Source organism: Pandoraea capi (assembly GCF_902459735.1).
GTDB lineage: Bacteria > Pseudomonadota > Gammaproteobacteria > Burkholderiales > Burkholderiaceae > Pandoraea > Pandoraea capi.
On the sequence record NZ_CABPRV010000002.1, the window covers coordinates 518,768 to 749,453 of the forward strand.

Below are 230,686 nucleotides of genomic sequence, written 5' to 3' on the forward strand. Positions count from 1 at the left end.
GCGCGGTCGAGTTCGCGGTTGGCGGCTTCGTCGTCCTGCAATTCGTACAGCACGCGCACCAGCGACAGACGCGCATCCTGATTCGTCGGGTCCTGCCGGATCTGGTCCTCGGCGATCTTGCGGGCGTCGTCGTAGCGGCGCTCGTCGAAATAGATGTCGCCGAGCGTCGAGAGCGCACGCTTGTCCGGCGGCCGACGCGAGAGCAACGGTTCGAGCTTTTCCTGCGCCGTGCGGAAGTCGCCCAGCGCGCGTGCCTTGTCGGCCTGCCGCAGCGCCAGACGATCCTGCAGGTCCTGCCATTCGTCACGCTGGTCGGCGCCGAGTGCGGCCGGATCCATGCGTGCGAGGAACGTGCCGAGTTCGGTGTCGCGCTCAGCGGTATTGAGGAGTTCGGCGTAACGGAGTTGGGCGTCCGGCTGCGGCTTGTCGGCGTGCGCGGCGAGCCAGTCGCGCATGAGCGCGAGGCCCTGCTCCGGTTGTCCCGCGCTCACCCGGGCGCGCGCGACTTCGCCGATCAGTTCCGGATCGTTCCCCGCCAACGTGAGGGCTTCGGCGTAACGACGCTCGCTTTCGTCCTCGTTGCCCGCAGCATACGCTTCGCGTGCCAGACGCGCCGTGTCGCGAATCGCCAGCGTCGTGCGCATGCGCTGGATCGACGGCGTGACGTTCGCCGCAGGAATCTGCGCGAGCGATTCGCGGGCGCCGGCTTCGTCGTCGATCACATTGAGGTAAATGGCCTGCGCGTAGAGCATCTGCGCGCGGTCGTCGGGTTCGAGCGGCTGACGCATGCCTTCGGTCATGACCTCTCGGCCGATCTGCGGCAGCCGGAGCTTGCGGTACAGACTGGCGAGCGCGTAGCGTGTCCAGGCGTTGCCCGGATCGAGTGCGACGGCACGCTCCAGCGCGGCCAGCGCCGGGCCGTTGTGACCTTCGGCGATAGCGCGATCGGCGTCGTCGGACAGCGCGGCAGCCTCTGCCTTGTCGAAACGCGTCTTGTCCTGCGGGAAACGCCGACGCAGGTCGCCCAGCAGGTTTGCCAGCTCGGTGCGTCGCTGCTCACGCGAGTACAGCGTAATCATGCCGCGCAACGCCGTATCGTTGTCCGGCTCGATCTTCAGCGCCTGCTGGAAAAGTTTCTCGGCGTCGTTGTCGCGCTTGTCGTCCAGCGCAATGTCACCGAGCAACGCCAGTCCGTCGGGATTGTTCGGGTCGCTGGCGAGTGCGCTGCGTACCAACCGGTCGGCATCTGCGAGACGGCCGGCGTCGCGGGCATCGCGCGCGTCGGACATCGCGCCCCAGAACTGCGAGGTTCTGAGCAGGCTGCGCCATTTGCCCGCGTTATCCGCGTCCTTTCGCATCGCCTGTGAAAACAGCTCCTGCGCGCCTTTGTGGTCGCCCTGACGCATCTTCACGAGGCCCAGCGAGCCGAGCAACTCGCCGTCGTTGGGACGTTTGACACGCGCCGCGTCGAGCGACTTCTCGGCCTCGTTCAGCCGTCCCTGATCCAGCGCCTTGATGCCCGCCTGCCGCGACTTGTAGGCGGGATCGTTGAGCATTCGCGTGCGCGCTGCCTGCTGTGCCCCCAGCTTGTCGTACGCCGCGCGGATATCCGCGTCGTTCGGCGCCAGTGCCAGATAACGCTGATACAGCGGCAACCAGGCCAGGTTGCCGTCTGCCTTCGAGAGCCCTTTCTGCCAGAGCGGCAACAGCGCGTTGAGGTCCGCATTCGGACGTGCCGCCAGCTCCGCGACCATGCGCGTGCCCGCCAGACGGCTCGACGGCCGGTCGATCATCAGTTCGGCCAGCGACTGCGACGCACGCGAATCCTCGGGCGATGCCTTCGACAGATTCGCCAGCCCCTGTTGCGCTGCGGGCCAGCCGTTGGTCGCATTGGCCTGTGCACGGTAGTACTCCACACCGAGTTCGCCGCTGGGCGGGCCGTCGGGGAACAGTGCCTTGTACTCGGCGAAGGCGGCGTCGGCCTGTCCGCTGCGCTGGAGCAACCGGGCGCGGGCAATGCGGGATTTGTCGACGGTATTGATGCGAATCACGTCGGCCAGCGCTTTGGTCGCCGGTGCATTCGGATAGCGCGCACGCAGCGTCTGCAACGCCTTGTTCGCGTCCGCTGGTTTGTTTTCCTCGATGTCGATCTGGCCGAGTAACGAGAGCACGTCGGGTTGATCCGGCTGCACGAGCAAGGCCTTCTCGAGCGCCGCGCGGGCGAGATCGTTGCGATGCCGCGAGTGCCAGAGCGTGGCGCTCGCGAGCAGGTTACTGACGTCGCGATTGGCCACAGCGGCGCCCGGCTTTGCCGTGGTGTTCGCCGCATTCGTCGGGGACGGCGCGGGCGCAGCGCGCACGTGCCCTCCGCTGGCCGCCATCAGCAGGCAGGTCATGCAGGCGGAGCGGATCAGCGTGTCGCGCAAACCGCCTCCCAAGGCACTTCCAGCGTGCCGTCGGCCGCGAAGCGAAAGCGCGCCTCGTGCCAGCCGAGTCCGAACAGCGAAAGCACCGAGCTGTAATAGCCCGGCGGCGATTGGGCGTCCAGTGAGCGGGCCCGGTCGGCCTGCCCCCGGGCGAGTGCCGTGTCACCCACGGCTTGCAGCAGCGGGACGAGCGCCGCCGAGAACCCGGCCCCACCCGCCTCATGTCCCTGCTTTGCCTTGCCATCTCGCGTGTCGACCCGCTCGGGCGGTGCGCCGTGCGCGGCCACGTACTTGAGCATGCCGCCGAAGGTGTGCATCAACGCGCGGAAGTCGTCGCTGCCCGGGGCGAGCATGCCCGCCCAGAGATAGACCCGAATCGCGTTGTAACTCCCTTCGCCCTGCGTCTCGGGATCGACTTCGAAGCCACGTCCGGCGCGATACATCGCCCATTCGGGGGCGAAGCCCAGCGGCGGCGCAGTGAGCGTAATCTGCTTGAGCGATGACGCAATGAGTTGCCCCCAGCCGCTATCGGGAAACAAGCCTGCGAGACGCCGTACCACTTGCATCGGCACGTAGCTGGGGTTGAGTCGCCACAGGTCTTTCGCCGGATGAAAACCCACAGGGGCGGGTAACAGCGTGCGCCCCAGGCCGGGGATGAAGTCGGTCTCCTCGGACGCAATCCGACGCGCCAGGAGCGCCCCGAGCGCGGTGTAGCGACGCACCTTCCACAAGCGTCCCGCTTCGCCCAGCGCGTAGGCGATCCACATGTCGGCATCACTCGCGGGGTTGCTGTCGAGCACCGCCCACTGGCCGTCATCCTTCTTGCCCCAGAGCCACGCGGGCGGATGCGCCGTCAGATCCCCTTGCGCGAGATTGTTGACGGTCCACTCCAGCACCTTGTCGAAGGTCGCCCGGTCATTGGCGACGACGGCAAACATGAGGGCGTACGCCTGCCCTTCGGAGACCGTGCGCAGGTCGGGCATGCTGGGGTCGACGACACGGCCGTCGTCGCTGAGGAATCCGGCCTTGAAGCGGGTCCAGGCAGGCCAGTCGACCGGCGGGCATGCCCGGGAGACGGTCGACGACGCGGCCGTGGCCGCAGATGCCGCAGGCGCCGATGCTCCCGACGGCTTGGCGGGCGCACCTTGCGCGGCGGACGTCACACCGGCGAGCATCGGCCCCGCGCCACAGGCGACGAGCGCCCGCAGCACGGCCCGACGGCGCCGGCTGTCAGCATCGGCGCGTGTCATTTACTTCTCCAGCCGACGTGCCGCGCGACGCTGCAACCAGCCGAAACACTTGAGCGCGATCGCGAACGCCGCCAGCAACGCAACGAGACCCACCAGAATCGGATGACTCGAGAGGTGATAGCGAATGCGCGTCCACCAGCTCACGTCGCCCACGAAGTACGTCTGCCCCAGCCGGTACGAATCGGCGCGATCCCCATGGATCACCGCCAGATCGCCGTGGATGGACGTCTTGTTGTTGTCGATGGCGTCGACGACACTCAGCAACGCATCGTCGCTAGAGGCATTGATCGCCACCACTGAGCGCGCACTGCTGACCGGCGACTCGAAGCCGACCAGCGCCGCGAGCGGACCGCCGGACTGTGCGTCCATACGCGCCGGACCGATACGACTGGCGGCGAGCGCCGAGCCGGTCGCCCCGTCGCCCCGATAGCCCTGCGGCTGGGACTGCATCACGCGACGTGTCTGATCGATGATCAGCGGCAGATTCTTGCCCCACCTGGTCAGCAGATCGGCCGCGTCCTTGCCGCCCACGACCAGCAGATCGCGATCCTTGAAGCGGTCGGTCTGCGTCGTATCGAGCACTTCGAAGCGATCGGCATACGCACCTGTCGAGCGGCCGAACTGGCCGAGCGTGGAGAACACCGTTTCCAACTCCGCCTTGTCAGGCGTCTTCGACACGACGACCGCCGTCTGCGCCAGATCGGCATACTTGGTGAACGGGAAACCGCTGCCGACGAAGAAACTCAGGTTCGGCATCTCGGCGTAGTGCGGCAGGCCGCTGAAATCGATGGTCGAGTCGGCGTCGATGGCCGAACGTGCCGCATTGGTGATCGTCTGGCTGCACATGCCTTCCTTGTGCGGCTCCATCGCGAACTGGAACGACAGCGAGTTGCGCGACGCCACCTGAAACGCCGGAATGCGTACTTCCTTGCGATCGGCCATGGTGCCGTCGGAGAGCAGTTCGACCAGCATATGGCTCTTGTCGCTGCTCGCCCCCGCCGAGCGCAGGCGATACGCGCGCACGAACTGATCGTTGATCGATACGCTCATCGACGAGTCGTCGGGCTTGACCGGCGGCGTATAGCGATACTTCAGATCCATCGGCACGCCCGTGTTTTCCCACGTGAGCAGGTCGGCCGGCAGATTCAACTGGATGCGGATCGGCCACGGCATGTAGCCGCTGCCCTGCAAATCGGCCGGATTGTCGACCAGTTCGCCCAGCTTCACGGGACGATCGGTGCGCACCCAACGCGGCGCGTCGTAAGCCGGGCGCGGCGGCAAGGGCTGGAGTGCATCGATACGGGCCGAGTCGCCCGAGAGTGCGGCGCGGCCGGAGACGAGCGCGAGCGCAGCCGTCTCGAGATCCTTGGCATCACGCCCCTGAAGCACGAGCAGCTTGAGCGATGGATCGTTCGGATTCGAAACCATGCGCAGCGTAGGACCATCGACCTTGGGCAGATCGAGGCCCGGCACCATGGTGTCGTTGGTGACGAACGCGATCGCGTGCTTCGACGGCAACGCACTCACGCTGACCGGGAAGCGCGTACGACGATAGTCCCCGATGGCGCCGGCCCACGTCGCCACGACCCCGGCGGCGTGTACCACGGCGAGCGAGGGCTGCGCGCCGAACACGAACGGGATGGACTGATCGCGGTTGTCATGCCGGTCGAAGAATGGCGCGGGCAGCGTCGACAGGTCGTTGCGCAGCGTCAGCGGCTGCGTGCTCGTGACGATCTCGCTCTGCGGACTGACGTCGGCCCACAGGCTGGAGTGCATCGGGTCCTCGCACTCCATCGTGTAGTGCCCGATGAGCACGAGGCGCACGCGATTGAAACCGGAGAGCATGCGCGGATCGAGCGGAATCTCACGGATGAGATTCTTGCCGCCGTCCGCCTTGTTGAACGGCAATGTCGCGATCAACTCTTCGTTGAGATATACCTTGAGTTGCGAGAGATCGGGGATCAGCGCCGGGGAATAGGTGTAACGCAACCGGAGCAGTGCCGAGGCCACCGTCTGATCGAGTCGGATGCCGAAGTTGACGTCGCCCGACCCTTCGGTGCCACGCAGGCGCAGCCCGTTCGTCTGCCCCAACTGAGCAAACGTGACGGTGCGCTGACTCGCGCCGGGGGCAGCCTGCATCGACACAATGGACGCGCCGCTATCGGTCGAAGCGCTCGCGGCCGAGGCGGGCTCAGGCGCAGCGGCAGTGCCCGCAGGCGCCTTGCCTGTACGGCCTCCCGTTGGCGCCGCTCCCGCGAGCATGACACCACCGGGGTCCATCGCTGCGGCGACCAGCAGGCAGATGGCGGTGACTTTTGTGTATCGCGACCAAGACGCTCGAAGCTGCATGTCAGATGCCTCCTCTGTTCTTGTGCTGCATATTCGCCACGTCGTCACGCGCAACGCTCCATCCGCCCGACGTCTCATCACGTCGACAGGCAATCCGAAGATTGCCAAGGTCCGGCGGGACAGCGTTACTCGTGTGTTCGGAATGGCACGTTGCGCCATGCTAGCTTGCCTCGGTGTCAATGAGCAAGCAGGCGCCCTCCTACAAGTGTCGTGCCACGGGCACATCGGTCGACCTGTTGGCATGGCGATTGCCGTGCCTGCAAAGCACCGTATAGAATGCCCGGCATGAGCCCTCACGAATCTTCGGAACTCGCGTCGTCCGCCTCTGCCAATGGCAGCGGATCGGCCATGCCCGTTCGCGAACAGGCGTGCGCACAAGCCGCCGACGCGATGATCGAACGTCGCTATCCGTCGGACGTCGACCGATTGCGTGAGGTCGTCGGCACCGATGTGCTGCCGTTCTACCGGGACGAACAAGCGATCGTCGCCAGCCGGGAGGCCAGCGAGCGCTGGCCGCATCTGGTTGCGGTCGCGGCTTCGCGGGACGGTTCCGATGGTCGCGGCGCGGGGCTCGATACCGCGCCACGTTCGGCGCAGGCGAACTGACTTCGCATGCCGGACACCTCCATCGTCGCCGCCTTCGACTTCGACGGGACGATCTCCACTACCGACAGTCTGCGTGTGTTTGTGCGAAGCACTGTCGGCACGCCGCGCTTCGTGCTCGGCGCATTGCTCGCCGCCCCCTGGCTGCTTGGCGCCGCCTTCCACCTCATAGACCGCGGCACCGCCAAGGCGGCGTTCCTGCGCGCCACGCTCGGCGCACGCCCCCGGGCGCAGCTCGACGCCGATGCGCAGCGCTTCGTTCAGGATCGACTACCGGCACTGCTGCGCCCTGAAATGCTGGCGCGCGTTCGGCAGCATCGGGCGTTGGGACACCGGATCGTGCTCGTCAGCGCCTCGCCCGGCGTGTATCTCCGCCCATGGGCAGCCTCCGTCGGTTTCGAGGCAGTCCTGTGCACCGAACTCGCTTTCGATGCGCAGGACCGGTTCGCCGGCGTCTTCGCCAAACCGAACTGCTGGGGACCGGAGAAAGCACGACGTCTCGAAGCGTGGTGGGGACAAACACCCCCACGTGTGCTCTTCGCCTATGGCGATAGCCGTGGCGACAAAGAGATGGCCGAGCGCGCCGACCATGCGTGGATCCGGGGTCAGGGCAAGCTCATGCCACTCACCGACGCCGACGCGCGCACGCGCGCGTCATGAGTTCACCCACGGTCCGATGACGACGCCGCCGCCCCCACTACCGCAGACACCCGGCGCCGGTCGCCGTGTCGCGTGGATGTCGCGTCTGGCGCGGCTCGAACCCGTCGCGTTCTCGCGCTGGGACGCCGTTCACGCCGCCCTCTCCGTCGCGGTGCCCACGGCCATCGGTGCGGCCATTGGGTTCGGCGCCGACGCCTCGCTCATCGCGCTCGGCGCGCTGCCCGCCATCACCGGCGACCGCACCGGCCCGTATCGCGCCCGCGCGCGCTCCATCCTCATCACCATCGTGACCGGCGTGCTGGGGTTTCACGCAGGCATGCTGATCCACGATGTCGGCGTGACCCATCCGTGGCTCGCGCATGTGTTGCTCCAAATCGCCATCCTGCTGCTCAGCTTCATCGGCACGTTCGGCAACGTGGCGTCTGCCGCGACGCTGCAAGGCGCGGTCTATCTGATCGTCGGCTGGGGACTTGCGCTGCCACCGCCCGAATGGCGCGCGCCGCTGTTGCTGGCCGCCGGCGGGATATTCAGCATGCTGCTGATGGCCGTGCATTGGCTCCGGCACCCGGGCGCGGCAGAGCGCGACGCCGTCGCCGCCATCTACCAGCAACTCGCGAACGTGCTCGATGCGAGCGGCACACCGCGTGTCACGCTGGCGCGGCGGTCGCTGGAGAACGCCATTGCGGCCGCCTACGACACCTTGCTCACGGCGCGGGCCAGCACGTCTACCGGCTGGGAAATCCTGGAACGACGTGCCGCGCAAATCCTGGCGGCCGAGCCCATTACGTCAGCCGTCATCGGTCTGGCGCAGGGCGGGCAACGCGTGCCGGCACCGTTGGGCAAGGCGTTGTACGGCGTGGCCCGAAGCATCGCGAGAGACCGGCCGGTCGATCTCGACGCCGCCGTGACGGCTGCCAGGGAGCAACATGCACCGACGTTGGCGGCGGCCCTTCTCCGCGCCGAACCGTTGCTCACGGGCACCGTTCACGCGGCGGAAGCGCCGCTGGTCGCGCTGGCGCGTCATCAGGCCCGTGCCACGGCTCATCCGCGCTGGATGCCGAAGTGGCCGTGGCCCGACGTCTGGCGCTATCTTGTGCGCATCGGCTTGTGCGTGCTCGTGGCGCAGATCTTCATTGCGCTGACGGCCTTGCCGCGCTCCTATTGGGTGCCGCTGATCGTCGTGGTCATCTTCAAGCCGAACTATGGCTCGGTGTTTGCGCGCGCGTTGCAGAGCGGCGTGGGCAGTATCGTGGGCGTGGCGCTTTCAGCCGCCGTCGTCGCCATCGACCGGAACGGCTGGTTCAATCTGGCGACGCTGGTCCCGCTGGCCGCCTGTCTGCCGTGGGCCCTGCGACGCAATTACGGCTTGTTCAGCGCGCTCCTGCTGCCGATCCTGATGCTGGTGATGGGTGCGTTGCAGCCGGGCAATCAGGACATTGCGCTGGCGCGCTTCATCGACGCCGTGGCGGCATGCGCCATTGTGTTGCTCGTCGGCTATCTGCCGTGGGCGAAGTGGGAGCGGCGTCAGTTGGACGAGCGCGTCGCCAACGCGCTCGACGCGCTGGGGCGCTATGCCGCGCTGGCCGACACGCATGACTCCGATGCGGCTTTTGCAGCGCGACGTGCCGCATACAAAGCATTGGACGACACGCGTATCGCCTTGCAACGGGCATTGTCGGAGCCACCGCTCGTGAGTCGCCGGGCGGCAAGGTGGTGGCCCGCGCTCGTCTCGCTGGAGCGGGTGGCGAACGCGATCACGGACACGGTCCCGCATGGCGACGACCACAGTGCCCCCGTGCATCCGGCCGCAGCGATCCTCACGCACATGGCCGCGGCGCTGCGTCACAGCGGGCCGGTGCCGGTATTGCCCGAGGGGCCGATCGAGGGCATCGACCCGATACTGAACGGTGTTCTGCGCGAAGCGATCAGCATGCTCTTTGGCGCGGCGGATGCCGAAGACAGGTCAACGCAGGCATAATGCGGGCTTACGGCGCACTCCGGTGCGCCGCCACGCACCTCAGAAGACACCGCATGAATGAATCCCCGACGCTAGCCTGGACCGAAGACGGTCGCCCCGTCACTGCCCACTGGCGCTCAGAAGCCGGCGTGATGCCACCGCGTCGCGTCGAAGTCGTCGACGACACCGTCACGGCGGACGAAGCCTACCACCTCGCCTGCGGCGGCACTGCTCTGCTCTATCGCGGCGACTATCAGAATGCCCGGCAATTGATGCAGGCCATGGCGCGTCGCGTCGACCGGCCGCCGCACCGGCCCCGCCGCAAGCCGACGGCCAAGGACACCCCGGCACCTGCCCCGGCCGATGCGTTCCACAAGCACCGCATGGCGCAGGCGCAGCGCGCGCGCATTCTTGGCATGGTGCTGATTCCGCTCGACGCCGACTACGGCATTCCGCTGCGCCGCGCGCCGGACGTGCGTGAAGCGTGTGTCGAAGCCTGGGGCGCTCCGGACGATGTCGCATCGGTCGCATCGCTGCGGGAAATTCTGGGGTTGATCGGTGCGCATGAATGGCGCAAGAAAGGTGTGGCGATTCCTGCGCTGGGTGGCGCGACGATTCATCCGTGGTATGGCGTTTTCTCGCCCGTACGCGGCGAGTATCTGCAATTGATCGATCAGGCGCCGCTGCCGTCCACGTCGCTGGCGTTTGACGTCGGCACCGGCACGGGCGTGATTGCGGCATTGCTCGCACGACGCGGCGTACAGCAGGTCGTGGGCACCGACCGCGATCCGCGGGCGCTGGCTTGCGCCCGTGAGAACATCGCGCGCCTCGGTTGCGAGCGTTCGGTGAAGATCGTCGACGCGGACCTCTTTCCGGAAGGCAAGGCCCCGCTGGTCGTCTGCAATCCACCGTGGTTGCCCGCGAAGGCGAATGCACCGATCGAGCAAGCCATCTACGATCCGGACAGCCAGATGCTCAAGGGCTTTTTGAATGGGCTGGCCGCGCATCTCAGCCCGGGCGGCGAAGGCTGGCTGGTGTTGTCGGATCTGGCCGAGCATCTCGGCTTGCGCTCACGTGAGACGCTGCTGTCGTGGATCCACGGCGCAGGGCTGGTCGTGCTGGCGCGTCACGACGTCCGTCCGCACCACCCGAAGGCCTCCGACGCCAACGACCCGCTGCACGTCGCGCGACGTGCCGAGGTGACGTCGCTATGGCGTCTCGGCGTACGTCCGGCGTAATCGGGCAAACGGGCAAACGGGCAAACGCCCGTCCCTCTGAAGGGATAGCGCTCCTTCCCCTGCATCGGAAATGAAGAAGGGCTTCCTTGACGGAAGCCCTTCTTGCGTTGGCACGCCAAATCCAAGGCAACGCAGACTGGTGCCCAATTTTCATCTATAGCGCTGAGTGCTACAGGTCTGGCCGCACAATCACGGTAGTCGACCAGATGTCAGTAGTCACCAAAACGCCATCGGTGCCAGCCGCCTGAGAATACGGGTCTTCGCGACTCGCAGGTTCGCGGCCGATGCAAGACGTGCAGGAATCGTCAGCGAAGAACTGTGCAAAGTGGCACGCGGATCGAGTAGCCAAGGTTCAAGAAGCTCGCGAGGGATTTCAGATGCCTGCCTGCAGAAGCGTTCGAGGAAATGCTTCGCGTAGGCGCTCTAGTGGAGGTTTGCAAGAATGGCTACATCGGTTGTTGCTACCCGGCGGGTGACGAAGGCGAGCCGCAAGTCAGGGACCAAGGGGAAAACGGCTATGTTCAAGGTCTCCGACGAACGAATGCGGCGATGCGAATCGACCGACGAGTCCGACCCGTTAGCCGCGATCCATGAGATCGCCAAGGACATGCACGCTGCCGGAGGTATTACCAAGCGGACGATGCGTGAATACGAAGAACTGTGCGTGCCCGCCGTCCCGAAGCACACCAAGACTGCAATCATCCGGATCCGGCAAAGCGCTCACGTAAGCCAAGGTGTACTGGCGGCGTACCTCAATACCAGTCCGTCTACCGTTCAGAAATGGGAAGCCGGAACGAAGAAGCCAAGCGGCGCGGCGGCGAAGCTCCTGCAAATCATCGAGAAACACGGTCTGGCAGTGTTGGCATGACGTCTGTGATATGCGCCTGTGATATGCAGGCGCAACCTCAGCGCTGCGTCTCCAGATAGGCCGCTGCGCCATCGCCTGCGACGCACGCGCTGGCGAAGCAGGCGGTGAGCAGGTAACCGCCCGTCGGCGCTTCCCAATCGAGCATCTCGCCCGCACAGAATACGCCGGGGAGCGCCTTGACCATCAGTGCCGCATCCAATGCCTCCAGCGACACGCCACCGGCACTGCTGATCACCTCGGCAATCGGACGTGTGCGCAGCAACGTCAACGGCAAACGCTTGATGCCCGCGGCGAGCGCCGCCGGATCGTCGAATGTCTCGCGTGGCAAACACTCTCGCAACAGCGCCGCCTTCACCCCCGCGATCCCCAACCGGCTCTGCAAATGACTCGCCATCGAACGCGATCCACGCGGGCGCGCCACTTCCGAGGCGACACGCTCTGCCGCCCAGTCGGGGAGCAGGTCGAGATACACCTGCGTGCTGCCGTCCGCACGAATGGCATCACGAATCGGCGCGCACATCGCATACACCAGACTGCCCTCGATGCCATGCTCGGAAATCACGAATTCGCCTTGGCGGGTCGTGCCGTCGGGCAACGTCATGGTGACCGGCTTGACCGGATGCCCCGCGAAACGCTCGCGCATATGGGGCGTCCAATCGGCCTCGAATCCGGCATTTGCCGGCACCAGCGGAACAACGCTCACACCGTGCTCTCGAAGCGACGACACCCACGCCGCATCGGAACCGAGCTGCGGCCAACTCGCGCCGCCCAACGTCAGCACCACCGCCCGGGCTTGCACCCATCGCTCACCATTCGGCGTCGAGAAGCGAAGATGGCCCGGACCTGCAGACGCATCCTCGTTCCACCCAAGCCAACGGTGTCGCACATGCAGGCGCACGCCCGCCGCGCGCAGGCGCGACAACCACGCGCGCAACAGCGGCGCGGCCTTCATGTCCGTCGGGAATACGCGCCCAGACGTGCCGACGAACGTATCGATGCCCAAGCGATGGGCCCATGAACGTACATCGTCGGCACTGAACCGGCGCAGCCACTGACCGACGGCCTCCGCCCGCTTGCCATAACGGGCCACGAAAGGCGCCGCCGGCTCGCTATGCGTGAGGTTCATACCGCCCTTGCCCGCCATCAGGAACTTGCGCCCGCCAGACGGCATCGCGTCGTACACGTCGACACGCCACCCTGCGGCCGACAACACCTCCGCCACCATCAGCCCCGCTGGCCCGGCGCCGATCACGGCCACGTCGATGACGTCAGCCGGACGCGGCGTCGTACCGTCGTCAGCGGGAGAAAGTGAATCGGCGGAGGTTGTCGTGGGGATGGATGGGGGCATGCTGAAACGTCTTGTCACGAGAGATCGATGTCGCGTCACACGAGCCCGTGCGGCGAAGGCCGCCATTGTCCCACATCGGTGACAGGCGAACACCCTGAAACCGCGCGACGCCGCCTTTGGCGTTACAATCGCTCCCCCGCTTTTTGTCCTCTGCCCCCGCGCACCTTTCAGTGCCCGTCGGGCGACACCGTGGAGCCTCGCATGTCGTCATCCGAGCCAGCATCGATCGGACGCACCGCGTACGCCAGTTTTGCCGAGCGCTACGCCGAGATTGCCGTCACCAAACCGCACAACGCCCTCTATGAGCGCCCCGCAACGCGGCAGTTGCTCGGCGAGGTCAGCGGGTTGCACGTGCTCGACGCCGGTTGCGGCCCGGGGATCAACAGCGCGTGGCTCGTCGAGCAAGGTGCAACGGTACACGGCATCGACGTGACGCCTGAAATGATTGCGCTCGCACGCAAACGTTGCGACGGCATGCCGGCCGCGTTCGACGTTCAGGACCTCGGCACCCCGTTCGTCACGTTGGCAGACGGCCGTTTCGACACCATCGTGAGCGCCCTTGCCCTCGATTACGTGGAAGACCTCGGCCCGACGTTTCGCGAGTTTGCACGCGTTGCGAAGCCCGGCGCGACATTGGTCTGGTCGATGGGTCACCCGATGCGCGACTGGATCGACGAGCGCACGCGACGCAACCGCACCTACTTCGAAACCACCCGCTTCGGGATGTACTGGAGCGGCTTCGGCGAACCGAAACCGTATGTGGAATCGTATCGCCGCCCGCTCGCCGGCATTCTGAACGCCGCCGCTGCCGCAGGCTGGCGGCTCGAACGGATGGTCGAACCCCTTCCGTTACCGGAAATGAAAGCGGTCAGCCCGCGACTCTACGATGAGCTATCTCAGGTGCCAGCCTTCATGTGCCTGAAGGCGCGACTGGAAAAGCCTGCCGACTGAGGCGGCCGACTGAAGCGGCCGACTGAAGCGGCATGCAGTCGGGCAGCGCAGCGCCCGGTGGGGCGTCACGACTTGTCGCGCTCGCCCCAGGGAATGAGCATCGTGGCCGTACACGTCGCCCCCAGCAGCACCGCCGCCACACCGTAGCGCGAGACTTCCGGCAGGTTGTACAGCAGACCGTGGATCGTGGCGAAAATGCCGCCCAGCATGACGAAGGCAGCAAGGGAGGCAATGAAGACGCGGGTATCGGAGCACATACGTCACCTCGCAACGAGGCCACGCCCGTTGCGAAGCCAATGACGACATCGCGAAATCTGCGGCTTCCCGCCCGTGCTTTCAGTGCATCACGGCGGAACCGCGCGACTTCGGGTGCCTTGGATGACTTCGGCGGCGTCCCTCGATTTCAGTGTAGGACGCCATGCGCGAAACGGTTAGCAAGGGTTAGCCAGTGCCCCCGAGGCTCAAGACTAGCGCTTGACATCGCCCGCTTCGTCTTTCGGCCAGGGGGTAAGCATCACGACGATGAACAAGATGCCGAACAGCACGGTGACCACGCCGCCGTGCATGACGTGCGACTTGTCGTAAAGCAGACCATGGATGGTGGCGAATGCCCCGCCAAGCGTCATGAATGCCGCTATCGAAGCGATGACGACGCGAAATTCCGAGCCCATAGCGACTCCTTATAGTTATCGGCAATGGTGCCGCTGGCGTGACTTCTTTAGCGGCAACACCAGTGTACGCCGATCCCCATACGTCGCCAATTGAGTCGCATGCCTAATCAATCCGGCATTGATCCTTGTCAATGCCGGGGGCTGGAGACCTTTAGACTTTTACCCGATGGGAAGATGGATTGCGCCGTCAGGTGTGGTTCAACGACGCGCCTCGTGATGTTGCGCCCAGCGGAAATGACCGCTGCGCAGCAACACCGGCCCAGGCAACCCCATGGCGAGATATTCGCGGGTCAGGGCGTGAATACGACTGCGACCGTGCTCGAAGGCGTGCAACAGATCGTCGGCGCGGGCCGAGTGGGCGTGAAAGTGCGATTCCAGCGCCTCGGCCGACACCGCACAATCGATTGGCCGGCCATTGACGACAACGGCGAACTCGATCGTCAGGTCTTCGTAGTTGAACATGGGACGGTGATCCGGAAACTCGATTTGCATGGCGGCACCCCCGGTTGACGAAAGGACGCAATCGACGTGTCGGCCGACACGTTCCATCCAGCATAGTGCATCGCAGGACGAACCGAAAATTGCGTCGCTTATCGGTTCGTCCAGAACGATTGGGGAAGGTTCCGGAACGCCTTACTTCAAATAAATCGCTTTAAATAGAATTCGCAAGCCATTGATTTTTATAAAAAATCAATTCGCAATCTTATTTCCATTCAGAAACACCACGAAACCCGCAACGAAATCGGACACCTGCTGACGCACGGCGTCGTCCTGCAAGTTGCCGTCCACGTCGATGGCCTTGTTCGCGTGCGAGACCATCAAACGGCCCTGCCACCACGGGGTCGTTTGCAGGGTGCGCAGCACTGGCAGCCACGCATTCTGGCTGAGGATCGTGCCGAAACCCCCGGGCGACGCGCCCATGAGCGCAACCGGCTTGTCGCGGAACACCCGCGCACTATCGGCCGGGGGACGCGATAGCCAATCCAGCGCATTCTTGAACACCCCCGGCATGCCATTGTTGTACTCGGGCGTGGCGAGCAGCAGGCCATCGGCCTGTGCGATGGCGTCCTTCAAGGTCGTGACGGCGGCGGGAATGCCTTCGCTCGCCTCCAGGTCACCGTCGTATAGCGGAATGCCGTGCAACGTCCTGACGTCGAGCGTGACACCCGCGGGTGCCAACGCTTTCGCTGCGACGAGCAACGCCGTGTTGTAAGAGCCCTTGCGCAGGCTGCCGGACAAACCAATGATTGTCGTCATCGAATCGACTCCTTGCAGTACTGATCGGAAATAGAGACCCCACAACGTCTTGTGGCGAAGCGGCGGTTCGCCGCGTCGCCATCCGCCTACACGTTGCGTTGGAAGGGATATACGCTGCCCAGACCGAGCAGACGCGTGAGTTCGTCGAGCGCCGTACGACACTCGTCGAGCAATGCCGGATCGGCGAGATCGCTTACCGCCAGCCGATCGCGATAGTGACGTCTGACCCAATCCGTCAACGTGACGTAACGCGCATCGTCCATCCAGAGACCGCTGTGCGCCGCCTTGCGCTCTTCCTCCGTGAGCACCACACGCAGACGCAGGCATGCCGGACCGCCGCCATTGCGCATGCTTTCGCGCAAATCGAAGACGTGAAGCTCACGGATCGGGCCACCGCTGGCCACGAGCGTCTCCAGATAGCGCCACACGGCCGGGCGCTCGCGGCACTCCTGCGGCACGACCAGTCGCATGCCGCCGCCCGCCTCGGGGCTGCGCGCGAGCAACTGGCTGTTGAAAAGGTAACTGCCGACGGTGTCTTCCATCGAGATGTCGGCATCAGACACTTCGACCACTTCGAGCGCCGTTGCCCGCGCCGCGAGCCGTTCGCGCAAGGTCGCCAGCACGCTCGCCTGATCGACAAATGCCTGCGCATGGCAGAACAGCACATTGCCGTTGCCGACCGCGATCACGTCGTTATGGAATACCCCGGCGTCGATGGCGTCCGGGTGCTGCTGCGCGAACACGACATCCGCGTCGTCCAGCCCATGCAGACGCGCGATCGCCTGACTGGCCTGCAACGTCTGCCGGGCGGGGAATCGACGCGGCGTGGGCGCGCTGGCAAGATCGTCTCGTCCGTAGACGAAGAACTCGACGCCGCGCTCTCCATACGCCCCGCAGAACCGCGTGTGGTTGGCGGCGCCCTCGTCCCCGAGCGACGGCCAGCCTGGCAACGCGTCGTGATGCGCGAAGCGGGATTCGTCCGGAAATGCCGCACGCAAGATGCGCGACGTCGTTTCATGCTCGATGGCGCGGTGAAGTTTGCTGCACAGATTCGCCGCCGTGAAATGGACGCGCCCGTCCGACGTGTCCGCAGACGGGCTGACCGTGGCGGCGTTCGCCGTCCACATGCTTGCGGCCGAGCACGCGGCGCCGAGCAACGCGGGCGCTGTCTGCGCCGCGTTCCGAATGACGGTACTGTCGTCCCCGGAAAAGCCGAGCGTGCGCAGCAACGCGACCGACGGACGCTCTTGCGGCGGCAACACCCCCTGCGCGTAGCCAAGATCGGCCAGCGCCTTCATTTTCGCCAGCCCTTGCAACGCCGCCTCGCGCGGGTTCGAAACGCGGTTGGCGTTGTTCGCCGACGCCACATTGCCAAACGACAAACCCGCGTAGTTGTGCGTGGGGCCGACCAATCCGTCGAAGTTGGCTTCGAGGGCAAAGCGTGTCATGTCAAGTCCTGGAAAAAGCGGGAGTCCGTGTCCCGCATACGCAATATGCAGTGATGTGCGGCATTGTGCCTGAATCAGGTCACACCGAAGTCCAACCCGGGGCTCAGATGTTCAGGCATGACGGCCCGTTCGGCCTCCATCGAGGCGATCGGATAAGCACAGTAGTCGGCCGCATACCAGGCGCTTGGACGGTGGTTGCCCGATGCCCCCACGCCGCCAAAGGGCGCGGCCCCGGCTGCCCCGGTCGTCGGGCGATTCCAGTTGACAACGCCCGCGCGGATCTCGGCGAGGAACTGTTCGTAACGCGCAGGATCGTCGGACAGCAGCCCGGCAGCCAGCCCGTAGCGGGTTCGATTGGCGTGCGTGATGGCGTCGTCGAACGTGTCGTAACGGAGCACTTGCAGCAAGGGACCGAAATACTCTTCGTCGGGCAACGCGTCGCGAGCGGCGGGCGCCGTCACGTCGATCAGGCCCGGCGTGAGCAGTGCTGAGCGTCCATCGGGTTGTGAGAGCGGCAACAGCGCACGGCTGCCGAGCGACATCAATTCCGCCTGCGCAGCGGTCATGCGACGTGCCGCCTGCAACGATACGACCGCCCCCATGAAGGGCTGCGGCTCTGCGTCGTACCGACCGACACTGATACGCTGCGTGACGGCGATGAGTCTGTCGAGAAAGGCATCGCCTTGCGTGCCACGCGGCACGAGCAGGCGTCTCGCGCACGTGCATCGCTGGCCTGCGGAGAGAAAAGCGGACTGAACCGCCACGTGCACGGCGGCATCGATGTCGGCGGGCGCATCGACGATCAGCGGATTATTGCCGCCCATCTCCAGCGCAAGGATCTTGTCGGGGCGCCCGGCGAATTGCTGATGAAGCGCGCGCCCCGTCGCGGAACTGCCGGTAAAGCACACGCCGTCGATGCCGTCATGCGCGGCGAGCGCAGCGCCGGTGTCCCGGCCGCCCTGCACGAGATTGAGCACGCCCGGCGGCAACCCGGCTTCGATCCAGCACGCCAGCGTGCGGGCGGCGACGCCAGGGGCAAGTTCGCTAGGTTTGAAGACGACCGTATTGCCCGCCAGCAAGGCTGGCACGATATGCCCATTGGGCAAGTGACCCGGGAAGTTGTACGGACCGAAGACGGCCATCACGCCATGTGCCCGGTGCCGGACCACGCTCTCGCCGTCTGCCACCGGACTGCGGCGCTCGCCCGTGCGCTCCTGAAAAGCGCGCGCCGAATTGACGACCTTGGCAGACATCGTCGCCACTTCCGTGCGGGCTTCCCATAACGGCTTGCCGGTCTCACGCCCGATGGCGTCGGCCAGCGTTTCGGTATTCGCGCTCACGATCGCCGCAAACCGCTGCAACACGGCCAGACGCTCGTCGACACTGCGTCGCGCCCAGTCTCGCTGCGCGCGGCGCGCCGCGTGAACGGCCGCATCGACGTCGGCCGTGTCCGCGGCACGACCTTGCCAGACGGCTTCGCCCGACATGGGATCGAGCGTGCAGAACGGCGCGCCGTTGGCTGCGCGCCAGACGCCTTCGATGTACAGATCTGTCATGGAGGGCTACCCCGAAGGCCACGCCCGATAGCGCGGCGTGCGATGCGGATCATGATGACACGGATTCGTCAGCCGGAACAATGCGTCGGCACCGAAAGCACCGGCAAACCATCGCCCGCCGGGCCTCCGGGGCGGTCCATGTCGGTAGGGCAACAGACACGCATAGAATACGACGTTGAGTTTCCGGAGATTCCCCATCATGACTGACGCCCATCGCTCGGCATTGCGCCACTGGCTCAGCGACGTTCGCGAGTCGCGCGACCATCCTCACGACGAAGGCGTCGACCCTTGCGGTGTCCGTTGGCAACGGCATGCGGAAGGCGTGCTCGAACTGACACCGGCCACGGCATCCCGCTCGGCGGAGGGTGCAGAGAATGACGCGGCGGCCCAGCCCGGCTACCGCTACGACGCCATCCTGTCTTGTGGCATTCACGGCGATGAAACCGCCCCCATCGAGATCGTCGACGGCATTTTGCGCGACATCGCCGACGGCCGCCTCACATTGCGCGAGCGTGTCCTGGTCGTGCTCGGCAACCCGGACGCCGTGCGCGCGGGCAAGCGCTATCTCGAATACGATCTGAACCGTCTCTTTCAGGGCGCACACGCCAAGCGCGCCGAATCGCCTGCCGTGCAGCGCGCCCGCGAACTCGAAGTGATCGTGGCGCAGTTCTTTGCCGGCGTGGATGGCGTGCGTCGTACGCGTCGCCACGTGGACATGCACACCGCCATCCGGGCGTCGCTCTTTCAGCGCTTTGCCGTCGTGCCCGGCACGCCACAGCACAGCCCGAGCGACGACTGGTTCGATGCCCTCGGTGCCGCCGATATCGAAGCGACGATGCGCACCGAGCAACCGTCGGTCACGTTTTCGTACTTCACCTGCGCGCGGTTCGGGGCGCAGAGCTGCACGCTTGAGCTGGGCAAGGTCGCGCCGTTCGGCGAGAACCGGCTCGAAAACTTCTCCGGCATCGACGCGGCACTGCGCCGCTGGCTCTCCGGTGGCGAGTTCGAAGCCCGTGACGATGGCAAGTCGCCGCAGCCCCAACGCTTCCGGGTCGCGGCGGAGATCGTGCGTCGCACCGATGCGTTCGTTCTCGATGTGCCCGCCGATACACCGAACTTCACGCCCTATCCCGCCGGCACCGTTCTCGCGCGCGACGGCGAGAACACCTACACGGTTTCGCATCCCGAGGAACGCATCGTGTTTCCCAATCCAAACGTCGCGAACGGCCTGCGCGCCGGGGTGATGGTCGTGCCGGAGTGATGACGACGTCATGGAAATCGTGTGGCGTATGCCGACGTGACGGCGCCCGATGTCGACGTTGCATTTGCGTGATTGTCACTGCCGTGGCACCGGCAGTGCACCGCGCCGGCTACGCAGCATCGCGAATGAACGTTTTTAAACGCCTGTCCGGGCGTCGTCGTGGCGTGGGGATGCAGGTAGGATCGCCCACTTCATTTCTCCTGCGAGACGGCGATGACGGCGTGCGGCACGAGTGAAGGCAGTCGCGCGTGTCGGGCCGTCCATCGACGACATGCCACAGGATTTCTCCTTCCCCACTCCCGCGTTTCCCCGTACTGCCGGTCTCATCGTCGAGCGTCCGATTTCCGGGGCGTCGGCCGATTCGCACGTCAATCTCGCCGAAGATTTCGCGCGGGCGCAGCAGTCGTCGGTGATGCTGAGTCATGGTCGACGCGTCGCGCGCCACACGACGGTGGCGCAGGCGATTCCTCGCGAGCATCGAGACGATCTGGCGCTGGCCGTGCGACGCGCCACCCGATTGTCACCCTGCCCGTCGCGCGCGAGCGGCGCGCCCAACGCGGCCGAGCAAATCTATTCGATGCTTCGCGACGAGATCGCCGTCCCGGCACTGCGCCGCTTCGAGCGAACGCATCGCACCGACATGCCGTCGGCGACGCCGATAGCCGGCGCCTCCCGAATCTCGGCACGGGCACATGCAATGGCGGCGACGCCGCCGTGGTTCGACGATCTGCTCCCGCATTTGAGAATCGAAGCGCAACTTCTCGCGCAACGCGGACTGAGCGTGGACAAAGTCCGTTACCGGCTCGATGCGTTATTCCGTCACGAACACCCCGGCGTTTCGTGGCGCGCGACGCGCATCGGTCTGGAGCGCGACGCGTTCCCCTTCGCCCTCGGCTCCACCGTGCTCTCGGTGCTCGCCGACACGACTGACCCGCAACGGCGCCTGTCGATGATGTGGCCACCGGTCGAAGCGATGGGGGTCGTGCTGATCAACCTCATCGGGATGGCACGCTTTAATGCCGCCCATCCGCAATGGGCGAGCCGTCTTGCACGCGTCACGCCGACGCAGGCGCTCGAAGTCGTCAACACGATGTTGCGCAACCCCGTCCGGGAGGTCGCGGCGCATGTCGCGGGCTTCGTTTTCTGCTACGGCATCGTGCGCAATCTCGCACGCGCGGGGATCGAGGCGGGCCTGTCGGCTGCCCTGCCGGGCATCATGGCGTATCGCTTCGGCAATACGATTCATTCTTGCCTCGAAATCCTGCTTTGTCCGATCCCGGGCGCACTCCTGGGACCGATCATCGATCACTTTGCCATCGCACCGGAAAACGCCCGGCTCGAACCGTTGCTGCAAGATCGCTTCGCGGACCTCATCTGCAAGATGAGCGACGATATGCCCGCGGCCTCCGCCCCCCCCTTCCTGACGTCCTTTTGGCGCAACTTCACGGGATTGCTGCAATCGGGTACGCCGAAGGCCATCTGGCTGACGTTGTCGCTCGGCTTCTACTTCCTCTCGACCTTTCATGGCACGCAAACGCCTATCGACGATGACATGCCGCGCGACGACACCGGCTTCGGAACGTCTCTCGCACTGTCCGGAAATGCAACGCAGACGCCACCGACCGACGTGGCGAACGATTTCGACGTCGACTGGCACACGCAGGCCGTCCTTGGCGTGCTCTACGGCCTGATCGCCACGTTCGTCTCCATGCAAGGCATCTCGGCGCGTCATGACGCCATTGCCACGGCCTACACGCGGCGCCGGGGACGCCCCAAGATCAGCACGGTCACCGTCACGTCACAGGAGGATTCCGGGCATTCGTCCACGGGCTCGCATTCCGACCTGCCGGACAGTCCGGCCAGCCCCGCAAGCCCTGCAAGCGCCGCCGGTAGCGCGTTTCCGGTGATGAGCAGCCCCTCGACGGAATCCGGCGATCTGTCGGGCGACACCTCGGGAGACGACGCCGTCTTCTTGCCGATGGACGATACACTTAGCGTGTCTTCCAGTTGTGAGACAGCCGAACTGCGGGCGTCCGACGCACCGCCGGGACGACGCCACGGTACATCGGTCGCGCCAGCCGGCATCGGTCTGCCCCGGGAGAATGAGGACATCGACCACCCGGCCGACCTGTACACGCCTTTGTGACGAAGTGTTGCACGCACTTGCCGTGACCGCCACGGCATGGCATCTTGCACTTCAAGCGCGTTCTTAGCGCATGACCATCCTGGGGGGCGTAGGGAAATACGCGTCGCCCCCTGCCTGCCGGAGCGCCTATGCTGAACACCACACCGAGCGAACTCGCCCGTAATCTGCTGATCGTTCTGGTCCTCGGACTGCTGATCGTCGGCACCTTGTGGGTACTGCTGCCCTTCCTGCCCGCCTTTATCTGGGCTGTCACGATCGTCGCCTCCACATGGCCGCTACTCATCGGACTGCAACGGCGTCTGTGGGGCAAGCGATGGCTCGCCACCACGGTCATGATCGTCGGCATGCTGATTATTGTCGTTGCCCCCTTGTCGGCCGCTATCGGCACGCTCATCGGCCATGCCGCCGACATCAGCGATCAGGTGCACTCGTTCGGCCAGCGCGGCCTGCCGATGCCGCCCGACTGGCTCGCCCGCATGCCGGTGATCGGCCAGCGCGCCAGCGAGGAATGGCAGGCGCTCGCCGCCGCAGGGCCAGGGGGTCTCGTCTCCAAGGTGCAGCCCTATGCCGTAAAAGCAGCGTCCTGGGGGTTTGCCAAGTTGGGGTCGATCGGCTTGCTGGTCGTTCACCTCGGCCTCACGCTGATCATCTCCGGCATTCTCTTCATGCAAGGTGAACGCGCGGCGCGGGCGTTGATCCGGATCGCCCGCCGCCTCGGCGGCGACCGCGGGGAAGAATCCGTGCGGCTGGCGGGGATGTCAATTCGCGCGGTGGCACTCGGCATCGTCGTCACAGCGGTTACGCAATCGCTGCTCGGCGGTCTGGGTCTGTGGCTGACCGGCGTGCCGCTGTCGGGCTTCCTGACGGCGCTGATGCTGGTGTTGTGTATCGCGCAGATCGGCCCGTTCCCGGTGCTGCTGTCGAGCGTCGCCTGGCTTTACTGGCAAGACAGCCCCACGCTTGCCACGTTGCTGCTGATCCTCTCCGTGTTCATCGGCATGCTCGACAACGTGATGCGTCCGATGCTCATTCGCCGGGGGGCCGATCTGCCGATGACGCTGATACTGGCCGGTGTACTCGGCGGCATGCTGACGCTCGGTATCGTCGGCCTGTTCGTCGGTCCGGTGATTCTCGCCGTGACGTACACCCTGCTGATGGCCTGGATCAACGAAGGCCTGAACCGGCCGGTGACGGCGGCCAGCGGTGCACCGCTCGCGTCTTCTGAGCATGGATCGCGCCTGGAAAACACCTCGGAAGGCGCTCGCAAGGCCATCACGCCGCCTGCGCCGGACAGCAAAGGGCGAGGCTGAACGGCAACTCGTCTAAAGGTCCGCGAGTCGCGTTTGTCACGCGACTCGGACCTATTTTTCGGATTGCTTCACCTGTCGCACGCCCCCGCGACATGGCTAAATATCTCCCGTACTCAGCAGATCACGAGAGATCATCAATGCCAAGCGCTTCCCTGACCAGCCCACCCTGTCTGCCCAGCCCGACCACGCCGCCACGACGCTCGCGACGCGTGCCACGTCGAGCACGTCTTGGCGATCCGCCGCTATTGCGGCGGGTGGCACACGAACTGGCTTACACGCCAACGCGTTGCCGTGTCACGATCAGCCTGCCGGTCGCACGCGTGAATTCATGGTGGCAACGGTTTCCAACGTTTGCCCTCAGCCCTGCAGACGTGCACGACGCGTCGATCGCCCTGAAAAAAACGAACGCGCCGACCGGCGAACCGGTTCGGCGCGTTGCTGACATCACACAGGTGGCGCAGGAAGCTGCGAGCCCGGTCTAGCTGTCCATTTCGATCGCCTCGGCGGGCGGTTAACGCGCTTTCGCAGGCAGGATCTTGCCGGACACCTCGCCGAAGCCGATGCGGTAGCCGTCACCCTGGCACCAACCGCTCATCACCACGGTGTCGCCGTCTTCGATGAACGTGCGCTTTGCACCGCCCGACAGCGTGATCGGGTTCTTGCCGTTCCACGTCAGTTCCAGCAGGCTGCCGAACGAGTCCGGCGTGGGGCCGCTGATCGTGCCCGAGCCCATCAGATCGCCAACGCGCACGTTACAACCCGACACCGTGTGGTGGGCGAACTGTTGCGCCATGCTCCAGTACATGTGACGGAAATTGGTGCGACAAATCGACGTCGGCTCGGCATCGCCCTCCGCTTGCATCAGCACTTCGAGTTCGATGTCGAAAGCATGCTTGCCCTGCTGCTGGAGGTACGACAGCGGCACCGGCGTTTGCTCCGGCCCGGCAACGCGGAACGGCTCGAGCGCTTCCATCGTCACGACCCACGGCGAGATGGACGTGCCGAACGTCTTGGCGTTGAACGGCCCCAGCGGCACATATTCCCATTGCTGCAAGTCGCGCGCCGACCAGTCGTTGAGCACGACCATACCGAAGATGGCAGCCTCTGCGTCTTCGACGCTCAGCGATTCGCCCAGCGCCGTGTTGCGTCCGACGATGAAACCGGTTTCCAGTTCGAAGTCGAGCTTGCGGCAACCCTCGAAGATCGGGCGCGGCTGGTCCGGCAGCTTGATCTGGCCGTTCGGACGGTGCAGCGGCGTGCCACTCACCACCACCGAACTGGCACGCCCGTTATAGCCGATCGGAATTTCGAGCCAGTTCGGCAGCAGTGCGTTCGCCGGATCGCGGAACATGCTGCCCACATTGGTAGCGTGCTCCTTCGACGAATAGAAGTCCGTGTAGCCCGGGACTTCGACCGGCAGGTGCAGCGTCGCCTGCGCGAGCGGCACGAGGGCTTGCGCCTTGAGCGCAGCGTTCTCACGCAGCGAGGCATCGCCCTCGACGCACAGCAGCGAAGTCAGTCGCGCACGCGTGGCCTGCCATGCTGCGCTGCCCAACGCCACGAATGCGTTGATGGATGCCTGCGCGAACACAGGGGCATCGCCCGCCTTGAGCACACCAGCGGCTTCGAGCGCGGCCAGATCGAGCACTTGGTCGCCGATGGCGACACCGACGCGCGGCGTCGGTTGCGACTGCGTACTGAACACGCCATACGGCAGGTTTTGCAGTGGGAAATCCGTCACACCGGTGTTGGCGGACGCGACCCAGCTTTGCAGGAGAGCGGACATGTGGAGTTCCTTATTCGAAGTCATGCGTCAGCCGGCCGTGCGTCGCATAGGCGCCGGGCCGGCTGTCTGGATGATGGTGTGTGTGTTGGCGCGATGCCGCTTACTTCTCGTTCGGGTTGAAGTGCTTCTTCAGGCCTTGCCAGCAGGTGTAATAGTTGTCTTGCAACTGCTTGGTTTCCAGCGCGAACCGCGTCGGATGAATCACCGCCGGCGTTTCGAACATGAAAGCCATCGTTGCGTCGACCTTATGCGGCTTGCTCGTGTCGGCCGCAGAGGCCTTCTCGAACGTGCCCGCATCGGGGCCGTGGCCCGACATGCAGTTGTGCAGACTTGCACCACCCGGCACGAAGCCCTCGGCCTTGGCGTCGTACACGCCGTGAATCAGGCCCATGAATTCGCTGGCGATGTTGCGGTGGAACCAGGGCGGGCGGAACGAGTTTTCCATCGCCAGCCAACGCGGCGGGAAAATCACGAAGTCGATATCGTCCACGCCCGGCGTGTTGCTCTGCGACTGGAGCACCAGGAAGATCGACGGGTCCGGATGGTCGTAGCTGATCGAGCCGATCGTGTTGAAGTGGCGCAAATCGTACTTGTACGGAGCGTAGTTGCCATGCCACGCCACAACGTCCAGCGGCGAATGACCGATGTCGGCACGCCACAACGCGCCACCGAACTTCGCTACGAGTTCGAAGTCACCTTCGACGTCTTCATACGCAGCAACGGGGGTCAGGAAATCGCGCGGATTGGCAAGGCCATTCGATCCGATCGGCCCGAGATCCGGCAGACGGAACAAGGCACCGTAGTTCTCGCACACATAACCGCGCGCACGGCCGTCCGGCAACGTCACGCGAAAGCGCACGCCTCGCGGCAACACGGCGATTTCATACGGTTCAACGTCGAGCACACCGAATTCGGTCGCGATGCGCAGACGTCCTTCCTGCGGTACCACAAGCAGTTCGCCATCGGCGTTGTAGAAGAAGCGCCCATCCATCGACTTGTTGGCGGCATACACATGAATCCCGCAACCGTGGCCGGCGTCGGGGCTGCCATTGCCGCCCATCGTCACCATGCCGTCGACGAAATCAGTCGGTGCTTCCGGCATCGGCAGCGGATCCCAGCGCATCTGGTTCGGCGGCGTCGGCACATCGCCAAAGCGGCTCAGCCAGCGCGTGTTCTCGAGCGCTGTGAACGGCTTGTGCATCGCGGCCGGACGAATGCGATAAACCCACGAGCGGCGGTTATGGCCGCGCGGCGCCGTGAATGCCGTGCCGGAAAGTTGTTCCGCGTAGAGGCCATAGGGCGCACGTTGCGGCGAGTTTTGCCCGATGGGCAGCGCGCCGGGCAATGCCTCGGTGGCGAACTCGTTGGTAAAACCGGACAGGTAGCCCAGTTCCCCCTGAATTTGGTCTGCTTGGCGCATGAGCGGCCTCGTCTCCTGATTTCGAATGCGATTATTGTCCGACAAGCGACCAAATTTTGCGATATAAATACACAAATCCACTATATTCACAACACGAATAATACCTTCACGCCCGCGCGCCACCCCATGATTTCCTTACGTGATGTCGATCTGAACCTGCTGGTGGTCTTCCACGCCGTGCTCACCCACCGCAGTATTTCTCAGGCAGCCCGGGAGTTGGGCCTGTCGCAGCCTGCCGTCAGTAACGGGCTTGCGCGCCTGCGGCAAACGTTCGAGGACGAGCTATTCACCCGAACGGGCACCGGCATGCAACCCACCCCATTCGCCGAGGCATTGGCCGAACCGGTATCGGCTGCGCTCGCCGGTATCTCGCGGGCGATCAATCATCGGGAGGCGTTCGATCCGGCGAGCAGCCAGCGAGAGTTCACTTTGGCCATGACGGACGTTGGTGAGGTGTACTTCATGCCGGCACTGATCGATCTGTGCACTCGGCTGGCACCGGGCGTACGCATCAGCACGGTCCGGGCGTCGCTGCCCGACTTGAAGGATTCCATGGCGGCCGGACGCATCGATCTCGCCGTGGGCGCGTTCGACGATCTGACCGGACCGTTCTTTCAGCGGCGACTGTTTCGACAGCATTACGTGAGTATGTTTCGCATCGGACACGCGCTCGACACGCCCGATGCCGGACTGGCGGAATTCAAGGCAGCGCGCCACCTGTTCGTGACGACCGGCGACAATCCCTATGCGCGCGTCAATCAGTTGCTAGCGCAGGCAGGATTCGGGAGCGATGCCAACTTCTGGGTGCCCCATTTCATCGCCGTACCCTATGTCGTGAGCGCCAACGATCTCGTGGTCACGGTGCCGCAGAAATTTGCCGAGCGCGCCGCGGCACCGTTCGGACTTCACTTCGTCAAACCACCCCTGCGGCTTCCCGCGTTGCAAACCAATGTGTTCTGGCACCGGCGTTACCATCAGGACGCCGGCAATCAATGGCTACGCCAGTTGATCTCAGAACACTTCGTGGAATAAGGGGCGTGAGATGAGGGATCGGAGGTCAGGTATCACGCATCGCTGACGATGGCATGCCCTTGCGCCCGCAACCAGTCGTTCCAGGCAGCATCGAGCGCGTCGAACGCGGCTTCCATCTGCCCCACCGACGCCTGCGGGGCGAGGTGTTCGACCTGCGCGGCCAACGACGCCAGCGAACTCAGCCCAAACGCCATAAAGCCGCCTCGCAACCGATGCGCGGAATGGCGCAGCGTCTCACGTGAGACGTCGGCCAATGCGGCGCGGCAGTTCGCAATGTCCTGATCCGCTATCGTGACGAACGTGTCGAGCATGTCCGACAACGGCAAGCGCCAATCTTTTCGCGACGCCGTTTCCGGTGCCGGCTTCGGTGCGCTCTCGATCAGACGCGTCGATGCAGGTAGTGGCGCAATGTCGACGCAAAGCGACGGGTAGCGGGAGCGAACCAGCTCGATCACCCGCAACAATGAACGCGCATCGACCGGCTTGTAGACAACCGCATCGTAAGGCGACTTCGCTTCACGATCGTTGCGAAGCGTGACGTCCGCCGTTGCCACCACGACAGGCACGTGCGGTGCACGCGCCTTGATGTCCGTCGCCAGCGCATGCCCTGAAATATGCGGCATGTTGGCGTCTGTGATCACGAGCATGTGCGAATCGGCGTCAAAGGCGTCGAGCGCTTCACGTGGATCGTGATAGCAGTCCACCATCGCCCCCAGCCCCTCCAACTGACGCGACAGCAACATGCCGCTGATCGGATGGTCATCCGCCACCAGCACGTACCATCCGGCCAGCGGCTTCACACGCGCCTGCGCATTCGCGGTGCCCGGCACCGGCAATTCCCCGTGGGTCGCCAGCCCCGGTCGAGGCGCCGAACCCAGCGCCTCCCAGAGTTCGGCCTGCTGGAAGAGCGCGATGTCACGCGGCCATACCGGCGCGCTGCCAGCAAGACGATCCACTGGGGTGGAACGCAACAAGTAGACTTCGGCGCCGGCCATTCCTCGCACGGGCCATTCGTCGGCGAACATCAACAGCCCCGAATCCTGCTCGCGGCCCAAGCCGGTGGACCAGGACACCGCGTCGTCATACCTGACCGGCTGGAAGCCGGCGCGGCGGATCAATGCGTCGAGATACCAGTGACGACGCGGCATCGCGCTGACGTAGGCGAATGTCTCCGGAGACTCCGCGACGACAGGCGCTTCGCTGTCCGGCGCCCAGGGCAGATGAAGCGTGAAGCGCATGGTCGTCCCCTTGCCCTCCTCGCTGTCGACTGCCAGCACGCCACCGAGCATGCCGACAAACTGGTGCGAAATCGCCAGTCCCAGCCCAGTCCCATGCTGCATGCCAGGCTCGGTCGTACTCTTGCCGAACGGACGGAACAAGTCGGCAAGATCCGTAGCCGCGATACCGACACCGCTATCACTCACGGTAAAGGCCACATCGCAGCCCTGCATATCCGCACGCGTGACCATCGCGGCAAACGCAACGTGTCCGTTCTCCGTGAACTTGATGGCATTGCCGACGAGATTGGTCACGACCTGACCGAGTCGCAACGCGTCGGTATGCACCGCGCGCGCGAGCTGCGGATCGATCATCCAGTCGAGTGTCAGCCCCTGCAAACGCGCACGTCCCGTAAACGACAAACCGACCGCCTCAAGCTCCTTGAGCAGTGAGCAGTCGCGAGAATTCAATTCAAAACGTCCCACCTGAATGCGCGAATAGTCGAGCAGATCGTTGATGAGATCGAGCAGGTTGCGCGTCGAGCTTTCCATCACGTCGACGTAATACCGGTGGTCGTCGCCCAGGTTCTGCGCACTGAGCAGTTCGATCGACGCGAGCGTGCCGTACAACGGCGTACGCATCTCGTGACTGACCGTCGTCAGGAACACGTCCTTGGCGCGATTGGCACTCTCCGCCGCCAGACGCGCCTTTCGTTGCTCCAGCTCGAAGCGCCGCTGCTCGGTAACGTCAGAAAGCGTACCTATCAACACCGGCTGCTCGCGAAACACGGTATCGACGAAACTCACGGCATAGTGGCGCTCGCCGGCGTCGTCGAGCGCGCTCAGCAGCCGGCGCACCGGACGCGCAACGACTCCACTGTGAAGCTGACGGTACATGCGAGTGAGTTCGCCATCGCCGAGATGACGCAGCAGATCGACCGTGCCCGCATAGGCCGGATTGCTCATCACCACAGCGGGTTCGAACGGATCGATGATCGCCATGCCGACGGGCGCGGTTTCGATGAGGGTCTGCGTAAAGGCGTCGCGCTCGAGCAGCGCCGTGGTGCGCTGACGTGCCGGCTCGATGATGCGCTGACGCATGTATCGCATACCCGCGTACACCCCAGCGGCATACAACAGCAGCAATAACGTGGCGCCCAGCAACAACGTAGCGTTCTCACGCAACAGTTGCGCCGGACGCACCGCGTAGCGAACGTACCACGGGGTCGATGCCAGCCGGCGTTCGAAGACGAGCCGCTGACCATCGGTACGCAACGTCATCTGCGCACCGCCGAAGAGCGGCAACGTCACCAGCGTGCGCAAATGTCCCAACGACGACAGCGGAAGACCGGCACTCGCGATCACGAGGCCGTCCTCCGAAATCAACTGGAGCGCTTCCCCGGTACGTTCGAGATGCCGCATGCGCGGCGGCACGATCATTTCGGGCGACATGCTGGTGCCGACGTAGAGCACCAGATGCCCGTTGAGATCGCGTATCGGCACGAAGCTCGACACGGTCTTCAGATGGGTGACGGGATGTTTGTAGTTGTACGTCCAGAACGGGCCGTCGCTGTTTCCGCGCACCCGCGCGTGATAGCGCTCGACCTTGTTGATCTCGGCGAGCATCGCCTGCGTATCGCGCGCCAGGTCGGCGGGACTGAAGGCCTCACGGCCGATGGCGGGCCGATACGTCGCAAAGGCGCCGTCGGCAGAAATGATGAAGGTTTCGTCCTGGGCGTCGAGCGGACTCCAGAAGTTGGCGTCAAGCACCATGAGCCGTAAGGTCAGACGCGCCAGCGACTCGGCGCGCTCCGGCGGGATATCCGCCAGCTTGACGATTTCGAATTCGCTATCCCACCCGACACCGCTGATACGCCGGGCACTGCCGACCGGCATGGACACGAGCGGCTTGAGGATCCGGTCCGTCAGCGCCTGTGTCGCGCCGCCCGGACGAACCGAGCTGGCTTGTGTGGCCTGCGCCATTGCGCGGGCCTGCTCGTTGAAGATTTCCAGATCGCGGATTTCCCGGCCGACCGCAGCGAAGAACGACTCCGTCTTTTGCCCGCTTTGCCAGAGTGTGCCAAACAGCGCGTACGAGATGGCAGCAACCCAAACGGACAAACCGAACAAAAGGGCAAGCAGGCCACCAATGCGAAGCAGGCGGCCGGCGATCGCGATGTCACGCGTCATCGTTCTGGCAGGCATAGACTCCAACGTCTGTGAGCGCGGCGGACTCAGGCGGCACTCGGCGCTTCGGCGTCGCTATCGCGCCCGAACTGAACCGGGCTCGAGACATGCAGCTTGAACAGTTCCATGTCGGTCCGGCAACCCAGTTTGCACATCGCCATACGTTTCTGATTGTTGATCGTCTTGGCCGAACGCTTGAGCGCACCGGCAATCTGCGACACGTTCTGACCGTCCAGATACATGCGCAGCACTTCCATCTCCTTGGGCGAGAGCGGGCGGCGAGCGGTGGGCTTGCGGCGCATCTGCTCTTCGAGGATCTGCTCGGCGCGGCCACCGCGATAACTCATGCCCCGGCGGCAACGCTCCACGCAGACCGTGATTTCACGCAGGTCATCGGATTTCGTCATCACGCCCAACACGCCACAGCTGTCCAGCGCGTGGATGATGGCCGGCTGCTCGATCGACGTGAACACGATGATCTTCACATCGGGATACTTGCGACGTACGCGATTGATCATGACGAGACCATCGCCGAAGGCACCGCCCGGCATGCAGTAATCGGTGATCAGGACGTCGACGGAGTTCGTCTCGAGCGCCTTGAACAGTTCCGTTGAGTTGGAGACCGGAGGAAGCACGTGAAAACCGGGGTCCGGGGAGAGCATTTCACGTAGCGTGGAGGCGACGATCGGGTGATCGTCGGCAATCAGAATCTTTACCATCATTTGCGAGATCCTTTTAGAAGAATTCAGTCACGGACGCGCGCGATCCTCCGCTTTGTCTGCGCGTCATGACGTCCCAAAAAGAGGAATGTGTGTCTTGCCGACACACCCGTTGGTCACGAAGTCGTAACCGCATTGCTGCCAGGCGACGAAGCGGGACTCGACAGTCCGGCGCAAAGGGCCTTCTCGCCCCTGCCTGTCGCCTGCGCTAGCCGTCGCTAGCCAGCGACATCGGCAGTCTTGGCGCCGTCGACGGTGGTCCAGGCCGAGCACGTCTTGTGCCCTGTCAACCGGGATGTGTCCGTGCCGATCACCGGCTTGACACAGTAACGAATGCGAACGCCGCGCAAGCCGGCCGAGGGCATCATTTCGCGGGCGCGCCCGACCACGCGAATGCGCGTCGGTCCGGATGCCGCTTCCCACAGATGCACGCTATCGGTCTCGGGCCAGTCCGCCATCCAGCGATACGAGCCACTCACGACGACGCCGACTTGCGGCGTACCACTCATCTTGACTGCCGCGGCCACCGGTCGCATCCGCGTTTCGACTTCCCGCGGCACTGCATCCTGCGACTCCACGCGCGACAGCGATGTCCCTTCCATTTCCGATTCGGAAGCCGGGCCGCTCACACTTGCCGTCGATGCCTTGTATTCACTACATCCGACAAGCAGTGCAGCCACCAATGCGCCGCCCAAACGCATCAGGGTCGTCACGGCGCGCCGCCCACTTGCACGCCCAGCCTTCGGGCGGCTGGACGAATCGGCCAGGAAAGCGTCAACGTAGGTTGTGGTCATTGGTCCATTACCAATCGCATTGCCGCGTGACATCAAAACGTTACGCGTCACTTTCACGACCAGCGGAAATATAGGATAAATCTACAAAACCCTACCGTTTTGGAACTCTTTATAGGAAATATCCTAGTCCAAAATAGGAGGATCACCGTTCGCAGCTCACGTGGCGCACGCATTACATTGCATCTGTATGCGGGAAAAACTCAAGTGACGTAGTGCAAACGCTCACGCAGCGTTCTAATGGACAGTCAGGTGAGGAAAAGATTCATTCGAAAGGTGACTGTGACGCGAACCACAGTCCCTGAGTCACGCAAGACCGGCGTATCGAATATCAATAATTTCACTCGAAAGACGTTGCGAATTTCGAGGGATTTGGATGCGCGGTTTAATAGCGAATCAACCACCGATTAAATCGATGGTATTTCTTAGGCTTGCGGGATTTACCGCTTTAAGAGAATCACGCGCCAAAGGCTTTAACGAACATTCCCAGCGCGACGGCGGCCATGAGCACAGAAAAGATTTGCTGAAGCCGGGTTGGGGCGAGACGCGGTGCGAGTGCACGCCCGAACAGCATTCCGGCGACCGCCCCGACGACGAACGTCCAGCCTTGCGCCCCCGGGTGCATGCCGTGCCACCAGGCGTTGGCGACGGTACCCGCGGAGATGAGCGCAATGACGAACAGCGACGTCGCCACGACACCGTGCACCGTGATGTCTGTGAAGCGGCGCAGCGCGGGAACGATCACAAATCCGCCGCCCACGCCCAGTAATCCCGACGCAAAGCCCGACACCGCACCGATAACACCGAGCGTGCCAGCCACTCGCCGCGTCCAGTGCAGACGCCCCGTAGACGGATCCATACGGCACGGCGGCAGAGGCGCACAGGACACTGCCGCCCCGTTGTCGGCCGCCTTCGCCGCACCGCCTCGCGACGCCCGATACATGCGCGCCGCAACGATGAGCATCGCGACGGCAAACAGCCCGACGAGCCATCGCTCCGGCAGCCGATGCGCCATCCAGCTACCCAGCGGCGCCATGCAAACGCCAATTCCCGCCATCAATATCGCAGCCCGGTATCGCACAATCCCGGCACGCAAGCCCTGCGCGCTACCGACCGCAGCGCTCGCTCCCACAGCGAGCAACGCCACGGGTCCCGCCTGTGGCACGCCCCACCCCAGCCCGAAGACCAATGCGGGAACGGCGAAAATACCGCCGCCAGCCCCGGTAAGACCCAGCACGAGACCGACAGCCGCACCCAGGACGGCGGCAGCAGACGAGGCGCTCGAAAAGTCGGGAAACATGGGCGAGATCCAGCGAAAGGTGATTTGGCACACGATCCAAATCACTATTGGTCATATGCTTATGACGATGAATTATATAGAAATGGGCAATTCAGGAAAAGTCCCGGCGGTGGGTTGCCCTAACGATGGGTGCCACGATAAGGACGAATGACGGCAGATGAGGGGAACATGGCGTCGTCGCAAAACGCCAAGGCAAAATGAAAAGCGGCACTCCAGGAGTGCCGCATGATCTGAAAACGAGGGAACAGACGAAATCAGACTAGGTGCGAGATGCCTCCGAGGGCGGCGTATTCTCCGCCTCGACAGCATCAAGTTCCGCGAGGATGTCGCCCGTGTGCGCGCCGGGTGCGGGCGGATCGATCCGGGTCACCGGGCTTTGTCCGTTCAACCGAACGGGCGAGACGATCGTGTGCGTCGTCTCGCCACTGGGCAGCACCATAGGCCGCACCCATCCCATGTGCGCGACCTGCGGATCGGCAAGCACGCGCGAATACGTGCTGATCGCTGTACAAGGCACCCCGACGGCAACGAGCCTTGCCAGCCAGACGCCTCGATCTTCCTGCACGAATACCGCTTCGAGCACGTCGCGCAACGCAGCCTGATGGCGAGCCCGCTCGCGCGCGTTACCGAACCGCGAGTCGTCGAGCAGATCGACCCGGTGCACCAGTGCGCAGATCGCCTGCCAATGGGCCGGTCCGTCGAGATCCATGCCGAAATACCCGTCGCGCGCCCGGAACGTGGGCCACGGTGCCACCGGGCCACCAAAACGTTTCCCGTCAGGACCACTATCAGCGACATTGCCAGCCAGCGGAGACCCCTTGCCGAGTCCTGCCGCATCGGCCAGCGCCTGCCGTTGCCGGGACATCGAGGGCACGCTTTCGCCGACCGGTTGCACCATCGCTGCCGCAGGAACGAGCCCGGCCCGCTGGGCCGCTTCAGCCCCGGCGTCTCCGGCGCGCAGGGCCGCAATCGCGAGCGTCGCGCCGAGCATTGGCACGTCGATATGCACGCCTATCCCCTGCTGCTTCGCTGCGACCAACGCTGCCGAGACAGAGAATGCGGCGTAAAGGCCGGCGGCAAGATCGGCAACCGGCAGGTCGCGCGGCGGCTCGGCGCCGTGCGACGCCGCGCCGAGCATTCCTCTGAGCGCTTCAAGCGCGGGCACGCCGCCCTGTTGGGCCGCCGAGCGCGGGCCATCCTGACCGAAAGCGGAAATGGAGACGTAGACGAGATGCGGCTGAACACCGCTTAGCGCGTCATAAGCGAGCCCCGCACGCGACAGTGTGCCTGGCGGCAGACATTCGATGACGACGTCCGCCCCGCGCACCAGGGTGTGAGCAAGGCTACGGCCTTCGAGTGTGAGCAGATCCAGTGCCACGGATCGCTTGTTGCGCCGCAAACCCAACTGCGCGGTTTCGCCGAGCGGGTTCTGGCTATCGCTGGAAAGTTCGTCGACAGGTTCGTCGACCATGATGACGTCTGCGCCCATGTCGGCCAACAGCATGCCGCAATAGGCACCCGCCGCGCCGCGACAGAACTCAATGACGCGGATCCCCGTGAGTGGTGCGTTCAATATCTGACCCCTTTTTGCCTGACGGTTTGTTGTAGTTTTCAACCCTTGGCAACCGTCTGACGCGGCGTTGACGCATTCTAGAACAGTTACTCCACGCCGGTCACTGCGAAAAAATGGAGGATCGACGGCGCGTTGCCACCGGGCAACAGGGGCGGCCGCAAAGCCCGTCAGGACATGCACCTGACATGAAAGGCAAGGCCTTGCCCCCGCCTTCCCCGGCCTTCCACCCCCTCGCCCCAGCGGTCAAAGCCAGCCGGCTTTACGGAATTTGAGGAACAGCAGCAGGTCGATGATGATCATCACGGCGATACAGATCGGGTAGCCGTAATGGAGCTTCAATTCGGGGATGTCGTCGAAGTTCATCCCGTAAATCCCGGCGATCATCGTGGGCACCGCAAACAACGCCGCGAACGACCCGAGACGTTTCGTCGTTTCGTTTTCCGACAGCGAAATCATGCCGAGATTGACGGACAACGCGGTTGTCACCATTTCACGCAGCAAATCGATGTTCTTCGTAATGCGCTGAAGGTGGTCGAAGACGTCGCGAAAATACTCCTGCATACCGCCGCAAAGCTTTGGCGCCATCGCCCCGAACAGCTTGCTGACCGCCTCCATGAGCGGCACACAGGCGTGTTGCAGCGTAATGAGCCGGCGCTTGAGCTGATACAGATCCTCGATGATCGCGCGCCCTTTGGTGGGCGCATTCGGCGTGAAAATCTGCTCCTCGATGGCTTCGAGTTGCGCTTCGAGATCGTCGAACACCGGAAAGTAGCTGTCGACGATGGCGTCCATCAATGCGTAGAGCACGAAGATGGACCCCTGAAGCAGCAAATGTGGCTCCTTCTCCGCACGAGCGCGCACCGCACCAAGCCCCTGCGTCGCATTCGAGCGGACTGAGAGCACGTAGTTGTGCCCCGCGAAAATCGCCACCTCACCGATCGAGAAGTCGCCGGCGTCGTCCTTGTTGAGCACGTGAAGCACGGCAAAGAGCGAGTCGCCGTACTGTTCGATTTTCGGACGCTGATGACCGTGCTGCGCGTCTTCGACGGCAAGGTCGTGCAGACCGAACTCATGTTGCATCTGCGCCAGCTCTCCCGGGCCCGGGTCCTTGAGCGCCACCCAGACGAAGCAATGCGGACGTTCGAGATAGTCCGAGATTTCGTCGGGGTGCAGATCGGCGATCTTGCGGCCATCCTCATAGGCCACGCAATTCACTAGCATTCGTCTTCCTGGTCGAGGCGGCCGCCCTGCCCCGCGAGCAAACGCCGGGCGCAGTGAGCGTGCCGGCCGCCATCGTCCGCCGTCACATCTTGCGTGTCTCCCGCGCCTGCGCCGTCTGTTGCAGCGGCAGCCGGATATGAAGAATGCCCGCCTCCATTTCCTTGTCTTCGACAAAACCGAGATGACGGGCGAGTGTCAGCATACGCGTATTTGCCGAGAGCACATAGCCGATGAGTTCCCCAGTGCCCCGCTTGCGGCTGTAATCAACGATGTGCTCCATGAGCGCGCGTCCCAGGCCGCGCCCCTGCGCCGCCGGACTCACCGTCACCGCAAACTCGGCGACCGTGTTGTCGGGATCCGCGAGCGCCTGCACCACGCCGAGCAAACGGGTTTGCCCGGCCTCGTCCTTTTCCGTGGCGACGAACGTCATTGCGCGGTCGTAGTCGATCTGCGTGACGCGCGCCATCTGTGAGTGCGACAACTCCTTGATCAGCCCGAAGTAGCGGAACTGGACGTCTTGCGGTGTAAGCGTATGGAAGAACGCGTTGTACGCCGGCTCGTCCTCCGGCCGGATCGGACGCACCCGCACCGGCTTGCCGCCCGCATCCACGGTACTCTCCAGCTCCTGCGGATACGGCGCGATGGACAGCCGGCCATGTCCCGGCACGGCAGGCGCGCGCGCCACGATGCGAGCGTCGAGCGCGAGCACACCGCGTGCGTCGGCAAATAGCGGATTGATATCGAGTTCCGCGATTTCCGGCACGTCGCACACCAGTTGCGAGAGCTTCACCAGCGTCAGATAGATCGCCTCATGATCGGCGGCGGGACGATTGCGATACCCCGCCAGCAGCCTCGACACGCGTGCACGCGCCACCATGTCGCGCGCGAGATTCAGATTCAGTGGCGGCAGCCCGATCGTACGATCGGCAATGACCTCGACGGCCGTGCCGCCTTGCCCGAACAACAGCACCGGCCCGAAAACGTTGTCGGTCGCCACGCCCACGATCAATTCGAACGCCTCCGCGCCGTTGGCCATGCGCTGCACCGAATAACCGGTCACGCGAGCGTCGGGTTTCGCGGCCAGCGCGCGCTTGCGAATCTGACGCGCGGCCTCGCTCGCCTGCTCCGCCGTTTCGATGTTGAGCACGACACCGCCGACATCCGACTTGTGCGTGATGTCCGGCGAAATCAGTTTGACGGCCACCGGAAAGCCGATGCCCTTCGCCAACTCGCCCGCGAGTTCGGGCGTCCCGGCGACGAGCGTCTCCACGACCGGAATGCCGTAGGCAGCGAGCACGCCCTTCGCTTCCGGCTCCGTGAGAAGCGCTCGTCCCTCGCGCATGGCACTGTCGACGATGGCCCGCACACGCGCCACGTCGGGCGCGAATCCCGGCGGAATGGAGGGCGGCGTCTCCATCAGCAGCGACTGGTTGCGTCGATAGTTCACCGCTTCGAGAAACGCCCGGGCGGCATTCTCCGGCGTGTCGTAGGTCGGCAGGCCGGCCTCACGACAGATGCGACGCGCGCGCTCGGCCGTCTCGCCACCGAGCCAGCAGGTGAAGACGTTTTTTGGTGGCTTGGGTAACGCCGCAAGCGCGTTCGCAACGTCGAGACTCGGCATGACGGCCGTCGGCGCCTGAATGAACAGCACCGCAGCCGTCTCGGGGTCGCCGCACAGCGCGGAAAGCGTTGCCGTATAGCGGTCGAGGTCGGCGTCCCCCCCGATATCGACCGGGTTGACCCGCCCCAGCGTCTTCGGCAGCGCGGCGTCGAGCGCCTCGCGCGTCGCGTCGCTCAGATGGGCGAGCTTGCCGCCTTCGAGTATTAGCGCGTCGGTGGCCATCACGCCGGCACCGCCGCCGTTGGTCATGATCGAGAGTTTGTCGCCGACGAACGGGCGTAGACGGGCGAGCGTCTCGACGGCGGCAAACAATTCATCCGTCGTATCCACGCGCAGCATCCCGGCGCGCCGGATGGCAGCGTCGTACACGTCGTCCGATCCGGCCAGCGCCCCCGTATGCGAGGCGGCTGCCTGCGCGCCCTCGGGCACGCGTCCCGACTTGATCACGACGACCGGCTTGTTACGTGCGGCCGCGCGCGCAGCCGACATGAACTTGCGCGCGTCGCGAATCGATTCCATGTACATCAGAATGGCGTCCGTGCCCGGGTCGCTCGCGAGATAGTCGAGCATGTCGCCGAAGTCCACGTCCGCGCTGTCGCCCATCGAGACGAAATGCGAAAAGCCGATCTCACGGGCATCGGCCCAGTCGAGCACAGCCGTCGTCAGCGCCCCCGACTGGGAGACGAAGGCGAGTTTGCCCGCCCGCGCGCCCATGTGCGCAAAGCTCGCGTTCAGGCCGATGCCGGGGCTCAGCAGCCCGATGCAGTTCGGCCCGAGAATGCGCAGCACATGCGGCTTCGCGTTCTTGAGCATGCGCTCCTGCAACGTCACGCCGTGGCGATCTTTCTCGCGTGCGAGTCCCGAGGTCAGCACGACCACCGCGCGAGTACCGCGCTCGCCGAGTTCCTTGATGAGATCGGGCACCGTGGATGGCGGCGTGCAGATGACGGCGAGATCCGGCGCCTGCGGCAGATCGCCGACATCCCGGTAGCACTTCAGACCGGCCAGCGTCGAATACTTCGGATTCACCGGATAGATGTCGCCCTTGAAGCCCCCGTCCACGACGTTCTGCAGCACGGTCGTACCCACGCGGCGCTCGCGATTGGACGCGCCGATCACGGCGACCGATTTCGGCTGGAACATCTGGCTCAGGTTACGGGTAGTCATAGCGGCTCCGGGGGGATGCAGAAGATGCAGGGGATGCGGGGCAGGACATGCAAACGCGCGCGCCGGGATATGCCGGTGCGCGCGTTCGTCTTCGGCCCTCGGCGAATCGACCGAATCTGCCGGTCTGACAACGAGATGCGCGGGTCACGACACCGATGTCCGTCGAGGACCCGGCACCGTGCCCGTGCGTGTCGCGGGCACCCGAACGGATGCCCGGCAACCGCGTCACTCAGTCACTCACCGCGCAGGTGCGCTTCGACCTTCCACAGGTGATCGTCGACACCGCGCGAGATTTCGGTGAAGACGTCCGACGTGGTCGCGTCGCCGATTTCGGCGGACGCATCGATCAGGCCACGAATGATCTCGCCATACGCGGCGAGCGCTTCGGCCAGTGCAGCGGCATGATCGAGACCGCGCTTGAACTCGTTCTTGTAAGTCGGCAGTTCAGTCTTCTGAGCCACCGTCTGCACGCGGCCATCAGCCACGCCGCCCAGCGCGACAAGACGTTCGGCGCACAGATCGGCCCACTCGATGGCCGCGTTATAGACGTTGTCGAACAACAGGTGCAGCTCGATGAAGCCCGGGCCATGCACGTTCCAGTGCGCCTGCTTCGCCTGACGCTGCACATCGATGCCGTTGACCAGCCCGCGACTCAGTTGATTGACCGATTCGATACGGATTTTTTCACCGAGCGTGTTACGCGTATGATTCAGAGCCATTTGACACTCCTGACGTCTGGCGGCCCGCAGGTCGCCGGGGGGGGAAGCCGTCGGCATCGGACACCGGCCGTGCTGCCTTGCTGGCCGGGCTCGTGCGGACGAAGGGAAACGGATGGGATGTGTGCTGAGTTCACCCTGTTTGCGAGGGGTCAGGACCCGAGGTGCCCCGAGGGCGCAGGCGACACACGGTGCCCTGCGCCTCGCAGTCTGAAACCGGCCATTGCCAGCAGCACGCCCCAGATGATGGCCCACGACCCGATGGCCCAGATCAGGGCGAGCGCGCCCGCGCCCGGCTGCCACATGATGAAGATGGCAAACAGAATGCTGAACACGCCGGACAGAATGACCCACAGTTCGCCCTTGATCTCGCGACGCAGCGCGATGCCGGCGGCCACCTGCAACACGCCGGTGACGAAACTCCAGGCCACGATATAGATGAGCAACGCCACGGCGGTCAACGCCGGGTTGAGATAAGTCAGGACTCCGATGACTATGCCCGCGATACCTTGCAGCAGCGGCAGCCACCAGTCGGCGTGCTCCTGGCGCGCGCTCCATGCGCCGCCGAGCGAGAAGATGCCGTCCACGAACGAAAACGCGCCGAAACAGAGCACCAGCACCGCAATCGTCACGCCCGGTAACGCAAAGGCCGCGATTCCGAAGATCACGGCCAACACGCCGCGCAGCACAAGCAACCACCAGTATTTCGACAGAAGTCTGAGCATGGCATCCCTCTCGTGAAATATCCGCAGGCAGCGAACACGGGCGACTGACGGCCTAGCACACGTTTGATGTGATTGGGCGCCCGATGCGCGTCAAGAAGTCATTCTAGAGACGGCTTCGACGTGAGAGCAAGTGAAATATGTGCGAATGCTTGTGCCATCGGCAGCCACTTTGACGCGCGTCATCTGATGTCGATTTGCTGCGCCGCATACCAGACGGCACTTTCAGTGCCGGCGCCCGCGAATCTCGCGCCAGCCCTGCGGCATGGGGCCGCACCTCACGACGTCACCCCACGATCGTTACCGGAAATCCCCCCGATCATGCGCACTGCGTCACAAGAGAACGTGCGCGTTGCGCGTATGTATCCGACACTCGCCGAGCGGCATTTCCGCCTTCGCTTGGGATCATTCCGAAAACACTTTGATCGGGCGTATTTCGGGCAAATGCCTTCATAAACTACGTAAAAAGCGTCCGAAACGTAGTGCGTGAACGGGCGTGATGTGCACGTGATGTGAACGTCAATAACGCAGTCCCCACAGCAATACATCGCTCTATCAAATAGGACTCCAAAGGAGAATCATCATGAACCGACCGTTGCTTTGTCTGGCCGTCTCCGGCATCGTCGCTGTGCTCGGACACAGCACCCCATCACACGCTGCCGTCTACTCCAATGGTTCGGCCACCGCGCAAATGCGGGTGCAACTGACGATCCTGCCCGGCTGCACGATCGCCGCCACCCCCATGACGTTCAACGCCGTGCAGGGCTCGGCGACCGGGCCGGTGGCGAGTACGTCGTCGCTCACGGTCATCTGCACGGCCTCCACCGGCTACAACATCGGCCTGAATGCCGGGACGGTGCCGAACTCTACGGAGACGAACCGCCTGCTGGCCGGCACACTCACCGGCAACACCACGACCATCCCGTTCGGCCTGTTCCAGGACGCCAACTACGCCACGCCGTGGGGCAACACGCAAGGCTCGAACACGCTGAGCGACTCGGGCACCGGCGTGCTCAAGACCTATACCGTCTACGGTCAGGCCACGCTGTCGGCCACCATGCCCGAGCCGGACGTCTACGCTTCGACGGTGACGGCAACTGTCTACTTCTGACACATCAGGTCAATCATGACGATCAAGCGTCCTCCGAGCCCCGTCGTCCGGCGACCTACGGCCTACGCATGCGGCGGCGCCTTTGTCGCGCTGCTGACCCTCTGCGTGACCGACGGTAACGGCGCGACGCTGCAAGTCTCCCCCGTCATCGTCAACATTCTGCCCACGCAGCCCGCCACCACGCTGACGCTCGGCAACTCCGGCGATCTGCCGATTCACGGCCAGCTTCGGCTATACGCCTGGACACAGCGCAACGGCGACAACGTACTCACACCGACCGAGACGCTCATCGCCAGCCCGCCCATCGTGCGTATCGAGCCGGGCGAGCGGCAGATCGTCCGGCTCGTGCACGTTGCCCGCAAGCCCGAAGGTAATGAACAGAGCTACCGGCTGCTGGTCGACGAACTGCCGTCGGCCGACGCCACGCCGTCTGAGGGCGTGTCCATCCGCCTGCGGTATTCGCTGCCGGTGTTTGTGCAGGCAGCCAACACGCGCGCGCCATCGCTGCATTTCGACGTACGCATGGCGCAAGGCGAGCTGGAAGTACGCAACGACGGCGAGCGCCATGCCCAGCTTGGTGCGACACGGGTGCTCGATGCCTCCGGGCGCAGCGTCGAACTGACACGCGGCCTGCTCGGCTATGTGCTGGCGGGTCAGACACGCCGCTTTGCCGTGCGCTGGCCCGCAGGGGCGCCGCCGGTGGCCCCGTACACGGTGGAGTCGCGCATTGACGCGGTACCGATGCGCTTTGCCGCAGACGTCTCGCCGGATGGCGAGCGCTAGCCGTGCCGCCGCCCGCCGCGCTCTCAGGCGCGCCGCGCCAGTGCAGACCGGTGTCGCGCCCCGCGCCACGGGAGTGTCCGCTGCGGTCTCGATGAGCGCCGCGCTCGCCACGTTTGCGGCGCTCTCGACGGCATCGGCTGGTCCGGCGTTTGGCGCCCCGCCGGAGACCGACGACATCGATCGCACGCGCGCGAGTTCGGCATCGGCGCCGCACGCGCCCGGCATGGCGTTGTTCGATGACGCGACACTGGCGGCCGCAGGCAAGCGTACGCCTGCCGTCAGTGCCGACTCGACTCCGGTGCCAGGCATGACCGCGACCGCCGGCATCTCCCGGTTCGACGGCCCTTACGTCCTGGAAGTCATCGTCAACGGAGAGTCGACCGGGCGCATCGCACCTTTCACGAGACGGCAGGGCCGCTGGTACGCGAAAGCGGGTGACCTGCGCGCACTCGGGCTCACGTCGCATCGGCTACCGCCGAACGACGCGACCGACGTCGCGCTCGATTCGCTCGACGGCATTCGCACCGCTTACGACGCGTCGCGCCAGACGATGGCGCTCGACGTCGGCGACGCATGGCTCTCGCCATACCACCTGAGCAGCCCGCAGCCGCTGGTTCTCGGCGCGAGCGCCGACACTGGCGTCATCGTCAACTACGATGGCTACGTGCAACGTGACCGCTTCACCCGCGCGTCGCTGTGGAGTGAAGTTCGCGGCTTCTGGTCAGGCGGCACGCTCCAACAAACCGGCCTTGCCGAACACGCTCGCGGGCGACACGGCTACCGCCGCTACGACACCTGGTGGCAACACGACGACCCGTCGCGCCTCACCACCTGGATTGCGGGCGACCTCATCACCGGCTCGCTCTCATGGTCGCGCTCGTTGCGCATCGCCGGCGTGCAATGGCGCCGCAACTTCGCATTGCGCCCGGACCTCGTCACCTTCCCGATCCCTGCATTGCGTGGCAGCGCCGTCGTGCCCTCCTCCGTCGACCTCTATCTCGACGGCGTCCGACGCATGGGCGGACGCGTGCCGCCGGGCCCCTTCGTCATTCAGGAGACCCCGGGGCTGACGGGCGATCTGCAAGCGAGCGTGGTGACGCGCGATGCGCTGGGCCGCGAACAGATCACCACGGTCCCCCTCTATATCGACCCGCGTCTGCTCGCGCGCGGCCTGTCGAGTTTCTCCGTGGAAGCCGGTCTGCCGAGAGACGACTACGGCGTGCGTTCGTTCGCGTACCGGCATCACCCTGTCGCTTCGCTGGCCGCACGCTATGGCGCGACCGATACAGTCACCGTCGAAGCGCAGGCACAGGCCGGCCGACGTCTCGCGCTGGGCGGCGCGGGTGCGCTCGTCGCACTCGGGCATGCGGGCGTCGTGAGTGCGTCGGCGTCGATTTCCGGCGGACGCGGTACCGGCGGCCAGTGGAGTGCTGGCTATCAATACCTGTCGCGACGGGTGAGCATCGACGCACAGGTCATCCGCACCACCGGGCGCTATCACGACATCGCGACGCTCGACGGCGTGCCGGTGCCGCGCGCCAGCGACCGCGTGACCGTGTCGATTCCGTTTGCGCGCAGCAGCACCGCGTCGCTGGCATGGTTCGCGCAGCGTGCGTCGCGCCAACCGGCCACGCGTGTGCTGTCCGCCAGCCTCACGCTACCGGCGGGCACGCGCGGCATGCTCTCCATGGGCGGGTTTCGCGACTTCGCCCGGCGACGCTCCCACGGCGTCTTCGCCATGCTCAGCGTCTTGCTGGGCGGCACGTCAGACAGCGCGAGTGCGGCGCTGGGCAATGCATCGTTCAGTCAGCAGGACGGGCAAACGCAGGCGTGGGTCGGCGCGAGTCGCACGCCGGACTACAACGGCGGATGGGGATGGCAAGTGCTGGGCGGACGGGCGTTCTCGCAACGCACGATGCAGGGCGAGGTGCAGTATCTCGGCCGCCACGGCGAAATCTCGGCCCTCGCGCAACGCGTGGGACGTCAGTCGGGGGCTGCGCTGGGCATGACCGGCGCGCTGGTCGTCATGGACAACAGCATCCACGCGACACGCCGCACCTACGACGCCTTCGCACTGGTCAGCACCGACGCCCAAGCGCATGTGCCGGTGCTGCGCGAATCGGTGCCCGTCGGACACACCGATTCGCGTGGCTACTTTCTGGTGCCCGACCTGAACGGTTACGAAGCCTCGCGCATCGGCATCAATCCCATGCATCTGCCCGCCGACCTGGAGGTCACCACCACCGAGCGACGTGTGGCCCCGCAAGCACGCAGCGGCGTGCTGGTGCACTTCCCTGCGCGACGCTACCGGGCGGCACTCGTCACCCTCGTCGATGCGTCGGGACAGCCGTTGCGGCCGGGCACCTCGGTCCGTCATGTGCAAAGCGGAATCGTGACGGTCGTGGGGTATGACGGCGAAGTGTTCGTCGACGCACTCGGCGCGCGCAACACGCTTGAATCGCGTGACGGACGCCAGCGTTGCCGCGTCTCGTTCGACTGGACGACGCCACCGGAAGGACGTATTGCCCGCGTCGGCCCGCTGGCGTGCGTGGTGTTCGGCACGCTGGCGGGCGAATCGGCGTCGCCCCCGGCATCGCCGGCAGCGAAGGATCCAGACAACCCTCCGCCATCGACGCCATCGTCACAAGAGAGCCACTCATGATCCTCAAGCGCGCATCGCTCGCCGCCGGATGCCTCGCGTTAGCCCTTAGCGCTCAGGCACAGACATGCGCGGTGGGTACGCCGACACTCGCCTTCGCCGCCTTCAGCCCGATTTCGGGATTCGCGCTCTCGGCCACCGGCACGTTTCCCGTGTCATGCACCTGGCCCGTGCTCGGCGGCAACCCGAACGTCAAACTCTGTTTGTCGCTCAACACCGGTCAGCCCCTCACGCTGACAAGCGCCGCGAGCGCCGGCAGTGTCATCAATTTCGGACTTTTCACCGATCCGTCGTTCTCGAATGCGTGGGGTAGTAGCACGAGCAACGTTATTTCGCTCACGATGGCGCGTCCGTTGCTCGGCGGCACGGTGACGCAGAACGTCAACTTCTACGGCAGGATTTCGGCAGGGCAGACCACGGTGCCGACCTCGGGCAGCAGCAATACGGTCTATTCGCGCACGTTCGCGTCGGCCGACACCGTACTGCAATACGCGTCCTACGCCGCGCTCTCGCCCGCGCCGGCCTGCGGCACGGCCATGACAGCCGTCCCCGGTTCACCGTTCACCGCCAATGTCACCGTCATCAACAACTGCACCATTGCTGCGGCCAACATCACGTTTGCGACGCAATCGGCACTCGCCAGCCCTGTTGCCAGCAGCGGGCAACTGAGCGTGCAATGCACGAAGAACGATGCCTTCCGGGTCAGCCTTTCGGGGGGACTGCTCGGGACCGTGACGTCACGCACGATGACCGGGCTGACGGCGAGCGTGCGCTATCAGCTGTATCTGGACAGCGGCTACGCCACGATCTGGGGGGATGGCACGGCGGGCACGTCGCAACTGACCGGCGTGGGCACCGGTCTGGTTCAGGTCATTCCGATCTTCGCGCTCGTCCCATCACAATCGACGCCAGCCCCCGGCGTCTATACGGACACGGTGACGGCGACGATTCAGTTCTGAGCGCGCTCGGAGGAACGCTTGCGCAACGGGGTCAGACGGCTTCGGCGCGCGGCGGCTTGAGCGGTAACACCTGCACCCGATCACCCTGCTTCACGCCGAGCGCCTTCGCGGCGAGCGGGCTGAGCGCAAACGCACGTCGCTCGGGACGCCCCGTCACCAGCGTGGCGCGGAACCCGTGCAGACCGAGGCATGCCACGAGATAGGGTTCGGCATTCGGCGCGACCGCAGGTGCCCCGTCATCGGTCGTCACGATGTTGACCGACAGGTAACGGCTATCGCGCGCCGCGCGCAAATCGGCCACCCGCGCTTCGAGCACCGGACCGCTGTCGAAGATATCGACGTGCGCGCCGGAGCGCATCCCTTCCTGTTCCAGCAAACGCCGCGCCGGTAACGTATCGCGGTGTGTCACGCCGATCGCCGCCTGTGCCTGCGGCGACAGGAAGTCAACGTAAATGGGGTATTTCGGCATCAATTCGGCAACGAACGACTTCTTCCCGATGGACGTCAGATAGTCCGCCTGATCGAAGTCGATCTTGAAGAAGTGCTGCCCGAGCGACTGCCAGAACGGGCTTTGTCCATCGTCGTCGAAGAATCCGCGCAGTTCGGCACACACGTGCGGGCCGAAGCGCTCGGGGAACTGCGCCATGAACAGGAAACGCGCCTTCGAGAGCAAGGCGCCATTGCCGTGGCCTCGCCACTTGGGGTCGAGCAGCAGCGAGCAAAGTTCGCTGTAACCCGTGAGATCGTTCGACAGCGAGAGCGTAAGCATGCGCGACCACACGTTCAATTCGCGGCTCGCGTGGACGATGGTGTCCTTGCGATACGTGTAGAAAGGCTGCTCCAGCCCAACGGCCGCCTCCAACCCGCAGACGCCGGCGATCTCCCCGGTCTCGACGTCTTCCATCACGAACAGATAGCCCTGCTCGGCCGTAGGCGCCTGACCCTCGACCGTGGCGGCCACGCGCGTCAGACGCGCCTCCAGCGCCGCCCGGTCCGGTTTGAACGACGTCATCCCCGGGCCGGCCAGCGCCGCCAGGGCGAGCAACGCTGGCAGATCGCCCGGACGCGCCAGACGCACCACACGCAACGAATTCGCCGCGCCGTCGTGCGTGGGATCGGTCTCGGTGAGCGCGTGGGTTTGGGTCACCGCTTTCGATGGATGCATCATGTGGGGCATTCCGTGATGGAGGATGGGAAGCGTTGGATCCGTTGGATACAACAAGGGCCGGAGCGACGTCATCCGTCGGTCCGGCCCGAAGTCCTGGGCATGGCTCAGGCCCTGGCGTGCAGAAAACGCAGCCGCGCGATCAAGCAGCCTTTGCCGTTGCCGCCACCGTCGCGACTGCCTTTTCCAGCGAGGCGAGACCGGCGTCGATGTCGGAGAACGGGATGTTCAGCGACGGCGCAAAACGCACCACGTCACCGCCCGCGACCAGCAGCATCAGGCCGTTCTTCTCAGCTTCGCCGACGATATCCTTCGCCCGGCCGGCAAATGCCGGCTTGAGCACGGCGCCGATCAGCAGGCCCATGCCGCGCACCTGTTCGAACACCCCGTGGCGGGCATTGATCGCTTCGATACCCTTGATGAAGTGATCGTGGCGCGCCTTGACGCCGTTCAGCGTCTCGGCCGTGTTGATCAGTTCCAGCACACGGCCGGCGATCGCCGTGGCCAGCGGGTTACCGCCGTACGTGCAGCCGTGCGTCCCCGGCGAGAAGCTTGCCGCGATCTTGCGGGTCGTGAGAATGCCGCCAATCGGATAGCCGTTGCCCAGTGCCTTGGCCGTGGTCAGGATGTCCGGCGTCACGCCGTATTGTTCGTACGCATAAAGCGTGCCGGTGCGACCGACGCCCGTCTGCACTTCATCGAAAATCAGCAACGCGCCGTGCTGATCGCACAGCTCGCGCAAGCCCTTCAGGAATTCCGGATCGGCCGGCAGCACGCCGCCTTCGCCCTGCACCGGCTCGACGATGACAGCCGCCGTCGCGTCCGAAATCGTCGCCTTGACGGTCTCGAGATCGTTGTACGGCAGATGCATGATGCCGGCCGGGATCGGGCCGAAACCTTCGGTGTACTTGGCCTGACCACCCACGCTCACGGTGAACAGTGAGCGGCCGTGGAACGAGTTGTAGAACGAAATGATCTCGCTCTTTTCCTTGCCGCCACGCTCCGCAGCGTGATCGTACGCGTAACGACGCGCCAGCTTGAGTGCCGCTTCGTTGGCTTCGAGGCCCGAATTGCAGAAGAACGCCTTGTCGGCGAACGTGGCCTCGGTGAGCGCCTTCGCCAGACGCAGCACCGGCTCGTTGGTGTAACCGTTGCCGATGTGCCAGACCTTGCGGGCCTGATCTTCGATGACCTTCACCAGTTCCGGGTTGGCATGGCCGAGCGCGTTGACCGCGATCCCGCCGGTGAAATCGACATACTCGCGACCTTGCTGATCCCACATGCGCGAGCCTTCGCCGCGCACGGGCACCATCTGGGCAGGAGCGTAATTGGGCACCATCACGTCGTCGAACGTCTGGCGGGTCACAGCGATTTGCTGGCTCATGACTACCTCGTGAAATCGGAGTGCAATCTGCGATTGCGGGGCAACGTCGGACATAGGTCGCTGCCCTGTGAAAAAACCTGGCGAATGGCTCAGGGTGCCTGCGACGCGCCGGTGCTCGGAGTCACTCGGCGCGCGTACCCTCGCATTGTAATCAGATGCGGCGCGCGGATATACCTCTGCGCGTGTCGCGGTCGTGGGAATTCGTGAGAATTACAGGACCTTGCGCAAAAATTCGCGCGTGCGTTCGTGCTTGGGCACCGTGAAGATCTGCTCGGGCGGGCCTTCTTCCATGATCACGCCCTGATCGATGAAGAAAACGCGATCGGCGACTTCCCGGGCGAAACCCATTTCATGGGTCACCACGACCATCGTCATGCCTTCTCCGGCGAGCGACTTCATGACTTCCAGCACTTCACCGACCAGTTCCGGATCGAGTGCGGACGTCGGCTCGTCGAACAGCATCACCGTCGGCTTCATGGCGAGCGCGCGAGCAATCGCCACGCGCTGCTGCTGGCCGCCCGAGAGCTGGTTCGGGAACGCGTCGATCTTGTCGATCAGACCGACCTTCCGGAGCAGTTGCTCGGCGATGGTCACCGCCTCGGCTCGCTTGATGCCGTTCACCTGCATCGGTGCAAGAATCAGATTCTCGAGCACAGACATATGCGGGAACAGGTTGAAGCGCTGGAACACCATGCCCACGCTCGCACGCATGGCATTCATGTCGGTCTTCGGATCTTCCACGTGAAAACCGTTGACGAGCACTTCGCCGCCCGACACGTCTTCCAGACCGTTCAGGCAGCGCAGAAAGGTGCTCTTGCCGGAACCCGACGGCCCGATCACGCACACCACTTCCTTTTCTTCGATGCGGCACGAAATGCCGCGCAGTACGTGCGTCTCGCCGTACTGCTTTTGCAGGTTATTGACGACGATCACCTTTGCCGTACCTCGTTTCAAGATGTTGAACAAATGCCGACAGCACCAGCGTGATCACCCAGTAGATGAGCGAAATCGTCAGATACGGCTCCCAGTAACGGGCGTAGGCGCCCGATACGGTACGTGCCGCGTACGCCAGTTCCGCCAGACCGATGGCCGACGCGAGCGACGAATCCTTCACGATGGCGATGGCGTTGTTGCCCAGCGGCGGCAGCATGCGGCGGAACGCCTGCGGCAACACGACCTTGCGCAGCGTCTGCATATAGGTCATGCCCAGCGAGCGGGCGGCTTCGGCCTGGCCCCGGTCGATCGACTGGATACCGGCGCGGAAGATTTCCGACACGTAGGCGCCGGCATTGAGCGAGATCGCCAGCACGGCCGACATGAACGCGCCGTACTGCGAGCGGATTTCACGGGCGAAATCACCGCTCACGAGCAGGCCACCCGACGGATTGATCAGCACGGGCATCAGCGCGAAGTGAATCAGCAGAATCTGCACGAACAGCGGCGTGCCGCGGAAGAAGCTGACGTAAAAGCGCACCGGATATTGCACCGCGTAGCGCAGGAAATACTTATAGAAGCCGTGACGCGCTTCGGCCAGACGGCCAACGCCAAGCACGAGCCCAAGTAACGTGCCGGCGATCACACAGATCACCGTGCACTTGAGCGTCATCAGCGTGCCCTCGACGAACAGGGGCATGTATTCGCTGATGATGTTCCACTGGAACCCACCCATGAAGCACCTTTCTCACAAAATGAAACGGACCGGAAAGCCTCGACTACCCGGCAGAAAAACGCTCGCGGCCCGGGGATGACGTCGTAATTCGACGATCAGCTCACGGGCCGCGAGTGGCCAGAGTCTCTGGCGCGCGTGGCGCGAATCTTACACGCGTTGAATGCGGTGCGCCGGTTTACTGCTGCGGCAGGGTCGGCACGTCGGCGTCGAACCACTGCTTGTAGATCTTGGCGTAGGTGCCGTCAGCCACGATCTTCTTCAGACCGGTGTTGATCTTGTCGAGCGCGACCTTGTTACCCTTCTTCACCGCGATACCGAAGTACTGGCGCTTGAACTTGTTGTCGTAGACCAACTTGAACGGCTTTTCCGGGTGGCTCTTGATGTAGAACTTGATCACGCCGACGTCGCCCACGGCGGCGTCTACACCACCGCGATACAGCTCTTCGAGCATGAGCGGCGTGTTGTCGAAGCGGCGGATGGCGGTGCTCGCCTTGCCGAGTTCTTCCGAGACGGCGATGTCGCCGGTGCTCGAATTGACCACGCCGACCTGGAGCTTCTTCAGATCGGCCAGACCCGTGACCTTTGCGGTCGGTGCGGTGATGATGACCTGATCGGCCGGGAAGTACGGGGCCGAGAAGTCGACCATTTCACGACGCTTGTCGGTAATGGTGATGCCGGAAATGATGATGTCGCGATCGCCCTGATCCAGCGTGGCGAAGATGCCTTCCCACGGCGTGCTGACCAGCTTGACGTTGAAGCCGCCGGCCTTGCCGATCGCCTTGATCACGTCGATATCGAAGCCGACCAGTTCCTTTTGCGGCGTCTCGAATTCGAACGGACGGTACGTGCCGCCTGCCCCTACGGTGTAGGTCGGATCGGCGGCCTGCGCTGCCGGCAGCGCGGCGAAGGTCGTCAGAATACAGGCGGCGGCCAGCACCAGGCGCTTCGTCAACATATTGATTTCCTTGGCGAGAATTCTAGAAAGAGCGCAATGATACTCCTCGCTGCCCCCGAAACGTAAAAAACCCGCCAAAGCGGGTTAGCTCGTTGCGATCTCGCGACGTGAGGCCGGATTCTCACCGGATGGAAATGCCGGAAAATCGCCGTCAATCCCGCGCCGACAGGCTTTCGATTGCCGGGCGATAAGGCGTGAAGTCACCCCGAAAACCGAGGGAAGGGACGCACCCGCCCCCCCCACCTCACGCCTGACACCGGACGCGCAAATCAGAATGCGCCCGCTGCAATCGGCCCGGCCGTCTGCCCCGGCCCGAAAACCACATCACGGTAGGTCTTGCCTGCGGGGATCATCGGATAGACATCGTCTTCCCGGGCGACCAGCACGTCGAGCAGATACGGCTCGCTCGGGTCCTGAAGCATGCGCTCCAGTGCCGCCGGCAGTTCTTCCGCCCGCGTCACGCGCGCTCCGGCCACGCCGTATCCCGCAGCGATCGTGACGAAGTCCGGATACGGACGGCCGTCGTCCGCGCCATCCGGCACATTGGGGTCGACGAGCGACGAGGCCACACGGTTGCGCGAATAGATCATGTCCTGCCACTGACGCACCATCCCCAGCCACTGGTTGTTGATGACGAGCACCTTCACGCCCAGCCCGTAGCGACGGCAGGTCGAAAGTTCGTTGACGGACATGTTCAGGCTGCCATCGCCGTCGATATCGACGACGGGCACGTCCGGCAACGCCACCTTGGCGCCGATGGCGGCCGGCAGACCGAAGCCCATCGTGCCGAAACCAGCGCTCGACAGGAACGTGCGCGGCTCGCGCAGACGCAGATGCTGCATGGCCCACATCTGATGCTGTCCCACCCCTGTCGTCACAACGGCCTGCGGCGGGAGCAACGCTGCCAGCGCGGCGATCACGTCAACGCCGGTCAGCACGCTCTCGTCCGCACCGGCTGAATCCACCGAACCAACCGAGCTGGCCTGCGCCGCGCCTGGCGAGCGCAGCGGATGCGCCTCGCGGCGCTGACGCAGATACGCGTGCCATGCCGGCACGTCGCGACGCGTGGCATGCGCCAGCAGACCGGTGAAGGCGTCGCGCAGATCCGCGTGCACGCCGAGGGTCACCGGCTTGTTCTTGCCGATTTCGGCGGCATCCACATCGATATGAACGATCCTGGCGTGACGCGCAAACGACGCCGGGTCACCGATCACCCGATCGTCGAAACGCACGCCGAGCGCCAGCACCACGTCGGCTTCGTTGACGGCAACGTTCGCCGCGTAAGCTCCATGCATGCCCAGCGGACCGAGCAACAGCGGGTGATCGTCCGGCACCGCGCCCAGCCCCATCATCGTGAGCGCGACCGGACAGTCGAGCGCTTCGGCCAGCGCCACGAGTTGCGCGCCCGTGCCCGACGCGATCACCCCGCCGCCGGCGTAGATCACCGGCCGTTCGCTCTGTGAGAGCAACGCGGCAATGCGTTGCGCCGTCTCATCGCTCATGCCCGCCGGCACCGCCGGGGTGAAACGCTTGTCCGTCGGCTGGTCGGGGCGTGCCTGCTGAATATCCTTCGGGAAGTCGAGCAAGACCGGGCCCGGACGACCGGCCAAGGCGCAAGCCGCCGCTTCGCGCAGCGCCGCCGGAATATCGCGGGCCTCGCGCACCTGGCGCGCGAGCTTCGTGACCGGCTTCGTGATGGCCACGATGTCGACCTCCTGGAACGCATTCTTGCCCAGCCAATGCGTTGCCACGTTCCCGGTGATCGCGAGGATCGGCACGGAATCGCTGGCCGCATCGGCAATGCCCGTCACCAGATTCGTCGCGCCCGGGCCCGACGTCGCAAGGCAGACGCCGAGCTTGCCCGTGGCACGTGCATACCCCTGCGCCCCGAACACGGAACCCTGCTCATGCTCCGTGCGCACCAGTGTGATCGCCACGCGAGACAGCGCATCGAGCATCTCGAGGTTGGCGCCTCCCGGGTAGCAGAACACCGTATCGACGCCAATATCGACCAGCGTGCGCGCAATGAGGTCTGCGCCTTTGGCAGACAACGGGGCAACGGGCTGGGCGACGGCACCGGTCGCGGCTTCGGCAGTGGGAAGAGTCAAATCGAGTTTCATGGTGTCGTGTTTTTCCTGCGGAGTCGGTCGAACTTGAAGGGATGGTTCCGGCAAATACCATCGATAGGAAGAGAGTTTACGGGCATCAGCAGGTAAATGCTTCGCGTATCGTTGACAAAAACACGCTGATTTCACATGATTAATTCAAATTCAATCAATTCGAGGAATAAATCATGCAAATTGACGAATTCGATGAAAAAATCCTCGCACTCTTGCAGGAAGACGCCTCGCTGTCGGCCGCGCAGATCGGCGAGCGCATCGGCCTGTCGCAGTCGCAATGCTGGCGTCGCATCGACCGGCTCGATGCCGAGGGCGTGATTCAGCGACGGGTTGCGCTCATCGACCGCAAGAAAGTCGGGTTGAACGTCATGCTGTTTGCCCACGTAAAACTCGCGGGCCACAGCCGCAGCGCGCTGCCCGAATTCTCCAAGGCCATCCAGGAATTTCCAGAAGTGCTGGAGTGCCACGTGTTGATGGGCAACGTCGACTTTCTGCTGCGCATCGTGACGCGCGACGTCGAAGCTTACGAACGCTTCTTCTTCGAGCGGCTGTCCCAGTTGCCGATGGTGCAGGAGGTCAACTCGATGATCGCGCTCTCGCAGATCAAGTCCACGACGGTCCTGCCAATCAGTGGCGGTGGCAGCGGCGGGAGCGACGGATCATGACGCGACACTGACAGACGCCTGTCACGGAATCGACCGTAGACTGTCATCGTTCGCAGCACTACCACAGACACCAGCACACACGCGTGGACGCCACGCGACAGGACCGTTGCGACGTCGTCAAAGGTGACGGCGCACGTTGGACAGCGCCCTCGCAAGCCTCTATCCTTAAGCATCCACTTTGGGAGCCTTGCATGAAACGTTGGTTCGGAATGACTGCCGCAGCCGCCATCGTCGGCATCACGGCGTGGTGCATGATCCCCGCCCATGCGGCATTGCAGAACGGCGCAGCCGCGCCCGACTTCAAGGCACAAGCGTCGCTTGGCGGCCAGGTCTTCACCTTCTCGCTCGCCGACGCCCTCAAGAAGGGCCCGGTCGTGCTGTACTTCTACCCTGCCGCATTCACCGCGGGCTGCACGATCGAAGCCCACGACTTCGCGGAAGCCACGGACAAGTTCAAGGAAATGGGCGCGACGGTGATCGGTGTTTCGCACGACAACATCGATACGCTCAACAAGTTCTCGGTGTCCGAATGTCGCAGCAAGTTCGCCGTGGCGGCCGACACTGACCAAAAGATCATGAAGGCGTACGATGCCGTGCTGGCACTCAAGCCCGACATCGCCAATCGCATTTCCTACGTGATCGCGCCCGACGGCAAGGTGATCTACAGCTACATCAGCATGGATCCGGACAAGCATGTCGAGAACACCATGGCGGCCGTTCGCAAGTGGCACGAGACACATCACTGACGATTTCCTGTATTGCGCACTTCCCCTGCACCTCCCCCGCACTTCCCCCGATGAGGACGGCATGAGTACGGTACCCCCAGGCGCTCGGGCCATCGCCCGCGCGCAGACCCGCAGCGAGGAACTGGCCAACAGCGTCAGCCACGGCCTTGCCTGTCTGGCCGCGCTCGCCGCGATTCCGTTTCTCTTCACCACCGTTCGCCCGCCATTGCCCAGCACGGTTCAGCAAATCGGCATCGGGGTATTCGCCGTCACCATGGTCGTGGTCTATCTGGCGTCTGCGCTGTATCACGGACTGCCGGATGGGCGCGCGAAGCGCGTGTTCATGCGCGTCGACCATTGCGCCATCTTCCTGTTCATTGCCGGCACCTACACGCCCTTCACGGTCAAGATCCTCAACGATCCGTGGGGCTGGCCGCTGCTCACCGGCGTGTGGACGATGGCCATCGCCGGCCTGATCGCCAAGACGCTTGGTCTGCTCGACCGCCCGCTGGTCTCCACCCTGCTCTACATCGGCCTCGGCTGGGTCGCCGTGCTGGTTGCGGGTCCCGTGCTGGCAGCCATTCCGGGACCGGGCGCCGGGTGGCTTTATGCCGGCGGCGCCGCCTATACCATCGGCGCGATCTTCTACTCGCTCGACGGCCACATCAAGTTCGGCCACCTCGTCTGGCACCTGTTCGCCATCGGGGGGACCGTCTGCCACTATCTCGCCGTCTGGCGCTACATCTGAGCGCCGAGGTTGCGCCGTGGCCGGCCCTTTTGGCACCGCCACGACATACCCGCAAGGCGCGCCCTCCCCGCAAGGCGCACTCTCATTCCGCCCGGTTTGACGCTGCGATTGCCCGCCTTCACAGGTCATAGATCATCCCCTGTCACATCGCGTCGCGTCGCCAATCGGTCGGCGAGGCGATCGCATCGCGCCGTCAGTTCCGGGTCGCCGAACATGCGACACGCCCCTCGCATTCGATGCAGCAGCGCATGTGCCGCATCGATGTCCTCTGCCCGCCGCCGCACCATCAAACGTCGGAACCGTGCCAGATCCTTGGCCATTTCGTCGCGCATGATCCGCCGCGCATACGGATCGTTTCGCAAGGGCGCAAGACGTGGCGACGGTGGCCTGCCCGGCGTCTCCGACCCTCCCGGCACTTCTGCCGCTTGCCCGTGCGTGCCAAACGGCTCGCCCAGCGCAGGCCATCGCACGGCCAGTGTCCGGGACAACCGCTCACGCGAGACCGGCTTCGTCAGCACCTCGTCGATACCTGCCTCTCGCGCCGCCCGCGCCCCGACCACCGATCCGGTCACTGCGTACACCACCGGCTTGCGACGCCCGAGCACCGGGGCGAGCGCGTGCAACGTCCGCGCCAGCGCCAACCCGCTCACCCCGTCCAGGTGTACGTCGGTCAGCACGACATCGACGTCGAGCGCGATCCATTGCAGCAACGCATCGGTCAGGTCTCCGGCGCCAGCCACGTGGCAGCCCAACGAAGTGAGTTGCTCACCGAGAATCCTGCGATTCATCACGTGATCGTCCACGACCAGCGCTTGCAGCCCCTCGCGTAAGGCAACCTGTGCCACGGGCATTGCAGGCATCCCGGACATCTCGGACATCTCGGGTCTCTCGGCAAGCCCCGCTGCCGTCCCGGTGCCGGATGCCGTACCGCCCGATCCTCCGACCGACGGCGTCGTCCCGGCGATGTGCCCGGGCAAGCGTAACGGCACGGAAAGACGGAATCGCGCGCCGCTCGACGACGACTCCGCACTGAGCGAGCCCGCCAGACGCTGCGCCCATTGTCGTGCGATCCAGAGACCCAGCCCCGTGCCCTGCACCGAAGGATCCGCTCGCGCGAAGGCCGCGAACACCGCGTTCTCCATACCTACGGGAATTCCCGGGCCAGTATCCGAGACGTGGATCGTCAGCCATCCCGAAAACGGTGCCAGTTCAACACCAGGCTCACCTCGCGATTGCGCCTCCCATGCCACCCGGACCACCACCCCGCCACACATCGTGTATTTCAACGCATTGTCGAGCAACGTCCGCAGAATCTGGCGCAACCGCGTCGCGTCTCCCCAAAGGAAAACGGGGACGTCGTGCGCGATCTCACAGGTCAGATCGAGCCCTTTGGCATTGGCTTTCCCAAAGAACGCATCGACCTCGGTATCCAGACACGAGCGGACCTCGAACCTCGCCTCTCGCAACGGTAGCTGTGCCATCTCCCCCCGGCCGAGTTCGAGCACGTCGTCCACCGCCCCCGCCAGCGCATCGAGCATGCTCCGCATGCTGCCCAACCGCTTGCGAGGCGCGCGCGCATGCTCGGGTGCACGGCTACGTGCATCGCCGAGCCCATCGTCCATGAGACCCGCGTCGTCCCATAGCGCATCGAGATGTCCCTGCAACACCTGCAGCGGTGCGCGCAATTCGTGCACCAGTGCCATGCGGAACGTATCCGCATTGCCATTCCTTACATCGTCTTTCGACGAACCGTCATCACTTAGTGCGTAGCACCCCGCGTCGGAGCTTGCGTGTCTGAACTTGAATTTGTCGAGATTCATCGCGTCATTGACGCCTCATCACGATTCGCGCGTTTCGGCGTACTGAAGAAACTGAAGAGTCATCAAGTCTGGCCGTTTGCGCGACGCTTGCGACTGCGCAAATTCCGAACTTTTTTCGCCGCGGCCGCACTTTCGGAATCGCCCGAGCCCGAATGTCTCAAGTTCTGGTTCCCATGTGCCGATAATCCCTATGCCCCGTCTTGCACTCTCCGATGGACGGGGAGGCCGTGCATTCTCCTGGCACGGCCTGGGCATTCAATCCATCGATCCATATGTATAAGAACATTACGATTCGGGCCAGTCTGACGCTGGTTCTAGGTTTGCTTGGTGCACTTCTCGTTCTCGTCAGCGTGCTGGGCCTGCAGGCACTGGGCTCCAGCAACGAATCCCTGAGCAAAATGGCCACGGAAGACACCCCCGCGCTGGCCGAACTCAAAGGGACCGGCGAGCAGATTCTTCGTACGCGCCTGTCGATGGCGACTTATGCGTCGTACGTCAGCCTCGGGGCAAATCCCGAGGAATCGGAAAAAGTCCTCAAGCGGGGGACGCAATACATCGCCACATCCGACGCCCTCTGGAACGATTATCTGAAACGTCCCAAAGAAGATGCGCACGAAGCGGAGTTGGCGAAATCGGCCGACGAAAAGCGCCGTGCCTTTTTCGATAAGGTGGTCACGCCCGCGCTCAACGCCCTGAAGCAGGGAGACGTTGCCGGCTTCCACCAGATTCAGGCACGCGTCGCGCCGGCGGCCTATAACGGCGTCGAGTCGCTCATGCGCGAATTGCAGGACATTCAGGTCGCGCGTCAAAAGGCACGCTACGAAGCCGCGCAGGCCCGTTACAACGTCATGCGTATCGCCATGGGCGCCACCCTTGCGGTTGCGCTGTTGCTGGCACTGTGGGGCCGCGCCATGCTCGCTCGCGCCGTGCTGCGCCCGATTCGCGAAGTCATCGCGTATTTCGAGCGCATGGCTGCCGGCGATCTGAGCCAGCGCATCGAACAGCGCACCCGCAACGAGATGGGCCAGTTGTTCGGCGCACTCGGCCGCATGCGCGACGGCCTCGCCACCACGGTCGGCACCGTGCGCGAGAGCACCGAAGCCATTCACGGCAGCGCTCGCGAAATCGCCGATGGCAATGCCGATCTGTCGCGTCGCACCGAATCACAGGCGTCGTCGCTGGAAGAAACGGCCGCGAGCATGGAAGAGCTGACCGCCGTCGTCAAACAGAACGCCGAGAACGCCCGCGCCGCGAGCCAGTTGGCGGTGACGGCGTCGGAAACCGCTTCACGCGGTGGCGACGTGGTTCAGGAAGTCGTGACGACGATGCGCGACATCGCCGAAGCCTCGCAAAAGGTCAGCGACATCCTCACGGTGATCGATGGCATCGCCTTCCAGACGAACATCCTGGCGCTGAACGCCGCCGTGGAAGCCGCGCGTGCCGGCGAGCAGGGCCGCGGCTTCGCCGTGGTCGCAGGAGAAGTGCGTACGTTGGCGCAACGCAGCGCGTCGGCCGCCAAGGAAATCAAGGGATTGATCGAAGCGTCGAGCAACCGTGTGGAGGCCGGCACCCGTCTGGTCGAGCGCGCCGGTGCGACGATGTCGGAGGTCGTGCAGTCCGTCAAGCGGGTGACCGACATCATGGGCGAGATTTCGGCCGCCAGCGTCGAGCAGTCGAGCGGTATCGAACAGGTCAACATGGCGGTCACGCAGATGGACGAGATGACGCAGCAGAACGCGGCACTCGTCGAAGAAGCCTCGGCCGCCGCGGCAGCCCTCGAGACGCAGGCCGCCCGTCTGCGCGAATCCGTGGCACTGTTCCGCCTTTCGGCGCACGAAGCCGCACATATGCCGGTGATCGGCGCCGCCGATCCGACCTTGAGCACTGCCCCCGGCTCGCTGGCACTCGCCGCCTGACGCTCAGCTTCATGGCGAACCCGGAGGACAGTGACGGAGCGCCCTCCCCCTGCTGCCGCCTGCGCCCTCTGGCGTACGGCAGCAGGCATCCGGCGCCGTCCTTCAGTCGTTTCAGATACTGGCGCGCTGCTCGAACCCCGTGAGCGGCGACTCCGCCACCCATGCCTTGTCGACGTCGCAAGACGACACCTGCGCCCCTCGCGGCCCCTGCCGCATCCACTCGCACAGCGCCAGCAACTGCGCCGCCTCGCCTTGCGCAATGGCTTCCACCGTGCCGTCACGGCGATTGCGAACCCATCCGGCCAGCCCGAGCCTGCGCGCCTCGACCACGCATGCCGCGCGGTAACCCACGCCTTGCACCAGTCCATGCGCCACGATTTGCCACGTTGCGGTCATTGCCCCTCCTGCATGCCTGCGGGATAACGAAAAATCACGGGAAATCACGAGAAAAGGGCCCGATGATCATCGAGCCCTTCATTCACGCTTCACTTACGTTAGCACACCATCGATGCCCGTCTAATAGATGTCGCGACGGTAGCGGCCTTGCGCCGAGAGATCGAGGAGCGTGTCGGCGCCGATCGCATCTGCGAGCGCGGCATCGACGGCCGGTGCCATGCCTGCGAGGCTGCCGCAGACGTAAATGGATGCACCATCGGCCACCCACTGCGCAATCGCTTGCGCTGACTCGCGCACGTGATCCTGAACGTAGACCCGCTCGGCCTGATCGCGCGAATAGATACGGTCCAGCCGTGCAATGCCGCCCTGCGCTTCCCACGCGCGCAACGTCTCGTCGTGAAAGGCGTCATGACTGGCCTGACGTTCGCCGAAGATCAACCAGTTGCGGACATGTCCCTGCGCAATCCGTGCGCAAAGATGGGCGCGTAACCCTGCCAGCCCCGTCCCGTTGCCGATCAGAATCATGCCGCTGGCGTCTGACGGCCCGTGGAAGCCGGGGTTCGGACGCACACGCATCGTCACGCCTTCGCCCAGCGCCGCCCCGTGAGTCAGCCAGCCGGAACCGAGGCCCAGCGTGCCGTCGGCATTACGCGTCTGACGTACGAGCAGCATCAACTTACCCTCTGCCGGCGTCGACGCAATGGAGTACTCCCGCTCGGGCAACGGCGCCAGACGCGACAGCCAGTCCTGTAAATCGACGCCCGCCGGCGGGGCGGTCTCGGGCAGCACGCGCTCCCGAAGGGCCTCGCCCAGCAACGCCTCACGTCCGGCCACGCTCACGCGCACATCAGGCGCCCAGACGCTGCCGGCCAGGAAGGTGTCGATATGCTCGGCCGTATGTCGCGGCAACACTTCGACGAGATCACCCGCCACCCACTTGGCCCCCTGCGGCGGCGTGAAGGCCAGATGGTAGGCCGGCAAGCCCGTGCTGCCGGGGTTGAGTTCTTCTCGTTCGGCCAACGTCCATGACTGGAAACGCGAACCGTCGTCGGTCTTCAACGCCACCAGCGGACGCCCAAGCCACTCGCCCAACCGTTCCTGCCAGTTGGCCCACGCGCCGGGATCGCCGCGATCGACCTCGATCGGCTCGAACGCCGCCACACCGCCCTGCGCACGCAACCAGCCGTCGAGCTTGCGCCCGAACCCGCAGAATGTGTCGTAATGGCTGTCGCCCAGCGAGAGCATCGCGAAACGCAGCGTCGGCAGCGCCATCGCCTGATTCATCAATTGTTGCGAGAAGCGACGCGCGCTGTCGGGCGGTTCGCCGTCACCGAACGTGCTGACGATGAACAAGGCCCGCCTGGCCGCCCCAAGCTGCGCCTGACCGATGCGCGCCAGCGGCTGAATCTGCGCCGGAACGCCTGCACCTTGCAGCATGCCGGCCGTCTGCCAGGCCAGCCCTTCGGCCACACCGCTCTGGCTGGCGTAACCGATCAACACGCCGTCTTCCGCGAAGGCGCCGGAAGGTGCGCCGTTCGGCGCCTTCGGAGCGTCTGTGACCTGTGCCGGGCGCGCGGCTGCCAAAGCCCGCTTCTTCTTGCGACGATCGAGATACAACATCCAGCCCGTGACGAAGAACACCGGCATCATCAGGCTCGACAGCATCATGACGATGATGCCCGGCGTGCCGAAGAAACTGCCACGATGCAGCGCGTAGATGCTCGTCATCAACTGGCCGCCGGTCGTCTTCTGCGCGTAACGCTCTTCGTGACGAATCTCACCCGAGGCCGGTTCGATGTCCATCCGGCTAAAGGCGCGCTCATGCGGCACGGACGAATCGAGCCACGTCATTTGCAGCGGACCGCCGGGCTTCTGCGACGGACGCAGGTAGACCTTCGTGTAGTCCGGCACGCGTGTGGTGAAGCTGCTCCACACGGCGCCCATCTCGTCGGAAGACGTCGACGCCAGATCGGGCAGCGCCTTTTTCGCCTCGCCCTTCTTGGCCATCTTCGGCTTTTCGGGGGCGCGGTTACGCACCGGCTGGGCAACGCCCGCCATCGAGAACAGCATGCCGCGCCACCAGTCGTACGACCAGTAAAGCCCCGTCGTCGCGCTCAGCAGATAAGGCACGAGCACCACGGTGCCGATGACCGCGTGCAGATTCCAGAGGAACGGGCGGCCGCGCTTCTTGAAATCGATGTGAAACCACGCGCGCCAGTTGCCGATGCGACGCGGCCAGCGCAGGTACAAACCGCTCAGCGCCAGCAGGAACAGCAGCAGCGTGGCCGCGCCAGTGATCTGTTTGCCGATGCCATCCACCGTCAGGAAGCGGTGAATGTCCATGATGAAACGGAACACGACGTCCGCCTGCGAACGGCCGAGCATCTGGCCGGTGTAGGGATCGACGAAGTACGTCTCGCCGCGCGTGCCGTCACCGATCGACAGGCGCACGCCGACGGCATCTTCGGGCGCTCGCATCACCGTGATGAGCAGAATGCGGCGATCCGGCACCGCGTCGTGCACGCGTGCAACCAGCTCAGGAATGGGAAGACGACTCGAAGTGCCTGCGTCGGGCACGGCCACCGTCATGACACCCGGGCTGAACGCGCGGGTGAGTTCTTCGTAATACGACAGCAGCGCGCCGGTCAGGCCGACCACTGCCAGCACCAGCCCGGCGGTAATGCCGAAGAACCAGTGCAACTGAAACCACAGTCTTTTCATCATTGTTGTCGTCCGACGCACGTCCGTACGCCGGAGATGGCGCGTGCGTGGCAGGTGTGCCGTGCCACACGTCCCCGATGGACCACTATGCGGCAATTAGCGAATGTTATTGCAAACGATTCTCATATTCAATAGTGACTTACCTTTCTACGGCTTGTCAGACTCGTCTGACAGGAATTTCATACCTAAGACGACGCCCTGTCGCTTTTTGAACGGTTAGGATGGGTTCATCTGCGCGGATGTCCGCGCTCCCGCCCATCAAACCGCCGCACGCCACGCCTCGTCTGCCCACTCCCTAGCCCATTTTCTGGACCTGGAACGACCTGTCGACCTGCGGCACGACAGCGACGGAGTGCCATGCAACCCCTAGCGTCTTCCCCTCCTGCCTTGCCAACGATGACGCCATCGGCATCATCGGTCACCACGACGCCTGCCGACACCTGCGTCGTCGACATTACCAAGGTGGCATTCTTTTTCGATCTGGACGGTACGCTGGCGCCGCTCGCGCCACGCCCCGACGCCGTCAAGCTGCCGCGCGACACCGCGCGCGTCCTCGCCAGTCTGTTCGAGCGCACGCATGGCGCCGTCGCCGTGGTCTCGGGGAGGGCCATCGACGATATCGACGGCCTGCTCGCCCCACTGCGCCTGCCCACCGCAGGACTGCACGGCGCCGAGCTCCGCCACGCGCACGGCCTGTTGCTTCGCGCCGAGGGCCATGCCGCCGACACCGAGCGCATCGCCGCGATGGCCGCGCCGCTGCACGCCCTCGTCGCACAACACCCGGGCCTGCTGCTCGAGAACAAGGGCAGCGCGCTGGCACTGCACTATCGCGGTGCGCCGGAACTGGCGGGCGTCGCGCGCGACACCATGCGCGCACTGGCCGAGCTGCACGCCGAGGACTTCTCGCTCCAACCGGGAAAACTGGTCTTCGAACTGCGTCCACGCCATGTCAGCAAAGGGCGCGCCATCACGACGCTTTTGCAGGAAGCCCCGTTCGCCGGACGCACGCCGCTCTTTGCCGGCGACGACCTCACGGACGAGGCCGGATTCGCCGACGTGAATGCCCTGGGCGGCATCACGATCAAGATCGGGGACGGGGAGACATGCGCCCATCATCGTCTGCCAACGCCGGAGGCACTTACCGCCTGGCTGCTGACGCTGCATCGGCCGTCCTCGCCCGCACCACCGTCCCCACCCCAATCCTCACAGGAGACAGACGTATGAGTCGCTTAGTCATCGTGTCGAACCGAGTTGCCCCCATGACGGAGGGCAAACCGACGGCCGGCGGTCTGGCCATCGGCGTGTTCGACGCGCTCAAGGACACCGGAGGCATGTGGTTCGGCTGGAACGGCGAGATCGATGCGGCACCGGCCAGCGCGCCGGAGATCACGCACCGCAACAACGTGACCTTCGCCACCGTCCCACTCACGCGCCGCGACTACAACACGTACTATCGCGGCTTCTCCAACGCGACCCTGTGGCCGACCTTTCACTATCGCGACGACCTCACGCGTTACCAGCGCGACGACTACAACGGGTATCGTCACGTCAACGCCCGCTTTGCCGCCCTGCTCGCGCCGCTGCTCGAACGCGACGACCTCATCTGGGTACACGACTATCATCTGCTGCCGTTCGCACAGGCGTGCCGTCAGATCGGCGTGCAGCAGCGACTCGGCTTCTTTCTTCACATCCCGTTCCCGTCACCGCAGGTGCTCATGACGGTGCCACCGCACGAAGCCCTCGTACGGGCCATGTGCGAATACGATCTCGTCGGCTTCCAGACCGAAACCGACCGAACGGCCTTCACCGACTACCTGCTGCGACACGCCGGCGCGAAGATGAACGCCGACGGCTCGATCACCGCCTACGAACGCACCCTGCGCACGGGCGTCTACCCCATCGGCGTCTATCCGGACGAAATTCAGAAGCAGGCCACCGCCCGCGCGACCGTCAAGCACATCCTCGATCTCAAGCAGGGTTTGCAGGAACGCAAACTGATCATGAGCGTGGATCGTCTCGACTATTCGAAGGGGATGCTTGAGCGTTTTCGTGCGTTCGAGCGACTGCTGGAACTCTGGCCGAACCAGCAAGGCACGGTCAGTTTCGTGCAGGTCGCGCCGCCGAGCCGGTCGGATGTCGCCGGTTACGGCGAGATCCGACGCCAGTTGGAGACCGAGGCCGGGCACATCAACGGACGCTTCTCCGATCTCGCGTGGACGCCGCTGCGCTACATCAACAAGCGCTACGATCACGAAGTGCTGATGTCGTTCTTCCGCGCCTCGCAAGTGGGGTACGTCACACCGCTGCGCGACGGCATGAACCTTGTCGCGAAGGAATATGTCGCGTCGCAGGATCCGGCCGACCCCGGTGTGCTGGTGCTCTCCTGTTTCGCAGGGGCCGCACAGGAGCTGGACGGCGCGCTGATCGTTAATCCTTATGACATCGACGGAATGGCGGAAGCGTTACGCTCTGCACTGAACATGTCGCTGTCCGAGCGCCAGTCGCGCCACGAGAGCATGATGATGGCATTGCGCAAGCACGATCTATCGACGTGGCGCGACCGATTCATTACCGATCTGCGCGCGCCGGCAGTCGCGACGCCGGCGCTACTGCGTTGCGCCCAACCCGCCGCCGCCTGACGGCCCGGCCGACGACGTAATCGTCTGACGCCGGCCTGTCCCGTGGCGGACCCTTGTTGGTTTTTTATCGCCCCAGGGGCAGAAAGGCGGCGGCAGAAGCCCTCGGGAGACTGCCATGAGCCGACGTTTTTCTTCCACTTCCGCAACCGCCCCGTGCGTCGAAGTCGAGACCCACGGGCCGGTCACCCTCATCACGCTGGCACGACCCGCGCGACGCAACGCGGTCGACCGGGAAATGGCGGCCGCGTTGCGCGACGCCCTACTCGCCTTCGAACAGGACGAAAGCGCCTGCGTCGCCGTGCTGTGCGGTAACGGCGCCTCGTTCTGCTCGGGCGCGGACCTCTCTGCCTTCGACGATCCGGAACGTCGCAACGAGGTCACCCCGGACGGCAGCGGCGACGGCCCGATGGGGCTGACCCGGCGTCACCTGGACAAGCCCGTCATCGCCGCCGTCAGCGGTCACGCGGTCGCCGGTGGACTGGAACTCGCCCTCTGGTGCGACCTGCGTGTCGCGGACGACTCCGCAACGTTCGGCGTCTTCTGCCGTCGTTTCGGCGTGCCGCTCATCGACGGCGGCACCGTCCGTCTGCCTCGCCTGATAGGAATGAGCCGAGCACTCGACATGATTCTGACGGGACGGGCTGTCGGCGCGCAGGAAGCCTACGAAATCGGGCTGGTGAACCGGCTGGTACCGGAGGGGATGGCGCGTCAGGGCGCCCTCGCGCTCGCCCAGCAACTCGCGGAACTGCCGCAAGGCGCGCTACGTGCCGACCGCCGGGCGGCCTATGCACAATGGGATCTGTCGCTGGAGGCCGCGTTGCAGCAAGAAGGCGCTGCCGGGCATGCGGTGGTGTTCTCGGAGGGTATTGCCGGCGCCCGGGCATTTCTCGCCGGAGACGGCCGTCACGGCGCGCCGCGCGACACCCCGTAACCGGAGGCGTCGCGGCGGCGAGACATCAGATTGCCGTTAGTTTGCGGGGGCGGGCAACGGGGGCAATTGCGCGAGGCGCTTGCTCAGGCCGTCGGCAATTTCCTTCTGGTTCGCCTGCTTGGCGAAATCGACCGCCGTCATCTTGAGCTGGTTCTTCAGACGGACGTCCGCGCCGCCATCGAGCAACACCTTGCACGTGGTGATGTGACCGCCGCGTGCGGCCATCATCAGCGGCGTGGTGCCATTGGGCGACTCGGCATCGACATAGGCCGAGGCGTCGAGCAGCATTTGCACGATGTCGTCATGACCATTGGTCGCAGCGTAATGCAGCGGCGTCCAACCCTTCTTGTTGACCTCGGCATCCTTGTCGATCAACAGCTTCACCATCGGGGTGAGACCTTGCAAGGACGCGAGCATCATCGCGTTCTCGCCAGCACGATTGGTCGCTTCCAGGTCCGTGCGCTTGTCTTCGATAAGCAGTTTCGCCACACCCACCGACTTTTCGCGCATCGCAATGACGAGCAACGGGTCGCCCTTCTCGTCCCGCGCATTCGGATCGACACCGGACTTGAGTGCCTGTGCGACGGCCTTCGTATCGTCGAATACAACGGCCTTCACCAGCGCCGTGTTGGACGTCGCCGCCGTGGCACATGCCGTCAACCACAGCACGCTCAACAACGTGAACACTCGGAACATCAAAAATTTACGCATCGGGGGCTCCTGTCGGTAGTCCGGAAACTCGGCGAAACATGTTGGGCGAAACACGGAACGAAGCGGCGAGCGACGCAGTGGATCACAGGCGTCGATTCGAATGCTGTCGCCGAGACAAGTTCAATGCTTCGCGGTCGCGAACAGGCGGAAGAAATTCTCCGTCGTCGCGTCGGCAATCTTGTGCAACGGCTCGCCGCGCAGGTCGGCGATGAATTCCGCCACGTGACGCACATACCCCGGCTGATTGAGCTTGCCGCGATACGGCACTGGCGCGAGGTAAGGTGAATCCGTCTCGATCAACATACGTTCAAGCGGTACGCGCCGCGCCACGTCCTGCAAGTCGCGTGCGCTCTTGAACGTCACGATGCCCGAAAACGAGATGTAGAAGTTCTGGTCGAGCGCGCCTTTGGCCACGTCCCAGCTTTCCGTGAAGCAGTGCATCACACCGGCCGGTTCGCCAGCTTCCTCTTCACGCATGAGACGCAGCGTGTCGTCTGCCGCCGAACGCGTGTGAATGATCAGCGGCTTTCCCGTGACGCGGGCGGCGCGAATGTGCGTGCGAAAGCGCTCGCGCTGCCACTCCATGTCCTCGATGCTGCGACCTTCGAGCCGGTAGTAATCGAGTCCGGTCTCACCGATGGCAACGACCTTGGGCGTCGCAGCAAGACGAACGAGATCGTCGACGCTGGGCTCAGGAGTGTCCTCATAGTCGGGATGCACGCCCACGGACGCGTAGACATTCTCGTGCTGCGCGGCAATCTCCAGCACTTGCGGCAGCGTGGGCAGATCGACGGAGACACACAGCGCATGGCTGACCTTGTTCTCGCGCATGCGCGCGAGCAGGTCCGGCATCTGCTCGGCCAGTTCCGGGAAATTGATATGACAGTGCGAATCGATGAACATGATGGGCGATCGGTTGCCGGTGTCCTGCATCAAAGCGATGCCTGACCACCGAACAACTGTTTGTATTGCAGGAATAGCGCTTCGAGCAGAACCCGCGTGTTGAGCGGATGGTTCTGCACCTGACGCTGTTGTGCGAGCTCGCGCAGGAAACCGAGCAGCCGCACGTCGTCGGTCGCATCGCCGCAACGGCGCAGCGCCTGCGACTGTCCCGGGAAAAACCGGACCGTGCCGGCCATGCGCTCGGCCAGCACGTCGAAGCACCAGCGTTGCAGCGTTTCGAGAATGCCCGGCAGGCTGCCTTTGTGCAGTTGTTCGGCACAGGCAAACGCGTCGACCGCGCCGCCTTGCGCCAATTGCCCCAGCAACCAGTCGCGCCAGCCCCGCTCCTCCGGCTCGGCGAGCGAGCGCGCCGCAAGCGGTGCGCCCCCCGCTTCGGCGAGCACTGCGGCGGCGGTCGCGGCATCGAGACCGGCTTCGCCCATGAGCCACTGCGTCGCCTGCGCCTCGTCGGGACGCGTAAGCACCAGACGGCGACAGCGCGACAGAATCGTCGGCAGCAACCGGTCCGGCTGTGTCGTCACCAGCAGGAAGACGACGCCTGCCGGCGGTTCTTCAAGCGTCTTGAGCAACGCGTTCGCCGCGTGCACGTTGAGCGATTCGGCCGGATACAGCAGCACGACGCGACGCCCCTGACGGTGCGAACCGAGGCTTGCGAAGTCGATCACCTCGCGCACCTGCTCGATCTTGATTTCCTTGCTCGGGGTCTTCGTCTTCTTTTCACCATCGGCCTCTGCGCGCGCTTCGGCGCCGGGTAACGTCTCGGCCAGCGCTTCCGGGCAGATCACGCGGAAGTCCGGGTGGTTGCCACTGGCGAACCACTGACATGCACCGCAGGTGCCGCAGGGAAAATGATCGGCGCGCGGCGCTTCGCACAGCAGACCCTGTGCGAACGTCCGGGCGAGCGCGACTTCGCCGATGCCCGGCACGGCTTGCAGCAGCAGCGCGTGCGGCATCTGAGCGCGCAGGTCGTTGAGGCGTGTCCAGTCCTGTGACTGCCACGGATACAGCATTTGGGCTCCTTGGCCGGATATTCCAGTAATGACAGACAATTCGTTACGTCAGGTCAGGCGCGTGAAATCTCGATGCTCACCGGAGATACCGTCCGACCGACGCCGTAACCGGATTATGCGCGTGTTATCGCGCCTCGGGCGATTCGTCCCCCGGCTACCTTGCTGCTTTGAACGCTCGGCCTATTCACGCCGACGCCGACGCCGACGCCGGCCCCTTAATGACCCGGCACGCCCAACCGGGCGAACAAGTCGGCGAGTTGCCCCGCAATCGCGTTGATGCTTTGCGCGGCGTCGATCAGCACCATGCGGCCGCCCGACGCCTCGGCGCGGCGCAGATATTCCTCGCGAACCCGCGTGAAAAACGCGGCCGATTCGCGCTCGAACTTGTCGGGTGCGCGAGCGCCGGCGAGTCGTGCGGCGGCAATCGCCGGGTCGAGATCGAACAGAATCGTCAGGTCGGGCTGACGCGAGCCCTGCACCCAGCGCTCGAGAATCGACAGTTTCTCGCGGGACAGGCCACGCCCGCCGCCCTGATAGGCGAACGTCGCATCGGTGAAGCGGTCGGAGACGACCCAGTCACCGCGCGCCAGCGCCGGCTCGATGACCTTGACCAGATGCTCCCGGCGACCGGCGAACATCAGCAGCGCTTCGGTTTCGAGATCCATCGGCTCGTCGAGCACAAGCTTGCGCAACGCTTCGCCCAGCGGCGTGCCGCCCGGCTCGCGCGTGGCGACGACGTCACGCCCGACGGCAGCCAGTCCCTGACGCAGTGCATCGACGAAGGCGTTGACGTGCGTGCTCTTGCCCGCACCGTCGATACCCTCGAACGTCACGAACTTGCCCGGCACCACGGTTGGCGCGTCGGGGGAATGCGTCATTGTTCACCTCGCTGATATTTGTCCACGGCGCGATTGTGCTCCTGAAGATTGGTCGAGAAATGGCTGGTGCCATCGCCACGCGCCACGAAATAGAGGGCATCGGTCGGCGCGGGATTGAGCGCCGCGGCGAGCGACGCCACACCGGGCAGCGCAATCGGCGTTGGCGGCAACCCCGCCCGCGTGTACGTGTTGTAGGGTGTATCTGTCTGCAAGTCACGCTTGCGCAGACGCCCTGTGTACAGATCGCCCATCCCGTAGATCACCGTCGGGTCCGTCTGCAACAGCATGCGCTTGCGCAGCCGATTGACGAACACCGCCGCAACCTGCCCTCGCTCCACGGCCTGCCCCGTCTCCTTCTCGACGAGAGACGCCATGATAAGCGCCTCATACGGCGTGGTGTACGGCAATCCCGGTGCGCGCGCCGCCCAGGCTTCGTCCAGACGCTTCTGCATCAGGCGATAGGCACGCTTATAGATATCGATATCGCTCGTACCTTTCGGAAAAAGGTAGGTATCGGGGAAGAACATGCCCTCGGCCTCGGCGCGATCTGCGCCCACGAGTTGCATCAGATCGGCGTCGGGCAGCCCGGCCGTGTCATGACGCAGCGCCGGATTCGTATCGATCTCGGCGCGCATCTTCTTGAAGGTCCAGCCCTCGATGATGGTCACCACGTACTGGTTGACGTCGCCACGCGCGAGCTTGTCCATCACTTCCATGGGGGTGATGCCAGTCGCGAACTCGTAGTTGCCCGACTTGAGTCGGGTCCCGACGTCCATCACGCGAGCGAGCAGGTTGAACAGCAGCGGATGCACGGGCACACCGCCGGTGCGCAACTGCGTGGCCACACTGCGCACCGAACTGTAGGGTTTGATTGTGACGTCGAGCGTCGGCTTGCCCAATTGCAGCGGTGCCTGTGCCCAATAGTAAAAAGCGCCGCCCGCCGCCAATGCGACGACAATCAACAGAACAAACAGGCGTTTGATGAAAGACATGAATTGCAGGATAAGTCGCCTGAGGGCGGCAGCGGGTTCGGGGGACTCGTCGGCCGGACGAATGTGACGACGACAGGTTCGAGAGGCGCATTTTGCACGTCGAACCGGGCTCGCACGTCCTGGCGGAAGACCCAATATAATACTTTGACTTGCCGAACCCTCACAGATTGACAGGCACTTTCGTTTATGACCTCCCAATGGCGTGACCTTCTGCCGCAAGCGGCAGCCGCTTCTCCTTCCGATATCTCGCCCGCCGAGCGCGCCAGACAGTTCGACGCCCTGCGCTCGGGCAGCTTCGTAGCGCTGGCGAGCGATACCGGCCTGATCGCCGTGAACGGCGCCGATGCGGCGTCGTTCCTGCATGGTCAGTTGACCAACGATGTCGAGCGACTCTCACCCGTTCAAGCCCGTCTGGCGGGCTATTGCTCCGCCAAGGGCCGCCTGCTTGCCACCTTCCTGATGTGGCGCGACACGTCGCCCGACGCGACGATCTATCTCGCGGGCGATGCCGCTGTGCAGGCTGCCGTGCAGAAGCGCCTGTCGATGTTCGTACTTCGCGCGAAGGCCAAACTGACCGACGGCACCGCCACGCACGTGTTGCTGCAAGTCGGCGGCCCGGCCGCGGAAGCCGTGCTCACCCGGACCTTCCCCGCGCTGCCCGCTGCCGGGCTGGCCGCCGTGCATGCCACGATGGGCGATGCACCCGCCAACGCCACCAGCCTGATCCGTCTGCCAGAAGCCGGTACCGCGCGTTCGCTCTCGCGCTTCCTCTGGAGCGTGCCGGTCGCACAAGCGCTGGACGCCTGGCATTCGCTGGTGCAAGCCGATGGCGTGGTTGCCGTCGATCCGACGCTCGCCGCGTGGCTCGACGTGCATAGCGGCGTGGCGCGCGTCACGACCGCGACGCAAGAACAGTTCGTGCCGCAGATGATCAACTGGGAAGTCGTGGGTGGCGTGAACTTCCGCAAGGGCTGCTATCCGGGGCAGGAAGTCGTCGCCCGCAGCCAGTATCGCGGCACGATCAAACGCCGGTTGCATCTGGCACATGTCGATGGCACGCAAGCCAGTCAACCCATCCAACCATCACCCGGCCAGGAACTTGTCGAATCGAGCGATCCGGACCAGCCGTGCGGCATGGTCGTGCAGGCAGCGCCCGCGCCGAACGGTGGCTACGACGTGCTCGTCGAGTTGAAGCTCACCGCGCGCGAAGCCGACGACGTGCGCCTCGGCGCGGCTGATGGCCCGGCGCTCGCGTTTGCCGAGTTGCCTTACGAGATCATCGATCCGACGGAGATGCCCGCGTCGTCGGCGGCAGCGTCCTGATTCAGCCGCGCCCGCGACTGCCGATGGACTCGATGGACTGCTACGTCTACTACCGCGTATCGACCACGCACGCTGACGCCGCCCGGCAGGCCGTCGCGCGACTCTTCGCGCTGACGGCCACGCAGTTCGGCGTGAGCGGACGACTACAATCGCGTGCCGATGCCTCGCCGAACGACGCCGCCCAACACGTGTCGACCTGGATGGAGCGCTACGACAACGTCGACGCCGCCTTTATCGCGGCGTTGCCGCAAATGGTGATGGCGTGCGGACTCGCGGCATATCTCGAAGGCGAGCGGCACGTCGAGTGTTTCGTCGACATGCCGACGCCCCCTCCCCCATGTGCCTGATCGTCTTCTCCTGGCAGCCTGACGCTGCCACGCCGCTGGTCCTTCTCGCCAATCGCGACGAATTCTTCGAGCGCCCCGCCGAACCCATGCACTGGTGGTCGGATCGCCCCGACGTGCTGGCGGGACGCGATTTACGAGGTGGCGGAACGTGGATGGGCGTCAATCGCGCCGGACGCTTCGCAGCGCTCACCAACTTTCGCGACGGCCGTGCGCCGATGACGCCGAAAGATACGCCCTCGCGCGGCCTGCTGGTATCGGCGATGCTCGACGCCACCTCGTTCGACGACGATTTGCTGCGCATCGAGAAGCATGCGCACGAATACGCCGGCTTCAATCTCCTTGCTGGCGATTTGCCCGCGGGCAAGCTGTACTGGCTAGGGAATCGGGATGTGAGCGGTAACGATGGCGCGACATCGGCCCCGGTTGCGCATCCGATCACACCGGGCTTGCACGGGCTGTCGAATGCACTGCTGGATACGCCCTGGCCCAAGCTCGTTAGCCGTCGGGATGCGCTCCGTCAGGCGATTGAGAACGCGGCTGATGATCTGACGCTTCTTGAGGTCATGCGCGATGCGTCCGAAGCCGCTGACGAAGCGCTGCCGGAAACCGGCGTCGCACGCGAGTGGGAGAAGCGGCTCTCCGCAGCCTTCATTGCATCTCCTGCCTATGGGACGCGTTGCACCACGCTGCTGCGCTATCACCGCGACGGCATGATCGACGTGACGGAATCGACCGTATCGCCGGAGCAGCCTTCGCACGAATTGCGCGATCTGCGCCACTTCCGCTTCGCTATCGGCCATCCGACGATCTGACGGCGCACGCTGACGCAGCCCTATCGCAACCTCACCGCTGCCGGATGGCACGTCCCGGCGATCCGGGACGTCCACCAGCACGACTACGACAATCGCCGTACCTACACCAACCGCACGACCTGCTTGCCGAAGTTCTCTCCCTTGAGCAGGCCGAGGAATGCGGACGGCGCACTTTCGATGCCCTGAGTCATCGTCTCGCGATAGCGCAACTCGCCGGCTGCGATGGCATCGGTCAGCTCCTTCAGCGCTTGCGGCCAGACGTCCATATGCTCGGTCACGATGAACCCTTCGAGCTTCACCCGCTGGGTGAGGAAGAGCGACGGGTATTTCAACGGAATCGGTTCGCCGTTATAGCCCGCGATCATGCCGCATAGCGCCACACGGGAATGAGCGTTCAGGTTGCGCATCACCGCATCGAACACTTCGCCGCCCACATTCTCGAAGTAACCGTCGATGCCATCCGGCGCCGCACTGCGCAACGCCTCATACACGTTGCCCGCCTTGTAGTCGACACACGCATCGAAGCCCAGCGTCTCGACGACGTACGTGCATTTCTGTTCGCCGCCAGCGATACCCACGACACGGCAGCCGGCACGCTTTGCGAGTTGGCCGACCACACTGCCCACGGCCCCCGACGCAGCACTGACCGCAATCGTCGCTCCCGCCTTGGGGCCGATGATCCGGTTCAGGCCGTACCACGCCGTGACGCCCGGCATGCCCGCCGCGCCAAGATACGCGCTCATGGGCACGCGCGCATCGTGAAGACGGCGCAGGTTGCTGCCATCCGAAATTCCGTACTCCTGCCAGCCGAACATCGCCGTCACGGCGTCGCCCGGCTGCCAGTCGGGGTGACGCGACTCGATCACCTCACCGACGGTGGCGCCGATCATCACCGTGTCCAGCGGCTGGGGCGGTGCATACGACTTCGTATCGTTCATGCGCCCGCGCATGTAGGGGTCGAGCGACAAGTAGAAATTCCGAACCAGCACCTGCCCCTCGCCAAGCTCCGGCAGCTCGGGGGCAGCCAGATGGAAGTTGTCGAGCGTCGCCTCGCCTTTCGGGCGAGAGACCAGCAAAATCTGGCGATTGATCGTCATAAAGCTTCCTCCGTAGGAATCGCGTTTGCGGGACGCCGGGACCTCAGTCCCCGCTCGGCTCACCGGGACGTCGTTGCTCGCGCACTTCGCGTCCGACGGCAAGACGACGCAGATACTTGAACGTCCCCATCGCCTTGGCGACGAGCTTGCCGTTGGCGTCGCGCACCTCGCCCTCGCAATAAGCCATCGTCGTCGAACGGTGCAGCAGGCGTCCGAACGCCTGCATCTCGCCCGACCCGGGTTGCATGAAACTCGTCTTCATCTCGATCGTGACCACGCCGGTGCCTTCAGGGGCAACGCTACGGCTGGCCGTACTCATTGCCATGTCGAGCAGCGCCATCGTGACGCCACCGTGCATGACCTCCCAGCTATTGAGATGCCTGGCCGAGAGTGCCAGCCGCAATGTCGACTCGCCGTCTTCTGCACGCAGCAACTCGATACCCAGATGATCGGTAAATCCCGAGCGAATGGAGAGCGTACTCATCGGGAACTCCGGCCACCTGGGCCAAAACGGTAAAACGTGTCCATCGTCATATCTTTAACTGTCGGCACACCGCCCAATGCGCTGCGCCCTTTTCCATCGGTAATTGAATCGACGACTTGAATCCGGGATGCCATCGACTGACTCGCGTAAAGATTCGCGCAATAAATCACGCGACCTGTCACGCACGCATCACACACTAAACACGCGAGACACCTGCCGCCGCTAGCGACGCCCATGCCTTCGCCAGCGAGCCGTCAAGGTCGATGGCACGGCAAGCGTGTTCGATGACACTCGCGTCGAAACCCGCCGCTTTCGCATCGAGCGCACTCCACGCGACGCAGAAATCCGTCGCAAGACCCACGCAGTGCACACGCCGCACGCCCTTGTCGCGAAGATAGCCGGCGAGTCCCGTCGGCGTCTTGCGGTCAGCCTCGAGAAACGCCGAATAACTGTCGACGCCGACCTGATAGCCCTTGCGCACGACCGCCTGTGCGTGTGGGATGTGCAAACCCGCGTGCAGTGCCGCACCGTGGGTATCCTGGACACAATGCGCCGGCCACAACACCTGCTCGCCATAGGGCAGCGCAACGGTCTCAAATGGCTGACGTCCCGGATGATTGCCAGCGAATGACACGTGAGCCGCCGGATGCCAGTCCTGCGTCACTACCACATGAGCGAACTGGCTCGCTAACGCATTGATCGCCGGCACCACTTCGTCGCCGTGTGGTACGGCAAGCGCGCCACCGGGCATAAAGTCGTTCTGCACGTCGATCACGAGCAGCACGTCATCCATCGGTTTCATGTCCTTCCCTCTTCCTTCATCGTCCCGGCCATGTGGCGTGTCACATCAGCCGTTAAAGCGCTTGCCGGCCTGCGCCAGTTCGACAAGTCGGGCCGCCGGCGTCCAATCTTCGCCATGGGCTTCTTTCTCGAACGCCTGCACGCGCGCCAGCACCTTTTCGAGACCGACCATATCCGCATAGAGCATCGGGCCGCCGCGCCACAGCGGGAAGCCATAGCCGTTCAGATACACCATGTCGATGTCCGACGCGCGAGCAGCAGTCCCATCGGCGAGCACCCTGGCGCCTTCGTTGACCAGTGCATAAACCAGTCGGTCGACGATTTCTTCGTCGGAAAACACCTGCGGCACGATGCCGTTCCCTTTCCGGTACTCGTCGATCATCTGGGCGACCTTGGCCGACTCCCTCGGCGTGCGGTCACCCTCGGCATAGTCGTACCAGCCGGCATGCGTCTTCTGTCCGAAACGCCCCGCCTCGCACAGCACGTCAGCAATCTTGGGATACACAATGCCGGGGTGTTCCGCATGACGGCGCTTGCGAATCGCCCAACTGACATCGTTGCCCGCCAGGTCGCTGGTGCGGAACGGACCCATCGCGAAACCGAAACGCTCGATAGCGGCATCCACTTGCGCTGGCGTCGCCCCCTGCTCCACCATCCATTGCGACTGCTTGAAGTACGGTTCGAGCATGCGGTTGCCGATGAAACCGTCGCACACACGCGCCACCACGGCGAGCTTGCCGATGCGTTTCGCGAGCTTCATCACCGTTGCCAGCACGTCCTTGCCGGTATGCGCGCCGCGCACGACTTCCAGCAGACGCATCACGTTTGCCGGGCTGAAGAAGTGCATGCCGATGACATCCTGCGCGCGCGACGTCGTTTCGGCCAGTGCATCGAGATTCAGTGTCGACGTATTCGACGCCAGAATGGCGCCGTCCTTGGCCACCTTGTCCAGTTCACGGAACACGACCTGCTTGACGCTCATGTCTTCAAACACCGCTTCGACGATGAGGTCGGCTTCCGCTGCCGCTTCGAAATCCGTGCTGCCATGAATGCGCGCGAGACGTTTTTCGGCATCCTCAGCCGACAACTTGCCCCGGGTAACAGCGCGACCGTAATTGCCACGCATGGCCTCGACACCGCGTGTGAGGGCCGCTTCGGTCGTGTCGATCAGCGTGACGGGGATACCGGCATTGGCAAACGTCATGGCAATTCCGCTGCCCATCGTTCCGGCCCCGATCACCGCCACGCGCTCAATATTGCGCACCGGCGTATCGTCCGGTACATCGGCGATCTTGGCGGCGGCACGCTCACCCAGAAACGCGTGACGCAGGGCCTTCGATTCCGGCGAGCTGACCAACGCCACGAAGCACTCGCGTTCGAATTTCACGCCCTCGTCGAACGGACGTTGCAGCGCGGCTTCGACGGCCGCCACGCACTTGTGCGGCGCGGGAAAATGCGGCTGTTCGCGCTGAACTTTCTCGCGTGCTGCGTCGATAGCCAATTGCGCGGAGCCGTCGGCGTCACCAATGGCAACGTCGCGCAATCGCGGCAATGCCTCGCCCTTCGCCGCGACTTCGCTGGCAAAGGCGATGGCGCCGTTCAACAGATCGTCGTGGCTGCCTTCGAACATCTTGGCGAACAGCGTGCCGACCAGCGTTTCGGACTTCACGACGCGCCCTGACACCACCATGTCGAGCGCCCGCACGACACCGATCGCGCGCGGCAGGCGTTGTGTGCCGCCGGCGCCGGGCAACAGGCCCAGCTTCACTTCGGGCAACGCGATCTGGGCGCCGGGCAATCCCACCCGGTAGTGACAGGCCAGTGCCAGTTCCAGTCCACCGCCCATGGCGACGGCATGCACCGCTGCCACGACAGGCTTGGTGCAGGCGTCGAGCGCGTTGATCACGTCAACAAGCAACGGGCTTTGCGTTGCCTTCGGCGTATTGAATTCACGGATGTCGGCTCCGCCGGAGAATGCCTTGCCCCCACCGATCAGCACCACGGCACGGACTTGCGAATCCGCCTGCGCCTGCGTCAACCCTTGAGCAATACCTGCGCGCGTGGCGTGCCCCAAGCCATTGACCGGGGGATTCTCCAGTGTGATGACGGCCACGCCGTCACGAACTTCATAAGCCGTGCTCATCCTTGTCTCTTTCCTTATATTGTTGACGTCATCGGGGGCGCCGCGCGAAATGAAGCGGCGGCAAGACGATCGTTCGATTCTAGCGCAGCGCTACACCTCGAGCCATTCACGGCGGATCTCGGGCGCGGCTGCCAGCGCGTCCGGCGTGCCTTCGAACACCAGCGCCCCACGCCCCATGACAGCGACCCGCTGCGCACAGCTAAGCGCCAGTGAGAGCTTTTGCTCGACGAGCAGAATGGCGACCCCGGTCGCACGCAGATCCGTAAGAATGCGGCCGATTCTCGCCACCACGCGTGGCGCCAGTCCCTCAGTCGGTTCGTCGACGATCAGCAGGTCCGGACCCGCCATCATCGCCCGACACAGGGAAAGCAATTGCTGTTCGCCCCCCGATAGCGATGCGGCCGGTGCATCGCGACGCGGCGCCAGTTCTTCGAAGCGCTCGAAGGCCTGCGCAAGCGTCATACCCCGCTCTGGTTCAGCCGAGGGGCGCTTCGCCCTCGCCACCCCCAACCCTAGCTGAAGGTTTTGAAGCACGGTCAGTGGGCCGAAGACATCGCGCGTCTCGGGCACGTAGCCCACGCCCAGCCTGGCGATCTGATGAGATGCCAACGAGACCAGCGATTGCCCGCGCCACCGAATCTCACCCTCGCGAGGTAATTGCCCCATGATGGCGCGCGCGAGCGTGGATCGGCCCGCGCCGTTACGGCCGAGCACGGCGACGATCTCGCCCGGCGCAACCCGCATCGTCACGCCATGCAAGACACGGCTGCCATCGTAGCCCGCTCTGACGTCGATCAGTTCAAGCATCGCGCTCGCCTCCTGCACCCGCACCGTCCAACCGGTCCGCGAATTCGCCGAGATACGCCATGCGAACGTCGGGATGGGTGCGAATGCGCGCCGGCGTGTCGCACGCGATCACGGCACCGCGTGCCAACACTGCGATTCTGTCGGCAAGCGAAAAGACGACCTGCATATCGTGTTCGATCATGAGCAGCGAACGTCCCCGGCTGAGTTCGGCGATCAGTTCGACCATGCGCGCCGACTCCGACTGGCTCATGCCCGCAGTGGGTTCGTCGAGCAACATCACACTGCCCGCCGACGCCGCGCACAAGCCGATCTCCAGCACGCGTTGTTCTGCGTAGCTCAACGCCCCCGCAGGCACATCGCGGCGTGCTTCCAGCCCCAAACGCACCAGCCACGCCTCGCTGCGACGAGTCACATCGCTTAGTCCGCGCATACGGCGCCAGAACGTATAGCGATGCCCGCTCGGCCACAGTCCCGCGCAACGCAGATGATCGATGACGCTCATCTGCCCGAACAGTTGCGACGTCTGAAAACTGCGAGACAACCCCAGCCGACTGATCACGTGCGGTGCACGCCCGGTGACATCGCGCTCACGCATCAGCACGCGCCCACCGTCTGGCCGCGTTCTTCCGGTGATCACATCGAACAAGGTACTTTTTCCCGCACCGTTCGGTCCGATGATCGCGAGCCGCTCACCTGGCGCAAGCGTAAGATCGACGCCGGTCAGCACCTGCGTGCGCCCGAACGACTTGCGCACACCGCGCACGCTCAGGGCTTGTGCAGACAGACCGTAATCCAACGATGCCGCGCTCATTGGCGTTTCTCCGCGAGGAAACCGGCAATGGCCGCCTTGCCGCGCAAATCGCGGCCAGCAAACACCGTGACGGCGATGCCGACGATCAATGTCACCGTTGCCACTCCCCACGCCCCGGAACCCAGATGCTGGCCCAGATTGCCGGGCACAGGTGAACCGTCGACGGCAAGACGAATGCCGTAGGTCATTTCAACGATGGCGACCAGCCCCGCAACGGTGAGCACCAGACCGGCGCACAACAGCACGTAGGGCTTCCAGAGCGTGCGCACGAAACCGTCGCGCCATGCGCGCCAGTGCACCGCCAACAGTCCGGCGATGCCTCCCGGCGCAAACACCACCACGGCGAGAAAGCCCAGCCCGAGATAGAGCTGCCACGCGCGCGTGATGGTCGCGAGCACGACGGTCGCGAACACGCCGACAACCGCCCCCAGCATTGGCCCCGCAAAGTAAGCGGTCCCGCCGAGCACCGTGAAGACGAGGACAACGCCCGAGCGCTCCAGACTGAACGTATCCGCACTCACCAGTTCGAAATTCAGCGCGCCCAACGAACCCGCGACGCCGGCAAACGCCGCCGCAATGATCTGCATGCGGTATCGCACAGCCGCAGGCGACTGCCCCAGAAAGGCCACGCGTGCGGCGTTATCGCGCACCGCGCGGGCAAGGAATCCCAGCGGCGTTCGCGTCACGCCATACATCGCCGCGGCACAGACGAGCAGCCACACCGCGACGAGGCCATAGACCTCTCGCTGCGTCGCGAACATCATGCCCAACCAAGGCGCGCCAAGCGTGCGATCGGTCGGTATGCCGCGCTCGCCACCGAACCATTCGGGCAACATCGCCGCCATCACCCAGACGAGTTCTGCCACCCCAAGCGTAATCATGGCGAACGTCATGCCAGCGCGACGTGTCGTGACGTAGCCCAATGTCGCACCCGCCGCACCGCCGGCCAGACCACCCGCGAACGGCACGAGCGCCATCGACACCGGCAGCCCCTGCGCGCCGATGCGATTCATGCACCACACGCCCGCATAGGCCCCGATCCCGGCGTAGGTCGCATGGCAAAAGCTCAGCAAGCCCGTGGAGCCCAGCAACAGATTAAACGACAGCGCGAGGATGGCCGCCGTCCCCATTTGGGTCAGCAGCGTGAGCGCGGCATCAGACGGAAAGCACCAGGGGGCCACAACGAGGATGACGGCAAAGGCGCCCCACACCACAATACGGCGCCGCCATGACACCGCGAGGACGTGCGGCGTACCGACGATCATGTCGTCCATCACCCCTCCCTCACGCCAAAGAGACCGCGCGGTCGCCATAACAACACCGCAACCATCAACAGATAAGGAACGGCAGGTGCCAGTTGGGCAACGCTCAAATGGAGGACGGGCGCGAGCGCATCGCCGAGCGCGCCTTGCAGCCACGAGGGATCGAGTGTGGCATCGCTCGTGACGGCCCACGTTTGCAGCAGTCCGATCAGCACGGAGGCTGCGAACGCGCCCCCCAACGACCCCAGACCGCCGACCACCACCACCACGAACACCACGCTGCCGACCGTAGCCGCCATGCCGGGTTCCGTCACCAGCACGTTGCCGCCCGCCGCCCCGGCAAGCGCCGCCAGCGCGGCCCCACAGGCGAACACGGCTGTGTATAGGGAGGGCACGTCATACCCGAGCGCCTGCGTCATCGCCGGCTGCGAGAGTGCGGCTTGCAGCACCAGCCCGGCGCGTGTCGCCCGAAACGCCACCCAGACCAGCAACGCGATCGCGCACGCGAGCCCCATCAGGAATAGCCGATAGGCCGGCACGGCAATTCCCGCAATGTGAACCAACACCCCCGCGAAGACCGCAGGCACCGCGTAATCGACCGGCCCACGGCCCCAGGCGAGCTGCACGAGCTCCACCACGAGGTATGCCAGTCCGAACGTGGCCAGTAGTTCCGCCAGCGCGCCACGCGCTCGCAAGCGCCGCAACACGCCACGCTCGAACAGCGCGCCGGCAACGCCGACGATCAGGGGCGCCACGATCAGCGCAGGCCAGAAGCCGATCGCCGTCGACAGTGCATAAGCGAAGTAGGCCCCAAGCATGTAGAAGCTGGCGTGCGCAAAATTCAGCACGCCCAGCATGCTGAAGATGAGCGTGAGTCCGCTCGACAGCATGAACAGCAGCAAGCCGTAGCTCACACCGTTCACAAGCACGAGGCCGGCGGTGGCACTCAGAAGATGCACTGCGTCTCCTTCGGAAAGCCAATGAAAGACAGGGCGCGGAGCGCCGCATCGGGGGAAATTCAGGCTGACATTATAGAGGGGACGTACGGCCGAAATCGCTCGGGATCGCTCGAAAACCGGCGTCAACAGGGCATTTGCGGCGGGGTCCGACCTTCGGCTCGGAGATTTCCGAACCGATTCCGGAGCACGCCGCCCGACATCACAGAAACATCACGGTGTCGGCGCGTAGTCGCGGAACTTCTCCCGCAGCTTGAGTTTGAGCATCTTGCCGGTGGCGGTATGGGGAATCTCGTCGACGAACACGACATCGTCCGGAATCCACCACTTCACGACACGTCCCTGATAGAACGCCAGCACCTCCTCCCGTGTCAGCGTCGCGCCCGGCTTGCGCACGACGACCAGCAGCGGCCGCTCCTCCCACTTCGGATGATGAATGGCGATGCAAGCCGCCTCGTGAATGTCCGGGTGCGCCATGGCGACGTTCTCGACGTCGATGGAACTGATCCACTCGCCCCCCGATTTGATGACGTCCTTGCTGCGATCGGTGATCTGCACGTAGCCCTCGGGATCGATCGTCGCCACGTCACCGGTCGGAAACCAACCGTCCACCAACGGCGAAGTTTCCATGCCGAAGTAGCGATCCAGCACCCATGGGCCGCGCGCATAGAGGTCGCCGAATGCCTTGCCGTCCCAAGGCAACGCTTCGCCGTCCGGGCCGACGATCTTCAGATCGACGCCATAGATCGCGGTCCCCTGTTTCTCGAGGATGTGCTGCTGCGCCGACTCCGGCAGGTCACGATGGTGCTTGCGCAGGTGGCACAACGTACCGAGCGGCGACATCTCGCTCATGCCCCACGCGTGGATGACTCGCACCCCATAATCCTTTTCGAACGATTGCAGCATGGCGGGCGGGCACGCCGATCCCCCGATCACCGTGCGCTCCAGCGTGGAGAAACGCCCGCCGATCGACTTCACATAGGTCAGCAATCCGAGCCAGACGGTCGGCACACCGGCCGAAAACGTCACCCCTTCCGCCTCGAAGAGTTCATAGAGCGATTTGCCGTCCAGGTCTTTTCCGGGGAAGACGAGCTTCGCGCCGGTCAGTGCGCTGGAATACGGCAGCCCCCAGGCGTTCACGTGGAACATCGGCACGACGGGCAGCACGGCGTCGCGCGCGGACATGCACATGGCGTCGGGCAGCGACGCGCCGAACGCATGCAACACTGTCGAGCGATGGCTGTAGAGCACGCCCTTCGGATTGCCCGTGGTGCCGGAGGTGTAGCAAAGGCCTGACGCGGTGTTCTCGTCCATCGACGGCCACTCGAAATTCCCGTCCTCTGCGGCCACGAGATCCTCATAGCAGAGCAACGACAGGTTCGACGCCGGCAAATGTTCGCGATCGGTCATCGCGATCCAGCCCTGCACCCCGGGGCATTGCGCTGCGATGGTCTCCACCAGTGGCAGGAAGTTGATGTCGAAGGCGACGTAACGATCTTCCGCGTGGTTGACGATGTAGGCGATCTGTTCGGGAAACAACCGGGGATTGACGGTATGCACCACGCTGCCCATGCCCGATACGGCGTAATACAGTTCGAGGTGACGATATCCGTTCCATGCCAGCGTACCCACGCGCTCGCCGTCGCCCACGCCCAGACGCCGCAACGCCTGGGCAAGCTTGCGCGCGCGCTGCTCGGCGTCGCGCCAGGTATAGCGATGTATGTCACCCTCGACTCGGCGAGACACGATCTCGGTGTCGCCGTGGTGACGTGCGGCATGGGTGAGCAGCGAGGAAATCAGGAGCGGCGCGGCCATCATCTGGCCGAGGAGCGGTGTTGCCATACGTCGAATCTCCAGAAAAGTCGGAATAACCGGAATTACGGGGATACGTCTGGAACGGCGGTCGGTAACACTGGGAACGTCGAAAGCCTCGGGAACGCGTGAGCATCGCCCGATGGACAGGCGGTGCATTGTCTTGCGGACCGACAAGCGGCAGCGCACGATGCGTGCACTTGCGCCCGTCGACGTGAATCATTCTTGACGGGCCGGCCCGGCGGGTCAACGCCCATCGCTTGTGCGGCGCAGCACACGTCACGCGCTGCCAGTGTACGCAACCCGGCAGCAAGCGACGGACACCTCAAGTAGAATGTTTGTTCACCATCAGGAACGTCCCCAATGCCGGCCACCGACCGCCCCGCCCCTGTTCCCACCGCCGTATCCGCATCGCTCAAGCCGTTCGGACCGCTATCTTTGACGAACCGTTTCGCGACGCTCGGGCCCACCTTCTACACGCGTCTGCCACCGCAACCCTTGCCCGAGCCGTATCTCGTGGGGTTTTCTGCGGATGCAGCCCGACTGCTCGGCTGGTCGCCTGAGGCGGCGCGGGATCCGGAGTTTCTCGCCACGTTCGCGGGCAATGCGCCGTTGGCCGGAGGTGACCCGCTTGCCAGCGTGTATTCCGGCCATCAGTTCGGCGTCTGGGCAGGTCAGTTGGGCGACGGTCGTGCGCTGCTGCTCGGCGAGTCGGATGGCCCCGGCGGACGCTGGGAAATCCAGCTCAAGGGCGGTGGCCTTACCCCTTATTCGCGGATGGGCGACGGACGCGCTGTGCTGCGTTCGTCGATTCGTGAATTCCTCGGCTCCGAAGCGATGTTCCACCTTGGCGTGCCGACCACGCGTGCGCTGTGCGTCATCGGCTCCGACGCCCCGGTGCGACGCGAAACCATCGAGACGGCCGCCGTCGTGACGCGCCTGTCGCCGAGTTTCATCCGCTTTGGCCACTTCGAGCATTTCTGGGCCGGCGATCAATACGAAGCGCTGCGTCAGCTCGCCGACTTCACCATCGATCATCACTACCCGCACTGCCGCGAGGAGGCCAACCCTTATCTCGCGCTGCTGAGCGCCGTGTGCGATGCGACGGCCGAGCTCGTCGCACATTGGCAAGCCGTCGGTTTCTGTCACGGGGTGATGAATACCGACAACATGTCGATGCTCGGTCTGACGATCGATTACGGCCCGTTCGGTTTTCTCGACGGCTTCAACGCCCACCACATCTGCAACCACTCCGATACGCAGGGTCGTTATGCGTATCAGGCGCAGCCCAATGTGGCCTACTGGAATCTGTTCTGCCTCGCGCAATCGCTGCTGCCGTTGTTCGGTGAGGGGGAAGCCGCCATCGAGCAGGCACAGTCCGTACTGCCCGTCTTCAAGACGCGCTTCGCCGAGGAAATCGATCTGCGCATGCGGGCCAAGCTGGGCCTGCGCGAATCGCATGCCGACGATGAAACGCTCATCAATCGTCTGTTCAAGCTGATGCACGAGGGCCGGGTCGACTTCACGCATCTGTTCCGCACACTTGCCACGCTCCAGATCGACAATTCCGACGCCGATGCGCCGCTGCGCGATATGTTCATCGACCGTCTGGGTTTCGATGCATGGGCCGTGGATTACCGCGCTCGTCTGCGTCATGAAGCCAGCACGGACGCAAAGCGCGCCGTGGCGATGCGACTCGTCAATCCGAAATACATCCTGCGCAACCATCTGGCGGAAGTCGCCATCCGGCGGGCCAACGAGAAAGACTTCTCCGAGGTCGAGACGTTGCTCAAGGTGCTCTCGCATCCGTACGACGAACAGCCGGAATTCGAGCGCTACGCCGAGTTGCCGCCTGACTGGGCCGGCCAGCTCGAAGTCAGTTGCTCGTCCTGACCTACGCATAGGGCAAGCGCGGTGGCAGCGGCCGCAGTCCATTGCAAATCGCCGCCTCGCCCCCATCTTTGCCCTGTTCGACGCACGCTGAACCGATATGTCGCGCGGCAGCCCCACCGGGTTCGCCGCCCCTCAGGAGACTCTCATGAGCAATGTGGAAAAGACCGACGCCGAATGGCGTGCCCAACTCGATGACGTCGAGTATCAGATCACCCGTCACGCCGCGACCGAGCGCGCCTTCACCGGCCGTTACTGGGATCACTGGAAAGATGGCACGTACCGCTGCATTTGCTGTGGCGAACCGCTGTTCGAGTCGACCGAGAAATTCGATGCCGGCTGCGGCTGGCCGAGCTATTCGAAGCCGGTCGAAGGCGCCAGGATCGACGAAGTCACCGATTACAGCCATGGCATGGTGCGTGTGGAAGTGCGCTGCCACAATTGCGACGCGCACCTCGGGCACGTCTTCGAAGACGGCCCTCAACCGACCGGCCTGCGTTACTGCATCAACTCGGCGTCGCTGAATTTCGAGGACAAGGAAGGCAAGTCCGACAAATCGACGCAGGACTGAGGGTAAGCTATCAACCAGCGGACGCTTCGGCGTCCGCTTCCAAAATGCGGCCATGCGCCGCTGACTAGCGGTGAAATGTCGTGAAATTAGCGGCGTTCGCCCGAAATTTGCGTTTTTTGGCTATAGGCTTGCGTCCACCTGACTTTTTATTGGGAGCCCTTGTCATGTCCAAGAAATCGGATCGCCGTCTCACTCTTGCCCTCGCCGCCTCGCTGATCGCCGGGGGCGCCGCCCTCAGCTTGCCCGCTCAGGCGCAAATCAATGTGCCGCAGGCAGGCGGCACGGCCGGTGGCACTATCGCCGTGCCTTCGGTCATGCCCCGCGCCGTGACCGTCGAACAGGCGCTCAAGGCCCCGAAAGACATGGAAGCCGTGATCGAAGGCCACATCGTCAATCAGCTCAGGCACGAGCACTACACGTTCAAGGACGCCTCCGGCACGATCGAAGTCGAGATCGACGACAAGTATCTGCCGACCGGACGTCAGATTACCGACAAGACGCTGATACGCATCATCGGCGAGGTCGACACCCATCGTATGAAGCCGAATGACATCGATGTGAAGCGCATCGAATTCGTCGAGTAAGTCTCTCGCGGCGTCCTGTGCTTGCGCGACGCCGCCGTCCCGGCTTTCGGACACTGGCCCGTTCTTGTCCCATTCCTGGGCCGGGCCTTTGAAATATAATGCGGGTTTGCTCCCTGGCGCTTCGTGCCAGGAAGCGAGAACACGGAAACCCCGAAGCCCCCAAGCCGAGACTTCATGAAATTTCTCTTCGACCTGTTACCGGTCATCCTGTTTTTCGTCGCCTTCAAATTCGCCGGCATTTATGTCGCTACCGGCATCGCGATCGTCACGACGATTGCCCAGGTCATCTGGATGTGGCTGCGTCACCGCAAGGTCGAGCCCATGCAGTGGGTGAGTCTGGCAATCATCGTCGTGTTCGGCGGTGCGACCATGCTCCTGCACGACGAAACGTTCATCAAATGGAAGCCGACGGCGCTGTACTGGCTCTTCGGTATCACGCTGTTCGTCGCCGAACTGATGTTCAACAAGAACCTGATTCGCGCGATGATGGAAAAGCAGATGGCTTTGCCAGAACACCTCTGGCGCGCCGTAAACTTCAGCTGGGCGCTGTTCTTCCTCGTGATGGGCGTGCTGAATCTGGTCATCGCGTACCACTTCTCCACCGACACCTGGGTTGACTTCAAGCTCTTCGGCGGCATGGGCCTCATGGTCGTGTTCATCGTGGTGCAGAGCCTGTGGCTCGCCAAGTACATCAAGCAGGACGAGTAACGTCGTTCGTCAGGAAGCTATCGCCATGACCATGGAACAGCAAATCGAAGCGCGGCTCACCGCTGCGCTTTCCCCGCTCGAATTCGCGCTCGAGAACGACAGTGCGCGGCACGCCGGTCACGCCGGCGCCGCCTCGGGCGGCCATTACAACGTGCGCATCGTATCTGCGGCGTTTACCGGACGTAACCGCGTTGCGCGTCACCGCCTGGTGTATGATGCGTTGGCCGATTTGATGCAGAACGGCATTCACGCCCTCGCCATCGTTGCGCTCGCCCCGGGCGAAGCGTAACTCGCATGCGACGCGTCCCCCGTCGATTAACCTTGCCTTCGTCATTCGTTAGGAAAAACAGCATGGCATTGAAACTCGCCCGCACGGCACTGGCGCTCGGCGCCGCCGTGTCGCTGACCGCCGTCTCCCTCCCCGCCCTCGCCCAGAACGTTGCCGTCGTGAACGGCACGCCGGTGCCTGTGGCCCGCGCCGACGCCATGGTGCGTGAAATGGTGCGTCAGGGTCAGCCGAACTCGCCGCAACTGCAACAGCAGGTGCGCGAAGAGCTGGTCAAGCGCGAAGTGCTCGCGCAGGCCGCCATCAGCAAGGGTCTCGCCACTGACCCGGCCGTCAAGCAGCAGATCAAGCTCGCCGAGCAAGGCGTGCTCATCCGCGCACTGATCGCCGACTTCCAGAAGACGTCGCCGGTCACCGATACCGAGTTGCAAGCGCGTTACGACCAGTTGAAGAAGCAGTTCGGCGACAAGGAATATCACGCCCGTCACATTCTGGTGCCGAGCGAAGATACCGCCAAGGACATCATCGCGAAGCTCAAGGGCGGCGCGAAGTTCGCCGATCTGGCCAAGCAATATTCGAAGGATCCGGGTTCGGCGCAAAACGGCGGAGACCTCGACTGGTCGCCGGCCAACGCCTATGTGCCCGAGTTCGCCGACGCGCTGCAAAAGCTGCAAAAGGGCCAGTACTCGCAAACGCCGGTCAAGACGCAGTTCGGCTATCACGTGCTCGAACTCGACGACGTTCGCGACGCGCAGGTCCCGCCGCTCTCCGACGTCAAGCCGCAGTTGATGCAGCAGATGCAGGAAGAGAAGCTGCAAGGCTTTATCGACGGTCTGGAAAAGAAGGCCAAGATTCAGTAAGCGGTTCGCTTGCCGATGCCATAAGAAAATCCCGCCTCACGGCGGGATTTTTGTTTGGACTCAAGACATCCCCAAATGAAAAAACCGCTTACCCCCTGACGGGGCAAGCGGTTTTCTGGCAGTGCTTGCGAGACGACTTCGCGATCCGCTGCGAAGTCATCGTCGACTCACGCGATCAGGCCACCCAACGACGGGCGTTACGGAACATGCGCATCCACGGGCTATCTTCGCCCCACTGCTCCGGCGCCCAGCTCATCTGTACGGTGCGGAACACGCGCTCCGGGTGCGGCATCATCACAGTGAAACGGCCGTCGCCGGTCGTGACCGCCGTCAGGCCGCGCGGCGAACCGTTCGGGTTGAACGGATATTGCTCGGTCGGCTGACCACGATGGTCGACGAAACGCATGGCAGCGATCGCCTGATCGATGTTGCCCTGCTGACCGAAGTTAGCGAAGCCTTCACCGTGCGCAATGACGATCGGCAACTGCGAGCCGGCCATGTCCTTGAAGAACAGCGACGGCGAATCGAGCACTTCGACTTGCGTGAGACGCGCTTCGTACTTCGACTGGTTGTACGTGAACTTCGGCCATGCCGCTGCGCCCGGGATCAGGTTCGACAGGTTGCTCATCATCTGGCAACCGTTACAGACACCCAGCGCAAACGTGTCGGCGCGATTGAAGAAGCCCGCGAACTGCTCGGCCAGCGACGGGTTGAACAGAATCGTCTTGGCCCAGCCCTCACCGGCGCCCAGCGTGTCGCCATACGAGAAACCACCGCACGCGATGAAGCCCTTGAACGCCTCCAGCGAGTGACGGCCCGCAAGCAGATCGCTCATGTGGACGTCATAAGCTTCGAAACCGGCCTTGTCCAGCACGTAAGCCATTTCCAGATGCGAGTTCACGCCCTGCTCGCGCAGGATCGCGACCTTCGGACGCGCGCCCGTCGAAACGAACGGCGCCGCCACATCTTCGCTCGGGTCGAACGTCAGCTTCGGCGAGAGGCCCGGGTCGCTCGTGTCGTTCAGTGCTTCGTACTCGGCATCGGCCGCCGCCGGGTTGTCGCGCAGACGCGCGATACGCCAGCTCACTTCCGTCCACACGCGTTGCAGTTCGGCACGCGACGCACCGAAGATCTTCTTGGCGTCGCGGTAGATTTCGATGACGTCGTTCGTATTCGGCTTGCCGATCACGTTCGTGACCGACGACAGGCCCGCTTCGCGCAACGTCTGCAGTACGGCATCGCGCTCTGCGGCGCGCACCTGAATCACGCCACCCAACTCTTCCGAGAAGAGCGCACGCAACGTCTTGTCTTCACGACGGCCCACCGTCTGCTTCGCCCAATCCTTGGCGTCGCCATAGTCGGACTCGAAGCCTTCGTCGAGCGTCAGCATGTCGACGTTGAGTGAGACACCGACGTGACCGGCAAACGCCATTTCCGCCACCGTCGCGAACAGACCACCGTCCGAACGATCGTGATAGGCGAGCAGCTTGCCGTCGCGGTTGAGCTTCTGAATCACGTCGAAGAAGCGCTGGAGGTCGGCCGGATCATCCAGATCCGGCGTGACGTCGCCGATCTGCTGCGTGACCTGCGCGAGGATACTGCCGCCCAGACGATTCTTGCTGTGGCCCAGATCGATGGCGATCAGCACCGTTTCGCCGGCATCTGCAACCGAACGCAGTTGCGGCGTGAGATGACGGCGAACGTCTTCCACCGGGGCGAACGCCGAGACGATCAGCGAGACCGGGGCGACCACGTCCTTCGCACGCCCCGCGTCATCCCACTTGGTGCGCATCGACAGCGAATCCTTGCCCACCGGAATCGACAGGCCCAGCGCCGGGCAAAGCTCCATGCCGACGGCCTTCACGGTGTCGAACAGCGCGGCGTCTTCGCCCTCCGTGCCGCAGGCCGCCATCCAGTTGGCCGACAGCTTGATCTGGTCGAGCGACGCAATCGGCGCAGCCGCAATGTTGGTGATGGCTTCGCCAACCGCCATGCGTCCCGATGCCGGGGCGTCGATGACGGCCAGCGGCGTGCGCTCGCCCATCGTCATCGCTTCGCCGCGATACCCGGCGTAGTCCATCAGCGAGATGGCGCAATCGGCTACCGGCACCTGCCACGGACCGACCATCTGATCGCGTGCAGTCAGACCGCCCACGGTACGGTCGCCGATGGTAATCAGAAAGGACTTGCTGGCCACCGTCGGGTGACGCAGCACCGCACGCGCCACGTCGTCGAGCGACAGGCCGGTCACGTCGACCGGCGGCAGTTCCTGCTTCGCGCGCTTGACGTCGCGGTGCATGCGCGGCGGTTTGCCGAGCAGCACGTCCATCGGCATGTCGACCGGGTCCGGCGACTCCGGATGCATCGGATCGACGAGCTTCAGCTGACGCTCGTCCGTGGCGATACCCACGACCGCCACCGGGCAACGCTCGCGCTGGCAAATTTCCTGGAACGCCGGGAAGCTGTCCGGCGCAATGGCGAGCACGTAGCGCTCCTGCGCTTCGTTACTCCAGATTTCGGCCGGCGACATGCCCGACTCTTCGAGCTGCACCTGACGCAGGTCGAAACGCGCGCCCTTGCTGGCGCCGTCGACCAGTTCGGGGAACGCGTTCGAAATCCCGCCCGCGCCCACGTCGTGAATCGACAGGATCGGGTTGGCTTCGCCCTGACGCCAGCACCAGTTGATGACTTCCTGCGCACGGCGCTCGATTTCCGGGTTGCCACGCTGCACCGAATCGAAGTCGAGTTCAGCCGTGTTGGTACCCGTCGCCATCGAGCTGGCGGCGCCGCCGCCCATCCCGATGCGCATGCCCGGGCCGCCGATCTGGATGAGCAGCGTACCGGCCGGCAGGTCGTGCTTGTGCGTATGCTGCGCGGCGATGTTGCCCATGCCGCCCGCGATCATGATCGGCTTGTGATAGCCGCGCACACGACCGCCCACGTTCTGTTCGTAGGCGCGGAAGTAACCGCCGAGGTTCGGGCGGCCGAATTCGTTGTTGAACGCAGCGCCGCCGAGCGGGCCGTCGATCATGATCTGAAGCGGCGACGCAATACGATCCGGGCGACCATAATCGCCCCCAGTGTCCTCCGGCTTGCGCAGCGACGGCGGCACCGCCACGTCGCGATCGGTTTCCCACGATTCGCGCGCGTCCGGCAGCGCCAGATTCGAGACGGTGAACCCCGTCAGGCCCGACTTCGGCGTGGATCCACGGCCCGTCGCGCCTTCGTCGCGAATCTCGCCGCCCGCGCCCGTCGAGGCGCCGGGGAACGGCGAAATGGCGGTCGGGTGGTTGTGCGTCTCCACCTTCATCAGCGTGTGCGTGAGTTCGACGCTGCGGCCGTACTTGCCATCGGCGCCGCGCGGATACCAGCGCTCGACTTCGGCGCCTTCCATCACCGAAGCGTTGTCCGAATACGCCACCACCGTGCCCTGCGGGTGCAGTTGGTGCGTGTTCTTGATCATCTGGAACAGCGACTTGTCCTGCACCTGGCCGTCGATGGTCCAGTTCGCATTGAAAATCTTGTGGCGGCAGTGTTCGCTGTTGGCCTGCGCGAACATCATCAGTTCGACGTCGGTCGGGTTACGCTTGAGCGACGTGAAGGCATCGACCAGATAATCGATCTCGTCTTCGGCCAGCGCCAGCCCCAGATCCCGGTTCGCGGCTTCGAGCGCGCTGCGGCCTGCGCCGATCACGTCGATCGTCTGCAGCGGCTTGGCCGGCAGTTCGACGAAGAGCGCTTCGGCGTCCTTGCGCGTGGCGACAACCGCTTCGGTCATACGGTCGTGCAGCACGGCGGCGACCTGCACCAGCACCTCGGGCGCGAGCGACTTCTTGCCGCCCAGCAGGCCCGACTTCACGCCGATCGTGTATTCGACGGCGCGCTCGATGCGACGTACGTGGTCGATACCGCAGTTGCGGGCGATATCGGTGGCCTTGCTCGCCCACGGCGAAATCGTGCCCAGACGCGGGATCACCAACAGTTGATCGCCGACCGGCTCCTCGCGTACCGGCTCACCGTAAGTGAGCAGACCGGCCACGCGCGCCACGTCGTCATTCGAGAGCGGTTCGGCACTGGCTACGAGGTGCACGTAGCGGGCGTCGATGCGCACGATCGAACTGTCGATGGCTTGCAGGGTCTGCAGAAGACGTTGCTGGCGGAATTCGGAGAGCGCCAAGGCGCCGGCGAAGCAGGCAATGTGAGTCATGGAAGGACGGAAGGCGAGGCGTTCAGAACGCGGGGGAACGACAAACCGGGATTATACCCTGCTTACCCCGGGTTATACCCGAGTGTGAGACGGTCATTCTTGGTGGCGTCCCGCCCTGTGAGGGCGTCTCTCTGGTAACCTATGCGCCCCGTATCCAAACGGGCCGCGATGCACCCGATTTTGGCCGCCATGGGTCGATTACGGTCGATTTCCGCCGGTTTCCGGGCTCGCAGCACGTCATAGAACGACACTAACAAGCGAACGAACGGGCGTTCGCCACACACCAGACGGTTGGGAATGAAGGTCATCGTTATCGGCGGCGGGGTCATTGGCACGTGTACCGCCTACTATCTGGCCGCCGCGGGGCACACGGTCACGCTCATCGAGCGCAATAGCACGGTTGCGCAAGAGAGCAGTTTCGGCAATGCAGGCGTCATCGCGCCGGGCTACGTCACGCCCTGGGCAGCGCCCGGCATGCCGCGCAAACTGCTGGGCTACATGTTCAGCTCGGCCAGCCCGCTCATCTTCCGGCCCGGCCTGTCCGCCGGCACGTGGCGCTGGGCGGCACGCTGGCTGCGCGAGTGCAAGCTCGATCGCTATCGCGCCAATCGCGAGCGCATGCAGCGTCTGGCGTTCTACAGTCAGCGTTGCCTGCACGAACTGCGCGAAAGTCACGTTTTCGAATACGAACATACGCAGGGTTACCTGCAACTGTTCCGTACCGAACGCGAAATCAAGATGAACGAGCCGGCGCGCGCCATGCTCACCGAGAACGAGGTGCCGCATCGCCTGCTGAGCGCAGACGAGTGCCGCAAGCTCGAACCCGCGCTCTCGACCGATGCCCCGCTCGCAGGCGGTCTGCATCTGCCGCGTGACGAGACCGGCAACTGCCCGCTCTTCACCAAGCGCCTCGCACAGATCGCCCGCGACATGGGCGTGACGCTCGCCACGGAAACGACCGTGCTGTCCGTACGCCCGAACGTCGGCCGCGCCGGCGTGACCGTCGAGACGGCGAGCACGGCGCAGACCGGTCAGAAGGCGTCGCTCGAAGCCGACGCCGTGGTGATCGCTGCGGGCGTTGCCAGCACGTCGCTGCTGCGACCGCTGGGCATCGATCTGCCGCTGTGGCCGATCAAGGGTTACTCGATCACGGTGCCGGTGAAGACCGAACTGTTCAGCCCGCGCGTCGCCGTCATGGACGAGTCTTACAAGACCGCGATCACCCCGCAAGGCAATCGCCTGCGCATTGCCGGCACGGCCGAATTGGGTGACACGCAGCTCGTTCTGCGCGAGCGCGCGATCGCCACGCTCTACAAAGTGGCGACGGACTGGTTCCCCGGCGCCGGCAAGTACCGTGAAGCACGGGCATGGGTCGGGGCGCGTCCGATGTTGCCCGATGGTCCGCCGCTGCTCGGCGCCACGCACCTGCCCGGCATCTTCCTCAATGTCGGTCACGGCTCGACCGGCTGGGCGATGGCCTGCGGCTCGGGACGCGTACTCGCCGACGTCATCTCCGGACAGACGCCCGAGATCGATCTCAACGGACTGACCCTCGCGCGCTACGACCGCTAAAGGATCGTCAGGCTGGCCCGGGCACCAGGGATGGAACGGCATGCGGCAACGCCGTGTCGGACATCACCGACACCATGTCGGGATTCGCACCGGCAGGCAGAACGGGGGATTGGCGGCATAATCTCCAGATCGGTTCGCATCGTGTGGCGCCCGCCACGTGTTCTCCCCCGGGGCGTGACACCATACCTTGCGCTCGCCGCCCTCGTCTCCGGGAGACCTGACTGTCATGTCCGATTCCTTGCGTGTCGATGACGCAACCGCCGTCACGACCGATACCTCCCCTGCCAACGCCAGTCCGCTTGCTCGCCCGCATGCATCCTCGTCGCGCCCCGATAGCGTATCCGAGGCCGTGCACCCGACAGCCTCGCTGAGCTTGTACCTGCCCGGCGCGCTGCGCGATGTCGAACGCGTCGCCGCCGCAACGCTCCCACCGCACACCCTGATGGCCCGCGCCGGTGCCGCTGTCGCGCGTTGGCTTTACAGCCGCCTGCCTGCCCTCGCAAGTGCCGGCCGACAACCCGTGCTGTTGCTCGCCGGCCCCGGTAACAACGGCGGCGATGCCTACGTTGCCGCGCATGAACTCTATCGATGGGGGGTACTGGTGGACGTCTGGCAACTAGCGCCGCCCGCCGCCGACGATGCGCGCTGGGCGCTCGCCGAAGCGCTTGCCGCCGGCGTACCGGTGCGCCCCGCGCCATCGACGTGGCCCGAACCCAGCGCCTACGCATGGATCGTGGACGGTCTTTTCGGCATCGGACTCTCTCGCGCACTGGAAGGCCCCGCCGCAGCGCTCGTCCGCAATATCGCGTACGCCCATGAACAAGGCACGCCAGTGCTCGCAATCGACATCCCCAGCGGGCTGATGGCGGCCACCGGCGTCGCCGACGGTCCTGTCATTCACGCGGATGTGACGATCGCCATGCTGGGCGCCTGCCCGGGACTGTTGACGGGCATCGGCCGCGACGCGGCTGGCGACGTCCTCGTGGCGAAGCTGGGTGCCGAAGCGGCGCTGGCACGTCATGACGACGGCGCCCTCTCGACCAGCGCCCCCAGCGTGTTTGTCGCCGATCTGCCGCAGCGCCATCACGCGTCTCACAAAGGCAGCTACGGATCGCTCGCCGTACTCGGCGGACAGCACGGCATGGTCGGCGCGCCGATGCTCTCGGCGCGCACCGGTTTGATGGCGGGCGCGGGGCGCGTCTACGTCGGCTTCGTCGCGCACGACGCACCGGCGTGGGACCCCGTACATCCCGAACTGATGCTGCGTCTCGCCGAAGACCTCGATCTCACGACGATGCAGGCGGTCTGCATCGGGCCGGGGCTCGGCACATCGGCGGCGTCCGCAGCGTGCCTGTCACGTGCACTCGCGCTCGACCATACGCCACTGGTCATCGATGCGGATGCGCTCAATCTGCTCGCCGCAGAGCCGTCACTTGCCGAACGCGTGCGCCGACGTGCCGGGCCGACGGTCTTCACGCCGCACCCGCTGGAAGCCGCACGGCTGGCAGGTTGCGATGTCGCTCGTATTCAGTCGGATCGTCTGGCGTCGGCACGCGCGCTGGCGCAGCATTTCGGCGCGACGGTGGTGCTCAAGGGCTCCGGCAGTATCGTCGACGATGGTGCGCATGCCTGGATCAACACGACGGGCAATGCCGGGCTCGCCACCGCAGGCACCGGCGACGTGCTGACCGGCGCGATCGGCGCGTTGCTCGCACAAGGGATGCCCGCACCCCAGGCGGCACTGGCGGCGGTATGGCTGCATGGCAAAGCCGCGCAGCGCTGTGTGACGGACGGCATCGGACCCGCAGGATTGACCGCGTCCGAACTCCTGCCCGCCATTCGTGCCGAATTGCGAGAATTGCGAGCACTGACACCATAGGCCACAGCGGCCCGCCGTCGCATTTCAGCGTAATTTCGCAGCGACACCCGTTATACTTCGCCTTATCGAAATGGCCCTACCGCACATGCCGTACAAGACATCCGTTCGTCTGGACCAACTTCCTGCCTGGCTCACCCTCCTCGAACACCGCGACGAGATCGCTGCACAACAGATGCGCGACTGGTTTGCCGGCTCGGGGGCCGAGACACGCGTCGAAACTTTCTCGCTGCACGCTGCGGGTCTCTATCTCGACTATTCGAAGAATCGCATTACCGAGAAAACGCGCACGTTGCTCACCCATCTCGCACGCGAATGCCATCTGCCGGCCAAGCGCGATGCCATGTGGGACGGTCAACACGTCAACGTGACCGAAGATCGCGCAGCGTTGCACATTGCGCTACGCGCGCCGAAAGACGTCTTGTTTCATGACACGTCAGGCGACGTCAGCCAGGGCGTGCGCGAAACGCTCTCGCGCATGCGCGACTTCAGCGAACGGGTTCGCGACGGGCGCTGGGTCGGCGCAACGGGCAAACGCATCAAGCACCTGATCAACGTGGGAATCGGTGGCTCGGATCTGGGGCCGCGCATGGTGTGCGACGCCCTCGCCGTCTATGGCCGCGCAGATCTCTCGGCACACTTCATCGCCAACATCGATCCGACGGAACTCGCTCGCACGTTGCCGACGCTCGACCCGGAATCGACACTGGTAGTCGTCTGCTCGAAGACGTTCACAACGCTCGAGACCATGACCAATGCGCGCACCATTCGCGCATGGCTCATCGAGAACGGCATTCCCGAGGGCGAACTCAACAAGCATTTCGTCGCTGTGTCGACCAACGTCGACGAAGCCATGAAGTTCGGGATTCTTCGCGAGAACGTGTTCCAGTTCGGCGAATGGGTCGGCGGTCGCTATTCCCTGTGGTCCTCTATCGGCCTGATCGTGATGCTTTATCTGGGGGCGGCGCATTTCGATGCTCTGCTCAGCGGCGCGCATGCGATGGACGAACACTTCCGTCACGCCCCGCTCGAAGCCAACATGCCGGTGCTGCTCGGCCTGCTCGGCATCTGGTATCGCAACTTCTTCGACGCGCAGACGCTGTCCATCGCCCCCTACACCGACGCGCTGCAAAAGCTCCCGCCATACCTGCAACAGCTCGATATGGAGAGCAACGGCAAGTCGGTGCAGGTCGATGGCTCCCCCGTCTCGTGGCAAACCGCGCCGATCATCTGGGGCGAGCCGGGTACCAACGGCCAGCATGCGTACTTCCAGATGCTGCATCAGGGCACGACGCTCGTACCGGTCGATTTCATTGCCGTGCTCGAACCGCAATACGACCAGCCCGCTTACCTCGATCACCATCACAAGCTGCTGGCCAATTGCTTCGCGCAAAGCGAGGCGTTCCTGCAAGGCGGTTCGATGGCGACGCCCGAGCAAGCTGGCGGGCCACTTGCTGCACAGCGTCGCTTCGATGGCAACCGTCCTAGCAACACGCTGGTCATCGACAAGTTGACGCCGGAGCGGCTCGGTGCGCTGATCGCGCTCTACGAACACAAGGTATTCGTTCAGGCTGCCATCTGGAACATCAATCCGTTCGACCAATGGGGCGTAGAGCTGGGCAAGACGCTGTGCCGCGCGATCGAACCCGAGCTGAACGACCCCGACTCACTCAAGCCCGGTGCGCACGACGCATCGACGGCCTCGCTGATCCGCATTGCCGGCGAAGCGCTCAAGAAGAAGATCTGACGGCAGGCGCCGACATCAAAGGCCCGGACGTAAAAAAGGAGAAGCCAGTGCGGCTTCTCCTTTTTTTGGGGTGTCCTGTACTCAGACGGCAGCGCCGTTGACCACCCGACCACCCGCGAGTTGCACAGTGGCGTCGCAGCGCTGCGCAATGGCCAGATCGTGCGTGACCAGCACCAGCGTCGCCCCGCTCGCCTCGTTGAGCGAGAACATCAGATCGATGACCCGCTCGCCGGTGGCCGTGTCGAGGCTGCCCGTCGGCTCGTCGGCGAACAGCACGGTAGGTTCGGTAACGAATGCCCGCGCAAGCGCCACGCGCTGCTGCTCACCGCCGGAAAGTTGCTTCGGATAGTGCGTCAGACGCGACCCCAACCCCACCTGTTCGAGCAATTTGACGGCACGATTACGCACTTCACGTGTCTCACCCAGCAATTCGAGGGGAAGCATCACGTTTTCGAGCGCTGTCAGGTGCGGCATCAACTGGAAAGACTGGAAGACGAAACCGACGGCACCGCGCCGCAATGCGGCACGTCCTTCCTCGTCGAGCTCACCCAGCGACTGGCCCAGCAGCGTAATGCTGCCATCCGTGGCGGTGTCGAGCCCGGCCATCAGACCGAGCAATGTGGACTTCCCGGATCCCGACGCCCCCACGATCGCCACACTCTGGCCTTTCGCGACGGCAAAATCGATATCCTGCAAAATGACAAGCTCACCGGTGGCGTCGCGCAACCGTTTGCCCAGACCCCGTACTTCAATAACGTTTTCGGAAAACGACATGGCAAGAAGAGAGTTCTTGAAATTGGCCGCCTCAGCCGTCATTGGCTGGTGCATGCTGACAGGGACCGCAGCGAACGCGGCAAGTTCTGGCGCGCCGACGATTCTCGTCGTGGGCGACAGCCTTTCGGCGGAATATGGCATTGCGCGAGGCGCCGGCTGGGTCAATCTGATGCAGCAGACGATCACACAAGGCGGTTTCGATTATAACGTCGTCAATGCCAGTATCAGTGGTGACACCACGAGCGGCGGACGGGCGCGGCTCGCCCCCTTGCTCGATCGCTACCATCCGGCCGTCACGATCATCGAACTCGGCGGCAACGACGCGCTGCGCGGCATTCCGCTCGACCTCACACGCAGCAATCTGCGTGAAATGATCACCGCATCGCGCAAGGCCGGCAGCCGGGTGATCGTCGTCGGCATGCGCATCCCGCCGAACTATGGCCCCGACTATAGCGAGCAGTTCTTCACGATGTTCTCCACCGTCGCCAAGCAGGAAAAGACCGGCTATGTCCCGTTCCTGCTCGCCGGTGTTGCCGAGCATCCGGACTGGTTCCAGCAGGATCAGATTCATCCGCTGGCCAAAGCGCATCCCATGATTCTGCAAAACGTCTGGCCGAGGGTGAAACCGTTGCTCAAACCCGCTGGCAAGCCGCCGGCCAAGGCCGCGGACTCCAGATCGCCGAAGTCCGGCGCATAAAAAAACGGCCAACTCAGTTGGCCGTTTTTCATTCCGACAGAAGGGCGTGTGCCGCGATCAGTTGCCCGACGACTTCGTCACGTCGTTCACGATCTTGACCTTCGAACGCGCGCGCAAGTCACCCAGCCATGCGTTCCACTCGGCTTGCGCCGCCAACTGGCTGAGCTGCTGCGCTTCGGCGGCCAGACGCTGCGCGTCCTGCCCTGCCGGCTGCGATACCTTGCTGATGCGATACACCGCGTAGCCCTGACCTTCGCCCAACGCGACGCCCACATAGGCCGGCAGCTTGCTCGTGTCGGCACTGAAGATGGCCGTCAAGGCGCTGGGCGCAAGCTTGCCCGGATTGTCACGCGAGACGGTCTGCACAGCGCCGAACGCCGCGTCACCGCCCTTCTTGAGCGCTTCGAGCTTGGCTTCACCAGCCTTCTTCGCTTCCTGCTCTGCCAGATCGGCAGTCGCCATCTGCTTCACCTGTGCCTCGATCTGTGCGAGCGGCGGCGTCGCGGCCGGGTGATAGTTCACCACGTGAGCGGACACCAGCACACCCTGACCGACATCCACGGCTTCGGTGTTGCGCTTGTTCTTGAGCGACTCGTCGCCGAATACGGCCTTGAGCAGTTTCTCGTTACCAAGCGGGCTCTGGGCCAGCGCAGCGTCCGGCGTGCGCGTCACCTTCGCGGTCTGCACCTTGAGGTTCAGCTTGTCGGCCACCGGTTGCAGGCTGTCAGGCTGCTCGTACACCGAGTTCGTGAACTGGTCGGCAAGCTTGGCGTAGCTCTTGGCAGCTTCCTGCTGACGATACTGATCGGCCAGCTGCGACTTCACTTCATCGAACGACTTGGTCTGCGACGGCTTGATGCCCGTCAGCTTGATGATGTGATAGCCGAAATCGCTTTTCACGACATCGCTGATGTCGCCTTCGCCCTTGAGCGAGAAAGCGGCATCGGCAAACGGCTTGACCATCGCGTCGCGCGCGAAAAAGCCCAGATCGCCGCCATTGGCCTTCGAGCCCGGGTCTTCCGAGTTCTCGCTGGCGAGCTTGGCGAAGTCGTTCGGGTTCTTCTTGATCTGCGCGAGGATGGCTTCGGCCTTGGCCTTCGCCTTCGCATGGTCGGCGGGCGAGGCATCCGCCGGCGATGCGATCAGGATGTGCGAGGCACGGCGCTCTTCCTGCGTCGTGTACTGCTTCAGATTGTCGTTGTACATCTTACGCAGTGCATCGTCGCTCGGTGCTGCCTGCGCCGACGTCGGCATGGCCTTCGGGTCGAGCACGACGTACTGAATCTCGGCGGATTCCGGCGTGCGGAAAGCCGCCTGATGTGCGTCGTAGTACGCCTGAATCTGTTGCTGCGTCGGCACGATCTTGCTTGCGTAGTCCGACAGCGGGAAGTCGAGCGCCGCAACGTCACGCTGTTGCGAACGCAGTTGCGCGAAACGATCCACCACCGTCTTCGGCAACATGGCGCTCGCCTGCACGCTCGAAGGCAACTGGTTCGATGCCAGCTCGAAACGGATCTGCGCTTCGAGACGCTGCGGCGTCAGATTCTGTGCAGACAGCAGTTGCTCGTAAGCGGCTTGATCGATCGAACCATCCGGGCGACGCATCTGCGCGATCGCGGGAATGGCCAGCAGCGCATCGCGCACCTGAGCGTCGGGCACCGACAGATTCTTCTTCAGCGTTTCCTGCGTGAGCAGCTTCTGCTGAATCAGGTTATCGAGCACTGCGCTGCGCATTTCCGGCGTGTTGATCTGGCTCGCATCGACGGCGCCACCAAACATCTGCTGCATGCGTTCGGTCTGTGCGCGCAGCACGCTGTCGTACTCCTGACGCGTCACGGTCTGATCGCCGACCTTGGCAATCGTACCGGCATCCGAGGCGTATTCCTGCCAGCCATGCACGCCAAACACCACGAACGACGGGACAATCAGCACCGTCAGGAAGATGAGGACCAAGCGTTGATGTCGGCGAATGAAGTCGAACATACGAAATCGGAAGAGTCGTCTGGATGCGTTTTATGACGCTATATGGCAAAAAAGGCGAACCGAAGTTCGCCTTTTCACAATTTGGCGGAGCGGACGGGGCTCGAACCCGCGACCCCCGGCGTGACAGGCCGGTATTCTAACCAACTGAACTACCGCTCCCCAAGATCTGGAACTGGTGGGTGCTGAGGGGCTCGAACCCCCGACCTACGCCTTGTAAGGGCGCCGCTCTACCAACTGAGCTAAGCACCCGTTCCTGATTTTGTCTTGTTGTTACTGCCTCCTGCCGAAGCAGGAAAGCTCGTTAGTTTACATTATCTTTGAGATCTTTGCCAGGGCGAAATTTCGGAACCTTTGCCGCCTTGATCTTGATGGCTTCCCCAGTGCGAGGATTGCGGCCCGTTCGGGCAGCGCGCTTCGTAACGTAAAAGGTGCCAAAGCCAACCAGCGTCACATCGTCACCTTTTTTCAGCGACTTCTTTACTGCACCCACCAATGCGTCAAGTGCTCGACCGGCAGCGGCTTTCGAAACGTCTGCCTCTTTTGCGATGTGATCGATCAGTTCCGTCTTATTCACTGTAACCCCCTTGCAAGGATAGTAGGCGATTGAGCCGCGGAGGCGCTCTTGATGCGCCTTGACATTGATCTGAGAGGTCCGCTGGCTTTGCCATTAGACAAGCCGCAAACCCTGATGTCAAGCCGTTTTGCGGCCTCTGGACGGCATCGGAAGCACTCCTGAATCAATGCTTTCCGGTCGCTATTTTCGAGCACATTGCGTCAATAAAAAAAAGCCCGGGGAAAACCCCGAGCTTTTTGCGCATTTTTTCACCGGGCAGTGACCCGACCTGCGATCACTCACCCGATGAAAACAGCGATCAGTGCTTGATGACGTCCTGCTTACCGCTGGCATCCGCATTCGGCGTGACCGGTGCAGCCTTGGCTTCCTCTTCCGGCAGCGGCGTCGGCGCATGCTCCAGTGCGCGCTCCAGCACCTTGTCGATCCAGCGCACCGGCACGATCTCCAGCGCGTTCTTGACCGTGTCGGGAATCTCGGCGAGATCCTTCACGTTCTCTTCCGGAATCAACACCAGCTTGATACCGCCGCGGTGAGCCGCAAGCAACTTCTCCTTGAGGCCGCCGATCGGCAGCACTTCGCCACGCAGCGTGATTTCGCCGGTCATCGCCACATCGGCACGCACCGGAATTCCGGTCAGCACCGACACGAGCGCCGTCGTCATCGCGATACCGGCAGACGGACCGTCCTTCGGCGTCGCGCCTTCGGGCACGTGGATGTGGATGTCCTTCTTCTCGAACTGCTCGTCGGTCACACCGAGGCGACGTGCACGCGAACGCACCACCGAGCGGGCCGCTTCGACCGACTCCTTCATCACGTCGCCGAGCGAACCCGTGCGAATGATGTTGCCCTTGCCCGGCATCAGCGCAGCTTCGATGGTCAGCAGATCGCCGCCCACTTCCGTCCACGCCAGTCCCGTGACCTGGCCGATCTGGTTTTCCTTCATGGCCAGACCGAAGTCGAACTTGCGCACGCCCAGGAAGTTATCGAGGTTGCCCGCATCGACCTTGATCGACGAGCCATCGACCTTCTTGAGCAGCAACATCTTCACGACCTTGCGGCAGATCTTCGAGATCTCACGCTCGAGCGAACGCACGCCCGCTTCACGCGTGTAGTAACGAATGATGTCGCGAATCGCGGCTTCCGTCAGATCGATCTCGCCTTCCTTCAACCCGTTGTTCTTCTTCTGCTTCGGCAGGAGATAACGCTGGGCGATGTTGACCTTTTCGTCTTCCGTGTAGCCCGACAGGCGGATCACTTCCATACGGTCGAGCAGCGGCGCCGGAATGTTCAGCGAGTTCGACGTCGCCACGAACATCACGTCCGACAGATCGAAGTCGACTTCGACGTAGTGATCCGAGAACGTGTGGTTCTGTTCCGGATCGAGCACTTCGAGCAACGCCGAGCTGGGATCGCCGCGGAAGTCCATGCCCATCTTGTCCACTTCGTCGAGCAGGAACAGCGGGTTACGCACGGCGACCTTGGACAGGCTCTGAAGGATCTTGCCGGGCATCGAACCGATGTACGTGCGACGGTGACCGCGAATCTCGGCCTCGTCACGCACACCGCCCAACGCCATGCGCACGAACTTGCGGTTCGTCGCACGCGCGATCGACTGACCGAGCGAGGTCTTGCCCACGCCGGGGGGCCCCACGAGGCACAGGATCGGCGCCTTCACCTTGTCCACGCGCTGTTGCACAGCAAGATACTCAAGGATACGTTCCTTGACCTTCTCGAGACCGAAGTGGTCTTCGTCGAGCACCTTCTCGGCGTTCGACAGGTCGTTGTTGACCTTGCTCTTCTTGCGCCACGGCAGACCGACCAGCGTGTCGATGTAGTTACGCACGACCGTGGCTTCCGCCGACATCGGCGACATCAGCTTGAGCTTCTTGAGTTCGGCGTCGGCCTTCTTCTTGGCTTCCTTGGGCAAGTGCGCGGCCTTGATGCGCTTCTCGAGTTCTTCGAGATCCGCACCTTCCTCGCCTTCGCCAAGTTCCTTCTGGATCGCCTTGACCTGCTCGTTCAGGTAGTACTCGCGCTGGCTCTTTTCCATCTGACGCTTCACGCGGCCGCGGATGCGCTTTTCGACCTGAAGAATGTCGATCTCGCTTTCGAGCTGAGCCAGCAGATGCTCCAGACGTTCGATGACCGGGAACATCTCCAGAATCTTCTGCTTCTGCTCGAGCTTGAGCGGCAGATGCGCAGCGATGGTGTCAGCCAGACGACCCGCTTCGTCGATCCCCGACAGCGACGTCAGGATCTCCGGCGGAATCTTCTTGTTGAGCTTCACGTACTGATCGAACTGCGCGACGATCGCGCGACGCAGCGCCTCGGATTCCGGCGAGTTGCCGTCATCCGGTTCGAGCGGCATGACTTCCGACGTGAACTGGGTTTCCTCTTCGTCCACACTCAGGGTGCGGGCGCGCTGGATACCCTCGACCAGCACCTTGACGGTGCCGTCGGGCAATTTGAGCATTTGCAGGATGTTCGCCACGCAGCCGATCTCATAGAGATCCTTGGCCGTGGGCTCATCCTTGGCCGCGGCTTTCTGCGCGACTAGCATGATGTGCTTGCCGCCTTCCATCGCGGTTTCAAGCGCCTTAATCGATTTCGGACGCCCCACGAAAAGGGGAATCACCATGTGCGGAAACACGACCACGTCGCGCAGAGGCAACAGGGGCAGTTGAATCGCTTCGGGCGGGAGGATTTGGGTGCCTGACATCTCGTTCCCCATATTTAACGATACCGTTGTGTTCCAGCTAATTGAGGCCGCCGGCGAGAATTACAAGGGGCTGAACACGCCCTTTCGCCAACAAGTTGCACCACTCGGGGTTTCATTGCCCGTGGCACTAGTATGAAGGAAAAAAAGCCGTCCATGTTTCCATGAACGGCTTAGGGTAGCGCTGAGTTGACCGTTCAATTGGAACCGGCAACCTTCGGCGACTCCTGATAGATCAAGAGCGGCTTCCCGTCGCCGCTGATCGCATTCTCATCCAGGATCACTTTGGTTACCCCCTTGAGCGACGGCAACTCGTACATCACTTCCAGCAGCGCTTGTTCGATGATCGAACGCAGGCCGCGAGCGCCGGTCTTGCGCTTGATGGCCTTGCGAGCCACCGCGTGCAGCGCCGCCGGACGAATTTCCAGTTCCACGCCTTCCATCAGGAACAGACGCTGATACTGCTTGACCAGTGCGTTCTTCGGTTCGATCAGGATCGTCACCAACGCTTCTTCATCAAGCTTACCCAACGTGGCAACCACCGGCAGACGACCGATCAGTTCCGGAATCAGGCCGAACTTGATCAGATCTTCCGGTTCGACGTCGCGCAGCAGTTCGCCTGCGTCGCGCTCTTCACCGGTCTTCACCGTCGCACCGAAGCCGATACCGGTCTTCTCGGTACGGTTCATGATGATCTTTTCAAGACCATCGAACGCACCGCCGCAAATGAACAGGATGTTCGTCGTGTCGACCTGGATGAAATCCTGGTTCGGGTGCTTGCGGCCGCCCTGCGGGGGCACCGAAGCCATCGTGCCTTCAACCAGCTTGAGCAGCGCCTGTTGCACGCCTTCGCCCGACACGTCACGCGTAATCGACGGATTGTCCGACTTGCGGCTGATCTTGTCGATTTCGTCGATGTAGACGATACCCTTCTGCGCCTGCTCGATCTCGTAGTTGCAGTTCTGCAGGAGCTTCTGAATGATGTTTTCGACGTCCTCACCCACGTAACCGGCTTCGGTCAGTGTGGTGGCGTCGGCAATCACGAAGGGCACGTTGAGCAAACGCGCGAGCGTTTGCGCGAGCAGCGTCTTGCCCGAACCGGTCGGCCCGATCAGCAAGATGTTGCTCTTGGAAAGCTCGACCTCGTCGCGCTTGTCGCCGAGGTGTTTCAATCGCTTGTAATGGTTGTAGACCGCAACGGCCAGAATCTTCTTGGCACGGTCCTGACCGATCACGTATTGATCGAGACTCTCGCGAATTTCCTGCGGAGACGGCAAATCGGACTTGGCGCCGCTGCCATTCTCGTCTTCGGCCGCTGCGGCCTCGTCGCGAATAATCTCGTTGCACAGATCAATGCACTCGTCGCAAATGAACACGGACGGACCTGCGATGAGCTTCTTTACCTCGTGCTGGCTCTTTCCGCAGAAGGAGCAGTAGAGCAGCTTTTCGCCGTTGGAAGTGCTTTTTTTATCCACCATATCTGTGTCAGCCTGCTAGCAATTTGCGCCCCGGTCGTCCCCCGTCGGGGGCGGCAAACGCGGCATACGTGAATCCCATTGTAACGCCATGCCGTACGAGCGTGTGGCCCACTCGCGACAGCCATAAATTCCCTTTTACGACAAAGACTTGGCGCGATCACCCTGCTTCCCGAAACGAAAATGCCAGGTGTCGCGCCAACGATTTTGCCGTCAGGCGCCCCGAATTCGGGTCCGAATCAGGGACGCTTTTCGAGCACGCGATCGATCAACCCATACTCGACAGCATCGGCCGCCGACTTGAAGTTGTCGCGATCGGTGTCGCGCGCGATCACTTCGAGCGACTGCCCGGTGTTCTCGGCCAGCAGACGATTCAACCGATCCTTGAGCAAAAGGATTTCCTTGGCGTGAATCTCGATGTCCGATGCCTGACCGCGAGCGCCGCCCAGCGGCTGGTGGATCATGATGCGTGCGTTCGGCAGCGCGAAGCGCTTGCCCTTCTCACCGGCGGCGAGCAGGAAGGCGCCCATGCTGGCAGCCATACCGAGGCACAGCGTCGAGACCGGCGGCTTGATGAACTTCATCGTGTCGTAGATCGCCAGACCTGCCGAGACGGAACCGCCCGGTGAGTTGATGTACATCGAGATTTCCTTGTCAGGATTTTCGCTCTCGAGGAACAGCAATTGGGCGACGACGAGGTTGGCGCTTTGGTCGTTGACCTCGCCAACCATGAAAATGATGCGCTCCTTGAGGAGTCGCGAATAGATGTCGTAAGCGCGCTCACCACGACCACTTTGCTCGACGACCATCGGCACGAGGCCAAGGCCTTGCGTGTCGAGAGCGGAGTTGTGCGTCTGGGAGGCGAGTTGGGCGAGCAATTCGGAACGGGTAATCATATCGGTTCGACCCTTCTATCGAGATGGTTTTGCGCGCCGCAAGGAGGAAGCCCGGAGGCCATTTGGAAAAGAACCGCCACGGCCTTGCGGCCGCGGCGGTTCAGTCGGTCGTGTCGCGTTCGATCAGGATTGCGTGTTGCCGGCCAGCTCTTCGAAGCTAACTTGCTTGTCGGTCACCTTGGCCTTGCCAAGGACGAACTCGACCACGTTGTTCTCGACGACGAAACCTTCCATTTCCGCCATGCGCTGCTGATCGCCATAGTACCAGCGGACGACTTCTTGCGGGTCTTCGTAGCTCTTCGCGAACTCCTCGACTTCGGCCTTGATCTGGTCCGGCTTCGCTTGCAGGTCGTTTTGCTTGACCAGCTCGGCCAGGATCAGACCCAACTTCACGCGACGCTCGGCCTGTTCCTTGAACATCTCAGCCGGAATCGGCACATTGCCGGCGTTCGGCACGCCGCGTTGTGCGAGGTCCTGACGAGCCATGGCCACCAGACGCTCCTGATCCTGAGCCACCAGCGCGTTCGGCACGTCGAGTTCCGACACCGAGATCAGGGCGTTCATGACCTGATCCTTGAGGAGAGCCTGCGTGCGACGCTTCACTTCGCGCGACAGGTTTTCCTTGATGTCGGCGCGCATCTTTTCGATGCTGCCGTCGGCGATGCCGAGCGACTTGGCGAATTCGCCGTCGACTTCCGGCAGGTGCGCCCACTCGACCTTCTTGAGCGTGACGGTGAACGTGGCGGTCTTACCGGCCACTTCCTTGCCGTGGTACTCGTCCGGGAACTTCAGTTCGAATTCCTTCGACTCGCCGACCTTCAGGCCCAGCGTTGCCGTTTCGAATTCAGGGAGCATGCGGCCTTCGCCCAGCACGAAGACGAAGTCTTCGGCGCTGCCGCCTGCGAACACTTCACCGTCGATCTTGCCGACGAAGTCGACCGTCACGCGATCGCCGTCCTTGGCTTCGACCGAGCCGCCGTCGCCATGGGCGCCGGCTTCGCCGCGCACGTGATAGTGCACGCGCTGCTTACGCAGGATGTCGATGGTGCGATCGATCTCGGCTTCCGAGACATCGGTCGTGGTGCGGCTCACTTCTGCCGTGGCCAGATCGCCGATCTTCACTTCCGGATAGACTTCGAACGTGGCGTCGAATGCGTAATCGGTCGCAGCGGCGTCGGCCTTCGGGGCGAAGCTCGGCTGACCGGCCACGCGCAGATCCTGTTCCTTGCTGACTTCGAAGAATTGCTGGCCGACCTTGTCGCTGACGACTTCGGCTTCGACCTGACCACCGTATTGCTGGGTGACCATCTTCAGCGGCACCTTGCCCGGACGGAAGCCCGGCATACGGACCGTCTTCGACAGCTTCTGAATGCGCGCTGCAACTTCTTTTTCAACGTCCTGCTTCGGCAGGGTGATGGTAAAGCGACGCTCGAGCTTGCCGAGGTTTTCAACAGCGATAGTCATGAGGATATTCGTCCATCCAGAGGGTCGTTCTGTGTTGCGGCGAGGGAATGCCGCAAGCGGACCCTGTCAGTTAATCAACCTTGGGCCGGAACCGACGATACGACGCCGGCTTCCCTCCGCACCCGATAAATCGGGTTAGCGCCAAAACGGTCTTGCACACAAAGCGGGACATTCTAGCAAACTATTGTCCCGCCCCTAGACTTTCCGGCAGGAAAGCACGGAAATCAGACCTTTCCATCCCTGCACAGGTTCAACGCGCGTTATCGCGCAAAGCCCCGCCCCGCTTGTCTCAGCCAAAGCTTTAGAGGATGCAATCCATAAATATCGCTTGGGAGACGTCCGCCAACCGCCTAGGATTCAATCGAACGTTTGAATGAAACATCGGTTCCTTGAGACGACGCGGCGTGGTGCCGCGTCTCACTGGAGGTACGTCGTGAGTCCTCGCGCCCCAACCGGCCGCCAAGCCGGCGACACCAAGCTGCGCATCCTCGATGCCGCGGAAGACCTGTTCATCGAATTCGGCTACGAAGCCATGTCGCTGCGCCAGATCACCTCGCGCGCCGAGGTCAATCTGGCCGCCGTCAACTATCACTTCGGCAGCAAGGAAACGTTGCTGCAAGCCATGCTTTCGCGCCGGCTCGACCGGCTCAACGACGAGCGTCTGGCGCTGCTCACTCGCGCCGAAGCCGAGTGGCCTGCCCCGAAGCTGACCTGCGAGCACGTGCTCGGCGCCATGTTCATCCCGGCACTGGCCATCTCCCATCATCGCGACATCGGCGGTCCGGCGTTCCTGCGACTGCTCGGGCGCGTGTACGCCGATCCTTCGCCCTTCATTCGCGACTATCTGCAACAGCATTACGCCCCGGTCTTCGAGCGCTTCTTCGAGGCCTTCGCACGCGCGCTGCCGGAACTGCCGAGGCAGGAGCTTGGCTGGCGTCTTCATTTCGCTTTGCAGGCACTCTCCGGCGTGCTCGCCAGCAGCGACACGTCGCGCCTCATCGACACCTTCGCTCAGGGCCAGCCGATGGGCGACCTACAAGTCGTGGCAAGGCTGACCGCGCTCATGGTCGCCGCGCTCAAGGCGCCGATGCCGGGCGAAGAACAACTCGCAAGCTTCGCCGCCGTCTTTGCGCTGGCGAAGGACGCCGACGTCACACCGCCGCGCGAGGCAGGACAAGTGTCCGGCGCGTCGACGCCGCAAGCCAACGACGAGGGCCTGTCGCTCGCGAGCGCCTGATCCCTCCGGCCAGTGCCGCTGCACGAGACGCGCAGCGGTTCTGCCTCACCCGTCAGCACTGCGGGGCAGTTGCATTGCCATGCCCCTGAAGTTTCGAGATTCGACGCTTTACTCGAATTCCCGGCGCACCAATACATCGCCGAACGATCCAATAAAAACGCCGTCACCAATTCCAACTGCGCGCAACGCCAGCGAAATCCGGTAGACGGCATGAGGACGACAGCACGCACGCGCAACGCATTCGCCCATCGGGGTTCATGCGCTGCGCGACGGCAGGCGCGATGGCGCTTTCCGGCGAGCTGAACCCAAAGGGAGGAGCAAATGATGGTCGTATGGATTCTCGCGTTTGTCGTGGGCGTGAGCGCCCTGCTGTTCTATCGTGCGCATGCCTGGCAATGGTTGATTGCGACCGTGCTGTGGGTCGGCGCGGGCCTTGCCTGCGGGTTGACGGGCATCGTCGCGACCGCCGTGCTAGGCATCGTCTTCGTGCTGCCTGCCCTGATCCTGTCCATCGGCCCGCTGCGCCGTGCATGGGTCACTGCGCCGATGCTCGCCAAGTTCAGGACCATCATGCCGGAAATGTCGGATACCGAAAAAGATGCCATCGAGGCCGGCACCGTCTGGTGGGATGCCGACCTGTTCTCCGGCCGCCCGGACTGGAGCAAGTTTGCGGCACTGCCTGCCCCGGCGCTCAGCGCCGACGAACAAGCCTTCATGGACAATCAGGTCGAGCATCTGTGCGACCTGTCCAACGACTGGGAAAGCACGCAAGTCTGGCAAGACCTTCCGCCCAAGGCGTGGCAATACGCGAAGGACGCCGGCTTTCTCGGCATGATCATCCCCAAGCGCTACGGTGGCCTCGAATTCTCCGCCTATGCACACTCTCAGGTCGTGATGAAGCTGGCGTCGCGCTGCTCGGCCGCCGCTGTCTCGGTCATGGTGCCGAACTCGCTGGGTCCCGCGGAACTGCTGCTGCACTACGGCACCGAGGACCAGAAGAACTATTACCTGCCGCGTCTGGCCAAGGGTGAGGAGATTCCCTGCTTCGCCCTCACGAGCCCCTACGCCGGCTCGGACGCCGCCGCCATTCCTGACGTGGGCATCGTCTGCCGCGGCACGCATGAGGGACGCGAAACGCTGGGCTTTCGCGTCACCTGGAGCAAGCGTTACATCACGCTCGGCCCCATTGCGACCGTGCTCGGCCTCGCCTTTCGCGCGCTCGACCCGGAACATCTGCTGAGCGACGACGACGAACCCGGCATCACGTGTGCGCTGATCCCGACGACGCATCCGGGCGTCGTCATCGGACGCCGTCACTGGCCGCTGAACGCCGTCTTCCAGAACGGCCCGAACTCCGGCAAGGACGTCTTCATTCCGCTGGAATGGGTGATCGGCGGACAGGCACAAGTCGGCAAGGGCTGGCGCATGCTGATGGAATGTCTGGCCGCCGGCCGAGCCATCTCGCTGCCCTCCTCCAACGTAGGCTACTCGAAGATTGCCGTGCGCGCGACTGGCGCCTACGCCGCCGTGCGCCGCCAGTTCCGCACCCCCATCGGCAAGTTCGAAGGCGTGCAGGAAGCGCTCGCGCGCATGGCCGGCAACCTGTATGCGATGGACGCAGCGCGTCGTATGGCCGCGCTCGCCGTCGATCTCGGCGAGAAGCCGTCAGTGATCTCGGCCATTGCGAAGTACCACGTGACCGAACGTGCGCGAAAGGTCGTGAACGACGGCATGGACGTCGTTGCGGGCAAGGGCATCTGCATGGGCCCGAACAACTTCCTCGCGCGCGCCTATCAGCAGATTCCGGTGTCGATCACCGTCGAAGGCGCGAACATCATGACGCGCTGCCTGATGATCTTCGGCCAGGGTGCGATTCGCTGCCATCCGTACGTGCTCAAGGAGCTGGCCGCCGCGCAGACGACCGACGACACCGCCGCCGTACGCGCCTTCGACGATGCGCTCTTCGGCCATCTGACTTTCGTCACGAGCAACATCGTGCGCGGCGCGCTGCAAGGCATCACGCATGCCCGCTTCTCCGCCGTCCCGTCGAACGCCGCCCCCGAATTGCACGCGTACTATCGCGCCGCGAACCGCATGTCGACGCTGCTCGCCATTGCCGCCGACGTGTCGATGGCTGTCCTCGGCGGTTCGCTCAAGCGTCGCGAGAGCATTACCGGACGCCTCGGCGACATCCTCTCCCAGCTCTTCCTGCTCACCGCCACGCTCAAGCGTTTTGAAGACGAGGGCCGCCCCGAAGCCGACCTGCCGCTCGTGCACTGGGCCGCGCAGGACGCTCTCTGGCAAGCCCGTGAAGCGTTCGAAGGTGTGCTCGCGAACTACCCCTCGCGCGGCGTGGCGTGGTGGATGCACTGGAAACTCATGCCGCTCGGCCTGCCGTATGCCAAACCGTCCGATGCGCTGGCCGCGCGCGTCGCCGAGATCATGCAGACGCCGGGCGACGCCCGCGAGCGCCTCATCGCCGGCAGCTACTCGCCGAGCCCCGAGGTCGACGATCTGGCCTACGGCGAAATCGTCTTCCAGATGACGCCGCAGGTCACCGTCATCGAGCAACGTCTGCGCACGGCGATCAAGGACGGCCGTCTGCCGGTCATGCCGCAGAGCCTGCCCGAATTCACCGCCTGGGTCGAACACGCCGCGAAGCTGCAACTGGTGAGCGACGAGGAGCGCCGTTTGCTGGTGCAGTACGCCGATTACGCCGCGAAAGCTGTCGCCGTCGACGACTTCCCGGCCGACTTCGGGCGCGCGGCCGACATGCGACAAGCCCAGCAACCGACACCGGCGGACGAAGCGCTCACGTCGTGAGCCCACGCTTCTGACGATACCCCCGACACCGAATACCTGGAGGATTTGCTCGCCGTGACGACGTCCGACCGATACCTTGCCTTCGCCAACTCCGCAGTAGGTAGCCGCCTTGCCAACGCGCTCGGCCTGCCGCGCCCCGTGCCGCTGGAGCGCATGCCGGAATACGGCGACGACGTTGCCGAGGCGCGTCCCGTTGCCGCGCCACTGGCCGTCGTCGGCGGCGCGGGCGACGCGCCGCTGCTCCCCGGGCTCGCGCGTGAACTGCATTGGCTGGGTGTGCCGAGCCTCGCGCACGCCGAGCGGCTCGACTGGATCTCATACGCCAACAAGGCAGGCACGATGAGCGGACGGTTCAACCCGAGCGAAGGCGTCCGTCCGAAGGCCTTGCTGTTCGACGCCAGCGCCATCGACAACACCGACGACCTGCGCGCGTTGTACGCCTTCTTCCACGATACCCTCGCCTCACTCGACCGATGCGCACGTGTGCTCGTGCTGGGCCTGCCGCCGACGATGGCCGCAACGCCGCCGGCCAGCACGGCGCAGCGGGCGCTGGAAGGCTTCGTGCGCTCGCTCGCCAAAGAACTCAAGCGGGGGGCGACAGCGCAACTGCTCTACGTTGCCCCGCAGGCCCGTGAAGCCTTGCACTCGACCCTGCGCTTCTTCCTCTCCCCTCGCGCGGCTTACGTGAGCGGTCAGGCCGTCACGCTGCAAGCCCCCGTGTTCGAGACGCCACCGATGCGCGACCAACGCCCGCTCGCCGGGCAGGTGGCTGTCGTGACCGGCGCGGCGCGTGGCATCGGTGAAGCCATCGCTACCGTGTTGGCGCGTGACGGCGCACATGTGGTCTGCGTCGACATCCCCGCCGCACAGGACGCGCTCACGACCGTCGCCACCCGCCTCGACGGCAGCGCCTTGACGTGCGACATCGCCGCGCCCGAGGCGGCCGCCGTGCTGCTGGCGCATCTGTCGACGCATGCGCCGCACGGGCTGGACATTCTCGTGCATAACGCCGGCATCGCGCGCGACAAGACACTCGTTCGCATGAGCGACGCGCAGTGGCAAAGCGTGCTGGACATCAACGTCGGCGCCCCTCAGCGTCTCAACGCCGCGTTGCTCGATGCGGGCGTGCTGCGCACCAACAGCCGGATCGTGGGCGTGGCGTCGATCAGCGGCATTGCCGGCAATCGCGGGCAGACGAATTACGCCGCCTCGAAAGCGGCCGTGATCGGCATGGTCGAGGCGTGGGCGCCGGTGCTCGCCGGGCGTCAGATCAGCCTCAACGCCGTCGCGCCCGGATTCATCGAGACGCAGATGACCGCCGCCGTGCCGTTCGCCATCCGCGAAGCCGGACGCCGCATGAATTCGCTCGGCCAGGGCGGCCAGCCGGTCGACGTCGCCGAGACCATCGCGTGGCTGGCGCATCCGGCCTCGGGCGCGCTGACCGGACAAGTCGTGCGCGTGTGCGGTCAGAGCCTGCTCGGAGCCTGACGATGCCCAATGACCGAGCCGATCGCCCCGACCGCCCAGATAGCGACGTCGTCCCCGTCCAGCGAGTGACACAAGTCACCTATCTGTCCTCGCCGCTGCATCTGTATCTGCGAGCGTTACTGTCGTCGCGCAAATCATCGCGGGCGCAGCCGATGCCCTTGCTGGCGTTCGAGCGCCGCAACGTGCCGCTCGATGCCGACGACATCGCCCGCTACGCGCGTCTGTGTGGCTTTCGTGAGGCAGACGGCGTACCGCCCACCTGGCCGCACCTGCTTGCGTTTCCGCTGCACATGTTGCTCATGACGGACCGCGCCTTTCCGTTCGCCATGCTCGGCATGGTCCACCTGGCCAATCGCATCCGGCAGCATGCCGCGCTCGCCGTCGGCGACCGTCTGACGCTCGACGTGCGCTGCGGCCCGCTGTACGCGCATGACAAGGGGCAGGTGTTCACCGTCGTCACCACAGCGCGACGGGACAACCGTATCGTGTGGACGGGCGAGAGTCTGTACCTGAGAACCGGCGTTCACAACGCCCTCGGCGTGCCTTATCGATCCGAACTCAGTGCGGACGACACGCTGACCCGAGACGCCGCGTGGGCGGTCCCGGCGGACCTCGGCCGCCAGTACGCGCGCATCTCGGGCGACTACAACCCGATCCATCTGTGGCCGCTCACGGCGAAGCTGTTCGGCTTTCCCAGGCCGATCATCCACGGCATGTGGAGCTTCGCGAGAACGCTCGCCGCCGTGTTGCCGCCCGGCGCGGCCGACCTCGATCTCCTTGTGGAATTCAAGACGCCAGTGCTGCTCCCCGGCGACGTCACTTTCTGGCGCGCCGCAGACGCTGAACGCTTCGAACTGCGCGACGCTGCGGGCACTGTCCCGCATCTGCGCGGACGCTGGCAACCTCTCGCCCCCTCGGCATCCGCCGCCACCCCGGATCTGACGAACCTGACGGACCTGACATGAGCGCCATCAAACCTACCGCGCCCGCCCCTGCACTGCGGCGCGTCGCCATTCTTGGCGGCAATCGCATTCCGTTTGCACGCTCGAACACCGCCTACGCCACCGCATCGAATCAGGACATGCTCACGGCCGCGATTCAAGGCCTCGTCGACCGCTTCGACCTGCACGGTCAGACGCTGGGCGAAGTCGCTGCAGGCGCAGTCCTCAAGCACGCCCGCGACTTCAATCTGACGCGAGAGTCCGTGCTGTCGACCACGCTCGCCGCGCAAACACCCGCCTATGACGTGCAGCAAGCCTGCGGCACCGGGCTGGAGACCGCCATCCTCACCGGCAACAAGATCGCCCTCGGGCAGATCGACGTGGCCATCGCGGGCGGTGTCGACACGGCATCGGACGCCCCCATCGGCGTCAACGAAAAACTGCGCAAGATCCTGCTCGAAGCGAACCGTCAGCGCAGCACGGGCGGCAAGCTCGGCGCGCTGGCGAAGGTGCGGCCGGGAATGCTGTTCAGCCCGGCCCTGCCCCGCAACGGCGAGCCGCGCACGGGCCTGTCGATGGGCGAGCATTGCGAGTTGATGGCCCAGCACTGGGCAATCGTGCGCGCCGCACAGGACGAACTCACGCTCGCCAGCCACGAACATCTGGCGCAGGCCTATGACCGTGGCTTTTTCCTCGATCTGATGACGCCGTTCCGGGGCCTGCAACGCGACAACAACCTGCGTCCTGAACTGACGCTCGAAAAGCTCGCGAGCCTCAAGCCGGTTTTCGACCGCAGCGCGACAGGCACGCTCACGGCAGGCAACTCGACCCCGCTGACCGACGGCGCGTCGTGTGTGCTCCTCGCGAGCGAGGACTGGGCAAAGGCGCACAACATCCCTGTGCTCGCCTATCTGACGTATTCGCAAACGGCTGCCGTCGACTTCTTCAATGCCGATGAGTCACAACGCGAAGGGCTGCTGATGGCCCCCGCCTACGCCGTGCCGCGCATGCTGGCGCAGGCCGGACTCACGTTGCAGGACTTCGATTTCTACGAGATTCACGAGGCGTTCGCAGCGCAGGTGCTGTGCACGTTGAAAGCCTGGGAAGACCCCACGTACTGCCGAGACAAACTCGGACTGGCCGCGCCACTGGGCAGTATCGACCGCCAGCGTCTCAACGTGCACGGCAGCTCGCTCGCCTGCGGCCACCCGTTCGCAGCGACCGGCGGACGCATTCTCGCCACGCTCGCCAAGTTGCTCGCGCAACGCGGTGGCGGACGCGGCCTCATCTCCATCTGCGCCGCCGGCGGTCAGGGCGTGGTGGCCATGCTGGAACGGTAACGACGATAAAAACGTGTAGACATATCAACGGAGACAACGATGGATCAAGCCGTCCAGCAGGAACGTGTGTGGCTCAACGCCTATCCTCCCGGCGTGCCCGCCGACATCGACGTGAATCGCTACACGTCGCTCGTGCAGGCCTTCGACGAATGGATCGGGAAGTATCGCGAGCGCATTGCGTTCGTGAGCCTCGGCAGTGAAATCAGTTACGCCGAAGTGTCGCGTCAGGCGTACGCGTTCGCCGCGTGGCTACAGGCGCAAGGCGTGAAAAAGGGCGAGCGCGTCGCGCTCATGATGCCCAACTGCTTCCAGTATCCGATCTGCCTGTTCGGCACCCTCATCGCCGGCGCCGTGGTCGTCAACGTCAACCCGCTGTACACGGCCCGCGAGCTGAAGCATCAGTTGAACGACAGCGGCGCGCAGACCATCGTCGTCTTCGAAAACTTCGCGAAGACCTTGCAGGATGCGATCGACGGCACGCCGGTACGCAACGTACTCGTCACACAAATCGGTGATCTGCTGGGCCCGGGCATCAACGCCAAGGGGCGTGCGGTCAACTTCCTCATGCGCCACGTCGCCAGACAGGTGCCGGCCTACGATCTTCCCCAAGCGATCCCGCTGCGCCGCGCGCTGACCGAAGGTGCTGCCCTGAAAGTCACGCCGGTGCCGCTGGTCCGAGAAGACCTCGCCTTCCTCCAGTACACGGGCGGCACCACCGGCGTTGCCAAAGGCGCCATGCTTTCACACGGCAACGTGCTGGCGAACCTGTTGCAAACCGAGGCGTGGGCCGCCGATCAGCTCGATGGCGAAATCGAAGTGAATCTGTCGTTGCTGCCGATGTATCACATTCTTTCGCTCACGGTGAACTGCCTCGTCTTCATGAGCCTCGGCGGACGCAACATCCTGATCGCGAATCCGCGCGACGTGAAGAAGGTCGTGTACATCATTCGCAACGAAACCTTTACGGGTGTGACGGGGGTGAACACGCTATTCAACGGCCTGCTCGACAACCCGGATTTCTGTGCCCGCGACTTCTCGAAACTGAAGCTTTCGCTTGCGGGCGGCATGGCGACCCAGCGCGCGATAGCCGAGCGCTGGAAGCAAGTCACGGGCAAGCCGATCATCGAAGGCTATGGCCTGACCGAATGCTCCCCGATCGTCACGATGAATCCGGTCGATATCGCACACATGGACGCTTTCGACTTCACCGGCTCCATCGGCCTGCCCGCACCGTCGACTGACGTGCGCTTCAAGCGCGACGACGGCACCTGGGCCGACATCGGTGAGCCGGGTGAGCTGTGCGTGCGTGGCCCGCAAGTCATGAGCGGCTACTGGAATCGCCCCGAGGAAACGGCAAAGACGTTCGACGCCGATGGCTGGCTGCTCACGGGCGACGTCGGCGTCATGGACGAGCGCGGCTATGTACGGCTGATCGATCGCAAGAAGGACATGATTCTCGTCTCGGGTTTCAACGTCTATCCGAACGAGATCGAGGACGTGGTGATGCTTCACCCGGGGGTGCGCGAGGCTGCGGTCGTGGGCGTGCCCGATCCGGTGGCGGGCGAACGCGTGAAACTCGTGGTTGTCGCGAAGGATCCGTTGCTGAGCGCTGAGGACCTGGCGACGCACTGTCGCAAGCATCTGACCGGCTACAAGGTGCCGCGCATCATCGAGTTCCGGCAGGGCGAGTTGCCCAAGACAACCGTCGGCAAGATACTGCGGCGCGAACTTCGCGATCCTGCGCCGAACGCGGCCGCGTCGACGCCGTTTTCGGGGAGGTAACGCAATGCCCCGCCACGCTGCTTCGCCCGCGCGTCGTCAGGTCTGTCGCGTCTGCCATGGCGCACGCGGCCTCGGTCGCATGGCACTGACGCTTGCGCTGATGCCGACGGCGCTCGTTGCCGGTGTTGTGTATGCGTTGGGTACGGTGGCGGCGTCGCCTGCCGTCGCCCAGACCAGCGCCGCCCCTCCTGCGGCCTCAGCGACCTCGGCGCAAAGCCCCGTCAGCGCGTCTGCCAATGTTGCCGGTGCTGCCGGTACCCCTGGTGCTGCCGGCGCAGACGCCGACGTCGCCAAACTGGCCGCCCTGTCCGTCGCGGCGCAAACGCAGTGGCTCTCGCGCACGATCAAGAGCGGCGAACTGGCGAAGATGCGCGATGACCAGATCGTCGCGGATGTGCAAACCATTGCGCCGGACGCCCTCGTGCGTTTCCTGAAGGCCGAGGCCGCCGCCCTGCCCGAGTATCAATACGAGCTCACGCGCCACGAACGCATCAACGACCAGTGGCAGACCACGCCCGATCGCATGCTCGTGAAGGTTCGCGAAAACCCGTTGCAGGTGTACGCGAAGTGGCTGCCCGATGGCGCCCACGCGGGTCAGGAGATCCTTTACGACGAGACGAAGCGGCCGAAGGAGATGTACGGCCATCTTGGCGGCATTCTTGGCTTCACGTCGATCTGGAGCAGTATCGACGGCACACTCGCACGCTCGCAGTCGAACCACACCGTGCGTGATCTGGGCTTCGGCTTCATCGCGGAACAGATTGCACACGACGGCAGGAGCTTCCGGGCGGCCGGACTGAGCGGGAAGCCCGCCAAAATATCGGTTTCCGAAGTGAATGGCGTTCGCGTGCTGGCGCTGGAGTGGAATGCGCCCTCCGGGCCGCCGCAACATTACGCCAGCAAGTCGCGCTTGTTGTTAGACCTGAAGACAGGCAGGCCGCGCGGTATCGAGGCGTGGGATGCCTCCGGTCAGAAGACCGAGGAGATGCGCTTCGAGAAAGTTCGCAAGGAACAGTGGACAGACGCGACCTTCGATCCGAAAAACCCCGACTACAAGTTCTGAGCGGCGCAGCGGCATACTAAGGAAAAACGACGACGAAAGCCCGCCACCCTTTCTCCAGGGAGGCGGGCTTTCGCGTATTCGCACATCCGGCACTATTCACCGGCTGCGCCATGCGGCGCGTGCCGGTGCCGTCAACCATTCAGGTCTGCGGCAGTTCGATCTTCACTTCGAGCACTTCCAGGTTGTCCTGATGCTCGACGCTGACCTTGATGTCGTCTTGCGCGATTTTCACGTACTTGGAGATGACGGCGACCAGCTCGCGTTGCAGTGCCGGCAGGTAATCGGCCGGCGGCGACGAGCCCGCGCGTTCGTGCGCCAGAATGATTTGCAGGCGCTCTTTGGCAACGGCGGCGGTCTTTTTCTTCTCCCCCAGGAGGAAAGACAGGAAGGACATGGGCGCTCCTTACTTCGAGCCGAAAATGCGCTGCAACAGGCCCGGCTTTTGATAGTCGGTAAAGCGCATGGGCTTGTCTTCGCCCTTGAATCGGCTCACCACGTCGCGATACGCGTCGGCCACGTCCGTGCCGTCCAGATGGATGGCGGGCGTACCCTGGTTCGAGGCATGGAGCACCGACTCCGACTCCGGAATCACGCCGATGAGCTTGATTCGCAGAATTTCCTGAATGTCTTCCAGCGACAGCATCTGACCGTCGTTCACACGCTTCGGGTTGTAACGCGTAATGAGCAGATGCTCCTTGATCGGCTCGCTGCCTTCGATGGCGCGCTTCGTCTTCGACGACAGAATGCCCAGAATGCGATCCGAATCGCGCACCGACGACACTTCGGGGTTCGTCACCACGAGCGCCTCGTCGGCGAAGTGCATCGCGAGCAGCGCGCCCGACTCGATACCGGCCGGCGAATCGCACACGATGTATTCGAAGCCCATGTCGGCGAGGTCCTTGATGACCTTTTCGACGCCAGCTTGCGTGAGCGCATCTTTGTCACGCGTTTGCGAGGCGGGCAGGATGAACAGGTTCTCGCAGGACTTGTCCTTGATGAGCGCCTGATTGAGGTTCGCTTCGCCCTGAATCACGTTGATCAGGTCGTACACCACGCGGCGCTCGCAACCCATGATCAGATCGAGATTGCGCAGGCCGACGTCGAAATCGATGACTGCCGTCTTGTGCCCCTGCAAGGCGAGGCCGGCGGAAAAGCTGGCGCTGGTCGTCGTCTTGCCGACACCACCCTTGCCAGAGGTCACCACAATCACTTTTGCCATCTGTCGATGCCTTCCCAAACTTGAGGATGAAATTAGCTACGAATCATTTGAGCCCGAGGGGCTCGAAAATCAGTTTGTCGTCTACCAGCCGCACCTGCACCGACCGCCCCTGCACGTCAGGCGGCAGCGCATATTCGCCAGTCCGGTAAATCCCGGCGATGGAAATCAGCTCGGGCTCCAGACAGGTACAGAAGATGCGCGCATCGAGCTTGCCCTTCACACCTGCCAGTGCCCGCCCCCGCAGCGGCGCATAAATGTGAATATTACCTTCCGCGATCACCTCGGCCCCATAACTGACAAGATCGAGGATGATCAGATCGCCCTTCGCATAGACCTGCTGGCCCGAACGCAGCGGTTTGTCGATGATGGTCGACGCAATTACGGCGGCCTCGGCGACGACCGGCGTCGGCGCTGTCTGGACCGACTCGACGGCCGTCTCGGTCGCGCCTTCGGCCTCGCGGCTCGCACGCGGTGCACGGCGCTCGTGACGCTCCTGACTGTCCAGTCGCGGCAAACCGCCCACCACCGCCCAATCGGCTTGCTCGGTGTTGGCGACCACGCCGATCGGCTTCATGCGGAATTCGGCCAGCATTTCGGCCAACGCAGGCACGGCAACGCGTTCGTCACCGGGCAGACGCCGTACGTCGATGGCGACCGTGTCGCCAGCAAAAAACTCCGGGGTCGCTTCGAAACGTTGCGCCAACTCGGTGCGCAAGGTATCCAGTTCAGGCGTCTTGACAACGAAATGCAGGGTATCTACGGCACCGCTGCGTAACTCGAAGTACGGCGTTTTCTTTTGCGGCATGTCAGGTTGGTGTGCGCGAATTGCTGGCAAATTGGGCCATTCTACCGCCCCTTCGGCCCCAGCAAACCGCTAATAAGTAGGGCATCACCGCAAATTGCCCAAAAATCGTCATTGCTGCATCGCAATATGACACCGCATTTTGTATACGTTAGATGCGGCGGGAAATGCTAGACGATTGACATGCCAATGTCATTACCACGGCCTATCCTGTGCGTGGGAAAGTCCACCACGAGAAGTGCTGCATAGCAGCATCGAAAGTACGAATTTTGTCGCGCAAGCGTCTTTTTCGTGACCTATCCTTAAAGTCCCTGACGAGGGACCCCCTGTGGAACCGCAAACCGGGAGACGAAGATGCTGAGTCATCATGAATTTGCCACCCTGATGCTGGTCAAGGAAGCTCCGGAGCAAGTGGAGCTGGATCGCCCGGACCTCGAATCGTTGCTCGAGAGCAAACTGATCGAGTGGGAAGAGTTGGAAGCGGGGAAGAAGTCGCCGCGTCTGACCGTCCAGGGCAAGTACTTCCTTCAGGCCGTTGCCTGAGCGCCCAGCCAGTTGTTAAGGTGTCTTTAGTCGCAAAAAAGCCCGCCGGAAGGCGGGCTTTTCATTGGTCCTGAACGTTTTCCGAAGTCCTTTCCCAGAAGCGTTCCCCGACCGTCGGCACGGTTCAGCCGTGCCGGACATCACGACGGTGGCGACGCCAGGTTTGGCGTGCCGCCGGGTGCTCCTTGCACCAGTTGCGATCTGCCAGCCAGGCCACCGCTGCACCGACGACCAGCGCGATCACGAACATCCCAATCAAGCTCCCTGTAAGCATAGCGGCCTCCTAACTTCGATATGGCGGGATGGCACGATTTCATTCTAGGCAATCCCTATCGAAATAGGTACCCGAAAGTGATTCGGGTATACCGCGTTTGCGTGACGTCAAAATGTACGCAAGATCAGGACCCGGAAGATGTCGCAACGCAGCATCTTCCTGCCTTTCCAAGGCTTGGCAGAGGGCTGCGACGAGATGTCAGGCGATCGCGCCGCCGGCGTCGATGAGCACCGTTGAGCCCGTCGCGCTCGGCGTGCCGGCGAGATACAGAATCGTATTCGCCACGTCCTCGGCCGCCACCACCCGACGCGCCGGAAGCCGTTGCGCTGCACTGCGATACATCGCCTCCCGATCGGCTTCGGACAGCTTGTCCCACAGCGGTGTGATCGTCAGTCCCGGCGATACCGTGTTGACGCGCACCGGTGAGATTTCGAGCGCCAGCCCGCGCCCTAGCGCTTCGACAGCGGCGTTGATCGCGCCCTGCACGACCGACGACGTATTGGGTCGCACACTCAGGTACCCCGAGGTCAGCGTGAGCGAACCGCCGTCTTCGATACGCGCAAACCTGGCAACGTGATACGTCCCCCAGAACTTGCTGTCGAATGCGGCGTGCGCGTCTTCCAGCGACAACTTGCGCACCTGTCCGGTGGGCGTTTGTGCGGCGGAAATCACGACATGCTGCCAGGGTGCATGCTCGGCAAAGAATCGTTCGACAGCCGCCGCGTCACCGGTATCGAGCACCACGGCGCGAGCGGTACTGCCGATCGTCGCGAGCGCATCGTCGAGCTTTGCCTGACTGCGCGAAGCGATCGTGACGACCGCGCCGGCCTTGGCAAACGCTTGTGCCGCGGCACGGCCGATACCGGAACTGCCGCCGATCACGAGCACGCGCTGACCTTCGAAATTGAACATGATGTGACTCCAGAATGAGGACGAAGCATGAGGGGGAAACCGCGTCACCACCGAACCCTCGGTGATGGCATGGGCTTATTGTGATCCTCATCAGAGAAGACGATAATCCCCAGAAAAATAGAATGACTCTCTTCGCCACATTGAGAATCGCACCACGATGATCGAACAGACGTTGGACCTCACCCTCTTCGACCGAGTAGTCACAACGGGCAGCATGTCAGCGGCGGCACGTGAGTTGGGGTTGTCGCTTGCGGTCGTCAGCAAACGCCTGGGGCTGCTGGAACAGCGCCTCGGCGTACGCCTGCTCAACCGCACCACGCGCAAGCAGGCGCTCACCGAGGAGGGACAGGTCTTCCACGCGTGTTGCCAGCGGATTCTGGCGGAGATTGCAGAGACCGAACGGTTGATGACGAGCCAGGCAGGCACCGTTGGCGGCGTGCTGCGGATCAGCGCGCCGCGCGCGTTCGGGCGTCGTCATCTGACGCCATTGCTCGTCGCATTTCGCGAACAGCATCCCGATGTGAAGGTGCATCTGTCGCTGAACGACCTGTGGGTCGATCTCGTCGCCCACAACATCGACGTCGCCATTCGCGTGGGCACCCTGCCCGACTCAAGTCTCGTCGCTCAGGAGCTGGCGCCGAACTATCGGGTGCTCGTCGCGTCCCCCGGTTATCTGGCGCTGCGCGGCACCCCGCAAGACGTGGGTGACTTGCGGCATCACGACTGCATTCTCTTTGGCAACGTTCCGCATGGCGACTGGCGATTTGTTTCGCAATCCGAAACGTTGCGCGTTCAGGTGCCCGACACGTATGTCGTCGACGATGGCGACACGGCCCATGAACTCGCGCTGCATGGGGCGGGCATCGCGCAGAAATCGATCTGGGACGTCGGCGACGACATTCAGGCCGGTCGCCTTACCCGCGTGCTGCCGGCGCTGCGGATTCCGGCGGCACCGCTGCATGCCGTGTACCCGCACAGCCGCCACCTTGCGCCGCGAACGCGCCTGTTCGTCGACTTCCTGCGAGACCGGTTGCGCGCGACCTGGCGCTGGCCTCAACACTGACGGAGCCTCTCGCTGGCGGCAACGCGTCAGCCGTTGATAGCGGGTGAATCCTCTTGCACGATGTTCTGGATGCCCTTGCCGCCTCGCCCCCAGGCGCCTTGCCCCCCTTATCGCGCTCACCCATTCGCGCCGCGTGCATCGGCGGCCGTGATGGCCTCACGCCCTGCACCCAGCAACGCTTCCGATAGCGCAGGATCGGCACCGACCACCGCCCGCGAGAGCACCAGCGAACCCACCATCTGCGCGAATCGCGCCATGGCGCGCTGGTACGCCTGCTCCCGCGTCAGCCCTTGCGCGACGCCGGCCGCCGTCATGTGTTCGAGCGAGTCTGCGAGTCCTTTCGCGTAGCAGGCCTGCGCTTCATCGCCGATACGCGGCACATCCCCGGCAAAGCCCGCCATCGGGCAACCGCACGCCACGTCGTCGCGATGCGCCGTCGAAAGATATTTGTCGACGCTCGTCTTCGGTTTCCCGCCCGACGCCGTCGCCGCCTGGCTCTGCGCCAGCAATTCCTCGTTGGCCGCCATCGCCCGCGCCATCACGGCGGCGACGAGCGCGTCCTTCGACTTGAAGTGGTTGTAGAAGCCGCCTTGCGTGAATCCGGCCTCCTTCATCAACGCCGTCAGCCCGACGGCATCGACACCGCGCTCGCGGAACAACCGGTCGGCCGCACTGACGATCGCCTCCCGATTCTCCGCTGCCTGTTCCCGTGAAATGCCCATTTCTGCTCCTTTGCCGCTAGCCGCCAGGGCGACGAGGCGTGCCCGGCACGTGCCGGACGCATCGACGCCCCAACCAACACCCAATCGCCACTATCGGCGTCATCAAAAAAGACAATGTCGATCACCATTGACAAGTGCCCGCGCAGTTTGCACAATCCACCCAAGTTGACGATGGCGACCACCATTGTCATGAACTGTAACCGAATTCACCTGCCGTTGCTACGGCCCATTCGGCCCACCTACCTTGCTGGAGCAATGAAATGAAGATCGAAAATGCCGTCGTGTTCGTCACCGGTGCGAACCGTGGTCTGGGACTGGAGTTCGCCAAACAGGCGCTGGCGCTTGGCGCCAAGAAGGTCTATGCCGGCTCGCGCGATCCGTCGAAGGTGACGCTGCCGGGCGTGATTCCCGTCAAACTCGACGTCAACAACGCGCAGGACGTGGCCGCTGCGGCCGAACTCGCGGGCGATGTCACCCTGCTCATCAACAACGCCGGTATCGCCAGCGTCTCCGAAGGGCTCACGCGCCCCGGTTCTGCTGACTTACTGCGTAAGACGCTGGAAACCAACCTGTTCGGCGTGCTGGCCATGACGCAGGCATTCGCCCCGGTTCTGGGCCGCAACGGCGGCGGCGCGCTGCTCAACGTGCTGTCCATCGTGAGCTGGGTCAATTCGCCCGTGATCCCCGAATACTCGATTACGAAGTCGGCCGCATGGTCGCTGACCAACGGCGTGCGTCATGAGCTTCGCAAGCAAAACACGCAGGTCGTGGGTTTGCACGCGGGATACATCGATACCGATCTCACGAGCGGCTTCGACGTGGAGAAAACCGCACCGTCGGACGTCGTGCGTCAGGCCTACGCGGCCATCGAGGCGGGTGAACTCGAAGTCAGCGTCGACGAGAAGACGCGCGCGGTCAAACAGGCGCTGACGCAAGGCGTCTACCTGATCGATCCGTCCACGCAATCGTGATCTCGGCGGCATTGCGCACCGGATGAGAAAACGCCGCGGTGCCCCATGGAGAACGGGGCATCGCGGCGTTGGTGTCGTCGGAACCTGTCGCCTGTCCAGCCTCGGCGAACGGTTCCGGCGAAGCGTCAGTGACGTAAGTGACGTGAGTAACGTTATGCCGCCTTGTCCATCTGACGTTCACCTCCCACGGCCTCGACCAGATCGTCGAGCATGCGGGCGAGTTCGCCGGTCATGAGCGCGACATCGGCATCGAACTTCTCGGCCTCGCCTTCGGCCGTCGGATCGGCAGCGTCCTTGATGATATCGAGCGGCGTCACGCGCTTGATGATGAACGCGTCGGTCAGCACGAACGAGATGCGGTCGTTCCACGTCATCGCCAGCTTGGTGCAGCGCTTGCCGGCTTCGATGTGCTGACGCACGTCTGCGCCATCGAGCGGGTGCGCCACGTAGCGCACGGCAGCCTTCTCGTCGGTGTTCGAGCGCAGTTCCACGTCTTGATCGACGGTGAACCCGGCGGGCGCGTCGTTACCGGCGAGCCACGACGTCATCACGGCGACCGGCGCCTCGTTCAATTCCACGTTCTCGAGAATGATGTCGAGCGTCTTGAGCAGCAGACTGCGCACTTCGTCGGCCTTCGCAGGCGACGCGGCATCGATCACCAGCCAGCGGTTCACCGGATCGATCCACACGCGCGTATCGCGACGAATGCCGAACGCACGCGGCAGCAGTTCGTCGGTGACCTGCTCCTTGAGCTCGCGCATCTGCTTGCGGCCCGGCTTGAAGCCCTGCTGCTCTTCGAGTTCGGCGGCCTTGGCGCGCGTCACCTGATTGACGACGGTCGTCGGCAACAGCTTCTTTTCGGCACGATAGGCCAACAGGAACTGACGATTGATGCTGTGCACGAGTTCGCCGCCATCGCGCGGCGGCGCCCAGCCCTGCACCTGCATTTCGAGGCTGCCGCCCTCACGGAAGGCGTGCTTTTCCAGCGCCTCTTCCATTTGCGCGACGCTCATGGACCAACCGGCAGGAATTCGGTGCAACTGAAGATTCTTGAACCACATCGGCATCACCGCAAAATCAAAAGCATGGATTTTACCAGTGCCGGGAGGTACGGCGAAGTGCGGTAACCCGAATCGTGCAAGAAGCCTTCGGAAGACGTCAGAGGAAACGGTCGAGAATCTTGCGGCTGGGCTTATCCAGCGCGGCGGAATCGCGAATCAGGAAGTGAATGCCGTGGTTGTCGGTGATGAGCAACGTCTGCCCACCCAGACGCCGGATGTCCTCTTCGCCGCGCAGCACGAACGAGACCTCGCCGCGATTCGTCTCGACCGTCCAGGTGCTCGGCGTCGCGAACGTCGACACGCCCTTGATGCACAGCACCTCCGGCATGAATTCACGCGCCGCCAGCTCGTCGCGCACCAGCGCGCGCATGTCCTCCGGAAGGCCGTCGAGCGAGTCCAGCCAGACCAGTTCGCGGCCTTCGGTGCTCACGAGCGCGAGCCCTTCGTCCGGCGCGGCAATCGGGAAGGCGCGCACGGGCACGACGCCTTCATGGGCGACGCCCTCGGCGTCGGTCAGCACCAGACGTCCGAAGGCGTTGCGCGAGAGGGTGAAATCGATCTGCATAAATGGCTTCGCGAACGGTTCGGTTGACGATCAGTTGACGGAGAGCGGCTGCGCCGGCGCGGCGGTGACCGCAGCCACCGTGGCGGCGGCTTCGGCCGACTCGACGACGGCGTCGATATCCGTGTCGACGTTGCGCTGCTGCGCCTGATAAAGCTTGTAGTAAGCGCCTTCGCGCGCGATCAGTTCGTCGTGATTGCCCACCTCGACGATCTTGCCGCGATCGAGCACCACGAGGCGATCGGCCTTGCGCAGCGTCGAGAGACGGTGCGCAATGGCAATCGTCGTGCGGCCCTTGACGAGGTTGTCCAGCGCCTTCTGAATTTCCTTCTCCGTGGCCGTATCCACCGACGACGTCGCTTCGTCCAGAATCAGAATTCTCGGATCGATCAGCAACGCGCGGGCAATCGAAATACGCTGACGCTCGCCACCGGAGAGCGCCTGACCCCGTTCGCCGACAAGCGAATCGTAGCCATGCGGCAGACGCAGGATGAACTCGTGCGCGTGTGCGGCACGCGCGGCCGCCACGATCTCGGCGCGCGTGGCTTCAGGTTTGCCGTAGGCGATGTTGTCCGCAATCGTGCCGAAGAACAGGAACGGCTCCTGCAACACCAGACCGACGTTGCGACGGAAGTCCGAGACCGGCAGCGCGCGAATATCCACACCGTCGATCTGGATCGAGCCTTCGGCCACATCGTAGAAGCGGCAGATCAGGTTCACCAGCGTGCTCTTGCCCGAGCCGCTGTGCCCGACCAGACCGATCATCTCGCCCGGCGCGATGCGCAGATCCATCCCCCGGATCACCGCGCGATTGCCGTAACGGAAGCCGATGTCGCGCAGGTCGATGGCGCCCTTCACTTCCTTCAGATGCACCGGATTGACCGGCTCCGGCACGTTCGAGACGTGATCGAGAATATCGAAGATGCGCTTGGCGCCGGCGGCAGCCTTCTGGGTGACCGAGACGATGCGGCTCATCGAATCGAGACGCGTATAGAAGCGGCTGATGTAGGTCAGGAACGCGGCGAGCACACCCACCGTGATCTCATGCTTCGAGACCTGCCAGATACCGAAGATCCAGACGACCAGCAACCCGACTTCCGTCAGGAACGTGACCGTCGGCGAGAACAGCGACCAGACCTTGTTCACCCGGTCGTTGACGACGAGGTTATGACGGTTCGCTTCCTTGAAGCGCGCCACCTCGCGGTTTTCCTGCGCAAACGCCTTGACCACGCGAATGCCCGGAATCGTATCGGCCAGCACGTTCGTGATTTCCGACCAGATACGGTCGACCTTCTCGAAGCCATGGCGCAACCGGTCACGCACCAGATGGATCAGCCAGGCGATGAACGGCAGCGGCACCAGTGTCACGACCGCCAGCCACGGGTTGATCGACACGAGAATGATCGCCGTCATCACGATCATCAGCACGTCGGTCGCGAAGTCCAGCAAGTGCAACGACAGGAAGACGCAGATGCGGTCGCTCTCCGACCCGATGCGCGCCATCAGATCCCCGGTCCGCTTGCCGCCGAAGTACTCCAGCGAGAGGCGCAGCAGGTGCGAATACGTGGCCGTGCGCAGATCGGCGCCGATCCGCTCAGACACCTTGGCGAGCAAGTACGTACGCGCCCAGCCAAGCACCCAGGCGACCAGTCCGGCACCCAGCAACCCCGACAGATACATTCCCACCAGGTGGTAATCGATCGGTTTGCCGTTCTGAAACGGGATCAGCACGTTGTCCATGAGCGGCATCGTCAGATACGGCGGGATCAGCGTGGCGCCCGTGGCGCAAAGCGTGAGCAGGAAACCGGACAATAACTGGAAGCGATACGGACGGGCGAAGCGCCACAATCTGAGCAATGCCCATGTCGACGGCGGGGCTTCTGTTTCCGGATTGCATTGCGGGCACTCTTCAGCCCCCGGGGGCAGTTCCGCCTGACAAATGGGGCAAACGCCCACCTCCTCCGGCTCGTGGCTCGCGGCGTGACCGGCGACCCGCGCGTCGCGCTGGCGCACGATCGTATCCATCAACGTGAGCGCCGCCGGATTGTGACCCAGCGTATAGCGCCAGTTCGCGAGCTTCCTGCTTGCGTCGCACAGCTCAAGCGAGCCCACGCCCGCATGGTCCGTATGCGTCAGCGTCAGATCCGCACGGTACGGCCACGCCTGCCAGACGCCCGACGGCGTGTCGCGACGCGCCTCGCGCGCGAGTACACGGCGGTCGGTGGCAACGACCACGCCCTGGGCGAAGTGCAATTGCGCGTCCAGATCGACGGTAAGCCACGCGAGCACGGTCTCGCCATCGGCCAGTTGGGCGGAAAGATCGAGGTACCAGGGTTCAGCGGCGGCATTGCGGGACGGCGTGACTGCCGAAGGCGCGGCGGCGGAAGGATCTGTCGATGTGGCGGCGGGTGACGCCGCTGAAGCGGAGGTGTCGGTCATTGATGCGGCAGACGTGTCCTCAAGGGGCGGACATCGAGCAATCGGAGAAAAATCGACGCGGACTTTCCCTGTCAGGTCCGCAAAATTGCCGCAAGTATAACCACAGCGACGCTTTTTGCGGCACAGAGTTCCCGCATGACACGGTGCAACATCGAAATATTGTTGCGACTGTCAACCGTTTACGGATTTTTTGCGTTAAGCCTCCAGTTAACTGTAAAAGCGCGACCGGCTGTGCCGCCTGAAACCGGCCTCGCCGGCTTTCCCGTACCAGCCCTGACGCGTGAATAAAAGCCTTAGATGAAAAAGAAAGACATTGAGATTTTCGATGTCCTGTCGCTGCGCGGACCGAATATGTGGACATATCGGCCGGTGCTTGAGGCATGGGTCGATATCGGCGAACTGGAAGAGTTCCCGTCCAACAAGATCCCGGGATTCCCCGAGCGGCTGTCCGAGTGGCTGCCGACCCTTATTGAGCATCGTTGCAGCATCGGCGAGCGCGGCGGTTTCCTCCAGCGCCTGCGCGAAGGTACGTGGCCCGGCCACATTCTCGAGCACGTCACGCTTGAGCTCCAGAATCTCGCCGGCATGCCCGGCGGCTTTGGCAAGGCGCGCGAAACCCCGATCTCGGGCGTCTACAAGGTGATCGTGCGCGCCTGGCATGAAGACGTGACCCGCGCGGCGCTGTTCGCCGCCCGCGATCTGGTCATGGCCGCCATCGAAGACCGCCCTTACGACGTCGAGGCCGCCGTGGAAGACCTTCGCGGCCTGGTCGACAAACACTGTCTCGGCCCGAGCACGGCGTGCATCGTCGACGCTGCCGACGACCGTGACATCCCGCATCTGCGTCTGTCCGACGGCAATCTGGTGCAACTGGGCTACGGCGCTGCCGCCCGCCGCATCTGGACCGCCGAGACCGACCGCACGCCCGCCATCGCCGAGAGCATTTCGCGCGACAAGGATCTGACCAAGCAACTGCTCGAATCGTGCGGTGTGCCCGTGCCGGAAGGCCGTCTGGTCGATAGCGCCGAAGACGCCTGGGACGCCGCGCAAGACATCGGCCTGCCCGTGGTCGTCAAGCCGTACGACGGCAACCATGGCCGTGGCGTGTTCATCAATCTCACCACGCGAGACGAAGTCATCACGGCGTTCGGCGTGGCGCTCGAAGAAGGCAACGGCGTGATCGTCGAGCGCTTCGTGCCGGGTCTGGAGCACCGTCTGCTGGTCGTGGGCGGGCGTGTCGTGGCCGCCGCGATGGGCGAAATGGCCTCCGTCGTGGGCGACGGGCAACACACCGTCTCCGAACTCATCGAGCTGCAAATCAATAACGATCCGCGTCGCGGCAGTGCGGAAGACCAGCCGCTCAACCGCGTGCGCATCGACTCGTCGGCCCGTCTGGAACTGAAGCGTCAGGGCTTCGACGCCGATTCCGTGCCGCCCGAAGGCAAGAACGTGCTGATCCAGCGCAACGGCAACGTCGCTTTCGACGTGACCGATCGCGTGCACCCGAGCGTCGCCGCGCATGCGTCGCTGGCCGCGCGCATCGTCGGTCTGGACATCGCCGGCGTCGATCTGGTGGCCGAAGACATTTCCCGTCCGCTCGCCGAACAACGCGGCGCCATCGTCGAAGTCAACGCCGGTCCGGGCCTGCTGATGCACCTGAAGCCGGCCGATGGCGCCCCCCGTCCGGTCGGCCGCGCCATCGTCGATCACCTGTTCCCCGACGGCGACGCCGGTCGTATTCCGGTCGTCGGCATCACCGGCACGAACGGCAAGACCGTGACGGCCCGCCTGCTCACGCACCTGCTGCAACTGGCGGGCGAGCATACCGGCCTGGCTTGCAGCGACGGTCTGTTCCTCGACAAGCGTCTGGTGCAAGGCGGCGACCGCGCCAACTGGGACGCCGCGAACCGTGTCCTGATGAACGCCGGCGTGACCGCTGCCGTCTTCGAGAACGACAACACCGCTATTCTGTCCGAAGGACTCGCCTACGACCGCTGCCAGGTCGGCATCGTGACGAACATCGATCGTCCGGACCATCTGGGTCAGTATTTCGTCGAAGACGTCGACCGCATGTTCAGCGTGATGCGTACGCAAGTGGATGTCGTGCTGCCCGACGGCGTGGCCGTGTTGAACGCCCGTGATCCGCTGGTCGTGGAAATGGCCGAGCTGTGCGACGGCGACGTGATCTTCTTCGGCCTGGACGAGCAACTGCCGGCCATCGTGGCGCATCGCGCCGAAGGCAAGCGCGCGGTGTTCGTGCGCAACGGGCAGGTCATCCTCGCGACCGGCTCGGAAGAAAGCGACATCGGCGCGACCGCCAACATGCCCCTGACCTATGCCGGCCGTGTCGGCTTCCAGGTCGAGAACGTGCTGGCCGCCGTGGCCGCCGCCTGGTCGATGGGCGTGGCGCTGGACGTTCTGCGCACCGGCGTGACGACGTTCGACGTCGGTCAGGTCGATGCCCCGGGTCGCTTCACCCTGTTCGAGAAGCAAGGCGCCACGGTCATCGTCGACGACGCCCACAACGCGCCGGCCCTGAACGCACTGGCGGCCGCCCTCGCTACCCTGCCCGCCGAGCGCCGCACGGTGGTGTACGGCCCCGGCGCCGACCGCATGGACGAAGACCTTCAGGCCGAAGGCAAGCTGCTCGGACAAACGTTCGACAGCGTGGTGCTGTGCGACGACCTGAGCATTGCGCGCAAGCGTGAGTCGGCCGAGTCGCGCGCCCAGTTGCGTGCGGGCATCGACACCGCTGGCCGCAAGGTTCAGGTGACGGATGCCGGCGAGCGCCGCGCTGCCGCCGAAACCGCATTGGCCCAGCTCGCCAGCGGCGACCTGCTCGTATTGCAGGCCGACGAAGGCGGCCCCGCCGCGATGCTCGATCTCGTGCATCTGTGGATGGGGCAGCCGATGCGGGCGCTGGCCGCCTGAGCACGCCGGACGCGTCGAATGCATGATGAGCGGCGGCCGACAGGATTTCCTGCTGCCGCCGTCTCTATATAGATAGCCACCGAATATCCAAGCCACAGCCGTTTTTCTCGCCAACCATTTGCCATATAGGGACGCGAAGTGGACAGACAGGGATTGCAATTTATGGAAGTCTCCCGTATCCGCGCGCTGCGCGGTCCGAACCTCTGGAGCCGTCACACCGCCATCGAGGCCATCGTGACGTGCACCGATCTGGAATACTCGATCGGCAATCTGGCCGGTTTCGAAGCCCGTCTGCGCGCCCGCTTCCCCGAGCTGCCCGCGCTCACGCCCGACGCCGAGGAGCGTCCGGTGTCGCTGGCCGACGCGCTCGCCACCACGGCGCTGCACCTGCAAGCCGCCGCCGGCTGCCCGGTGACCTTCAGCCATACCACGCAGACCATCGAGCCGGGCACCTTTCAGGTCGTCGTGCAATACAGCGAAGAGCCCGTCGGGCGTCTCGCCTTCGATCTGGCGCAACAACTGATCCATGCCGCGCTCGAAGACGGCCCGTTCGATCTGGCCGATGCCCTCTATCGCTTGCGCGATCTGGATGAAGACGTCCGTCTCGGCCCGTCGACCGGCTCGATCGTGTACGCCGCCGTCGCTCGCGGCATTCCGTACCGTCGCCTGACCGAAGGCTCGATGGTGCAGTTCGGCTGGGGCAGCAAGCAGCGCCGCATTCAGGCAGCCGAGACCGACCGTACCTCGGCCGTGGCCGAATCGATCGCGCAGGACAAGGACCTGACCAAGACGCTGCTGCACGCCGCCGGGGTGCCGGTGCCGCTCGGCGGCACCGTGCGCGATATCGAACACGCGTGGAAGCTGGTGCAGGAGATCGACGCACCGGTCGTGGTCAAGCCGCGCGACGGCAATCAGGGCAAGGGTGTCGCCGTGCGTCTGCGCACGCGCGAAGAAATCGAGAAAGCCTTCGAAGCTGCGCAGGACATCAGCCGCGACGTCATCATCGAGCGTTACATTCCGGGCCACGACTTCCGTCTGCTGGTCATCGGCAACAAGCTGGTCGCCGCCGCGCGCCGCGATCCGCCGCAGGTCACTGGCGACGGCGTGCATACCGTGCGTCAACTGGTCGACGCCGTGAACGCCGACCCACGTCGCGGTGAAGGCCATGCCACGTCGCTGACCAAGATTCGTTTCGACGACATCGCGCTTGCCACGCTGGCCAAACAGGGCCTGAATGCCGACTCGGTACCGGACGCCGGGGCACGCATCGTGCTTCGCAACAACGCCAACCTGTCGACTGGCGGCACGGCAACCGACGTCACCGACGACGTCCATCCGGAAATTGCTGCACGCGCCGTCGCGGCCGCGCAGCAGGTCGGGCTCGATATCGCCGGTGTCGACGCCGTGTGCGAAACGGTCATCAAGCCGTTCGAAGATCAGGCCGGCGGCATTGTGGAAGTCAATGCCGCGCCGGGCCTTCGCATGCACCTTCAGCCGTCGTACGGCAAGGGGCGCGCGGTAGGCGAAGCGATCGTCTCGACCATGTTCGAAGACGGTGACGACGGCCGTATTCCGCTCGTGGCCGTCTCGGGCACGAACGGCAAGACGACGACCGTTCGCCTGATCGCTCACCTCATCGCCCAGCAAGGGTTGCGTGTCGGTATGACCGGCACGGATGGTATCTACATCAGCGGTCAGCGCATCGACACGGGCGATTGCAGCGGCCCGCGTAGCGCGCGCAACGTGCTGATGCACCCCGACGTCGACGCGGCCGTGTTCGAAACCGCCCGCGGCGGTCTGCTGCGCGAGGGCCTCGCCTACGACCGTTGCGACGTCGCCGTGGTGACCAACATCGGCATGGGCGACCACCTTGGGCTGTCTTACATCAATACGGTGGAAGATCTGGCGGTGCTCAAGAGCGTGATCGTGCGCAACGTGGCGCCGCGCGGCATGGCGGTGCTCAATGCGGCCGATCCGATGGTCGCGCGCATGGCAGACGCCTGCCCGGGCGACGTCACCTACTTCGCCGTGGACGCCGCGCATCCGGTGCTCGCCACGCATCGCGCCAAGGGCAAGCGTGTGGTCTATGTCGACGGCGCTCACATCGTGACGTCGCACGGCAGCGAAGAAACACGTTACGCGCTCGCCGCCATTCCGCTCACGCGCAACGGCACCATCGGCTTCCAGGTCGAGAACGCCATGGCCGCCATCGGCGCGGCCTGGGCGTTGAAGATCGATCCGGTGACGATCCGTGCCGGACTGGTGACCTTCGTGAACGATGCAGGCACTGCGCCGGGGCGCTTCAACGTCTTCGATTACAAGGGCGCGACGCTGATTGCCGATTACGGTCACAACCCGGATGCCATCGCCGCGCTCACGCAGGCGGTGGAGACGATGCCTGCCCGCCGCCGTTCGGTGGTGATTTCGGGCGCGGGCGATCGTCGCGACGAAGATATCCGTCGTCAGACAGAGATCCTCGGCGACGCCTTCGACGACGTGCTGCTCTATCAGGACCAGTGCCAGCGCGGACGCGAAGACGGCGAGGTGATCCGCTTGCTGCAAGAAGGTCTGGTGAGCGCGCGTCGCACGAGCCACGTCGACGAGATCAATGGCGAGTTCGTCGCCATCGATACCGCACTGGCCCGCCTGCAACCGGGCGATCTGTGCCTGATCCTCATCGACCAGGTCGACGAAGCGCTGGCGCACATCGCACAGCGAGTTGCCGAGGCCAGCGCCCGCTGAGCCTGCTCTCCGGGAGCCTCACCGGTTCCCGGGGATTGTCGATGTGCATCCGTCTCCGGATGCGACAAAGGGTACCGCCTCAACGCTGCCCGCACGGTATATAGTCAGGCACCCAGATTCAGGCCTCGCAGAACACGGTGCGCCGTCCATCGTGCCGCAGCGCCTCGAACACCGAAATCGCAAGCGCGTGAAGCGCATCGGCATCCAATGTCGACGGCATACGTCCATTGGTATCGATAAGCGCGCGTAGCAGGTGCGCGGTCGTCTCCGGATGATGCGTCGTCAACGCCGGGAGCATGTCGAGTACGGTGCGGCCGTCATCGTCGCCCACTGGACGAGCGAGCATCAGTTGCACCGCTTCGTCCTGCGTGAGATGCAGGCCACGCTCACCGACGGCCTTGCCGATGAGCAGGCAGCGAAAGCCGCTGCCCGGGATGTCGGCAGCAATGCAGTGGTCTGCGCTCACGTGCAGGGATCGGTCGCCGGGCATCGACCAGCGCTGCATCATGGCCGCGCGCGTATGTGGCGACAGTATCTTCAGCAGCCGCGCGGCATCGTCGGCGACCCGATGAATCGTCTGCTTGCGCACCAGATGAGCAAAGCCGTTAGGGAACGTTGCGAGGTGGCTCCGCACCAGGACGCCCGCCGTATCGGTATCGTCCTGATTGGCACCGAACCATTGGGCAACCGTTTGCTTCCCCTGCGGCGTGACTATCGTCAATGTGAGCCGCCCCATGGCATGATCCAGCTCCGCCGCACCGGCGAAAACGACATTCGCCGCTTCCTCGACGATTCGTATCGCCGGTCGCAGATCGTACAGATCGCTGTGTGGCGAGACGTCCACCGAAGACCTGACGTCAGGACACCCCATTGCCTCGGATACTGCTGTCATCATCGATCGACTCCTGCTCCTGTTTGATCACGGCCGAGGGCAGCGCCTGCTCTGCGTCCTGTGATTGCCTTCCGGCGGTATAAAGCATGTTCACGACCGTCAGACCTCTGACGAAATCCGACTGCTGATAAGCACGGTCATGGCTGGGATGCCGGCTCCGGGATGCCATCAGCGCGCGCATGGTGGCTTCCGTGACAAAGTCGTAGAGCTTGCGGCCGGTCGTCTGCGTACCGTGATGCATCAGCACCCAGCGCGAGTCTGGTGCGGCATCAAAAGGGTTGCAGGTAATGGCGTCGCAGGCTTCGCTGAACCTGATAATGGCGGTCTGTCCGACCACCCCATCGGGCGATGTCAATTTGCCCCACAACGGACCCGCGGCGAACGCCAGCAAGCTGCCGATGTCTTCTGGCCCCGCCTTTCGGTCGGCACGCGCAAAGCATGCCTGCGCACGCCTTCGGTGGTGCGTCTCGAGCGGGGTTACGATTGCCACGTCGACACCCTGCGCGCGTAGCTTTGTCGCATAGTCGACGGCCAGCATGTGGAGCAACGCCGCCGCGAACGGATGCCCGCATGCCTCGAACGTCTTCGCGCATCGCTCGTAGATCATGCACAGCCCCTCGTAATCGCCGCGCACCTCGCCGCGAGCCTCGTCGAGGATCTTTTCGACCTCACCGAAGGCGTTCGTCAGCGCCGAGGTCTGTGCGGCGCGCGCATAAAATGCCACGGCGTATGCCGCATCGCCGGCGTCGCGAAAACGTCTCGCGGTCGCCAGGCATAACCGTATTTCTTCCGGCTTGTTCGTTTCAAGGCATGCCAGATGCAACGCAGCTGTCGAGAGTCGAGCCGCGGCCGATGTGGAATAGAATATCGCCCGTTCCCAATGCGCATCGCGAAGCGTCTCTGGCACCTTTCTCGAGAGCCCCGCCTCCTTCCTCACAAGTTGCAGACGAAATGCCGCCACAGTGTCGTGTGCTTCCGCCGCGCGCGCGTGATCGCCGCTTATCGCGAAAAACCTGGAGAATCGATCACTAAGCGAAACCGGGACATCGTTCCTTCCTTTGAGTGCGTCGTGCACGATCACCGCAACGCGATAAAGCGCGTCCCGATCGACCTCTGACGGGGGACTTTCATTCGCTCCCAGCACCTCCGCCAAAAGATTACCGACGACGTAGCGTTGCCGAGGCGCCGCCTCCGGCAACGCGTCCAACACCGTGGTTGATGTCTGCTGATCTTCAAGACGGGCGAGCAGAAGCTGTGTCGCCTCGCGCTGCGTCAGACCCAGGCCGTCAGGGGAAATGCATCCGTCCATCACCGGACAACGAAAAACCGTCCCCGGAATGCCCATCGCGACCAGACCGCTCGGCGTCATCATCAAAGCGGTGTGCTCGGGTGCTGACCATCGACTCAGTATTTCCGCACGTGCGTCCGGCGTCAGTGCATGAACCACACTCGTCGCCTCGTCGCCCAGCGTCTTGATGCGCGCGACGCGTAATGCATGCTTCATGCCGACGTCGCATGTCACGAGATGGCTCCTGACGAGCTTCGCGACCATGGATTTCCGATCCGTGCCTTCCCTGAAAGCGGCGCTGATCACGCGCCAGTTGTCGGCGCGCGCAGCAACCTTCTGAAGCCGCTCGATCGCGCGATCTATTTCATGAGACCCGGCGGAACACTGCTGTAATACCGCATCGAACGCTTGTATCGCGACGTCCAGCGACGGTTCCGGCGTGCACTCCCGCCAGACGGGAACACACGCACTCACCCAAGGACGAATCACTTCCCAAACCATTGCCTGCCTCCGCGTCGTCCATTCACGGCCATTGCGCGACAAGGTCAACGCAATGGATAGCGATACGGCAGTGTCCCACCACGCCCGGTCACAGGCGTGCACAAATCGCTCAGGCTGCCAGTTTCAGGAGGGACAGGGACGAAGATGCTGCTCAGGCGCTTAGCCGCTTAGCCGCTTAGCCACTTAGGCAAGCGTGAGATTCACGTGGCATCACAGGTCGGTCGACGCACTGTCGTCATCAAACCTCAGCACGACCTTCAAGGCGTCGGTGGCTTGCTGCGTCGTCAACATGTCGAGCGCCGCAACGCCGTCGACGAAATCCGATGCCTCCAAAGGCACCTGACGATAGAGATGCCGCCCGCCACGCGAGATCAACGCCCGGCGCGTGTCTTCGGTCATGAGCTCATAGACTTGCCTGGCGTCGTCCCGAGGGCTTCGTCGAAACAACACCCAGTCGAGCGACGCGTGCTCATCGAACCCCTCTTGTGAGATCACGTCGCTCGCCCCCTCGAAATAGACGACGAAATCCTTTCCGATCAACCCCTCCTGTGAGGTCAACGTATCGAGATTCGCGGCAATGGCCAAACGAATCAGGCCAGGCAGGTCGCGCATCGATTCCGAGAGCCCTATCGCGGCAAATAGCTCGCGCGCCTTTTGCAGATGCGTCTCGGCAAGCGCCCTTTTGCTGGCAGCGCCCGCGTCCGATGGGTTTGCAACGTCGCGACTTTCCCGCTCAGGCCACAGATGGCTGGCCAGCAATTCATGCGTCATCGCCGCGCTGACATGCAGACCGCGCGCAGCAAATGCGTCGGCACAGCGCAACCCGACCTTGGACGCCGAGCCATGAGCGCCGCCGTAAGATCGGATGGCGTCATGAAGTACATCGATCACCTCTGGAAAAACCTCATAAGACGCCATCTTTTCAGCCGCATTGGCGTACATCGTCGCCGCCATGTCGCTTTGACGCACCGCTTCGAAGGCCTTCGCGGACTTCAGATACTGGTCGACAGCCAGTCTCGGTTTCTCAGCGCGCGCGTAGTGAAAGCCCGCCCATTGCCGGTTTTCGGCAACGCTTGCCTGATTGAACGCTCGAACCTCGTCGGTCGGCGTAAGCGCCCCGCGCGCGACTTCCCCAAGGCGCAGATTGTCGCCGGGGTCCATCCCCTCACGCAGCGTCGCTGCGATCTCGCGAGATTGCGCCGCACGGGTGTTGTCGCCCATCCAGTTGAAGAATCTGGCGAGCGATTCGCGCACCGATACATCGCCCTCAACATCCTTCAGAAAGTCATGTGCTTGCGCCGCAAGCGAGTAGACCGCGTCCGAATCCAGCCCCGACAACAGGCTACCGTCCGAGCCGATCGCCGCGCAGATCAGAAAGTAGTTGCCGACCGTGTGGTCCTCCCCCAGCCCCGGCAGCATTTGCAGCAGCGTCGTGCCCGGCGCGGTTCCCTCGGGCCGCGCGAGCAGTAATTGTGTCGCCTCGATTTGCGACAGATCGAGGCCGAGCGACGAAAATCCGCCGTCGATCAACGCGCAACGAAAGTCGGTGCCCGGAATATCCAGCGCCACGACCTTGCCCTCGGTCACGTGCACGGATGACCCTTCAGGTTCCGTCCATCGCCGCACGATTTCGGCGCGCACCTCTGGCAGCAAGCAACGGATCAGCCCCCGAGCCTGCCCATCCAGGTGACGATACGAGTGAGAGGCAAGCGCATGATCTAGCCCGGTTCGAGATGTGGTGATGTGGTTGCGCACAAGACGTTTGACGAACACGCCGTGATCGATATCCGGCGCAAAGGCACGTTCGATCACCTTCCGGCCATCGCCTTTGGCAAACGCCTTCTCAACGCGTCCGATCGCCTTGTCGAGCTCGACAGCACCCGCCGAGCAAGTTCTCAGGCTGCTGTCCAGCGCGTCCATCGTATGGGTCAGTTGTGCGGCCGGCGACTCGAAGGTCCGGCACGATTGAAGCGCGCCTCTGAGCGCGTGCAGGGCACTCGAAATCATTGCGGCCCTCGCGACGACGGGAGTATCAGCGCCACGAACGGGCAGTTGCGAGGAAGCGGAATGGCGCCCCGCTCAGTGCGTCGATGAGCGATATGCGCAAGGCAGGCGATCGAGGAAGGAGACGAGGAACGAAGACGGCGATGCGTCGATGACATCAAGGCACACATGGCGGAGATGAGCGAGCGTGGGCATTTCCACACCCTCAGCACAATGAAAAGGCCCAAGTCTCCCATTGGGCCTTTTCACACGCGTGCAGAAATCGCTCAAATCACGACGTCAAACCACCACTTCCTGAGGGGACATTTCCGTGCCGTAGGTCGCCCAGCGCATGTCCTCGTCGGCCGCCGCAACGGTCGGTTTGCACTGCGCGGCGGTCTCGTCGAGCCCCTGCAACAACGGGCATCGCTCGAATATTTCCGCGATGAAGTCGACAAATACGCGAACTTTAGGCGACAAATGACGATTATGCGGATAGACCGCCGAAATCGGCATGGGCGGCGGTTTCCATTGATGCAGTATCTCGACCAACTGCCCCGATTGCAGATACGGCAACGCCATGAAGCGGGCCAGTTGCACGGTGCCTACGCCCGCAAGTCCGAGCTGAAGGTACGCTTCGGCATCGTTGACCGCGACCGTGCCCTGCATGTGGATTTCGATTTCCTTGCCGTCCACCACGAACTGCTCTTCGATCACGCGTCCCGTGCGGCTCGAAAAATAGTGCACCGCCGTGTGGCGCTGCAAATCGTCGAGCGTATGCGGCATGCCCATGCGCTCCAGATAGGCCGGTGACGCGCACGTCAGGCTCTGGAACAGGCCGACACGGCGCGCGACAAGGCTCGAATCCTGAAGCGTCCCGACACGCAGCACGCAATCCACCCCCTCCTGAATCAGGTCGACGGGCTTGTCACCCATGCCGATCATCAGTTCGATTTCGGGATAACGATCGCGAAATTCACACATCTGCGGCAACACGACGAGCTTGCCGAGTGAGCCCGGCATGTCCACGCGCAACTTGCCGCGCACCCGTTGGCTACTCTCCCGGAACGAGGATTCGGTCTCCTCGATGTCGGCCAGAATGCGCAGGCAGCGCTCGTAATACGCCGCGCCATCGGGCGTGAGATTGAGTCGCCGGGTCGTTCGCTGAAGCAAACGCGTGCCCAGATGCGACTCCAGGTTCTGAATGATCGTGGTCACCGAGGTGCGCGGCAACCCAAGGTTGTCGGCGGCACGCGAGAAGCTATTCGCCTCGACCACCCGCGTGAAGACCTGCATCGCTTGCAAGCGATCCATGATATTTCCCCATTGAAGACACCGTTTCACTGGTCGGCCCGGCGAAATTTCACTTCGTCGCCAATGCATATGCTTATTGGTCGACGGCATAAGTCAATGCCCATAAGGCTGAGACCGATTAGTCGAGCTGACCGAACAGTGTTGCCAAATTATAGGCGTTTATCCCAATGTCCGTGGCCTCTAGACTTCGCTCCATCGAATGTCATCAGAGGGGTATCGCTCGCGCGAACTCAAAGCCATATGTCAGCCAACGCCAAGTCGAAGTCGGGCCAAGCGGGAAAATCGGGATCGCCGGGATCGAGCGATCGGGTGTTCCGCACCGATGACGGACTGCGCATCGAAGAGGTGAGCATCGAGGGCCACGTCGCCCCGGTCACGCTGCGCCTGTACCGGCCGGTCGGCAAGTCCACCGCCAGCACGGCCGCCGAATCCACGGCAGCCACGGGGCAACCGGGCGTCGTCGTGCCGCTCGAAGCCCATTTGCCCGCCGTGCTGTATTTCCACGGTGGCGGGTTCTGCCGGGGTTCGCTCGACGACGGCGACGCCGCCGCGCGCTATCTGGCGCTGAACGTCCCCGCGCTGGTCGTCTCGGTCGGTTACTCGCTCGCGCCGGAACACCCGTTCCCCGCCGCGCCGGAAGACGCCTGGTGCGCCGCGCTGTGGCTGCAACGCAACGCCCGCCGTTACGGCGCCAGCCCGCGCCGGCTCGCCGTGGCCGGTCACGACTCGGGCGGCAACATCGCGGCGGCCCTGACGATGATTGCCCGCGACCGCGGCGAGATCAGTATCTCGGCACAGGCGCTGCTCGCTCCGCTGCTCGATCCCAGCATGACGCGTCTGGCTGATGGCCGCACGCCCAGCGACATCGAAGCGAACGAGTGCGCCCGCTGCTATCGCGCCTATTTGCCGCATGCCACGCAACGCCTGCATCCGTATGCCGCGCCGCTCGAATCTCGCCGTCTCGCGGGCCTGCCACCCACGCTGATCGCATCCGCCGAACACGACCTGCTGCACGTCGAAGCTGAAAAATACGCTGCCGAGCTGATTGCGGCCGGCGTGCCGACACAGGTCACGCGCCATCGCAGCGCTTCCCATTACGGTCTGGCCGCACTTCCCGGAGCGCTGCGGGACGTGGCCACGTTCCTGACACGTCGGCTGGCACCGCCTGCCACCGGCTCTACCCAGTGAGTCCATCCGATCCCGGAGATTTGAAAAAATGACCACCCTCGCTCGCAAACCCGTACTTATCGCTGCCGCCGCCACGGCTGCGCTCCTGGCCATCGGCACGCTCACTGTCGTGCGTGTCGACGCCAGCACGCCCGCGGCGCAAGTCATGCCCACCGTGGAAGTCGACGTTGCCAACGTGCTGTCGCGTACCGTGACCGACTGGCAAAGCTATTCGGGACGGCTCGACGCCGTCGACCGCGTCGACATCAAGCCGCTCGTGTCAGGCACCATCACCGCCGTGCATTTCAAGGACGGCCAACTCGTGAAAAAGGGTGACGCCCTGTTCACGATCGACCCGCGTCCGTACGCCGCGGAAGTGGACCGCGCAGCAGCGCAGCTCGCGTCCGCCCAGGCCCGCGACGTCTTCACCAGCACCGACCTCGCGCGTGCGCAGCGCCTGATCGCGGATAACGCCATCGCGAAGAAGGACTTCGACCAGAAGGAAAACGCCGCACGCGAAGCCGTTGCCAACGTGAAGGCCGCACAGGCCGCGCTGGAAACTGCCCGCATCAATCTCGGCTACACGCAGATCGTGGCGCCGGTGGCCGGGCGCGTATCGCGCGCGGAAATCACGGTCGGCAACACCGTGTCGGCCGGCGCGCAATCGCCCGCGCTGACCACGGTGGTGTCGGTCTCGCCGATCTACGCGGCCTTCGACGTCGACGAACAGACCTATCTGCGCTATCTCTCGCGCGATACCGCCAAGCCGAGCGGCGTGCCCGTCGATCTGGGTCTCGCCAACGAATCGGGCTACTCGCGCAAGGGCACGGTGTATTCGGTGGATAACCGCTTCGACACCACGTCCGGCACGATCCGCGTTCGCGCGCGCTTCGACAACGCCGACGGCGCGCTCGTCCCGGGCCTCTATGCACGTATTCGCGTCGGCGGCGGCGAACCGCACCCGGCGCTGCTCGTGGACGAAGCCGCCATCGGCACCGACCAGAGCAAGAAATACGTGATGGTCGTCGACCAGGCCAATAAGGCGCAGTACCGCGAAGTCCAGTTGGGCGAGCGTCACGGCGGGCTGGTGGAAATCGCCGGCGGCCTGAAGGACGGTGAACGCATCATCGTGAACGGTCTGCAACGGGTACGTCCGGGTGATGCCGTTTCGCCGAAGGTCGTGAAGATGGCCGGCGACACGGGCGACGCGCACGACATCGCACCGACGGCTGTGGCCACCACCGGTGCCGACGATGCCGCCAAGGCCCCCGCCCCGGCAACCCAAGACGCCAGCGCGACACAGGCTACGCAGAAGACTTCGCAGAACGGCAACAAGACGCAATCGGTCGCGGCGGCCAAAACCGCTTCGCGCTCGTAATGCACTCAGTGCATTCATTGCGTCCGATGCTCGAAATGCGCGTGCAGGCACACAGCAACATTGCACGCTGAACGACACCCCAGAGTTTCGTCATGAACATCTCAAAATTCTTTATCGACCGGCCCATATTTGCGGGCGTGTTATCGGTCCTCACGCTGCTGGCCGGCCTGATCGCCGTGTTCCAGTTGCCGATCTCGGAGTACCCGGAAGTGGTTCCGCCGTCGGTCGTCGTGCACGCTCAATACCCCGGCGCGAACCCGAAGGTGATCGCCGAGACCGTTGCATCGCCGCTCGAAGAGCAGATCAACGGCGTGGAAAACATGCTGTACATGCAGTCGCAGGCCAATAGCGACGGCAACCTCACCACGACGGTGACCTTCCGTCTGGGCACCGACCCGGACAAGGCCCAGCAGCTCGTGCAGAACCGTGTCTCGCAAGCGCTGCCGCGCCTGCCCGACGACGTGCAGCGTCTTGGCGTGACGACGATCAAGTCCTCGCCCACGCTCACGATGGTGGTGCACCTGATCTCGCCGAACGACCGCTACGACATGACGTATCTGCGCAACTACGCGCTCATCAACGTCAAGGACCGCCTCTCGCGTATCAAGGGCGTGGGCGAAGTGCAGATGTGGGGCGCCGGCGACTACTCGATGCGTGTCTGGCTCGATCCGGCCAAGGTCGCCCAGCGCGGCCTGACGGCGTCCGACGTGGTGAAGTCGATCCGTGAACAGAACGTGCAGGTCGCCGCCGGTGTGATCGGTGCAACGCCGGCCGGTCCGAACACGCCGCTGCAACTGAACGTGAACACGCGCGGTCGTCTGAACACGGAAGAAGAGTTCCGCGACATCATCCTGAAGACCTCGCCGGACGGTGCCGTCACGCACCTGAGCGACGTGGCGCGCGTGGAACTCGACGCGTCGTCGTACAGCCTGCGCTCGCTGCTCGACAACAAGCCGGCCATCGGCCTCGGTATTAACCAGTCGCCGGGCGCGAACTCGCTGCAAATTTCGGACGATGTCCGTGCTGCGATGGTCGACCTGCAAAAAGACATGCCCCCGGGCGTGGAATACCGTATCGCGTATGACCCGACGCAGTTCGTTCGCTCGTCGATCGAAGCCGTCGTGCACACGCTGCTCGAAGCCATCGCCCTGGTGGTGATCGTGGTGATCGTTTTCCTGCAAACGTGGCGCGCGTCGATCATCCCGCTGCTCGCTGTGCCGGTCTCGATCGTCGGCACGTTCGCTCTGCTGCTCGGCTTCGGCTACTCGATCAACGCGTTGTCGTTGTTCGGGATGGTGCTAGCGATCGGTATCGTGGTGGACGACGCCATCGTGGTGGTGGAAAACGTCGAGCGGAACATTGCCGCCGGGCTTTCGCCGAAGGAAGCGACGTATCAGGCCATGCGCGAAGTGAGCGGTCCGATTATCGCGATTGCGTTGACGCTCGTGGCTGTGTTCGTGCCGCTCGCCTTCATGTCGGGTCTGACGGGGCAGTTCTACAAGCAGTTCGCCATGACCATCGCCATCTCGACGGTGATCTCGGCCTTCAACTCGCTCACGCTGTCGCCGGCCATGGCCGCCCTGCTGCTCAAGGACCATCACGCCAAGCCGGACTGGCTCACGCGTCAGATGAACCGTTATCTGGGTGGCTTCTTCAACGCGTTCAACCGTGTGTTCCATCGCGGCTCGGAGAAGTATGGCCACGGCGTGACCCGCGTGATCGGTCGCAAGGCCGTCATGATGGCGATCTTCGCGGTGCTGCTGGGTATCACCGTGCTGCTGGGCAAGATCGTGCCGGGTGGTTTCGTACCGGCGCAGGACAAGGAATACCTGATCGCATTCGCGCAGTTGCCCAACGGGGCTTCGCTCGACCGCACGGACAAGGTGATCCGCGACATGTCGGAGATCGCGCTGAAGACCCCTGGCGTGAAGAACGCCGTGGCCTTCCCGGGTCTGTCGGTCAACGGCTTCACCAACTCGTCGTCCGCAGGGATCGTGTTCGTCACGCTCAAGCCGTTCAGCGAGCGTAAGGACAAGTCGCTGTCGGCCGGTGCCATCGCCGCGAAGCTCAACGGCGAGTACGCGAAGAACAAGGACTCGTTCATCGCCGTGTTCCCGCCCCCGCCGGTGCTGGGTCTGGGTACGCTCGGCGGCTTCAAGCTGCAAGTGGAAGACCGTGGTGCGCTCGGCTACGAAGCCCTGAACGACGCAACGCAGGCGTTCATCAAGAAGGCCTCGCAGACGAAGGAACTGGGCCCGACGTTCTCGTCGTACCAGATCAACGTGCCGCAGTTGAACGTCGACCTCGACCGTGTGAAGGCCAAGCAGTTGGGCGTGCCGATCACCGACGTGTTCGACACCATGCAGATCTACCTCGGCTCGCTGTACGTGAACGACTTCAACAAGTTCGGCCGCGTGTATCAGGTCCGTGTGCAAGCCGACGCGCCGTATCGTGCGCATGCCGACGACATCGGCCTGCTCAAGACACGTAACAACAACGGTGAAATGGTCCCGCTCTCGTCGCTGGTGAAGGTCTCGCCGACGTACGGTCCGGAAATGGTGGTTCGCTATAACGGCTACACCGCTGCCGACATCAACGGGGGTCCGGCGCCGGGTTACTCGTCGGGTCAGGCCCAGGCCGCCGTGGAACGTATCGCTGCCGAAACGCTGCCGCGTGGTGTGAAGTTCGAATGGACGGACCTGACGTATCAGCAGATTCTCGCGGGCGACTCGGCGCTGTGGGTATTCCCGATCTCGGTGCTGCTGGTGTTCCTGGTGCTGGCCGCTCAGTACGAAAGCCTGACGCTGCCGCTGGCTGTGATCATGATCGTGCCGATGAGCATCATGTCCGCGCTGTTCGGTGTGTGGCTCACGCGAGGGGATAACAACATCTTCACGCAGATCGGTCTGATGGTGCTGGTGGGGCTCTCGGCGAAAAACGCGATCCTGATCGTGGAATTCGCCCGGGAACTGGAAATGCAGGGACGCACGGCCATTGCGGCCGCCATTGAAGCCAGCCGTCTGCGTCTGCGCCCGATTCTGATGACGTCCATCGCGTTCATCATGGGTGTGGTGCCGCTGGTGACGTCGACCGGCGCCGGTTCTGAAATGCGCCATGCGATGGGTGTGGCCGTGTTCTTCGGCATGATCGGGGTGACGGGTTTCGGCCTGATCCTGACGCCGGTGTTCTACGTGCTGCTCCGTACGCTGGCCGGCAAGAAGCCGTTGCATAGTGCGCACGCGTCGACCATGCCCACCAACGTCAAGGCCGAAGTCTGAAGGATGCCAATCATGCAATCGCAATGGATCAAACGTAGTCTGGGCGTCTCGGGCTTGCTCGCCACCCTGCTGGTGGTGGCGGGCTGCTCGATGGCCCCCACATATGAAGTGCCGAAGGTGACCGACAAGGGTACGCCGACGGCCTTCAAGGAAGCGGCCCTGCCCGCGGGTCAGGCCGGCACGTGGAAGACGGCCGAGCCGTCGGAAGCCGTAGCCCGCGGCGAATGGTGGAAAGTGTTCGGCGACGCCACGCTCGACAAGCTCGAAGACGACGCGCTGGCGGCCAACCAGAACCTGAAGGCTGCCGCCGCCCGCGTGCAGGAAGCGCGCGGCGTGCAGCGTCAGGCACGTGCCGCGCTGTTCCCCACGCTCGATGCCGGGTTCGGGCCGACGCGTCAGAAGATCTCGCCGGCGTCGCAGTTGCAGCCGGACGGCACGAACATCGCGCCGTACACGCTGTGGCGCGCACAGGCGAGCGTCGGGTACGAAGTCGACCTGTTCGGTCGCGTGTCGGATAACGTCGCCGCCGCCCGTGCGGACGCGGAGCAGAGCGAAGCGCTGTATCGCTCGGTGCAGCTGGCGCTGCAAGCCGACGTGGCACAGAACTACTTCAACCTGCGCGAGCTCGACGCCGAACAGGCGCTGTACACGCAAACGGTCACGCTGCGCGAAGAAGCCCTGAAGCTGGTGCAGCGTCGCTTTACCGAAGGCGATATCGGCGAGCTGGACGTGGCGCGCGCCAAGGCCGAGCTGGCCACGGCGCAGTCCGATGCGCTGGCGGTCGCTCGCCTGCGGGCAGCGTCGGAGCACAGCCTGGCGATTCTGCTGGGCAAGACGCCGGCGGAATTCACGTTCACGCCTGCCCCGCTCGTGCCGGTGACGGTACGCGTGCCGGCGGGTCTGCCCTCGGCGCTGCTGGAGCGCCGTCCGGACATCGCGGCAGCCGAGCGTGCCATGGCCGCAGCGAATGCGCGGATCGGCGTGGCGAAAGCCGCGTTCTTCCCGTCGCTCTCGCTGACCGGCTCGGGCGGCTTCGAAGCGGCAACGCTGGGCGACCTGTTCAACTGGTCGAGCCGTACGTTCCTGCTCGGCCCGGTGGTCGGCGGTCTGCTCTCGATGCCGATCTTCGACGGCGGCGCGCGCAGCGGCAACTTGTCGCGTGCTCGTGCGCAGTACGAAGAAGACGTGGCGAACTACCGTCAGCAAGTGCTCGTGGCGTTCCAGGAAGTCGAAGACAACCTCTCGAATCTGCGCCTGCTCGATCAGCAGACGCGTGCTCAGGACGACGCCGTCAAGGCGTCGAGCCGCGCCGCACAGCTCTCGCGCACGCAGTATCAGGAAGGCTCGATCGCCTATCTGGATGTCATTGATGCCGAGCGCACCGTGTTGCAGTCGCAACGCAGCGCCGTGCAACTGGCCGGTGCGCAGGCGGTATCGACCGTGAACCTGATCCGCGCACTGGGCGGTGGCTGGGGCGATCTGCCCAAGTCGCCGACGCCGGCCGATGCAGCCACTGCTCCGACGGCGGCCGCACCGGGTACACCGCAGACGTCCGGCGCCGCCAACGCGACGGTGGCTGCACGTTGATTCATGTTGGACTGAGTCGCACTGACTGAGCTGCGACCGGCAGGGGGTTCGCCCCCGAGGATCCCCTGCCAGCATGGATGCATCGAACCGGCGGCCGCGCTCGTACCCCCAAGACGAGAGACGCGCTGACCCGCCCCCGACGCGCGCCTGGCGCGCCGCCGGTCTCGATGCGCCTCACGCGTCGCGTGAAGGCTCAGTCGTAGCAGGTTTCTTCCCTGCGTCCCTGCTTGCCCGGTACATGCCCCAGGTCAAAGACCCCGGGCAAGTCCGGGCTCTTTTTTTGCCGACGATGGTAGGATGGACGCACGGTTTTCGCTTTCTCGCCGCGCATGTTGCATCCCCAGGGTCCATTTCCGGACATCGAGCGCAATACGCCACTTTGACCATGCGAACGGCATGACGGCGGCAACCGTTGCTGGCAAGTCATCTCGAATGCTTCCCCCGAGTGCGGTCCTTCGATCCGACGGACCCTACGATAAGGAGTGCAAACAATGAAGATGCGCAAGACACTGTCACTGTGCCTCGCCGCCGGTCTGGCGGTTTCCTCATCCCTCGTCCTCGCGCAGGGCGGCCCGCCGCCCCAGGGTGGCCCAGGGGGTCCGCCGGGACATCAGCCGGGTGGCCCGCACGGCGGTCCTCCGGGACACGGCCCTCAGAAGGGACACCCCGGCGGTCCGCCGCCACGCGCGCAAGGCGGTCCCGGCGCTCCGGGCAACGATGCATGGCAACACCCCGACTGGCGCAAGGGCGACCGCGTACCGCAGCAGTATCGTGACGCCCAGTACCGCGTCGACGATTACCGCCAATACCATCTCGACGCCCCCAAGCGCGGCCATCACTGGGTTGGCGTAGGCGGCGACTTCCTGCTGGTCAACGGCTCGGGCGTCATCGTCCAGATCGTAAGCGGACACTGATAGGCCGCCGACGTCGGGCAGACGCTCCGGCGTCGCGAAATTCCGCTGACTTGCCAGCCATGCGGCAGAGCGCAAAGCTCTGCCGCATTTTTGTTTGTCCCGCTCCTCTCCCCGCTCAGCAACCTTCACGCCCTATACGTCTCGTTTTCCTCATTTTGGTGCGCCGCTTTGCCCGCAGCCTTGTAGGAACGCCGATTTCGCTGCGACGCAGCATTAAAATCACGCGCTCCCGCCCTCCCAATTCATCGATATACGATATATCATGCACAAAATATCAAGACGCCGCCCCAAGAAGGTGCGGCCGATGGAGCGGGATGACATGGCAATGACACGACGTGATGTAAGCGACTGGATGGCGGGCTTTCTGCCTGCGGTAGCCGCGGTGCATCTACGCGAGCGGCTTCGCGCGGGCATCGGCGCCCTCTGTGGGATCGGTCTGACCGGCGGTCTGATGCTCTGGTTGCTCGGTCCGGCGACCTACATCCCCTGGCTGGTGGCGCCGATGGGTGCCTCCGCTGTTCTGCTGTTCGGCGTGCCTGCCAGTCCTCTCGCACAGCCGTGGTCGATTCTCGGCGGCAATCTGGTCGCGGCGCTAGTCGGCGTGACGTGCGCCATGTTCATCCCCAGCCCGGTCATTGCGGCCGCCGCGGCGGTAGGCGTATCCATCGCATTGATGTTCACGCTGCGCTGCGTGCACCCGCCCTCGGGCGCCGTCGCCCTGACGGCCGTGCTGGGCGGCCCTTCGGTCCATGCGCTGGGTTACGGCTTCGTGCTCGAACCGATTGCGTTGCAAACCGTCATGCTGCTCGGCTCCGCCATCGCCTATCACGCGATCACCGGTCATCGTTACCCGCATGCCGTGCGCGCTCAGGCGCCTGCGAAGCCGGTCAACGCGCAGGCGATTCCGGTCACGACGGCCGATGCCGAAAAGGCCCTCGCCCGCCACAGCGAACTCCTCGACATTTCAGCAGACGATCTGGCAAGCCTGCTTCGCGACACGCAGCGCGAGGCCTATGCACGGCGCGCGCGTGAATTGACGGCAGCCGACGTCATGGGCCCGCCGCTTGCGAAGGTGCAGGCGCACGACGAGGCGCCGGCCGCGTGGCGGTTGTTGCAGCGTCACGGGCTGGATGTGCTGCCCGTCGTCGATGGCGACGCACGTGTGATCGGCCTGGTGACGCGTCACGATCTGCACGCGCGGCGCGCTCGCGCACAACGCTGGCCGCGCTTCGCGACATCGTTCGGCTCGGGACAACGCCCGGCGATACGTGACCTCATGCAGGGCGAGCTGAAATCGGCGACCGCCGGTATGCCGCTCTCCGAACTCGTGCCGCTGCTCGCGACGCAACGTCACGGCACGTTGCCCGTGCTCGACGATGCCGCCCGACTGGTTGGCGTTATCACGCACGCCGAAGTGCTTCGCAAGGTGATGAGCGCATAACGCTTGGCCGCACGCCTGACACGCCTGGCTTAACACGCATCACCACCATCGCCCAGCCCCCAGACTCTCCTGCGTCGCCCCGCCACACGGTGGGCCGACGCGTGCTTCAGCCCTCCCCAACGCGGCATCGAGACTGCACCCAAGCCCCCTCCCCAAGCCGCGATTGTCAGCCGTAGGCCGATCTGCAAGAATGGCGGCGTTGTAACGCACAACGCCGTACAGCTTCGATCAACGAAGCGATATTCGCTCAAGGGGAAACATGGAACCGATAACGTTCAAGCAGTGTTTCAAGGGAGCATGGATCGACGGTTTTAACGCGTTGCGAAGTCGGCCATTGTTGTGTGTATCGGTCGCGGTTGTCATTCTCGTGTCGTCGGCACTCGGTATTTCTCTCAAGCAACTCTCGCAGGCCGCCGCGCAAAACGGCGACACGGCGGGCTACCGTTTCAATCTCGCACTCACCTCGCTAGGTGTCGCCTTCGTCAACACCGTGGCGGTCGCGATACTTTCCGTTCACGTTCTACGTTACGTGGTACTCGGCCCGGAAGCCGCACGGCAAGCACCCTGGATGGGGCGCGATGTGTGGCGTTATCTCTGGCTGACGCTCCAGATCGTGATCGGCGGTGTCATCGTGGGATTCGTACCGGCTTTTCTCATCGGTCTGGCGCTAGGGCTGGCCAAGAGTACCAACGCCTTAGCGTTGATGGCGACTTTCCTCGTGCTCGTCGCGTGTGCCGTCATCTTTATCGGGGTACGCGTCTCGTTGATTTACGGCCAGATCGCCGCTGGACGAAGTAAACGCTGGCGGGCTGCCTGGCAGGATTCCCGTGGTCATTTCTGGTCGATGTTCGGCACGGCCTTGGCGGCGATACTGCCCCTGTTTGCCGTGGGCCTCGTCTTGACGTTGCTGCTGGGACTCACAATAAAACTGATGCCGGACGTCACCGTCGCAGTGCTGGGGTCACTGATGCTGAAAACCGTGTTTACCGTGGTGTGGGTCGCGGTGGGATGCGGTGTAGCGGGCTGGCTTTACCACCGTTACGCCCATCAGTTGCTCGATCTCGAAGGTGCGCCCGACGACGTCTGAGCGTCGCGTGAACAAAAAAGGGGGCGCAGTTCAGTCTGCGCCCCCTTTTTCTCTCTTATCAGCCGTCGGTCGACGGTCATTCGACCGTCGTTAGGATTACGCCGCGTTCACCGCAGCAACGCCGCTGTCCAGCGCGCCATAACGCGCATACTCACCCAGTCCGTCCGGCCATTGCGTGAGCACCTGAAAACCGGTCTCGGTCACGGCGACCATGTGTTCCCACTGCGCGGAGAGCGAGCGGTCGCGCGTCACGACTGTCCAGCCGTCGGCCAGTTGCTTCGTGTCGGGCTTGCCGACATTGACCATCGGCTCGATGGTGAAAATCATGCCAGGACGCAGCGTCAGCCCCGTGCCCGGACGGCCGTAATGCAGCACCTGCGGGTCATCGTGATACGTCGTGCCGATGCCGTGACCGCAGTAATCGCGCACGATGCTGAAGCCTTCGCGATGCGCTACCGTCTGAATCGCGTAGCCCACTTCACCGAGCGTCGCGCCGGGGCGCACCGCACGAATGCCCGCGAGCATCGCCTCGTAGGTCGTGTCGACCAGACGCTTGGCCAGAATGCTCGGCTTGCCCGCGTAATACATACGGCTCGTGTCGCCGTACCAGCCGTCCTTGATGAGCGCGACGTCGATGTTCACGATGTCGCCGTCGTGGAGCTTCTTGTCGCCGGGAATGCCATGGCAGACAACGTGATTCACCGACGCACACACCGTCTTCGGATACCCGTGATAGCCGATGTTGGCCGGAATGGCCTTGAGTTCGTTCACGATGAAGTCGTGGCACAGACGGTCGAGTTCGTCGGTCGTGACGCCCGGCTTCACATGCTCGCCGATCATCGCGAGCACTTGCGCGGCCATCTCCCCGGCGCGACGCGACAGGGCAACTTCTTCGTTCGAGCGGATTACAACGCGTTCGCGCACCATTACGCCACCTTGTTCAATACGGTGACGGGTGCACCGGTTGCTGGAGAAGCGACGGTCCCGGTCTCTCCGACCGGGCCGCCTTCTGATTCGATGAGTCGACGGCAGATCTCGCCGTAACTCAACGTCGGATTCAATTCGGCGAGCATGCCGACGCGCAGCCAATGCTCGGCTTGCGCGTTGATCGAGCGACTGAGCGCGCCGCTGGTGTTGCGCAGCGCCTCATGCATTTGCTCCGATATCTTGACGATACCCATGTTGCGGGCTCCATATATACGAAATAGCTACGAAACGTATATTAGCAGCCTTGCGCCGAATTGTCTTCCCTGCACCACCCCGGCCAACCCAGCGATCGACGTCGGGTTGGCGCTCAGGCCATCACCAGGTCAGCCGGACGCCGGGCGACTCAATTCGAGAATTAAAATATCTCGCATCCTGTACATGGGCGCGAGGGCAACTCGCCTTCGGATATCGGGTCAGCGCATCACTTACTCCATTGAGGCAACCTCCTTTCCCGATCAGTCGCCGCCCGCGTCATCGCGACAAATTGCCGCAAGACGTCGCATTCATCGCGAATTTGACCGCGATGACAACTTGACGGGCGGGGTCGCGTGATAGCATCCGGGCTCGCCTTCACGAACGCGGCTTGCCGCCGCGCGCCCTGAACATGCCGGTATGGTCACGTAGCAAACGCATCGCATGGGTCGGCCTCGCCGCCATGTGGATGCTGCTTTGCGCGCCGCTGATCAGCCAGTATCTGCGCACGCATCCGTCGTCCATCGACGACGCGCTGTCGAGCGCCTTCTGTACCAGCCTCGACGAAGCGGCCGCTCAGGGCCGGCATACGCCGATATCCCATGCGGCCAGCGCCGCCTGCGGCTACTGTTCGCTACTTGCCCACAGCCCGCCACTGCCCTCGGCGTCGCTCACGCTCGCCGATATTCGCGTCGGGGGCATCCGGCTCCCCCCATCTCCCGCGCTGACGGTCGTCGGCGCACCGCTACGCCTCACACCGCCTTCGCGCGCCCCGCCTTCGCTCTGATGTTGCGCTGATCGGCTTCGGTCGTTCGCACGCCTGATGCCTCGCCGCTGTCCGTAGTCCATCGCGCCCGATGGGCTCGTGCGGACACGTGCGTGCGCATCCGGGGCGTCCAACCTTGCCGCGGCCCCCTCTCGAAGTAGATCGAATTCCGCTGGCGCCCGGAAAGGGCGACGGCCTGCACGCGCCTGCGCCCGACCGCATGGCGACGCTCGCGCGTGCCCCGACAACGATAACGACAACATCAGACGCGTCATGAAAACGTCATTCCCAGTGCGCACCGCCGTCGCGGCGGCCATTGGCTCGCTGTGCGCCTTCGCGCACGCTGCCGACGGCACCACAACCAGCAGCAATCCCGGCAACACTTCGCAAAACGTCCAGCTCCCTGCCACGCAGGTGCAGGCCGATACCGTCAAACCGCTCGACGAAACGGTACAGACCGGCAGCCGTCTCGGCCTGTCGATCAAGGAGACGCCGGCGAGCGTCGAAGTCATCGACCGTCAGCAACTGGTGGAGCGCGGCGACGCCAGCATCATCGACGCCGTGAGCCGCGCGACCGGCATCAATGCGTCGCCCCACCCCGGCAACGGCGGCTCGGAACTCGGTGCGCGCGGCTTCGTGGGCAGCGCCTCCGTCACGCAGCTCTACGACGGCGTTCGGCCGTATGGCGCCATCGGCGTGACCTTCCCGTTCGACACCTGGTCGGTGGATCGCATCGAAGTCCTTCGCGGCCCGGCCTCGGTCATCTACGGTGAAGGCGCCATTGGCGGCGTGGTCAACATCGTTCCGAAGAAGCCTGAGCAGGCGCCGGTCGAGAACGAGATTCAATTGGGCATCGGTACGGAAAAGACCGGCCGGGCAGCGTTCGGCAGCGGCGGTGCGATCACCGACAAGCTCTCGTACCGTTTCGACGCGAGCGCCAACAGTTCCAACAACTGGGTTGACCGGGGCAACTCGCACAACGCGTCGTTCTCCGCTGCGATCAAGTACGACGTCACGCCGCGCTTCTCGGTAACGGCCTCGCTGGCCGAAGGCAACCAGCATCCGATGCAGTACTTCGGGGTACCGCTGGTGGCGGGCCGCCTCGATCCCGCCACGTACCAGAAGAACTACAACGTGGGCGATTCGCTCATCACCTACCGCGACAGCTGGGCGACGCTGGCGGCGTCATGGCGCCCGACGGACGACATCACCATCACCAGCACGCTCTACCGCATGAAGAGCAAACGGCACTGGAAAGATGCCGAGTATTACAACTACGTGCCGTCGTCCGGTCTGGTTCAGCGCAGCAGTTACACCGAGATCCTCCATGACCAGGAGCAGATCGGCAACGTGACGACCGCCACGCTCAAGGGCCATCTGTTCGGCATGGAAAACACCGTCTCGACGGGTTTCGAGTTCAACCACACGACGTTCCAGCACACGAACAATTCGCCGTACGCCGGCACGTCGCTCGTCGAGCTCTACAACCCGGACCCGGGCAGTTTCATGAATGTCGCGGGCACCTATCCGAAGTACCGGTCGCAGGCAAATCAGTACGCGGTCTTTGCGGAGAACCGCCTGAAGGTCACGTCGCGCTGGTCAGTGATCGGCGGCGTGCGCTATGACCATGCCAGCATCCACCGCGACGATCTCATTGCAGGCAGCGCGTTCTCGAAAGACCTCGGCTACACGGGCTGGCGTGTCGGCACCGTCTATGACGTCACGGCCAATACGACGGTGTACGGTCAGTACTCGGTCGCAGCCGATCCGGTCAGCTCGCTGCTGATGCTCACGCCCGCCAAGGCGAAATTCGATCTCGCCACCGGCAAGCAGATCGAACTGGGGGTGAAGCAGGACTGGCTCGACGGCCGTGTCGACGGCACGCTCTCGGTCTATCGCATCGTGAAGAACAACCTGCTGTCGGTGGACCCGCTCAATCCGTCGCTTAGTTTGCAGGTCGGTCAGCAATCGTCGCGTGGCGTGGAACTGACGCTCGGCGCGCAACTGACCCGCGACGTTCGCATCGATGCGAACGGCACGTGGCTTCGCGCCAAGTACGATCAGTTCGACGAAAGCGTCGGGGGCGTGTCCGTCTCGCGGGCAGGCAATATCCCGGTCAACGTGCCGCAGCAGATGGCAAACCTGTGGATGAGCTGGCGTTTCGCGCAGGCGTGGAGGGCGAGCGGCGGACTGAAGTACGTGGGCAAACGCTACGCCGATACGGCGAACACGCTGACGCTACCGTCCTACACGACGGTCGACCTGGCGCTCGCCTGGAAGCCGCGGCGTGAGCTCACGCTCACCGGCCGCATCTACAACGTCTTCAACCGGCATTACGTGCAGACGGCCTACTACAACGCGACCCAATGGCTGCTGGGCAACGACCGCCGCGCCGAACTGGTGATGAGCTACCGGTTCTGAGCGTCCCGCACCGCCAGCCGCTTGCCAGTCACTTAACCAAACCGGCAAGCGGCCCGCCGACCTTTTCATTCGACTTGCACGACGACGGTCACGATACTGGACTCATCGCCATCGCCCGGACATGAGCGCCGCTTGCGGCCCCGGGCGTCAGTCAGTTCGGATGAGGAGGTTTCGGTGGAGCGGCAGTACTTTGTCTTTCGAGGGATCGACCACGCCAGTCTGGAGAAGCTGCGCGAACAGCAACTCGCGGCCCACCGCGAATACGTCCGGCGCGCCGATGCCGTGAGGATGCGCCACGGCGGCCCGCTGTTGGACGATGCCGGACGGGTCATCGGAACCTGTCTCGTACTGGAGGCCGACGCCCGCCCCCAGATCGACGCATGGCTGACGAACGAGCCGTTTTTCCGCGCGGGACTGTTCGCCATCGTCTCCATCGAGCAATGGGGGTGGACGTATGGACGCTGATGTTCGCAACGCGCCAGCCACCGGATTCTTGCTCGATCTCAAGGCCCATCGTGTCGTCTGGGGATGGCGCGACGGTCAGGCACTGGCCAACGTACTCGACGACGCCAGCGCAGCCCGGTTCCTGCTGGTCACATCGTCCGCCCGGAGCCGCGACCGGTTTACCCGCCTCGTCACCCCGGCGTTGACGACCCGGTGCGCGGGCGCCTTCACCGGCGCGCTCGAACATGTTCCGCTGCCGAGTGTGGACGCAGGTGTCGACGCTGCACAGCGTCTTGCCGCCGACAGCCTCGTCGCGTTCGGCGGCGGCACCGCGCTGGATACCGCCAAGGCCATCGGGCAGCGACTCGGGCTGCCGGTATTTGCCGTGCCGACGAACTTTTCCGGATCGGAAGTCACGTGGAACTTCGGTCTGACGGTGGATGGCACCAAACAGACGGTGCGCGATCCGGCAGTGCTGCCACGCGCCGTCATCTATGACAGTACGCTGATCCAAAGTCTGCCGCTCGCGCAAGCGATCTGTAGCGGGATAAACGCCGTAGCACACGCCATCGAAGCCCTCTACGCACCGGAAGCCAATCCCTTCACGCAAGCGATTGCCAACGCCGGCATCGCGCGAATGATTCAGGGATTGCGTTCCTGGGCGTCGTTCGCCGACAAACACGACGCCGCCGAGCAATGTCTCGCCGGCGCATGGCTGTGCGGCGAAGCACTGTCGCAGGTCGGCATGGGCCTGCACCACCGGATCTGCCACGTACTCGGCGGCACCTACAACCTCCCGCACGCGAGCGTGCACACCACCTTGCTGCCCTATGTGATCGGCTTCAACCGGCATCACGTGCCCGCGCTCAAACAACTCGACGAACGGTTCGACGGGCTGTCGTTCGCGCCCGCCCTTGCATCGTTTGCCTCAGCGCACGGCGCGCCGGCGTCGTTGCAGGCCATTGGATTGCGCAGGCAGGACATTCCCGACGTTGCCCGCAGAGTCCTCGCCGCCCCCGTTGCCAATCCCCGGCCCGTTGCGGTTACCGACGTCGAAGCCCTGCTGTTGCGCGCCTATCGCGGCGATCTGCTCGAACGCGCCTGACCGGGCGCCGCTTCCATCCCCCAATCCCCATCCGCAGGAGAAGAGACATGAAAATTCCGGACGCTTTCCATCTGGGTCAATGGACCGAACAGCACCTTCCGACATCGCTCGGCGCGATCGGCAATCGCGAAGTGTTCAAGGACACCGACTTCATCTTTCAGGTCATCAAAGGCCCGAACGCCCGCAACGACTTCCACATCGATCCGTGGGACGAAATCTTCTATCAGCTTCGCGGGCACATCTTCGTCGATACGGTGGAAGACGGCCGCGTCGTGCGACATCGCATCAACGAAGGCGAAATCTTCCATCTGCCGAAGCATGTTTTCCATTCGCCGCGCCGCCCGCCGGGTAGCGTGGGCGTGGTCATCGAGCGTCCGCGAAAAGCCGGTGAAGAAGACGGCATCGCCTGGTTCTGCGAGCACTGCGGCAACATGCTGCACAGCGTGTACTTCTGGTGCGAAGACATCGAAACCAGCCTCAAGCAGTACGTCCAGCAGTTCAATGCCGACGAGCATCTGCGCACCTGCAAACAATGCGGCACCACCCTGCCCGACCCCACGACCGTCCCCCAATGGGACGGCGACGACTGGAAGTAACGCCATGCTCTACATCCTCTATTGCCGCGATGACCCGAGCGTCTCGCACGCGATTCGCAGCGCGCACAAGGACGCGCATCTGGCCTATCTCGCACAGCACACCGATCTCATCGTGATAGGCGGCGCGATGCTGGCGGAAGACGGGCAAACGCGCGTGGGCAGCACCCTCATCCTGAATGTCGATCGACGCGAGCAAGCCGAACAGTTCTCGCTCAACGAGCCGTTCCGTCAGGCGGGTTTGTATGCGTCGGTCACCATCACGCGCATGCGGCGCGCGCAGTGGTTTCCCGAGCACGCGCCAAAAACGGTGGAAGGTCAGTGACGTCGGCGCCGTCAGTGCCGTGTCGCGCGGGGGCATCGTCGGCATCACCCCCTTCGGACATGACCTTCACGCGGCACGCCGAAGCGGCCCTCGAACGCGCACTGGCCGACCGGTGGCACTGCCTGTCGGACGTCACCGCCGCCCGCGCGCTGCGCGACGCCGGGGCGCTGGACTCGACCATTTCCGGCAGCGGGCTGCCGTTGGCCGGCGTGCCTTACGTCGCGAAGAACGCCTTTGACATCGCGGGCATCGTGACGCTGGCCGGTGGACCCTACCCAACACGCCCAACGCTTCCGACGCATCCGACGATCGCCACACCAGCACGACACGACGCCGCTCTCGTGCAGATGTTATCCCGCGCGGGGGCCATCCTCGTCGGTGCTGCGCATATGGACGAATACGCCTATGGCTTCCTCGGCGACAACCCGCATCACGGCCGGGTCGTCAATCCGGCCGCACCGTCGTGCTACACGGGCGGATCGTCGAGCGGTTCGGCGGCGGCCGTCGCCGCGGGCATCGTACCCTTCGCCATCGGCACCGATACGAACGGATCGATTCGTGTGCCTGCGGCGCTCTGCCGGATCTTCGGCCTGAAACCCACGCATGGCGCCCTGTCGCTGGACGGTTGTTTTGCGCTCGCCCCAAGTCTCGACCACGCCGGCGTTCTCGCCAGCTCCCTCGACATGCTCGCACGCGTCTGGCTCGCGCTGGCCCCCGGGCACGCACCGCCTCCCTTGCAAACGCTCTGGGGCGACGTACGCATCGGATGGGCCAGCGGGCCGTATCGACGGCTAGCCAGCGACATGGTCCGTCATGCGTTCGACGCCCTGCGGCAAAGCGCCGCCGACACGCCAGACGTCGCGCTGCCCGACCCACTCGCGTGTCTGGAGACGGCTTCCGTCATCACGGGATTCGAAGCCGCGCAGCAACATCGCGCGCGATTGGCAACCATGCCGGATCGCTATGGCGAGGCCGTCACCCGACGCTTGCGCGCAGCCATGGCCATTCCGTCGTCCACCTATCAGCGCGCACGCGCGACTCAGCATGCCGTGCGACAGCAAGTGGCAGCGCAATTCGAAACCGCGGGCGTCGACGTGATCGTTGCGCCCGTCGCTCCGGTCAACAGTGTCGTCAAGGGACAGTCGACTTGCAGGCTCGATGGCCGGGAGCTATCGGTGCCCGATGCGCTCGGCCTTTTCACCCGGCCGTTCTCGCTGACAGGATTCCCCGTGATGACCGTGCCCGCGACGGCCGCCCCGCCCGGCATGCCGGGCATGGGCAGTCTGAGCACTGCGATTCAGGTGATCGCCCCACCGGGGCGGGAAGATCGGCTCTTCGCGTTCGCGAGCCAGTGGCAGCGCACGGGATTTTGACGGATAGCGCGTTCGCCGGAAGTTTGCCATTCTTGAACGGTCCATTCAGAAGGGCCGGCGACCATGAACCCGCTCCGTACTCGTCTCAAGATTCGTCATATCCAGGTTGTGCTCGCCATTGCCGACATGGGCAATCTGTTGCGCGCAGCCCAGGTACTCAACATCTCTCAGCCCGCCATTTCCAAGGCGCTGTCGGACGTCGAAGATGTCGTGGGCGAGCGCCTGTTCGACCGGACACCGTTCGGCACCCGGGCCACGCCTGCGGGCGATGCGCTGATTCAGTACGGGCGCAACGTTCTTGCCGACATGGACCGCATGCACGATGCGTTGTCCGCCATCAAGCGGGGAGACGCCGGCAAACTGCGCGTCGGCGTCTTCTCACTGATCTCTCAGTGGACACCGTTCATGCGCGCACTCAGTCGTTTGCAGGCCTCCTCGCGTGGCATCCTGCTCACGGTCGAAGACGGCAACATGGAAGACCTCATGCCCAAACTCGACGGCGGCGGCCTCGACATCGTGGTCGGTCGCTATCCGTTCGCCAGTCAGCAGGCACATCACACAGTGAAAGGCCTTTGCGCCGACCGTATCGTCGCCGTGGTGCGCAACGATCATCCGGTGCTGACGCTAGGGGCGATCGGCTTCGACGATCTCGTGCAATATCCATGGATTCTGCCGCCCGAGCGCAATATTGTGCGTCTACAGCTTGAGATGGAACTGGCGGCCTGCGGACTGCGCTTTCGCGACACACCCATCTCCTCGCTGGTGATCCCGCTGAACACCCGCTTCGTGCAGAACACCGATGCCGTCATGCTCATGCCGAGTTGCACAGCACTGGAACATGTGCGAGCCGAATCGCTGGCCATCGTCCCCTTCGACCTGCCCATCAGCGTGGGTCCCCTGATCGCGATCTGGCGAAGCGAGCGCATCGTCGACCGGCTGCGCGACACGTTCGTCAACGCCTTGTCGGCCGAAGCGGAAGGTACCGCCGCGTGACCCGTGGCATCGCTTACCGGATTGGTTAAGTGGCGCGCGCCACAATTCATTATTCTTTCCCCTTCCTGAAATCTACAGTCGATCCAACCCCACCGCAGCCGCACATCGAGTGGGCCTTTCACAGGGATCGACAAGGATGGAGAGGAAGGGATGAAAAGCGATTGGGCGCTCGCGCTGCTCGGCGCGACGTTGGCAACAACGTCACTGACCAGCCACGCGCAAAGTTCTGTCACGCTGTACGGCATCATCGACGAAGGCATCACCTACACCAACAATCAGAACGGCGGCGCCGCCTGGCAAGTGCAAAGCGGCGAGGCCTCCGCGTCGCGCTTCGGCTTTCGCGGCACGGAAGATCTCGGTGGCGGTTATCGTTCGGTCTTCGTCCTGGAAAACGGTTTCGACCCGTCGAGCGGCACCCTCGCGAACAACGGCCGTCTGTTCGGACGTCAGGCCTTTGTGGGCGTCTCGTCGCCATACGGCACCGTCACCCTGGGCCGGCAGTACGATGAAATCGTCGACATGCTCGCGCGTGTCGACGCCAGTCTGCAATGGGGCATCTACTTCGCTCATGCGGGCGACGTCGACAACACCAGCGGTAGCGTGCGCATCAACAACTCGGTCAAGTACACCAGCCCCACCGTTCACGGCGTAACGTTTGCCGGTCTCTACGGCTTCGGCGGTCAGCCGGGTTCGGTCTCGACACAAAGTACCTCGTCTGTCGGGGCGAGCTACAGCGAGGGACCGATCTATCTTGCCGCCGCGTATCTCTACATGAAGAACCCATTGCAAGCCGGGTTCGACAATCTCGCACCGAAAAACGTCATCTATTCCGCCTACGTGCCGTCGGCGACGAGCTGGCGCGTGATCGGCGCAGGCGGGTCGTACAAGCTGGGCGACGTCACGCTGGGCGCCGAATACACGACCACCCGTTTTGCCAATGGCTTCAACAACGCCGACGTGTCGTTCGATAACTACGAGGTGAATGTGGGTTGGGTGCCACGTCCCGATCTGTCGCTCGGCGCGGCGTTCGTCTACACGCACGGCAAGCTCGACGCGACCGGTGCGATACCGAACTACCGGGCCATCGATCTGAATGCGGATTACCTGCTCTCGAAACGCACTGACGTGTATCTGTCGTGCGCCTATCTGAAAGCCGGCGGCGCGGCGCCCGTGGCCGCCATCACCTATATTCCCGCGCCATCGTCCACGCCGACGCAATTGGCGGTGCGTGTCGGCGTTCGACATCGTTTCTGATCTCATGAGCGCCGGCGGCGTTGTGCGACGGCTCGAACAGCCGCCGCCGGTGGTTTGACGGAGAAAGGTATGAGTGAAGTGGTTTTTCCCCCGCAGTCGATCCACGACGTTTTCAATTCCCGCGCGTTCGGCGCACGCCAGTGGACGGTGTTCGCGATGTGCTTTCTGGTGACCGCGCTGGAAGGATTCGATACGACGGTGATCGGCTTCGTCGCCCCTGCCATCTCGGCGCAGTGGGCACTCCCGCCCAGCGCGCTGGCGCCGCTCGTCGGTACCGGTCTCGCCGGGATTCTGCTCGGTTCCATCGCTGGGGGTACGCTGGCCGACAGGTACGGACGCAAATGGGTCGGCGCTGCCGCCATCGCCTGGTTCGCATTGACGAGCCTTGGCTCGGCGCAATCCGCATCGGTCATGCAACTCGTCGTCTGGCGCTTTGCGACGGGATGCGGCGTCGGTGCCGCCATGCCCGTCATGTCAGCACTGGTCGCGGAGTATTGCTCGGACAAGGCGCGGGCCTCGATGCTCGCGGCAACGTTCTGCGGTTTCCTCTTCGGTGCGGCGTCCGCAGGGTTTGCTACCGCGTCGCTGATCGACAGCGTCGGCTGGCGCGGCATGCTGATGCTCAGCGGCGTCGCGCCGCTGCTCGTGCTGCTCGGGTTCGTCGCATGCGTTCCGGAGTCGCCCCGTCACATGCTGGTCAGGGGATGCGGCGACGGCGCCATCCGTCGCACCATGCAGACGATCTTCCCCGATCTCGACACGCGTGGTCTGACGCTGGACAGTGCGAACCGCACCGGGAGGACCGATCCGCCGCGTCACGTGCGTGGCGGCGTTCTCTCGCAGGACCTGCGCACTGGCACCCTGCTGATCTGGGCCGCCGAGTTCTGCGGCTATCTGGTCTTCTTTCTTGTCGGTAGCTGGTTGCCCACTTACCTCAAGAACACCGGTCTGAGCATTGCCGTGGCGTCGCAACTCTCTGCAATGTTTCAGTTCGGCGCGCTGGGCGGTGCCGTGCTGTTCGCATGGGCCGTGCGCCGCATCAACGTGGCGACGGTCGTGGCTGTGGCCTTCGGCGCCGGTGTCGCCCTCATCGTTGCGCTCGGCGCACTTCAGGGTCGTCCCGGCTATCCCGCGATGGTCTTCCTGAGCGGCATGACGGTCGGCGGCCCGCTCATCTGCATCAACACGATTTCCGGGATTTTCTATCCGACAGCGTTGCGCGCGTCGGGCGGGGGATGGACGCTGGCCATCGGACGTCTGGGCTCGATCGTCGGCTCGATGCTGATCGGCCTGATCGTGTCGTCGCACGCATCGTTCGCAATCGTCTGTCTGTCTCTGGCCGCACCCTTGCTCGTCGCCTGCCTCGCAATGATCGGCATGCGCCCCGCCATGGCGCGCGCCACAGGCGGCATCGGCGCGGGCCTATCCAACACGCCCGCCGCGTCGCGCGCACATCCGGCCAAATCGCTCGGCACGGAACACCCCACGGGCCGCAACGCCCACTAGTCCGTCACCATCGACATGACATCTCAGCTCCCGAACCCGCCGCGCGCCATCTGCGACAGCGGTGAACTGGCCGGCGCGACGCACCATGGCGTCGACGCCTTCTTCGATATCCCCTACGGCACGGCGCAAAGATTCGCGCTGCCTAGTGCGCCGCAACGCTGGCAAGGCGTGCGGGACGCGACGCGCCCCGGCCCCGTCTTCCCGCAGGCCCCTAGTCGGCTGAGCGCCGTCATGGGCGACACGCAGGGCTTTTCACACCAGTCGGAAGACGCGTTCACCCTCAACGTCTGGACGCCGACTTCACGCACCGGCGCGAACAACGCACTCCCTGTACTGGTCTGGATACACGGCGGCGGCTGGCTGACCGGCGGTGCGCCGCTGGATTGGTATCACGGCGACGCGCTTGCGCGCAGCGCGCGTGCGGTCGTGGTCAGTGTGAACTATCGGCTCGGCGCGCTCGGCAATCTCTACCTGCCCGGACAGACGCCCGGCAGCATGGCGCTGCACGATCTCATCGCTGCGCTGCAATGGGTCGGCCGCAACATCGGGGCGTTCGGCGGGGACGCGTCGCGCATCACGGTTTGCGGACAATCGGCCGGTGCGTGGTACACGGCCGCGCTGGCGAGTTCTCCCCTCTCCCGGGATCTGTTCTCCCAAGCGATCCTACTCAGTCTGCCCGGGTCGATCGCGCCACAGACACCGGACGACGCTGAATCACTCGGCCGGCAGTTCTGCGCGATGCTGAACGTCCCCGCCGACCTCGGCACCCTTCGTCAATTGCCGACAGCCGCATTGCTCGACGCTCAGGCTGGCCTGGCGCGCACCAACCCCGTCTTCGCCGATATTCCACCCACCTTTCTTCCCACGATTTCAGACGCGCTCCCGGAAGATCTCATCGGCACACTCGCCGCCAGAGGACCGGCGCTCCGACTGCTGATCGGCACGCTGCCCGACGAGATGGGTGCGTTCTTCTCGCACGACAACCGTGTCAAGGAGGCGAACGACGCCGACACGCTGGCCCGTTATCAGGCGTGCTTCGGTCACCACGGCGCGCAACGGCTGGCGTTGCGCCGTCGCCGCGCGCCCGAACTGCGAAATTACGATCACCTGAACCGCGCGGTATCCGACGCGATTTTCCGTGAGCCAACCCAGCGCCTCGCTCGCGGGCTGTCGAGCGCAGGCGGCGACTGTTTCGTCTACGAGTTCAGGTACGCGTCCGCGATGCCGGACGTCGGCGCATGCCACTGCTTCGAACTTCCGTTCCTGTTCGGTACATTCCCGGCATGGGCGCAGGCGCCGATGTTCAGCGGGCTGCATCTGCCGCAGGCGATGTCGGTCGCTGCGGACTTTCAGGCCGCCGTTCTGCGCTTTACCGAAACCGGAGACCCCAACGGCGACCGGCTGCCGTCGTGGCCGCGTTACAACGGAAAAGCACCGATAGCGATGAAATTCGATCAGGCGCCGTCCACCGGCACGTTCACGGTCGACGACTGACCGGGTATCACGCCGTCGCGCACTGCGATTGTTCCGTCCACGCAACTTGAAGTTACCGAAGCGCCTATATTCCGCCGCGAGTCCCGTCGGTATGCTGTCGTTCATACAAAGCCAATGGCAGGGACAGCATATGGACAAGACGAGCGACGCGAGCGCTTCGGTACGGATCTCAGGCGTGATTCGCGGGCATGACATGACCATTCGCGACGACTTCCGGGCGAAGCACTTCGGCGAACAGACCTTCGGCGGCCTGATGGACCCCGTCGTCATGCTGGATCATTTCCACATGACGGCGCCCACGTTTGCGCCGCATCCGCACGCCGGTATCTCCGCCGTCACCTACATGTTCGAGGACGCCGTCGGCGCCCACGTGAACTACGACTCGCTCGGCAACCACGGCCCGATCCTCCCCGGCGCCCTGCATTGGTTTGCTGCCGGTCGCGGGGCCGTGCACACCGAGCAGCCCGAAGGCGACGGGCATCATGTCCACGCGTTGCAAATCTTCGTCAACCTGCCCGCCTCGCAGAAATACGACGCGCCGTATGCGTTCGACGTCGCCCCCGCCGAGGTCCCCGAGGTGCTCGGCCCCGGCTTCCGCGTGCGCGTCGTCTCCGGTGAGAGCAACGGCGTACGTGCTGTGAAGAACGACGAACTGCCGCAACCGTTCACCCTGCTCGACGGCTTTCTGTCGAGCGCCGCCGCGTTTCATCACGACCTGCCGCGCGGCTGGAACGCGACCGTTTGCGTGATCTCCGGTGCGCTTCAGGTCGACGTTGCCGGGACGACACGGCAGTTAGGCGCAGGGGATGCCGTCGCCATGGGTCTGAGCGCCGACGCCACTCAAGCCGCACTCGCCATCGCCGTTCGTGCAGAGACCGGCGACGGCCACTTCGTCGTCTTGTCCGGCCCGGCGCTCAACGAACCGATCGCGAAGCACGGTCCATTCGTCATGAACTCGGTCGAGCAACTCAACGATCGCCTCTCGGCCTACCGACGCGGCGAATTCGGCGATCTGGACGATGAGACTTTTCCGCAACTGAAAACGTATCGCACGCAGGGGTAAGCCATCTAACATCGCGGCAGACGCCGGTCAGCAAGCCTTTTCGGTCACGACCGGCGTCACGTCGTGCGTCCGCCCGCCTCCACCGAAAGCAACGACACTGAGCAACGCCATTACCCAGGCCCCGGCAACCCCGTACACCATCACGGCGCCGAAACCGTGTACAAGTGCCGCATGCGCCACATGCGCGGCCTGCCCTTGCGGGTCGGCAACCGCGAGCGCATCGAAACTCCCCGCCGCGACTTTCTCCGCGAGCGTGCGCAGTGTTGGCGCATCGACGGCCCCCGACAGCGCGCTGGTCAGATACCCGTGCACCCCCTTGAGCAGAATGAAGCCCATCAGCGCGATGTTGACGGCCAGACTGATCAGTCGCGCGCTCATGTCGATGCCCGACGCCATGCCGGCACGGTTGGCCGACACCGCGCCCGTTGCCGTGTTGGTCACCGGCGTGTTCGTCAGCCCCAGCCCCGCGCCGCACAGCAGGCAACCCGGCAGCATCGTGAGCCAACTGGCATGCGCCATGCCCGAGCCGATCTTCATCAGCAAAAAACCCAGACCGATGGTGAACAGACCCAGCGGAATCACGCGACGCGCATCGATTCGCTGCGACAGACGCTCGGCAAACGGCGGCACGACCAGCGTCGGTAACGTGTAAGCCAGCAACGCCCATCCCGCCTCGACGCTCGAATACCCCAGCGCCCCCTGAAAGTAGATCGGCAGGTAGATCATGAACGACCAGTAGCTGAAGTTCATGCCCATCGAGCCGAACATCGCTCCCGAAAAACGGCGAATCCGGAAGACGGAGAAGTCAAACATGGGGCGCGGACTGCGCTTCTCGACCCAGAGAAAGGCAAGGAAACACGCGAGCGTCGCAGCGGCAATGCCCAGCGCCTGCGGACTGCTCATGCCGAGATCGGGCCCTTGCGTGATGAAGTACACGAGACCGAACGTCGCCAGCGACAGCGTGACGATGCCCGGCACGTCGAGGTAGTCCGCATGCGGATCGCTCGATTCCTGCACACCGGCGAACACCAGCCCGAGCGCCACGATCGCGAGCACCACATGCACAAGAAAGACCCACTGCCAGTCGGCAACGGCAACGATCATGCCGCCGACGATAGGGCCAAAACCGAGTCCGATGCCAAAGATGATGCCCCAGGCGCCGAACGCCTTGCTGCGCTCCTGCCCTTCGCGGAACTGGTGCGAGAGCAGCGCCACCTGACAGATCAGCATCGCGCCCCCGCCCATGCCCTGCAAGAAGCGGCTGACGATCAGCACCGGCGCACTCTGCGCCAGACCACAGGCGAGCGACGTCAGCGCAAACACCACGATGCTGATCACGTAGACGCGCCGACGTCCGAAGCGGTCGGCGAGCGTGCCGGTGGCCATCAACACCGTGGTACAGGCGAGCGTGTACGCGTTCATGATCCACTGGATGTCCTTGAAGTCGGCGTGCAGCACGCGCTCAAGGGTCGAGAGTATCGTCGGTATGCTTGAGATTTCGAGGCCGAACATCAACGATGTCAGGCAGATGGCGGCGAGCGCCAGCGTATTTTTGGGGGCGCGAGAGCGTGTCATGAGTATCGCGAAAGGAATGAGGTGAGAGGTAATATATCGGGAATCAGATTCCCGATTACCGACATTTCTTCCCGCGATACGCGCCCCAATGGACCCAATAGAATGAACAAACTCGACGGTGTGGCGGTCTTCGTCCAGGTCATCGAAGCCGGCAGCTTCACGCTCGCCGCCGAGCGGCTGCATCTCACGCGTTCGGCCATCGGCAAAGTGATTTCGCGTCTCGAAGCGCGGCTGGGGGTGAGGCTGCTGCATCGCACGACGCGAAGCCATACGCTCACGGAAGCCGGGCGCGTCTATTACGAGCGCTGCGTCAGAGCGCTGGCCGAACTCGATGCTGGGGCAGCGGAAGTCGAAAGCGGCCTGACCGAGCCGCGCGGCCGCCTGCGCGTGAGCGTGCCGATTGCCTTCGGCCATCAGTGCGTGGCACCGGTGTTGTTCGGGCTGGCGCGTCAGCACCCGAAGCTGCAAATCGACATTTCATTCTCAGACCGCGCCGTCGATCTCATCGACGAAAACGTCGACCTCGCGGTACGTATCGGCGAGTTGCGCGACAACACCACGCTGGAGGCCCGGCGTCTGGGCACGCAGTACCTGAGCATTGGGGCGTCGTCGTCCTATCTCGAGAAATACGGGATGCCCGTCACGGTCGAGGACTTCGAAGGGCACATGGCGATCTCGTACTCGTGCGACGGCGCGACGTCGAAATGGCGAATCCTCGACGCCGACGGCGACGAACGGGAACTGCATATCACCCGCCAACTGAGTCTCGACGACGTGCAGGCCATCGCAGACGCGGGCATTGCCGGTCTGGGACTGGTGTATCTGCCGTGCTGGCTGCTTGAGCGGCACGTGGCGGCGGGCAATCTCGTCGCGGTGCGCGAACGCTGCGGCGTGCGACCGCAACCGATCCATGTCGTATGGCCGAAAACGCCCTACCTGCCCTCCAAGACACGCTGCGCCGTCGATGCGCTGGCGCTGGAGATTCCGAAGCTGAAACTCGGTTGAAGCGGTAGCGCCCCGTCCGTCGCGGAACCCCATCGACCGGACCGGGGCGTCGCAGAAGACGCCCGGACATCCGTCGTCCGGGCGCAAGCGAACGGCTTATCGGCCAGCGGGCTCTGCCAGACGCCACTGAGCGTGTTCGATCTTCACCATCACGCGCGCGCGAGCGTCGAGCCCCGCGTGATCGGTCGGACTCATGTTGAAGATGCCCTGCGATCCGGCGACGTCATGCACGTTTTCCAGCCCGTCACGCAGTGCCGAACGGAACGCTTCGGTACCCGGCTTCGCAACCTTGAGGGCGCCCTTCACCGCGTTTTGCAGCAGCAGACCGGCATCCCAGCCGTTCGCGCCGAAAGGCGACACGGTGCCCGCGCCGTAGGCCTTCTCGTAGACCTGCTTGTAACGTTGGGCCGACGCGTACACCGGGTTGGTCTGCGGGAGGTCGTCCACGACCAGCAACGGACCGGCGGGCAACAGCGTCCCTTCGCAATCGGCGCCGCACAGGCGCAGGAAGTCGTTATTGGTCACACCGTGCGTCTGATAGATCACGCCCTGATAGCCGCGCTCCTTGAGCGTCTTCTGCGGCAACACCGCCGGCGTTCCCGCACCGGCGATGAGCACGGCATCCGGATGACCGGCGAGCATGCGCAGTACCTGCCCCGTCACCGACGTGTCGGCACGTGCATAGCGTTCGTTGGCGACGATCTTGATGCCGCGCGCCTGTGCCGACTTCGAGAACGAGGTGTACCAGCCCTCACCGTAGGCGTCGCTGAAGCCGATGAACGCGACCGTCTTCACCTTGCGGCTCGCCATGGATTCTGTCACTGCATCGGCCATCAACGCGTCGTTTTGCGGCGTTTTGAAGATCCAGCGGCGCTTGTCGTCGACCGGTTCGACGATGGCGGTACCGGCGGCGAGCGAGATCATCGGCGTGTGCGACTCGGCAGCCACCGCCGACATCGCCAGCGAACTCGGCACGGTGGTCGAGCCGAAGATCGCATCGACGTGGTCCTCGGACACGAACTTGCGCACGTTGGCTACGGCCTGTGCAGGATCGCTCGCGTCGTCGAGCACGATGTAGGTCACGGCCTCGTTGCCGATGCGCCGGGGCAGCAGCGCAGCCCTCGCTCTGCGGCGCGCGGGCATCGACGCGCCCATTCTGATGTGGCTCTTCGGGCCGAACGAAGATCTGAGCGCCGCCGTGCGGGCCGGTATCGACATTTCGGTCGCGAGCGTTGCGCACCTCGATCTCGTGGCTGAAATTGCGTTGCGTTCGAGCATTCGCGCATGCATCCAATTGAAGATCGATACCGGACTCTCGCGCAACGGCGCGTTGCCTGCCGACTGGCCTGCGCTCACCCATGCGGCTCGCCTGCTGGAACGCGCGGGTCTGGTGCGCGTGAATGGCCTCTGGTCGCACTTTGCCAACGCGGAAGATCCGGCCGACGACTACCTGCACACACAGCAGTCGCGCTTTCACGACGCCATCGCCACGGCCGCGCGCGGCAACGATATTCTCGAAATCGGCGCCTATGTGGTCGACCGCGGGCGCGACACCGTGGCGGTCCATGGCGTGGAAGTCATGCTCACAGCCCGTGAATTCGCCGTGGCGTGGCTCTTTTTCAGCCAGCCGGAGGTGCGCATCAGCCGTGCGCAAATTGCCGGCGCCATCTGGGCCAACGATGAGAGTGTCGTGGGGCGCAGCATCGAGCAACACGTCTATAAGCTGCGCAACCGGCTGGGATTGCGCGGCGACCACGGTCTGGTGCTCCGCACCGTCTACGGCGGCGGGTACACGCTGGAGCGGCAAGGGCAACGCGTGGAACCCGCGCAGCGTAACGCCGGGAGCTTTGCGCCGGCCTGAGCGAAGCACTGACTGTTATCGCGAAGTCGGCATACGCGCGATGACCGTCGCGCGGTTACGCTGCCCAGACTGCGGTGCTGAACGCCATCGGACGTGACGTGAGTCCGACTGACGCGACGCAACGTGCCGCGCACGCCCCGCCTGTCCCGACGCCTAGTGAGATCGCCATGCCGCCAAGACTGCCGCGCGCTCTGCCGCCCACGCCAACGTCAGTGCCTACGGGCACGACTGGACACCCGTCGCCGTCTCCTGGCGCCGGCGCACCACCGTCGCGGCCGACTGATATCGCCCAATGGCATCGGGCGTTAATCGAATGTCCGGAGATGGGTATGAGTTTTTCCTGGCGAGCCGCGTGGTGGTCGCGGCTCGATCGCGATCGACGTCAGGCAACGGCCATCGACAATGCAAACTGGCGCACGCTGTGGGGAATGCCGGCGAGCTCGGACGCCGCAATGCCCGAGCCATCCTGCTTGTCCAGTTTATCGTTCGGTAGCGTGCCACCGCCGTCCACGCGTCGCCCGGTCAATGGCGTTGCGCTCGTTTTTCGGGAACGCGCGCGGCAAACGAGCCGGATGTCGGGAACGAGTTCCCCTGGAATGGGCACGTCGTTAGCGAGGATGCTGCGCATGCCGGCGAGCACGCCGGCGGCGTCGACCTCCTCTTCTCTCGCGCGCACCATCAGCGTTTCGATGGCGGAGATTTCCGCGCGCGCCGACGCGAAGGGTGCCGTGCCGGAACGCCCTATGTAGTCGGCGAAACGGTCGCGCAGTGCGGCGAGTGAATCCGAGTACCGGCGAGTCTTGAGCACGCGGGCCAGCATGCCGTTCCTGGCGAAGACGTCGACAACGTCAGCATCGACGAAATGCCTGTGATCGGCGATCAGTTGATCGAGCGTGCTGCGGCGCAAGTCTGGGATGGCGCGTTCGGCAACGCGCGAGACCGAGGTCCGATATCTTGCACGCAGCGCCACATCGCGTCTGGCGAGGCCTTCGAGTTCTTTGCGCGATTTGTCCATTGCTGCGGCGAGCCGTTCGATGGCGTCGCGCATGTCCTGGCTTCCGGGGTGCTCCATTCCTGCTCCGACAACGCGAGGTGCAAGCCGCATCGGCAACATGCCGATAACGAACGTGATCACCTGTCGCGGACGATGCTACCCATCAAACAAGGATAAATCGTGGAGACATTGCGCAGAATCGGGTGAACTCGTATAGTGTCGGGCGTGAGGACGACCTCACCTGTCGAAGATACATTCCGGGACGGCCCGGCGCTTTTTGGGAGCGCCGTCATGGCCTGGATCTATCTGATGTTTGCAGGGGTACTGGAAGTGCTTTGGGCGTACACGATGAAGCAGTCTGCCGGCTTCACGAAACCGCTCCCCTCTCTTGTCACGTTCGTGACGATGGCCGCCAGCTTCGGTTTGCTGTCGGTCTCCATGAAATCTCTCCCGCTGGGCACTGCCTACACGATCTGGACCGGCATCGGTGCCGTCGGCGCATTCGTCGTGGGTATCGTGGTGCTTGGCGAACTCGTCAGTGCGACGCGCCTCACTGCGGCCGCGCTGATCATCAGCGGCCTCGTGCTGATGAAACTCTCCTCGTAAATCGCAGTCCTTTTCATAGCGTTGCCCGACCGGCGAGGCGATTGCGTAATGATGCGATGGCGAGATAGCGGGATTACCGCAACAACGCGATTACCACATTGCGCATGCGCCGCCGGCCCGCTTTTCCTCTCATGTGGTCGCCCGATGGACGTCTGGGCCGTATCGTTGCGCGAAGCGGGCATGGTCAGCCTCGCCCCCATGATCGCGTTTCTCGGCGTGCTGGTTCTCGGCTTCGCTTACGAGTGGAAGAAGAAAGCTTTCGAGTGGGAGTGAATCGTCGCGTACGGCCTTGCGACGACGGTCATGCGACGCTGGCGAATATGGCCTCGAGATCCGCATCCTCCGACGCCGTGCCCAGATCCAGCGAATGCTCGATGTGGTCCAGATGTTCGAGCATGATTTCCGCAGCCTTCTCGCCGTCTTTATCGGCAAGCGCGCGAACGATTCGTTCATGCTCGTCCGCGCGACAGCTTTCGACGATCGGTGCGTTGTAGACGAGGATCACGAGGCAGGTCAGCGTCGACAGCTCGCGAAGGCTCCGGGTGAAGGATGAATTCCCCGCCAGCGTCGCCGCCAGGTTCCCTTCTTCGGATACACCTCGACGATCTGCTCGTAAGCCAGCTGCGCCTCCCGGACCCGCGCCCGGCTGGCGTTGAAAATCGCAGCCATCCGCTCCTCGGCCAGTTTGGTGCCAGGCGTCAACCGATGCTCCAGCAACGCGAGGTAGATCCGTTCGTAGATTTCCTCGCTGGTGCTTTATTCGCTGTTCTCGGCGTCGCGCGGATTGGTGAACGACGTCTGGTCTTTCGCTGCGCTCAACTTCTTCACGTGGCTGTTCGTCGGCGCGGAAAGCTCGATCGTTCCGCCCTATCTGGCGGAGCTTTGGCCCACGCGCGTGCGCGGCAAGCTCGGCGGATGGATGATGGGCTTTTTCGCGCTCGGCATTGCCGTGTCGCCGATCTGGGCGCTGAACATCATTCCGCATTGGGGCTGGCGCGCGGCGCTGTTCCTGACGCTGCCGTTCGCGGTCGTGGTCGGTCTGATGCGTTCCGGACTGCCCGAGTCGCCGCGCTGGCTGCTGCAACGCGGACGTGCCGCAGAAGCGGAAGCGGTGCTCGCGTCGATTGAGCAACGCGTCGGTCGCCGCTTGCCGGAAGACGGTGTCACGACGAGCGCGCCCACGACACCCGCCGCTGCATCGACGAAGCCGACGAAGGTCTGGCGCGCTCGCGATCTGCTTAGCCCGCGCTTTCGCAAAGTCACGCTGATGCTGTGGATGGCATGGTTTGCGGAATATGGTGTGCTCTATACGTTCATGACTTTCGTGCCGACGTTGCTGGCGATGGAGGGGTTCAGCATCGTCAAGTCGTTCGAGTTCTCGATCGCCATTTATGCGTCGGTGATACCGGGTTACGTGTTCGGCGGCTACGTGGTCGACTGGCTCGATCGCAAGCCGACGGCCATTCTGGCGTTCATCGGTACCGCGATCTTCGGCACGCTGTTCGGGTTGTCCACCACGTCGGGGGCGCTCATGGCATTCGGCGGGCTGATGGCGTTCTTTCTGGCGCTGGGTTCGACGGCCATCTACAGCTACACGCCGGAGCTCTACCCGACGGAAATTCGTGCCACGGGTATGGGACTGGCCTCGGCCTGGGGACGCGCCGGTGCGATTCTGTTGCTGCTCGTCTTCGGCGTCTTCGCCGTGCTCAAGGGCAAGCTGTTCGTGTTCGTGATCAGCGACGTCATTCTGTTGATTGCCGCCATCTGCATCGCACTGCTCGGCCCGTCGACGAAAGGCCGTTCGCTCGAAGATGCGTCTACGGGCGCCGGCGATTGAGGCATACAAGGGATTGCGACGCGTTGTGCTTGCGGGCGATGAGTCCCTGACGGGATCGCACGACATCGCCGCTCGCGCACGCATCGCCCCCATCAAGCCATGTCGCTTGAATCCTCGTCGGTTAGGTCCGTGTCGGCTAAGTCCCCGTCGGCAAGTCCTCGTCGGCAAGTCCCCGTCGGTTAACCAAGCCGCAGCGACAACTCCACGTCGCCGCCGAACGGCACGGACAGATAGCCGTTACCGGGCTCGCGAACGTACGCCAGATACTCCGGGCTGAAATCGGCGTTATCGGCAACGACGAGTGCCCCCGGACGCAGACAGCTTTCGATCAACGCGAGTACGTCAGGGTAAAGCGCTTTGGCGCCATCGAGCAGCAGCAGGTCGATGGTTTCGGGAAGGTCGGTCGCGAGCGTCTTTAGCGCGTCCCCTTCCCGAATTTCCACGAGATCGGCCAAACCGGCCTCCATCAGGTGCTCGCGCGCCTTCGCCACCTTGCCCGGCTCGAACTCGCTGCCGATGAGACGACCGCCGCCGTTGTCGCGCAATGCAGCCGCGAGGTGCAGGGTCGAGATACCGAACGACGTGCCGAATTCGACGATGTGCTGCGCGCGTGCGCTACGGGCGAGCATGTAGAGCAAAGTGCCCGTCTCGCGCGAGACCGGCAGCCACATATCCTTCAGGCGGCCATACAGATCGAGGTATTCGGTCTTGCTGTGCATCAGGCGCTGCACCGCTTCGCGCGACACGTCGGCAAATGCGGGGCTGCCCGCGTCGTCGGCTTGCTTGAAGAGGCGGGTCAACAGCTGCGCCAGCGGTGCAGACGTCAAAGTTGTGTTCATGAAGAAAATCCAATCGGGTAGTTGAGCATCAGGCGACGCCTGACTAAAATGCGATGAATTCGTCGCATTTTAAGTATGCGGCGAAACGCGTTTCCCCTCTATTCGCATTGCGCACGGGTCTCCAACGTCACCATGAACAGCCGTCGAAAGCCGCAGATTTCCTTGAGAAAACAGCCGAAACAGGCCCGTTCGTCGGAGCTTGTGGCCGCGATCCTCGAAGCCGCTGTTCAGGTTTTGGCGAAGGAAGGCGCACAGCGTTTCACCACGGCGCGTGTCGCGCAGAGAGCCGGTGTCAGTGTGGGTTCGGTGTATCAGTACTTCCCGAACAAGGCGGCGATTCTGTTTCGGCTGCAAAGCGACGAATGGCAGCAGACGACAACCTTGCTCAGCGACATACTGGAAGACGTCCGGACGCCGCCGTTCGAACGGCTACACCGGCTGATTCACGCGTTCATCCAATCGGAATGCGACGAGTCCGAGATGCGGGTCGCGCTCGGCGATTCCGCCCCGCTCTACCGGGACGCGCCTGAGATGCAAGAGACGAAAGCATCGGGGGCACGGATTTTCCAGACCTTCATCGACGAGGTGCTTCCCGACACCCCGCAGGCGACGCGCGATCTGGCCGGCGACCTGATCGTCACGACGATGGCGACCGTCGGGAAGCAGTTCTCGGAAGCGCCTCGGACGCCATCAGAGATAAAGGCTTACGCGGGTGCGATGGCGGATATGTTTTGCGCTTATTTGGGCAGTATTGAGAAGCCGTTGCCCGAATTGGAGCGCAGATTCGAGCGCCCTCAGTGAATAGCTAACCGAGTTCAGCAATTGCCCTTCTTCGCTTGCCCCGGCGGACAGAACCCGTTACCGGGACCACCACGACCACCGTGCGGGCCATCATCAGGGACATAGACGGCGCAACTTGCGAGCAAAACGGTAGCAGCGAGCATCAAGAAAGAGAGTTTGCGCATTTGCGGGAGCCTCCATGGGGTGAGAAAAAGGTGCAGCATCTACGTGCCGTCTGGCGATCATTTTAACGGGGAAGAAAGTTACGCTCGCAGCATCACTCGCAGCCTAATCACGATTTCCGGGGAGACCATGGAGATGAGGTACGGGCGGTTTCGCAAATTGCCCGCCCGTGCCTTTTTATCGCGGATTCATACTGGCGAAGATTGCGTCATACGATCCATCCCGCTCGGCCCATCGACGCGCGAGATCGCGATCGTGAAAGGCTTCGGCGAGCGCGCGGCCGATACCGCTTGTGCCGCCGGTGATGAGAATCGTATTTCCAGTCGTCTTCATGATGCGTCTTTCCATGGGTGGCGTGAAATCACGTCAGGAAAGCCACGGATACATTCCGTTGGTCGCTACGCATGCGAAACGTTGATGCGTAGTTCGTCCCCATGCGATAAGCATGGTCTCGAAGCCTTAGCCAAAGGAATGAAAAACAGAAAGCATTACCGTGGCGCCTGTGCATCGAGTTCCCTCTGCTGAGGCCCACTCGGTTGGGCGCGTTGGATGACGATAACGCCTGCGGCATGACCATGAAGATGGCTGCGAAGCGGAGTTTAGCGCCGTGGGTGGCGGAGCGTCAACTTTGAGTGACGTGGGGGTGGGCGCAAAGGGAGCGCTTCAGTTCTTGCGAAAAAAAAGCCCCGATGTGGGCAACATCGGGGCCAACTCTCTTCAGCTCAGTCAGAACACATGACAGAAAAACTGCCATGCGGGAAAGGAGTTTAGTGAACCATTCGGCGTGCGAACGTGAGCGGAACCTCGGAGCGATGGCAAATCGAGATCATCGCGGCCCGCTTGGCCCACTGCATGGGCGTTCCACAGGTCTGCATCTGCCGTAAAACGAAGTGCGACGAATTTGAATATTCGGAAGATCACCAAACGGCAGCGACCAAGTGAGGGGCAAGAAAGGCGCCCCGGGTTGCGAGACCCATGCCGTTATCGCAATTGGTGCAGGGGATTTGAGGTGCGAAGACCCAAAACTCAGGACGTACTACGAACAATCAGAATCGACGCAAAAATCCCGGCTTGCCTTACCAGCCGGTCATTTGCGAGATATTGCGGGAAGAAGTGAGACCTACAGAACCGATGCCAAAACGGGGAGTTGGTGCGAGGAAGGGGACTCGAACCCCTACACCCTTTCGGGCGTCAGGACCTAAACCTGGTGCGTCTACCAATTTCGCCATCCTCGCAACCCGTGGGTGTCGGCACTGGGTAAGGCGACATCCCGGCATCGGGTAGACGGCATACGTGGTCCGGTAGGACATGAAGGCGGCTGGTTACCGCCCTGCTGCATGCGTCAAAGTAGGCGCGTATTCTACATGAACCGACTTTAACGAGCAATCTCCGGTCGTCCATTGGGCGTCTCACGCGTGCCCCGTGCGTCAAATGCTAGAATTCGCACCAATTCATGGCATTTGCCCCCGCTGCGCGCCTGCGCAACTACGTTCGGGCACCTGACCAAACCCATACCCCATTCGCATGCAACCCCACGAGACCGCCGACGATACCCCCGGCCCCGCTGCCAGTCCCGCTCAAGCCAACGAGTATTGTCGCCAGAAAGCCGGCCCGCCCGGCTCTGCGCTCTATTACGCCCTGCTTCAACTCCCACCGTCCAAACGCGACACCGCCTACGCCGTCCACGCGTTCAGTCAGGAAATCGGGGATATCCACGCAGCCGTCCATGATCCGGGCGTCGCTCACGCCAAGCTCGATTGGTGGCGTCAGGAACTCGCGCGACTCTTCGCGGGCACCCCCGCGCATCCCGTCACCCGTGCACTCGCCCCCGTCGTCAAGCAAAGCGCGCTATCACGCGAAGCCTTCGAGGCAGTCCTGCACGGCGCCGAGATGGACCTGTCGCAAATGCGGTATCTCGACTTCGTCGGCCTCACCCACTATTGCGACGCCGCCGGTGGCGCCCCCGCCGAACTCGCCGCGCACGTCTACGGCTTCGACGACCCGCAAACACCAGCCCTTGCTCGCGCTCTCGGTCACGCGATTACGCTCGGCCGACGCGTCTCGGACGCCGGCGTCGATGCGCGAGCCGGCTACGTCTACTTCCCCATCGACGAACTTCAACGCTTTGGCGTCACCGCCGCCGATATCCAGAACGGCAAGTACTCGCCCGCCTTCGTCGATCTGATGAAGTTCCAGCACGCGCGAGCGCGTCAGGCCATTGTCGAAGCGGCCGCCGCCATTCCCACACGTGATCGTCGCAAGCAACGTCCTTTGCTCGCCCTCGCAGCACTGCAACTGGCATTGATGGACGAAGTCGCCGCCAGCGACTATCAAGTGCTGCATCAACGCATCGACCTCACGCCGTTGCGTAAATTCTGGAAAGCCTGGCGCGCTCGCTGATATGACTTACTGAACTGGTGCGTCCAATCACTGGTACGCACCGCCCCATCGAGCCCGCATGGCACCCATCGGCCTGGGCGGCTAATGAGTCGCAAACCTGCCGGCATCCAGCGCCGCCACGCGCAGCCATCGTCTCAACCTCACGAGCAACCACGTGACGACTCAAGCCTACCCATCACAGGCAAATCAATCGCCCCTCCTCAAACCCGCAACACATCCAGCGGCTTGAACGCACCGCCAAGCACCGTCTGCGGATTCAGGCCCCACCAGTTTTGCAGCACGGTGGCGTACACATCCCGGAAGTCGACGGCGAACGGCAAATTGCCGTTGCCATCCAGACGATCCAGTCTCGGCACCTCGCCATACAAGCCGCCACGTACGCGTCCGCCCGCAATGAAGTGCGGCGCGACCGTGCCGTGGTCCGTGCCGTTGCTCTGGTTCTCTCGCGGACGTCGTCCGAACTCGGCATACGTCACGATCATCGTGGATTGCCAGCGGTTCAACTCCGTCAGCCCCGCTCGCAACGCCATCATCCCCTGCGATAACTGACGCAATAGATTCGCCTGCTGCCCCGGCTGATTCTGATGCGTGTCAAACCCGTTCAACGTCAGACGCAATACCGCTACGCCACGTCCCGGCTGCGGCACCCCCGTCGGTGAATCGGCCGCTGCGACCACCTGCAATGCAGTCTTCACCACATTGCCGAACGCGCCCTGCGGCATCAGTGTGCGTAACACGTACTGCCCCTGACGCGGACGCAAGCCGTCCGCCGCCTTGACGATGTCGTTCTCGACCCGCAACACGTGCGCCAATGCCGGATTGCTCACCTGCGACGCATTGGCCGACGCCAGATTCGCGTCACGCAGGAACTGCACGGGATTCATCAACGTCACTGCCCGCGCACCGCCCCCAAGCGGCCCGAGCTCCGCGCTGCCGACGATCACGCCGTCGGCATCGAATCCCGGGGGTACCGCCTGCTCGGCAAACGCGCGCGACAACCAGCCGTCCCGCAAATACTCGTCCGAGCGCGACGCCGTATTCCATATCTCGATCGAGCGAAAGTGCGACAGGTTCGGCTGCGGATACCCCACCCCCTGCACGATCGCCAATTCCTTCGCCTGCCACATCGGCAATAACGCCCGCATCTCCGAATGCAGACCACTGCGCTCGTCGAGCTGAACCACCTGCTCACGTTTCACCCCAATGTTCGGACGCAGGCTCGCGTACATCGGGTCGGCATAAGGGATGACAGTGTTCAACCCGTCGTTGCCCCCTTTCAATTCGATGAGGATCAGCAGGTTATCGTAATGACTGCCCACACCCGGCATGCCGCCGGACAGGCTTCGCGCCGCCGCCAACACCGGCGTCGGGGTCAGCCACGCCGCGCCAAGGCCACCGGCGAACGTCAGAAAATCGCGTCGTTGCATCTCACACCTCTCATGACTTACCCCGCATCACCTCGCCGCCCAACATCCAGTCTGGACGCAAGGCTGCCCTGCGAGAAAGTCGTCCATGGGCACCGCCCTCACTTCAACTGATACGCCGGATCCATCAGCAATGCCTGCAAAAAGGACGCACTGTTGACGCCCGCGGCTTGCGGCGTCGCCGGCGCAAACGGCAACACACCACGCTGCAATGCCTCGCGCGACGCCTCGTCTGGAACATCGACCGGCCCCAGCCCATAGGGTTGCAGCCAGCGAGACAGATCGAAGCGCACGCCCGCCACGGTTCGAGGCATCGGCTTGCCCGCACCGAACGCCGTGCGCTGAACGCCCGGGCGCGTCGTCGACGAGAGCGAAGACGACAGCGACATCGCCGACGCCCCACCGGCATTCGCCTTCTCGGTCGCACGGAACATGCGCTCGACGAACTGTTTGCGCGCCAGCAAGGTCGTGCTGTCGATCCAGGCATCGCCGCCCGGCCACCCCTTCACATTGGGCGGACGGAAGATGTCCTGCCCCAACACACGCATCTGCTGCGCCAGCATTTGCGGATCGTCATAACCGATGTCGAGCGCACGCACCGTGTCGGTGACGAACTCGGATGGTGACTTAACCAGCGTGCCGCGAATACGAGCGTCCCAAAACACCGGCGTCAGCAACAACGCCCGCATCGCTACCTTGATGTCGTAGCCGCTCGCACGAAACGCATTGGCGATACGCTCGACCTGAGCGGGATCGGGCGTCGGCGACACGAACTCGCGCCACAATTTGCCGACGACGAACGTCGCGGTCTCCGGACGCGCCAGCAGAATGTCGAGCATCTGGTCGCCGTCGAAATCGCCCGTCTGATTCAGCACGGTCTTCGTGCCACCGTCATGCACGTTGGCACGCCAGACATACGTCATCGTCGTTCGATCGATGCTCCACCCGGTGTAGGCACGCGCCGCTTCGCGCACGTCCTGCTCGGTGTAATGCCCCTCGCCCAGCGTGAAAAGCTCCATCACTTCGCGCGCGAAATTCTCGTTCGGACGCCCCTTCCGGCTGCCCGCGCCATCCAGATAGATGAGCATCGCCGGATCCTTCGACACCTCGTGCAGCATCACACCGAAGTTGCCCAGTGCGTTGGCGCGCAGCAGCACGTTCTGCCGATACAGCACACCCGGTTCGCGGACCTTGTCGTCACTCGACACGAAGTGGTTGTGCCAGAACATCGTCATGCGCTCAGTCAGTGGCGACGGTGTCGTCGCCATCTCCTGCGCCCACCATCCCGAGAGCGACGCCGCCATCCGGTTTCGCCGCTCATTCAGTGCACGACGCTCGTCGTCCGTCATGGTTTTCGGGGGAGCGCCATAGAGCGGCGGATCGGCGGACCAGACGGGAGGCGGGGTCATTGCCGTGTGGCGGGTTTGCGCCAGCAGCCGGTCGACGGCCTGCGCTCGGGTCATCCCGATGAATGGCGCCAACTCGCGGGCGTCCGGAGCATAGCCCGTGCGCGTGAGCAGAAAACGGGCATCGTCGGCGGTCAGCTCACGAGACGATGGATCTACAGTCGGTTTTGCGGACTTCGACGCCCTGACATGGGGCGGATGCGATGAACGTGTCCCGTCGGCAGCACGGGAATCGACCGCCTGGGCAAAAGGCGCACCCAAAGCCAGCGCCAGCCCGACGGCAGTCGCCACGCCCGAGCGGCGTCGCTTTTCAAAGGCGCAAAAAAAGCCAGCGTCGGCAGAGGCTGGCGGATGTCGTTTCGGCTTCATGGCACGCTCGCGTCAAAATGAGATCACTGGCGTTTTCGGGGAAGCGTTATGCGTCGGACTTGGACGGCCGGAAGCGCTCGTCGTATCCAGTATCAGTGACTATATAGTTCACGCACGGCGTCCTGAATGTGTTGACGCAGCAATCGCCGGTCTTCCGGCGACATATGACCATTGGGACGGCGGCCGGGCGGCGTATTCGGGAGTTCGTCGTTGCGACGGTCGGCCTGTGGATCGGGCTGCGGTGCCTGCTTCGACGGATTGCGCGGCGACGGTGCCGGCGCTGCATGCCGGACGCGCGAGCCACTCGCGCCGTAGGTGTGCGTACTGAAATGCGCTACGGGACGGGCATAGGTCACGCCCAGGTGTCCCCAGAGCATGATTCCCCCGAACAGTAACGTCAACTCAGCAGCCCATCTCATCTTGTGCGTATGTCCTTCATGCCATGCGGCTGTTTTTTGCCCCGGCAGGCGTGCAAGTGTACCCACTGCCTATGGTCAGCGCACAAGCCGTAGGGTAAATTGTGTAACCCTTTGTAACCCGCTTTGGCGGTCTCCTCAGTTCGCAACATTTCGGGCTAAGATACGTGGCATGGAAAACAAAAACTCTCCCAAAATTCTGGTTGTCGACGACGATCCGCGCCTGCGCGACCTGCTTCGTCGTTACCTCGGGGAACAGGGTTTCAATGTCTTTGTGGCCGAGAATGCAACGGCTATGAACAAGCTTTGGGTGCGCGAACGTTTCGATCTGCTCGTGCTCGACCTGATGCTCCCCGGTGAAGACGGTCTGTCTATTTGTCGCCGTCTGCGTGGCGCCAACGACCGCACGCCGATCATCATGTTAACGGCCAAAGGCGAGGATGTCGACCGTATCGTCGGCCTCGAGATGGGCGCAGACGACTACCTGCCGAAGCCGTTCAATCCTCGCGAACTCGTTGCGCGCATCCACGCGGTATTGCGCCGTCAGGCACCGCCCGAACTTCCCGGTGCGCCCAGCGAAACGATGGAGACGTTCGAGTTCGGTGACTTCGCCCTGAACCTCGCAACGCGCACGCTCACGAAGAACGGCCAGGAAATCGCGCTCACCACGGGCGAGTTCTCTGTACTGAAAGTCTTCGCACGTCATCCGCGTCAGCCGCTCTCGCGTGAAAAGCTCATGGAGCTCGCACGCGGACGCGAATACGAAGTCTTCGACCGGAGTCTCGACGTGCAGATCTCGCGCTTGCGCAAGCTCATCGAGCCGGATCCGGGCAGCCCCCGATTCATTCAGACGGTCTGGGGTCTCGGCTACGTGTTCATCCCGGACGGCGGCGCGTGATCCGCCGTCATCACGCCTCAAGCTTTGAAACGACGCCGGTCGCGATCCTGTCTCGCACCGGCGTCATGTCTTGCGTCTCATCGTCTCCCATGCCGTTCGACGTGGCTCCCCTGAGCCCCCGCCACACTGCGCTTCGGACGACCCGACACGCTCAAGCCACGCATTAGACGGAGCAACCCCATGCATCCGATACGGATGGTACGCGGGCTGTTCGGCGGTCTGTTCTGGCGTACCTTTTTCCTCATCGCACTGCTCATCGGCGTCAGCCTCGCCGCCTGGTACCAGAGCTTTCGCGTGATCGAACGCGAGCCCCGCGCGCAACGCGTCGCGCAGCAGCTCGTCTCCATCGTCAAGCTAACGCGCACCGCCCTGCTCTACTCGGAGCCGGACCTGCGACGTGCGCTGCTCCAGGATCTGGAGAGCAACGAAGGCATTCGCGTGTACCCTCGCGAGCCGGCCGACGCCGTCGAGAAACCGCCCGCCGGCGTCGTGCAGGATCTGATCGTGCGCGACGTCCAGCGACGACTCGGCACCGACACGGTCATCGCCGCCGCCGTCAACGACATTCCGGCCATGTGGATCAGCTTCAAGATCGATGAAGACGACTACTGGGTCGCCATCGAACAAGACCGGATCGACACGGCCACCGGTCTTCAGCTATTCAGTTGGGGGACGTTCGCCCTCGCGCTCTCGCTCATTGGCGCGGCCTTCATCACCGCGCTCGTGAACCGGCCGTTCGCAAGGCTCGCGCACGCCGCGCGCGCCATCGGCGAAGGCCAGCGCCCCGACCCGTTGCCCGAACGCGGCATGGGCGAAGCGGCCGAAGCCAACCGCAGCTTCAACCAGATGGTGGAGGAACTCGACCGCCTCGAAGCCGACCGCGCGTTGATGCTCGCAGGCATTTCGCACGACCTGCGCACGCCGCTCGCCCGCCTGCGACTGGAGACGGAGATGAGTCCGTCGGATGAAACGGTCAAGCGCGACATGATCAGCGACATCGAGCAAATGGACGAGATCATCGGCCGCTTCCTCGATTACGCCCGCCCCGCGTCGCGCACGCCCCAGTCGATCGACCTTTCGGACATCGCGCGCGATACCGCCGCGAATTTCGAGGGACGCGAAGACATCAACCTGAGCGTCGAATTGGCCGACACGGCCCCGGTGCTCGCCGAGCGGACCGACCTGAAACGTCTGCTCACGAACCTGATCGAGAACGCCCGCAAGTATGGTCGCGATGCGCAAACCGACATCGCCAACGTCCATGTGACGACGCGAGTGCTGGGCGAGCGCGTGGAAATGCGCGTGCGCGACACCGGCCCCGGCATTCCCGAAGAACAACTGCATCTCGTGTTCCGCCCGTTCTATCGCGTGGACACCGCGCGCACGAAAGCGGACGGCACCGGCCTCGGCATGGCAATCGTCCAGCGCATTGCCACCCGTTACAAGGGTCACACCTCGCTGCGCAACGTTCGCCCCGGCTCGGGACTTGAAATCATCGTGTCATTTCCGCTTGCTAAATAAGTGTTTGATGTGAGCGAGCGAAATATTGGCTATGCTCAAGGTTTCGCGTCACGCCGTGCCGCAAAATCCTATCGACGGGATTTGTTTTAACTATCCCCCGCATAAAATAAAGCTATTGCTATCACAGTATTGATAGCGTATACTGCTTTGGTTGACCGGGATCGCGTGATCCCGGTCAGTTGCTAGTTGCGATGCCATGCGGCGTCACAACATAAACCGCACTAAATTTAGGAGTAATCGATGAAGACTGTCGGCGATAAACTCGAAGCGTTCTCGGTCGAAGCGGCCAAGCCTGGTTTCAACAACCACGAAGAAAATGGCGTGTCGGCTTTCGAAACGATCACGGAAGCGTCGTTCCCGGGCAAGTGGAAGATCATTTACTTCTACCCGAAGGACTTCACGTTCGTGTGCCCGACCGAAATCGTGGAATTCGGCAAGCTGGCCAACGACTTCGCAGATCGTGACGCAGTGCTGCTCGGCGGCTCGGGCGACAACGAGTTCGTGAAGCTGGCATGGCGCCGTGAGCACAAGGATCTGAACAAGCTGAACCACTACGCGTTCGGCGACACGACCGGTGCGCTGATCGACCAACTGGGCGTGCGTGACAAGGCGGCTGGCGTGGCTCTGCGTGCAACGTTCATCGTTGACCCGGACAACGTCATCCAGCACGTTTCGGTGAACAACCTGAACGTCGGCCGTAACCCGGAAGAAGTGCTGCGTATTCTGGACGGCCTGCAAACGGACGAACTCTGCCCGTGCAACCGCGCGGTCGGCGGTGCAACGCTGTAAGCGTCGTCTCGAAGCCCGCGAAAGCGGGCTTTTTCAGCCCAAAGCAATAGGAGAAATTTATGGAATTCCTCACCGCGATTAAGGCGCAGATTCCTGACTACGCCAAGGACATTCGCCTCAACCTCGACGGCACCATCGCCCGCTCCTCGCTGGAAGGCAACGATGCCGTGGGCGTGGCGCTGGCCGCTGCCTTCGCCGCCAAGAGCCGGCCGATCGTCAAGGCGATCCGCGAAGCCGGCGTGCTGGCCCCTGAAGAGCTTGAAGGCGCGTTGACCGCTGCCGCGCTCATGGGCATGAACAACACGTGGTACCCGTATCTGGAGATGGCGGACAACGCCGAGCTCAAGAACGAGAAGGCCCAGCTTCGCATGAACGGCTATGCCACGCGTGGCGGTGTCGATCAGCGTCGTTTCGAGATGTACGCGCTCGCCGCGTCCATCGTCGGCAAGTGCCACTTCTGCGTGAAGTCGCACGCGCATCTGCTCAGCGCCGAACACGGTATGAGCACCGCGCAACTGCGTGACGTGGGCCGCATCGCCGCGGTCGTCAACGCTGCCGCGCAGGTTATCGCTGCCGAAGCGGTATAAGCGGTATAAGCGGTATAAGCGGTATAAGCGGTATAGGCGGTATAGGCGGTATAGGCGGCATGAGCCGTAAGGCCGCATAAGCCGCCACGACACAGCAGGCGTTAGCCGGGTTGCCTCAGGCGACCTGGACACCGCTCGCGAGACGATGACGGCATAAGCCGTCATCAAGCAAAACGGCGCTACCGGACGAATGAACTGCCCCCCAAGATTTGGACATAATCCAACCCTTGGGGGAGCAGTTCACGAATCCGGCAGCGCCGTTTTTGCGTGGCTCGTTGCTGGGCGTCCGGTACAACCTGACGCCCCACCCTCCGCCCCTGCCGATCAGCGACCGATCAGCAACGCGGCCGCTTGGGCTTCGATCCCTTCCTGTCGGCCGAGATAGCCGAGCTTCTCGTTCGTCTTCGCCTTCACGTTGACCTGACCGACGCTCACCCCGAGCGCATCGGCAATCGACTGCGTCATCGCGGCGATATGCGGCGCGAGCTTCGGCGCCTGCGCGATCACCGTGCAATCGACATTCACGAGCTCGTAGCCTTGCTCGCGAACTCGGCGCATCGCTTCCTTGAGCAGCACGACACTGTTCGCGCCCTTGAACGTCGGATCGGTGTCGGGGAAATGACGACCGATGTCGCCCAGCGCCGCCGCACCGAGGACTGCGTCGGTAATCGCGTGCAGCAGAACGTCGGCGTCCGAATGGCCCAGCAGACCACGCTCGAACGGAATCGTCACACCGCCCATGACGAGCGGACGGCCCGGCACGAGCGCATGCACGTCGTAGCCCTGACCGATGCGCAGCTTGGACAATGAAGCAAGGGATACGGGAGAAACAGCTTGTTCAGTCATGTGGAGTCGCCAAAAGCGGAAATACGAAGCGCCGGGCCCAGCGAACCCGGCTTTGCGGAACGATCAGGCGGTCAAGCGCTCAGGCCGGCTTGGCCGTGCCGAGAAATGCCTCGGCGAGCGCGAAATCCTCGGGATACGTCACCTTGAAGTTGCGCAGACTGCCGCGCACGAGCTTGGGCGCATGGCCGATGCGCTCGATGGCGCTGGCTTCGTCCGTGACTTCGGCGCCAGCCGCCAGCGCGTCTTCCAGCGCGTGACGCAGCATGCCAAGACGGAACATCTGCGGCGTTTGCGCCTGCCACAGGCCATCGCGCGACTCGGTGCCCCGAATGGCCGCCAGCCCGCTCTTCTCGACCGGCGACTGCTCACGCTTGAGCGTATCGGCCACCGGCAACGCGAGAATACCGCCGACAGGATCGGCGCGCAGTGCACCCACGAGCGTGCGAATCAGCTCGGGCGTGATGCCGGGGCGCGCTGCATCATGCACCAGCACCCAGTCGCTATCCTGCGCTCCGAACTCGGTGAGCGCCTGAAGGCCGCCCAGCACCGAGGCGTGACGCGACGCCCCGCCGCAGCGACGCACCGCGAAACGCAGCGTGCCGAAGCGCCGTCCGTCGAAGTGACTGTCGTCCGGCGCCAGCACCAGCACGGTCTTCGCGAACTCGGAGCACGCGTCGAACGCTGCGAGCGCGTAGTGAAGCATGGGACGTCCGCCGACGGTTCGGTATTGCTTGGGCACGTCGGCCCCGGCGCGTACGCCGGCCCCGGCACACGGGATCACGGCAAAAAGTCGGTCGCTCACGATAAAACGCAGGTAAGGAGAAAGCAGGGATTTTATAATAGACACCGACTGTCACGGGGCCCCACGCAAATGGAGCCCCGTGCTTTGCCATTTCTGCAACGTTTTTCCTATGTCCGCCGCCAACGCCTTATCCCGTAATACCGTGCCTGTGCCGCTCGTGAAAGCGGGACAGCGTTACGCTTTCGCCGGCTCCCACGCGTCAAGCGACGCGCTGCTGATCGCCCGCTATTTCGAAGCCAACCGCGAGCGCCTGCCGCTGCTGGCCGTCGTGTGCGCTCAGGCCACCGATGCGCTGCGCCTTCAGCAGGAGCTCAAGTGGTGCGCCCCGGAAGCCCGTGTGCGTCTGCTCCCCGATTGGGAAACGCTCCCTTACGACACCTTCTCGCCGCACCAGGATCTGGTCTCCGAGCGTCTCGCCACGCTGCACGATTTGGGCGAGAAGCGCTGCGATATCGTGCTGGTTCCCGCGACCACCGCGCTGTACCGCATGGCCCCGGCGAGCTTCATGGCCGCCTACACGTTCTTCTTCACGCAAGGCGAACGGCTCGACGAGGCCCGTCTGAAGTCGCAGCTCACGCTCGCCGGCTACGAGCACGTCAGTCAGGTCATGCGCCCCGGCGAGTACTGCGTGCGCGGCGGCCTGATCGACCTCTACCCGATGGGCTCGGCCCTGCCGTACCGTCTCGACCTGTTCGACGACACCATCGACAGCATTCGCGCCTTCGACCCCGATACGCAGCGCAGTCTGTATCCGGTCAAAGAAGTGCGGTTGCTGCCCGGTCGCGAGTTCCCGTTCGACGAACCCGCCCGCACCGCCTTCCGTGGCCGCTGGCGCGAAGTCTTCGAGGGCGACCCGAGCCGCAGCCCGATCTACAAGGACATCGGCAGCGGCGTGCCCTCCGCCGGGATCGAGTACTACCTGCCGCTGTTCTTCGAAGAGACGGCAACGCTTTTCCACTACCTGCCGGCCGATGCCCAACTCGTGTTCGTCGGGGATCTGGACACGGCGATCCATCGTTTCTGGAACGACACGCGTCAGCGCTACAACTTCCTGTCGCACGATCGTGAGCGTCCGGTGCTGCCGCCCGAACAACTGTTCCTGCTCGATCAGGACTTTTTCGCGCTCGCCAAGCCGTTCGCACGCCTCACGCTCCCCACGCCGGGCGATGGCAGTTGGGCCATCCCCCTGCCCTCGCTGGCCATCAACCGCCGCGCCGACGACCCGCTCGCCGCCCTGCGCGCGTACCTGGCGCGCACGCCCGCTCGCGTGCTGCTGTGTGCCGACTCGGCCGGTCGCCGCGAGACGCTGCTGCAACTGCTGCACGACAACGACCTGCGTCCGGCGAGCGTCGAATCGTTCGAAGACTTTCTGACGTCGGACAAGCGCTTCTGCATCGGTGTCGCGCCGCTGGCCGCCGGCTTCCTGCTGCCGACCGAAGACCTGGCGTTCGTCACCGAGAACGAGTTGTACGAGGGCCTTGCGCGCCGCGCAGGCAAGCGTCGTCAGGAACAGGCGACGTCCGTCGACTCGATGGTCCGCGATCTCGCCGAACTGAAGGTGGGTGATCCGGTCGTGCACAGCCAGCACGGCATCGGACGCTATCAAGGCCTCGTCAGCATGGATCTCGGCGAAGGCGAAACCGAGTTCCTGCATCTCGAATACTCGGGCGACAGCAAGCTGTACGTGCCGGTCTCGCAACTGCATCTCATCTCGCGCTACAGCGGCTCGGACCCCGACACGGCACCGCTGCACTCGCTGGGTTCGGGACAATGGGAAAAGGCCAAACGCAAGGCCGCCCAACAGATTCGCGACACTGCCGCCGAATTGCTCAATCTCTATGCACGCCGGGCTGCGCGTTCGGGCTACGCCTTCGAGCTGTCGCCGCGCGATTACGAGAAGTTCGCGGACAGCTTCGGCTTCGAAGAAACGCCGGATCAGGCCGCGGCCATCGCTGCCGTGATGGGCGACATGACGAGCGGCCGCCCGATGGACCGTCTGGTGTGCGGGGACGTCGGCTTCGGCAAGACCGAAGTCGCCCTGCGCGCGGCCTTCATCGCCGTGCTCGACGGCAAGCAGGTCGCCATCCTCGCGCCGACCACCCTGCTCGCCGAGCAACACGCCCAGACCTTCTCCGACCGCTTTGCCGACTGGCCGGTGCGCATTGCCGAACTCTCGCGCTTCAAGACCACGAAGGAAGTGAACGCCAGCGTGAAGGCCATCAACGAGGGGCAGGTCGACATCGTCATCGGCACGCACAAGCTGCTCTCGAACGACATCCAGTTCCAGCGGCTCGGCCTCGTGATCATCGACGAAGAGCACCGCTTCGGTGTGCGTCAGAAAGAGGCACTCAAAGCGCTACGCGCCGAAGTGGACATGCTCACGCTTACCGCCACGCCGATCCCGCGTACGCTCGGCATGGCGCTCGAAGGGCTGCGCGACTTCTCGGTAATCGCGACTGCCCCGCAGAAACGTCTCGCGATCAAGACGTTCGTGCGACGCGAGGAAGACGGCGTGATCCGCGAAGCCATGCTGCGTGAACTCAAGCGCGGCGGGCAGGTGTACTTCCTTCATAACGAAGTGGAGACGATCGAGAATCGCAAGGCGCAACTCGAAGCGCTGGTGCCGGAAGCACGCATCGTCGTCGCGCACGGCCAGATGCATGAGCGCGACCTCGAACGCGTGATGCGCGACTTCGTGACCCAGCGCGCCAACGTGCTGCTGTGTACGACCATCATCGAGACCGGTATCGACGTGCCGACCGCCAACACGATCCTGATGCACCGCGCCGACAAGTTCGGTCTCGCGCAGTTGCACCAGTTGCGTGGGCGCGTCGGCCGCTCGCATCACCAGGCTTATGCCTATCTGCTCGTGCACGATCCCAAGTCGCTCACCAAGCAGGCGCAGCGACGCCTCGAAGCCATTCAGCAAATGGAAGAACTGGGGGCGGGCTTCTACCTCGCGATGCACGATCTGGAAATTCGCGGCGCGGGCGAAGTGCTGGGCGACAAGCAGTCGGGCGAGATCCATGAGATCGGCTTCCAGCTCTACACCGATATGCTGGCCGATGCCGTAAGCGCACTGAAGGCGGGACGCGAGCCCGACCTCACGGCCCCGCTCGCCGCCACCACGGAAATCAACCTGCACGTGCCCGCCATCCTGCCGAGCGACTATTGCGGAGATGTTCAGGAACGCCTCTCGCTGTACAAGCGGCTGGCCAACGGCACGCATACCGACGCCATCGACACGATTCAGGAAGAACTCGTCGACCGCTTCGGCAAGCTGCCGCAGCAAGCGCAGGCCCTCATCGAAACGCACCGCCTGCGTCTGCTCGCCAAGCCGCTGGGCATCATCAAGATCGACGCCAGCGAGGAGGCCATCGCGCTGCAATTCGAACCGACGCCCGCTGTCGATCCGATGCGCATCATCGAACTCGTGCAGAAGCATCGTCACATCAAGCTCGCCGGTCAGGACAAGCTGCGCATCGAAGTCAAGCATGCGCAACTGACCGACCGCGTGCGTGCGATCAAGGAGACGCTGCGCGCCCTCGGTTCACCGGGAGCGAAGGCGGCTTGAGGCTCGAGACGTGAGGCCGGATCGCCCGACATGCCTACCGATGCCCTGCACACGAGCACGCCGCGCGGCGTGCTCGTGTGTCGCGAAACATCACCATGAAGCGGCAATAAAACCGGCAAGAAGTCGTGTGCAGTGCAGCAATTCCTGATCTTCCCGCGTTCCCGCGCGTCCGGGCAAACCCGCGCCCGGCGTGCCTTTTCCTAGGACTTTCCCCGTCCTTTCCCGCGAGGCAAGAATGGTTGTTCACACAACCTTTTACCTCTAAATTATTTTTGAGTAACATTTCCCCGTAGCAATACGTAAGAGACGTATTACACGTATGACGAAAGATTCCCGGAGATTCGAATGACAAGCGCTTCCCAAGCTATCGCACCGCAGGCCACCCACGAGGCCCAACCGGCATCGGTCGACTGGATCACGAAGCTGGTCAGCATCGACACCACGAGCCGCGAATCGAACCTCGGCCTGATCGAGACGGTGCGCGACAGTCTCAAACACGCCGGTGTCGAGCCGTGGCTGTCTTATGACGCCACCAAACGCAAGGCCAACCTGTTCGTCACGCTGCCGGCGGCAGACGGCAACACCCAGGGCGGCATCGTCCTCTCGGGCCACACCGATGTCGTGCCGGTCGACGGCCAGGCTTGGGACACCGATCCGTTCAAGCCCGTCATTCGCGACGGCAATCTGTACGGCCGCGGCACGTGCGACATGAAGGGCTTCATCGGCTCGGTCATGACGATGCTGCCGGAGATGCGCGACGCCAGGCTCAAGACGCCGTTCCACTTCGCCTTTTCGTACGACGAAGAAATCGGCTGCGTGGGCGCACCGGTGATGCTCGCCGAGTTGCGTGAGCGCGGTATCCGCCCGGACGGCTGTATCGTCGGCGAGCCGACCAGCATGCGCGTGATCGTCGCGCACAAGGGCATCAACGCCTACCAGTGCTGCGTGCGCGGCCATGCGGCGCACTCGTCGCTCACGCCGAAGGGCTCGAACGCCATCGAATACGCAGCGCGTCTGATCTGCTACATCCGCGATCTGGCCGATCACTTCAAGCAGAACGGTCCGTTCGACGAACTGTTCGACGTGCCGTTCACCACGGCACAGACGGGCACGATCTCGGGCGGCATCGCCCTGAACACGATTCCGGCGCTGTGCGAATTCGTCTTCGAATACCGCAACCTGCCGGGCGTGGATGCGGAAGGCATCTTCCAGCGTATTCAGGATTACGCCGTCAACGAGCTGGTGCCGAAGATGCAGAAGGAGCATCCGAACGCCGGCATCGAGTTCAAGAAGGTCGCCGCCGCACCTGCGCTGGACGCCTCGGAGCAGGACGCCATCACTCAACTGGTGCGCGCCCTGACCAAAGACACCGACAAGCGCAAGGTGGCGTACGGCACCGAAGCCGGGCAGTTCCAACTGGCCGGTGTGCCGTCGATCGTGTGCGGCCCGGGCAACATCGAACAGGCGCACAAGCCCAACGAATTCGTCTCGCTCGAACAGATCGCCCAGTGCGAATCGTTCCTGCGCAAGCTGATTCGCAGCAACACCGTCGGCGCCTGATCGTGACGACCGTGACGTCTGTGACGTCCGGCCTGACTTGATCCGGACCGGACGCTCTCGTGACGTGACGAAACCCTCTGCGGGCCGTATTCCGTTTGCCGGATGCGGCCCGTTGCCTTCGCGGCAGCAAGTGCTTTACCGGATTCACCCGCAACATCGGCATTCCGCAGTACCAGACGCCTCAACAAAGGCGCACAGGACATTCATCCGCAAGATAACAAGCACATACGTCTGACAGGTTCTGGAGATCTCGCCAATGAGCGCAAGCGCATCCCCCAACGCGGCGGCACCCCTCGCCCGCACTTCCCCGCACGCCTGGCGTGTGATCGTATCGGCCTCGATCGGTAACGCGCTCGAATGGTTCGATCTGGTGGTGTACGGCTTTTTCGCCGTGACCATCGCCAAGCTGTTCTTCCCGACGGGCAACGATACGGTCTCCCTGCTGCTCACGCTGGGCACGTTCGGTGTGTCGTTCTTCATGCGTCCGCTGGGCGCCATCGTGATCGGCGCCTACGCCGACCGCGCAGGACGCAAGGCTGCGCTCACGCTGTCGATTCTGCTGATGATGGTCGGCACGCTGCTCATCGCGCTCATGCCGACGTACTCGACCATCGGCGTGCTCGCGCCGGTGGGCATCGTGATCGCCCGCATGGTGCAGGGCTTTTCGGCCGGCGGCGAGTTCGGTAGCGCGACGGCATTCCTGGCCGAGCATGCGCCGCAGCGCCGTGGCTTCTTCTCCAGTTGGCAGGTCGCCTCGCAAGGCCTGACCACGCTGCTGGCCGCCGGTTTCGGCGCGCTGCTCACCGGCAACCTGTCGGCTGAAGCCATGGCGTCGTGGGGCTGGCGCGTACCGTTCTTCTTCGGTCTGCTCATCGGCCCGGTGGCGTACTACATCCGCCGCCGTCTGGACGAGACGCCCGAATTCCTCGACATCGAGCCGACGCAAAGCCCGCTGCGCGACACGTTCGCCAGCCAGAAGGAACGCCTGCTGCTCGCCATTGGCGTGGTCGTGATGGCGACCGTCGCCACGTACCTCGTGCTCTACATGCCGACGTACGCCGTCAAGCAACTGGGCCTGCCGTCGTCGGCCGCCTTCTCGGCCGTGCTGCTCACGGGCGTGGTGCAGTTGATCGTGGCGCCGATCGTCGGTCACTGGTCGGATACGCACGGTCGCATCAAGCCGATGCTCGCCGCTGCCGTGGCGCTGCTGGTGCTCGTCTATCCGATGTTCCGCCTCCTCGACGCGAACCCGACGTTCGGCTCGTTGATGGTGTTCCAGATCGTGCTGGGCCTGTTGATGACGACGTACTTCGGCGCGCTGCCCGCCCTGCTCACGGAGCTGTTCCCGGTGCAAGTGCGCACGACTGGCCTCTCGCTGGGCTACAACATCGCCGCGACCGTGTTCGGCGGCTTCGCACCGTTTATCATCACGTGGTTGATCGGCGCAACGGGCAACAAGCTCGCCCCGAGCTTCTACCTGATCTTCGCCGCGATCATCAGCATTACCGCGCTCCTGCGCAGCCGCAAGCTCGGCCTGCGCTGAGTCTTGCCTTCCGGGCAGTGCATGGGGTCGCCCCCGCCCTGCCCGGCATTACACGCGCATTTGCCTCGCATTCGCCTCACAATTGCCACGCATTTGCCAAATTACGGAGACACAGTCCAAGTGACGCAATCGACCCCCGAGCTGCACGCCGAGACCATCGACGGCCAACCGGTTCCGACGAAAGACGCCATCGCCGCGCTGCATGAGACGCTCAAGCCCTACGCGCGCCAGACCCCGGTCTTCACGCGCCACGACTTCCCCACGCTCGGCAACACCGAGATAACGTTCAAGTACGAGTTGCTGCAGGCGTCGGGCACGTTCAAGGCCCGCGGCGCGTTCTCGAACCTGCTCTCGCTCGACGACGCCCAACGCAAGGCGGGTGTCACGTGCGTGTCCGCCGGCAACCATGCAGTGGCCGTCGCCTACGCGGCACAAGCCATGGGCGTCGGTGCCAAGACGGTCATGCTCAAGACCGCCAGCCCGGCGCGTTCGTCGCTGTGCCGTGAGTACGGCGCGGACCTGATTCTGGCGGAGAACGTCCACGAGGCGTTCGATATCGTCAAGCGGGTGGAACAGGAGGAAGGCCGCTATTTCGTGCATCCGTTCAACGGCTATCGCACGATTCTCGGCACCGCCACGCTCGGTTACGAATGGATGCAACAAGCCCCGAATCTCGATGCGGTGATCGTGCCCATCGGCGGTGGTGGACTGATCGCCGGCGTGGCCACTGCAATCAAACTGTTTGCCCCGCATGTGAAGGTGTACGGCGTGGAGCCGGCCGGCGCCGACGCCATGGCGCAGAGCTTCGCGCAAGGCGGCCCGATCAAGATGGGCCCGATGACAGGCATTGCCGATAGCCTGATGGCCCCGCATACCGAGCTGTACGGCTACACCCTGTGCCGCCGTCATATCGACGAACTGGTGACCGTCACGGACGATCAGATGCGCGCCGGCATGCTCACGCTGTTCCGTCAGTTGAAGCTGGCCGTGGAACCGGCATGTGCTGCGGCAACCGCAGCGCTGATGGGCCCGCTGCGCGACAAGCTCATGGGCAAACGCGTGGGCGTGCTGCTGTGCGGGACGAATACCGACACGGCAACGTTCAACCGTCACATCGAAGCGGCCCTTGCCGCCGAAGCCAACGGCTGACGATCCAGGATTTCGCATGTCCACCTCCGCTTTCTCGCCGCCCGTCCTGCTGCTCGACGCCACCCAGATCGCCGCGCTGATGCCCGTCGCCGATGCGGTTTCCGTGATGTCCGACATGTTCGGCGCCCTCGCACGTGAGCAGATTCACCTGCCGCTACGTCAGATCATCCGCCCGCCGGAGGCGCTCGGCGCCAAGGGACTGCTGGGGATGATGCCCGCGTTTCTCGGCAGCGGCGCCGGGGCAATGCCCGTCTACGGGGCAAAGGTCGGCACATTCTTCCCGGGTAACAGCACGCTCGGCAAAGACCCGCATCAGGGATGCGTGCTGCTGATGAGCGGCGAGACGGGCGAACTGCTCGCCGTGATGAACGCCGCGGAGATCACCGGCATTCGCACGGCGGCCGTCACGGGGCTCGCGACACGCCTGCTCGCCCGTCACGATGCCTCGCGACTCGCGCTCGTCGGCGCTGGCCATCAGGCGCACTGGCACCTCGCGGCGCTCGCGGCGGCGCGGCCGCTCCAGCACGTTCGCGTCGCCAGTCGATCGCTTGCCACGGCGCAAGCTTTTGTCGACAAGGAACAACCCAACTACGCGTTCCGCCTCGAAGCGGCCCCAAGCGTGGAAGCGGCGGTGTGCGATGCCGACATCGTGGTCACGGTGACGAATTCGACCGACCCGGTACTGCGCGCCGAATGGATTGCGCCCGGCACGCACGTAAATCTGGTCGGCAGCAGCACGCCGCGCCATCGCGAAGCGGACACGATGCTCATGGCGCGCGCGCAACTGTTCGTCGACCGCCGGGAGTCGACCGTCAACGAATCGGGCGATTATCTGGCCGCCGCTGCCGAGGGCCGCATCGGCCCGGAGGATCTGCTCGCGGAACTCGGTGAACTGGTGATCCGCACCCATTCGGGGCGGACCGACGCCGAGGCCGTCACGCTCTTCAAATCGCTCGGCATGGGCGCTCAGGACGTGGCATTGGCGGCCGCGCTTTACCAACGCGCACAAGCGGCGAATACCGGCACGCGCGCCAGCCTCTAAGAACCGCTAGATCGAATGACGCCGGGCAGTCCGGCGATTCGGATGCCATCCGGGGGCCGGCGCGCTGTCCCACGCCGGGTACTGGATCAATTGCGTCGCCTCGCGCCGGTCGTAAGGCCCTGATCGGCAGCCGCATCGCCATCGATGCTCAACAGCGCACAGGTGAGCGCCGCCACAGGTCCTCACTCACCTGAAGGCATGAGGTTGCGGTACACGATTTGAGCCTGCCAGCCCAAACCGGAGAGGGCTGACGAGAGCCTCTCACCCTCCCTCGCGAATGATTCGAGCACACTTGACTCCGACACGTGCGGTTGCGCTACCAACTGCGGCTCGGCGCTCACCCAACTCAGCGATCTGATTTCCACGCATCTGTCCTTGACGTCACAGGAACGCCCCATCTTCACGTGCCCGATTGCGTCATCGCCGCAAGATATCGCTCAGAATCCGCCGTTTGGGAACACGCACAGCCGAAGACGACGGCGCGGCGAGCGTGCCGGCGATCGCTTCGGATACATGTCTGAATCCGTCCCATTCTGGTCGTCCACTAGACTATCGGGATGGCGCCCGTGCCCGTACGATGTCACCATCGTCACTCACTCCACGGAGTCATCTCATGTCGCAAAATTCGCAAGCCCAAACGTCGCGCACCGCCCTGCTCGTCATCGACGCCCAAGAATCGTTCCGTCAACGCCCGTACTGGCGCGAAGATGATCTGGCGGTCTATTTCGACCGTCAGCAGGCGCTGATCGACGGCGCCGTCGCTCGCGGCGTGCCCGTGGTGCAGGTGTTTCACATCGATGGCGGGGTGTTCTCGCGCGATTCCGGCTTCGTGCGTACGCTCGAAGAACTGCGCCTCGACCCGGTCTTCACGGTGGACAAGGTCAAGCACAGCGCGCTGGCGGGTTCGACCCTCGGCGCCTGGCTGGTAGAGCATGGGATTACGCGCCTGATCGTCTCCGGCATCCGCACGGAACAGTGCTGCGAGACCACGACGCGCGCGGCCTCGGACGCCGGCTACGACGTCGACTTCGTGACGGAAGCCACGCTCACGTTCCCGATGCAGCACCCGCGCACCGGTCGCGAGCTGTCCACCGCCGAACTCAAGGAGCGCACGGAAACGGTACTGGTCGACCGTTTCGCTCGCATCGTGACGGTTGAGGAAGCGCTCGCGGCGGTGTAACGTCGCACTGTTGCCGTCCGTCCGAATCCGTCCTGACTGTTTGCCTGCGATGCCAAGACTTCAACCTGTCTACCTGCTGGTCATGCCGAACACGCTGCTGCTCGACGTCGCAGCCCCGGCCGAAGCGTTGCGCATCGCGAATCATCAGCAGGACGACGTGCGCTTCGTGCTGCATTACGTCGGCACGCAGCCCTCGGTCGCCACGTCGATCGGCTTGCGCCTGTCACCGCTCGACGTGTTGCCCGACACCGTGCCCGACGACGCCTGGGTGGTCGTAACAGGCACCGTCGAGAAACCGCTGCCGCTGCCGCCGTCGGACAGCGCCGTCCATCCGGCACCTTCCGACGAGCATCATGACGCCGATGCGTGCGCCATCGCGTGGCTTCGGCGCATCGTGCGTCCGACGCATCAACTCGCCTGCATCTGTACGGGAGCCCTGCTCGCAGCCCGAGCGGGGCTGCTCGACACGCTGACCTGCACCACGCATCACGGCAGTTGCGACGAACTGCGCTCGCTCGCGCCCGGCGCTCGCGTGGCCGACAACCGGCTGTACGTGCGCGACGGCAACGTGTGGACCAGCGCCGGTGTGACGACCGGCCTCGATCTGATGCTCACGCTCATCGCCGACGCCACCAGCCCACTATGCGCTGCGGCAGTGGCGCGCCAGATGGTCGTCTACGCACGACGCGCCGGGGCCGACCCGCAACTCTCTCCGTGGCTCGAAGGGCGCAATCACCTGCATCCCGCCCTGCACCGCGTGCAGGACGCCATTGCCGCCGACCCGGCGCAAGACTGGACGCTGTCCGCGATGGCGGACATCGCCTGCACGAGCGAGCGGCACGTGACGCGCCTGTTTCGCGAACATGCCGGCGTTGCCCCCATCGATTACCTGCACCGGCTGCGTATCGCCCTCGCGCGCGAGATGCTGGGCAATAGCCACCTCGATCTGGAACACATCGCGCAGCGCGCCGGCTTCGGGTCGAGCCGCCACCTGCGACGCGTCTGGCACAAGTTCGATGCCCTGCCCCCGAGCCATGCCCGCCGAATTACCGGCTGACTCGTGCCAATCGTGGCAATCGCGCGCGGCGACGAGCGAGGCGTTCCGACGATCCCCTTGGGCCAGCACCTGCTTGTCAACGCGCCTCACTCGCCTGCACTACGCCATTCAGGCATGCGGAGCATTACCCCCTCGGGCCGGAAATCACCCGCCAATGCCCCGGGAAGCGCGGTATATCCCCAAGCCGTCTCGAGGGCGTCGTTCAGCGATGCGAAGTCGATGTATTTGATGCACTGGTTCGCCCCGTGAAGCGTGTGCTGATCCTGCCAGTCGACTTCGCTCATGATGCGACCGGCGTTTGATGCCAGCAACGCACCGCGAAGCGTTTGCCGTGTAAAGAAATCGGCGATCACGCGCTCGACGTCGCCCGAGGCGACCCATGACGCCGGGGCCTTTCCTGTCACGGCCAAGGACAATCGCGGACGGTACTGGTCGGGCGACGACCACGCCAAAATCAGCCGATACCGAAGCTCGGTCACCCCGTAGGTGTCGAACGTCGTCGCCACGGCCTCGATCATGAGCGCCAGCCGGTCGTCGATCTTCAGGTCGCGTGATCCGACCCGTTCGGGCTGCAACGCCGTCACCGCTGCATGCGCATGCAGCGCGCTCTCGCATTGCGTGGCGCTGATCCTGCCGGCGTTCAGTGTCGGTGCGGCTGGCTCAGCGTAGATGCCCGGGGTGTCGCTCTGCATCCAGAGCTCGACATCGACGCCGTGGCAATGCCATACCCCTTGCGCATCGGACCAGTGGAATCCGCTGTCGTCGCGCGTCGTGTCGACGGATGTGAGACGAAAGCGCGCAACCCCAGACGTCGGCATCGTCCGAACTTCGACGATACGTCCGTTGCCGAGGCTGAGCATATCGTCGTAAGCCCCGTTGCCGTAGATCCCGTCGTTTTGAGGCCCGGTGTTGATGCGTCCAGCCGTTGCAGGCCGACTCAATATCCGATAGCCGCGAGGCACCCCGGCAAGCGCCTGAGGGCCGCGCAACGCGATAAGTTGTGGCGCCACCGGTTGTCGCATGCACAGGCCGGGACGCCCGGGCACCTGCTGTCGGAGTACGGCCATCGCCGCACCGAATCGCCCATCCGCCAGTTCGACGCCGGCACCGAGCATGGCCGTAGCAAAGTCCGGATTGTCGCCTCCTGATTCGACCAGACTGGCCATATCGCGGCTCACACGCTGCTGGACGCGGCACTGCCGGATCCGTTCGACGAACGCTCGCGCGAACGTCGTAGCGTCACTCAGCGCCTCGCCTGTGGACGACCGAGGGAAGATGTCGTCGGAGAACTCTCGGATCGCTGTGCCGATGTCGTAGGCCCAGCCAAGACCGGGCGACGTTTGCGGGCCATCCACCGCCTCGTTCAGATAGATCGCCTCCTCGCTCGGACTCGCGCCTTCGGCGTTCGCGTCTCCGAGGGTCGCGCGCAGCGTTTGTGCGTCCGTCGTCGGCAACGTCAGAGCCACATGCCGTACAAGGTCGACGATGCCCGTGTCCAGCATCTGATTGCGCAACGTCGCTTCACTCACCCGATCGCGAAGCCCGTCGACGATCGGGGCAACGTCTCCCTCACTGAGCGATCGCCCGAACGCGACACGCAGGGCATGCCCGGCGACGTTCATATGGGGGGCGAGAAACGTGCGCAACGTCGTAGACGATGCGTCGGTGGTCCCGTCGCTCGCTACGTTCGCCAGGTCCGGTCCGTCCGTTGCGCCAAGCGCAACCACCTCGCCCGAGGTCAGCGACAGCAACACACGGCACCGCGCATTGCCGAGCCCCACGACCCCCGGCACGCATTCGTCGTCGACCGTCACCGCCCTGAATGACGCCGTTCTTTTCAGGGCGTCCAGCATCAATTCCCCATGTGCCGGGGACATTTGCGGCAGGTGCCAGAGCACCAGCCCCCGTGTGACGCGCCCGATGAACCGCGTGAAAGCATTCTTGACCGGCTGGGTATTCCAATGCGAGACGATCTCCTGTGCGGACATCCGGGGGACGCTCACCGCTTGACTGAGCAACTCGCCGACGCGCGGTGGTGGCACCGTCGTGGTCGACGGCCCCGACTTCGCGTTCGACGGCTGGCCGTGAAACCCGCCGCGAGCGCTCATCCGGCCCGCCTGCAAGTACCAAGTGTCCACGAACGTCTCCCAGCGATCGTTCGCGCGCTTCGTCCGGGGCTTCGACGACGCCAGATGCTCGGCGTTGGGCTGCGGCTTGAACCAACCGCTTGAGATCGAATTCGACGCATCGTGCGAGACCAAGGGGAACGCGGTCGAGGTCGAAATCGTGGTCCGCAGCAACGACTGAAGCCGCCTGGCCGCCTTCTTCGCAGTCTCCGACCAGACCGGCATCCGGTCCGTGAGCGATTCGACGTACAGCTTTCCGTGTCGATCTTCAAAGCGACACTGCCCGTCGGCCGCAAACGTGAATCGGGCCATGTCGAACCGATCGATGGCGTAGGCACCCGAGGGCGCCTCATGACCATTGCCGGATGCCCCGAAAACCGCGCGATCGCCACTCGTCACACCGGCGAAGCCTATCGTGTCGTCGGCCAATGCCAACGCGATGCAGTAGCCCTGCGGTATTTTGGACAACTGATCCATGGAAAGCACTTGCGCAGCGTTGTGTCCCAGAAGCGCATCGAACCGATTGTCTTCGGCACCAAGCAACCGTGTCGCTGCGCCGTCGGTGCGCAAGCCATGCCGCGACCTGAGGGCGCTCAATTCCACCCACACCGGTCGCGTGAGCGGTGACGCGTTTGCACTTGCACCGGTGCGGGGCGAGGTGAACGCATCAAAAAATATCCGGCGCCGCTGGCTGACCTCGGGCCACGTCGCCATAAAGGTGTCGATCGAGCGTGAGATTTCACGCATGTTGTCGAGATTTTCGAGCGTCCACTCCGTGACGGCGTCGATGGGTTGCAGGTTCGGGTTGCGAAACAACGACGACATGGAGGCCGACACCGACATCTCTCGCTGAATTCGCATCAGTTCGTCCATGTCCGCCCGCTGTGCGCGCTCAGCGAGTGTTGCATAGTTCGCCCCGTGGGGGTCGAGTTCACAGGCCAGTGTCATGACCGCTCCGGCGCGGCCCGTGCCGCCAAACGCCATCGCGGTGGCAGGGCCGGTGAACTTCAACGAATCGAGCACCTTCTGCCGCATGCTGCTCACCTGAAACGCTTCACGTCTGGCGTTGTTGATGATCATCAGTTCCCGATCGCTGTCTGCCCGCGCGACCTTGGCGAACCAAAGCTCTCGCTCCGGCGACGGACACGACACGAAGGAAAGCAGCGGATCGAACGATACCCGGCTGTATGACGTCGTCATCGCGTTTGGCGGCGACTGTCTGGACGACGACCCGCCCCTGTCGGTCCGCGACGCCTGACACGGCCGGTTGGTCAGCACGACGGGATCGATCCGAAACCTGAGTGGACTCCACCCCAAGTAGCGCTCCAGATGGCGGCGCTGCGTTTTCGACAGATGGCATTCGATGAATCGCTGGAATGCATCGGTCGATTCGGCTTCCGGGCTCCAGTGAAAGGCCATCGCATGCGCGATCGAAATCAGCAGCACCGCACTGCCGGCAGGCTGCGTGACGCAAACCAGATCCGGCACGATCGCGCCTTCGTAAGCTAGCAGACGAACCGCGCCGTAGCCGACCCGGAACTTCCGTCTCTTTGCCTGCCCTGCGCGTGCCGGATGCCATGGATGGTGGACGCTGCTCACGCGGCTGCCCGGGGGCGTCTGACGCTCCCAGGCATCGGTCGTCGCGTTGACGAGTACGCCCATGTACACGCCGCGCACATACCTTTCGTAGTCGTCGATCAGCAGCGGATTGTTGCGCTGACGCTGGAGCTCGTCCGCCAGATGTGTGCTCAAGGCATCGCGAAACAGGTCGTCGTCGACGCGTGTCAGCATGGCGGCATGGTCCGGGTTGACGGCCTTCATCGACACGATTTCGCTGATCCCCGAGGGGGTTTTGAACTCGCGCAGGAAGTGATGCCCCAACGCCACGTCGAACAGAGTGAACGTCTGCGACACCGTCTTGCCCCATCCCATCGTGAAGCGGCTGGGTTCGGGCGAACGCCCCCAGAACTTGAAGGCCACTTCAACCTCGCCGCCCCATGGCATCGTCGGTGTGCCTGGGGCAGCGTGGGCGCCCTGCCCGTCGCGCTGTGTCGGCCCCGGCAGCCGGTTCAATACGGTCTCCATTTGAAGACAAAGGTGCGCTTGCGCCCGCCCCGCGTACCCGTCCATCGAGAGGGTCCGCAACCGCCCGATCTCGGTCGCCTCAATGATGTGAAGCATATGATCGAGCGTTAGGGATTCGCCCTTCGGCATCACGTTCAACGTCTTGTCAGGCGAAGGCACTTCGATGACGGGCGCCGGCTTGGCGTGATGCATCGGTCTGAGTTTGAGCGGCAAGGCAACCGGCGTATCCGCCTCGGATATTTCCGTTTCGGGATCTCGCCAGAGACGCCGAAGACTCGAAAGACCAAACGCCGTGAGCATCCCGATGAGCGTTCCCCCCAGCACATACCTGACCTTGCCCGTCGCCACCGTGGTGGCGACCGACGTCGAAGCGACTCGCACCGTGCTCGGGAGCAGTTCGTCCTGCTCCGGCAGGCCGGGGGCGGCGGATGTCGCCGCGACGGGCGACATGAACGCCACCGGGTTCAGTGCCATAGCCGACATGGCGTCTGGGCCAACGACCACGCGTTGCTCGACAATGTCGCGAAGCATGTCGCGTCGCTCGGGGGGGATCAGATCGGGCAGCGGCAGATCGTCTGAACGCATCACGAAGGTCCGGTTGACGGACACGGTCTGGCGCTGCAACGGCGGTGGCTCGAACGGCGTCGCGGCGAGACGACGCGGCGCACTCGCCTGCGCTGATGCGTCCTGCGTTTCGCACCATTGCGCCCATCGCTCGCTGCGACGAAACGCTCGTGCCTCGCGGATGGTGTTCTCCCACGGCGTCAAAATGTCCATGGCGTATGCCATCTGGATCGCCGCTTCCAGAGCTTCAGCAGCCCCCGACGGCTTGAAGCGAAACCCATGTCGCTCGCGCGCCCGGACTGCGCGATACAGGGCGTCGACGTCCAGGCTTGCAATGCGCTTGCCGATGGGGGGATTTCGCACGTTGGCATAGAGGCAACGCTGCACGGCCGACGCGACATCGCGCACATCGAGTTGCGCAAACTGCGGGCCGAGTCGCAGAACCAACTGTCGCAACTCGGACGCCGACAATGACGGCAACAAGCGCGGAAATGCGCTCAGATATTGCGCCCGTTGGAACGCGGTCGACCTTTCGGCACCGGGTAACGCCGCATACGTGCAAACCGTGGCGGCCAATTCCAGCGCGCCTGCTGCGATGGCGGCGGCCAAGGGAGCGTACGCCGTCAATGTCGCGTATGGGGAAGCCGACGAATCGTCTGCCGTCGCGAGACCGGTTTCAACGTTCCCCGGCCATATGCCATCGGTCTGGGTCGCCCCGCCGGGAAGCAATGCACCGCATCCGAATCCGACCGCCGCGCCCAGCACGGCGCCGGTCGCGAGAAGCTTCCCGCACACACGCCCGATCTCCCGCAATGGGCTCGGCGGCCGCCCGCTGAACTCAGGCGCATCGCCCACCAGTTGCGCCTGCCACGCCGCGACGGCGAGTGCAGGATCCGACAGCACCAGTCGTGACATGAGCAAGCGCCACGTCGACGGGCTTCCAATGTCGACATCCGTCATCTCTCGAGCCTCGGCGCACGCCGTCAGCGCGTGCCAGAGACCGTGGCAGGGCATCGACTTCCTCGTCCATGCGTGACGACCCTGTCGGCTGATGCCGAAGCGTTGTCCGTTGTGGATCAGCTCGACCGGCCCGGCTTGGGCCCGCGCCAGTGCCTCCTGTGGCGGCATGCCCCGCACTTCGGCAAGCCAGCTCATCATCAGGCCCACCCCGCCCTGAGCCACCGTGTGCTGCGTACCCTCGTGATCGAGCAAGTGAAATGCCAGCGCTGACGACACATGCCCCCAAGTGGCATCCGGCGTGCAGACCAACGCGTGCACGACCCTCGCTCGCCAGTCCAACGTCGCGAGGATTTTCGACGCCTGCTCGTGTACCTCTGCGGCTTGCCATGTGCCTTCGATCTGCGCGTCACGGCCGGCCCCGGCCATCGGCGGCGAGTCGACGAGCGCGGACTCGGATTCATGTTTCCGATACGGCTTTTGGGATGAGATTGCGGTTTGGCTCGATGGCCATACGAGCGCCAATGGCCCTTGATGCGAAGCGATCTGCATGTGTCCTCCTGCTGAAAACGGTAGGTATCAGCTCCCTGCAGGCAGATACTCGCGCCGACGTCAACACCGTCGAGTTCACTTTTCGCTCAAATCAAGGGCAATGGGAATGCGGCTGCCGGGTTCGCAACCCTGTAAAATGCGGTTCCATTCGCACGCGGCGCCCGTCAATCGGGCAGTTGACGCGCGGCATTTGCGCAGTCGCTTATTTACCTTTCCAGATGGCTCACGACCTCGTCATATTGGGACCTCATGTCCCCACCGGTCCCGATTCGGGCACAGCAACGCCTTCGGCAGACATGGCTGAGCCGGCGCCGCAAGCGGCCATTCAGGCCCTGGCCCCGAACGCCACGATCGAGACGGCTCGCGGCGTTGCGCGCGTGCGTGATGTCATCGACTCGCCCGCGTTGCGAAGCGCCATCGGCGCGCTTTCTCAGCAGTACGGCGTCGATGTCGCCATCGTCGACAGCGAGCGCCGTCTGTCCGATTTCAGGCTCGTGGCCATGGACATGGACTCGACGCTCATCACGATCGAGTGCATCGACGAAATCGCGGATTACTGCGGCCTGAAAGCGGAAGTTTCCGCCATCACCGAAGCCGCCATGCGTGGCGAAATCAAAGATTTCAACGAAAGCCTTACGCGCCGCGTCGCCCTGCTCAAGGGGCTCGATGCCGGTGCACTGGAGAAGGTCTTCGAGGAGCGCCTGCAACTCTCGCAGGGCGCCGAGACGATGCTGCGCGGCGTTCAGTCGCTGGGCATCCGCACGCTGTTGGTGTCAGGCGGATTCACGTTCTTCACGGATCGCCTCAAGGCGCGTCTGAACCTCGACGTCACGCGCGCGAATACGCTGGAAATCGTCGACGGCAAGCTGACCGGGCGCGTGCTCGGGGAGATCGTCAATGCAGAAGTGAAGGCGCGCACGGTAACCGAAGTCGCCGCGCAGTTCGGCGCGACGCCCGCGCAGGCGATCGTCATGGGTGACGGATCGAACGATCTTCAGATGATGTCCATCGCGGGCCTGTCGGTCGCGTTCCGGGCAAAGCCGGTGGTGCGGGAGAAGGCGTCCGTCGCCTTCAACTACGTCGGGCTGGACGGACTGCTGTCGCTGTTCCGGGCCTGAGCCGAGGGCATCAGGCGACATGCACGCCGCCGCGTGGCGAGCGGCCTCGGCGAACGAGGCCGCGACACCGTGGTGCCGTGATGCCGCAGCCGGATCACGGCATGGCCGACGTAGCTTGATCGACGTAGTTTGGCCGGTGCAGGTTGACCGACGAGTGGAGATCAGCCGCCGAGATGCGCCTTCAGGCTGGCTTCGATATCGGCTTGCAGATCGCGCACGTCTTCGAGGCCCACGTAGAAGCGCACGAGCACGCCCTTGTGCGGCCATGGCGTCTCGGTGCGCATCGAAGGCACACGATACGGCACCACGAGGCTCTGCGCCCCGCCCCAACTGAAACCGATCTTGAACAGACGCAGTGCTTCGATGAAGGCGTCGATCTGTGCCTGCGTGTAGCGCTCGTCAAACACCACCGAGAACAGACCGCCAGCGCCCGTGAAGTCGCGCCGGAAATACTGATACCCGGGGCAATCTTCGAACGCCGGGTGCAGCACCGCCGCGATCTCATGGCGCGTGCCCAGCCAGGTCGCCAGCGTCATCGCCGCACGGTCATGGGCCTCGAAGCGCAACTGCATGTTCGGCAGGCTGCGCAGCACCAGACTGCAATCGTCGGCCGACACCCCGACCCCCATGCGCATGCGCGCCTGCTTGAGGCGATGGTGAATGTCGTCTTCGATGGTCACGACGCCGCCCATCAGAATGTCGCTACCGCCCGACTGATACTTCGTCAATGCCTGCACGGAGATGTCCACTCCGTGATCGAACGGACGGAACGCGAGCCCGGCAGAGTACGTATTGTCGATGGCTGTCAGCACCCCACGCTCGCGCGCCACACGGGCAATCGCCGGAATGTCCGGCACTTCCATCGTCACCGAACCCGGCGCTTCGAGCCAGATCAGCTTCGTATTCGGCTGGATCAGCGCACCGATTCCATCGCCGATCAGAGGATCGTAGTAGCGCACCGTGATGCCCCACGACGCCGCGAGCCAGTCGCCATGCTCGCGATTCGGGCCGTAGGCGTTATCGGGAATCAGAACGTCGTCGCCTTGCTTGACGAGACCGAAGTAGACATTGGAGATGGCCGCGAGACCCGATGGAAACAACAGGCAATGCTTGCCGCCTTCGAGCGCAGCGAGACGTCGCATCAACTCCATCGAGGTGGGCGTCGCGTGCAAGCCGTAGCGCCACTGGCTGTCGTTCTTCCAGTCGAGCGCGCGCATGGCGGCCAGATCGGGGAAAATCACCGTCGACGCACGTGCCACCGGCACCGGCATGGCGGAGAAGCCCGCCGGCAATTGTGTGTCGGTGTGCAGAATATTGGTTTGCCAGTGCCAGCCGTTGGCTTCCGGCTTGTCGAGGGGCTTGCGGTTGTCTTGCGTCATCACGGCTCCGGAAAGACTTGGGCCGGCAACAACGCCGGCCGCCGGGAGTAACTTACACGCGCTCGAACACGGCTGCAATGCCCTGACCGCCGCCGATGCACATGGTGACCAGCGCATAGCGACCGCCGATACGCTGCAACTCATGCAGCGCCTTGACCGTGATCAGCGCGCCCGTCGCGCCGATCGGGTGACCCAGCGAGATACCGGAGCCATTCGGGTTCACCTTGGCCGGATCGAAGCCGAGGTCGCGCGTGACAGCACACGCCTGCGCGGCGAACGCTTCGTTCGCTTCCACGATATCGATATCCTCGACCTTGAGGCCCGCGCGCTCCAGCGCCTTGCGCGATGCCGGCACCGGACCGATCCCCATGTAGTTCGGGTCGACGCCCGCGTGCGCGTAGCTCACCAGCCGCGCGAGCGGCTTCGCGCCACGACGCTCGGCCTCGGCGCGCTCCATGAGAATGAGCGCCGCCGCCGCATCGTTCAGACCGGACGCATTGCCTGCCGTCACGGTGCCATCCTTCTCGAACACCGGCCGCAGCTTCGCCATGTCTTCCAGGCTGACATCGGCACGCACGTGCTCGTCAGTCGTGAAGGCCACGTCGCCCTTCTTCGACTTCAACGTGATCGGCACGATCTGATCGTTGAAGTAGCCAGCGGCCATCGCCCGCGCCGCGCGATGATGCGATTCCACCGCCAGCCGGTCCTGATCCTCACGCGTGATGCCCCACTTCTTCGCGATGTTCTCCGCCGTCACGCCCATGTGGATGTTGGCGAACGGATCGTGCAGCGCACCGAGCATCATGTCGACGAGACGCGACTCGCCCATGCGCGTGCCCCACCGAGCGCCCGGCATCACGTACGGCGCACGGCTCATGCTTTCGGCGCCGCCGGCCATCGCCACGTCGGTGTCGCCCAGCAGGATCGATTGCGCGGCGGACACCACGGCTTGCAGACCCGAGCCACACAGACGGTTGACCGTCATCGCCGGGGCATGCTGGCTCACGCCCGCCTCAATGGAGGCCACGCGCGCCAGATACATGTCTTTGGGTTCGGTATGGATGACGTTGCCGAACACGACGTGTCCGACCTCTTCACCGCCGACCTTCGCACGGGCCATGGCCTCGCGGGCGACGATGGCGCCGAGCTGCGTCGGCGCGAAATCCTTCAGGCTGCCGCCAAAATCACCAATCGCGGTACGTACGCCGCTCACGATCACGACTTCTCGTTGCATGTCTCTCCTCCGGGTGGATATCGGTTTGCAACGAGTATAGCGCCGTAGGGGTTACCGCGATGGCAGGCTCATTGGAGGGAAACTTCGATGATGACGCTTGCGCGGACGGCGATCGTTTCGATCGCCGTCCGGCAGGAAGACGGGAAGATATGCGAGGAGGACGCGCGAGCGCGCGTCCCGAAACATCAGGCCGCCATTTGCTGGAGCACCTGTTCGGCGTATGGCACCGGGGCGACCGCGCCGTAGCCGGTCGTCGACAGCGCCGCGCAAACGTTGGCGTAACGCGCAGCCGTGAACGGATCGTCGCCGAGCGCCAGACGGGCAACGAACGCCCCGCCGAAGCAGTCGCCGGCGCCGGTGGCATCGACCGCCTGCACCGGGTACGGTGCGACGATACGACGCTCCTGCGGCGTGGCCACGTAGCAGCCCTCACGCCCCAGCTTCAGCGCCACGACCTTCACACCGTGGGAGAGCAGTTCGTCGAGAATGGCATCGCGATCTTCGAGACCCGTGACGGCCGTCACGTCATCCCAGCTCGGCAGACAGACGTCGGTCAGGCTGAATGCCTCGCGCATCGTGGCACGCGCACGTGCCAGCGGCCACAGCTTGAGGCGCAGATTGGTATCGAAAGACACCTGTCCGCCGGCGGCGCGAATCTTCGACATCGCGTCGAATGCGGCGTCGCAAGCGTTCACGCTGATCGCCAGACTGATGCCCGACAGATGCAGGAATTTCGCACCGCCGAGCGCTTCGTCCGGCACATCCTGCACACGGTAACGGCTTGCGGCCGAACCGGCGCGAAGATAGTCGAAGTGGTGCCCATTCTCGTCGTGCGACACGAAGTAGACGCCGGTCGGCGCCTGCGCGTCGACACGCACGCATTGCGTATCCACGTTCTCGTCGCGCCACAGATCGAGCAGCATGCGGCCGAACAGATCGTCACCCACGGCGCTCACGAACCCCGTGCTCACGCCCTGACGCCGCGCGGCAATCGCAAAGTTCGACGTATCGCCGCCAAACCCCTGAAGATACTGACGCGCGTCCGTGGGCGACTGATTGAATTCGATCATCGCCTCGCCCATCGCGAGGACTTGCGGCGTCGACATCACGTTCCGATCCACTTGCGTCATCAGACCACCTCGCCCCACAGATCGTGGCCATCGGCGCCCGTCACTTCGACATTCACGAACTCACCGACCTTGAGGCGCTTGGCCGCCTTGGGCGTGGGTTCGATGTACACGAGACCGTCGATTTCCGGCGCATCGGCGGCCGAGCGGGCGATGCCGCCGTCCTGATTGATTTCGTCGACGATGACCTGAATCGTCTTGCCGATCTTGCGCTGCTGGCGTTCGGCGGAAATTTCCTCGGCCACTTCCATGAAGCGGGCACGACGTTCTTCGCGCACTTCGTCCGGCAGCGCGCCGGGCAGTTCGTTGGCGCGGGCGCCTTCTACCGGCGAGTAGGCGAAGCAGCCCACGCGGTCCAGTTCGGCTTCACGCAGGAAGTCCAGCAGGTATTCGAACTCGGCTTCCGTCTCGCCCGGGAACCCGGCGATGAAGGTGCTGCGGATCGTGAGATCCGGGCACATCTTGCGCCACGCCTGAATGCGTTCGAGGTTCTTCTCGCCCGACGCCGGGCGCTTCATGCGCTTGAGCACGTCCGGATGGGCGTGTTGCAGCGGCACGTCGAGATACGGGAGGATGTGCCCTTCGGCCATCAGCGGAATGATTTCGTCGACGTGCGGATACGGATAGACGTAATGCAGACGCACCCACGCGCCGTACTGCTTCGCCAGTTCCCCCAGCGCCGTGACCAGTTCGGTCATGCGGGTCTTGAGCGGACGTCCGGCCCAGAAGCCAGTGCGGTACTTCACGTCCACCCCGTAGGCGCTGGTGTCCTGCGAGATCACGAGCAGCTCTTTCACGCCGGCCTTGAACAGGTTCTCGGCTTCGAGCATCACTTCCGCCACCGGACGCGAGTCGAGATCGCCACGCATCGACGGGATGATGCAGAACGTGCAGCGATGGTTACAGCCTTCGGAAATCTTCAGGTAGGCGTAATGGCGCGGCGTGAGCTTGATACCGGCAGGCGGCACGAGGTCGGTGAACGGGTCGTGCGGCTTCGGCAGATGCGTATGCACCGCGCTCATCACTTCGCCCACGGCGTGCGGACCGGTCACGGCCAGCACCTTCGGGTGCACGGCGCTCACGATGTCCTGACCGGCGGCGTCTTTCTTTGCGCCAAGGCAGCCGGTGACGATCACCTTGCCGTTCTCGGCGAGCGCTTCGCCGATGGCGTCGAGACTTTCCTGAACGGCATCGTCGATGAAGCCGCAGGTATTGACCACAACGAGATCGGCACCGTCATAGGTACCGGCGATGTCGTAACCTTCGGCGCGCAACTGGGTCAGGATCTGCTCGGAGTCGACCAGGGCCTTGGGGCAGCCGAGCGAAACGAAGCCGACCTTGGGGGTGCCGGCGGGCGATGGGCGGGACATGGGGCGAATCCTGATCTAATGATTACGTGTAACGATCGAACGGCGATGCGCAGTGCGTCTGTCGGCATCGCGTCACATCGCGTCAATTAACCGCGCATTTTACCCTGATCGCCTCCGGTTCGTTCCAACTATCGCGCGAACGCGTCGAACGGCTGTGTCACCAGGGAAAAAGACGGGTTAGCAAGGCGATGCCTCTGCGGTGTGCGCCCCATGTCACACCGCAGGGTCAGCCAACGAAGCGTTGGCTCAGGGCTTCTTGTTCGGGTCCCGGCCCGGCGCACCGGGCGCGCCCGGTCCCCCCGGGAACGGGAACGTGTTGAACATGTTCTTCGCCTGGCTCTGCATCTGTTCCTGCATCTGCACGAACAGGTTCTTCGACTGTTCGATGTAGTTGGTCATCATGCCCTGCATCATCGGCGCCTGCATGTTCATGAATTGCGCCCAGACGTCCGGGTTGAAGGCCGCACCTTCGTAGATGCCCTTCGACTGATCGGCCAGCTTGTTCTGAATCTCGATGAAAGTCTGGATGTTCTTCTCGAGGTAGGTGCCCATCATCCCCTGCAGCGCGTGGCCGTAGAAACGGATGATCTGGGCGAGCATGGCGCTCGAGAACATCGGCACACCGCCGGTTTCTTCTTCCAGAATGATTTGCAGCAAAATGCTGCGAGTCAGGTCCTCGCCCGTCTTGGCGTCGACGACCTTGAACTCCTCGGTCTCGAGCACCAGTTGCTTCACATCGGCAAGGGTGATGTACGTACTGGTCTGGGTATCGTACAGACGCCGGTTCGGATACTTTTTGATCAGGCGCTCGTCAGTCTTCTTGCTCGCGGTCATGCGGTGGGTTTCCTGCGTTTTTGAAGGACTACCCCGACCGGCGGTCGGGGTTAATCACATATTATCGATTCTAGGACGTTTGCTGCTATGCGGCAAAGCCCTAACCCGCAACGAGGCGCGGTGCTTTGTCTCGGCCCGCACCGGCACCCGCCCCGTTACCGCTTAGCCCATGTGCAGGCCGCCGTTGAGCGAGAAGTCCGCGCCCGTCGAGAAGCCCGAATCTTCCGATGCCAGCCAGGCCACGATCGAACCGATTTCGCCGGGCTCGCCCAGACGCTTGACCGGAATCGTCGCCACGATCTTGTCGAGCACGTCCTGACGGATCGAGCGGACCATATCCGTACCGATATACCCCGGCGACACGGTATTGACCGTCACACCCTTGGTCGCCACTTCCTGCGCCAACGCCATGGTGAAACCATGGATACCGGCCTTGGCGGTCGAGTAGTTCGTCTGGCCGAACTGGCCCTTCTGACCGTTCACCGACGAGATGTTGATGATTCGGCCCCAGCCACGCTCGCACATGCCTTCGATCACTTGCTTCGTGACGTTGAACAGACTCGTGAGGTTCGTGTCGATGACGGCATCCCAGTCTTCACGCGTCATCTTGCGGAAGACGATGTCGCGCGTGATACCGGCGTTGTTCACCAGCACGTCGACTTCACCGACTTCGGACTTGACCTTGTCGAACGCAGCCTTCGTCGACTCCCAATCGCCGACGTTGCCTTCCGACGCGACGAAATCGAAACCCAGCGCCTTCTGGTCTTCCAGCCACTTCACGCGGCGCGGCGAATTCGGACCACAGCCCGCCACGACCTTGAAGCCATCTTTGTACAGCCGCTGGCAAATGGACGTACCGATACCGCCCATCCCGCCTGTCACATATGCAATGCGTTGAGTCATGGAACGCTTCCCCCAAAATAACGGCTGATTGCCGCCTGTTGCGACTGCCAATTGACCGACGCGCAGGCCGCGCGTTCCCACGCGAGCCTTTCGTCTCCTGACGACTTCCTCAGTGCGAGCCCGTGCGCGTTGCACACACGGGCGGCACTGCTTCTTCTGCGGTTCTGATGCCCCACGCGAAAAGCGGGTGGGCTCAGACGCGTTCCACCGCCAGCGCCACGCCCATACCGCCGCCGATACACAGCGACGCCAGACCGCGACGCGCGTCACGACGCGCCATTTCGTGCAGCAGCGTGACGAGAATACGGCAACCGGACGCCCCGATCGGGTGACCAATGGCGATAGCGCCGCCGTTCACGTTGATCTTCGAGGTGTCCCAGCCCATTTGCTTGTTCACCGCCAATGCCTGCGCCGCGAACGCTTCGTTGATTTCCATCAGATCCAGATCGCTCGCCTTCCAGCCCGCACGGGAGAGGCAGCGTTGCGATGCCGGGACCGGACCGATGCCCATCACCGACGGATCGACGCCGGCGTTCGCGTACGCCACGATGCGCGCGAGCGGCGTGAGGCCCAGTTGCTCGGCGCGCTTGGCCGACATCACGACCACGGCCGCGGCACCGTCGTTGATGCCCGAAGCGTTGGCGGCAGTCACGGTGCCGTCCTTCGAGAAGGCCGGCTTGAGGCCGGAGAGCGACTCGGCCGTCACGCCATGACGCACGAACTCGTCGGTCTTGAAGACCACCGGATCACCCTTGCGCTGCGGGATAGACACCGGCACGATTTCCTGATCGAAGCGTCCGGCCTTCTGTGCTGCTTCAGCCTTGTTCTGCGACGCGGCGGCAAATTCGTCCTGCATCTCGCGCGTAATGCCGTACTCCTTGGCGACGTTCTCCGCCGTGATACCCATGTGGTACTGGTTGTACACGTCCCACAGGCCGTCGACGATCATCGTATCGATGAGCTTGGCGTCGCCCATGCGGAAGCCGTCGCGCGAGCCCGGCAGCACGTGCGGTGCAGCGCTCATGTTCTCCTGACCGCCGGCCACGACGATGTCGGCTTCACCGGAGGTAATCGCATTGGCGGCGAGCATCACGGCCTTCAGGCCCGAGCCGCACACCTTGTTGATCGTCATCGCAGGCACCATCGCAGGCAGCCCGGCCTTGATCGAGGCCTGACGCGCCACGTTCTGACCCGAGCCGGCCGTCAGCACCTGCCCCATGATGACTTCGCTGATGTCTTCGCCCTTGAGCTTCGCGCGCTTGAGGACTTCGTCGATCACGATCGCCCCCAGATCCGGCGCCGCCACCTTGGCCAGCGAGCCGCCAAACTTACCGACTGCCGTACGGGCAGCCGACACAATCACGATATCCGTCATGTCTCATTCCTCTTTTTTCAATGGGTTCGAACCAGGGGGGATGCCCGCCGCGCAAACCATCGTTCGCGCGGCCACACACAACTGGGCGCCCTATGCTCAGGCCTTCGCCTTCACATAGCGGCCGGGCGCTGGTTCGATGGGTGCATAAGCAACATTACCATACGCATTTTGCGCCTTAACGCGTTTTCCGGCGTAGCCTGCGAGCCATTCGCTCCAGTCGCTCCACCAGCTTCCCGGGTACTCCGTCGCACCCGCCAGCCAATCGCTCGCCTCGACGCCAACGTCGTCGTTGCGCCAATAGCTGCGCTTTTTCTTCACGGGCGGATTGACGACCCCCGCAATGTGACCGGACGCACCGAGCACGAAACGGCGCTCGCCGCTCAACAACGGCAGCGACCGGAACGCCGACGTCCACGGCACGATGTGGTCTTCGCGTGAACCGAACACATAGGCCGGCGCATCGATCGCGCTCAGATCCACCGGCACGCCGCACGTCTGGATCGTCCCCGGCTGCTTCAGTTCGTTCTGCAAATAAAGATGGCGCAGATACCAGCAGAACATCGGTCCAGGCAGGTTCGTGCCGTCACCGTTCCAGTAAAGCAGGTCGAACGGCTGCGGCGCGTTGCCCTTCAGATAGCTGTCGACCACGTAGTTCCAGACCAGATCGTTCGGACGCAGGAACGAGAACGTGTTCGCCAGCTCGACGCCGCGCATCAACCCCGGCGGTTGGCCGAGACCGCCGCCGATCGTCTGCTCGCGGAATTGCACATGGGGCTCGTCGACAAACACGTCGAGCACGCCGGTATCGGAGAAATCCAGCAGCGTCGTGAGCAATGTCACGCTCGCGACCGGCGACTTGCGCCCCGTCTGCCCCTTCCCGGCCAATACCGCCAGCGCGGCGGCGAGCAACGTGCCGCCCACGCAGAAGCCGAGCGCATTGATCTGCGACTGACCGCTGATGTCGCGCACGACATCGATGGCGGCAATCGGCCCCTCACCCACGTAGTCGTCCCACGTCTTGTGCGCGAGCGACATGTCGGGGTTGCGCCACGACACGACGAACACGGTATGCCCCTGCTCCACGGCGTAGCGGATCAGCGAGTTTTCCGGTTGAAGATCGAGGATGTAGTACTTGTTGATGCACGGCGGCACCACGAGCAACGGACGCTGATGCACCGTCGGCGTAAGCGCCTTGTACTGGATGAGCTGGATCAGTTCGTTCTCGAAGACCACGGCGCCTTCGGTCGTCGCGACGTTACGTCCGACTTCGAACGCGGCTTCATCGGTCTGCGAGACCTTGCCCTTGCCCATGTCGACCAGCAGATGCTGCATGCCGGCGAGCAGGCTGTCGCCGTGCGTCTGCACGAGACGTTGCTGCGCGTCCGGATTGGTCGCGATGAAGTTCGCGGGCGAACTCGCGGCCACCCACTGCTCGACGGCAAAGCGAATGCGCTCGCGCGTTTTCGCATCGGCATCGACCAGTTCGGCCATGCGCATCAGAAAACGGCCGTTGAGCAGATAAAGCGCAGCGGGCAATGCGTAGAACGGATTGCGCCAGCCGTCTCCCGAGAAACGACGGTCGCCCAACGGGGGCGCATTATCGAGGCCGGGTTGATTGAAGCTGGCGACGAGTTCGGAAAACTCTCGGGCGTAATCCGACTGAAGCTCGTTCAGTCGCGCGGGATCGACGTGCAACGACGTCGGCTGCGGCAACGCGCCCGGCTTACCGAAAAGATCGAACTGCTGAAAAAGCCCCGCGAACGGATTCGCGGCAGCCGCTGCACCATTCGCAGCAAAGGGTGACGGGCCGGCAGCCCCCGGCAAAGCGCCGAACATCTGTTGGGCGGCCTTGAACCACTGCGACATGTCCTGAGCGGAGAGCGAAGCGGAGGGAAACTGCTGGGCAAACGAGGCGGCAAACGAGGCCGGATCGAAGTTGGCACTGGCGCGATTCATGGTAGCCTGAGTGTCACGTCCGTTGCGTTCAGGGCCGGCGCCCGAAACGCGGCGGCGTGCTTCGCTTTATGAGCGATGCGCTCCGCCTGTGAAGCATTCTTGCGTGCGCGCGCAGGCGTGTCAATCTTTGCAGCGTACGTCACAGGCGAGGGACTTCTCTCTGACTTCGCATTGTCTCGGTACTGCCCCTATTTTTGAATGCGCGTTTGTCCCGATGCTCATCATTCTTCTCGGCTGGCTTTACGTCATTGGCATGGTCGCCATCACCGCGCCGTCGGCCTGGCTGGGCATCGCGATCTTCCTCTTCGGGGGCATCGGTCCTGCCCTGCTTGTTCTCTATCTGTCGGGAAGCCGCGCGCGGCGTGCACGCGCGCTGCGACGCGATGACGCACAATGAACGCTCCGGATGCACAGGTTCGGCGGTGACCCGCGCCGGACAACGGGTCGCCGCATGATCGACATGACGCAGGACAGCGTCGACAAATCCTCAATGATCCGGACGAATTCCGACTGATTCCGGACGAATTCCGGCGATCAGGCCTCACGCCACACAAGCGCCGCCATCCGCCCTGTCGTCCGGTCACGACGATAGGAATAGAAGCGCGCCGGATCGCTGACCGTACACCACTGCCCACCCGAGACGCTCGTCACGCCTTCACGCGCCAGCCGCAACCGGGCCAGCGCACACAGATCCGCCAGCGATTTGCCAACGGCGGGGTCGCCATGCGGGACAAACGCGGCTTGCGTGGCTTCGTGCTCCTGCGGCGTGGCGGCATCGAGGAAAGCCTGCCGCACCTCCGGCCCCACTTCGAATGCCGTCGGCCCGATGCAGGGGCCGAGCCATGCGATCACCGATGCTTGCGCACCGGATTCGGGCAGCCGCGCACGCAATGCCTGTACCGTCTGTTCGATGACACCCGCACACAGCCCACGCCAGCCCGCGTGGGCAGCCGCCACCGCTTGTCCCTGCGCGTCGCACAGCAATACCGGCAGGCAGTCCGCCACCATGACGGTGCTTGCGAGACCTACGGCGTTCGTGGCACTGGCGTCCGCTTGCAGCGGGTCGCCCGATTGCGCGGCGTCCAGTGCCGCTTGCGCGTCGACCACGCGCGGGCCGTGCACCTGCGCCACCCATGCCGACGCCACGCCCGTTCGCGTCGCCAGCAACGCACGGTTGGTCCGGACGGCCTCGGGATCGTCGTCGGCTTTGAAACCGAGATTGAAGGTCGCCTGCGGTCCCTCGCTCACACCCCCGGCACGCGTGGTGAACACCGCGCGCACCTGCTTCGGCGCGGGCCAGTCGGGAACGATCCAGTCCGCAGGTATCGTGTCTTGCTCAGGCAGGGAAGAAGTCATCGAGCGAATCGGGGAGCGTTGTAAAGTCGAATTCGAGACCGAGCGCGGTCATGAGTTCACGCATATCGTCCGGCAAGGGGGCTTGCCAGTGCATGGCGCTGTCGTCCTCAGGATGAATCAGGCCAAGCCGCCAGGCATGCAATGCCTGACGCGCAAACCCGCCCGGCAACGACGGGCGCTTGTGACGGGGCTTATATAGCGGATCGCCCAGCAATGAGTGCCCAAGATGGGAAAGATGGACGCGAATCTGGTGCGTGCGGCCGGTATCCAGCGAGCAAAGCACCAACGAAACCGGGGAATTCTCCCATTCTGCGCTGGCGACCGTCACCACGCGGGTGCGCGCGGGCTTGCCGCCCTGCCCTTGCACCACGGCCATGCGGGTGCGCTCACGCGGGTCACGACCGATGGGCGCGTCGACGACCGTACGCAGTGGCGGACGTCCCCAGACAAGTGCCGCGTAATGGCGTTTCACGGAGCGCGCCTGCAACTGGCGCACCAGATCGGTCTGCGCCACCAGCGTACGCGCCACGACCATCAGGCCGGACGTCTCCTTGTCCAGCCGGTGGACGATGCCCGCGCGCGGCAGATCGGCGGCCGCTTGCCCATACCGATGCAGCAGCCCATTGAGCAACGTGCCGGACCAGTTGCCCGCCGCCGGATGGACGACGAGGCCCGCAGGCTTGTTGAAGACGGCAAGCGCGGCGTCTTCGTACACGACGTCGAGCGGCAACGGTTCCGGAGCGAACGCGAGTTGCTCCGGCAATGCCGCCGGCGTGATGAGGACTGTCTCGCCGCCGGCCACTTTCTGGCGCACCTTGGCGGGTTCGCCGTCGAGCGTGACGCGGCCGTCTTCGACCCAGGCTTGCAGACGGCTACGGGAATATTCGGGAAAACAGGACGCCAGCGCCTTGTCCAGCCGCTCGCCGGCGAGCGAATCGGGCAGTATGGCGGTCAGCGGCGTTGCGGTAGATACGGCAGAAGTCGCCCCTGCGGGGGCGTGATCGGCGCGGCTTGGGAAAGCCTCCGGAAGCGATTCGAGGTCGTCGTCCGACGAATCCTCCGCATTTTCCGTGGCAAATGAGGCGGTTACGCTATAATCCGGCACTATTGAACGGGTCATCGAGAAGTGAAGCCAACGAGCATGCAAGCCCTGAAACTTGTCAAACATCTGACGCTGGCCGCCATCGTGGTCGGCAGCATGGCCGCCTGCGGCATTCTGCCGGAGAAGGTCGACGAAACGGCCAGCTGGTCGACGAACAAATTATACTCGGAAGCGAAGGACAGCTTCGACAGCGGCGACTACACCAAGGCCGCCAAATACTACGAGTTGCTCGAAGGTCGCGACCCGTTCGGCCCGCACGCCCAACAAGCCCAGATCAACACGGCCTACTCCTATTACAAGGACAATGAGCCGGCGCAGGCCCTCACGGCCGTCGAGCGCTTCATCCGTCTGCATCCGGACAGCCCGTCGATCGATTACGCCTATTACCTCAAGGGCCTGATCAACTTCAACGACGACCTCGGTCTGTTCGGCCGCTTCTCCGGTCAGGATCTCAGCGAACGCGATCCGAAGGCTTTGCGTGCGGCCTATGACAGCTTCAAGTACCTCGTCGAGCATTATCCGAACAGCAAGTACGCGAACGACGCCGCCCTGCGCATGCGCTACGCCGTGAACGCGATGGCCGCGCACGAAGTGCACGCCGCCGAGTACTACTATCGCCGTGGCGCCTACCTCGCTGCCGTGAACCGTGCACAGAGCGCCTTGCAGGATTACGATCAGGCACCGGCACTCGAAGACGCGCTTGGCATCATGATCAAGTCGTACGACAAACTCGGCATGACCGAACTGCGTGACGATGCGCGTCGTGTGATGGAAAAGACCTACCCGAACAGCGGCTACCTCACGGTCGGCCGCCGCATCGACAACAACCCGAGCGACAAGAAGTCGTGGTGGCAGATCTGGCGTTAAGCCGTCTCGGTTGTCGATTGGCATTCGTCGAAAAGCCCTCGCGCAAGCGGGGGCTTTTTGTTTTTGCATGTCCACATGACGGCCGGATGGCCGCGCTTCTCAGGCATCAGGAGTTGGTTTCGTGAATCCCTCGTCCACCACCGGCAAGACGCTGCTGGCCCTGCGTCACGTCCACTTTGAAGACCTCGGCACGTTGGCGCCGTATTTCACACAACGCGGTTACGCCATCGAGTATGTCGACGCGCCGCTCGCCGACCTGCGCACCGTCGACGCGCGCTCACCGGACTTGCTCGTCGTGCTCGGCGGTCCTATCGGCGCCTTCGACGACCCGCTGCATCCGTTCATCGCGGACGAACTCGCGCTGGTCAAGGCGCGCCTCGCCGCCGGCAAGCCCATCCTCGGCATCTGCCTCGGCGCGCAATTGATGGCGCGAGCGTTGGACGCAAAGGTGTACCCGCTGGGCGTGAAGGAAATCGGCTACGCCCCGCTGACGCTGACGGACGCGGGCCTGTCGTCGCCCCTGGCGGCACTGGGCGACGCGAGCGTACTCCACTGGCATGGCGACCAGTTCGACATTCCGCCGGGGGCGGTGCATCTGGCACGTACGGCCGTTGGCGAAAATCAGGCCTTCGCGCTGGGCACGCACGCGCTGGGACTGCAATTTCATCTGGAAGCCGACGCCGCACGTATCGAATCGTGGCTCGTCGGGCATGCGTGCGAGCTCGGCGCTGCGAAGATCGATCCTGTGGGCCTGCGCAACGATGCCCGGGCGCATCACGCCCGGTTGTCCGAAGTTGCTCCGGCCGTCATCGGTCGCTGGCTGGACGCCATGCCCGGTTGATAGCCGACGGATGCCCAACAGACATCGCAGCGCAAGGCAACGAAAAAGCCAGACGTTTCACCGCCTGGCTTTTTCATTCCGCGCCGAGTGTAGGAATCGTGAAGCTCAATCGCCCGCCTCGGCCGCGATCTCGTCGAAGAATCCGCGCACGATCGGCAATTCCCGCGTACGTTTGAATGGCGGGAGGCTCTGCCAGATTCGCCGCCCATAGGGCTTGTCGACGAGACGCGGATCGCAAATCATCAGCACCCCGCGATCGGCTTCCGAACGAATCAGGCGCCCCGCCCCCTGCTTCAACGTGATTACCGCCTGCGGCAACTGGTGCACGGCGAACGGACTCAACCCCTTCTTCGTCAGCGCATCGAGACGCGCGGCAAGCACCGGATCGTCAGGCGGCGCGAACGGCAATTTGTCGATGATGACGAGCGAAAGCGCTTCACCCCGCACGTCCACCCCTTCCCAGAAACTCTGGCTACCGATGAGGACGGCATTGCCCAGCGCGCGGAATCGGTCGAGCAACTCCGTGCGGCTCGCTTCGCCCTGCACCAGCAGCGGATACGGCCAGCCACGCCGCTCGAACTCTTCGCGCAGGCGCTCCGCGGCACGATTGACCGCGCGCAACGTCGTACACAACACGAAGGCCCGGCCACCGCTGACTTCGAGCACCGGCAACGCGGCATCGAGCACAGCGTCCGTAAAGTTCGGTGCCGACGGCTGCGGCAATCCGCGCGGCACGTACAACAAGCTTTGGTTCTGATAGTCGAACGGACTGGCCAGCGTCAGCGACTTGCCTGCATCGAGTCCCAATTGCGCGGCGTAGTGCATGAAATTGCCCTTCACGGACAACGTAGCCGACGTGAAAATCCACGCGCGCGGCGCCCCGGCCCGCTGCTTCGCGAAGATCGGCGCAATCGAGAGCGGCGTCTGATGCAACTGCACCGCCTGCGAGAACACTTCGATCCAGCGGACCGTCTCCGCCGGCGTGTAGGTCTTTTCCGATTTACCTTCGCCGTCCGCGCCTTCCCCCGCCTTCGCTTCCGCCGTCAGACGCGCCGCTTCCGCCTCGCGCGCCTTCACCGCCTTTTCGCGTTTGCCGTCGGTCACACGCGGCGCGTCGGGGTCCAGCAGCGGCAGTGGCTGCTCGCCCGGCGACGGCGGCGTCACGCCCAACTGCCAACGCTCCAGTTGCTCATGCAATTCCAATGCGCGACGCAGACAGGCACCGAGCGCTTCGGCGCGCTCTGCCTGATGCTGAAGCGTCTCGATCACATCCTGCAACGCGATGTCGACGCTCTCGAGCGCCCCGAACAACTCGTGATCGTCCGGCAGTTGCGTCACGGACATCCGCGCGTTGTCCTGACCGAACGTCAAACGCACATCGCGCGCGGCCCGCTCCAGATTCGCGCCGAGCTTGACCCAGTCGGCGGCATCGCGCGCGTGAATCAGGCCTTCCGCGACGCAATCACGCGCCAGTTCAAGCAGTTGCGTGGTCGAGACCGTCTCGCCGAAGAACAGCGTGGCGGTTTCCGGCAACTGATGCGCTTCGTCGAAAATGACGGTATTGGCGCTCGGCAGCAATTCCGCCATACCGGTATCGCGCAGCATCACATCCGCAAAGAACAGGTGGTGATTGACGACCACGAGATCGGCCTGCTGCGCTTCCTTGCGCGCGAGCATCACGAAACAGTCCTTGTAACGCGGGCAATCCTGGCCGAGACAGTTATCGCGCGTAGACGTTACCTGCGCCCAGATCGGCGCGTTCTCCGGCACGGATGCCAGTTCCGCCTTGTCGCCGCTATGCGTGATCTGCGCAAACGTCGTGATCTCGCGCAACTGGGCAGCCTCATGGCGCGACGCAAAGCGCCCTTCCTGCTGCGCACGCTCCAGATAGTAGTGACACAGATAATTCGAGCGGCCCTTGAGCATGGCCACCGTGACCGGCACGGCAAGCGCCTTGCGCACGGTCGGAATGTCACGCGCAAAGATCTGGTCCTGCAAGTGTTTGGTGCCGGTCGAGATGATCGTCTTGCCGCCCCACAGCATGGCGGGCACGAGATACGCGTAGGTCTTGCCCGTGCCCGTGCCGGCCTCGGCGATCAGCGAGTCGTGCGTATCCATCGCAGCGGCCACGGCACGCGCCATCTCGGTTTGTGGTTCACGCGAGCGATAGCCGTCGATCGCGCGCGCCAGCATGCCGCCATCGCCGAAGATTTCCTCCAGCTCGCGCTCTCGCTTGGGGTCGAGCGGCTTGAGTCCATGGAACGTTGGCGTGTCAGCGCTTGGGGAGAGATCGGTGGAATCGCTGGATGCGGCGGCGGAATCGGTCAAAACGGCTCTGAAAACTCGAAGGCGCCGCGCATCGCCTCATGGGGATACGCAGCGCCGCAATGAAAAAAGTTACCGCGCGAAGCTCAGGACGAATGTCGCAGATATCGCGCGAATTTCCGGTGCATTGTCGGGGCGCTCGCTCAGGCGGGCAGGTCCGGCGTTTGCTGCACTTGCAGCAGGGTGATCGTGTCCTTGATCTTCAGACGGCGCTTCTTGAGCCGGGTGACCTGAAGCTCGTCATACGCCGGTTCCGTCAGCAACTTATCGATCAGATAGTCCAGATCGCGGTGTTCGATCTGCAATTCGATGATGCGACGTCCAACGGAGTGAAGATCGTGCTGCATCGTGACAACTCTCCTGCGACTCTCAAGTGATTCCGGTTCGGCGCCAACCCGCGTTGTGCGTCGCGTTCCGCCCGCCTCCAGCCTGCGCGGGCTTACTGCCCTTCCAAGGCCTTCTGCGCCGGCGAACTCCCCGACTGCGACTCGTTACGCCGCGCGTCCGACTTCTGCTGACGCTCGATGGCTTCCTGCTGCTTCTGGTTGTACTTGCGCACGTTCTCTTCGCGCTCGGCAGCCTTTTGCGCCGCAGACGCTTTCGCCTCGTCGAGCTTCTGCTGCTGCCCCGCCTGCTTGGCGTTGTACGACTCGGTATTCGCCGCACGTTGCGGTGCCTGTCCCGTACGTTCAGTGACGCGCTGCTGATATTCGGCCTGCTTGGCCTCGTAATCCGAGACGTTCTGAGCCCGCTCGGCGGCACGCTGCGGTGCTTCCGCAGCCGTTTGCGCGCGCTTGGCTGCGAGGCGTTCGTCACGCTCCTGCGCGCGCACCTTGCGCTCCTGATCTTCGAGCACCAGCCGCTGGCTACGAATCGCCTTGAGCGCTTCGCGCTGCTCGTCGCGCGCGTTATCGATGCAGTAATTCACGAAGAACTTCGAGGCACACTCGTACTTCGCCTCTTCGAAACGGTAGTCGACCCACGCGCGCTGACGATCGAGCACCGCCCGGCGGCCGCCAAAATCGTCATCGGCAGGATGCATGTCGAGCTGGTCGTCATAGGCGACGGGCTTGTCGTCCTCGGCTGCGGCAGCCGCAGCGCTGGCCTTGCTGGCAGACGACGGCGTGCGGTCGGCGGTGGCATCGAACGGCACCTGGGGCACACGCAGTTGTTCGGTCGTGCGTCCGGCCGCCTCGACGGCCGACAGCCCCTGAGCGAACGACGTCCCCGGCACAACGGCAGCCGTCACGAAACCGAACACGACACCCGCGGCGACGCGCGTGAGGGCCGGACGGTTCGGAAGCTGTCGCAGATTCAGTCGCGAAAACAATTTTTCGAAGGAAATCATGAGGTTGAGCAGAGTGATGCCAAATTTTAGCATTGCCTGCCCGGACGCGCCCGCGGTTTATGGCAAAATGCCCCGCTCCTGGCACTTGGGTAACTCGCAACACTCATGACGCAAAACGTAGCCCTTCAGATCGTTCAACGCATCGCCGACGAACTCAGCGTGCAGCCGCGTCAGGTCGCCGCCGCCGTGCAACTGCTGGACGAAGGCGCCACCGTGCCCTTCATCGCGCGCTACCGCAAGGAAGTGACCGATAACCTCGATGACACGCAACTGCGTACGCTCGAAGAGCGTCTGCTGTATCTGCGCGAACTGGAAGATCGCCGTGCGGCGATTCTTGCGAGCATCGAGGAACAAGGCAAGCTGACGGACGAACTGCGCACCGCCATCGTCGCGGCAGACACGAAGCAGACGCTCGAAGACCTTTACCTCCCGTACAAGCCGAAGCGCCGCACCCGCGCGCAGATCGCCCGCGAAGCCGGTCTCGAACCGCTCGCGCAGGCGCTGCTCGCCGATCCGACGCTCGACCCGCAGGTTGAAGCCGCCAAGTTCGTCGACGCCGAGAAAGGCGTTGCCGACGTCAAGGCGGCCCTCGACGGCGCCCGCGACATCCTTTCCGAACAATTCGGCGAGACGGCCGAGCTGCTCGGCAAGCTGCGCGACTACCTCTGGACCCAGGGCGTCGTGTCGTCGAAGGTCGTGGAAGGCAAGGAAAGCGAGGAAGGCGAGAAATTCCGCGATTATTACGACTACGCCGAGCCGATCGCGGCCGTGCCGTCGCACCGCGCGCTCGCCCTCTTCCGTGGCCGCAACCTCGGCATTCTGATGGTCAAGCTGGGCCTTGGCGAAGAACTCGACGCCCAGATCCCGCATCCGTGCGAAGGCGTGATCGCCGGTCACTTCGGCATTCGCCAGCAGAACCGCGCGGCTGACAAGTGGCTGGCGGACGTCTGCCGCTGGTGCTGGCGCGTGAAGGTGCAGCCGCACCTCGAATCGGAACTGCTCACGCAGATTCGCGAGAGCGCCGAGAGCGAAGCCATTCGCGTGTTCGCCCGCAACCTCAAGGCATTGCTGCTCGCCGCACCGGCCGGCCCGAAGGGCGTGATCGGTCTGGACCCGGGCCTGCGCACCGGCGTGAAGGTCGCAGTGGTCGACGCGACGGGCAAGCTGCTCGGCACCGACACCATTTACCCGCATGAGCCGCGTCGCGACTGGGACGGCTCGCTCTCCCGACTGTCGAAGATCGCGGCCGCGACGGGCGCTCAACTGGTGAGTATCGGTAACGGCACGGCGTCGCGTGAGACGGACAAGCTGGCGCTGGAACTCATCAAGCGCCATCCGGAACTGAAGCTCCAGAAGATCGTGGTCTCGGAAGCCGGCGCCTCGGTGTACTCGGCGTCGGAGTTCGCAGCGAAGGAATTCCCTGAACTCGACGTCTCGCTGCGTGGCGCCGTCTCGATTGCGCGACGTCTGCAAGATCCGCTGGCCGAACTCGTCAAGATCGAGCCGAAGGCCATCGGCGTGGGGCAGTATCAGCACGACGTGAACCAGCGTGAACTGGCGCGCATGCTCGACGCCGTCGTCGAGGATTGCGTGAACGCGGTCGGCGTGGACGTCAATACCGCCTCGGCGCCGCTGCTCGCGCGCGTGTCGGGCCTGAACAGCACGCTGGCGAAGAACATCGTGGACTTCCGCGACAGCAACGGTCCGTTCGCCAATCGCGAGGCGCTCAGGAAGGTGCCGCGTCTGGGCGACAAGACGTTCGAGCAGGCGGCCGGCTTCCTGCGTGTGAACGGCGGCGACAATCCGCTGGATCGCTCGTCGGTGCACCCGGAAGCCTACCCCGTCGTCGAGCGCATTCTCGCCAAAATCAAGAAGTCGATTGGCGATGTGATGGGCAACGGTTCGGTCGTGCGCAGCGTGTCGCCCACGGAGTTCGTCGACGAGCGCTTTGGCCTGCCGACGGTGAAGGACATCCTGACCGAACTCGAGAAGCCGGGCCGAGATCCGCGTCCCGAGTTCAAGACGGCAACGTTCCAGGAAGGTGTCGAGAAGCTGACCGACCTGAAGCCGGGCATGCAGCTCGAAGGCGTGGTGACGAACGTTGCCGCTTTCGGTGCGTTCATCGATATCGGCGTGCATCAGGACGGTCTCGTCCACGTCTCGGCCATGTCGACGAAGTTCATCAAGGACCCGCACGAAGTCGTGAAGGCTGGCGATATCGTGAAGGTCAAGGTGCTCGAAGTCGATCCGCGCCGCCAGCGTATCTCGCTCACCATGCGTCTGAACGACGACCTGCCGGTGGCGGGCAGCAGCGACCGCCCGGGTAGTCACGGCGGCGGTGCGCCGCGAGGCGGGCACGGCGGTCAGGGCAGCGGTGGCCGAGGCGGCAACGGCGGCGGACGCTCGCGCGAACCGGAAACGGTCAACGCCATGGCAGCGGCCTTCGCCAAGCTCAAGCGCTGAGCCCAAGGCACACGGCGGCGGTGACATGCGGGGGGCATCCTTCGCGACGCACCGCCACCGTTGAGCGCATCCCAATTAAAAAGCCCGCTCGTTTGAGCGGGCTTTTTACGTCTTGCTTTCGCCGCGTCGCAATACGCTGCGTCAGATCTCGATCTTCGTCCCCAGCTCAACCACGCGGTTCGCGGGAATGCTGAAGAAGTCGGTCGGTTTGGCAGCGTTCTGGTGCATCCACGCGAACAGGCGTTCACGCCAGATGGACATGCCCGGCAGCTTGGTCGGCACGACCGTCTCGCGCGCGAGGAAGAACGACGTATCCATCAACTCGAAGTGCATATCCGTCTTCTCTTCGAGCAGATGCAGCACTTCCTTCACGTCCGGCGTCTCGTTGAAACCGAACGTCGCGACCACGCTGTACAGCCCGCCCGTGTGGTCCTTGACCTCGATGCGGCTGGCATCTTCGGCATAAGGCACATCCAGCGTGCGGAACGTCAGGAAGATCGTGCGCTCATGCAGGATACGGTTGTGCTTGAGGTTGTGCAGCAGGCTCACCGGCACCAGCGTATTGCCGCCCGTCAGGTAGATGGCCGTGCCCGCCACGCGATGCGGCGGGTGCGCCAGCAGACCTTGCAGGAACGGCCCGAGCGGAATGCCGTCGGCGGCGGTGCGCTCGCGCAGCAACTGCCGGCCCTTGTGCCACGTCATCAGCATGAAGAACAGGAACGCGCCCAAGGCGAGCGGCAACCAGCCGCCCTCTTCCACCTTGATCAGGTTCGCGCCGAAGAACGCGAAGTCGACCACGAGGAAGCCCGTGATGATGAGCGCGACGAGGAACTTGTTCCAGTTCCAGACCTTGACCATGACCACGCACGCGAGAATGGTCGTGATGACCATCGTCGTCGTCACGGCAATGCCGTAAGCGGCCGCCAGATTGCTCGACGACTTGAACGCCAGCACGATCCAGATGATGACCAGCAGCAGCGACCAGTTGATGACCGGCATATAGATCTGACCGATCTCGCGATCCGACGTATGCAGAATCTTCATGCGTGGCACATAGCCGAGCTGAATCGCCTGACTGGTCAGCGAGAACGCCCCGGAAATCACGGCTTGCGACGCGATCACGGTGGCCGCCGTCGCCACGATCACCAGCGGCAACAGCGCCCAGTCCGGCGCGAGCAGGAAGAACGGATTTTCGATGGCCTTCGGGTTCGACAGCAGCAATGCCCCCTGACCGAAGTAGTTCAGCGCCAGCGCCGGAAACACCAGCACCGACCAGGCGAAGCGAATCGGACGGATACCGAAGTGCCCCATGTCCGCGTACAGCGCTTCTGCGCCGGTCAGCACGAGGAACACCGAGCCGAGCACGATGTAGGCCTGCAACGCGTGAGTGCGGATGAAATGGATGCCGTAGTACGGGTTGATGGCCTTCACGATCTCCGGCGCGAGCACCATGTTGTACACGCCCAGCACGCCGAGAATCACGAACCAGAGCACCATGACCGGGCCGAACAGACGCCCGACCTTGGCGGTCCCCGACTTCTGCATCGAGAAGAGCACGATCAGAATGACGATCGTGATCGGCAGCACGAAACGTGACAGCGAAGGCGCGGCGATCTCCAGCCCCTCGACCGCCGACATCACGGAGATGGCCGGGGTAATCACGGCGTCGCCATAGAACATGCAGGCGCCGAACATCCCCAGCATCATCAGGACGGATGCCCATCGACTGCCCGCCCTCACGCTGCGCAAGCTGAGCGCCATGAGCGCGAGCACCCCGCCTTCACCGCGGTTGTCCGCTCGCATCACGAACAAGACGTACTTCAGGGAAACCACGATCACCAGCGCCCAGAACAGCAGCGAGATGATGCCGAACACCGCCTGTTGATCAAACGGAATGCCGTGCTGCGGATCGAAACATTCCTTGAGCGCATAGAGCGGGCTGGTGCCGATATCGCCGAAGACCACGCCGATAGCCGCCACCATGAGCGCGGGCATGGCCTGGGGGCGCTGCCCGTGTCGAATGTTTTGCGTCATAAGGTTTGGGTAATCGCTTTATTGCGCTGCACAAAATGGGCGCTATTCTAACTGGGCGCCGGTTCCCTCGCCAGCCCGGGCAGTTCCTGATCGCCGGGCTTGTTACATGACATGCCCCGCTAGGATATGACGAGCCGGACGCCGTGACCAGTCCCGCGCCACAAGGGTTTTGCCCATCCCTTGCCGCCGTTGGGCCACGCACGCGGCGCCGCTATTCGAGTTGCAAATGCGCGACATATGCCGGACATGCGCGATTCGTGAGTCGACAGTCCCCGCAATTGGGTGTACCGATATGCACGCCATCCCATGAAAAAAGCCGCCCGAAGGCGGCTTTCTCACATGCTGGGACGTCTGAGACGCGGCTTAACGGCGACGCGTCGTCTTCTTCGACGAACCCTTGACCGAACGCACGAGATCCGAATCCACACTGTTCTGCTGGGCTTCCAGCGAGCGGATCTGGCCCTGCACGTCGCTCAGGCGGATGCGTGCAGCACTACGCTCGGTCTCGAGGGCAGCGGCCTGCTCACGCACGGCTTGCTGGTTCTGCGCCAGCGCCTGTTCCTGCTGACGCTGGATAGTGAGGTCGTTCTGCACGGCATTGAGGCGCGTTTCGCTCTCGGCCAACTGACGCTCGATCATGGCCTTCTGGGCTTCGAGCTTGATGCGGTTGATCTCGACGTCGGCGAGCACCTGCGTCTGATGGACGAAGTCGGCATACAGCGCTTCGGCCTTCTTCTCGTTGCTCACCTTGACCACGCGCCAGAACTGGCCTTCGTGGAACAGCGCCACGTAGTAGCCCAGCGTCTGCGGATAGAACAGCAGGCTTGCGCCGTAACGACCGTTGTAGGTCGTGCGCAATTCGGTGACTTCCTTGTTCTGAATGCGATCGCGCAGTTCCTGGATCGTGCCCGATGCGGCCACCGGCGCGTTGGCCGATTGTGCAGGCACTGCCGGAGCTGCAAGTTGCGCGGGCGTCGCACCAGTCACATCACGGACCGGGTCGGCAGCCATTGCTGACGTCCCCCAGGCGGCCAGGCATGCCACCCCCACGCCCAACCACAACCGCCCCCGGCAATCACTGATTTTCATCTGATCTGTTTTCCTGTTATCGACCGGATCGTTTCACGATCCTTATTCGTCGCATTCATTCGCCACCCCGGACTCCGTCCCGAGGATCTGATACCTGCGTATTTGTGGAATGATAACCGCATGCCCGCAATAGCCGACAATTCTATCCATTGAGGCCCGGTCTTCCAAGCAGGGAATGCGTTATTCTGCCGCCGCAATTTCATCTGTTGATACGGCGCAACTGAGGGTCGTCGGGACTTCCGGAAGACGGAAGCTGCTTGTCAGAAAAATCCCGTCATAAAACGCCACGCCAAGACTTCATCAACGCAGAGCGCGTTGTCCTCGGCGTTGGACGGCGCCAGGCTCAGCCCTCAAACTCGCTCGCCAACTCCGAGTCGTTGCCGAGAATCTGGTATTTGCGCATCTTTTCCCACAGCACCTTGCGGCTGATGCCCAGCGCGTTGGCGGTGTCCTGACGTCGCCAGCCATTGGCGTCGAGCGCCGCCACAATACGGGCCCGCTCGGTGGCGTCCCAGCGCGCACGTTCGCGCTCGCCCACCGCTGCGCCGCCGCGCGACGCGTCGTCCGCGCGTGCCACCGTGCCCATCGACAGCGCGTCGAAGATCGGTCGAATGCGCCGCTCGTCCCAGCCGCCCAGTTGCCGGTAGATGATGCCGACGCGCTCGGCGATATTGCGCATCTCGCGCACGTTGCCCGGAAACAGACCGCCCTCGACCAGTTCGCGCAGCCATGCCGGCACCTGCGCCCCGATCTCGCTATCGCCCACGACCTTGCCGAGATAGGCGGTGAAGACGGCCAGCTTGTCGACCGGCCCGCGCTCCTCCAGGCTCGGGATGTGCAACTCGATCACGGCAAGACGGTAGAACAGGTCGGCGCGGAACAACTCGTCGCGCACCATCGACTTCAGATGCTTGTTGGTCGCCGCGACCAGCCGGAAGTCGAGCTTCACGG

At 63.8% G+C, this 230,686-nt stretch carries 183 protein-coding genes, 3 tRNA genes and 3 pseudogenes (2 of these 189 cut by a window edge); 88 read left to right on the forward strand and 101 right to left on the reverse strand.

Features of this window, described 5'->3' with window-relative positions; genetic code table 11:
• The 3 genes in view from PCA20602_RS05740 to bcsB are tightly spaced (each overlapping or abutting the next) and all read right to left on the reverse strand, a layout consistent with a single transcriptional unit that may run on beyond the window.
• A protein-coding gene (locus tag PCA20602_RS05740) for a cellulose synthase subunit BcsC-related outer membrane protein (protein ID WP_150720365.1) crosses the window boundary here: on the reverse strand, positions 1 to 2,426 show its 5' portion. Its footprint begins 1,447 nt before the window's first position; only the first 2,426 of its 3,873 coding nucleotides appear in the window; its start codon is at positions 2,424 to 2,426; the stop codon falls past the left edge of the window.
• Positions 2,411 to 3,676: a cellulose synthase complex periplasmic endoglucanase BcsZ gene (bcsZ, locus tag PCA20602_RS05745; protein ID WP_174980829.1), complete on the reverse strand. Its 1,266-nt coding sequence runs from the start codon at positions 3,674 to 3,676 to the stop codon at positions 2,411 to 2,413. Before bcsZ ends, PCA20602_RS05740 begins: the two co-directional genes overlap by 16 nt.
• Positions 3,677 to 6,025: a cellulose biosynthesis cyclic di-GMP-binding regulatory protein BcsB gene (bcsB, locus tag PCA20602_RS05750; protein WP_174980831.1), complete on the reverse strand. Its 2,349-nt coding sequence runs from the start codon at positions 6,023 to 6,025 to the stop codon at positions 3,677 to 3,679.
• 285 nt (positions 6,026 to 6,310) lie between these two features.
• Here bcsB and PCA20602_RS25540 point away from each other — a divergent pair, with 285 nt between their 5' ends.
• The 5 genes from PCA20602_RS25540 to PCA20602_RS05770 all read left to right on the forward strand — a co-directional run bounded on the left by PCA20602_RS25540 (position 6,311) and on the right by PCA20602_RS05770 (position 11,351).
• Entirely contained in the window at positions 6,311 to 6,631 is a 321-nt protein-coding gene (locus PCA20602_RS25540) for a hypothetical protein (RefSeq protein ID WP_174980833.1), read from the forward strand.
• A 6-nt stretch (positions 6,632 to 6,637) separates the two neighbouring features.
• Positions 6,638 to 7,288 carry an HAD-IB family hydrolase gene (locus PCA20602_RS05755; RefSeq protein WP_150720367.1) on the forward strand — a complete coding sequence of 217 codons (651 nt, stop codon included), beginning with the start codon at positions 6,638 to 6,640 and terminating at the stop codon, positions 7,286 to 7,288.
• Positions 7,289 to 7,304: 16 nt separating this feature from the next.
• Entirely contained in the window at positions 7,305 to 9,266 is a 1,962-nt protein-coding gene (locus tag PCA20602_RS05760) for an FUSC family protein (RefSeq protein ID WP_174980835.1), read from the forward strand.
• Between the two features lie 53 nt (positions 9,267 to 9,319).
• Complete coding sequence (locus tag PCA20602_RS05765; RefSeq protein WP_150720369.1) at positions 9,320 to 10,483, forward strand: methyltransferase; 1,164 nt, start codon at positions 9,320 to 9,322, stop codon at positions 10,481 to 10,483.
• Positions 10,484 to 11,000: 517 nt separating this feature from the next.
• Positions 11,001 to 11,351 carry a helix-turn-helix domain-containing protein gene (locus tag PCA20602_RS05770; RefSeq protein ID WP_246182049.1) on the forward strand — a complete coding sequence of 117 codons (351 nt, stop codon included), beginning with the start codon at positions 11,001 to 11,003 and terminating at the stop codon, positions 11,349 to 11,351.
• 37 nt (positions 11,352 to 11,388) lie between these two features.
• On the opposite strand, the gene PCA20602_RS05775 is transcribed toward PCA20602_RS05770, so the two are convergent.
• Positions 11,389 to 12,699, reverse strand: coding sequence for a TIGR03862 family flavoprotein (locus tag PCA20602_RS05775; protein WP_150720370.1), 1,311 nt, complete (start codon positions 12,697 to 12,699; stop codon positions 11,389 to 11,391).
• Between the two features lie 201 nt (positions 12,700 to 12,900).
• On the opposite strand from PCA20602_RS05775, the gene PCA20602_RS05780 reads away from it, so the two are divergent.
• Positions 12,901 to 13,650 (forward strand): class I SAM-dependent methyltransferase, encoded by a 750-nt coding sequence (locus PCA20602_RS05780; RefSeq protein WP_150720371.1) that lies wholly within the window; start codon positions 12,901 to 12,903, stop codon positions 13,648 to 13,650.
• A 65-nt stretch (positions 13,651 to 13,715) separates the two neighbouring features.
• On the opposite strand, the gene PCA20602_RS05785 is transcribed toward PCA20602_RS05780, so the two are convergent.
• The 6 genes from PCA20602_RS05785 to astD all read right to left on the reverse strand — a co-directional run bounded on the left by PCA20602_RS05785 (position 13,716) and on the right by astD (position 18,582).
• On the reverse strand, positions 13,716 to 13,907 hold the full coding sequence (locus tag PCA20602_RS05785; RefSeq protein ID WP_069343155.1) for a DUF2964 family protein: 192 nt from the start codon (positions 13,905 to 13,907) through the stop codon (positions 13,716 to 13,718).
• 210 nt (positions 13,908 to 14,117) lie between these two features.
• Positions 14,118 to 14,321: a DUF2964 family protein gene (locus PCA20602_RS05790; RefSeq protein ID WP_150720372.1), complete on the reverse strand. Its 204-nt coding sequence runs from the start codon at positions 14,319 to 14,321 to the stop codon at positions 14,118 to 14,120.
• A gap of 198 nt (positions 14,322 to 14,519) precedes the next feature.
• Entirely contained in the window at positions 14,520 to 14,813 is a 294-nt protein-coding gene (locus PCA20602_RS05795; protein WP_150720373.1) for a DUF1488 family protein, read from the reverse strand.
• Positions 14,814 to 15,011: 198 nt separating this feature from the next.
• Positions 15,012 to 15,578, reverse strand: coding sequence for an NADPH-dependent FMN reductase (locus PCA20602_RS05800; RefSeq protein WP_150720374.1), 567 nt, complete (start codon positions 15,576 to 15,578; stop codon positions 15,012 to 15,014).
• Between the two features lie 86 nt (positions 15,579 to 15,664).
• The gene (gene astB, locus PCA20602_RS05805; protein WP_150720375.1) at positions 15,665 to 17,026 is read right to left on the reverse strand and encodes an N-succinylarginine dihydrolase; all 1,362 of its coding nucleotides are present in this window, start codon (positions 17,024 to 17,026) and stop codon (positions 15,665 to 15,667) included.
• Positions 17,027 to 17,100: 74 nt separating this feature from the next.
• Positions 17,101 to 18,582, reverse strand: a complete 1,482-nt coding sequence (gene astD, locus PCA20602_RS05810; RefSeq protein ID WP_150720376.1) for a succinylglutamate-semialdehyde dehydrogenase — start codon at positions 18,580 to 18,582, stop codon at positions 17,101 to 17,103.
• Between the two features lie 199 nt (positions 18,583 to 18,781).
• On the opposite strand from astD, the gene astE reads away from it, so the two are divergent.
• From astE to ydiK, 3 genes are all read left to right on the forward strand, one after another.
• Positions 18,782 to 19,843, forward strand: coding sequence for a succinylglutamate desuccinylase (gene astE, locus PCA20602_RS05815; protein WP_150720377.1), 1,062 nt, complete (start codon positions 18,782 to 18,784; stop codon positions 19,841 to 19,843).
• A gap of 232 nt (positions 19,844 to 20,075) precedes the next feature.
• Positions 20,076 to 21,989, forward strand: coding sequence for a hypothetical protein (locus PCA20602_RS05820; protein ID WP_150720378.1), 1,914 nt, complete (start codon positions 20,076 to 20,078; stop codon positions 21,987 to 21,989).
• 128 nt (positions 21,990 to 22,117) lie between these two features.
• Positions 22,118 to 23,299, forward strand: a complete 1,182-nt coding sequence (gene ydiK, locus PCA20602_RS05825) for an AI-2E family transporter YdiK (RefSeq protein ID WP_246182050.1) — start codon at positions 22,118 to 22,120, stop codon at positions 23,297 to 23,299.
• Positions 23,300 to 23,810: 511 nt separating this feature from the next.
• Here the strand turns inward: ydiK and fahA are convergent.
• Both fahA and hmgA read right to left on the reverse strand, forming a co-directional pair.
• Positions 23,811 to 25,085: a fumarylacetoacetase gene (gene fahA / locus PCA20602_RS05830; protein WP_150720379.1), complete on the reverse strand. Its 1,275-nt coding sequence runs from the start codon at positions 25,083 to 25,085 to the stop codon at positions 23,811 to 23,813.
• Positions 25,086 to 25,185: 100 nt separating this feature from the next.
• A complete protein-coding gene (gene hmgA / locus PCA20602_RS05835; protein ID WP_150720380.1) occupies positions 25,186 to 26,505 on the reverse strand; it encodes a homogentisate 1,2-dioxygenase in 1,320 nt (439 codons plus the stop codon).
• 126 nt (positions 26,506 to 26,631) lie between these two features.
• Here hmgA and PCA20602_RS05840 point away from each other — a divergent pair, with 126 nt between their 5' ends.
• Complete coding sequence (locus PCA20602_RS05840) at positions 26,632 to 27,537, forward strand: LysR family transcriptional regulator (protein ID WP_150720576.1); 906 nt, start codon at positions 26,632 to 26,634, stop codon at positions 27,535 to 27,537.
• Positions 27,538 to 27,569: 32 nt separating this feature from the next.
• Here PCA20602_RS05840 and PCA20602_RS05845 read toward each other — a convergent pair whose 3' ends face one another.
• From PCA20602_RS05845 to PCA20602_RS05885, 9 genes are all read right to left on the reverse strand, one after another.
• Positions 27,570 to 30,959, reverse strand: coding sequence for a hybrid sensor histidine kinase/response regulator (locus PCA20602_RS05845; protein WP_150720381.1), 3,390 nt, complete (start codon positions 30,957 to 30,959; stop codon positions 27,570 to 27,572).
• 29 nt (positions 30,960 to 30,988) lie between these two features.
• On the reverse strand, positions 30,989 to 31,663 hold the full coding sequence (locus tag PCA20602_RS05850; protein ID WP_069343144.1) for a response regulator: 675 nt from the start codon (positions 31,661 to 31,663) through the stop codon (positions 30,989 to 30,991).
• A 215-nt stretch (positions 31,664 to 31,878) separates the two neighbouring features.
• Complete coding sequence (locus tag PCA20602_RS05855) at positions 31,879 to 32,454, reverse strand: hypothetical protein (protein ID WP_150720382.1); 576 nt, start codon at positions 32,452 to 32,454, stop codon at positions 31,879 to 31,881.
• Positions 32,455 to 32,908: 454 nt separating this feature from the next.
• Entirely contained in the window at positions 32,909 to 33,751 is an 843-nt protein-coding gene (locus PCA20602_RS05860) for a sulfite exporter TauE/SafE family protein (RefSeq protein ID WP_150720383.1), read from the reverse strand.
• Positions 33,752 to 34,010: 259 nt separating this feature from the next.
• The gene (locus PCA20602_RS05865) at positions 34,011 to 35,324 is read right to left on the reverse strand and encodes a CaiB/BaiF CoA transferase family protein (protein WP_150720384.1); all 1,314 of its coding nucleotides are present in this window, start codon (positions 35,322 to 35,324) and stop codon (positions 34,011 to 34,013) included.
• Between the two features lie 243 nt (positions 35,325 to 35,567).
• Positions 35,568 to 36,545, reverse strand: a complete 978-nt coding sequence (gene corA / locus PCA20602_RS05870; RefSeq protein ID WP_150720385.1) for a magnesium/cobalt transporter CorA — start codon at positions 36,543 to 36,545, stop codon at positions 35,568 to 35,570.
• An 82-nt stretch (positions 36,546 to 36,627) separates the two neighbouring features.
• On the reverse strand, positions 36,628 to 39,333 hold the full coding sequence (locus tag PCA20602_RS05875; protein ID WP_150720386.1) for a bifunctional acetate--CoA ligase family protein/GNAT family N-acetyltransferase: 2,706 nt from the start codon (positions 39,331 to 39,333) through the stop codon (positions 36,628 to 36,630).
• A gap of 233 nt (positions 39,334 to 39,566) precedes the next feature.
• Positions 39,567 to 40,052 (reverse strand): DNA starvation/stationary phase protection protein Dps, encoded by a 486-nt coding sequence (dps, locus tag PCA20602_RS05880; RefSeq protein WP_150720387.1) that lies wholly within the window; start codon positions 40,050 to 40,052, stop codon positions 39,567 to 39,569.
• Positions 40,053 to 40,201: 149 nt separating this feature from the next.
• Positions 40,202 to 40,774 (reverse strand): HdeD family acid-resistance protein, encoded by a 573-nt coding sequence (locus PCA20602_RS05885; RefSeq protein ID WP_150720388.1) that lies wholly within the window; start codon positions 40,772 to 40,774, stop codon positions 40,202 to 40,204.
• A gap of 580 nt (positions 40,775 to 41,354) precedes the next feature.
• Here PCA20602_RS05885 and PCA20602_RS05890 point away from each other — a divergent pair.
• The 4 genes from PCA20602_RS05890 to PCA20602_RS05905 are packed head-to-tail and all read left to right on the forward strand — an operon-like array spanning position 41,355 to position 46,283.
• On the forward strand, positions 41,355 to 41,882 hold the full coding sequence (locus tag PCA20602_RS05890; RefSeq protein ID WP_150720389.1) for a Csu type fimbrial protein: 528 nt from the start codon (positions 41,355 to 41,357) through the stop codon (positions 41,880 to 41,882).
• Between the two features lie 15 nt (positions 41,883 to 41,897).
• Positions 41,898 to 42,665: a fimbrial biogenesis chaperone gene (locus tag PCA20602_RS05895; protein ID WP_150720390.1), complete on the forward strand. Its 768-nt coding sequence runs from the start codon at positions 41,898 to 41,900 to the stop codon at positions 42,663 to 42,665.
• Positions 42,652 to 45,327, forward strand: coding sequence for a fimbria/pilus outer membrane usher protein (locus tag PCA20602_RS05900; protein WP_174980836.1), 2,676 nt, complete (start codon positions 42,652 to 42,654; stop codon positions 45,325 to 45,327). Before PCA20602_RS05895 ends, PCA20602_RS05900 begins: the two co-directional genes overlap by 14 nt.
• The gene (locus tag PCA20602_RS05905; RefSeq protein WP_150720392.1) at positions 45,324 to 46,283 is read left to right on the forward strand and encodes a Csu type fimbrial protein; all 960 of its coding nucleotides are present in this window, start codon (positions 45,324 to 45,326) and stop codon (positions 46,281 to 46,283) included. The genes PCA20602_RS05900 and PCA20602_RS05905 overlap by 4 nt, the downstream gene beginning before the upstream one ends.
• Positions 46,284 to 46,314: 31 nt before the next feature.
• Here the strand turns inward: PCA20602_RS05905 and astA are convergent, their stop codons facing one another.
• From astA to ilvB, 6 genes are all read right to left on the reverse strand, one after another.
• The gene (astA, locus tag PCA20602_RS05910) at positions 46,315 to 47,370 is read right to left on the reverse strand and encodes an arginine N-succinyltransferase (protein WP_150720577.1); all 1,056 of its coding nucleotides are present in this window, start codon (positions 47,368 to 47,370) and stop codon (positions 46,315 to 46,317) included.
• A gap of 220 nt (positions 47,371 to 47,590) precedes the next feature.
• Positions 47,591 to 48,832, reverse strand: coding sequence for an aspartate aminotransferase family protein (locus PCA20602_RS05915; protein ID WP_150720393.1), 1,242 nt, complete (start codon positions 48,830 to 48,832; stop codon positions 47,591 to 47,593).
• 210 nt (positions 48,833 to 49,042) lie between these two features.
• A complete protein-coding gene (locus PCA20602_RS05920; RefSeq protein ID WP_150720394.1) occupies positions 49,043 to 49,765 on the reverse strand; it encodes an amino acid ABC transporter ATP-binding protein in 723 nt (240 codons plus the stop codon).
• Complete coding sequence (locus PCA20602_RS05925) at positions 49,749 to 50,501, reverse strand: amino acid ABC transporter permease (RefSeq protein WP_069343131.1); 753 nt, start codon at positions 50,499 to 50,501, stop codon at positions 49,749 to 49,751. The genes PCA20602_RS05920 and PCA20602_RS05925 overlap by 17 nt, the downstream gene beginning before the upstream one ends.
• A gap of 175 nt (positions 50,502 to 50,676) precedes the next feature.
• Positions 50,677 to 51,456 carry a basic amino acid ABC transporter substrate-binding protein gene (locus PCA20602_RS05930; protein WP_217432373.1) on the reverse strand — a complete coding sequence of 260 codons (780 nt, stop codon included), beginning with the start codon at positions 51,454 to 51,456 and terminating at the stop codon, positions 50,677 to 50,679.
• Positions 51,457 to 51,725: 269 nt separating this feature from the next.
• The gene (gene ilvB, locus PCA20602_RS05935; RefSeq protein WP_150720395.1) at positions 51,726 to 53,576 is read right to left on the reverse strand and encodes a biosynthetic-type acetolactate synthase large subunit; all 1,851 of its coding nucleotides are present in this window, start codon (positions 53,574 to 53,576) and stop codon (positions 51,726 to 51,728) included.
• A gap of 173 nt (positions 53,577 to 53,749) precedes the next feature.
• Between ilvB and PCA20602_RS05940 the strand changes: the two genes are divergently transcribed.
• The 3 genes from PCA20602_RS05940 to trhA all read left to right on the forward strand — a co-directional run bounded on the left by PCA20602_RS05940 (position 53,750) and on the right by trhA (position 55,714).
• Positions 53,750 to 54,241, forward strand: coding sequence for an Lrp/AsnC family transcriptional regulator (locus PCA20602_RS05940; protein WP_150720396.1), 492 nt, complete (start codon positions 53,750 to 53,752; stop codon positions 54,239 to 54,241).
• A 191-nt stretch (positions 54,242 to 54,432) separates the two neighbouring features.
• Positions 54,433 to 54,987: a peroxiredoxin gene (locus PCA20602_RS05945; RefSeq protein WP_150720397.1), complete on the forward strand. Its 555-nt coding sequence runs from the start codon at positions 54,433 to 54,435 to the stop codon at positions 54,985 to 54,987.
• A gap of 61 nt (positions 54,988 to 55,048) precedes the next feature.
• The gene (trhA, locus tag PCA20602_RS05950) at positions 55,049 to 55,714 is read left to right on the forward strand and encodes a PAQR family membrane homeostasis protein TrhA (RefSeq protein ID WP_150720398.1); all 666 of its coding nucleotides are present in this window, start codon (positions 55,049 to 55,051) and stop codon (positions 55,712 to 55,714) included.
• A gap of 125 nt (positions 55,715 to 55,839) precedes the next feature.
• Here the strand turns inward: trhA and PCA20602_RS05955 are convergent, their stop codons facing one another.
• Positions 55,840 to 57,417, reverse strand: a complete 1,578-nt coding sequence (locus PCA20602_RS05955; protein ID WP_174980838.1) for an ATP-binding response regulator — start codon at positions 57,415 to 57,417, stop codon at positions 55,840 to 55,842.
• A gap of 389 nt (positions 57,418 to 57,806) precedes the next feature.
• On the opposite strand from PCA20602_RS05955, the gene PCA20602_RS26175 reads away from it, so the two are divergent.
• Complete coding sequence (locus PCA20602_RS26175; protein WP_150720400.1) at positions 57,807 to 59,450, forward strand: methyl-accepting chemotaxis protein; 1,644 nt, start codon at positions 57,807 to 57,809, stop codon at positions 59,448 to 59,450.
• A gap of 111 nt (positions 59,451 to 59,561) precedes the next feature.
• Here the strand turns inward: PCA20602_RS26175 and PCA20602_RS05965 are convergent, their stop codons facing one another.
• From PCA20602_RS05965 to PCA20602_RS26350, 3 genes and pseudogenes are all read right to left on the reverse strand, one after another.
• Positions 59,562 to 59,846 carry an acylphosphatase gene (locus PCA20602_RS05965; protein ID WP_069343302.1) on the reverse strand — a complete coding sequence of 95 codons (285 nt, stop codon included), beginning with the start codon at positions 59,844 to 59,846 and terminating at the stop codon, positions 59,562 to 59,564.
• Between the two features lie 120 nt (positions 59,847 to 59,966).
• On the reverse strand, positions 59,967 to 60,518 hold the full coding sequence (locus tag PCA20602_RS26345; RefSeq protein ID WP_425495646.1) for a ferredoxin reductase domain-containing protein: 552 nt from the start codon (positions 60,516 to 60,518) through the stop codon (positions 59,967 to 59,969).
• A gap of 465 nt (positions 60,519 to 60,983) precedes the next feature.
• Positions 60,984 to 62,570: pseudogene (locus PCA20602_RS26350) on the reverse strand (PepSY-associated TM helix domain-containing protein); the annotation flags it as partial.
• Positions 62,571 to 62,963: 393 nt separating this feature from the next.
• On the opposite strand from PCA20602_RS26350, the gene otsB reads away from it, so the two are divergent.
• From otsB to PCA20602_RS05985, 3 genes are all read left to right on the forward strand, one after another.
• Positions 62,964 to 63,791 carry a trehalose-phosphatase gene (otsB, locus tag PCA20602_RS05975; protein WP_246182051.1) on the forward strand — a complete coding sequence of 276 codons (828 nt, stop codon included), beginning with the start codon at positions 62,964 to 62,966 and terminating at the stop codon, positions 63,789 to 63,791.
• A complete protein-coding gene (gene otsA / locus PCA20602_RS05980; protein ID WP_150720403.1) occupies positions 63,788 to 65,206 on the forward strand; it encodes an alpha,alpha-trehalose-phosphate synthase (UDP-forming) in 1,419 nt (472 codons plus the stop codon). Before otsB ends, otsA begins: the two co-directional genes overlap by 4 nt.
• Positions 65,207 to 65,321: 115 nt before the next feature.
• Complete coding sequence (locus PCA20602_RS05985; RefSeq protein WP_150720404.1) at positions 65,322 to 66,137, forward strand: crotonase/enoyl-CoA hydratase family protein; 816 nt, start codon at positions 65,322 to 65,324, stop codon at positions 66,135 to 66,137.
• Between the two features lie 36 nt (positions 66,138 to 66,173).
• Here PCA20602_RS05985 and PCA20602_RS05990 read toward each other — a convergent pair whose 3' ends face one another.
• The 5 genes from PCA20602_RS05990 to mltG form a co-directional block, all read right to left on the reverse strand.
• A complete protein-coding gene (locus PCA20602_RS05990) occupies positions 66,174 to 66,848 on the reverse strand; it encodes an ankyrin repeat domain-containing protein (protein ID WP_150720405.1) in 675 nt (224 codons plus the stop codon).
• A gap of 120 nt (positions 66,849 to 66,968) precedes the next feature.
• On the reverse strand, positions 66,969 to 67,751 hold the full coding sequence (locus PCA20602_RS05995) for a TatD family hydrolase (RefSeq protein WP_150720406.1): 783 nt from the start codon (positions 67,749 to 67,751) through the stop codon (positions 66,969 to 66,971).
• Positions 67,752 to 67,780: 29 nt separating this feature from the next.
• Positions 67,781 to 68,821, reverse strand: coding sequence for a DNA polymerase III subunit delta' (holB, locus tag PCA20602_RS06000; RefSeq protein ID WP_150720407.1), 1,041 nt, complete (start codon positions 68,819 to 68,821; stop codon positions 67,781 to 67,783).
• A 215-nt stretch (positions 68,822 to 69,036) separates the two neighbouring features.
• On the reverse strand, positions 69,037 to 69,672 hold the full coding sequence (tmk, locus tag PCA20602_RS06005) for a dTMP kinase (RefSeq protein ID WP_150720579.1): 636 nt from the start codon (positions 69,670 to 69,672) through the stop codon (positions 69,037 to 69,039).
• 23 nt (positions 69,673 to 69,695) lie between these two features.
• Positions 69,696 to 70,691, reverse strand: a complete 996-nt coding sequence (gene mltG, locus PCA20602_RS06010; RefSeq protein ID WP_150720408.1) for an endolytic transglycosylase MltG — start codon at positions 70,689 to 70,691, stop codon at positions 69,696 to 69,698.
• Positions 70,692 to 70,877: 186 nt separating this feature from the next.
• Between mltG and ygfZ the strand changes: the two genes are divergently transcribed.
• Genes ygfZ through PCA20602_RS06025 form a run of 3 tightly spaced genes read left to right on the forward strand, consistent with a single transcriptional unit; the run spans position 70,878 to position 73,173 of the window.
• Positions 70,878 to 72,014, forward strand: coding sequence for a CAF17-like 4Fe-4S cluster assembly/insertion protein YgfZ (gene ygfZ, locus PCA20602_RS06015; protein ID WP_150720409.1), 1,137 nt, complete (start codon positions 70,878 to 70,880; stop codon positions 72,012 to 72,014).
• A gap of 23 nt (positions 72,015 to 72,037) precedes the next feature.
• Positions 72,038 to 72,361, forward strand: coding sequence for a DUF4936 family protein (locus tag PCA20602_RS06020; RefSeq protein WP_150720410.1), 324 nt, complete (start codon positions 72,038 to 72,040; stop codon positions 72,359 to 72,361).
• Positions 72,352 to 73,173 carry an NRDE family protein gene (locus PCA20602_RS06025; RefSeq protein ID WP_150720411.1) on the forward strand — a complete coding sequence of 274 codons (822 nt, stop codon included), beginning with the start codon at positions 72,352 to 72,354 and terminating at the stop codon, positions 73,171 to 73,173. The genes PCA20602_RS06020 and PCA20602_RS06025 overlap by 10 nt, the downstream gene beginning before the upstream one ends.
• 101 nt (positions 73,174 to 73,274) lie before the next feature.
• Here the strand turns inward: PCA20602_RS06025 and PCA20602_RS06030 are convergent, their stop codons facing one another.
• From PCA20602_RS06030 to PCA20602_RS06070, 10 genes and pseudogenes are all read right to left on the reverse strand, one after another.
• A complete protein-coding gene (locus tag PCA20602_RS06030; RefSeq protein WP_150720412.1) occupies positions 73,275 to 74,270 on the reverse strand; it encodes an NADP-dependent oxidoreductase in 996 nt (331 codons plus the stop codon).
• 43 nt (positions 74,271 to 74,313) lie between these two features.
• Positions 74,314 to 74,754: a PaaI family thioesterase gene (locus PCA20602_RS06035; RefSeq protein WP_150720413.1), complete on the reverse strand. Its 441-nt coding sequence runs from the start codon at positions 74,752 to 74,754 to the stop codon at positions 74,314 to 74,316.
• Positions 74,755 to 74,950: 196 nt separating this feature from the next.
• Positions 74,951 to 75,556 (reverse strand): bifunctional nicotinamidase/pyrazinamidase, encoded by a 606-nt coding sequence (pncA, locus tag PCA20602_RS06040; protein WP_150720414.1) that lies wholly within the window; start codon positions 75,554 to 75,556, stop codon positions 74,951 to 74,953.
• 45 nt (positions 75,557 to 75,601) lie between these two features.
• Positions 75,602 to 77,698 (reverse strand): 3-hydroxyacyl-CoA dehydrogenase NAD-binding domain-containing protein, encoded by a 2,097-nt coding sequence (locus PCA20602_RS06045; RefSeq protein ID WP_150720415.1) that lies wholly within the window; start codon positions 77,696 to 77,698, stop codon positions 75,602 to 75,604.
• A 90-nt stretch (positions 77,699 to 77,788) separates the two neighbouring features.
• Entirely contained in the window at positions 77,789 to 78,505 is a 717-nt protein-coding gene (locus PCA20602_RS06050) for an ABC transporter ATP-binding protein (RefSeq protein WP_150720416.1), read from the reverse strand.
• Entirely contained in the window at positions 78,498 to 78,782 is a 285-nt protein-coding gene (locus PCA20602_RS26355) for an ABC transporter ATP-binding protein C-terminal domain-containing protein (RefSeq protein WP_425495647.1), read from the reverse strand. Before PCA20602_RS26355 ends, PCA20602_RS06050 begins: the two co-directional genes overlap by 8 nt.
• Positions 78,771 to 79,316: pseudogene (locus tag PCA20602_RS06055) on the reverse strand (ABC transporter ATP-binding protein); the annotation flags it as partial. The pseudogene PCA20602_RS06055 and the gene PCA20602_RS26355, both read right to left, overlap by 12 nt.
• A complete protein-coding gene (locus PCA20602_RS06060; protein ID WP_150720418.1) occupies positions 79,313 to 80,590 on the reverse strand; it encodes a branched-chain amino acid ABC transporter permease in 1,278 nt (425 codons plus the stop codon). The gene PCA20602_RS06060 and the pseudogene PCA20602_RS06055, both read right to left, overlap by 4 nt.
• Positions 80,590 to 81,537 carry a branched-chain amino acid ABC transporter permease gene (locus PCA20602_RS06065; protein ID WP_150720419.1) on the reverse strand — a complete coding sequence of 316 codons (948 nt, stop codon included), beginning with the start codon at positions 81,535 to 81,537 and terminating at the stop codon, positions 80,590 to 80,592. The genes PCA20602_RS06060 and PCA20602_RS06065 overlap by 1 nt, the downstream gene beginning before the upstream one ends.
• Positions 81,538 to 81,747: 210 nt before the next feature.
• Complete coding sequence (locus PCA20602_RS06070) at positions 81,748 to 83,376, reverse strand: 3-(methylthio)propionyl-CoA ligase (protein ID WP_150720420.1); 1,629 nt, start codon at positions 83,374 to 83,376, stop codon at positions 81,748 to 81,750.
• Positions 83,377 to 83,709: 333 nt separating this feature from the next.
• Between PCA20602_RS06070 and PCA20602_RS06075 the strand changes: the two genes are divergently transcribed.
• From PCA20602_RS06075 to PCA20602_RS06100, 6 genes are all read left to right on the forward strand, one after another.
• Positions 83,710 to 85,239 (forward strand): protein adenylyltransferase SelO, encoded by a 1,530-nt coding sequence (locus PCA20602_RS06075; protein WP_150720421.1) that lies wholly within the window; start codon positions 83,710 to 83,712, stop codon positions 85,237 to 85,239.
• 145 nt (positions 85,240 to 85,384) lie between these two features.
• Positions 85,385 to 85,807: a peptide-methionine (R)-S-oxide reductase MsrB gene (msrB, locus tag PCA20602_RS06080; RefSeq protein WP_150720422.1), complete on the forward strand. Its 423-nt coding sequence runs from the start codon at positions 85,385 to 85,387 to the stop codon at positions 85,805 to 85,807.
• Positions 85,808 to 85,971: 164 nt separating this feature from the next.
• Positions 85,972 to 86,391 carry a YgiW/YdeI family stress tolerance OB fold protein gene (locus tag PCA20602_RS06085; RefSeq protein WP_150720423.1) on the forward strand — a complete coding sequence of 140 codons (420 nt, stop codon included), beginning with the start codon at positions 85,972 to 85,974 and terminating at the stop codon, positions 86,389 to 86,391.
• Positions 86,392 to 86,565: 174 nt separating this feature from the next.
• Positions 86,566 to 87,099 (forward strand): septation protein A, encoded by a 534-nt coding sequence (locus PCA20602_RS06090; RefSeq protein WP_069343266.1) that lies wholly within the window; start codon positions 86,566 to 86,568, stop codon positions 87,097 to 87,099.
• Between the two features lie 25 nt (positions 87,100 to 87,124).
• Positions 87,125 to 87,388 (forward strand): BolA family protein, encoded by a 264-nt coding sequence (locus tag PCA20602_RS06095; RefSeq protein WP_039397988.1) that lies wholly within the window; start codon positions 87,125 to 87,127, stop codon positions 87,386 to 87,388.
• A 62-nt stretch (positions 87,389 to 87,450) separates the two neighbouring features.
• Positions 87,451 to 88,245: a peptidylprolyl isomerase gene (locus tag PCA20602_RS06100; RefSeq protein WP_150720424.1), complete on the forward strand. Its 795-nt coding sequence runs from the start codon at positions 87,451 to 87,453 to the stop codon at positions 88,243 to 88,245.
• Positions 88,246 to 88,420: 175 nt separating this feature from the next.
• On the opposite strand, the gene purL is transcribed toward PCA20602_RS06100, so the two are convergent.
• The gene (purL, locus tag PCA20602_RS06105; protein WP_150720425.1) at positions 88,421 to 92,452 is read right to left on the reverse strand and encodes a phosphoribosylformylglycinamidine synthase; all 4,032 of its coding nucleotides are present in this window, start codon (positions 92,450 to 92,452) and stop codon (positions 88,421 to 88,423) included.
• A gap of 297 nt (positions 92,453 to 92,749) precedes the next feature.
• Between purL and PCA20602_RS06110 the strand changes: the two genes are divergently transcribed.
• The 3 genes from PCA20602_RS06110 (at position 92,750) to pgi (ending at position 97,647) form a co-directional block, all read left to right on the forward strand.
• On the forward strand, positions 92,750 to 94,024 hold the full coding sequence (locus PCA20602_RS06110; protein ID WP_150720426.1) for a D-amino acid dehydrogenase: 1,275 nt from the start codon (positions 92,750 to 92,752) through the stop codon (positions 94,022 to 94,024).
• Between the two features lie 226 nt (positions 94,025 to 94,250).
• On the forward strand, positions 94,251 to 95,903 hold the full coding sequence (locus PCA20602_RS06115) for an NAD(P)H-hydrate dehydratase (RefSeq protein ID WP_150720427.1): 1,653 nt from the start codon (positions 94,251 to 94,253) through the stop codon (positions 95,901 to 95,903).
• Between the two features lie 85 nt (positions 95,904 to 95,988).
• The gene (gene pgi, locus PCA20602_RS06120) at positions 95,989 to 97,647 is read left to right on the forward strand and encodes a glucose-6-phosphate isomerase (RefSeq protein WP_174980842.1); all 1,659 of its coding nucleotides are present in this window, start codon (positions 95,989 to 95,991) and stop codon (positions 97,645 to 97,647) included.
• Positions 97,648 to 97,728: 81 nt separating this feature from the next.
• Here the strand turns inward: pgi and PCA20602_RS06125 are convergent, their stop codons facing one another.
• Positions 97,729 to 98,421: an ABC transporter ATP-binding protein gene (locus tag PCA20602_RS06125; protein WP_069343309.1), complete on the reverse strand. Its 693-nt coding sequence runs from the start codon at positions 98,419 to 98,421 to the stop codon at positions 97,729 to 97,731.
• 52 nt (positions 98,422 to 98,473) lie between these two features.
• Between PCA20602_RS06125 and PCA20602_RS06130 the strand changes: the two genes are divergently transcribed.
• Positions 98,474 to 99,118 carry an arylesterase gene (locus PCA20602_RS06130; RefSeq protein ID WP_150720580.1) on the forward strand — a complete coding sequence of 215 codons (645 nt, stop codon included), beginning with the start codon at positions 98,474 to 98,476 and terminating at the stop codon, positions 99,116 to 99,118.
• 57 nt (positions 99,119 to 99,175) lie between these two features.
• On the opposite strand, the gene PCA20602_RS06135 is transcribed toward PCA20602_RS06130, so the two are convergent.
• From PCA20602_RS06135 to tig, 8 genes are all read right to left on the reverse strand, one after another.
• Complete coding sequence (locus PCA20602_RS06135; protein WP_150720429.1) at positions 99,176 to 101,101, reverse strand: SurA N-terminal domain-containing protein; 1,926 nt, start codon at positions 101,099 to 101,101, stop codon at positions 99,176 to 99,178.
• A gap of 82 nt (positions 101,102 to 101,183) precedes the next feature.
• A tRNA-Asp gene (locus tag PCA20602_RS06140) sits at positions 101,184 to 101,260 on the reverse strand.
• Positions 101,261 to 101,274: 14 nt separating this feature from the next.
• Positions 101,275 to 101,350 (reverse strand) — tRNA-Val (locus PCA20602_RS06145).
• Positions 101,351 to 101,402: 52 nt separating this feature from the next.
• Positions 101,403 to 101,705, reverse strand: a complete 303-nt coding sequence (locus PCA20602_RS06150) for an HU family DNA-binding protein (RefSeq protein WP_484549318.1) — start codon at positions 101,703 to 101,705, stop codon at positions 101,403 to 101,405.
• Between the two features lie 268 nt (positions 101,706 to 101,973).
• Entirely contained in the window at positions 101,974 to 104,394 is a 2,421-nt protein-coding gene (gene lon / locus PCA20602_RS06155; protein WP_150720430.1) for an endopeptidase La, read from the reverse strand.
• 194 nt (positions 104,395 to 104,588) lie between these two features.
• Positions 104,589 to 105,869 (reverse strand): ATP-dependent Clp protease ATP-binding subunit ClpX, encoded by a 1,281-nt coding sequence (gene clpX / locus PCA20602_RS06160; RefSeq protein WP_069343777.1) that lies wholly within the window; start codon positions 105,867 to 105,869, stop codon positions 104,589 to 104,591.
• Between the two features lie 236 nt (positions 105,870 to 106,105).
• A complete protein-coding gene (clpP, locus tag PCA20602_RS06165) occupies positions 106,106 to 106,759 on the reverse strand; it encodes an ATP-dependent Clp endopeptidase proteolytic subunit ClpP (protein ID WP_044458178.1) in 654 nt (217 codons plus the stop codon).
• A 126-nt stretch (positions 106,760 to 106,885) separates the two neighbouring features.
• Entirely contained in the window at positions 106,886 to 108,226 is a 1,341-nt protein-coding gene (gene tig / locus PCA20602_RS06170) for a trigger factor (RefSeq protein ID WP_150720431.1), read from the reverse strand.
• Between the two features lie 433 nt (positions 108,227 to 108,659).
• Here tig and PCA20602_RS06175 point away from each other — a divergent pair, with 433 nt between their 5' ends.
• The 7 genes from PCA20602_RS06175 to PCA20602_RS06205 all read left to right on the forward strand — a co-directional run bounded on the left by PCA20602_RS06175 (position 108,660) and on the right by PCA20602_RS06205 (position 118,900).
• Positions 108,660 to 109,463, forward strand: a complete 804-nt coding sequence (locus PCA20602_RS06175; protein ID WP_150720432.1) for a TetR/AcrR family transcriptional regulator — start codon at positions 108,660 to 108,662, stop codon at positions 109,461 to 109,463.
• A gap of 324 nt (positions 109,464 to 109,787) precedes the next feature.
• The gene (locus PCA20602_RS06180; protein ID WP_425495648.1) at positions 109,788 to 112,286 is read left to right on the forward strand and encodes an acyl-CoA dehydrogenase; all 2,499 of its coding nucleotides are present in this window, start codon (positions 109,788 to 109,790) and stop codon (positions 112,284 to 112,286) included.
• Between the two features lie 54 nt (positions 112,287 to 112,340).
• On the forward strand, positions 112,341 to 113,774 hold the full coding sequence (locus tag PCA20602_RS06185) for a 3-oxoacyl-ACP reductase (protein WP_150720434.1): 1,434 nt from the start codon (positions 112,341 to 112,343) through the stop codon (positions 113,772 to 113,774).
• 2 nt (positions 113,775 to 113,776) lie between these two features.
• Positions 113,777 to 114,739 (forward strand): MaoC/PaaZ C-terminal domain-containing protein, encoded by a 963-nt coding sequence (locus PCA20602_RS06190; protein WP_150720435.1) that lies wholly within the window; start codon positions 113,777 to 113,779, stop codon positions 114,737 to 114,739.
• Positions 114,736 to 116,055, forward strand: coding sequence for an acetyl-CoA C-acetyltransferase (locus PCA20602_RS06195; RefSeq protein WP_150720436.1), 1,320 nt, complete (start codon positions 114,736 to 114,738; stop codon positions 116,053 to 116,055). The genes PCA20602_RS06190 and PCA20602_RS06195 overlap by 4 nt, the downstream gene beginning before the upstream one ends.
• Before the next feature lie 39 nt (positions 116,056 to 116,094).
• Positions 116,095 to 117,837 carry an AMP-binding protein gene (locus PCA20602_RS06200; protein ID WP_150720437.1) on the forward strand — a complete coding sequence of 581 codons (1,743 nt, stop codon included), beginning with the start codon at positions 116,095 to 116,097 and terminating at the stop codon, positions 117,835 to 117,837.
• Between the two features lie 4 nt (positions 117,838 to 117,841).
• Positions 117,842 to 118,900 carry a DUF1571 domain-containing protein gene (locus PCA20602_RS06205; protein WP_246182052.1) on the forward strand — a complete coding sequence of 353 codons (1,059 nt, stop codon included), beginning with the start codon at positions 117,842 to 117,844 and terminating at the stop codon, positions 118,898 to 118,900.
• 139 nt (positions 118,901 to 119,039) lie between these two features.
• Here PCA20602_RS06205 and minE read toward each other — a convergent pair whose 3' ends face one another.
• Genes minE through minC form a run of 3 tightly spaced genes read right to left on the reverse strand, consistent with a single transcriptional unit; the run spans position 119,040 to position 120,924 of the window.
• The gene (gene minE / locus PCA20602_RS06210) at positions 119,040 to 119,294 is read right to left on the reverse strand and encodes a cell division topological specificity factor MinE (RefSeq protein WP_010808102.1); all 255 of its coding nucleotides are present in this window, start codon (positions 119,292 to 119,294) and stop codon (positions 119,040 to 119,042) included.
• Between the two features lie 9 nt (positions 119,295 to 119,303).
• The gene (minD, locus tag PCA20602_RS06215; RefSeq protein WP_069343771.1) at positions 119,304 to 120,119 is read right to left on the reverse strand and encodes a septum site-determining protein MinD; all 816 of its coding nucleotides are present in this window, start codon (positions 120,117 to 120,119) and stop codon (positions 119,304 to 119,306) included.
• A gap of 43 nt (positions 120,120 to 120,162) precedes the next feature.
• Positions 120,163 to 120,924, reverse strand: a complete 762-nt coding sequence (gene minC / locus PCA20602_RS06220) for a septum site-determining protein MinC (protein ID WP_150720438.1) — start codon at positions 120,922 to 120,924, stop codon at positions 120,163 to 120,165.
• A gap of 351 nt (positions 120,925 to 121,275) precedes the next feature.
• Between minC and PCA20602_RS06225 the strand changes: the two genes are divergently transcribed.
• Positions 121,276 to 121,464 (forward strand): hypothetical protein, encoded by a 189-nt coding sequence (locus tag PCA20602_RS06225; protein ID WP_044456015.1) that lies wholly within the window; start codon positions 121,276 to 121,278, stop codon positions 121,462 to 121,464.
• Positions 121,465 to 121,588: 124 nt separating this feature from the next.
• Here the strand turns inward: PCA20602_RS06225 and PCA20602_RS25545 are convergent, their stop codons facing one another.
• Complete coding sequence (locus tag PCA20602_RS25545) at positions 121,589 to 121,738, reverse strand: hypothetical protein (protein WP_174980844.1); 150 nt, start codon at positions 121,736 to 121,738, stop codon at positions 121,589 to 121,591.
• Positions 121,739 to 121,936: 198 nt separating this feature from the next.
• Positions 121,937 to 122,650 carry an SDR family oxidoreductase gene (locus PCA20602_RS06230; protein ID WP_425495639.1) on the reverse strand — a complete coding sequence of 238 codons (714 nt, stop codon included), beginning with the start codon at positions 122,648 to 122,650 and terminating at the stop codon, positions 121,937 to 121,939.
• Positions 122,651 to 122,807: 157 nt separating this feature from the next.
• Here PCA20602_RS06230 and PCA20602_RS06235 point away from each other — a divergent pair, with 157 nt between their 5' ends.
• On the forward strand, positions 122,808 to 123,713 hold the full coding sequence (locus tag PCA20602_RS06235; protein WP_150720439.1) for a LysR family transcriptional regulator: 906 nt from the start codon (positions 122,808 to 122,810) through the stop codon (positions 123,711 to 123,713).
• 116 nt (positions 123,714 to 123,829) lie between these two features.
• On the opposite strand, the gene PCA20602_RS06240 is transcribed toward PCA20602_RS06235, so the two are convergent.
• The gene (locus PCA20602_RS06240; protein WP_150720440.1) at positions 123,830 to 124,435 is read right to left on the reverse strand and encodes a TetR/AcrR family transcriptional regulator; all 606 of its coding nucleotides are present in this window, start codon (positions 124,433 to 124,435) and stop codon (positions 123,830 to 123,832) included.
• Positions 124,436 to 124,695: 260 nt separating this feature from the next.
• Here PCA20602_RS06240 and PCA20602_RS06245 point away from each other — a divergent pair, with 260 nt between their 5' ends.
• Entirely contained in the window at positions 124,696 to 125,406 is a 711-nt protein-coding gene (locus tag PCA20602_RS06245) for an SDR family oxidoreductase (RefSeq protein WP_150720441.1), read from the forward strand.
• A gap of 152 nt (positions 125,407 to 125,558) precedes the next feature.
• Here the strand turns inward: PCA20602_RS06245 and PCA20602_RS06250 are convergent, their stop codons facing one another.
• From PCA20602_RS06250 to PCA20602_RS06260, 3 genes are all read right to left on the reverse strand, one after another.
• A complete protein-coding gene (locus PCA20602_RS06250) occupies positions 125,559 to 126,467 on the reverse strand; it encodes a recombination-associated protein RdgC (RefSeq protein ID WP_069343779.1) in 909 nt (302 codons plus the stop codon).
• A gap of 97 nt (positions 126,468 to 126,564) precedes the next feature.
• Positions 126,565 to 127,032 (reverse strand): cyanophycin metabolism-associated DUF1854 family protein, encoded by a 468-nt coding sequence (locus PCA20602_RS06255; RefSeq protein WP_150720442.1) that lies wholly within the window; start codon positions 127,030 to 127,032, stop codon positions 126,565 to 126,567.
• A 30-nt stretch (positions 127,033 to 127,062) separates the two neighbouring features.
• Positions 127,063 to 129,468, reverse strand: a complete 2,406-nt coding sequence (locus PCA20602_RS06260) for a cyanophycin metabolism-associated ABC transporter (protein ID WP_246182053.1) — start codon at positions 129,466 to 129,468, stop codon at positions 127,063 to 127,065.
• A 297-nt stretch (positions 129,469 to 129,765) separates the two neighbouring features.
• Here PCA20602_RS06260 and cphA (PCA20602_RS06265) point away from each other — a divergent pair, with 297 nt between their 5' ends.
• Positions 129,766 to 132,399 carry a cyanophycin synthetase gene (cphA, locus tag PCA20602_RS06265; RefSeq protein ID WP_150720443.1) on the forward strand — a complete coding sequence of 878 codons (2,634 nt, stop codon included), beginning with the start codon at positions 129,766 to 129,768 and terminating at the stop codon, positions 132,397 to 132,399.
• Between the two features lie 162 nt (positions 132,400 to 132,561).
• On the forward strand, positions 132,562 to 135,141 hold the full coding sequence (gene cphA, locus PCA20602_RS06270; RefSeq protein WP_150720444.1) for a cyanophycin synthetase: 2,580 nt from the start codon (positions 132,562 to 132,564) through the stop codon (positions 135,139 to 135,141).
• A 118-nt stretch (positions 135,142 to 135,259) separates the two neighbouring features.
• Here cphA (PCA20602_RS06270) and PCA20602_RS06275 read toward each other — a convergent pair whose 3' ends face one another.
• From PCA20602_RS06275 to PCA20602_RS06290, 4 genes are all read right to left on the reverse strand, one after another.
• Positions 135,260 to 136,036: a hypothetical protein gene (locus tag PCA20602_RS06275; protein ID WP_150720445.1), complete on the reverse strand. Its 777-nt coding sequence runs from the start codon at positions 136,034 to 136,036 to the stop codon at positions 135,260 to 135,262.
• Positions 135,999 to 137,822, reverse strand: a complete 1,824-nt coding sequence (locus PCA20602_RS06280) for a hypothetical protein (protein WP_150720446.1) — start codon at positions 137,820 to 137,822, stop codon at positions 135,999 to 136,001. The genes PCA20602_RS06275 and PCA20602_RS06280 overlap by 38 nt, the downstream gene beginning before the upstream one ends.
• A gap of 210 nt (positions 137,823 to 138,032) precedes the next feature.
• Positions 138,033 to 139,742, reverse strand: coding sequence for a hypothetical protein (locus PCA20602_RS06285; protein WP_150720447.1), 1,710 nt, complete (start codon positions 139,740 to 139,742; stop codon positions 138,033 to 138,035).
• A 363-nt stretch (positions 139,743 to 140,105) separates the two neighbouring features.
• Positions 140,106 to 141,119 (reverse strand): LysR family transcriptional regulator, encoded by a 1,014-nt coding sequence (locus PCA20602_RS06290; protein ID WP_150720448.1) that lies wholly within the window; start codon positions 141,117 to 141,119, stop codon positions 140,106 to 140,108.
• Positions 141,120 to 141,359: 240 nt separating this feature from the next.
• On the opposite strand from PCA20602_RS06290, the gene PCA20602_RS06295 reads away from it, so the two are divergent.
• From PCA20602_RS06295 to PCA20602_RS06325, 7 genes are all read left to right on the forward strand, one after another.
• On the forward strand, positions 141,360 to 142,307 hold the full coding sequence (locus PCA20602_RS06295) for an alpha/beta hydrolase (protein ID WP_150720449.1): 948 nt from the start codon (positions 141,360 to 141,362) through the stop codon (positions 142,305 to 142,307).
• Between the two features lie 28 nt (positions 142,308 to 142,335).
• Positions 142,336 to 143,664: an efflux RND transporter periplasmic adaptor subunit gene (locus PCA20602_RS06300; RefSeq protein WP_150720450.1), complete on the forward strand. Its 1,329-nt coding sequence runs from the start codon at positions 142,336 to 142,338 to the stop codon at positions 143,662 to 143,664.
• A gap of 92 nt (positions 143,665 to 143,756) precedes the next feature.
• On the forward strand, positions 143,757 to 146,942 hold the full coding sequence (locus PCA20602_RS06305; protein ID WP_150720451.1) for an efflux RND transporter permease subunit: 3,186 nt from the start codon (positions 143,757 to 143,759) through the stop codon (positions 146,940 to 146,942).
• 12 nt (positions 146,943 to 146,954) lie between these two features.
• The gene (locus PCA20602_RS06310; RefSeq protein WP_150720452.1) at positions 146,955 to 148,529 is read left to right on the forward strand and encodes an efflux transporter outer membrane subunit; all 1,575 of its coding nucleotides are present in this window, start codon (positions 146,955 to 146,957) and stop codon (positions 148,527 to 148,529) included.
• 491 nt (positions 148,530 to 149,020) lie between these two features.
• The gene (locus PCA20602_RS06315) at positions 149,021 to 149,443 is read left to right on the forward strand and encodes an RcnB family protein (protein WP_150720453.1); all 423 of its coding nucleotides are present in this window, start codon (positions 149,021 to 149,023) and stop codon (positions 149,441 to 149,443) included.
• 325 nt (positions 149,444 to 149,768) lie between these two features.
• On the forward strand, positions 149,769 to 150,884 hold the full coding sequence (locus PCA20602_RS06320) for an HPP family protein (RefSeq protein WP_174980846.1): 1,116 nt from the start codon (positions 149,769 to 149,771) through the stop codon (positions 150,882 to 150,884).
• 259 nt (positions 150,885 to 151,143) lie between these two features.
• Positions 151,144 to 151,971 (forward strand): hypothetical protein, encoded by an 828-nt coding sequence (locus tag PCA20602_RS06325; protein WP_150720455.1) that lies wholly within the window; start codon positions 151,144 to 151,146, stop codon positions 151,969 to 151,971.
• 96 nt (positions 151,972 to 152,067) lie between these two features.
• On the opposite strand, the gene map is transcribed toward PCA20602_RS06325, so the two are convergent.
• Both map and PCA20602_RS06335 read right to left on the reverse strand, forming a co-directional pair.
• A complete protein-coding gene (map, locus tag PCA20602_RS06330; RefSeq protein ID WP_174980848.1) occupies positions 152,068 to 152,898 on the reverse strand; it encodes a type I methionyl aminopeptidase in 831 nt (276 codons plus the stop codon).
• Complete coding sequence (locus PCA20602_RS06335) at positions 152,898 to 153,152, reverse strand: ParD-like family protein (RefSeq protein ID WP_069343747.1); 255 nt, start codon at positions 153,150 to 153,152, stop codon at positions 152,898 to 152,900. The genes map and PCA20602_RS06335 overlap by 1 nt, the downstream gene beginning before the upstream one ends.
• 389 nt (positions 153,153 to 153,541) lie before the next feature.
• On the opposite strand from PCA20602_RS06335, the gene PCA20602_RS06340 reads away from it, so the two are divergent.
• From PCA20602_RS06340 to PCA20602_RS06395, 12 genes are all read left to right on the forward strand, one after another.
• Entirely contained in the window at positions 153,542 to 153,937 is a 396-nt protein-coding gene (locus tag PCA20602_RS06340) for a DUF2946 domain-containing protein (RefSeq protein ID WP_150720456.1), read from the forward strand.
• A 252-nt stretch (positions 153,938 to 154,189) separates the two neighbouring features.
• The gene (locus PCA20602_RS06345; RefSeq protein WP_150720457.1) at positions 154,190 to 156,337 is read left to right on the forward strand and encodes a TonB-dependent receptor; all 2,148 of its coding nucleotides are present in this window, start codon (positions 154,190 to 154,192) and stop codon (positions 156,335 to 156,337) included.
• Positions 156,338 to 156,511: 174 nt separating this feature from the next.
• Entirely contained in the window at positions 156,512 to 156,802 is a 291-nt protein-coding gene (locus PCA20602_RS06350; RefSeq protein WP_174980850.1) for a YciI family protein, read from the forward strand.
• A complete protein-coding gene (locus PCA20602_RS06355) occupies positions 156,792 to 157,886 on the forward strand; it encodes an iron-containing alcohol dehydrogenase (protein WP_150720459.1) in 1,095 nt (364 codons plus the stop codon). The genes PCA20602_RS06350 and PCA20602_RS06355 overlap by 11 nt, the downstream gene beginning before the upstream one ends.
• 47 nt (positions 157,887 to 157,933) lie before the next feature.
• A complete protein-coding gene (gene nbaC / locus PCA20602_RS06360; RefSeq protein ID WP_150720460.1) occupies positions 157,934 to 158,482 on the forward strand; it encodes a 3-hydroxyanthranilate 3,4-dioxygenase in 549 nt (182 codons plus the stop codon).
• Between the two features lie 4 nt (positions 158,483 to 158,486).
• Positions 158,487 to 158,804 (forward strand): YciI family protein, encoded by a 318-nt coding sequence (locus PCA20602_RS06365; protein ID WP_174980852.1) that lies wholly within the window; start codon positions 158,487 to 158,489, stop codon positions 158,802 to 158,804.
• A 59-nt stretch (positions 158,805 to 158,863) separates the two neighbouring features.
• Positions 158,864 to 160,177: an amidase family protein gene (locus tag PCA20602_RS06370; protein ID WP_150720462.1), complete on the forward strand. Its 1,314-nt coding sequence runs from the start codon at positions 158,864 to 158,866 to the stop codon at positions 160,175 to 160,177.
• Between the two features lie 63 nt (positions 160,178 to 160,240).
• Positions 160,241 to 161,170 (forward strand): LysR substrate-binding domain-containing protein, encoded by a 930-nt coding sequence (locus tag PCA20602_RS06375; protein WP_150720463.1) that lies wholly within the window; start codon positions 160,241 to 160,243, stop codon positions 161,168 to 161,170.
• Positions 161,171 to 161,320: 150 nt separating this feature from the next.
• On the forward strand, positions 161,321 to 162,424 hold the full coding sequence (locus tag PCA20602_RS06380) for a porin (RefSeq protein WP_150720464.1): 1,104 nt from the start codon (positions 161,321 to 161,323) through the stop codon (positions 162,422 to 162,424).
• 69 nt (positions 162,425 to 162,493) lie between these two features.
• Positions 162,494 to 163,930, forward strand: a complete 1,437-nt coding sequence (locus PCA20602_RS06385; RefSeq protein WP_150720465.1) for an MFS transporter — start codon at positions 162,494 to 162,496, stop codon at positions 163,928 to 163,930.
• A 15-nt stretch (positions 163,931 to 163,945) separates the two neighbouring features.
• Positions 163,946 to 165,424 carry a carboxylesterase/lipase family protein gene (locus PCA20602_RS06390; protein ID WP_150720466.1) on the forward strand — a complete coding sequence of 493 codons (1,479 nt, stop codon included), beginning with the start codon at positions 163,946 to 163,948 and terminating at the stop codon, positions 165,422 to 165,424.
• A gap of 91 nt (positions 165,425 to 165,515) precedes the next feature.
• Positions 165,516 to 166,487, forward strand: a complete 972-nt coding sequence (locus PCA20602_RS06395) for a pirin family protein (RefSeq protein WP_246182055.1) — start codon at positions 165,516 to 165,518, stop codon at positions 166,485 to 166,487.
• A 27-nt stretch (positions 166,488 to 166,514) separates the two neighbouring features.
• Here the strand turns inward: PCA20602_RS06395 and PCA20602_RS06400 are convergent, their stop codons facing one another.
• A complete protein-coding gene (locus tag PCA20602_RS06400; RefSeq protein ID WP_150720467.1) occupies positions 166,515 to 168,062 on the reverse strand; it encodes an MFS transporter in 1,548 nt (515 codons plus the stop codon).
• 102 nt (positions 168,063 to 168,164) lie between these two features.
• Between PCA20602_RS06400 and PCA20602_RS06405 the strand changes: the two genes are divergently transcribed.
• The gene (locus PCA20602_RS06405; protein ID WP_150720468.1) at positions 168,165 to 169,067 is read left to right on the forward strand and encodes a LysR family transcriptional regulator; all 903 of its coding nucleotides are present in this window, start codon (positions 168,165 to 168,167) and stop codon (positions 169,065 to 169,067) included.
• 96 nt (positions 169,068 to 169,163) lie between these two features.
• Here the strand turns inward: PCA20602_RS06405 and PCA20602_RS06410 are convergent, their stop codons facing one another.
• Positions 169,164 to 170,345 (reverse strand): ABC transporter substrate-binding protein, encoded by a 1,182-nt coding sequence (locus PCA20602_RS06410; protein WP_425495640.1) that lies wholly within the window; start codon positions 170,343 to 170,345, stop codon positions 169,164 to 169,166.
• On the opposite strand from PCA20602_RS06410, the gene PCA20602_RS06415 reads away from it, so the two are divergent.
• On the forward strand, positions 170,227 to 170,928 hold the full coding sequence (locus PCA20602_RS06415; protein WP_150720470.1) for an alanine racemase: 702 nt from the start codon (positions 170,227 to 170,229) through the stop codon (positions 170,926 to 170,928). The two genes, PCA20602_RS06410 and PCA20602_RS06415, sit on opposite strands and share 119 nt — an antisense overlap.
• Before the next feature lie 382 nt (positions 170,929 to 171,310).
• Here PCA20602_RS06415 and PCA20602_RS06420 read toward each other — a convergent pair whose 3' ends face one another.
• Positions 171,311 to 172,000 (reverse strand): hypothetical protein, encoded by a 690-nt coding sequence (locus tag PCA20602_RS06420; protein WP_150720471.1) that lies wholly within the window; start codon positions 171,998 to 172,000, stop codon positions 171,311 to 171,313.
• A 213-nt stretch (positions 172,001 to 172,213) separates the two neighbouring features.
• Between PCA20602_RS06420 and PCA20602_RS06425 the strand changes: the two genes are divergently transcribed.
• Both PCA20602_RS06425 and PCA20602_RS25960 read left to right on the forward strand, forming a co-directional pair.
• The gene (locus PCA20602_RS06425) at positions 172,214 to 172,528 is read left to right on the forward strand and encodes a DMT family transporter (protein ID WP_150720472.1); all 315 of its coding nucleotides are present in this window, start codon (positions 172,214 to 172,216) and stop codon (positions 172,526 to 172,528) included.
• 144 nt (positions 172,529 to 172,672) lie between these two features.
• Positions 172,673 to 172,801 carry an NADH-quinone oxidoreductase subunit A gene (locus tag PCA20602_RS25960; RefSeq protein ID WP_246182057.1) on the forward strand — a complete coding sequence of 43 codons (129 nt, stop codon included), beginning with the start codon at positions 172,673 to 172,675 and terminating at the stop codon, positions 172,799 to 172,801.
• 28 nt (positions 172,802 to 172,829) lie between these two features.
• Here the strand turns inward: PCA20602_RS25960 and PCA20602_RS25965 are convergent, their stop codons facing one another.
• Positions 172,830 to 173,105, reverse strand: a complete 276-nt coding sequence (locus PCA20602_RS25965; protein WP_343032025.1) for an FCD domain-containing protein — start codon at positions 173,103 to 173,105, stop codon at positions 172,830 to 172,832.
• Entirely contained in the window at positions 173,042 to 173,230 is a 189-nt protein-coding gene (locus tag PCA20602_RS25970; RefSeq protein ID WP_246182059.1) for a GntR family transcriptional regulator, read from the reverse strand. The genes PCA20602_RS25965 and PCA20602_RS25970 overlap by 64 nt, the downstream gene beginning before the upstream one ends.
• Positions 173,231 to 173,279: 49 nt before the next feature.
• On the opposite strand from PCA20602_RS25970, the gene PCA20602_RS06440 reads away from it, so the two are divergent.
• A complete protein-coding gene (locus tag PCA20602_RS06440; protein ID WP_174980857.1) occupies positions 173,280 to 174,365 on the forward strand; it encodes an MFS transporter in 1,086 nt (361 codons plus the stop codon).
• 179 nt (positions 174,366 to 174,544) lie between these two features.
• Here the strand turns inward: PCA20602_RS06440 and PCA20602_RS06445 are convergent, their stop codons facing one another.
• Positions 174,545 to 175,204, reverse strand: a complete 660-nt coding sequence (locus PCA20602_RS06445; protein ID WP_150720475.1) for an O-methyltransferase — start codon at positions 175,202 to 175,204, stop codon at positions 174,545 to 174,547.
• 132 nt (positions 175,205 to 175,336) lie between these two features.
• Here PCA20602_RS06445 and PCA20602_RS06450 point away from each other — a divergent pair, with 132 nt between their 5' ends.
• Positions 175,337 to 176,005, forward strand: coding sequence for a TetR/AcrR family transcriptional regulator (locus tag PCA20602_RS06450; protein WP_150720476.1), 669 nt, complete (start codon positions 175,337 to 175,339; stop codon positions 176,003 to 176,005).
• 411 nt (positions 176,006 to 176,416) lie between these two features.
• Here the strand turns inward: PCA20602_RS06450 and PCA20602_RS06455 are convergent.
• Together PCA20602_RS06455 and PCA20602_RS06460 are read right to left on the reverse strand one after the other, a co-directional pair.
• Positions 176,417 to 176,500, reverse strand: a pseudogene (locus PCA20602_RS06455) (oxidoreductase); the annotation flags it as partial.
• A gap of 815 nt (positions 176,501 to 177,315) precedes the next feature.
• Positions 177,316 to 177,402, reverse strand: a tRNA-Leu gene (locus PCA20602_RS06460).
• A gap of 289 nt (positions 177,403 to 177,691) precedes the next feature.
• On the opposite strand from PCA20602_RS06460, the gene PCA20602_RS06465 reads away from it, so the two are divergent.
• Complete coding sequence (locus tag PCA20602_RS06465; RefSeq protein WP_150720477.1) at positions 177,692 to 178,567, forward strand: squalene/phytoene synthase family protein; 876 nt, start codon at positions 177,692 to 177,694, stop codon at positions 178,565 to 178,567.
• 200 nt (positions 178,568 to 178,767) lie between these two features.
• Here PCA20602_RS06465 and PCA20602_RS06470 read toward each other — a convergent pair whose 3' ends face one another.
• The 3 genes from PCA20602_RS06470 to PCA20602_RS06480 all read right to left on the reverse strand — a co-directional run bounded on the left by PCA20602_RS06470 (position 178,768) and on the right by PCA20602_RS06480 (position 182,185).
• Complete coding sequence (locus PCA20602_RS06470) at positions 178,768 to 179,994, reverse strand: DUF1501 domain-containing protein (protein WP_150720478.1); 1,227 nt, start codon at positions 179,992 to 179,994, stop codon at positions 178,768 to 178,770.
• 98 nt (positions 179,995 to 180,092) lie between these two features.
• Positions 180,093 to 181,670, reverse strand: a complete 1,578-nt coding sequence (locus PCA20602_RS06475; RefSeq protein ID WP_425495649.1) for a DUF1800 domain-containing protein — start codon at positions 181,668 to 181,670, stop codon at positions 180,093 to 180,095.
• A 188-nt stretch (positions 181,671 to 181,858) separates the two neighbouring features.
• Positions 181,859 to 182,185, reverse strand: coding sequence for a hypothetical protein (locus tag PCA20602_RS06480; RefSeq protein ID WP_150720480.1), 327 nt, complete (start codon positions 182,183 to 182,185; stop codon positions 181,859 to 181,861).
• A gap of 169 nt (positions 182,186 to 182,354) precedes the next feature.
• Here PCA20602_RS06480 and ompR point away from each other — a divergent pair, with 169 nt between their 5' ends.
• The 4 genes from ompR (at position 182,355) to PCA20602_RS06500 (ending at position 185,977) form a co-directional block, all read left to right on the forward strand.
• Positions 182,355 to 183,080: an osmolarity response regulator transcription factor OmpR gene (gene ompR / locus PCA20602_RS06485; protein ID WP_010808867.1), complete on the forward strand. Its 726-nt coding sequence runs from the start codon at positions 182,355 to 182,357 to the stop codon at positions 183,078 to 183,080.
• Positions 183,081 to 183,260: 180 nt separating this feature from the next.
• Positions 183,261 to 184,601 (forward strand): ATP-binding protein, encoded by a 1,341-nt coding sequence (locus PCA20602_RS06490; RefSeq protein ID WP_150720481.1) that lies wholly within the window; start codon positions 183,261 to 183,263, stop codon positions 184,599 to 184,601.
• Positions 184,602 to 184,841: 240 nt separating this feature from the next.
• Positions 184,842 to 185,390 carry a peroxiredoxin gene (locus PCA20602_RS06495; protein ID WP_069341163.1) on the forward strand — a complete coding sequence of 183 codons (549 nt, stop codon included), beginning with the start codon at positions 184,842 to 184,844 and terminating at the stop codon, positions 185,388 to 185,390.
• Between the two features lie 59 nt (positions 185,391 to 185,449).
• Positions 185,450 to 185,977, forward strand: coding sequence for a carboxymuconolactone decarboxylase family protein (locus PCA20602_RS06500; protein WP_150720482.1), 528 nt, complete (start codon positions 185,450 to 185,452; stop codon positions 185,975 to 185,977).
• 324 nt (positions 185,978 to 186,301) lie between these two features.
• Here PCA20602_RS06500 and ispF read toward each other — a convergent pair whose 3' ends face one another.
• Positions 186,302 to 186,823, reverse strand: coding sequence for a 2-C-methyl-D-erythritol 2,4-cyclodiphosphate synthase (ispF, locus tag PCA20602_RS06505; protein ID WP_150720483.1), 522 nt, complete (start codon positions 186,821 to 186,823; stop codon positions 186,302 to 186,304).
• A gap of 79 nt (positions 186,824 to 186,902) precedes the next feature.
• Entirely contained in the window at positions 186,903 to 187,625 is a 723-nt protein-coding gene (gene ispD / locus PCA20602_RS06510) for a 2-C-methyl-D-erythritol 4-phosphate cytidylyltransferase (protein ID WP_150720484.1), read from the reverse strand.
• Positions 187,626 to 187,734: 109 nt separating this feature from the next.
• Here ispD and mfd point away from each other — a divergent pair, with 109 nt between their 5' ends.
• The 7 genes from mfd (at position 187,735) to PCA20602_RS06545 (ending at position 198,730) form a co-directional block, all read left to right on the forward strand.
• Positions 187,735 to 191,199, forward strand: a complete 3,465-nt coding sequence (gene mfd / locus PCA20602_RS06515; protein WP_150720485.1) for a transcription-repair coupling factor — start codon at positions 187,735 to 187,737, stop codon at positions 191,197 to 191,199.
• Between the two features lie 345 nt (positions 191,200 to 191,544).
• Complete coding sequence (gene argE, locus PCA20602_RS06520; protein ID WP_150720486.1) at positions 191,545 to 192,759, forward strand: acetylornithine deacetylase; 1,215 nt, start codon at positions 191,545 to 191,547, stop codon at positions 192,757 to 192,759.
• Positions 192,760 to 193,015: 256 nt separating this feature from the next.
• Positions 193,016 to 194,302 (forward strand): MFS transporter, encoded by a 1,287-nt coding sequence (locus PCA20602_RS06525; protein ID WP_150720487.1) that lies wholly within the window; start codon positions 193,016 to 193,018, stop codon positions 194,300 to 194,302.
• Between the two features lie 120 nt (positions 194,303 to 194,422).
• Positions 194,423 to 195,451, forward strand: a complete 1,029-nt coding sequence (locus PCA20602_RS06530; protein ID WP_150720488.1) for a threonine/serine dehydratase family protein — start codon at positions 194,423 to 194,425, stop codon at positions 195,449 to 195,451.
• Between the two features lie 16 nt (positions 195,452 to 195,467).
• Positions 195,468 to 196,493, forward strand: a complete 1,026-nt coding sequence (locus PCA20602_RS06535; protein ID WP_150720489.1) for an ornithine cyclodeaminase family protein — start codon at positions 195,468 to 195,470, stop codon at positions 196,491 to 196,493.
• A gap of 613 nt (positions 196,494 to 197,106) precedes the next feature.
• Positions 197,107 to 197,673 carry a cysteine hydrolase family protein gene (locus PCA20602_RS06540; protein ID WP_150720490.1) on the forward strand — a complete coding sequence of 189 codons (567 nt, stop codon included), beginning with the start codon at positions 197,107 to 197,109 and terminating at the stop codon, positions 197,671 to 197,673.
• Between the two features lie 49 nt (positions 197,674 to 197,722).
• Positions 197,723 to 198,730, forward strand: coding sequence for a GlxA family transcriptional regulator (locus PCA20602_RS06545; protein ID WP_150720491.1), 1,008 nt, complete (start codon positions 197,723 to 197,725; stop codon positions 198,728 to 198,730).
• Positions 198,731 to 198,816: 86 nt separating this feature from the next.
• On the opposite strand, the gene PCA20602_RS06550 is transcribed toward PCA20602_RS06545, so the two are convergent.
• On the reverse strand, positions 198,817 to 204,891 hold the full coding sequence (locus PCA20602_RS06550; protein ID WP_150720492.1) for a hypothetical protein: 6,075 nt from the start codon (positions 204,889 to 204,891) through the stop codon (positions 198,817 to 198,819).
• A gap of 419 nt (positions 204,892 to 205,310) precedes the next feature.
• Between PCA20602_RS06550 and serB the strand changes: the two genes are divergently transcribed.
• Positions 205,311 to 206,132 (forward strand): phosphoserine phosphatase SerB, encoded by an 822-nt coding sequence (gene serB / locus PCA20602_RS06555; protein WP_150720586.1) that lies wholly within the window; start codon positions 205,311 to 205,313, stop codon positions 206,130 to 206,132.
• Positions 206,133 to 206,293: 161 nt separating this feature from the next.
• Here the strand turns inward: serB and PCA20602_RS06560 are convergent, their stop codons facing one another.
• From PCA20602_RS06560 to phaC, 8 genes are all read right to left on the reverse strand, one after another.
• Complete coding sequence (locus PCA20602_RS06560) at positions 206,294 to 207,511, reverse strand: cystathionine beta-lyase (protein WP_150720493.1); 1,218 nt, start codon at positions 207,509 to 207,511, stop codon at positions 206,294 to 206,296.
• 52 nt (positions 207,512 to 207,563) lie between these two features.
• A complete protein-coding gene (bktB, locus tag PCA20602_RS06565) occupies positions 207,564 to 208,745 on the reverse strand; it encodes a beta-ketothiolase BktB (protein ID WP_150720494.1) in 1,182 nt (393 codons plus the stop codon).
• Between the two features lie 185 nt (positions 208,746 to 208,930).
• Positions 208,931 to 209,875 (reverse strand): sugar kinase, encoded by a 945-nt coding sequence (locus PCA20602_RS06570; protein WP_425495641.1) that lies wholly within the window; start codon positions 209,873 to 209,875, stop codon positions 208,931 to 208,933.
• Complete coding sequence (gene rimO, locus PCA20602_RS06575) at positions 209,875 to 211,242, reverse strand: 30S ribosomal protein S12 methylthiotransferase RimO (protein ID WP_150720495.1); 1,368 nt, start codon at positions 211,240 to 211,242, stop codon at positions 209,875 to 209,877. The genes PCA20602_RS06570 and rimO overlap by 1 nt, the downstream gene beginning before the upstream one ends.
• A 246-nt stretch (positions 211,243 to 211,488) precedes the next feature.
• Positions 211,489 to 212,076 carry a polyhydroxyalkanoate synthesis repressor PhaR gene (phaR, locus tag PCA20602_RS06580; protein WP_069341147.1) on the reverse strand — a complete coding sequence of 196 codons (588 nt, stop codon included), beginning with the start codon at positions 212,074 to 212,076 and terminating at the stop codon, positions 211,489 to 211,491.
• 162 nt (positions 212,077 to 212,238) lie between these two features.
• Entirely contained in the window at positions 212,239 to 212,979 is a 741-nt protein-coding gene (locus tag PCA20602_RS06585; RefSeq protein ID WP_069341146.1) for a 3-ketoacyl-ACP reductase, read from the reverse strand.
• Between the two features lie 193 nt (positions 212,980 to 213,172).
• Positions 213,173 to 214,354: an acetyl-CoA C-acetyltransferase gene (locus PCA20602_RS06590; protein ID WP_150720496.1), complete on the reverse strand. Its 1,182-nt coding sequence runs from the start codon at positions 214,352 to 214,354 to the stop codon at positions 213,173 to 213,175.
• A 96-nt stretch (positions 214,355 to 214,450) separates the two neighbouring features.
• Positions 214,451 to 216,190 carry a class I poly(R)-hydroxyalkanoic acid synthase gene (phaC, locus tag PCA20602_RS06595; protein WP_425495650.1) on the reverse strand — a complete coding sequence of 580 codons (1,740 nt, stop codon included), beginning with the start codon at positions 216,188 to 216,190 and terminating at the stop codon, positions 214,451 to 214,453.
• A gap of 334 nt (positions 216,191 to 216,524) precedes the next feature.
• On the opposite strand from phaC, the gene PCA20602_RS06600 reads away from it, so the two are divergent.
• Positions 216,525 to 216,707 (forward strand): hypothetical protein, encoded by a 183-nt coding sequence (locus PCA20602_RS06600; protein ID WP_069341144.1) that lies wholly within the window; start codon positions 216,525 to 216,527, stop codon positions 216,705 to 216,707.
• 137 nt (positions 216,708 to 216,844) lie between these two features.
• Here the strand turns inward: PCA20602_RS06600 and pgeF are convergent, their stop codons facing one another.
• Positions 216,845 to 217,666: a peptidoglycan editing factor PgeF gene (gene pgeF, locus PCA20602_RS06605; protein WP_150720497.1), complete on the reverse strand. Its 822-nt coding sequence runs from the start codon at positions 217,664 to 217,666 to the stop codon at positions 216,845 to 216,847.
• Positions 217,647 to 218,786 carry an RluA family pseudouridine synthase gene (locus tag PCA20602_RS06610; protein ID WP_174980859.1) on the reverse strand — a complete coding sequence of 380 codons (1,140 nt, stop codon included), beginning with the start codon at positions 218,784 to 218,786 and terminating at the stop codon, positions 217,647 to 217,649. Before PCA20602_RS06610 ends, pgeF begins: the two co-directional genes overlap by 20 nt.
• Before the next feature lie 21 nt (positions 218,787 to 218,807).
• Here PCA20602_RS06610 and PCA20602_RS06615 point away from each other — a divergent pair, with 21 nt between their 5' ends.
• Together PCA20602_RS06615 and PCA20602_RS06620 are read left to right on the forward strand one after the other, a co-directional pair.
• Positions 218,808 to 219,635: an outer membrane protein assembly factor BamD gene (locus PCA20602_RS06615; protein ID WP_069341141.1), complete on the forward strand. Its 828-nt coding sequence runs from the start codon at positions 218,808 to 218,810 to the stop codon at positions 219,633 to 219,635.
• Positions 219,636 to 219,756: 121 nt separating this feature from the next.
• Positions 219,757 to 220,476 carry a glutamine amidotransferase gene (locus tag PCA20602_RS06620; protein WP_150720498.1) on the forward strand — a complete coding sequence of 240 codons (720 nt, stop codon included), beginning with the start codon at positions 219,757 to 219,759 and terminating at the stop codon, positions 220,474 to 220,476.
• Positions 220,477 to 220,581: 105 nt separating this feature from the next.
• Here PCA20602_RS06620 and PCA20602_RS06625 read toward each other — a convergent pair whose 3' ends face one another.
• The 3 genes from PCA20602_RS06625 to PCA20602_RS06635 all read right to left on the reverse strand — a co-directional run bounded on the left by PCA20602_RS06625 (position 220,582) and on the right by PCA20602_RS06635 (position 224,149).
• Positions 220,582 to 222,804, reverse strand: a complete 2,223-nt coding sequence (locus tag PCA20602_RS06625) for an ATP-dependent DNA helicase (RefSeq protein ID WP_150720499.1) — start codon at positions 222,802 to 222,804, stop codon at positions 220,582 to 220,584.
• A 140-nt stretch (positions 222,805 to 222,944) separates the two neighbouring features.
• Positions 222,945 to 223,148: a YdcH family protein gene (locus PCA20602_RS06630; protein WP_069341138.1), complete on the reverse strand. Its 204-nt coding sequence runs from the start codon at positions 223,146 to 223,148 to the stop codon at positions 222,945 to 222,947.
• A 92-nt stretch (positions 223,149 to 223,240) separates the two neighbouring features.
• Entirely contained in the window at positions 223,241 to 224,149 is a 909-nt protein-coding gene (locus PCA20602_RS06635; RefSeq protein WP_150720500.1) for a hypothetical protein, read from the reverse strand.
• Positions 224,150 to 224,254: 105 nt separating this feature from the next.
• Here PCA20602_RS06635 and PCA20602_RS06640 point away from each other — a divergent pair, with 105 nt between their 5' ends.
• Positions 224,255 to 226,612 (forward strand): Tex family protein, encoded by a 2,358-nt coding sequence (locus PCA20602_RS06640; RefSeq protein WP_150720501.1) that lies wholly within the window; start codon positions 224,255 to 224,257, stop codon positions 226,610 to 226,612.
• A 141-nt stretch (positions 226,613 to 226,753) separates the two neighbouring features.
• Here the strand turns inward: PCA20602_RS06640 and PCA20602_RS06645 are convergent, their stop codons facing one another.
• From PCA20602_RS06645 to PCA20602_RS06655, 3 genes are all read right to left on the reverse strand, one after another.
• Positions 226,754 to 228,646, reverse strand: a complete 1,893-nt coding sequence (locus PCA20602_RS06645; RefSeq protein WP_150720502.1) for a potassium transporter Kup — start codon at positions 228,644 to 228,646, stop codon at positions 226,754 to 226,756.
• 363 nt (positions 228,647 to 229,009) lie between these two features.
• Positions 229,010 to 229,735 carry a DUF2968 domain-containing protein gene (locus PCA20602_RS06650; protein ID WP_150720503.1) on the reverse strand — a complete coding sequence of 242 codons (726 nt, stop codon included), beginning with the start codon at positions 229,733 to 229,735 and terminating at the stop codon, positions 229,010 to 229,012.
• A gap of 343 nt (positions 229,736 to 230,078) precedes the next feature.
• Positions 230,079 to 230,686 carry the 3' end of a sigma 54-interacting transcriptional regulator gene (locus tag PCA20602_RS06655; RefSeq protein ID WP_069343844.1) on the reverse strand. It continues 799 nt past the right edge of the window, so only the last 608 of its 1,407 coding nucleotides appear in the window; its start codon lies off the right edge, out of view; its stop codon occupies positions 230,079 to 230,081.

Excerpts from the sequence above, each read along its gene's own strand:
- bcsZ (WP_174980829.1), bottom strand. The coding sequence starts at position 3,676 with ATGACACGCGCCGATGCTGACAGCCGGCGCCGTCGGGCCGTGCTGCGG.
- bcsB (WP_174980831.1), bottom strand. The coding sequence starts at position 6,025 with ATGCAGCTTCGAGCGTCTTGGTCGCGATACACAAAAGTCACCGCCATC.
- PCA20602_RS25540 (WP_174980833.1), top strand. The coding sequence starts at position 6,311 with ATGAGCCCTCACGAATCTTCGGAACTCGCGTCGTCCGCCTCTGCCAAT.
- PCA20602_RS05755 (WP_150720367.1), top strand. The coding sequence starts at position 6,638 with ATGCCGGACACCTCCATCGTCGCCGCCTTCGACTTCGACGGGACGATC.
- PCA20602_RS05760 (WP_174980835.1), top strand. The coding sequence starts at position 7,305 with ATGACGACGCCGCCGCCCCCACTACCGCAGACACCCGGCGCCGGTCGC.
- PCA20602_RS05765 (WP_150720369.1), top strand. The coding sequence starts at position 9,320 with ATGAATGAATCCCCGACGCTAGCCTGGACCGAAGACGGTCGCCCCGTC.
- PCA20602_RS05770 (WP_246182049.1), top strand. The coding sequence starts at position 11,001 with ATGTTCAAGGTCTCCGACGAACGAATGCGGCGATGCGAATCGACCGAC.
- PCA20602_RS05775 (WP_150720370.1), bottom strand. The coding sequence starts at position 12,699 with ATGCCCCCATCCATCCCCACGACAACCTCCGCCGATTCACTTTCTCCC.
- PCA20602_RS05780 (WP_150720371.1), top strand. The coding sequence starts at position 12,901 with ATGTCGTCATCCGAGCCAGCATCGATCGGACGCACCGCGTACGCCAGT.
- PCA20602_RS05785 (WP_069343155.1), bottom strand. The coding sequence starts at position 13,907 with ATGTGCTCCGATACCCGCGTCTTCATTGCCTCCCTTGCTGCCTTCGTC.
- PCA20602_RS05790 (WP_150720372.1), bottom strand. The coding sequence starts at position 14,321 with ATGGGCTCGGAATTTCGCGTCGTCATCGCTTCGATAGCGGCATTCATG.
- PCA20602_RS05795 (WP_150720373.1), bottom strand. The coding sequence starts at position 14,813 with ATGCAAATCGAGTTTCCGGATCACCGTCCCATGTTCAACTACGAAGAC.
- PCA20602_RS05800 (WP_150720374.1), bottom strand. The coding sequence starts at position 15,578 with ATGACGACAATCATTGGTTTGTCCGGCAGCCTGCGCAAGGGCTCTTAC.
- astB (WP_150720375.1), bottom strand. The coding sequence starts at position 17,026 with ATGACACGCTTTGCCCTCGAAGCCAACTTCGACGGATTGGTCGGCCCC.
- astD (WP_150720376.1), bottom strand. The coding sequence starts at position 18,582 with ATGACAGATCTGTACATCGAAGGCGTCTGGCGCGCAGCCAACGGCGCG.
- astE (WP_150720377.1), top strand. The coding sequence starts at position 18,782 with ATGACTGACGCCCATCGCTCGGCATTGCGCCACTGGCTCAGCGACGTT.
- ydiK (WP_246182050.1), top strand. The coding sequence starts at position 22,118 with ATGCTGAACACCACACCGAGCGAACTCGCCCGTAATCTGCTGATCGTT.
- fahA (WP_150720379.1), bottom strand. The coding sequence starts at position 25,085 with ATGTCCGCTCTCCTGCAAAGCTGGGTCGCGTCCGCCAACACCGGTGTG.
- hmgA (WP_150720380.1), bottom strand. The coding sequence starts at position 26,505 with ATGCGCCAAGCAGACCAAATTCAGGGGGAACTGGGCTACCTGTCCGGT.
- PCA20602_RS05840 (WP_150720576.1), top strand. The coding sequence starts at position 26,632 with ATGATTTCCTTACGTGATGTCGATCTGAACCTGCTGGTGGTCTTCCAC.
- PCA20602_RS05845 (WP_150720381.1), bottom strand. The coding sequence starts at position 30,959 with ATGCCTGCCAGAACGATGACGCGTGACATCGCGATCGCCGGCCGCCTG.
- PCA20602_RS05850 (WP_069343144.1), bottom strand. The coding sequence starts at position 31,663 with ATGATGGTAAAGATTCTGATTGCCGACGATCACCCGATCGTCGCCTCC.
- PCA20602_RS05855 (WP_150720382.1), bottom strand. The coding sequence starts at position 32,454 with ATGACCACAACCTACGTTGACGCTTTCCTGGCCGATTCGTCCAGCCGC.
- PCA20602_RS05860 (WP_150720383.1), bottom strand. The coding sequence starts at position 33,751 with ATGTTTCCCGACTTTTCGAGCGCCTCGTCTGCTGCCGCCGTCCTGGGT.
- corA (WP_150720385.1), bottom strand. The coding sequence starts at position 36,545 with ATGCTAGTGAATTGCGTGGCCTATGAGGATGGCCGCAAGATCGCCGAT.
- PCA20602_RS05875 (WP_150720386.1), bottom strand. The coding sequence starts at position 39,333 with ATGACTACCCGTAACCTGAGCCAGATGTTCCAGCCGAAATCGGTCGCC.
- dps (WP_150720387.1), bottom strand. The coding sequence starts at position 40,052 with ATGGCTCTGAATCATACGCGTAACACGCTCGGTGAAAAAATCCGTATC.
- PCA20602_RS05885 (WP_150720388.1), bottom strand. The coding sequence starts at position 40,774 with ATGCTCAGACTTCTGTCGAAATACTGGTGGTTGCTTGTGCTGCGCGGC.
- PCA20602_RS05890 (WP_150720389.1), top strand. The coding sequence starts at position 41,355 with ATGAACCGACCGTTGCTTTGTCTGGCCGTCTCCGGCATCGTCGCTGTG.
- PCA20602_RS05895 (WP_150720390.1), top strand. The coding sequence starts at position 41,898 with ATGACGATCAAGCGTCCTCCGAGCCCCGTCGTCCGGCGACCTACGGCC.
- PCA20602_RS05900 (WP_174980836.1), top strand. The coding sequence starts at position 42,652 with ATGGCGAGCGCTAGCCGTGCCGCCGCCCGCCGCGCTCTCAGGCGCGCC.
- PCA20602_RS05905 (WP_150720392.1), top strand. The coding sequence starts at position 45,324 with ATGATCCTCAAGCGCGCATCGCTCGCCGCCGGATGCCTCGCGTTAGCC.
- PCA20602_RS05915 (WP_150720393.1), bottom strand. The coding sequence starts at position 48,832 with ATGAGCCAGCAAATCGCTGTGACCCGCCAGACGTTCGACGACGTGATG.
- PCA20602_RS05925 (WP_069343131.1), bottom strand. The coding sequence starts at position 50,501 with ATGGGTGGGTTCCAGTGGAACATCATCAGCGAATACATGCCCCTGTTC.
- PCA20602_RS05930 (WP_217432373.1), bottom strand. The coding sequence starts at position 51,456 with ATGTTGACGAAGCGCCTGGTGCTGGCCGCCGCCTGTATTCTGACGACC.
- ilvB (WP_150720395.1), bottom strand. The coding sequence starts at position 53,576 with ATGAAACTCGATTTGACTCTTCCCACTGCCGAAGCCGCGACCGGTGCC.
- PCA20602_RS05940 (WP_150720396.1), top strand. The coding sequence starts at position 53,750 with ATGCAAATTGACGAATTCGATGAAAAAATCCTCGCACTCTTGCAGGAA.
- PCA20602_RS05945 (WP_150720397.1), top strand. The coding sequence starts at position 54,433 with ATGAAACGTTGGTTCGGAATGACTGCCGCAGCCGCCATCGTCGGCATC.
- trhA (WP_150720398.1), top strand. The coding sequence starts at position 55,049 with ATGAGTACGGTACCCCCAGGCGCTCGGGCCATCGCCCGCGCGCAGACC.
- PCA20602_RS05955 (WP_174980838.1), bottom strand. The coding sequence starts at position 57,417 with ATGGCACTGGTGCACGAATTGCGCGCACCGCTGCAGGTGTTGCAGGGA.
- PCA20602_RS26175 (WP_150720400.1), top strand. The coding sequence starts at position 57,807 with ATGTATAAGAACATTACGATTCGGGCCAGTCTGACGCTGGTTCTAGGT.
- PCA20602_RS05965 (WP_069343302.1), bottom strand. The coding sequence starts at position 59,846 with ATGACCGCAACGTGGCAAATCGTGGCGCATGGACTGGTGCAAGGCGTG.
- PCA20602_RS26345 (WP_425495646.1), bottom strand. The coding sequence starts at position 60,518 with ATGCTGCTCGTACGTCAGACGCGTAATGCCGACGGCACGCTGGGCCTC.
- otsB (WP_246182051.1), top strand. The coding sequence starts at position 62,964 with ATGACGCCATCGGCATCATCGGTCACCACGACGCCTGCCGACACCTGC.
- otsA (WP_150720403.1), top strand. The coding sequence starts at position 63,788 with ATGAGTCGCTTAGTCATCGTGTCGAACCGAGTTGCCCCCATGACGGAG.
- PCA20602_RS05985 (WP_150720404.1), top strand. The coding sequence starts at position 65,322 with ATGAGCCGACGTTTTTCTTCCACTTCCGCAACCGCCCCGTGCGTCGAA.
- PCA20602_RS05990 (WP_150720405.1), bottom strand. The coding sequence starts at position 66,848 with ATGCGTAAATTTTTGATGTTCCGAGTGTTCACGTTGTTGAGCGTGCTG.
- PCA20602_RS05995 (WP_150720406.1), bottom strand. The coding sequence starts at position 67,751 with ATGTTCATCGATTCGCACTGTCATATCAATTTCCCGGAACTGGCCGAG.
- holB (WP_150720407.1), bottom strand. The coding sequence starts at position 68,821 with ATGCTGTATCCGTGGCAGTCACAGGACTGGACACGCCTCAACGACCTG.
- mltG (WP_150720408.1), bottom strand. The coding sequence starts at position 70,691 with ATGTCTTTCATCAAACGCCTGTTTGTTCTGTTGATTGTCGTCGCATTG.
- ygfZ (WP_150720409.1), top strand. The coding sequence starts at position 70,878 with ATGACCTCCCAATGGCGTGACCTTCTGCCGCAAGCGGCAGCCGCTTCT.
- PCA20602_RS06020 (WP_150720410.1), top strand. The coding sequence starts at position 72,038 with ATGGACTCGATGGACTGCTACGTCTACTACCGCGTATCGACCACGCAC.
- PCA20602_RS06025 (WP_150720411.1), top strand. The coding sequence starts at position 72,352 with ATGTGCCTGATCGTCTTCTCCTGGCAGCCTGACGCTGCCACGCCGCTG.
- PCA20602_RS06030 (WP_150720412.1), bottom strand. The coding sequence starts at position 74,270 with ATGACGATCAATCGCCAGATTTTGCTGGTCTCTCGCCCGAAAGGCGAG.
- PCA20602_RS06035 (WP_150720413.1), bottom strand. The coding sequence starts at position 74,754 with ATGAGTACGCTCTCCATTCGCTCGGGATTTACCGATCATCTGGGTATC.
- pncA (WP_150720414.1), bottom strand. The coding sequence starts at position 75,556 with ATGAAACCGATGGATGACGTGCTGCTCGTGATCGACGTGCAGAACGAC.
- PCA20602_RS06045 (WP_150720415.1), bottom strand. The coding sequence starts at position 77,698 with ATGAGCACGGCTTATGAAGTTCGTGACGGCGTGGCCGTCATCACACTG.
- PCA20602_RS06050 (WP_150720416.1), bottom strand. The coding sequence starts at position 78,505 with ATGCTTGAACTGATCGACGTCAGAGCGGGCTACGATGGCAGCCGTGTC.
- PCA20602_RS26355 (WP_425495647.1), bottom strand. The coding sequence starts at position 78,782 with ATGTTGCTCGACGAACCCACTGCGGGCATGAGCCAGTCGGAGTCGGCG.
- PCA20602_RS06060 (WP_150720418.1), bottom strand. The coding sequence starts at position 80,590 with ATGGACGACATGATCGTCGGTACGCCGCACGTCCTCGCGGTGTCATGG.
- PCA20602_RS06070 (WP_150720420.1), bottom strand. The coding sequence starts at position 83,376 with ATGGCAACACCGCTCCTCGGCCAGATGATGGCCGCGCCGCTCCTGATT.
- PCA20602_RS06075 (WP_150720421.1), top strand. The coding sequence starts at position 83,710 with ATGCCGGCCACCGACCGCCCCGCCCCTGTTCCCACCGCCGTATCCGCA.
- msrB (WP_150720422.1), top strand. The coding sequence starts at position 85,385 with ATGAGCAATGTGGAAAAGACCGACGCCGAATGGCGTGCCCAACTCGAT.
- PCA20602_RS06085 (WP_150720423.1), top strand. The coding sequence starts at position 85,972 with ATGTCCAAGAAATCGGATCGCCGTCTCACTCTTGCCCTCGCCGCCTCG.
- PCA20602_RS06090 (WP_069343266.1), top strand. The coding sequence starts at position 86,566 with ATGAAATTTCTCTTCGACCTGTTACCGGTCATCCTGTTTTTCGTCGCC.
- PCA20602_RS06095 (WP_039397988.1), top strand. The coding sequence starts at position 87,125 with ATGACCATGGAACAGCAAATCGAAGCGCGGCTCACCGCTGCGCTTTCC.
- PCA20602_RS06100 (WP_150720424.1), top strand. The coding sequence starts at position 87,451 with ATGGCATTGAAACTCGCCCGCACGGCACTGGCGCTCGGCGCCGCCGTG.
- purL (WP_150720425.1), bottom strand. The coding sequence starts at position 92,452 with ATGACTCACATTGCCTGCTTCGCCGGCGCCTTGGCGCTCTCCGAATTC.
- PCA20602_RS06110 (WP_150720426.1), top strand. The coding sequence starts at position 92,750 with ATGAAGGTCATCGTTATCGGCGGCGGGGTCATTGGCACGTGTACCGCC.
- PCA20602_RS06115 (WP_150720427.1), top strand. The coding sequence starts at position 94,251 with ATGTCCGATTCCTTGCGTGTCGATGACGCAACCGCCGTCACGACCGAT.
- pgi (WP_174980842.1), top strand. The coding sequence starts at position 95,989 with ATGCCGTACAAGACATCCGTTCGTCTGGACCAACTTCCTGCCTGGCTC.
- PCA20602_RS06125 (WP_069343309.1), bottom strand. The coding sequence starts at position 98,421 with ATGTCGTTTTCCGAAAACGTTATTGAAGTACGGGGTCTGGGCAAACGG.
- PCA20602_RS06130 (WP_150720580.1), top strand. The coding sequence starts at position 98,474 with ATGCTGACAGGGACCGCAGCGAACGCGGCAAGTTCTGGCGCGCCGACG.
- PCA20602_RS06135 (WP_150720429.1), bottom strand. The coding sequence starts at position 101,101 with ATGTTCGACTTCATTCGCCGACATCAACGCTTGGTCCTCATCTTCCTG.
- lon (WP_150720430.1), bottom strand. The coding sequence starts at position 104,394 with ATGTCAGGCACCCAAATCCTCCCGCCCGAAGCGATTCAACTGCCCCTG.
- clpX (WP_069343777.1), bottom strand. The coding sequence starts at position 105,869 with ATGGTGGATAAAAAAAGCACTTCCAACGGCGAAAAGCTGCTCTACTGC.
- tig (WP_150720431.1), bottom strand. The coding sequence starts at position 108,226 with ATGACTATCGCTGTTGAAAACCTCGGCAAGCTCGAGCGTCGCTTTACC.
- PCA20602_RS06180 (WP_425495648.1), top strand. The coding sequence starts at position 109,788 with ATGGTCGTATGGATTCTCGCGTTTGTCGTGGGCGTGAGCGCCCTGCTG.
- PCA20602_RS06190 (WP_150720435.1), top strand. The coding sequence starts at position 113,777 with ATGCCCAATGACCGAGCCGATCGCCCCGACCGCCCAGATAGCGACGTC.
- PCA20602_RS06195 (WP_150720436.1), top strand. The coding sequence starts at position 114,736 with ATGAGCGCCATCAAACCTACCGCGCCCGCCCCTGCACTGCGGCGCGTC.
- PCA20602_RS06200 (WP_150720437.1), top strand. The coding sequence starts at position 116,095 with ATGGATCAAGCCGTCCAGCAGGAACGTGTGTGGCTCAACGCCTATCCT.
- PCA20602_RS06205 (WP_246182052.1), top strand. The coding sequence starts at position 117,842 with ATGCCCCGCCACGCTGCTTCGCCCGCGCGTCGTCAGGTCTGTCGCGTC.
- minE (WP_010808102.1), bottom strand. The coding sequence starts at position 119,294 with ATGTCCTTCCTGTCTTTCCTCCTGGGGGAGAAGAAAAAGACCGCCGCC.
- minD (WP_069343771.1), bottom strand. The coding sequence starts at position 120,119 with ATGGCAAAAGTGATTGTGGTGACCTCTGGCAAGGGTGGTGTCGGCAAG.
- minC (WP_150720438.1), bottom strand. The coding sequence starts at position 120,924 with ATGCCGCAAAAGAAAACGCCGTACTTCGAGTTACGCAGCGGTGCCGTA.
- PCA20602_RS06225 (WP_044456015.1), top strand. The coding sequence starts at position 121,276 with ATGCTGAGTCATCATGAATTTGCCACCCTGATGCTGGTCAAGGAAGCT.
- PCA20602_RS25545 (WP_174980844.1), bottom strand. The coding sequence starts at position 121,738 with ATGCTTACAGGGAGCTTGATTGGGATGTTCGTGATCGCGCTGGTCGTC.
- PCA20602_RS06230 (WP_425495639.1), bottom strand. The coding sequence starts at position 122,650 with ATGTTCAATTTCGAAGGTCAGCGCGTGCTCGTGATCGGCGGCAGTTCC.
- PCA20602_RS06235 (WP_150720439.1), top strand. The coding sequence starts at position 122,808 with ATGATCGAACAGACGTTGGACCTCACCCTCTTCGACCGAGTAGTCACA.
- PCA20602_RS06240 (WP_150720440.1), bottom strand. The coding sequence starts at position 124,435 with ATGGGCATTTCACGGGAACAGGCAGCGGAGAATCGGGAGGCGATCGTC.
- PCA20602_RS06245 (WP_150720441.1), top strand. The coding sequence starts at position 124,696 with ATGAAGATCGAAAATGCCGTCGTGTTCGTCACCGGTGCGAACCGTGGT.
- PCA20602_RS06250 (WP_069343779.1), bottom strand. The coding sequence starts at position 126,467 with ATGTGGTTCAAGAATCTTCAGTTGCACCGAATTCCTGCCGGTTGGTCC.
- PCA20602_RS06255 (WP_150720442.1), bottom strand. The coding sequence starts at position 127,032 with ATGCAGATCGATTTCACCCTCTCGCGCAACGCCTTCGGACGTCTGGTG.
- PCA20602_RS06260 (WP_246182053.1), bottom strand. The coding sequence starts at position 129,468 with ATGACCGACACCTCCGCTTCAGCGGCGTCACCCGCCGCCACATCGACA.
- cphA (WP_150720443.1), top strand. The coding sequence starts at position 129,766 with ATGAAAAAGAAAGACATTGAGATTTTCGATGTCCTGTCGCTGCGCGGA.
- cphA (WP_150720444.1), top strand. The coding sequence starts at position 132,562 with ATGGAAGTCTCCCGTATCCGCGCGCTGCGCGGTCCGAACCTCTGGAGC.
- PCA20602_RS06275 (WP_150720445.1), bottom strand. The coding sequence starts at position 136,036 with ATGATGACAGCAGTATCCGAGGCAATGGGGTGTCCTGACGTCAGGTCT.
- PCA20602_RS06280 (WP_150720446.1), bottom strand. The coding sequence starts at position 137,822 with ATGGTTTGGGAAGTGATTCGTCCTTGGGTGAGTGCGTGTGTTCCCGTC.
- PCA20602_RS06285 (WP_150720447.1), bottom strand. The coding sequence starts at position 139,742 with ATGGACGCGCTGGACAGCAGCCTGAGAACTTGCTCGGCGGGTGCTGTC.
- PCA20602_RS06290 (WP_150720448.1), bottom strand. The coding sequence starts at position 141,119 with ATGGATCGCTTGCAAGCGATGCAGGTCTTCACGCGGGTGGTCGAGGCG.
- PCA20602_RS06295 (WP_150720449.1), top strand. The coding sequence starts at position 141,360 with ATGTCAGCCAACGCCAAGTCGAAGTCGGGCCAAGCGGGAAAATCGGGA.
- PCA20602_RS06300 (WP_150720450.1), top strand. The coding sequence starts at position 142,336 with ATGACCACCCTCGCTCGCAAACCCGTACTTATCGCTGCCGCCGCCACG.
- PCA20602_RS06305 (WP_150720451.1), top strand. The coding sequence starts at position 143,757 with ATGAACATCTCAAAATTCTTTATCGACCGGCCCATATTTGCGGGCGTG.
- PCA20602_RS06310 (WP_150720452.1), top strand. The coding sequence starts at position 146,955 with ATGCAATCGCAATGGATCAAACGTAGTCTGGGCGTCTCGGGCTTGCTC.
- PCA20602_RS06315 (WP_150720453.1), top strand. The coding sequence starts at position 149,021 with ATGAAGATGCGCAAGACACTGTCACTGTGCCTCGCCGCCGGTCTGGCG.
- PCA20602_RS06320 (WP_174980846.1), top strand. The coding sequence starts at position 149,769 with ATGACACGACGTGATGTAAGCGACTGGATGGCGGGCTTTCTGCCTGCG.
- PCA20602_RS06325 (WP_150720455.1), top strand. The coding sequence starts at position 151,144 with ATGGAACCGATAACGTTCAAGCAGTGTTTCAAGGGAGCATGGATCGAC.
- map (WP_174980848.1), bottom strand. The coding sequence starts at position 152,898 with ATGGTGCGCGAACGCGTTGTAATCCGCTCGAACGAAGAAGTTGCCCTG.
- PCA20602_RS06335 (WP_069343747.1), bottom strand. The coding sequence starts at position 153,152 with ATGGGTATCGTCAAGATATCGGAGCAAATGCATGAGGCGCTGCGCAAC.
- PCA20602_RS06345 (WP_150720457.1), top strand. The coding sequence starts at position 154,190 with ATGAAAACGTCATTCCCAGTGCGCACCGCCGTCGCGGCGGCCATTGGC.
- PCA20602_RS06355 (WP_150720459.1), top strand. The coding sequence starts at position 156,792 with ATGGACGCTGATGTTCGCAACGCGCCAGCCACCGGATTCTTGCTCGAT.
- nbaC (WP_150720460.1), top strand. The coding sequence starts at position 157,934 with ATGAAAATTCCGGACGCTTTCCATCTGGGTCAATGGACCGAACAGCAC.
- PCA20602_RS06365 (WP_174980852.1), top strand. The coding sequence starts at position 158,487 with ATGCTCTACATCCTCTATTGCCGCGATGACCCGAGCGTCTCGCACGCG.
- PCA20602_RS06370 (WP_150720462.1), top strand. The coding sequence starts at position 158,864 with ATGACCTTCACGCGGCACGCCGAAGCGGCCCTCGAACGCGCACTGGCC.
- PCA20602_RS06375 (WP_150720463.1), top strand. The coding sequence starts at position 160,241 with ATGAACCCGCTCCGTACTCGTCTCAAGATTCGTCATATCCAGGTTGTG.
- PCA20602_RS06380 (WP_150720464.1), top strand. The coding sequence starts at position 161,321 with ATGAAAAGCGATTGGGCGCTCGCGCTGCTCGGCGCGACGTTGGCAACA.
- PCA20602_RS06385 (WP_150720465.1), top strand. The coding sequence starts at position 162,494 with ATGAGTGAAGTGGTTTTTCCCCCGCAGTCGATCCACGACGTTTTCAAT.
- PCA20602_RS06390 (WP_150720466.1), top strand. The coding sequence starts at position 163,946 with ATGACATCTCAGCTCCCGAACCCGCCGCGCGCCATCTGCGACAGCGGT.
- PCA20602_RS06395 (WP_246182055.1), top strand. The coding sequence starts at position 165,516 with ATGCTGTCGTTCATACAAAGCCAATGGCAGGGACAGCATATGGACAAG.
- PCA20602_RS06400 (WP_150720467.1), bottom strand. The coding sequence starts at position 168,062 with ATGACACGCTCTCGCGCCCCCAAAAATACGCTGGCGCTCGCCGCCATC.
- PCA20602_RS06405 (WP_150720468.1), top strand. The coding sequence starts at position 168,165 with ATGAACAAACTCGACGGTGTGGCGGTCTTCGTCCAGGTCATCGAAGCC.
- PCA20602_RS06415 (WP_150720470.1), top strand. The coding sequence starts at position 170,227 with ATGTGGCTCTTCGGGCCGAACGAAGATCTGAGCGCCGCCGTGCGGGCC.
- PCA20602_RS06410 (WP_425495640.1), bottom strand. The coding sequence starts at position 170,345 with ATGCTCGAACGCAACGCAATTTCAGCCACGAGATCGAGGTGCGCAACG.
- PCA20602_RS06420 (WP_150720471.1), bottom strand. The coding sequence starts at position 172,000 with ATGGAGCACCCCGGAAGCCAGGACATGCGCGACGCCATCGAACGGCTC.
- PCA20602_RS06425 (WP_150720472.1), top strand. The coding sequence starts at position 172,214 with ATGGCCTGGATCTATCTGATGTTTGCAGGGGTACTGGAAGTGCTTTGG.
- PCA20602_RS25960 (WP_246182057.1), top strand. The coding sequence starts at position 172,673 with ATGGACGTCTGGGCCGTATCGTTGCGCGAAGCGGGCATGGTCAGCCTC.
- PCA20602_RS06445 (WP_150720475.1), bottom strand. The coding sequence starts at position 175,204 with ATGAACACAACTTTGACGTCTGCACCGCTGGCGCAGCTGTTGACCCGC.
- PCA20602_RS06450 (WP_150720476.1), top strand. The coding sequence starts at position 175,337 with ATGAACAGCCGTCGAAAGCCGCAGATTTCCTTGAGAAAACAGCCGAAA.
- PCA20602_RS06465 (WP_150720477.1), top strand. The coding sequence starts at position 177,692 with ATGCAACCCCACGAGACCGCCGACGATACCCCCGGCCCCGCTGCCAGT.
- PCA20602_RS06470 (WP_150720478.1), bottom strand. The coding sequence starts at position 179,994 with ATGCAACGACGCGATTTTCTGACGTTCGCCGGTGGCCTTGGCGCGGCG.
- PCA20602_RS06480 (WP_150720480.1), bottom strand. The coding sequence starts at position 182,185 with ATGAGATGGGCTGCTGAGTTGACGTTACTGTTCGGGGGAATCATGCTC.
- ompR (WP_010808867.1), top strand. The coding sequence starts at position 182,355 with ATGGAAAACAAAAACTCTCCCAAAATTCTGGTTGTCGACGACGATCCG.
- PCA20602_RS06490 (WP_150720481.1), top strand. The coding sequence starts at position 183,261 with ATGCATCCGATACGGATGGTACGCGGGCTGTTCGGCGGTCTGTTCTGG.
- PCA20602_RS06495 (WP_069341163.1), top strand. The coding sequence starts at position 184,842 with ATGAAGACTGTCGGCGATAAACTCGAAGCGTTCTCGGTCGAAGCGGCC.
- PCA20602_RS06500 (WP_150720482.1), top strand. The coding sequence starts at position 185,450 with ATGGAATTCCTCACCGCGATTAAGGCGCAGATTCCTGACTACGCCAAG.
- ispF (WP_150720483.1), bottom strand. The coding sequence starts at position 186,823 with ATGACTGAACAAGCTGTTTCTCCCGTATCCCTTGCTTCATTGTCCAAG.
- mfd (WP_150720485.1), top strand. The coding sequence starts at position 187,735 with ATGTCCGCCGCCAACGCCTTATCCCGTAATACCGTGCCTGTGCCGCTC.
- argE (WP_150720486.1), top strand. The coding sequence starts at position 191,545 with ATGACAAGCGCTTCCCAAGCTATCGCACCGCAGGCCACCCACGAGGCC.
- PCA20602_RS06525 (WP_150720487.1), top strand. The coding sequence starts at position 193,016 with ATGAGCGCAAGCGCATCCCCCAACGCGGCGGCACCCCTCGCCCGCACT.
- PCA20602_RS06535 (WP_150720489.1), top strand. The coding sequence starts at position 195,468 with ATGTCCACCTCCGCTTTCTCGCCGCCCGTCCTGCTGCTCGACGCCACC.
- PCA20602_RS06540 (WP_150720490.1), top strand. The coding sequence starts at position 197,107 with ATGTCGCAAAATTCGCAAGCCCAAACGTCGCGCACCGCCCTGCTCGTC.
- PCA20602_RS06545 (WP_150720491.1), top strand. The coding sequence starts at position 197,723 with ATGCCAAGACTTCAACCTGTCTACCTGCTGGTCATGCCGAACACGCTG.
- PCA20602_RS06550 (WP_150720492.1), bottom strand. The coding sequence starts at position 204,891 with ATGGCCGGGGCCGGCCGTGACGCGCAGATCGAAGGCACATGGCAAGCC.
- serB (WP_150720586.1), top strand. The coding sequence starts at position 205,311 with ATGGCTGAGCCGGCGCCGCAAGCGGCCATTCAGGCCCTGGCCCCGAAC.
- PCA20602_RS06560 (WP_150720493.1), bottom strand. The coding sequence starts at position 207,511 with ATGACGCAAGACAACCGCAAGCCCCTCGACAAGCCGGAAGCCAACGGC.
- bktB (WP_150720494.1), bottom strand. The coding sequence starts at position 208,745 with ATGCAACGAGAAGTCGTGATCGTGAGCGGCGTACGTACCGCGATTGGT.
- PCA20602_RS06570 (WP_425495641.1), bottom strand. The coding sequence starts at position 209,875 with ATGACGCAAGTGGATCGGAACGTGATGTCGACGCCGCAAGTCCTCGCG.
- rimO (WP_150720495.1), bottom strand. The coding sequence starts at position 211,242 with ATGTCCCGCCCATCGCCCGCCGGCACCCCCAAGGTCGGCTTCGTTTCG.
- phaR (WP_069341147.1), bottom strand. The coding sequence starts at position 212,076 with ATGACCGCGAGCAAGAAGACTGACGAGCGCCTGATCAAAAAGTATCCG.
- PCA20602_RS06585 (WP_069341146.1), bottom strand. The coding sequence starts at position 212,979 with ATGACTCAACGCATTGCATATGTGACAGGCGGGATGGGCGGTATCGGT.
- PCA20602_RS06590 (WP_150720496.1), bottom strand. The coding sequence starts at position 214,354 with ATGACGGATATCGTGATTGTGTCGGCTGCCCGTACGGCAGTCGGTAAG.
- phaC (WP_425495650.1), bottom strand. The coding sequence starts at position 216,190 with ATGTTCGGCGCTTTGCCGGGGGCTGCCGGCCCGTCACCCTTTGCTGCG.
- PCA20602_RS06600 (WP_069341144.1), top strand. The coding sequence starts at position 216,525 with ATGCTCATCATTCTTCTCGGCTGGCTTTACGTCATTGGCATGGTCGCC.
- pgeF (WP_150720497.1), bottom strand. The coding sequence starts at position 217,666 with ATGACTTCTTCCCTGCCTGAGCAAGACACGATACCTGCGGACTGGATC.
- PCA20602_RS06610 (WP_174980859.1), bottom strand. The coding sequence starts at position 218,786 with ATGACCCGTTCAATAGTGCCGGATTATAGCGTAACCGCCTCATTTGCC.
- PCA20602_RS06615 (WP_069341141.1), top strand. The coding sequence starts at position 218,808 with ATGCAAGCCCTGAAACTTGTCAAACATCTGACGCTGGCCGCCATCGTG.
- PCA20602_RS06630 (WP_069341138.1), bottom strand. The coding sequence starts at position 223,148 with ATGCAGCACGATCTTCACTCCGTTGGACGTCGCATCATCGAATTGCAG.
- PCA20602_RS06635 (WP_150720500.1), bottom strand. The coding sequence starts at position 224,149 with ATGATTTCCTTCGAAAAATTGTTTTCGCGACTGAATCTGCGACAGCTT.
- PCA20602_RS06640 (WP_150720501.1), top strand. The coding sequence starts at position 224,255 with ATGACGCAAAACGTAGCCCTTCAGATCGTTCAACGCATCGCCGACGAA.
- PCA20602_RS06645 (WP_150720502.1), bottom strand. The coding sequence starts at position 228,646 with ATGACGCAAAACATTCGACACGGGCAGCGCCCCCAGGCCATGCCCGCG.
- PCA20602_RS06650 (WP_150720503.1), bottom strand. The coding sequence starts at position 229,735 with ATGAAAATCAGTGATTGCCGGGGGCGGTTGTGGTTGGGCGTGGGGGTG.